Genomic DNA, 230686 nt, shown 5'->3' with positions numbered 1-230686 from the left:
CAATAGTTGACAGCCATTCTTCGTCCAATGCTGGTTGCCCATGACGTGAGACACTGATTACATGATAATCCTCACGAGCAGCTTTGATAATTTCACGACCTAAAAAACCACTACCTCCAAAAATAACTAATTTCTTCATTGTTTTCGCCCTCCTTTTATCTTTATACTAGCAAAATCAAAGGGAAAATGACACTTTTAGGAAAGATTGTATCAGTTGAAATGTGTTGTTACACGCTCATTTTGTCTTTATGTTTTTCCACATTATTACTCAGTAAAAAGCAAATGGTCCAATAATCAATTTTATGAGTTCCCTTATAACTACCTATAATAGTTGATTATCTCCCATCTAAATAACGACTCATCAATTCCAAATGATGCATAACAGCTGCTTTACGCATCACACCCATCCCAGGGAATTTTTCTTTCGCTGCATTTTCTAACAATAATTCCAGCCCCTTTGTTGGTTGATTGTCACATAACTGAGGCATCCATTGATCAACTTCCATCATGAGTGCTAAAAATTTTTCCTTTTGCGAAGGTAATTCTTCTGGTGATAAAAAATGATGGATGCGCAATTGATCCTTTGCAAAATAGACAAGGTGCAAACTCAAAATAGGTGTGGGATAGCCATGTTCATAATAGATGCGACTATCTATTGAAAAATCGCTAAAGCCCACAAAGCCTTTCTTCTGATAAGTTTGATGTGTCACTGAAAAAAGTTCATCCATTTGTTCTTGATAAAAATGCGTTCTTGGCAAACGGGTAAAGGCATCTTCTGATAAAATCCGTTGCCCTTTGACTCTCTGTAATAAACGAAATTCTTCTGGTACTAACACTTTTGCTTGGTAATTGTTCCATTCACTTGCTAGAGCAGGTGCTGCTTGATTAATAATTATCATTTCTGAAGGAGTCTCTACGGTTTCTAATGGTTGATCTAATAGATACGCTTTTTCATTAGGAAGTTGGCGCAATGTTTCTAAACCATTTTCAGTAGCAAAAGCCCCCACTTGTGGATTTTGAATAATATAAAAAGGGTGCGCCATTTGTTGACTTGTGTCTATTAATTTTGTAAAAGCAGTCGTTTTTTTTACTGGTTCGATAATTGGCTGAATTCGCTTTGACAAACGATTTTCTTCCAACAACGTGCGTAATGCAATCAAATCAAATTGTTTGCCACGAAAATAAGGATAATACATTACTTTTCCTCCAACCAGCGATTTTCAAGTTCAAAATAAGCAGCACGTGTCGCCTCTAGTTCCTCTTTTAAAGATTCTATTGCTTGCGATTGTGTCTCTTCAATAAAACGGTCGTAATAGTTCACTCCGCCCCCAAACAAATCGTATTCTGGCTGTCTACGTTTGAGCTCTTTAAATAATTGTTCAGTACCAAATACTCGCAAGCCACGAGCTGTTTTTTTTGCTTTGCCTACTTCTCGTGCTTGCGAGGCGATTAAGCGATAAAGCAACTCTTGTTCATTGACTTGTAATTCTTGACGTTGCGGTTTTTTAGCGGTCGTAAAGTACCCTGGTACCCCAATCTCTTCATTGATATACGAATGAAAAACTAATACACCAATCTGACTGGGGATTTCATCTTGGACTGCTAAATACAATTTTTCAGGTAACACAAAATAATTATAATGACCGACAAACGATAACTTTGCTTTTGAACGAAAATCTGCTTTACTAACTTTTAGCTCATAACAACGCCATTCAAACTGATTGGCGACATCTAAACGGCAACTTAGTGTATCGACAATCCCTTGATCATCAGGCATTGTGACCTCTTCAATAACAATATCACCATTTTCTCGACAGGAATAATACAAACTTTCTTCCATTTGAATGGTTAAGGGTGTCTTCATAATCGTTCTCCTTATTTTATGTTAATTACAGAATAGAACATACGTTCACTTTTTGCAAGTGGAACTTAAAGATATATCGGCTTTTATTACACTAGCTTTCCATTTTTGAGTTCCCACACTTCATCCGCTAATTCAATAAAATGTGGATCGTGCGATGTGAAGAGCACAGTCCCTGTGTATTCTTTTAGAAACATCTCTAGTGCTTGAATGGTTGTTAAGTCAATAAAATTTGTAGGTTCATCCAATATTAATAGATTGGATGGTCGTGTAAATAATTGAGCAATCGCAACACGTGTCGCTTCGCCGCCACTTAATACGGATAGTGGTTTGAATACTTCATCTTGTGAAAAACCTAAATGATGTAGCAATGAACGGACAGTACTTTCAGGCCAATCTGTTTCTGTCATTAATTCAAGTAATAACGACCGTTGACTAGACAATTGATAGTCCATTTGACGATACGTCTCTATTTTTACTTTTGGTGATAAAACAATACTTGAATGACCATCTAAAATTGCTTGTAATAAAGTGGACTTACCGGCACCATTTGACCCCACAACAGCTACTTTTTTCCCTAAAGGCAATTGAAAGTCCACTTCATCTAAAATACGTTTTTGATCATAAGTTACTGTTAGTTTCTCAATGCGTAGCGGATATGGATTATGAATTTCAGCTGTCTCGTGTTTCGGAAACTTAATGCTTGTCTCTCGCTCCAAGCCTTGAACTTCTTTTAATTGTTCCAAGCGAGATGTCATGGCTTTGGCTTGTTTATAAAGATTTTTTTGAACGGTATCTTTTTGTTTTGAAGAAGACAGTCGATCTGGTCGAACATTTTGTTTTTTCTTTTTATCTGAAATTTTTCCGGCTTGTTCTGCTTTTTGTTTTTTCTCTTGAATACCTTTTGTTAATCGTTACATTTCTTTTTGATACTCTTGGTGTGCACGCTCTTGACTGTTTTTTTCATGTTCTTTTTGTTGCAGATAGGCATCGTAGTTCCCTTTGTATTCTGTAATTTTGCCATCTTTTATTTCCCAAATTTTTTCAGCCAATTCATTTAAAAAGAAACGGTCATGACTAATAAACAACAACGTACCGTAATAATAACGCAATTCTTCAATTAATTGCTGTTTTCCACGCTGATCCAAATGAGTTGTTGGCTCATCCAATAACATCCCTGATTGATAAGTTGAAAGCAATTGCGTTAAACGATATTTCGTCATCTCACCCCCACTTAAATTTTGGACATCCGTCGTGGGCACTGTAAAGCGACTTAATAATGCACCGTCTAAATCAGTTATTGATTCTTCTACCACATCATCCATTTGAGCATAGTACTGAAAATCGATACTTGTCTGAATTGTTCCTTTGGTAGGAGTCAATTGATGCGCAATTAATTTCATTAAACTTGTTTTCCCAGAACCATTTTCTCCGATAATACCAATTTTTTCATTCATATAAACGTTTAATTCAGGAACGATTACAATCTCTTTTCCTGAATAAATTAACTCTAAGTCTTTGATTTGAATAGTTTGTTCTTCCATGGTTTGATCCTTCCTGTTGTAACGAACAGGGATTCCATGTAACTTTTCTATTTAATTAAAAAATGGACACAAAAAAGGGATAGTCTTATACTATCCCTACGTTCATTTTATCTATGTGTATCTACTTAAAAAGTGCACACTTCACCCATGAATTTCGTTACAAGACTTTTGAATTTGTATTAAATTAACGATTCAAAAGTAAAAAACGTAATCTCATAGATGCAGTCACCTTTCATTCCCCTTTACTTGGTTGATAAAAGTAGAATACCATGCTTTTTTATTCTTATCAATGCTTTTGTCTTTGTTCGGCTTGTCTGCGTAATTGTTTTTGTGCTTTTTTTGAGCCACGATCAATATCTCGATTAAATTTCCGCTCATGATACTCAACAAATAATTGTTCCAAATCATAACCTTGTGGGTATAATTCGCTTGCTGGGACAGCTAGTTTCAAGCGTTTAAGCGAAACAGAAATCAGCTGTTTTTCAATAAGTATTTTAGCAGAATATTCATCTTGGTACTCATAAAACAATCCGTACTGCTCATGCTCATTGCTCCAGACACGATCGCCTTTATGAAACTCTATTTGTGTACTACTTGTTTCGGTTGCTTTTCGTTGATACACGATTTTTTTTGTCGCATAATCCTTATTGTGCAGATATTTTTTTGCTTGTGTTAGCACTTTAGAATCAATCGCCATTTTTTGAGCAATCCAAAAGGCGTTACTCTCCCCGACTTGATTAAGTAATAAACGATATTGCGGAGTCAATGTTTCTGAATCGAATGCCATCGCTGCCGTTTGGAAATCTTCATGTTGTAACGCAAAATCTTTTATTTCACCATAATGCGTCGTTGCTACAATTGTTCCACCTTGCTGATACATGGACTCCATCGCTGCAATTGCTAAGGCCGCTCCTTCATTGGGTTCTGTGCCACTGCCAATTTCATCAAGTAAAATCAACGTTTGCCTAGACGTATGACGTAGAATTTCGCTAATATTTTTCATATGTCCTGAAAACGTACTTAACGAATTTTCGAGACTTTGTTGGTCGCCAATATCGATAAAAATCTTTTTAAACAGTCCAATTGATGAACTGCCATTATGATTGACACAAACACCAAAATAAGTCAGCAAACACACCAACGCAATGGTTTTTAAGACTACGGTTTTCCCACCAGCATTAGGACCAGTAATAATTAAACCGCGCATTGTTCCAATTTCTAAACTTAAAGGTACTGGATTTGTCAATAATGGATGTTTGACACCATCAAAATGCAGTGTCTCTTCTTCATTAATCGTTACTCGTTTTCCGCCAATACTTTGACTATATTTCGCTTTTGCAAAAATACTGTCCAATTCAACGATAATATCCATACAGTAGCTAATTACATCAGCTTCTTCAGCTAGCATCCCGGTTAAAGATGCGAGTACCTGATAGACAATTGCCGTTTCTTCACTTTTCGCGAAAATCAATTGGTCATTTAATTTTCGCAAACTTTCGGGTTCAATAAATACGGTTGTCCCACGATTGGACCGTTCAATAATCTCACCAGCAATTTTAGACTGAAAAGTTGTTTTAATTGGTAATGTATAACGGTCTTCTTTTTTTACAACTAAACGATCTTGCAACCAACCGTTAGTTAATGCGTGTTTTAAGATTTTGGCACATTTTTTCTCAAGTTCATTTTCTAGTTTCATGATTTTTCCACGAATCTTTTTTAACTCACGCGAGGCTTCGGATTTCACCCGATTACCGGCAATAGCTTCGTAAATAGCATCAATGATGTGATGAAAATCCGTTAAGTCTTTCGTATAGCTTCTTAATAATGGTGTTTGGTACTGATTTTTCTCAAAAAAGCGTGCAATCAGACGAAACGATCGTAAAAAATCCCCGTATTCTGTTAATTCACTGGCTTCTAAAATAGCACCTTTTTCAATTTTAGTCGTCAAATGTTTAATTTGACTCAATCCCATAAATGGTACATGTTGGCCGGATGCCAAAATTAACATCGCTTCATTCGTTTCTGTTAAACGTTTTTGAACGGTTTGATAATTGGTCGCCGGTTCTTTGCCAGCTAATAATTCTTTTGCATAGTCACTAATACAACGCTGAATAATCTGTTCTTTGATTAAATTAAATTCGGTTGCTTGAAATAAGGTTTTATTCATGTGAGTATTCCTTTCTACTATCAAAAGATACCTTGAAAAAAACAGAGTGATCTACTCGTTTTCAAATATTCGTTATACAAAAAGCATAAAAAAAGGCAATAGGAAGCCCTATTACCTTGTCGTATCATTCGTTGATTCAATAGGTATCTTTAGGCATGACAAATAAACCTAGCATATTTTTGGTTTATTTGTATTCAATTGCTTAATTAGATACCTTGCACACTCACAAAAAGTCCCTCTTTCAGAAAACGAGTTTTTACAAGTTGAATTATAACAAGTCCTTTAAACTCTGTAAAGTTTTTAAGGGTTTAATTCTTGAAATACCTGCCATAAATGATCGCAGTCTTCGCGGTGACCAATTTCTTCCATATCAAAAGCTGTTTTATCACTACCATCTAAATAATTTCGTAGATGCATATCAGAGAACCCGTATTTTGCAGCATCATCGCGCGTGTTACTGTAATATACTTTTTTGATATTGGCCCACATCATGACGCCTACACACATTGGACAAGGTTCACAGGTCGCATAAATTTCACAATCTGATAAATCCATCGTATTTAACTTTTTACATGCTTCTCGCACGGCGACCATTTCGGCATGCGCAGATGGATCGGTATCGCGCATCATCGTATTGCCAACCGCTGCTACAATTTCTCCATTGCGAACAATCGTTGCCCCAAACGGTCCTCCGTCACCACGCTTCATTCCTTCAAGTGTCGCTTTGGTTGCTAATTGAAAGTATTTATTCATTTTTCTCGCTCCTTAGATATTTTATTTATTTTTATCGATAAAAGTTAACAGTGTATATAAAACAAACGAACTAATTAATCCTGAAAAGAATGCAAAATCATTAATCATTTTTAATAAACTAACATTAGGGAAAAAGGCTCCTACCATCGAAAGAGTAAAACTAATTGCTAAGACAATTACGGCACGGCGATTGTATTTCATACTTAGCGTACTGTTTTCAGCTGCATAAATCTCTTGCAAATTCAACTGCCCTTTTTTATTGATAAAGAAATCTGACAACATAATACCTGCAATCGGTCCAAACATTGACCCAATGAAACTATAAAATAAGAATAAGTTATTAATAATTTTCCAAGGAAGGATTAAAACACCAATGATACCAGTTACAATCCCACCTGTTTTGACATTGAATAAGTTAGGTGCTAAAGAGGTTAATTGTAAACCTGCTGGGAACAAATTACCAAATACGACAAAAGCAGTCGCTCCTAAATTCAAAGCCATAATTAAAACAATTACCGCAAGTGAGCTGTCCATTTGATCAATAGCCATGACGATATCAAAATTTTGCATTTCCGGAAAAGCAATTGCTGTACCTGCAAATAAACTTACACAAGTGATGGCAAATAAAATGTAAGAAAAACTAAAACCTAATGGTAAACCAATAATCATTGACTTTAAATCTTTTGCTCGTTGTGTAAAGTCTCCAATATTAACAATCGGACCCGCCCAGTTAGAGACTAATGCGCTCACACAAGCGATAAATAAAGCAGTGTTGAATTGTGCATTTGCAGGTGCATAATTCATGACGTTCTCCATACCACCCGCAATATTAATCGCCCATACAGCAGCACCAATAATAAATAGATACACTATCGGAGACGCATATGTGCCTAATTTATCAATAACTTTTGTTCCACCCATAAATAAACCAACTGTTATCACCCATACAAGGACAAAACTAATCGCAGTATAAATGGGTAACCCTAGGAATGTAGCTTCTCCACCAATGGATGTATAACCTGGAAAAATCCGATTAAATATGACATCCATCGCCCGAGCAGTAACAAAGCTTTGCGTTCCAAAAAAGACAACACCAGCAATTAATCCTCTTGCTAAAGCTGGAATAATGAACCCCTTCACTCCAAAGACGGACCGTAAAACCATGGTAAACGGGATCCCATATTTCGCCGAAGCAATCCCGTTAATGACATAAAAGAACGAAACAATCACTGCTGAAGTCATCACCGCAGCAAGAACTTGTTTGGAGTTTAAACCAAGCATAAAAAATCCAGCAACAGTCATATAAGACAAAATGTTGTGAACAGAGCCCATCCATAATGTCGTGAACTGCATAATTCCCCAATCACGCTCTTCTTGATTTTTTGGGCGTAACTCTTCTGCTACAGTAGTAAAATCAACTGATTCTTCAATAAATGGATCTTGGTTGTTTATCGTAATATTTTCAGCCATTGTGGTTATCCTCCATTTTTTTCTATCAATTTTTGTGATTGTGCAGCATGTTCACTAAATAATGAATTCGCTGGTTGGAGCTTGTCTGCTTCAATCATTACCTCATACGCTGCATGATGTTTACCTAAACTACGAAGACTATTTGCTTTATGGAACAAATAATCTACTCGATTGGGTGCTTGTTTCAGCAATTCGTCCATAATTAGAATTGCCTCTTGATGGCGACCAATTTCTCTTAAGTAATTTGATTTATGATAGATAAAAAAGGATCGATTGCCTTTTTGTGCTCCTTTATCAAAGAAAGCGATTACTTGTTTTTGATCACCTATTTTTTTATAAAGATTTGCTAAATAATAAGCAAATTGGGCATCTTGTTGAAAACCTTTCGCATAATAATACCGAGCAGCATCCAATTGATTCAAACATTCATAGCTAAAACCTAAATAATACAATTGCTCTAAAGATTCATCCATCTTAAGCAATTTTTGGATACTTTGATAACAGTTATTTGCGCGAATGAGTGTTTTAATTTCAGTAAAGGGACTTGTGGGATACGCTGCATTTAATAAACACTCAATCGTTTCTTTTTTGAATTCTGTCGCATACTCACAAGCATCTTTTTGATCGAAATCTTTAATCGAGATATCCGCTTGAGAAGTAACTAATTCTTCGACGATATCTCGATAAAGAAAGCCATCATCGCCTAATACAACAGCTTCTAAAAGTGCAGTCCAACCAAGACGATTCACATGATTGACTGGCACTCCAGCATCTAGGGCTTGCTGAACGACACGAATAAACCCCTTCTCACTAGATGGTAGCAAAGCTGAACCTCCAAAACGATTTACTTGAGTTAAATCTGGTGAATAGCACAGAAGTAGCTGAAACATTTCAGAAAAACCATTAGCTGCTGCTGCAATAAAAGGTGACAGCATTGTATGATCTTTTGTATTAGGACTAAACCCCTTGTTTAATAAAACCGCAGCAATTGCTACTTGGTTAGTTGCTACTGCTAAATGAAGAGGAGTTTGTCCCTCTTCATTTACAGAGTGTACATCAATGGCGTGTGTTGATAATTCATCCAACACGGCATCTAGTTGCTTTTGTTTAATGCTATCAAAAATTGTTTTTGTCATCTGATTCCACCACACTTAAAATTTTTCGCTTAACTTAACAATGGCCTTTTGAAAGGCTTCTACCGGTGGATAGGTAATACCGGCACCAATCATCCCAATTCCCGCTTCCTTATGAGCAATCGCTGTATTAATTACGGGTAAAGTATTTGTTTGCATCACTTTTAGAATATCAATCCCTGTTGGAATCCCCATAAAGTTAAGTGCTGGAATGGTAACATTGGGATTTTCTCCTGTCGTAATAGCTTCCATCGACAAAGAATAATTTGTCGCATCTGCTACCGTACCGCCCACTAATGCCACAATTGCCGGTGCTGCCGCCATTGAAAAACCACCTAAACCAAATGTTTCAGTGATTGCACTATCGCCGATGTCTAAGCCTGAATCTTCTTCTGTATACCCAGCAAACATTGGCCCGATAACTTTTTGAGACGGACCGACAAACCATTCTTTAGGATCAGTACTTGCTAGGCGAATCCCAAACTCTGTTCCATTTCGCGCCATTGTTGTCACAACTGAGCTATACTCTTCAACACCCACAGCCGCATCTAAAGCTGCCTTACAAAATGCCATCCATGTTGGCCCAGAGAAATAATCACTGCTTGCGACAAAGTCAAACACATCTTTTTGATCCGCTACTGAAAAATCAGTCTGAATAATACCTGGAGTTAACGCTTGAATGAGTAGCGTTGTGCCTGCAACATTTCGATTGTGTAACTCATCGCCCATATGCAATGCTTGTGAAACCAGTAAGCGTAAATCAATCCCTCCTTCTAAATACGTCATAGCCTCTGCCAAGATAGGACCGAATACATCACGCATCCAAATCAAACGTTCAATCACCGAATCGTCATTGGCACCCATTCTTAAAATTTTAGATAATTGTTCACTCAAATTAGTATATGCAACGTTGCCATACGTTTTATTTTCAACTATATGCACATACATTGATGCAGAAGTAACACCTGCCATTGAACCTACAGTATTATGTTCGTGACACGGACTAAATTCAATTTGTCCTGATTGTGCCACTTTTTGGGCTTCTTCTAAATTTTCAGCAAAACCTTCAAATACAATCGCTCCTAAAACTGCTCCTTGCATAGGACCATTCATTTTCTCCCAAGTAATCGGGGGTCCCGCATGCAAAATCATATTTTTCTTCATCCCAGGAACAACATCAATTGCTTTGGCGTATCCAGTTAAATAAATACTTGATGAAGTAATGATTTCAAACACTCGTTGGTTAGCTTGCTGAATTTTTTCTAGATTTTCAGGCTTCTCAAGGATTGTCAACGCTTGTAAAACTGCTTCATTTCCTAATCCAGGTGGCGCCCAATCTAATTGAATACTTGTTCCTCCCTGAGTTTGAATATCTTCAGTAAATTTTTCTAAACCAACATTAACAACAGTTAATTCTTCGGTAAATAATGGATTCATTTTACTCGTCCTTTCCAACAAATTCGCGGGCTAAAAGAGCCGCATTCTGCATACTACTTGCATATGTTGCGCCTGTATGTTCCAGTTTAGCTAATTGTTCATCAAGATTTTGCGTATCACGATCCGTTCCTAATACATAGCCAATTACTTCTAAATATCGTCCTTCTTTCTCAGCTTGTTGTTTCGCTTGGCGAATTTCTTCTGCCATGATACCAACAGGATCTTGATGCGCGCCATATCCCAAGACAAAATCAAGCAAAATCACACCGACCTCTGGATTTCGAGCTTCTTTTCTAAACTGCTCCATACGATTACTTGGGTCAATCATTGGATGCGGTCGACCATCTGTATATTCATCAGCACCAAAATCAATATAAATATGGCCATCACTTGAGTTTTCATTTACTTGGTTTTCTGGATTTTTTGCAATGTTGCTATACACATTTGCATATTTTTGTTTCGTAATATAATAAGCTTCCGCTGCTAAAGTTCCACCTGTAAATAATCCACGAATATATTTTTGTTCAGGTGCTAATTTCTGTCTGACTTCTTCAATCAAAGGAATGTTTAAAGGATGTAAATCTAAATTAGATGTAGAAATACCCGCTAACTCAACTGCTTTCAAGGCAGTATTTTTGGACATCGATTCAAAATAAATGTTTCCATCTACTCGTTGTTCCATTTCACCCACAAACCAAACGACGACTGGTTTATTAATTGTTTTGACTTTAGCAACAATTTTTTCTTGTACCTTTTTTGCAGGTGGTTTGGAAATCAAAACAATCACTTCCGTATCCGGATCTTGTGCCAATAAATCGATACCTGCTAACATCATTTTCCCACCAATTTCAGCAGTTAAATCACGTCCACCTGTTCCCATCAATTGTGAGATACCGCCACCAAATTCATGAATACGTACAGAAATTTCTTGTGAACCTGTACCAGAAGCTCCAATAATTCCAATATTTCCTCTTCGTACATTATTTGCAAAACCTAAGCCAATATTATTAATAATTGCTGTTCCACAATCAGGACCCATCATTAAAAGTCCTTTTTCGTTCGCTAAGTCTTTTAACATTTTTTCGTCGGCAACTGACACATTATCGCTAAACATCATGACATTTAGGTTATTGTTTAAAGCTTGCAAGGCTTCTCTGGTCGCATAATGGCCGTTCACAGAAATTAAAGCTAGATTGGCTTTTTCATTTTGAACAGCTTCTTGAATCGTATGATATACACGTTTGACGTTGGTCGTTGTGACTTTTTCTTTTTTAGTTAACAGTTCTTCAACTTTAGCTAAAACAGCTTGTGCTTCCTCTTCATTGGTAATTTTCATCGTAATCACTAAATCACTCGCCTGTGCTTGTTCTACCACCTCATTGGATAAGTCTGCATTCCGCATTACTTCTTTGTTCATATCCGTCGCCATTGCAACGATTGCCTGTGAAACATGTTCGATTTGATTAGCTTTGGTAGACAATGCCATCAATGAAACAGAATCAATGTAGCGATTTTTTAATACTTTTACTACTAAGTTCTTCATTTAGGTTCTCCTCACTTTTATAGCTAACTGTTTATTTTATACAATTATCATAAAATAGGCCTTTTTAACTAAAAACACTTTATTTTATGAACTTATATCTATATAATAACGATAATGTAATCGCTTTAATATGTACTATTTGATTGAAAATACCTTCATTCATTTGTACACAATATACAACTAAATTTTTTGGAGGTATTATAAATTATGGATATCACTGCTTTTCTAAAACTACCTATGTTTGAAGATTTTAAACTTTTAGCTGGTGAATCAGGAATCACTAATAAAATTACTGGTGTAAATATTTTAGATAATCCTAAAGCGACAGATTGGTTGTCTCCAGGTGAATTAATTGTGACTTCTGGTTATTTTTTCAAAGAAAGTCCCGAAGCGCTCAGTCATTTTTTAAAAAGCTTTAGTCGTTTGAATATCGCAGCAGTCTGTATCAAACCAAAAATTTATTTAAATCCCCTTCCAAAAAAATTAATCGAATTATGCGATGAATTAGCCATTCCGTTAATTGAAATTCCTTATGGTGTTGCTTTTTCAAAAATCATGCACACAGTAATGAATTTACTTGCTGATTCAGCGAGTGAGACTGCCCAAATGGCATTGGATATTAATTCAAAATTTATGGAATACGGGTTGCAAGGTGAAGGTATTGATTATCTGAAACAGAAATTAGAAAGTTTTTTAGGGAACCCGCTTATTATCACCAATGCAGATTGGAGCCTTTTAGCAAATAAACCAGCCAGTGCCTTTTATCCCTATCTTAGACAGCAAAAATCGACGGCTTTTTTTAACCAAACTTTGCTTTCAAGTATTCCAACAAATGTATCTCAATTAAAACATCCAACACATTTTGTTTTTAAAGATGGTGTCAACGGCGTTTTATTACCGATATTTTTTAACGAAGTGACTTATGGCTATATTATTGTCTTACCTAACCAGCGCCCCCTTTCGCAAAAAGATTATATCGTTTTAGAAAATGCTTCGATTGCAATCGCATTAAAAATCGTTCATCAAGCTGAAAAAGAACGCATCAATAATAAAGTGCTACGTGATTTTTATCGAGAATTATTATTTGGTACGAAAACAATTGAAGAATTACGTTCGTTTGACATTGAATTCGACTATGATCTTGCATATGTTGTCTTCATCCTGTCCATTGAAACGCCAAGCAAAAGCAATGATTTGTTACAGCAAAAATACGACGAAGACTTGCTGATGCGAACCATTTTAAATGCTGTAAATCACTATCAAACAACCTCCCATTTTGATTTACATGTGTTTAAACAGGGACAACAAGTCATTGGTTTAGTAGGGCATCGCGATGAAGTAATGTCAAATGAAACTCAACAACATAAATTTTTCACTGAATTTCATCAGTATTTGCTCTCTTTTTTAGCCAACGATGCCCATGTAACTATCTTTATTGGCTCTGTGCAAAAACTTGCTGAATTAAATCAAAGTTATCAAGAAGCCAAACAAATGATTGCGTATCAAACACACACTCAGAATCGGTTATATTTTGCTAAAGAATTTTATTTAGAGAATTTTCTTTATCGACATATTAATCAGCCTGATGCTAACAATTTAATTGAACATTATTTATCTCCATTACTTACCTATGATTGTGAAACAGATAGTCATTTAATTGAGACATTGGATGTCTATTTGCAGCAACAGCAAAATTTAGCTGCAACGTCTCGTTTATTGTTCATTCATCGGAATACGCTGCTTTATCGTATCGAAAAAATCGAAAATTTATTGGGATGTTCACTGACTACACCAGCAACAGCGTTCAATCTAACATTTGCTTTAAAATTGTACAAACAGTATCCCAAAGCATAAAAAAACGAGGTGTAGTCACCTCGTTTTTCGTTTCAATAAATACCAACAAGTTACCACACTTGTAAAAGGTAATATTACTGCAACACCCACTCCCGACAATAAAATAATTGCGAGTTCATCAACAAATGCTTTTGAATGAATCATTTCTTGCCAAGGAATTTTTAAATCTTGATACCAAAAAATCAATGCTAAACTACTACTAATAAAAGCAAAAAGTAAGGTGTTAATTGTCGAATTCAAAATACTTTTCACGACAGCCATGCTTGATTGAAATAAACGGGAGAAATCGATGGTGCCTTCACGTCGATGATAAAGCTCTGTTGTCGCACTAGCAATTGCCATGCTTCCATCTATTAACGCACCAGAAACACCAATAAATAAAACGGAGACACTTAATTCAGAAAAACGAATTGGAATCTCCAAATTCATCACTGCTAATTCTTCCATTTCTTGTGCAGGAAAGCCATGAACAGCTAAGCTTTGGATCAACGGAATAAAAACAATGCCTAATACCACCAAAAATAGTAACATACTATAAAAAGCAGCTTTCGTTTTTTCATTCCAACCATTGACATACGCTAATGTAATCAAACTATTGCCTAAAATATATAATAAGCTTATAAGATAAACCGAAAATTCTTGATTTAAAAAGAAAATCAGCAATAAAAATAATAGTAAATTCATAAATAAGCCACTTAATACATAAAAAGAAGATTTCCCTATAATAACTCCCATACACAGGATAAATAAAATCAATAAAACACCTAAAACGCTCATTGAATTCTCCTCCTTCCAATTGCAAAGAAGAATAATGAAATCGGAATAGATAATAGAATACCAAAACCACCACATAATACGCGTACTGCTTCTAACGATAACAACATGTTGATTGTTTGGCCAAATGACCAGCCGTTAAATAAATACAATAAAATGACCGGAATCGCACTACTGAAATAAGAACAAATCAATACATTAATCATTGTGCCACTAATATCATTTCCAACGGTTTTTCCCGATTGTATTAATTGTTTGAGGGTCACTTTATTATTGCGTAATTCAATTTCCTCTAACGTTGAAATAACAGTGACTACCGTATCCAAGGATGCACCGATTGCGCCAATTAATAAACTTGCTAAGTAGATTGGACGATATGGTCTTGTCAATACACCCATATCTTCAAAACGTAGGCCTTTATCTTGTAATATCGCCATTGTAAAATAACAAATACCGAATGCCGTTAAAATAGTGACAATCGTCGCTACAAATTTTTGTAGACTATTTTTTTGAATCCCATCAATGAGAAATAAGGTAATCGCTACCGAAAAAAACATGTAAACCATTGTCATAGGAATCAACGAAAGCGATGCGTGCTCTCGATAGAACCAAATCGTGAAAAAAAGAGCACTACTATTTAACAATGCACTAATAAACGTTGTTAAACCAGTCTTACCTCCTACAAATAATAAAGTTAATAACAATAAACTAACCATAAAGAAAACAAAACCATCTCGCTTTTTTTCCACCACTTCATTACCTTGATAAAAAACTTGATTGCCTTTTTTTAAATGCACACTTTCAATTTCATTTTCTTGATAGGGAGAAACTAGTGCTATTTCCTTCCCCTTTGCTGCGCCATTCACGCCAATTGCTTGAATAAGTTGTTGATTATCTTTAATTTCTATTTTTTGTATTTTTGCTAAGGGTTGCTGATACCAATTTCCACTGTAGTTTTGAATGAATAAACTACCAAAAATGCAGATCAGCGTAGTTATTATTCCTAAAGTTATTTTTCGCTTCATGTCGACCTCCTTCTCCCCATTTTTAAGCATAAAACAAAATATGGATTTGAACAACCATTCAATTTTTTAAATTTTCATTATAATAGTCGTAGAATTTATCTAGAAAACACGTTGTCGATTCTTATTTCATTCGTTTCCAAAAAACTTTCATGCTATACTTACAAAAAAATAATTAGAAAGTTGAAGGTTTTCGTATGAAAAAAGTGATTCACACACATGGACTAGCTATTCTTGTTATTTTTCTAGTCTCCTTGATTCTTATTCTCCCACAATTGATTACAAAAGGTATGGTTTTAGGCTCAGATGCAGTGTTTCATTATAATCGTTTTTATGATGCCGCAATGCAAATGAAAGAAGGAAATTTTCAACATTTTATCTCAATGTATGGATTTCAACAATCCGGTCGTATCGTTAATGCGCTATACGGTCCCTTAATTGCTTACATCCAAGGGTTGTTAGTCTTAATTAGCCCTTCATGGTTTGGCTATCAAGTGGTCTCTCGATTCATGATTTTTGTACTTTCAGGCATTTCTATGTACACTTTTTTGAATAAAGCTCATATTCGCTCTTCACTGAGCTGCGCTGGGGCTATTTTTTATTTAACAACATTTTCAATTCAATATTGGACAATGCGTCAAGGATTTTCTAGTTGGGGCGCCGCCATTTTACCACTATGTTTAGTACCAATAGTCGATATGGCTGAAAAAAAAGAGTTTAATTGGTTAGAATTAGGCATTTTGACAGCTCTTATGTTTCAAACACATGTTTTTACAAGTCTAATTTTAATCTTAATTTATCTTCCATTTTTCTGCTATGCCTTTATTAAAAATCCGAAAAAAAGCCATCTACTAAAAAAATTGGCTTGTTCGATTGGTTTGTTCTTCTTGTTGACCTTAGCTATTTGGGTTAGCTTTTATATGATTTATAGTACGAATACTATTGCTGATCCATTTATTAATCAGCATATGAACCGTAGTGCGATTACTAGCAAGGGACGCTATTGGCTAACAACCCCCATCTTTTTAGTTGTATTACTATTTGGACAATTACTTACTAGTGTCTTATTATGGAAAAAATATCCACCATTCATTCGATTATGCAGTGGAACGATGTTATTTTTTCTCATCCTATCCACTAATATCGTTCCTTGGAATCAATTACAAGGAAAAGAGTTGCTGATAGTTGATTTAATTCAGTTTCCATTTCGTTTTTTCGTTCCAGTTACCATCTTTCTACTCTTATTAGCGTGCTACACTTTTCAATCTTACGGGAAGAAAAATTTATTTAGCATGGCTATTCTTACTACCATTTTAGCTTTCAGTCTTGGACAAGTGATGCTGAAAGCCCAAGAGCCAATGAATGAATGGAATACTGAAAAACGCATGGTGCAAACTGGAAGAAAGCATTTATTTATTCAAACAACGGACAAAAAAGAATTAAAAAAAGCTGTTCATTCTTCAGACTTTACAACGCTTTTGACATTGGTAGAAAAATCAACACCTGATTATTTACCAATTTATCAGCAAAATCATAAAAATAATTATCGCCAATATGAACAGCATATCCTAGCAATTAATCACCAGTTTAAAAAATATGTGAAGAATCATAAGCTTTATGTCGAGTGGAATGCCAATCAAGCTGCAAAAGTAAAAGTTCCTATTGTTAAATATGCACGAACGGAACTTACTTTAAATGGCAAAAAATTAACCGATAAAGATATCGTCTTAACTAAAATTGGGTCTATCACCGTCAAACAGCAAGTAGGGAAAAATAGGTTGTCCGTCACATTTAGAGGTAGTCAGCAAATTATCTTTCCAATTGTTTTTTCGATGTTTTCCTGGATTATTGCTTTGTATATTCTTTTTAAAACAAAAATAGGTGAGAAATCATTATGATTTCCCACCTATTTTTTATTATTGGCGAATCAAGTAATCAAACGCGCCTAAAGCTGCAGTTGCTCCAGCACCCATTGAAATAATAATTTGTTTATAGATACTATCTGTACAGTCTCCTGCAGCAAATACACCTTCTAAACTTGTCATTCCATGGTTGTCAACAATAATTTCGCCACGTTCATTTAAAGCTACCTCAGAATCACGTAACCAGGCAGTATTCGGAACTAATCCAATTTGGACAAAGACACCTTCTAAAGCTATATGGTGTTCTTCATTCGTATCACGATCAACATATGAAATACCATTGACTTGGTCGGTACCTGTAATTTCTTTCGTTGCTACGTTTTTAAGAACAGTCACGTTTGGTAAAGAATTTACACGATCTTGCAAGACTTGATCGGCTTTTAATTCTGGTAAAAATTCTAAAACATACACGTGTTTTGCTAAACCAGCTAAGTCAATTGCTGCTTCAATACCGGAATTCCCACCGCCAATTACAGCAACATCTTTTCCTGTAAATAAAGGACCATCACAGTGCGGGCAATTAGTTACACCTTTTGTACGGAATTCTTCTTCTCCTGGTACATTTACATTTCTCCAAGCAGCACCAACAGATAAGATGGCAGATTTTGCTTTAAGAACCGCCCCATTTTCTAGTTCAACTTCAATCAAATCGTTTTTACGGATTGATTTGGCACGTTGATTTTTCATGATGTCAACATTGTATTGATTCACATGTTCTTCAACTTGAGCCATTAAGCGAGGACCTTCTGTATAAGGTGTACCAATCATATTTTCAATCCCAACAGTATCCATGACTTGTCCACCATAAGTTTCAACAATCATTCCTGTATTAATACCTTTACGAGCAGCATAAATTGCTGAACTGTTTCCAGCAGGACCACCACCGACCACTAAAACATCAAATACGTCCTTATCTGCGAATTCATCCGCACTTGTTGGTCCAGCAGCTAATTCCACTAATTGTTCAATTGTCATACGACCACTAGCAAATTCCACATCATCTAAAAGAACAGTTGGAACTGCCATGATTTTTTTCGCTTCAACTTCCTCTTGGAACATGCCACCTTCAATCATCGTATGAGAAATGTTTGGATTCAATACAGACATGATATTCAATGCTTGAACCACATCCGGACAGTTATGACAAGTTAAGCTGACATATGTTTCAAAGTGTAATTTTTTATCAATTGCTTGAATACGTTTCGCAATCGTATCATCCACTTTTGGTGCACGGCCAGCTACTTGTAATAAAGCAAGGATAAACGAGGTAAATTCATGTCCTAGCGGCAAACCAGCAAACTCCACACGGCTTTCTTGTCCTGGTTGGGCTAAAGCAAAACTAGGCGTACGTGAAAGCGTCACTGCTTCAATGGATAATTTAGGAGACATATCAGCGATTTCTTCTAAAAATTCTTTAACTTTTGTTGAATTTTCATCGTCGCCTAGACTTGCTTTAAAAACAATATCTGATTCCAATAGTTCTAAATATTGCGCAAGTTGTCCTTTAATTTCGTTATCTAATGCCATAATACCCTCCTTAAATTTTACCTACTAAATCTAGGCTAGGTTTCAGCGTTTCTGCTCCTTCTTTCCATTTCGCAGGACAAACTTCGCCTGGATGTGTCCGAACATATTGCGCTGCACGAACTTTATCAATTAAGCTACTTGCGTCACGGCCAATGCCATCTGCGTTGATTTCTACGGCTTGAACAACACCATCTGGGTCAATCAAGAATGTACCACGTTGAGCTAAACCTTGCTCATCCAATACATCAAAACCTTTAGAAATAACATGTGATGGATCACCAATCATAATATATTCGATTTTACCAATCGCATCTGAATGATCATGCCAAGCTTTATGAGTAAAGTGTGTATCTGTTGAAACAGAATAAACTTCTACATCTAAGCTTTGTAAAGTTGCATATTGTTCTTGTAAATCTTCTAATTCAGTTGGGCATACAAACGTGAAGTCTGCTGGATAAAAACAGACAATATTCCATTTCCCTTTAAAATCTTCTGATGAAACTTCGATGAATTCACCTTTATGATAAGCATTTGCGTTAAATTCTACAATCTCTTTTCCGATTAATGACATGATACGTCCTCCAATTAGAATAATTATTTGAGAATACTCTCTATTAATAACTATATAGAAAGTCAGAAATAAGGTCAATGCTTTTGCTTAAATTATTTTGAATAATTCTAATCTAATAAAAAGTGTTTGATAATACTCATTTATCATCCTTATTATACTTAGTTTTCATGCTGTTTTTCATAAAATTTCTTATTGATAACAATTGTACAACTAAATACTAGCAGCATTTATTATTCTCAATTAACTTTATACATTCTCAATTAGCTAAGAATCAAATAAAAACTGGAAATCTTCATGATTTCCAGTTTTTTATTATTTATGTCTTTTAAATGTTTCGCTAACCAGGCTATAAAAAATCCCAGCAACTACAAAGATAATCCAACTACTCTCCCAGCCAGTAAGGTTAGACCAAAATAGATAGAACAAGAAGACCAGTGGCCAATAAAACTTTCTCATAGTAATCATCAACGGAGCAGCCGCACCATAAGAATGTTTTGTTGCACGAGGGCCAGGATGGTCTTCATCAGACACAAAATATTGTCCATTGGTCATTTTTTTAAAGCCGTTTCTGACAATACTAGTATAAATGATTAAGAAAGCTCCTACGCCTCCTGTAGCAAAGAAAGCACTAACCCCCAATTCTGCTGAGTAAACGATGCTTGCAAAAAAGAAAAGAGTTGGGATTGATAACACGCATAAACCAATTCCTAATGATAAGCCCATTCGAAAACTTTTATCATAATTCTCTAATTGGAAAAACGCTTCTTTATGCACATCTCTTGCTAAGGGTCGATCATCCAATTTTCGTTTTTCCCGAACGTATTTCATTGACCCCGAAATAATAAAACCAATCCCAACTGCTACCAAAATAGCAAAGCCGAAGAGACCTAGAAATGCAAAAATTTCTGAAAAACCTATAAACATAATTGACGCCATCGACAGCGCTAATAATAAAATACCTAATGATAATTCAAAAGCGAATCTTCTCGTAACCGCCCAAAAATCAAATGCTTCATCTAAAGTCACTGACTCCACATCATCATAGCTCTCATACTCTTCTTCTTGTTCCAATTCTAATTCTGCTAGAATTTCATCAATTGAGCCGAATTCACTAATGACTGCGCCAATTGCTTCATGTTCACTTTTTCCTTCTGCGATTAATTCATGATAGTGATCTTCCATAATTGCCAACAAATCTTCTTTGGCTTTTTTTGTTTCTGGTGTAATCGGTACTGTTAAGAATAAGCTATCTAAATATTCCTTAATAATTTTCATTTTCAGTTCCCCCTTCTAAAAACTCGTCTACTACGAATTTCGTTTGCTCCCACTCTTGCTGTTTCAAATCTAAAAAATTTTTTCCTTTTTCGGTAATACGATAATAGGTTCTTTTTTTTCCATGTGTTAATTCACCAGGATAAGCCTCAATAAATGCTTGTTTTCCCAAACGTGTGAACGCAGAATACAATGTCGTTTCTTTAATGACATATAAATCATTGCTTCTTGCACGAATCTGTTTAGAAATCGCATAACCGTAGGAATCTCCTTCTTTTAGAATGGATAAAATGATCACGTCATTGTATCCACGAATACCATCGCTTGTAATCATTTCATCCCTCCTTGCATTACTTCATCTGTCATAGTAATTATACCTCTAATTACTACGACAGGTAAAGTAAAATTAGCAAGTTGCAGAAATATCGGTCTAGAGTCGTAGATAGATTAGGCAGTCCTTGTTCGTTTTTACTAGTGGGGTGTTAGTTATTCCTTGTATGTGTTTATTGAGTTTTTTTATTATTTAAAATGCAATAATAGTTGTGCATAAATTTATTGCCGATATCCTTTTTAAATTTATTCAAGTTTACAAGTGACATAAAAAAAGAGTTGTGACTTTTTTATCACACTCTTCTTTTTCTAAAATTCGTTTATATATTAGCTATGCGTTTCTTTTATTGTATTGATGTGTAAGCTTATATTTAATGCTTTTTCAATTAAATTCGTTTCTTCCTCGCTTATTTTCCCAATTTTCCATTTCAATAAATCCTTATTCACTGTACGAATCTGCTCAAGCATAACATAACTCGTTTTTCTCAAACCTGAATTTACGGAATTAATTTTAACATGTGTTGGCAGTGGTTTATTTTTAGTCGTAAGAAAGGCTACAATAGTGGTCCCAGAGTGTATGTTTCCAATATCATTTTGCAATATGATTACTGGTCGAATACCATTTTGTTCTCCAGGTATCATTCTTTCTTTCAAATCAATATAGTAAATTTCTCCTCTTCTAATTGTTTTATTCATTTAATTTCTCCTTACATTTGATCGTTTATTAGCTAGTATTTCTAAATATAGCCTCGTGCCTGTATGATTTTATGGCCAATAACACGCCCTATGGCTTTTGCCGTAATATTAGATGATGGCAATAACATGAAATATAATGCATCTATAAAATTAATTTGATCTCCATCATACATTTTTGGTCCACTTCCGCCAACTAAGTCTGATGATTGAATGGTAAATGTTTCATATATATTTGATATATTTTTCAATATAATTAAACTAGTCATTAATTTAGTTAACGAGGCTTGTTGTAATAACTGACTTTCATTCAATCCGTAATAACCATATGTGGGCAGCTTATCAAGATTAGTCCAAAATAATGGATTATTAGGAAGTAACACACCTGCTAACGAAACTGCTGTGAATGTTTCTGTCGGGATATAATAATGAGGATTCTCCATTTTTTTAAGGATGACATCTAGCAATTTTTTTGTATCCTCATATCTCGAAGTCGTAGTACTAGATTTCATGACAATAGATACAAATGTAAAAGTACCGTCCTTAACTTGGGCTAAGATACTTGCATTGTTAACAGCAGCACCTAATGTACCTGACTTTCCTCCTAATAATAAATACGCGTTTTCTAATGCTGGGTTAGTTACAGTGGTCTTTACCTTAATAGTTCGAGGAGTTTCTCCTTTTATAGTAACGCTATATTTCTTAGCTCCCCAAATTTTCACTATTTGTTCTGATCCAACTGCTTGTAATGTCAAACGTAGCATATCTTGGGCATTAGATAATTGTCCTTTTCTAGATAAACCATTAGCATTTTGAAAAACTGTATCGTTCATCTTCCACAATTTGCATTTTTTATTCATTTCTTGAATAAACACTTGTTCAGCTTGAACGTCAGTAGCGGTAATTATCCGTTAATTAGTAATAGTATTTATTTTTTTATCGAACCTCTTTAATATCTCTGTATTGCTCATTGTAATTCCATTATTCATTAAGGGTAGTTTTAAATTATAAAAATCAGCTGCAGATGGTTCATTCCCTTCTCCGTAAATCTCCGTTAAATCAATTAGATATGCCTTTTTAGCGTAACCAGTTAAATTAGCCGCATTAATTGAGCCATAATACACACCTAAAGTATAGTTTTTTGTTGCTTTGAAACTGGTATATAAACACTCCCAACCAACTGTATTTCTATCTATGCTCAAGTTAATTGCATTGCTACTTACAAAGCGTCCATTTGCTTGTAATCCCATTCTTCCAGCAACATGATCAGTTACATGAACTTCAACTTGCATATAATAAACATGGTTCTGTTTCCACGAAGTCATTTGTACTAATTGATGGCTTCCCATACCTCGTGCCACTAAAATCGAATCATTTTCTTTTGTTTTGACAGTGGGTTTACCAGCATTTATAGTCCAACCAGTTAGCTCATTTTCTAATAATGGATTAATTAATACACTCTCAATTATTTTATTATAATTGTCTTTTTTTAAATTTAGGGTCATGATAGTTGCTCTCCTCTTGATTGAACTGTTTTAAAATTATTTAGATTATTATTTAATATGCAATAATAGTTGAAAATAATAAAAAATACCTAGGTTTTATATAATTTATAGCAAAAAAAATCCTATAAATAAAGTCTATAATAAATATATCAAATAATTTTAACAATTATAATGGAATAGCATTTAATTCGAATTCATATTTATTAATGACTTACTTTTTACAAAGCAAATTAAAACTGATTATCCGTGAAAAATAAATTTGCTTCCTTTTCTTCAAACCTCTATACTATTTTTAAAGAAATAAACAAGGAGGAAAACTATGAAATTAGAAGATGTATTAATTTTATTAGGGTTATTGGGTTGCATCTATGGAATTGTGTTGTTCATTCGATCGTTTTTCAAAAAAACACCGAAAAAACCGGGGATTCTTATTTTTATAGGTAGTTTTCTAATTATGTTGTCAGGTGGTGCCTTGATGAACACTTACGAGGAAAAAGAGAAAAATTCGAGGACAACATTTTCTCAAGAAAGTACGACTTTTTCTTTTTCTGAATCAACTTATAATGAACCAGTAAGTAGTGAACCAACATCTGATAATAATGTTTCTAGAGAATTTACAAATGCGTTAGAGAGTGCTAAAAATTATTTAAAATTTACTAATTTATCAAAAGAAGGATTATACAACCAATTAATTTTTGATAAATACCCAGAAGAAGCAGCAAAATATGCAACAGAAACCATTCAAGCTGATTGGAAAGAACATGCAATAGGCTCCGCTAATAACTACCTTACTTATTCTGCTTTTTCTCAAGAAAGTTTATCATCACAATTAACGTTTGATAAATATACCGAAGATGAAATACGTTATGCTTTAGAAAATATTGAAGTAAACTGGGAAGAACAAACCCTTCAATCTGCCAGACAATTACAATCCTTTACCCCACTTTCCAATCAAGCATTATACGATCAATTAATTTTTTCTGGTTTTACTGAAGAACAAGCTGATTATGCCTTAAAAAATTTATCTGAATAAAACGATACGCATGATCATAAAAAATATGGTCATGCGTATTTTATTTTTATATCTCGTATGCAATAATAGTTTTTAAAGATATTTACTTGCTTCTCGGATACTTAACGCAGATAATCCTTCACGATGCTCGTTGATAAATTTTTTCACCCATTCAGGATTTACTTTTGAATAATCTCGCAAACTCCAACCAATAGCTTTGTTGATAAAAAATTCAGATTGATTCAAGTTATTTTCCAAAATCAGTTGCAACAATTCTGTATCTGTTTCATGTTTTCGTAACAACTGATGATCAATGGCTATTCTTCTTAACCAAAAATCTTCAGATATACTCCATTGAATTAAAATTGCTTTGGTTTCTGGATAGTTGCTTGCTATTTCTCCCATTAATTTATCTAAGCCATCAATCGTATCCCACCAAGATTTAGTTTGAGCTAATTGTTGAATTGACGAAATATCTGCTGGAGTTAACTTTTTCTTGAGAACAGTCAAATAACCAATCGCAACATACTGCAATTCGCGATAAGGACAGGCCCAGCAGTCAAAAACAAACTTCCAGTCAATAGCTTGTCCTTTGGTTGCCTTATAAAAATCTTTGCAAATTAATTTGCGATCGGTTGCCGAAATACCTAAAAAAGTAAATTGATTGCGCATATATGCAGCCATTTTCTCAGCTTTTTTAGAATCAGCGACTTCTAATAATTGTTCTGCTATTTTTTCAAACATTACGCCACCATCTTTTCTTAGTAAAAATTTTCTTAGTAAAAATTTTCTTAGTAAAAAATTCTGCAACTATCCTAATTTTTATCGTAAATTCTTCATATTTTCTGGTTATATTTAATACATACCAAAACAACCCTAACACTTTTTCATTTTTCTCCTCCCGCTAATTCCCCATTAGCGGGTATTTTTTCGTTTATTTTTTAATCGTTCTTTTTGTTTCCGACGTCTTTCTTGAAATGCAAGTTCGCGTTGTAATTTTACATAATTCAACAACCGAGATTCTGCTAATTCCCCAGATTGAATCGCAGCTTTTACGGCACAGCCATTTTCTGATCCGTGACGACAATCATTAAACCGACAAGCAGCCGAAAGTTCAATAATATCTTGAAAGGTGCTATCTAATTCACTGTTTTCAAATAATTGGAATTCTCTCATTCCAGGAGTATCGATGATATAACCACCCGTTGGTAAAGAAATTAATTCTCGATGTGTGGTAGTATGTCGTCCTTTACTATCCTCTAATCGAATATCTGCAACAAGCATTTTTTCTGTCTGCAGTAGTCGATTCACTAAAGTTGATTTTCCAACACCAGATGAACCAACAAACGCTCCAGTTTTTCCAAACTTTAGGTAATCCGCAATCTTTTTAATCCCTTCATTCGTACCAAATCCCGTAACGATAATATTTGTTGTTAGTTCATACAGTGGAACTAAATAATAATCCAAAGTAGAACAACAATCGGCTTTCGTTAATATGACAACTATTTCGACATTCGTTTGTTTAGCTACGAAATAACGTTCTAATCGTCGTAAATTAAACTCATCATTCAAACTGGTCACAACAAATAAATAATCGATGTTGCTTGCGATTAGTTGCTCATCAGATTGACTCCCCGCAATCTTTCTAGAAAATTTTGATTTTCGTGGTTCTATTTGCTGAATCATTCCTTTTTGATAATCTAGCAATTGAAATTCAACCCAATCACCGACTGTTGGTAAACCTATTCCATCTTTTGTTTGTGCAAACAATTTCCCTGACAGTTGTGCCAACACTTCTTCTTTTTCTGTAAGTAATCGATAATAACTGCCATAGACAGCTATTACGCGACCACGTTGTATATTAGTTTCCATTCTTTTTCCACCTATTCTTTGTTTAATTGCAAATAAAAAACTCTATGACCCGCTAATTGCAAAATCATAGAGTACTTATTTTTAAACGTAGAATAATTGACAAATTATCGGTTTAAGAAAAAGTGTTTGCAATTTAGCTTCGGTTGATTATGTATATTTAACATTGCACGCACCTTCTCTCTAATTAATAGGATAAGAGTAACACAACTCTTACTTATTCTCAATTTTTTTTAGAGCGTTTTCAAAAAAAACAACTATAAAAAACTTCTAGTTCTTTTTAATCAAAGAATCTAGAAGTCTTTTTATTATTTTATTCTAAGGCTTTTTTCACGTCATCCAACATGATTTGTACAGACTCTAAACCAGAACCTGATAAATACCATACTTGTGGGTCCAACGCGATAACTTTGCCATTTTTACCAGCATTCGTTTCTTTAACCAAGTCATTATCGGCTACGTTATTTTGAGAAGTATCGCCACCGATTGCTTTTGTATGTTCAACAACAAAAATAACATCTGGATTTTTCTCTAATACATATTCCGTTGAGAACGATTCTCATTCTCCTGAATTAGTTTATTAAAAATTTAAAAATAAAAGAATTGCTGAAACAACAATTCTTTTATTTCTTTAACGTTTTATGACTCCTTCTAAAGCTAAATCATTTAGAAAATGTAATGGTGTCGATAGTTTGGGATTAAAATAAAAGTCCATCGTTACCAACTGATTCAATGTTGTTTCCATCGTAACTAAGGTTGACAAGGTATTAATAATTTCTAATGTTCGTTTAGAGTTTGTCATCAATTGTCCGCCCATTAATTGTTTTGTTTCCACGTCATAGACAAGTTTAATCGTTAATTCAAAACAGTCATCTAGTTGAAATAATGCTTCCTTAGTGAATGTTTTCGTAACTGATGCAACATCTAGTCCATAATAAGGTGCTTCTTCTTCATTAATGCCACAACTTGCCAAATACGTATCAAATAATTGACTGACAATCGTTCGTTGTACTTTTGGAAAAGGAATTTTTTCTTCTAATAAAATATTTGATGCTGCAATCATCCCTGTACGATAAGCATTCGTAACTAACGGGATATAAATAGGCATAGCTGAATGATTGAAGTAAACCGAAACTAAATCGCCGACTGCATAGATGAAAGGATCCGATGTTTCTAAAAATTCATTGGTGTCTATCGTACCATCCATATTAATATCTAAAATATCTGTTACTAATTCAACATTTGGACGAGGATTAATCGCATAAACTGCTGCTTCAACATCAACTGTTTGTCCATTTGCTAAGATGACTCCAGTGACCGCTTGATCTTCTGTCATTGTAATTTCCCGAACATCACTATTTAATAAAATATGAACATTTTCAGGAAGTTTCTGCAATAATTCATGCGTAATTTCTTCATCAAAATAGCGAAATAATACGCTATCCATCCGATCAATTAAATAAATTTCTTTATTGTATTTACTTAATGATTCAGCCAATTCAAACCCGATTAACCCTGCACCAATAATCGCAACTTTTTTAGCATCCATTAAGGTATCTAAGGCTGTTTTTGATTGCATTAATGTCTTAAAATTCGTCATTGTTGCTTCTGTTTCCGATGAAAAATCGGTATGATATTGACTAGAGCCCATCGCTAAAACCAAATAATCATAAGTTACTGTATCCGTTAAATGAATATTGCCATTATCTGTCGTAAAATCGACTGATTTGTTTTTTTCATCAATAGCAACCACGCGACTATTAATTAATACGTTAATTTGTTCTACCAATAATTGACTTGGCGTAACTGTCCGTGCATCTTCTAGCTTATCAATAAATCCTTCTAAATAAAGGTTTAGACTACTGCCAATGTACCCTAACACATTGGAACGCTCGATAATAACCACTTCAACCGTTTCATCAATTTTTTTCAAGTGTCTCGCTGCAGCAATTCCTGCATGCGAACCGCCAATAATTACCACTCGCAAAACTTCTCCACTCCTGTTCATAGCAATTCTTGAATCGCTTGTTTTAATCGATTAACTTCAAATAAAGAAACTCGTCCACTAAAAAGGTACAGTTCTTCATACGTATATTGTGAGACGTCCGTATACTCTGAAGCAATCAGTAACGAATATACGCGCTGTTTCGCTTTTTTCACTCTTACAGAGGGTACACTTGCTAAATGCTGTTGAATAAATTGATAGATTTCTTCTGATTGTAATGAATCATCCACAGCAATACCAACAAGTAATTCTTTTTGTTGTCTTCTCTGATAAATGTCTACTACCAATCCATATGCTTGATCTAACATGCGCCACTGCGAATTTGAAATATCTTTTGATAATTCGTCCTCAATAATCGACATACAGGCAGACATTTTGGTTGCATCATAATCAGATAATAATAATAAATCGTTTTCTTCAGTGTCGATCCATCCTTTTGAAAAAGCTATCTTAACATGCAGCTCAAGTAAAAAGACATCAAAGGAAGACACATCGCTATCTTCAACTATTTCTTGATAGATTTTTTTATTTAATGCTAAAAATTTAGCAATAAATGGTGATTGTGTTAACCATTTTTTATCTGAAGGCAGTAAATCTTCTGATAAAATGAAAAAATACAAATAGATTGATTCTTCATCTGATCCCTGGAAGGCAAAACGACTCAAATAACGAGCTAAGATATTTTTTAATTCTTGATAAAACACATCTTGTTCAATCGCATGAATAGTTTCCTTATCTAAGCGGTGCTTCTGTTCTCCACGATAATCAAAGCGACTATGCATAATTCCTAGCCATACCAACAATTTCCAATATTGCTCTTTTGTGAAAGCCAAATGGAAATGCTTTTCAATAACTTGTATCAAATTCTGGATGGTAGGATTACGAAACTTTTTTTGCAATTGCGTAAAAGGTATACTCGACCAAAAAAAGTAATAATAAAACACACGAATTTGAAGCTCATCGCCAACCATTTTCTTATTACGAAATTGAATCTCAAACTCCTCTAACTGCTGATTGATTGATTTCAACCTTCGAAATAAAGAAGCTTCACTTACTTGTAAATCAAGTGCCATTTTAGTGATAGACACTTTTTTATGTTGAAAAACAAATAATAGAATTTGATAATCTAAAGCTTGTTCTAAATAAGAATAAACGAATTTTTTTACAGAAAATTCATTGGCTAATTGCACACTTAAATATTCATTATCTAATCTCACGAGTTTCGATTCTTCATCGAATAATTCTAAGGCTGTTTCTAGTGATCGAATTTCTTTTTGTAATGTTGGCACAGAAACGTCTAATTCTTGTTCTAAATCCTTGATTCGTACTGCACCATCACTTTTTATTATCCGTTGAAAAATTGTCATTTGTACTTGTTGATGTTTATCCATCAACTCAGTTAATTTCATTGAATCACCTCAACTCTATTCAACTTCATTGTAACGATAGTAACCGTTTTTCATTTGCGCCACATAATTCTCTTTGCTCCAAACACCTCGTTTTTCTTCTTGTGCTTTTTGCTGAGCTGATAACAATTCATTTACGAAACTATCGCCACCTGCATTAACATAACGAACAATCCCTAGTCCATTTTCTAATAAAAGCTCTTGCAATGAATTTTCTCCGACATATACATAAGCTAAAAAGCGTCCATAATTATCCACGACTTCTCCCTTGTCAAAAACAAGAGAAATATTGTTATTTACTAATTGTTCTTTAGTAAACTCACTTGCTTCCTTGCCATAAGGTTGCACCGCTGTATCTTTTTTGACACTTTCAGGTGTATCAACCATTAATAAGCGTAATTTGTGTTCCACACCATCTTTTGTATAAAAAGCAAAAGTATCCCCATCCACACTACGTAAAGATGACACACTGATTTTTTCAAATCGTGGTGGGTTTTCTAAATCAATCTCGTCAATCGCCTGAACAGTTTCTTCAGCAATTGTAGTAGTTGTGGTTGTTTGTTCTTGTTTGGGCTCGTTTGTTTCCAAAAATTCACTTGGATTTAACCATTGCCATACTCCGACAATTACTACAATGAGTACGGTTAAAAAGCTGGTTATTTTTTTCTTCATTGTTGCAACTTCCTTTATATTTCGATTATCAACAACTCAAAAGTAATTGTTGTCTCATTGATTTTTTCTGTTGTTTCTTTAAATAAGTCATCGGCTAAGGTTTGAATTTTTGCAATTGGAAAATCAATAGAAAAGTAATCTACAAAAAATTCTTTCGAAATTTTTTCTTTCGACGTATAAGTGAACGTCTGGGTACAATGTGGTTTACTTAACCAAGTTTTGTACATTTCCATCCATTGCCATTCTTCATCAGGAGTTTCCAATAAAGAAAACATAGTATCCTTTTCTTCAATCACGCGTAGAAGACAAACATACTTATTTGCTATACGTATCATTTCTTTAAGTTCATTTGGCGTGGTAAGAGCCGGATTCATTGCAGAAAAGACAAGATCATAACTCTGTTTTGGGGTTTGCTTCAAAAATGATTCTTGATCATCATGAAGAAGACATAGATTAGGATAGTTGTATTTACTTTTTGTAATTTCTAGCATTTTTTCAGAAAAGTCTACTAGTGTATATTGCTCCACATGTTCAATTATTTCTGGAATATATTTGCCTACCCCACCCGCCAAATCCAAAAAAGTATGCGTAGGCAATATTTTTTTGGCTAATAAAAAACTAGACACATCTTTTTGAATGCTCACTTGCGATTCCTCTTGAATCTCAGCGTATTCTTCTGCAAAATCATCCCAAAATAGACGCGCCTCTTCTAAATTTCTCATCGTGACTCCTTTATAAAAATAAAAATATCCGAACTATATATGATTAGAATACTTGTTAAATCACAAGAACCGCCTCTCTATAGTACGGATATCTAGTTAACTACGGACAATTAAAGGCACTAAGAATGGATAATTGGTAAAGAAATCCAAAATTGAGCGTCGACGATTATTTGAATCAATAAATAATCGCGTTTTACCTTTCTCAGAAAAAATATCCACTGTTTGGCTTTGATTTAGTTTTACTTGGTAATGGTAATCATCGAATTTATCAAAATCATATTCAGTAGATTCCATGCTAATGATGAAAATATCATCTAAAACTTTAGTATCTACTACCAAATCACTGGTAAATTCTCGTTTTAATGCACGTGTGTTATCTAATAAGCTTGGCGCAACATCAAAACCAAGTTCTTTAAACCATGCTAACAGTTGATTTAAATCATAGTTAATTAATGATAATTGATTATGCGAGAAAATTTTGTCTTTATGCCACAAATGAATAAGCTTTAATACTTGTTTTTCATCCACTTCGACCGTCATATCTTTGGGATGAATCAGAATAAGTGGCATATAGGCAGCTTCAAAACGAGTATCTACTGTTTCCATCTTAAAGCTTAATTCTAAGTCATTATTTTTATCTAGTTCATATGCCACGTCAAAATGCTTGCTTTTCCAAACATTTTCTCGATCTGTTTGCGTTAAGCCAATAGTTTTTAACGGTTTTAGCAATTCATAAGAAAAATAAGCTAGTAAGTTTGTTTTTGCAGTTTTAGAAATCGGCACCTTTGGCATAATAAATTGGCAATAAGCATCCAATAATTCTACAAAGCTACTTTCCAGTAATGCCTTACGCATGTATAAATCGGCAAGCTCATCTTCTCGTTCTGAAATGAGTTGCATAATTGCTTGGTGATCTTTTTCCTTCAAGCTATAATAATTATCTTTTTTGGGTGATTTATCAGCAGTTGGAGAGTTTCGTGTAACTTTTTTCTTTGATTTACTCATTTATCTAGCTCTCCTTTCTTAGGTGATAAATAATCGGCAAGAAATTGCTGAATTTGCTCATTCATTTCTTTCATTGAACCAAAATACTGATTAATAAAACGATACTCTTTAGTCACAACTGCGCGTTTTAAGCGAGTTTCCTCGTAAGTACGCATTAGTTGTTCTTTTTGTTGATTGGATTTATTTTTATTTTGAATAAATGGTAGCCATTCCGTTTTTTTCTTATTAATTTCGGCAATTTGTTTGTTTAACTGTTCCACTTCTTCTTCGGTTTTTGCACGATTGAAAAAGCTTTTACTGTTAGAAAGTTCTTCTTTTTTAGCAGATAAATCTTGCGCTTCTTTTTCTAAATTTTTAAGCTCTTCTTCCGCTGCAATAATCTTAGCATCCAAGTTATCAATTTGTTTTTCAATCACTTCTAATAATTCTCGATTGTCGGGACGATAATGTTGCCACTCATCATCAATTTTTGGTAACACAAAAATTTCTGGAATACTCGCATCAAAACCAATTGTTGCTCGTTCACGGTAGTACGTCCCGATTTTATAATAATAAATAGTCGGCGAAATCTTTTCGACATATTCCATAAATGGAAAACGCTCAACAAACTTATCATGTAGCTTCGTAGATAAAAGTTCATCAATTTCGTGATTTTGATTTGAAGTTTCTTTTAATTCTTTATGCAATTTCCCTTTATAAATCCGATAAATCTCAGGAATATTTTCAGTCTCAATCGCTGCTTCAAAATCATGTAAATCTTTTAGCATAGAAACAATATTCTTCGAAGCAACTTTTTTAACTTTATTAAAGTCTTGGTACTTATTAGAAGTTTCTCGATGATCTGTTTCTTCTAGTACTTCCTCAGACATAACAATGCCCTCCTCTAAATTTTCTCTATTATAGTTTATCATTTTTACTAGAAAAATGGGGATGAAAACCTCTCTTTTTGTTTTTTATTTAAATTTTTTTCGTAAATTTCTCAGGATTAAAAACTCTTTTTGGCTCAGTATATAATTAATTTAACTTACTAAGCTTAACGCTCACTTAATACCTAATATTAAGTAAACAAAAAAGACATCGAGTAATTTCGATGTCTTTGATGGTAAACATTCATCGTTTATTTAGATAATATCATGGGTTTTAAAGCGAATTTGACGATTCTCGTCTCTTTTTAAAATCGTTTCTTCTTTTAAATAATTGAATTTTAATTCTTCTAACTCTGGATTTTCTAGCATTGATTCATAGCCTTCAAAAATATCTTTAATGTATTGTTTGTAAGCTTGCTTTTTTTTTAAACGTTTTTTCATAAACGACACCGTCCTTTTCGTACATATCTTATCAAGTCTTGTTTTACGTGACAAGCATTATCGCTAATTTTCATCTAAAAATAATGAACTATTTAGGCGTAATATAACTTACACCACTAGATAGTGCAATTTCATTTGGAATGATACGATAATTTAAGTACGAAATGTCTCCTTCAGAAATTAAAATACTATCTTCTCCAACCGCTTCTACGAAGGCAACATGTCCATATAATGGATGATACCCTGCCACTCCTTGTTTAAAGCTAATTACATCACCAGCTTTTGGTGTTGAAGAAACCTTGTATCCTGTTCTTTGTCCAGTAGTTCCCCAATCAGCACCATTTCCCATATAATCGCCGACAGTCCCACCTAATTGATGTACACGATTAAAGGCGTACCAAGTACATTGATCAGAGCCGTATGAACCCGATGTATTGTAATTGACTCCATTATACTTAGGATATTTTACTAAATGACGATAAGATTCTGGTATGCCAGAAAAATCTTGAATAGTCGCATTACTAAAGTTTAAATCCATCGATGTTTTTGCTTCATCGTATTGGGTTAAATTATACACAGCAATAATTGAATTTAATTTATTATTATAAAATGTATCTGTCGCATATTTTCCTGTTAATTCAGTTGTCGCTTGTAAATAATTTTTGGCTTCCGAACGCCAAACTTTTTTGTAGAAAGAAGTGTTCCCACTAATTCCACCTCGAAGCAACTGTACGTAATCTTCCAAGGATTCTTTATAGCTCGGATACACACGGAATGCCGAATTGATTTGATATAATTGACCACTACCGTTATCTTCATTTGTTGCAAGAGTAACTGATGAACCATTGTGGCTACCTTTGACTCCAAATAAATTATAATAAGGGCTCGTTGATAAACCACTTGTTCCTGAACCACTTTCTAAAATTGCTTGGGCAATCATAACTGAAGCAAACACATCGTATTTCAATCCTAATTCTCGAGCTGATTCACCAATTGATTCAATAAAACGTTGCGTTGCTGCATTTGCTCTAAAGTCAAAAGAAGCCGCGTAACCTTTAATCAACTCTTTTCCATGGTCAGTTAGCCGATTATTTTCAGAAAAATGAATTGCTGTTGTTGGTTGTTCTTTATAAATATTAGCAGATTGGCCAACGGTCGCTGATTCCTTTTCTTCCTCTGTTTGGAGTTTAAAGACTCCTACGCCTGGAATAATTTCTTTTTCAGCTTTTTTCTCTTCTTTTTTATCGTTGGCATCTTTTTCAGTTTTTTCCTCTTTTGCATCCTCATCAGAATGTAAGGCTATTTGTTTCTTACTGAACTCTTCATCAGCCATAATAAAACGGTCTTGACCAAGATAAATCGCTACTTGAGTGACTTTTTTATTTGTTTCCCACAAGAAAATATCACCTGGTACCGCGTCCTTAACAGCAATTTCGGTTCCTGAATGACGAATATCTTCGTAGCTATTTCCTAATTTTTGACCGAATACTTTATCATAAATATAAATTGGTAAATGAAGATTGTCAAAAGCATCTGGTCCTTTTGCATCCTGCTTATATTCTGCTTGTAATTGTGATAATGCTTCAACAACTAGAGCGGCAGAACGTTGATCTTTGAATGAATCTAATAACGGTAACTCATAACCATTTAAATCAGAAGACGAAATGTCTGTTGTTACTAATCGATTATCTAAAGAAGTTTCAGAACCAGAAGTACTTGGTCCAATAAATAATGGCGTATTAGGTGTAACTGGATTAGATTGGACAACATTATTTGTCACTTGATTTTTTTGTTCTTGCGTAGTTGGTGTTGATTCTTTTGGTTGTTGGTTATTTTGTTGTTGTGTTTTTTGTCTATTCGGTTGCTTCTTATCGCTTATTGGTACTTTAGGTTTTTTATTTCCGCTATTTTCTTTACTACTATTTCCGCTATTATTGCTGTTAGAACTTGATTCTGATGTACTTGACTCTGTTGTTTCTGAAGAAGTTGTTTGGCTACTTGAATCAGGTTCTTTTGATTCCTGAGTTGGTGTTGTTGTTTCTTCTGGAACTTCAGGTATAGATGATTCCGTAGTTTCAGGTTGTTCTATCTCATTTTCAGAACTTGTTTCAGTTGTGGATTCTTCTGTTGTTGTACTTTCCTCAGAGGTCGATCCTTCAAAAGAACTAGAACTAGTTGTCTCTTCAGATTCAACTATTGATTCTGAAGATTCTAATATATTAGTAGTTTCTTCTATACTTGTATCGTTTATTTCTTCCATTGAGCTTGTCTCAGTACTAGAAGGTTGCTCACTACTGCTGATTGTTGCTGTGACGTCAGACAAAACTGGCGCAGTGTTAGACATCAAAAGAAGCGCAATACTGAACGCAGCTAAAGCACGTTTTAATTTCAAATTATTTTTCATAAGCGTTCCTTTCGTAATGTTTATTTTTTTATTATATTAAATTTATTATAAAATAAATCCCCCGTTTTTTAAAGCGTTTCACTAATAAGTACGTAAAAAGAAAAGGAAATATCCCCAATCAGGGATTTTCCTATCTTTTTTATCCCAATTTTTGATATGCGTATCTTTTTCCATCTGGAATAGGGAAATAAACAATTCCTCGATAATGAAAACCAGTTGCTAAAATTGCTCTCTGCATGCCAATGTTTAACTCATGTGTGTCAATTCGCACATCACGAACTCCTTGCTTATGTCCCTCATTGACTAAGTGGATCAGCAATGACTTTGCTAAGCCTTTTCCGGATGACTGTTTAGCTACAGCGATACGATGGATGGAGAGGTAAGAAGCATGGCCTTCCCACTGACCATCTTGAATCGCAGTGTAAACTGGATCAACACCTGGAATTAAAGCTCCCATGGCTAAAATAGATACGTCTTCTAAAACAAACATTACCTTTGCTTCAATATCATTGCGCAATTTTTCTTCATTGGGTCCATAGCCATTTTGCCATTGAGGAGAGCCTTGCTGGCAAAGAATTTGGATGGCATCTTGAACAATTTCCATTAACGCAGGAAGATCTTCTAACGTTGCCTGTCTAAATTTCATTCATTTGCCTCTTAGTCAGTAATAGATTTTAACTTACCTCGAAATTCATCGATGGTTGTATATCCTTTTGCTTGCATAATTTCTTCTAGTTCTTTAGTAATTCGATCAAAAATTGCTGGTCCTTCTTTATGCAATTCAGTACCAATTTGTAACATTGTTGCACCACACAACAAATGTTCAAATGCATCTTGACCTGTACGAATCCCACCAGTACCAATAATTTTAATACTTGGATTTAAGCGTGTATAAAAAGCACGCACATTTGCTAAAGCAGTTGGTTTAACATACTCTCCACCAATTCCTCCAAAACCATCTTTAGGTTTAATCACTACTGATTCATTTTCTGTATCTATATATAAACCATTTCCAATAGAATTAATTGAATTAACATAAGTTAGAGGAAACTTATTTAAAATTGTCGCCATTTCATCAAAATGGGCCAAATCAAAATATGGCGGTAATTTTACCCCTAAAGGTTTTGTGAAGAAAGAAAAAACTTTTGTTAAAATTTCTTCTGTTAATGGGAAATCGTATGCTACTTGTGGTTTGCCTGGTACATTTGGACAAGAGAGGTTCAATTCTGTTATGCCATTAAAATCACTTGCTTGGATGATTTCTAACATCTCAATATTTTCAGTAACACTCATTCCAGCAATTGAAAAGAATATTGGTGTATCAAATCTATCTTGACGATCTATTGCGTAGTCTAAATAATATTGTAAGCCTAAATTAGGCAACCCCATAGAATTGATACTGCCTAATGGAACATCATAATAACGTGGAGAAGGATTTCCTTCGCGTAATTGTAGTGTTGAACTTTTAGTAATAAAAGCACCCGCAGTAGAATGAGCTAATTCATCCAATTCTTCAACTGTCATACAATGAATACCTGACGCATTCATCAACGGATTTTCAAAATTATAATCAACAAAGTTTGTTTGTAACATCGTATATTTATTCCCCTTTCTTTTTCTCTCATTAGTGTAGCTTTTTGTTGGTACAAAAGCAATAGCTAGTGAGTAATCCCATTTTATTTTTTCATAATAATATACGAAAAAAATTATAGATTTATTTTTAATTTATCCAAACAGTTTCACTTTTTATAAAATAGATTTTGTCATTATGATCTTCTTTTATTAGATACGCATTTTTTTTAATTTCATTGATTTCTTTTTGAGAATAACTATTTTCTTTCAAACAGTTCCTCAGCTCTTTTTCGGTAAAAGTAGATACCATAAAACCTTGTTTCCATTCAAATTCTTTACTCTTTTCAGTCTGTAACTTGAATGGTAGTTTTTCAATCTTGCTTAATCCTTCAAAAGAATTATCATAAGGATGGACAAATTGATCCACCGCAACAACAACTTGTGACTGCATAAATCCTTTTTCAAATACCCAAATTTTCAAGTAATAATGTTTATTTAATGAGTCTAGTTCTTTCTGCCAACAATCATATATCTGTATTAAACAATCGATGATTAATTTTTTATACCAACTTGGCAAAGAATACTGATTGACAGAATAAAAAGGATAAATCCAGACTTTAACATAATCTCTAGCATCAAGTTTCAGGTTTTCTTTATCTAAATGTAAATTTCTGTTTTTCCAATATACAACAGCTCGTTTCCTTCTTTTCCAACCTCTGATTTTCTTCTGCCTAGAACCCAACTAATATTTCCTTTCTCATATATCTGTTTTTAATGTGTATACAGTATATACTTTCCCATAAGTTAAGAAAATCTATTACATTTATAATTTAGACATATCTCATGTATTGTATAAAAATCTATATGTATTTTCTTAACCATCATATTTATGAGTATCATTCTATGGTTCCAATTTACATAAAAGTCTTTTAAGCATAGAAAAAGAACCTCCTCCTTTAGATTTTATGGCTTAATCCAAAGAAAACGGTTCTTTAATTGTGGTACACTTTTAATAACAACTTCATTGATATTCTAATTATAAAAAATCATTTATACCAACCCTAACGAATCCCCAACGCAATTCGTGCATAACGGCTCATCTTATCGGTTGTCCAGGCTGAAGGGAATTATTTTTTGTTATTTTACATTTTAGAAACTTCTATAAATCAACATTTTAATATCATAAGTATACTATTTGATCGTTTTTAAACCAACACATAATACTGATAATACGATTATTTTCTTTAATCTGAACCCAAAAAAATAACAAAGAAAAACTAGTATTTTTTATGGTTTATGCATATCATAGTTGTAATACTAAATAATTAGTTAGGAAGTGTCTTAATGCATTAAAGAAGATTTAATTATTTTAGGAAATGGTTTTGATTTATCATGTGATCTGAAATCTAGTTATGGAGATTTTTATTCAGATAGAATTGATTTTACCACTGAGCAATCACTTGATTCTATACGACGTACATTTGAACATTTATATAGCCATAATTTATTGTATATTAATAGCCCTTGTACTCTAGTAGAAAATTCCTTTGATCTAAATCCTATTTTTGAAGCTACCTCTATACTTGATAATAATATAAGTGACTTAACTTTTTGGGATATAGTATTTTTCTATTCTAAATTAACCAATGCAAGCGAATGGCATTTAATAGAACAGAGAATACATGATTTTCTGGTTCCTTTAGATAATGTAGATTCAATTATAACTATGATGAGTTCTGACCATACTAATTTTAGATTAACTAAACTATCACCGACCACTCACATGAACGAGATAACAGCTGCAGGAATGATAAAACTTGCTATGGCTATTGCAAAGAAATATTTTCCAAAAGAAAGATACGCTGATAAAACTAATGAAGAATTTCTTTTAAATGAATTAAAACAGCTTGAAAAAGATTTCAATGTATATTTAGATAACAATGTTATTAGTAACGGAACTTCATATATTGATAAACAAGTGAACTTATTACGCAATATCATTCATTTAATAATAAACAAGCAAGCATTCTCACTTTTAATTATACGTCTATTCCTGTAAATGACAAAAATCAAAGAATTGAAAATGTTCATGGTAGTTTAAAAAATCACGATATAATTTTTGGAATTGATCAAAAAAATATTGATTTTAATGATTATGCATATAAGTACACCAAAACTTTTAGGCAAATGATTTCTAATAATCATAAAAATAGGAAAGAGACGATATTGCCTAACAAAGATAAAATAGATTGTATTAAATTCTTTGGTCATTCCTTGAGTAGTTTGGATTATTCATATTTTCAATCTATTTTTGATTATTATGGTATATATTCTTCCTCTGTGACTTTAATTTTCTACTACAAGCCTTATGAAAGAATGACCCGTGAAAAATTATAATTGCAACAATCTGAACTTGTAACTAATATGTTAAAAGAATATGCTATAACATTAGATAATGATAATCATGGCGAAAACTTGATTCATAAACTTTTATTAGAACAACGTTTAATAATAACAGAACTTGCGGTTTAGTTTTTTTGTATTATTTTTGAACAAATATTAGTTTATGACTGCTTTATAGAATCAAATATAGAGATAGTTGGTGTCACAAAACTATTTATAATTTTGGAGGTACTCAAATGGAAATATTAATTACAGATGCAGCGAATTTGGATTTTATCAAACTAACTAAAGTGCTGGATGAAAATTTAAATGGGATTAGCGCTGATCGACCGGAAGAAGAAAGAAATAAGTATGCCTCATTTAATGAACTATCAAATATAACTAAAGCCTTTGTATTGTATGATAAAGAAATTGCCATTGGATGCGCTGCATTTAAAAAATATGCAGCGAATACAGTTGAAGTGAAGAGAGTTTTTGTTAGTGAAAAATATCGTGGGAAAGGCTTATCGAAAATTATGTTGTTCGAACTTGAGAAGCAAGTGAGAAAAGATGGATTTAACCGACTTATTTTAGAGACTGGTAAAAACAATCGAGCAGCAGTGAACATGTATAAATCAATGAACTATCGAGAGATTGATAACTTTCCTCCATATACTGACATGGCAGATTCAGTTTGTTTAAGTAAAGATTTGTCTTAAAGGTGTCATGAATTGGCACCTTTGAATGCTAGGCTATAGAAGAATAAAAAAAGAAAGGAAGTATTTATGAAAAATTTATTTTTAGTATCCTCATTTGAAGAAGTTTCTACCGAGTTACGTTCATTTAATAGAGATTTGGTAGAAAAGACAGTTACGTTTATTCCTACAGCTAGCAACGTAGAAAAGGTAACCTTTTATGTTGAATCTGGTCAAAAAGCTTTAGAAAAGATGGGATTAATAGTGGATCACCTAGACGTATCTACTGCCAAACTAGGAGAAATCAAGAAGAAGTTACAAGAAAACGATTGTATTTATGTCACAGGTGGGAATAGTTTCTTTCTACTACAGGAATTAAAGAAATCTGGTGCGGATCAAGTTATCATTGAAGAAATACAAAAAGGAAAGATTTATATTGGTGAATCTGCTGGAGCAATTGTTCTTTCTGAAACAATTGAATATGTAAGAACAATGGATGATCCTAAAAAGGCCTCAAGTCTAAATTCTTTTTCGGGGCTAAATGTAGTTGATTTTTATACACTACCACACTACAAAGATATTCCATTTAGTGAAGTGACTATAGACATAGAAAAACAATATAAAGAACAATTAAACTTCTGCTTTATTAAGAATAATGAAGGGATTATTGTTGAAGGCAATCATAAGCGAATTGTTAAAACAGTTTAATTAAAAAGGTAACTGAACAACTAAATGGTACTCATTCAATAAGGGTATCATTTAATTGTTCAGTTGGAACTACAATAGAATCAAAAATAGCCGTAGAAAAAAATTTTTTTCAGATTCAAGTTGTTTGATAGAACAACAGGACAACCGTATCGTATTCGGTTCATTGCTTGCGTAGTTTCCATAGTCGCCTTGTATCCCGTTGCACCACCATATCAGCGCTTAGTTTCTTGCCCCTTTGTCCAAGGAAAACAAAATTGCTTTGTTGATATTCATTCCATTCTTCAAAATAATTACTTTTTGCTCTGTCGTATTTTAATTTTTGTTTTAAAATAATAGGGGATACAAAAAACAACTCTGTCCTTTCCGCCCTTACCGTTTTTGATAAAATAGAGTTTTTGCTAAAATTATCATCTCGTAAATTCCGTAACTCCGCCAAGCGGATGCCCGTATCAGCTAAAAGCATAATCATCAAAAGAATACCTTCATCAACAAATAGTTTTCTTTTCCTCTCGTTTTGCTCATATTCCAGCGAGTTGCTTTGATTTTATTTTTTTGATATCGTCATCCGACCATGCAAAAACTAATACTTCTGGTTCTTTCATTTTGGGAACTCTTAACATAGGCTTTTTGTAATATTGGATGTATTCTTCTCCTTCAATATAGTTAAAATAGGCGCTGATTGCCTTTCTGTAAGTATTGACATATGCCGCTTTATTTCCTTGTTCAAAAACATAGACAAGGAAGCTTTTAACATGATTCGGCTGGATTTCATCTACATAATTAATGTTAAAGTTGCTATAAGTATGTTTTAAAAATCGCCCTACAAAACCTTGATTTCTTTTAATTGTCCCTTGTGTCAGTCCTCTTGATTTTTCAGATAGTTCTAGCTCCTTTAAAGCTGTAAAAATATCAATTTTGTACAAAAAAATAAGACCCCCTTATAAACCAATAAATTTAAAGTTGTGATTTATAAAAGAATCTTATTAAACAATGTTATTTTAATTCATTGGGATTACTGATAGAATGTGATATTTTCTTAAAAGTTTTCGGCTCCAAATCGTCCACAAACCTTATTATACCAACCCTAACGAATCCCCAAAGCAATCCGTGCATAACGACTCATTTTATCAGTCGTCCATGCTGAAGGGAATTTAACGCCGTGTATATTTCAATAAACTATAGCACTTTTTAGCTATTTACCAAGAATTATAACAGTAACCTCTTTTTAAAGCAATGGAGGAGTGCAGATAATTCCATACGTATCCTAAAAAATTTAGTAGGTATCCGTTACAACAGTAGCCCCACTATTATGCAAGCTGTGAAGCAACAATAAAATAACAGAACCCCCTTGCTTATTCACTCTGGAAAAAGTCAATGTTCCATAGTTTAACCATATATAAAGTTAACTAAAATTTCTGGTAAGCTTAAAACAAAGTAAATGATTGGCAACCAGATGGCACAGATTACACTATAGTAAACAATGTAAACAAGGGCTTTTCTTAGTTGGTACTCTGTCTTACTTATTCTGATAGTTTTCTTGCTCTCATTCATCATACTGCTTGACCTTCTACAAATTTGCGGAAATCTTCTTTTGCTCTCTTACACTTCAGTCTTAGGGCAGTGTCTGAAGCAGTTAAACCAGTGATGTTTCTTATGCTATTATATTTTTCTTTAGATGAAATAAAATGCAAGGTTTCATGTGCAATAAGCGTTGCGTTGAGTGCTTTCTTACTACTCTGCTTTCCATATTCCTGTAGTAAGAAAAGAATTTCACTGCCTTCAGCTTGAAGCATTTCTTCACTAGCTGATAAATCTTCTTTATTCCACAGGATGTCTTCTTGTGTTCCAAAGTCATTCATGATAGTAGTTACAAGTTGAATGTTACAGTCACGCTTTTTGCTCAGTGAAAACCTGATTGCAGAGAGTCTATTGTTCTCTAAAATTGCTCTATAGTATGTCCTGAACGATGCACTGCCTTCACAGTAATTCTCAACTGCCAATAAAAGAGAGTCATCCATCATTGCTATGATGTCACTCTGAGTAATTGCTGAAGGCAAACTTTTGCGTAAGTAAATTTCATTTATTCTTCTTTCTGCTGCAAAGTGTTTAAATATTTCTGTAAATATACTTGTATCGCCTGCTTGATATTTTGCCACCATTTCATTTAGTTTGATTTCCGTAATGCTGTTAGTCATGTTTTTCTCTCCTTCTGCTTGCTTTATACGTCATACATGTAAACATTTATACACAGTATATTGCATATATTTTTATGCGAAATATTGTACATTTTTACTTGCATATCTCTGCAGAAAAAGCTAAACTTGTTAACAGATTGAGTAAACAAAGATATAGTTTAACTTTTTCCACTTAGACAGAGTTGCCGCTCTGTCTATTTTATTTTACACAAAAATGGTTTTTAAGACCATATTTACACTTGAGTATAAATGGTCTTTAAGACCATGTCAATATAAAAATGAGGTGAGAGTTATGAATACCATTAATAAATTCAAACAAGCCAGAGTAAATGCTTCAATGACTCAAAAGAAAGCAGCTGAACAACTTCAAATAAATGTAAGAACCCTTGCAAGTTATGAGTCTGGAAGACTGCTCCCACCACTAGACAAAATAGAAGCATTGGCAAAGTTGTACAACGTACCTGTTACTTATCTTGTGGCTGATCCATCTTCAGAAATGGACTCCGTTAAACAGTGGCTTATCAGCTTATCTAAAAATGAACTAACAGAACTTCAGTCATTCATTAACAACTGTATTGAAAATGCTTCAGAATAGATAGCTGTAAATAAGGTTCAAAGTTGTTTCAACTTTAGAACAGAGTCACTACAGCCATTCTTCATAGGCAATTACCTTTTAAATACTCTGAAATGTGCTTAGAATGCGTCTATGGCACACTTACTGTCAGTTTAATTCCTATGTAACATCAGAAAGAGCAGTATTAACTGCTGATTCTGTAAGCAACAGTTAATACTCCTGAGTTATTTTTTACTATGTATTTTTTTCAACAGCTAAGGGCGCATCAAAATCAAGGGGTGTCCCCCTGTGGGTGGGGTGTCTTCTTTTTTGAGTTCAAATAACAGCTACTGCCCTAAGCTTCCACTACTTAGGATATAAGAATGACTGTTCTTCTCATTAATCATGTAAAATAATCTTATACATTTGACTGTCAATTATTCACTAAATTTTTGATATTAAATTCTAAAAACGTTATTTTATTAAATATACATTATCAAGTATCAGTATATAGTTTACATAAACTACATAAATACATTGAAACAACAGCAAAATGCTGATTTATAAACAACTAAGAATAATTAACTTGATATAATCATGATTATGTAAACTGAATATTCTTACTTAAAAAATGCATACTGAAGATAAAAAAGAATAGGTCTGTAATGCATTAATTCTGCATTACAGACCAAAGTTCTTCTAGTTAAATAACATGAAATAACCATGAAAAGTAACTGTATTAAATTATTTTTAGTGCCATACAAGGCAAGGCGTTCCTTGACTCTTGCAGAACTATCACTGTATTCTCTCTATAACAGAATACCTCTAAAAACCTTTATACAACAGTATTCACAGCGTATTTGACTTTCAAAATGACTTCAAAGAGTGCGTAAGAAAAATATAATCAGAGGATGACAGAGTGTCACATTTAACTGTCATAGATTAATCATCCCACCTTCTCTTCCCTTTTGACCCAGCTCTTCTGTCTGCTTCACGTACCAACTCTTGACCAATTTTTCTGATGTCACTTTCCTTGCGTACTACCATAGATTGAACAGTTATATTAATATCATTGCTGGCTGCTGAAGCACCAGCTTCTTCTTCTTTGTCTATCATAAGTGAACTGAAGTTTCCTAACGTAGGATGGATATTATTTGATGAAGGTAACGCTGTTGCTGTAGCAAAGTTAGCGCCTGCACTGAAGATACTTCCAGCCATTACTGCTTTCTTAATGTTATCAGCAACTTCAGTTGCCGCATCTAGTGGGCTGTCTCCCTCTTTGTCAATACCTATTTCCCAACCAAGCATCATATTTTTACCAATCATGTCACGCATCCATCTGGAAGGGCTGTGAATGCCTAGCGCACCTTTAATTTTACCTTTAATATTAGAAGCAACATCACTTATTGCACGCCCAACTGCCCCAACCATGTTGCGAATACCATTGACAAGACCTTGAATGATATTCTTGCCTATCCCAAACAGATTTATGCTTCTTAAACTAGTGAACACATTTCTCACAGTGTTGACTGTATTTCTAACGCTACTTGTTAACATATTCCAAGCATTTTTAGCACCATTCACCATGCTAGATACAATTGAAAGAGTTGTGGACTTCACACTATTCCAAGCATTTGAAGAAGCATTTTTAATACTAGAAAAAAGGTTTGATATGAAGGATTTAAAATTGTTCCAAGTATTTTTAATGGTATTTACAGTAGCAGAAACAATGGAACTTATAGATGACTTAATGCCATTCCATACTGATGAAGCTATCTGTTTAATTCCATTCCAAACATTGGATAACGCTGTTTTTAACATCCCAAACTGTGCAGATACAAAAGCTTTTATGACTGTTACGACACCTGTTATAACTGATTTAATTCCATTCCAAATAGAGCTAGCTGCTGATTTAATATTGTTCCATATTTGTGAAAGGTGAGTCTTCAATGACTTGAAATCACCTGTAATCAAGTCTATGAGTAACAATATAGGTGCTAGAATTACATTCTTAACTAGTTCCCATGTGGCTGAAGCTATCTGTTTAATACCATCCCAAATAGTAGATAGTCCATTTTTAGCGTTATCCCAGCTGTTCATTAAAACTGAAATGAAAGGCTGGACTATTCCCATTATGATGCTACTGAAACTTGTCCATGCAGTGGAAGCAACAGCTGTAATTAAATTCCAAGTAGTGGCAAGAAATGACTTGAAAGCTTCCCATGATTGCATTAAAGAGGTTAATGCAATGTTTACGCCACCTTTAATAGACTCCCACAGTCCATTAAAGAAAATAATTACATTATCCCAAGCAGATAGAACTGATTCTTTAGTTGAAACAAACGCTTGTTTTATACTTTCCCAGATACTGATGATTGCTGTTCTAAAACCTTCATTTGTTTTCCAAAGGTATACAATTCCAGCGATAAGACCAGCAACAACAGCAATTACTAAAGCAATTGGATTGGCTAACATGACAGCATTAAAAGCAGCCATAGCGCCTTTTACAGCAATTAATGCAGTCTTCAATGTATTGAATGCTGTTACAGCTGTTGTGATTATTTTAAATACTGCAAAACCAGTACCCAGTGCAATCACAACTGCGCCAAAAGCTTCTACAACAGATTTATTGTTATTAATCCATGAACTAAACTTCTCTAACGCTGGAACAACTACAGTCAGCATTTTATCTGCAATTCCTTTCAGTACCCCCTCAAAAATTGAACCAACTTTGCTAATGATAGTCCCTATAGAACCTAGGTTCAAACTTTTAAGAGCTTCATCTACTGCTGAAATAATTGAAGCCACACCACGCACAACAGCAGTTCTCATATTTGATAAACCTGTTCCAATTCCATCAGTGGAATCTCTGGCAATCTGCTGAAGGGATTTTAAGCCACCTCCACCGTTTACATTTAAGTCAATTAGGGCATCTTGAAACTTTTCTACGGAGATACTTCCAGAAGAAAGTCCGTCTTTTAGCTCACCCGTTGTTATTCCCATCTGCTTTCCTAAGGCATTCAACGCGGGACCCAGTCCACTATTTATCATGCTGTTCCACGTGGCGCCATCAATTTTTCCATTACTGAAAGCTTGGCTCAACTGAACAACAGCATTCTGGACTTGGGCAGTTGTGCCACCAAAGCCCAAGATGCCATTATTCAATGAACTGAAAATCTTCTCAGACTTTCCTAAATCACCTGTGCTACTGGCTATTAATTGCACTCCTTGCACTGCTTCATCTAAGGGCGTTGGTAATCCTGTGATGCTTTTATTCAGGTTATCCATTGCTGCTTTTGTTTCTTTTGCACTGAAACCCATATTACTGAATACCCTGTCACTGTTGTTCAGTGTATCCACTCTTTTAACAGCAGCACCAATAGAGCCAGTTACCATAGTAATGGCAGCATTAACTGCTTTGAAACCTCCCACAGTTCCCACAAACTTACCAATTTTACTAACAAGTCCTCCCGTTGACTTTGTAGACTTGTTCATTTCACCTGAAACACCTTTAATTGTTGCTTGCGTTTCAGCCATGCTGCTCTTGAATTCACTCAGGTCAGCACTTATTTTAAATTTTATTTCTGAAACTGCTATATTCTCACTTCCTATATATTTATATACAAAAAAAGAACAGCCCTACGGCTGCCCTAATTATCGTAATTCTGTTTTACGTGGTGGCTCTTTTAAAATGTCTAATGCTGCTTTAACAGCGCGTTGCATCTTCTTAATTGGCACATCCTCCAATAAATGTGAAACTTCATTCACTTTTAATTCAGAATCATAATGCCAAAGACCTGCCGTAATCAAGAAATACAATTCCAATCTGTTTAAACTGTAAGGGTCTATCTCATGAAAATGTGTTACAGAATCAATAAAACCAAGTTTAACCATTGAAAGCACGCTACCCACGCTGTAACCAATGGGAACATATTCTTCATTAATGTATACGCATTTATCTTTGTACCGCATTTAGTCCACCACCTTTCTTTTTTGCTCTCTCTCTCTCTTAGAGACTTATTGCAGCTGCTACTGATTCACTCAATAACAGCTGCAATACATGTCTAACATATAACTATGTGCTGGAATCAAGCAGTTTTATCTTTCTGTTTAATTCCATAACTTTCCATTAAGTCTTCAATAGAAGTCTCAGTTTCCTCTTTGAAGTAGTTCCTAGCATCATTACCAGTCATTTCTGCCTTTGTGACGCCTGTAGCTGTGAAGATCAATTGGATTAATTTAGTTTTAGCTGTCGCTGAAGTTGAATCATCTGTAAGCATTTTTTTCGCTTCAGCAACAGCTACAGGCATAAGTAAAAGAGCATTATCCTTGCTGTGCTTAACAATAGCTTTTTGAATTGCAGGCTCTCTTTTCTTCCTGTAGAAAGTTGACTGTGAAATGCCAAGCCCATCTGCAATTTCTTGATTGGTCTTGTTGGTGTACTCTTGCGCCAAAACTTCATCAATGATTTTCTGGTCTAACTCAGTAAGACTTCCTGAAGTCGAAAACTTTACAATTGGATTACTCATAATGCCACCTTATTTCTTTGTGGAAGTGTATTCCAAGATGTTCCCATGTAAGCAGAAGCACCACCAGCATAATAACAAAATTTTTCATCTTCTGTGGGAGTAGGGTAGCCAAAATATTTGCCTGCACAGTCTCTAAAGACTGGGTTATTTCTATCTGTCCTGATATAGCTATCAGTGGCTGTGACGTGGTTACCTAGCGCTTTTGTGCGTTGAATTAACTCACCCAGCTCACCATGAACAACAGGAACAAAACTGTCAATCTCATGAGTATTTGTTTTAGTCTCATAAGTAGTTTCAATATAAACAAGCTTCTTGCGTTGGTCTGTAATCAATGGTTCAATGTCTTCTGAAACAAGTGTTGTAATATCAGCGCCTAGCTTCCCTCTATACCATTTTTCTAGTAAGGAGAGTTCACTTTTAATAGTAGTCACTGCTCTCTTAGGTTTCGCGTCAAAGGCTTTACTGAGTTCCGCAACAATTCCATCAAAGCCAAATCCAAATACTTGAACTTCTACTGCAGCCAAGGCTTCATTCAGTTCTGCTTCTAGTTCATTTTTTCGTTGAATATACTTAGCTTCTGTCGCTTCCATACTTGCTAGTCGCTTTTTAGCACGCGTTACTGTGTCAACATCTGGCTTTAACTCATCAATATCAATAATTTCAGATAAGCTTGGATGCTGTTTTTTTCTTAATTTATCAAACATTAGTGTCCCCCTATGTCTAGTTGCTATGTTGAGAGCTTAAAGTTCTGTAAATTATCTTTGCAGAACTTGCTCAAGTGTGTAAATTCCTTAGAATATCAGCTAGTTAAGCGTTGCATTTACTTCATTTTCAATAAATTCTTGATAAAATCCAGCTAAAGAAGCTGGAAACTTCTCAGATTTATCTTCCAATAGTTCTAAAGCTTGTGAAGCTTCACTTAACTTTCTTCTCCGTTCAATGTCATCCTCAATTACAGATGCGCGAAGTTCTGCTTCTCCTATAGCTCTAGAAAACTCATAATGTGAAATAATAGGAGTGGATTCTTCATTCAAAACAGATAAGACCATATCCAATGGGGCTGAAACAATCTGGCTGTAGTAGTCTTTAATTCCTGTTTCTAGTGTTTTGGTGGCTTCTTCTCTGAGGGCAAAGCCTTCTGATAATTTTTGTTGTGCAGAAAAACTCAAGTTCTAATCACTCCATCTGTTTTTATAGTTTTTGAAATTGCTGTTTCAAGTCATCAGCAAAATAGGTAACATGTGTAGGTGCTTCAAATTCTTCAATGATTTTTTTCGCTTCCGCAACTTCTGCTAGTTTTCTTTGCGCAAGGCTATAATTAAGCTCTGCATGTGAGTTGATATATATTTCTGTTTGCGTGGCTTTTGCTATTTCTTCCCAGTGCTTCTCAGCTTCTTCTAAGAAAATTTTGAACTCTGGTGTGGACACAGTAGCATATAAAGAATTACTTGAACCTCCAGTAACTTGCCCTCTTTTTTCATCTGTAAACTGTCTTGCCGCTGCCATAGGATGTTCCGTTACTCCCTCTTTAAGTGACTGTCGTAAATTCTTCTCTGCTTCTTCTGAAGCAAGCTTATCTTCAAAAAAGCTCTTAATATTGTGAAAAGCGTTACTACCGTAGCCACGCTGTTTAGTGTTGTTTTCTGTGTTATTTGTGTTCATTTGTTTTCCCCTTGCTCTCTTTCTAGTTCCTTTAAGGCTTTCAATAATGCTGGCTGTGAAATGCCTTTAATTAGACAATACAATTGTCTGGTCATCATGTTTCCATAAGTCTCACGTAAATGCAAAAACTCTTTAGCACAATCCTTAGAAGTAGGTTTTCTTTGAATTATACTTCTAAAAAACTCTTCTCTAACATTCATTTTTGCTGTCTCCTTCCTAGACATCCTTTAGTTCCTGTGTGAATTTTGGTCTGGCGTTGCCGTGGATTCTGTCGTAAGATTTTATATCAAGAATAACTCCTCTTGAAGCAAATTCAACGCGACCCCTACTAACAAATTGACGTGGTGAAAGAAAGCTGTTTGTCTCTTTCTTCTTATTTGCTTTCATGCTTTTCATGTAGTGAATCATGCAAACATCTGCCATCATTTCCAGATTCCCAGGGCTTGGAAATCTGCCAAATTTTTTAAAGAAATCCTCTGTTACTTTTTCTGTGAACTTGATCATCGTAGATTGTCTTGGTAAATCCTCCAGCTTGGTTCGCCAAATTTCAGAATACAGATAATTATTTAATGCAGTATTTGCTTCTTGATAATTTTCATAATCAGTTAGACCAAAACTAAATTTCTTCAATGCAACTTCCCTCTCTGTCTTTACTTCTTTTTCTCTAGGTATTAGACAGGGTACATAAACAAAATATTAGCTTTTTTTAAACTTTTTTATCTTTTTTTCAACTTTTTTATCTTTTTATTTGAACTTTTTAATTTATTGCATTAAGAACAGCGTTAATATAGGCTGTCCTGCTCCAATAAATGCAGAGTTAAATGCTGAAGGTCATAGAGTAAAAATGTACTGTAACTGTAATTCTATATATTACTGTTATTACTGTATTACTGTTTATAAAGACTTCCTGCGCCACTCATCCCACTCAGCCACACTCAGAAATATTCCAGAATCAATTCTAAGCTCAGAATCACAGTAAGTGACTGTAGAAAAACAGACTCTACTGTTTGAATAAGGTAAATACATCCTAAACTGTTTGATGTCTGATTATTTACAGTAAGTGACTGTAGAAAAAGAGTAACAATGGAATTGAATAAATTTACAGGAAGATACTCAATAGAAAAGTGATAGCTGTTTAGACAGAGAGAAAGAGTTGCATTTGAGGGAGCTAAAGTAAAAATGTTTGACTCTAAGTATACTGTTATATAAATAAATAAAAGATATAAAGATATAAACAATATCTTAGAGTAAAAGAATTTAACAATAACTAAGTAAAAGTATTTAACATTAGAGACTGTTTATTGCTGTTAAAAGAACTAATAGTTGCTAAAGCAACTGTAGCATTGTCCTGCTACTTGTTTTTTTAACAGTAATAAATAATTCTAATTAAACAGTAACAGTAACAGGAGTAATAACAGCATATTCTGCAATGACAGTATTATTTATATACACTGTTGTTCATTAAAAAAAGTATATATAGTTTTTTAATATGACCAGTGGCTGTAAGCCACAGCTGCTTTAGCAGCTATATGCCCTTCAGTCTTTTGATAGAATAATAGATACTTTAACGCAATCAATTTTGCTATAATCCTTGTCATATCAAGCCTTACAGCAATTATTGCTTTTTCAAAAAGTTCTACCTGTTTTAAGGGTGGATATTGGTATATAAGCATTTTCAGTTTCAAAAAGTTCCACCTGTTTTGAACTGCCATTCTAATTCAAAGAAAAAAAGCAGCATTACGCTGCAAATTCTTCTTCTCTGTTCTCCTGTGAAATAAATTCAGCAAGAACAGCTTCTGATGTGATGCCAGCTACTTTAGTAGCAATTTCAGGGTTCAATCTAAACATCACATTATTCCCTGCCCTGATTCTGGAGAAGGCTGAAATATCCCCATATCTTAGTTCACGTAAATGCTTTGATGCTTGTTTTACTGATAGATTGGTTACCTCTGCTATATCTACGACTCTTAAATTTATTGGAGGTTCAATATTGGGATTTCTAAATGGATTTCGCACAATTAAATTAGAAATCTTGTCAATATAGGGCAATAATTTAGCAATGAAAGCCACTCCACTTGCTCCATGTTCAAAATAAAGCTCTTGAATGGTGTCATTAAATGTTTTGATAGTCTTTTCTTCACCATTTTCTGAGTGCTTCCCTCTATAAAAGAACTCTTCACTCATTTTCATTGCTGGATACTCTTTTCCCTTAACAGTAATAACCACTGATTCAAGTAAGCCATGCTGTTTCAAGTCCTTCAAGACTCTTCTAGCTGTCGAACTACTGATTTCTAAAAGTGAGTAAAGTTCTTCCTCACTAATTGGAACTTTTGAGTGTTTTCGTGGATAGATTACATTGTCATAGTGCATATATAAAGATAAAACTATAGCATATCCAAGGGTTCTATTTTGTATTCCTTTTAACTGAGTCCACGCTTCCAATTTCACATTGAAAAATGAACGCTTATCTGCTCTTACAGCATATTGAACTGCTTTGTTCTCATAAAACTCTAATTCTCTGCGCTTTATCCATGGAATAACCTCTAGTATTTCCCCCGTTTCTGGATTAGTATTGATACTGTGATAAATTTTACCTACTTCATACAATGTCATAACAGCCATCCTTTCTTTCTTGAATTAAATTATCTGTATATATATATGTAATTGCTGTTTAGGCAGTAATATGTTCATTTTCAGCAAAAGCAGAAAATAAAAAAAGACTCACAGGAAATTATGTGAAGTCTCCTTTGATAATCTGTTAATTTTCTTAGTTCTGTTGCGCCTATTCAACAGGATACGCATGATTTCTCTCAGTTAAGCTGTATTACGCTGTATTACAGCTTTAAAAGCCTTTCTAGTGTTAATGTATGCCAATGAACTTCAACTCTGTAAACACAGTGTATACAGCTTAAAACAGCCCTTAAAATTGATTGTAGAAATTGATGCCATTATTCTACATATCTGCCTTCCTGCTGAGTACACACTATAACAGACCATCTAAACTGTTATAACCAACAAACTATAACAGCCATGAACATCTGTACTAATCAGTGTTTCAAGTGTAAATGAAGAAGCTTTAACTGTGTGTCACTGTCTTAGGTAAGTCTTGTGGCACAGAATTAAATTTAAGCTCAGAAATCCCCTGTTGCTTAGTGGATAAATAGGAACAAAACTTGCTTTAAGGTAAATACATCTAAAACAGATATATCAACAAAAACACAGTAACTTTAGTGTAGAAAAAGAGTAATACTTAATGAATGTAATTCTCAGAAAATGGTTCACTAGATTCAAACTGAAATACAACTTCTTTACTTTCCTTTTCTTCTTTGACACATTAAGCACCTACCTCAAATAAACTCTTTAGTATTATGGTATCACTTTAGATTATTGTTGTATAGCGCTTACTTGAGTACAGTCTCCACCTTAAACCCAACTATCAGGAGTTGTTTAACCTTGTTTCACAAGGTTTTGGGCATTCTTCACCCTACAAAGACTGAAATTTTTACCAAACAACCTAAATAGGCTTTCTTATTTTGGTATAAACTTAAACATGACTTAGCTATCACTGTACCCTTTAGACCCTTGCTGTAAAGTTTGTTTTGTTGGTTATCATATAACCCAGTTTTTTCTGGTAGTTAAACTTAAAAAAATACTACAATTACACAGCAAGCAGTTCATGCCTCACACACAGATTCCTCCCTTGCCTTTTCTGCAGGTGGTAGCAATCACCACTCACTTCTACCTGTAATACTGCAATCCACAACAGGCATACTCTTTTTTTCTGTAGCGGTCAGAGTCAGACCTCTGTTTCTGTTGGTCAAAGCTGCGAAACTTCCTTGAAAGACAGCTTACTAACATAATCCTTGATTAACAGCACTTTAGATGCTATAATACTTGTGTTGAACAGGGTTTCTGCTAGTTTATTTAGTTAGATAACTCCTATGACTCCTTCACTGTTACCTCAGTGAAGGAGTTTTTTTTATTGCGATCAAACATCTTGAACCTTTTGAATAATTGACAGAATATTATTAATAACGGTTAAGCAAAAGTACATAACCTTAGTAAAGTGGCTTTTTCTTCTTCAGATAACTCCAAACCTTTCAAACTTGTTAAAAGATTGCTGTAGCGCTTTTGTTGCCATTTAGGTTCATTGGCATCCTTATCCTTGAATGATGTTTTCATTAGATTCACTTTCCTTTCTGTAAAATTAAAGGTTCATTAAAGGACTTCTGTTCAGTCCTTCTTCAATAATCTGCTCTGATAGCATACTTTTCAGATAATGTTCCGTTGTTTTGATTGATGAATGCCCTAGCAGGCGTTGCAACGTATACAAATCTGTACCATTGGCAAGCATTGACTGCGTGAAGTAGTGCCTGAATGTGTGGGGACTCATTCTAATAGTTGGATCACAGCCTGCTGCAATCCCTATAGCTCTAATTTGTCTTTCTGCCATATCATTAGAATATTGTCCCCCTAAACGCGTGAGAAACACATAATCAGACCGCTTAACAGTGTCCCTAATAGAGAAATACTTTTGTTTTACTCTGTCGTATCTTAATTTCTGTTTATAAACAATTGGTGACGTAAAAACTGCACGCTGCTTTTTTCCTTTGGCATCTAAAACAAGAATTACATCACGCCCAAAAGTTGCATCTGTTAATTTTCTTAGTTCAGAAATTCTCAAACCAGTATCAGCAAGCAACATTACCATCAGTTTGTTTCTCTCTGCCACAAACAGAGAAGCTACTCCCTGTGAATACTTAACTTTCTTTCTCCAATTTGTTGCATCCTGTGTGGTGTATTGAATCATCTTCTTCACATCCTCATTTGACCATGCGCGAATAAGTTTCTGCGGCTCTTTCATCCATTTCACGCGTAGACAAGGATTATTAACATGCTGAATGAACTCTTCACCTTCACAAAATACAAAGAAAGCTCTGATACTTCTTAGAAATACATTTACATAGGACTCTGCGCTACCTTGTTCATACTTAAAGACTAAAAACTTACGAATATGAATTGTTTTAACTTTAGCAAGTGTCTCTATACTGTAAGTTTCTTTCAGATACCTGAAAAACATTTTTAAATTCTTAGTATTCTTGTTAATTGTCTTAGAGGAAAGACCTCTTGCTTTATCTGTAAGTTCCATTTCCTCAAGTAATTCCGTTAATTCTGAGTACACAAAAAACCACCTTTCAGCAATTACTGCTAAAAAGTGGCTCTATAGTTTATTGAAATATACTGTTAAATACTTACGTACCCGTAAACTTTATAGTGGCTGATATAGGCTGAAGGATACCAGATAAAACAGCTATTTACTGCTAGAATTATCTGTCTAACCTCCTGTAAACACTGGAAAAAATCATTTATCTCAACCCTAACGAATCCCCAAAGCAATCCGTGCATACCGACTCATCTTATCCGTCGTCCATGCTGGATACCAAACCAATTTGACTTCGATTTTTTGCACTTCAGGTACATCTTCTAATGCGTCATGAATATTCTCAGTCAATACGTCTGCTAATGGGCAGCCCATGGTTGTTAAAGTCATTTTGATAATAGCTTCGCCAGTTTCACCATCAAATTCGATTTCATATATTAAGCCTAAATTGACAATATCGATTCCTAATTCTGGGTCAATAACTGTTTCTAAGGCAGTTAGAATGCGGTCTTTAATTTCTTCAATTTCTTGCTCTGTTCTTAGTTCGCTCATCTTACATCCCCCCTGTTGATTCTATAGAAATAATACCGTGTTTCTTGGTATTTGTAAATAAATGAACTTATCCTTGAGGGAATTCAATATTAAATGATGATATAATAAACATTGTAATACTAAAATATTATTTCAAGAATGGAGTCTAAAAATGAAAAAAGTAGTTAAAAGTAATTTGTTGGTAGCAATATTACTAATCTTTTTAGTAGGTTGTACTAAAAAAGTAACCACAGAAGATTTAAAAGCGAATGATTGGCTCATAGAATCAGCTAATCAAGAGGAACCCAATATGATTGCGTCTTTTTCTAATCATGTGATGACTATAAAAATAGACAGTGGTGGTCTAGCATCCAGTGCGGAAAATGAATGGGAAGCTTTGGGTGAGGAATTTGCAAAAAATTTAATAGATAATTTGGACTTCAAATTAGAATATACCTTAAAAAATAATGTCATGACTATACAAGATATTGAAGATGAGAGCAATAATACGGAATTTACAGTAACCAGAGAAGATAAGAATATTGTATTTACACCTAAAAAAGACGCTAGCTCTGAAACCTTACTACTCAAACCTTATGCAAAAACCGAAAAGGGTACCACAGAGACTAGCTCTATTTCGTCTGCTAGTCGCTCTACTTCTGTCTCAACTGAATCGGAACTCACAGAAGAAACTACTTCCAACAGTACGCTATTCACGTCAGAAGAAACACGTTCTGTTCAAGTCACATTAGCTGATTTCATTGGTGGTTGGGGACTGCCTTAATCAGACACTTTATTTTTTATTGCCGCTGACGGTTCCTTTACTACTGGCGGGATTGATGGGGGTACTCCTTCTTACCCAAGCTATTCTTTTAGTACTACACCAGATGGTAAATCCATGATGAGTCTCATCCATGAAAAGGAAAATACAACGGATCTAATTTTAGAAACCGATGGCACCCTAACGATTGAAGGAGCAACATATATCTACCTAGGCAATTACACTCTAGACGAATTCCGAGCTAAAAAAGCAGCTGAAGATCAAGCTCTTATAGAGGAACAAGAACACGTACATTCAGAAAATGTTACTTCCTCTGATGCACCCGCTAATTCTTTTGAAGCAATCGAAAGCGCCAAAAGTTTTATGGCTGATGGCGGTGATAGTTCACAATTTGATAATTACACATTTAGTGACGATGCAGGAGTAATGGCCGATGCTTCGGGCAGACCTTATTATTCAATTCGTGTCAGACAAAATGGTGGGAATGGAATGAATTCTATGGCAATTGGCGTGATTACAGTATATGCTGATACTGGCGAATGTAGTTGGCAATAAACAACTATAAAAATCTAAACATCTATTACAGAATTACCAAAAAATTGATATAATTATAGATAATAGTTATGAACTATTAATCCAGTTTATAAGGAGGAAAATAATGGCAAAAGATGCTAGTTTTGATGTAGTCTCAGAAATGAATATGGAAGAAGTTAAAAATGCGATTCAAATGACATTGAAAGAATTGAAAAATCGCTTTGATTTTAAAGGGGCAACTGTAGATATTACGTTTGATAATCAAAAATTGACTATCGTAGGCGACGATGATTTTAAGTTAGAACAAATTAAAGATGTTTTGTTAGGAAAGTTAGTCAAACGTGGCGTACCTATTAAAAATATCCACTTTTCAGAAACAGAACACGCACTAGGAGCAAAATCACGTCAACATGCTGAACTAATTAGTGGGATTGATAAAGAAAATGCCAAAAAAGTAACTACAGCAATTAAAAATGCGAAATTAAAAGTAAAAGCTCAAATTCAAGACGATCAAATTCGTGTTACCGGAAAAAGTCGTGACGATTTGCAAGAAGTTATTCAATTATTACGCAAATTAGATTTACCAATTGAGCTTCAATTTACCAATTACAGATAAACATTTAGACCACGATAGCAGTCAAAACAAAAATATCCGAACCATAGAAAGTGAGAAATGCTACTTCAGCAATCACCTTCTAGTTCGGATATTTTACTTGTATACTGCATTATGTCAAAGACCTGTGTTAGCTATTAGATTACTTTAAGTGTTTTTGATGAAAAGCAAAATGCTCACCAATAAATGTCGCAATCGTAAAGTAACTATGGTCGTATCCATCAACTTTTTGATAACGAACATTCACTTTTCTCTTTTCTGTTGCTTCTAAAAAAGCTTGCTCATTTAATTGTTCTTCGTAAAAATTATCTGCAGTTCCTTGAGTAATATAAATGGGTGGCACAACATCGCCGTTAGCGATTAATGCCGTTGCGTCCCAATTCTCCCATTCTTTTTTATCGGTACCTAAATACGCTGTAAAAGCTTTGTTACCCCATGGTGTATTTAGCGGATTGCTAATCGGTGCAAATGCTGAAATCGCAGCAAAGCGTTGGGGATTCTTCAATCCAAGGATTAAAGCTCCATGACCTCCCATTGAATGTCCCATAATACTTTCACGTCCAGAAAAATTCGGTACTAAGTCATAAACAATTGATGGTAATTCTTTGGTTAAATAGTCATACATTTGATAATGCGTCTGCCAAGGTTTTTGCGTAGCATTGAGATAGAAACTCGCTCCTTGTCCTAAATCCCAGTTATCATCGTCTGCAACAGCTTCCCCTCGAGGCGAAGTGTCTGGAATAGCAACTGCAACCTTGTATTGATCTGCATATTGTTGAAATTGTCCTTTTTGACTAAAATTATCGTCGGTACAGGTTAAACCAGATAACCACCAAACAATTGGAATTTGCTGATTATCAGCTACTTGAGGTAAAAATACACTAAAGACCATTTCGCAATTCAATCTATTTGAGAAGTGGCGGTATTTCGTTTGATCTCCATTAAAAATCTTATGTGTTTCCACTGTTTGAATCGTCATAGACTCACTCTCCATAAGTTAAAATTGTACGAATTGATTCTCCTTCATGTAATAAATCAAATGCTTTATTAATTTCAGTGAAATCTAAATGTCCAGAAATAAATGATTCCAAATCAATTTCGCCATTCATAAATTCTTTGACCATTGTTGGTAGTTCGCTACGACCTTTTACACCACCAAATGCAGAGCCACGCCAAACACGACCAGTTACTAATTGAAATGGACGTGTGCTAATTTCCTGTCCAGCACCAGCAACACCAATAATAATACTTTCGCCCCAGCCTTTGTGACATGCTTCCAATGCCGAACGCATCACATGAACATTGCCAATACATTCAAAACTATAATCGACTCCTCCATCAGTCATCTCAATCAATACATCTTGAATCGGACGGTCATAATCTTTGGGATTAACAAAATCTGTCGCGCCCATTTTTTTAGCTAGTTCCCATTTTTCGGGATTCAAGTCAATCGCAATGATTCGTTGAGCATTGGCTTTTTTCAATCCTTGAATAACAGCTAATCCAATTGCACCTAATCCAAATACTGCTGCAACAGCACCTTCTTCTACTTTTGCTGTATTTTTAACAGCGCCTAATCCAGTTGTGACACCACATCCAAATAAAGCCACTTTATCTAAAGGTGCTTCTTCATCAATTTTTACCACATTAATTTCATTTACAACAGTGTATTCACTGAATGTACTTGTTCCCATGTAATGATAAATGGGTTCGCCATTATATGAAAAACGTGTCGTCCCATCAGGCATCAGACCTTTTCCTTGAGTTTCACGTACAGCAGAGCACAGATTTGTTTTACCTGACTTACAGAATTTACATTCACCACATTCAGCTGTGTATAATGGAATAACATGATCGCCAGGTTTTACAGAAGTTACTTCATCACCTACAGCGACTACTACGCCTGCTCCTTCATGTCCTAAAACGGCTGGAAAAACGCCTTCTGGATCATCTCCAGATAAGGTAAAAGCATCCGTGTGGCAAACTGAAGTATATAAAATCTTCACCATCACTTCCTTAGCTTTTGGTTCTTCCACGTCAATTTCAACTATTTCTAAAGGTTTTCCTGGTGCAAACGCAACAGCTGCTTTACTTTTCATCTTCATTCCTTCTTTCAAGTTAATGTTTACAATTAATAGTATACATCATATAATACAAGACGTTAATACTGACAAATTTGTCACTTAAAAGGAGTACGTTGATGTTTCACTATAATGAAAAAGAATTTTATAATACGAAAGATTTAGCCATGTATGCTGTAGGAGGAAAATATAAAATAGCCATTGTCTGGGCTTTTTTAGAACACGGAACATTACGACTTAGTGAATTAACCAAAATCCTACCAGATATTAATCAACGAATGATTATTCGTCAACTACGAGAATTAGAAAGAGATCAAATTATTCACCGAACAATTTATCCAGTCGTCCCACCAAAAGTGGACTACGAATTAACAGAAATTGGGAACGAACTTTCAACAATTGTTCAGGAGATTTGTAAATGGGGAGATAAATATTGGTTAGCGCTCAATGAAAAAACCAGCAATCAAAATTAATTGCTGGTTTTTTGCCAAAATGTACGTAGTTCCTTTACTAAATCCTGTGGACGATAACACACAGTCGGTTGCCAATGTGGTGGAAATAATTGGCGATAACGCAGTGTATTGAAGCGTTGGTCAAGTAACAAAACTACACCTACATCTGTTAAATCACGGATAACACGTCCCGCTGCTTGTAAAACCTTATTCATTCCTGGTAATTGATACGCATATTCAAATCCTGAATCGGTGTGCTCATCAAAATATTCACGAATTAGTTCTTGCTCATGATTAATTTGTGGTAATCCAACCCCAACAATTGCACTACCTATTAGGCGCGTTCCTTTTAGATCGATACCTTCAGAGAAAATTCCTCCTAAAACACAAAAGCCAACCAATGTTTCTGCAGGATTAGCAACAAACTTTGCTAAAAATTGTTCTCTTTCTTCTTCATTCATCTCAGTATCTTGGACAATCGTTTGAACAGTTGGAAAAAGTTCTTTAAATAGTTGGTAAGTGTCATCAAGATATTTATATGACGGAAAAAAGACCAGATAATTTCCAGTTTTTTCTTGAACCATTGTAGCAATTGCTTCAACAATGTTTGGCAAACTATTTTGGCGTTGCTTATAGGTGGTTTGAATATAGTTTGTCAAACAAATTTTCTGATTTTCAATAGGAAAAGGACTCGTTAAGCGATATCGTAAAGCATCGCTTCCTCCTCCTAACATTTCTTGATAATAGTTTAGAGGACTAAAACTCGCTGAAAATAAAATACTCGCACTTCCCTTTTCTAACATTTTTTCCAAAAATGGAGCGGGTTCAATACAAAATTGACGAATACGCATGTCGTATGCATTTATTTCAACGGTTGTCTCATAATGATCATCATAAAATTCACTGATTTTTAGAAAATGCAAACAATCAAAATAAACTGTTAAAAGTTTTTCTTGTGCTGGATGTTCAGAATGTGCTGCTAACCACTCTTTGCTTAACTCACTAAACTTAAATAGTTGATTTAATAAGCTTTCAACTGGAGGTGCTTGATGATGAAATGTCCAATTGTCTTCTTTGGCAATTTGTTCCATAGCGGCAAATTCTTTGTCAATTTTATTTAACACTCGACGAATCTTTTTAAAGTCTTTTGGTAATTGCTCTTTTATTTGTTTAAACGCAGAACGAGTAATCGTTGCTGAATACATCTCACGTGAACGACTGACTAAATTATGTGCTTCATCTACTAAAAAATAATATTTTTCTTCTGGTTCCTCAAAAAAACGTCGCAAATAAACAGTTGGATCAAACAAATAATTATAGTCCCCTACAATCACATCACAAAACAAGCTAACATCTAAAGACAATTCAAAGGGACATAACCGGTGCTTTTTGGCATATTCTTCAATAACTGGACGGGTAAATTGATTTTCGTGATGTAATAAATCCCATAAGCCTTCATTAATACGATTGTAATACCCATCTGCATACGGACAATCATCTGGATTACATTTGCGCTCATCTAAAAAACAAATTTTATCTTTGGCTGTTAATGTGACACTTTTCGTTTCAGCACCAACATCAGCTAATGCTTTAAGTGCATCTTCAGCAACTTGACGAGTAATCGTTTTAGCAGTTAAATAAAAAATTCGGTCTGCCCGTTCTTCTCCTAAAGCTTTGAATGCTGGAAAAAGAGTGGAAATTGTCTTTCCTGTCCCAGTAGGTGCTTCTACAAACAGGCGTTGCTGATTACGTAAGGTTTTATATGCAGCAACGGCTAATTCTCGCTGTCCTTTTCGATACGAATCATACGGAAATGCTAACGCTTGAAGCGTAGAGGTTCTTAAGCGACGCCAATCTTCTTGGAAAAGTAACCATTTGTGGTATTCTATCAACAGCTCTTCAAAAAAACTTTTTAAAAACTCAAAAGTATACTCTCTTTTTTGACGGGTAATTAGTTCTTCTGTTGTTTGAAAATAAGTTAATTGTACTGAAATCTTATCAAGTTCTTCTTGCAAACTATAGAGATAGGCATACACCATTCCTTGATAAAAAAATAGTTCAATTTGGTCTTCACTTAAGTCTTCAAATTGAACTTCTGATGTTTTGATTTCATCTACAATCCAACGATTTTCTTGGAAAAAGATGCCATCAGCCCGACCTTCGACACTAATCTCATCCCCATTCACTAAAGCTTCAGTTTTTAAAAAGACTTCTTTTTGATATTCCTCTCCTGCTGCTTTTTGCAATTTACGATGGATTCGTGCGCCCTCTTGTGCTGTATGGTTACTGGTTTTACGATTATCAATGCTTCCTTTTCGTAAAATAAATTCAACCAATTTACGAACAGAAATCTTTCCTCGTTTCATCTTGTCACCTTCTTCAACCTACTATTATAGCGATTTCCTGGTAAATGTATAGCGAACAAAACGAACTTTAAAAAGACCTTTTATTTTTTGCTCATAAAATCTTTCAATAACTCTAAAAAATGTCGAAATGGCGTCGTATCAATTCCCATTTTTTTATAATTTTCTAAAATAGACTGTAATTCTAACCACAAATAGCCAACATACAGGACGTATAACATCACAATTCCTGTAAAACCGGGCAATAAAAATGCCACTGGTAAAAAGAAAACTAAAAGCATCATGCTAGCTATTTTTCGCAAGATACCGTTAATTCCTATTTTTGAAGTGATTTCTTGCTTAATTTTTGCTGCAATAATCCCACTAAAAAAATCCACAATCATAGCTCCTGCTAAAATCGATAACAAATACAAAATTTGTTGTTCTTTTAACTGATTTATCCATTCATCTATCATATTTTTCTCTCCTTTCAATCATACAAACGAAAAAAGAAGAAAAAATGTAAAAGAAATTTTGCGAAAAACAAAATTTCTTTTACATTTATTGCGTCATATCATATTGAACAGTATAAATTACATTATTTTCGTCACGAACACACGTTTTATCGTCTTGTTCAAAATAGAAATTTTTTTCAAAATCGCCATTGTGTAAACGAATTTGCTTTTTGTTTACAAATAATTCTACTTGTTTAAAAGTCTCCTCATAAACTTCATAAGGATCCTCTTCCCAATTAGTAAGTAAAAATGTTTTTTCAAAATCATGATGAACGGTTTCTGGTGTTCCCTCGTTCGTTGGTACATATTGCTTTACTACAGTCAACGTACCTTGACTAAAATCGTATACTCCTTGATTTTGTGGAAAACCATTGTTATCTACTTGCATCAATAAGACATTTTTTGGTGTCTCTTCATCTAAAGCAGGTAAACTTTCAACAACTAATGTATCTGCTGAATTGATGACTTCTGGAGATGATTGACAGGCAGCTCCTAATAAACAGAGCATCGCCATATATGTTAGTAAAAGAAGCTTCTTCAAACGTCATCCCCCTCACTTAATTAATATCTACATGTAGTATAACAAAGAGCCGTTTTAAAAAAATTCAAAACCAATCATTTTTCATTCAATTTTTAAATTACCGCCTTTCTTTTAATCAGATTCTAGAAGCTTTCTCAGATTTGAAGAAAATTCCCTTCTAAAAACAAGGATATTTTTTTGTTAGAAGTCATAATTTACGTTATACTTATACCTGATAACACTCAGATGAGGAGGTTTTTTATGAAAATTACACGTATTATAACAGGACGTATTGAAGAAAATTGTTACTTGGTTTGGCAAGCAGATACTCTTTTAATCATCGATCCAGGTGCTGATGCAGAGATTATTGCGGAGCAAATAAAAAAGACAGCTGCAACACCTGTAGCTATTTTATTGACCCACACCCATCACGATCATATCGGTGCGGTAGATCAATTACGTGATTTATATCAAATTCCTGTTTATGTACATCCTTTAGAAAAAGATTGGTTGCAAGACCCTGTTTTAAATTTATCGGGGGGGCAAAATATCACTGCACGTCCAGCAGAATATGAACTAGCATTAAAAGAGTATACAATTGGTGGAATCACCTTTAATGTTCGTGCAACTCCTGGGCATTCCATTGGTAGTGTTAGCTTTGTCTTTGATGACTTTGTCGTTTCTGGGGATGCGCTGTTTCGTGGAAGCATTGGACGAACAGATTTATACACTGGTAACCTAGAACAATTATTAACGAGTATTACTACGCAACTCTTTACTTTACCAGACGAATTACCTGTTTATCCTGGGCATGGCGATGCTACAACAATTGAACGTGAAAAACAAACAAATCCATTTTTTAAAAACAGATAGGAGCGAAAATTATGACAAAAACAGAGCTTTATATTGTTAGACATGGAAAAACAATGTTCAATACCCTCCAACGTGTACAAGGCTGGTGCGATACGCCGTTAACTAAAATAGGTGTTGAACGGATTCAGTACTTGGGACTGGGTTTACGCGACATCGATTTCTCAGAGGCCGTTTCAAGTGATAGTGGACGTGCAATTGAAACGATGCGTATTCTTTTGAGTGAACATCCTGATGGTCCCGTACTGCCCTATCGAGTAGATAAACGGATTCGTGAATGGTGTTTTGGCTCATTAGAAGGTGCGTATGATGCCGAAATGTGGGGCGTCATTCCACGTGTCTTAAATTTCAAAAATTATGATGAAATGATTGATCGTGATACTACCTTTAAAGAAATTTGCGAGGCAGTCTACAATGCCGACACCGCAAACTGGGCAGAAACTTATGACGAATTAAGTACACGTGTCTTAAATGGCTTTGAAGATATTGCGCATCGTGTTGAAAAAAATGGTGGTGGCAAAGCGTTAGTTGTTTCTCACGGCTTAACCATTGCTTTCTTATTAAATTTAGTCCGCGAAGAAAACAATGTTCGAATGGATTTAGACAACGGATCTGTTACACGCCTAGTATATGAGAATGGCGCGTTTAATTGCGAAGAGATAGGTTCCACAGAGTATATTGAAAAAGGCATCGAAATTTCTAAAAATTTATTAAGCTAAGAAATTTTCATTTTTTAAAATACTGATAAATCAACTTTAAAAACAGCAGACATTTTTTGTTTGCTGCTTTTTTTGAAAAAAAGTTGGTAATCTTTTTTAGAAACGGTATACTTATCAATGTCATTATGAAATGAAAGGAATGAAAAAATGTTTTTCGAAAATATTATTAAAGCAATTATTTTGGGTATTATCGAAGGAATTACCGAATGGTTGCCAATTAGTAGCACGGGGCATTTAATCTTAGCGGATGAGTTTATTAAGCTCAACGCTTCTGAAGCCTTTATGACAATGTTTAATGTGGTCATTCAATTAGGAGCAATTTTAGCGGTTGTCGTTCTTTATTTTAATAAACTCAATCCATTTTCTCCGTCTAAGACAACTGAACAGAATCGCGAGACTTGGTCTTTGTGGTTTAAAGTAATTGTAGCGATTATTCCATCGGTCATTATCGGATTGCCTTTAGATGATTGGTTAGAAGAAAACTTCCATAGCTTTTTACCAGTTGCAATTATGTTAATCGTTTATGGGATTGCCTTTATTGTGGTTGAAAAACGCAATAAATCAAAAACACCAAAGATTACTGATTTAACACAAATTACGTATCAATTTGCCTTACTTATTGGTATGTTCCAAGTTCTTGCATTAATTCCTGGAACTTCTCGTTCAGGGGCAACCATTTTAGGAGGTATCCTAATTGGCGCCTCTCGCTTCGTTTCAGCTGAGTTCTCCTTTTTCTTAGGTATTCCAACGATGTTTGGTGCAAGCTTGCTAAAAATCGTTAAATTCGTCGCTGGTGGTAATTCATTTGATATGAATGGTATTATCATCTTACTTGTTGGTACAGTCGTATCATTTATCGTCTCAATTATTGCCATTAAATTCTTAATGAACTACATCAAGAAAAATGATTTTACTGCATTTGGTTGGTATCGAATCATTCTTGGTATTATCTTAATTGGCTATTGGGCATTTGTGATGTAAAAAAAAGAGATGCTGCTTTTATGCAGACATCTCTTTTTTTTACGTATTTTTAATAATCAAACCATCGATGATATCAACAGCTTCTTCACTTGCATTTAAAATAGATTCAAAACGATCATAAATCTCTTTCCATTTTATGATTTCTAAAACATTTGTCTCTTCACTAAATAGTTGTTTTTTCAAATTACTAAACAACAAATCGCCTTCTGATTCAACATCATTTACTTCGACAATCATATTTTTTAGAGTTTTAGAATTTTTAAACTTCGGAAATTCTAACATCGCTGTATGAACGCCACGAGCTGCTTTATTCACTAAGCTAGCAAAATGCTCTGTCTCTGGGCGCATTTCTGTAATCACTAAATTTTCAAATAAATACGTCATACCATTGATACCATCGATAATGTCATCTAAACATTCAGAAATAATCAAAATATCTTCACGGTCAATCGGTGTAATAAACGCATCGTATAATTCGTTTGTTAATTCATCAATCATACGGTCGTTTTCTTTTTCCAAGTGATGAATTTCTTCAGCTTTTGTCTCAAATGTGCTAACAGAATAATTATTTATAATATCTTCTAAAATTTCTGCTGCTTTGTGTGAATTTTCTGCTAAAAGTTCCATTGTATTAAAATAGTTGTATTGTTTTTTTCTTGCCATGTTTTTCTCTCCTTAAAAAATTGCAACAAACAGTTTCGCCATCACATATGCAATAACTCCACATCCTGGGAAAGTCATTACCCACGCAAAAACCATTTCTTTGACGATCCGCCAATCGACACTTGATAAACGTCGAGATGCACCGACACCCATAATTGCAGTTGTTTTTGTATGTGTTGTTGAAACAGGGATTCCAAAAATAGAAGCTAAGAACAAGCAAATTGCTGCACTTAAGTCCGCAGAAAATCCTTGGTATGTTTCTAATTTAACCATGTCCATTCCGACTGATTTAATGATACGCATACCACCTACTGATGTTCCAATTCCCATTGTGATTGAACATAACGCCATCACCCAAATAGGGATAACAAATCCATTCCCTGTTTTTTCAGCTAAGTTATTATAAAATAATCCTAGCATAAATACACCCATAAATTTTTGTCCATCTTGTGCGCCATGCAAAAAAGCGTTTGCCGCTGCTGCACTTGCTTGGCCCCACGTGAAAAATTTATTCGCTTTTCTTCTTGGTACATCACGGAAAATCAACACAAGTAATTTTGTGATTAAATAACCGCCTCCAAATCCTAGGACAGTTGAAACAACCAAGCCAATAAGAACTTTTGTCCATTCTTGTCCATTGACAGCATTGAAACCGCCTAATGCCATAGCTGAACCAGTTAACCCAGCAATCAATGCATGTGATTCACTAGTTGGAATACCAAAATACCACGCAGCAACTGCCCAAACGACAATAGAAAATAGCGAAGCTGCGAGCGCTACTTGGGCTGCTTGAATTCCTTGAGAGTCAAATGAAACAATATTACTAATTGTTTCTGCTACTTGTGCATTAAAGAATGTCATTACTAACGCACCTAAAAAGTTCATTACTACCGCAATACCAATCGCCACATTCGGTCTTAAGACACGTGTCGAAACTGCAGTCGCAATTGCATTCGGGGCATCTGTCCATCCGTTTACAAAGATTACACCCATTACAAGTGTAATGGTAATAACTAATGCAATGCTCAAAATTTACACCACCATTTCGTTTTTCGTTGTCATCATAGCATAAAACTAACATTAGATGGAAGCAATTTTTTAAAGAAAGGTTTCTTTTGTATAAAAAAAGTAAATTTTGAAAACAAAAGCTATTTTTTTCGTAAATTCTTTGTAAAATTCACTATTTTTTGTGTTAAGTAAAATTTCTTTACAACTTGTTATTGCATTGCTCCCTTTGTTTATGTATAATGACTAGTGTTGATTTATACGTTTTTCGTATAATAACTTTTTATTCGGAGGTGAAACAAATGCCAAACATTGAATCTGCAATCAAACGTGTGCGTACAAGCGAAATTGCTAACGCTAAAAATTCATCTCAATTGAGCACAATGCGTACAGCAATCAAAAAATTTGATCAAGCTGTTGAAGCCGGTGCTGATAACGTAGATGCGTTATTTAAAGATGCTGTCAAAGCAATCGATATGGCTGAGTCAAAAGGATTAATCCATAAAAACAAAGCTGGCCGTGACAAATCTCGTCTAAGCAAAAAAATCGCTAAATAATTAAAAAAAAGAGGGTAAGCGTAAAGCTTCTCCTCTTTTTTTATTTTCCGTGTAATCGATGAGCTGTTTTCAAAACAAACAATTGGAATAAAAACTCTTTTTCCATGCGTCCACTTTTTATTAAGTAATCATTTTCAATTAGCTCATCATAAAGATGTGCTAAATCTTTTTGATTCAGTTTTTTTGCTTGTTGCATCGCAAGTTTTACCCGATATGGATGCACTTTTAAGGTCTCTGCAATATTTCCTTGTTGATAACCAATTTTCATTAAAATTGCCGTTTGCAGTAACAAACGAATCTGACTAATTAAAATTGCATTGATTTTAATCGTCTCTTCTCCTTGAATATATAAGTCATCATACAAACGTAAAGCCGCTTCGGTTTTTCCTTGTAATACATAATTTGTTAAGTCAAAAACATTATCTTCTAAGGATTTAGGGACAAGTTGTTCCACAGCTTGTTTTGAAATTCTTTTTTGTTCTCCTGCATATAAGCGAAGTTTCTCTAACTCTTGCATGGCTTTGGATAAACGCATATCTGTTAAACGGATAAACAATTCAAACGCATCTCGTGCCATCACTAACTCGTCATTATCCAACGTCTGTTGCAAATAACGACGAACCTCTGCTTCTTTCATTGGTTGAACATCGATGACTGTTGCTGCTTTTTTTAGCTGTTTGGTAATTTTTTTACGCTCATCTAATTTTTCATAGGCGGCAAAAAAGACAACAATCGATGTGTCGTTTGGGTCTTTAAGATATTCTAATAAACCTTCAATATTATGTTCAGGTGCATTGCTCTTTTTTTCTGCAGTTAGAAAAAAAGGATTGTCAACAAATATCAAACGGTAGTCTCCAAAAAAAGGCGTCGATTGTGCCTCATCCAATACCATGTCTAAGGAATCTTGTTCTAAGTCAAATTGTGCAAAGTTCAAGTCATCTTGGTCAACATTCAAACTCTCTAAAAAAACATCTCGAATTTGTTGTTGTAAAAAATCTTCCGTTCCTAGGACAACATAGAGTGATTGGAATTTTTGTGAGCGAATCTCTTGTAGGGCTTGTTGGGTATTCATCTATTTTCCTCTCCAATCTTTCATTGGTTATCCTACCATGAAGCAATCTTAAATGCTAGTATTCTTTCGCTAACCACACCGTTGGCTCTTGTTCTTTTATTCCCCATAAATAGCGAATCATTCCCGATTGATCCGTTCTAAAAACACGAACCTGATTTTCAGCCAACGTCTCCAGTACTTCTGGATGTGGATGATTAAACCGGTTATTTTTACCACTCGAAATAATCCCCTGTTTCAATTGGATTTTTTTAATAAATTGATTATCTGTTGATGTTTTGCTGCCGTGATGACCTAATTTCATAACATCGACAGTTAAATTTGGATAGTCTTTCAAGAGTTTTCGTTCCCCATCTTTGCCTAAATCTCCTGTCATTAAAAAACGCATACCTCGAATCGTAGTAGTTAATACGAGCGAATCTTCATTTTCACCTTTACCGTATTTAGGAGCTAATACTTGTAACGGCAGACGCTTTCCGATGACTTCATTCATCTCTACTTCTCGAATTTTGGTACTCTCGGGTAGTTGCTTAGCTAAGCGCTGAATACTGGGATGCTGGAGGCTTCCTTTACCAATATACACCCATTTTACTGGAATTTTCTCGATAACCTTTGCAGCGTCTCCAAGATGATCTGCATCGCCATGTGTAAGAAATAACCCATCTATTTGACGCACACCTTCTCCTTTTAAAAAAGGTAATAAGGTATACTCTGCTCCTGCACGATATGTTCGTTGTTGCCATTCTTCTTGTTCAAAGGATAGTCTGCCTCCTGTATCAATAACATATACTTCCTGATTGAATAGGCTTTGAATAACTGTACTATCCCCTTGCCCCACATCCACAAATGAAATAGACGTTTTAAATGAACCGAACTGAATGACTATCAAAACAAGCATAGGGATAAAAATTAACCACTTTTTGCGATGATAATAAAGGAATAAACTCCCGAATAAAGTGACAATTACACTTATTATCGCCGGCTGTCCAGTCACCCAAACCATAGATTTGGTTAAACTTAACAAACTTTCAAATGCCTGAATAACAATAAGCAAAAGATTCGTTAATCCCTCTACGGGTATTCCCACTAGTGCCAGTCCACAAATTAACAAACTAAACGGCAAAAATAAATTAAAAAACGGCCCACAAATTGTCGTTAATACGCCACCCAGTAAAGGTATCTCAAAGAAAAAATACATAAAAATCGGGGCTGCTAAAACAGAAATCACTTGAGATCGCCATAGTTGAGTAACGAAGCGATTATCTTTGGCATCTTGAATCAAAATAAACCATGACATCCCAAGCGATAAGATGCCTGAAAGTTGTAATAACGTTTTAGGATCCAATACCAATAATAAAAATAACACCATACTAAATCGATCCATACTAGACAAATAAAATTGTTTCTCTTTAAAAAATAAATTCAACAGATACAACAAAGAAGCTCGCAATACACTCACTTCTTGTCCAAATAAAAAAATACCAAAGAAAATACCCAAACAACTAATAAAACTAAATTCATTAAATGTCAATCGACTACGACGTAAGAGCCGTAAAAACCAACCATAAAATAAATACACATGCGTACCGGAAATAGTAAAAAAATGTAGAATTCCACTGCTACTATAAATATCCTGAATTTCATGGAAATCACGGCTTTTGTATCCCACTAGTAATGCTAAAAAATAAGTGGAAACTTTTTCAGGAAAATTTTCTTCTAACCAATCAATACAACTCGCTCGAATCTGACGCAAGACTGAAAAACCTGATGCTTCTTTTTCAGAAAGAATCTCTTCAATTTCGAAAACACCTAATTGATTAGTAGAGAAATAAAACCATTGTGCATCAAATCCATGTTGATTCCGTTGTCGTTCTATTTCTCGAAAAGACCCTCGAACGTTTATAATTTTTGACCAGTTTTTCCGAATTTGCCACTGTTCTTTTTCTTGTTTGCTAGAAACTTTATATTGGCCTTTAATTTCCCCTTGATCAGTCGTCGCTTCAAAGTTAACTAAATCGCCATTTAACTGAATCGTATCTGGAAAAATCTGAACGTCTGTCACTAGCTCTTTTTCAATAGGAACTGGAGGTAATTTTGTTTGTTGCCCTCTCAATAATACAAAAAAGCTGCAAAAAACAGCGAGTAACACTAATGTTACTTGTTTTTTACAGCAAATTATACCTAGAAAATAACACCCTATTATTAAAAAAAGAGGTTGATCTAATAACCACGCATGCAGAAAGCTAACCATACATATTAAAGGAAATATCAATTGGTTCTTCCAAACATACTTGTGACTATTGGTCATCCAATTCACCAAAAGAAAGTTTCTCAAAATATTTCGGTTCCAATTGCACCTGTTCGACTTCGACCCCAACGTGTTTAATTAATTCCATTGCATATTCGTTATTGCGATAATCATTTAAATAATAGATTTTTTTTACCCCAGCTTGCAAAATAGCTTTTGTACAAGGCAAACACGGAAAATGCGTCACGTAAATTTCAGCACCTTCTGTAGAAATACCTAATTTAGCACATTGTAACAACGCATTCATTTCTGCATGAATCGTCCGAATACAATGGCCATCTACTATATAACAACCATCATCAATACAATGATGATCGCCACTAACCGAACCATTATAGCCACCAGCAATAATCCGTCGATCTTTAACTAACGTAGCCCCCACCTCTAAACGCGTACAAGTACTGCGTAGCGATAACAGAACCGATTGTGCCATAAAATATTGGTTCCATGGGATACGTTCGTAAGATTTATTTAAATCATTATTTGTATTTCTATTTTTTTCTTTCATCTATAAACTCCTTTAAATAATGATTGATTGACTTAGTCACTTAATTGTATATTTCTAATTTAAATTAATTTTATCTTTAAATAGCTTTTTTGTTTACCTTTTAAGAGGTAGTTTCAAATTTTTTAAAGAAACAACCCCGCTTTTGAAATGTGTACGCTAACTATTATAAAAATAAAAGTGCGATTGCAATAATAGATACTATATACTTAAATGAATGTTACCACAATTGCATCGAGTTTTGTTGAAAATTTTGCATATAGAGCTATCTCAAATTATATTTTCTTTTGTTTTCTGATCAAAAAGTTCTAAAAAACTATAAATACAATTTTGGAATCAATTTCCTTTTCTCATTCCGATTAATCATTTAATGCTGTAAAAAACTATAGAATTTTCAAAGAACAACATAGTTCTACTTTATAAATACGTATTAATTTGAAATAAATTTTATGGAATTTAAGTTATAGATAAAATACAAAAAGAATCAATTACTTTAATTAGCAGTTAAGGTTATACCTTCTAATAAAAATTGTATTGGACCCGTTTAAAATATCGTATTCATAGCTGATTTTTGCAATGGCTTTAATTTGTTGATTGCTCAGTTGATTCAAGTAAATATCAGCATCTTTGTAGCGAACATTGCCAATAATTTGATTTGGTTTCTCGTTGCGTAATTTTTTCATGGATTTTTTGAAGGTTGCATATGCAAGATTTTCATCGATTGATCAAAGCTTGGAAAGACAAATTCAAGAATTTGAAAAACTAGGTGCAGAAAAAATATTTATATAGAAAAAATCTGGAGCAACTGTCGAACAGCATCCAATTTTTAAAGAAGCATTAGATTTGAGAGAGTCTGATATTTTTATGGCCGAAGCAATTGGCAACCCAGTACTCGATCACTTTATCAAAGATTTGATCATTCAGATTTTAGCTACGATTGCAGAGCAAGAACGAACGGAATCTAAAAGACGGCAAGCTCAAGGAATTAAGATTGCCAAGGAGAAAGGAATTTATAATGGGCGTCCCAAATTATATTAAGAAAGAATGAGAGATCCTCAAAAAAGGGCACTTTATCGTCAAATTGTAGAAAAACTAGTAATGGTGATTTCTATTTCAGAAATATCTAAAGAGTTGGGAATCACTAGACAAACCATTTATAGAATAAAAAAAGAACTGGAGAATTAAATATCTCTAGTTCTTATTTTCGTATGAATTTTTATGCCTAAACGTTTTTCTACATATTTTTTTCGGTTTTTTATTTGATTCATCATTATATTATTAGTGTTTGGAGATATACTGTCAAATTTTATTTGTGCCTGTTTAGCGTATGAAATAAAATTACTAAGTTTCCCTTTATTATCACCAATATCTGTGTAAAGCTTGTATATTTTTTTACGATAAGGAATCTTATCTAATCCTTTCTTTCTTTTTGTTTTATGAGCCCTATTAATAAGTTTTTTAGCATTGCGATAAAATTTGTAGGTACTTTTTCCGCGCATTTGTACAGTTTTTCCATCGAAAGTAAATCCTAAATAGTCTAAACTACTTTTTTTATTATTGTCTAGTAGTTTGATTTGTTTATCCTTATAGAAGTACATTTCGGTCTTATCCTTATGAAGATTGATTTTATTATCTTCAGCCAAGCTTCTAACTTGCTGTTCAATTGATTCAAATTCTTCCTTTTTAACATTCTTTTTTGGAATAATCAAAATAAAATCGTCAGAATATCTTCTGTAAATTCCTAAGTATTCGTTGGCCGTTTTTTGTAACGCCAAGTCAAAATCAATTGTATAAACATTTGCTAATACAGCACTAATTGCTGTTCCCTGGGGTATTCCTTTAATCGAATCAGGATTTGTTTTAGTCGTGTGTACTTTTTGAAATTTTCTAAAATCACTCAATTGATTAAAGTAGCTTTTTCTTCCTGATTTCTTTATTTGTTTATCGGTTCCGAACAAATCAATAAGTAATTGTTTTTCATAATAGCCATATTTAGTTACAGAATTAAAAACATTGAACCAATCTTTACTTAATATTGTTACACCCAATACTGTGGCCAATCTTTGTTTCAATAATGAATGTTGCAAGCTATCAAAAAAATGAGTGAAATCACCTACTAAAATATATGCTTCTTCAAATTCTACAATACTATTTATAACCTCTGCTGCAAAATCAATATTAGATTGCCCTTTTCTGTTATTTCTATACGCTGTTACACAATCATCAATATTCATATTAAAGCAATAGTTATTGTATTTTGGATTTAATAGTTCATCAGCATAGAACTTATAAATAAAATTATCCCAATGCCCAGCATACATTATTTTTCGTTTTTTTTCTTTGATGGGTCTGCTATTTTTTTCCAAGTTTCTTTCACCAATGTATTTCTCAAAAGAATCTACATAATGAATCAACGGCAAAAAACTATGTCTAGCAATCCTTTTAGGATTAGTAACATAGTTTTCTGCATTCTCAATCTTCACTCTATGATCAAAATGCAAATATGTTTTTGTTTTATATTTATTAGAGCCTAACATATTCGCACCTCTTTTTTGGAGCTGAAAGGAACAGCAGATCTGATTTCTGACATATGTCCCTTCCGGCAGCATGAGCCGTATGTACTGCTATATCGGCCATTTTTATTAGCAGCAAATCAGCAGATTCAACTAATCTGTTATAATGTTATTGACTGGTTCATGAAAGGAGAAATTCAAGTGAATATATCTTTATCACTAGTTCTTAACCTATCAATCATGTTAATTCAAGAAGTATTAATAATTCTTGATATTAACTCAAAGCTACACTTACCTGAAGATTTCAAGCAGTCTTTGCTTGCAAGTCTGAAACATTATATTCTGTCACCAATTACATAACAAGCACTTATAGTTTAACATAAATTATATTAAAAAGAGCAATCTTTTTACAAGGTTTCTCTTTTTTACTTTAATGTACCTTACATTTTTTACTATGTACTAATATAACTATTTTTGATGCTCCATAATTAGTTCTTTTCATTTACGAATTTGAGTTCTCAAATTTGTAAATAGTACAACTTTATTTATATGAATCCATTAAGCTCTTTGCAGATTTAAGAAGGTGTCCCATAAAAGGAATATCCTTAGATTTTGAACGAGGATTTGTATGATAATGCATATAGTATCCAGATTTACCTTTACCTCTTTCTGGTCCAGTAGGAGTTTTCCCCCTTTTTTTAATAAAGAAGCTGAACTAGCAACTGTTTTTGCTTTATATTTAGTAATTGACCACACATCTCCATTAGCTGCCATTCTAGAAATTGCTGCTTTCTAACTGCATTGTTGCGGGATTAATTTTACCTACCACTTGTTTAGATTCGAGAAGTAAATAAATTCAGTCATTTGTACAGGTGTATGATAGTGTGACGTTTGAGCGAAGTAGATATTTTGTGTATTGCGCTAAAGTAGTGCCTGTAATTAATATAGTTCGTAAAACTTTATTAGCATAAGATAAAGAAAAAAGAGGAAATATCCGACGTGATAAGCGTCGAATACTTCCTCTTTTCTAATCCTATCCGACTTTTTTGAGTAAACAATTAATTTTGATTACAAGAATTCTTTGAGGATATCAGTTACATTATCTCTTTGAGTCAGAGATAATTTTATTAATGAATCACAATCAATGCCTTCAATAGGTTCTTTATAGTATCCTTGAAAAAAATCTACTAAATCATCTGTTACGTCAGTTCTATTTGGTCTTTTTTTTGACATTTTTTTTGAATACTCTGCACTACAATCTAAAACTATAGCTACAACGTTGATATCTGTATCTATATCTTTCAAATATTCATAAGTATTTTTTCTATTAATAATATTTAAATTTGTAGAGTCATAAACTACATTTCTTGTTTTTAGTGCATGAAGACTTACTAAATTCATAACTGAAAATATAAATTCATGATTATCTTTAAATTCAGTAAAAATATTACGATATTCGTCTGATGAAACTAAAAAAGCACCTTCTTTTTCTAGTTTTTTTGAAATAGTGGTTTTACCAGAACCAGGTATACCGACTAACAAAAATAAATTATTAAGCATAATTATCCCCCTTCAATTTGTTATTTTTAATTTTTGATAAAGCCCATCAGAAGTTTCTTTTTTTCTTTAGATAGCTCTGGCCATGCAACGATATTATCATGAAAATTTCTCGGAATAAGATGGAAATGAACATGTCGAATTGACTGTCCCACACTTTCACCGCTAGCCATTAAAATATTTACTCCTGTATATCCACAGCTGTTTATTATATGGTTATTAATTTTTAGTAAAGTCTTTTGTAGTTCAATAAAATTTTCATCAGTAATATCATTTAAATCTGTGCAATGATCTTTTGGTATAATTAATATATGCCCATTTACATCTGCGAATTTTTATGTCATTTTAGAAAAGTGATCGTAATTTTATTAGAGCATAATAACCTTTAGGGAAAACCCAAAAGCACACAATATATCCATTTTTTTGTGCTTTTAACCTACTTGCTTCTCTTTCGGAAAAGGTCAATAGTTATAACGAAGTGACTCTCACTGCCTCTCAGAAGAAAGAAAATACTTACAAAGATTCATTGTGTAAAATAGTTTTCGTATTAAATTCCAGGTATTTTCTAAGTAAAAATTACACCTTTTCCCATTAAGGACATACTAATAGCGGCCGTGTTAGGAACAATTTAATTCAATCATTTTCTTTGATAAATCCCTTTGTTTAATCATTCCAATACGTTCATTGTACGTATTATGTTTATCAAAAAACTACGCTACACGATACTTCAAGCATAAAAGCTAGGTTATCATGTAGCGTAGGTTGCTATTTATGAAAATATTTGGAATTTGAATAATTCTTTCATAATCCTATTTCACACAACGGAATCCTAAATTATTCGCAGCAGACATACCTGAATTCCCATTACGAGCTGCAATCCGATACCTTTTACAGTATGAATAATGACAGAGGAAAGAACCTCCTCGTGTTGCGTAATAGGTATCATCCACTTGTTGGTATGTTTGCCAAATTTCTTCACTCGTTGTTGTTTGAAACTTCTCCAAATCAATTCGTGCTGGATTGCTACACCATTCCCAGACATTGCCAACCGCTTGATACATCCCTAGTCCATTCGGCTCGTACCATTTGGCTGGTGCTGTATTCATAAAACCATCGTCTTTTGTATTCGTTCGCGGAAAATCCCCTTGCCAAATATTCGCTCGATGTTTACCAGCTAAGATAAATTCTTCATCGCCCCATGGATACCGCTCATTATTTGTCCCACCTTTAGCTGCAATTTCCCATTCTACTTCACTTGGCAAACGTTTGCCCGCCCAGTTACAATAAACAATCGCATCGTTACGTGAGACTTGTACGACAGGATGATCCATCCGCATTTCAATCATTGAATCTGGACCTTCTGGATGACGCCAATCAGCACCTGCTACAGCGTACCACCATGCCATATTGGGAATTAATTGACTTTTCATTCGTGTTTCTTCACTCAAAAAATAGTGAAAGACAAAAGACCAACCAAAACGTTCAGCCTCAGTTACGTAACCCGTTGCCTCAATAAATTTAGCAAATTCAGCATTCGTTACGGTCGTTTCATCCATCCAAAAGGTTGGAACTGCAACCGTTAGACGAGGTCCTTCATTATCTGCTTCAAATCCGTCTGCGTGATCTGTTCCTATGATATAACTTCCACCAGGTATTTTAATCATGCTTGTCACTCCTTATAGTAGCTGAAAACTATTGTAACAATTAATCAACAAGACACAAATAATAACTAATTGGAACACCGTTGTTACTTTTTTTTCAGATAGCACGTTGCTTAACTTCGCTCCTAACAGCCCACCGATGATCGCAGCAGGTACAATATATATCAACATAGTTAAATCGAAATCACCAAAACCGGTAGACACTCCCATCGTCACTAATTTGGATAGTTGGGAGAAGAAAATTGTACAAATCGAGTACATCGTTGCTTCTTTTATAGGAATCGAGAACATTAACATTAGTAAAGAAACATTAATCGGTCCTCCACCAATACCAAGCAGACTAGCAAAAAAACCTAAAATCAGACCACAAACTAAATACCAAAAACTATGGCTTAATTGGAAATTTTTCCAATCGTATTTTGTATAGAAAAAAGCAAATAAGAGTGTAATTATCGTCAAAATAATTTGAATCATCTGAACGGCATCATCATTTGAAAAAATTCGTAAGAAATAATCAAACGCGCTATTACCAAGAATTCCGCCTAATACTGCACCTGCGGATACCCAGACAACAATCTTCCAATTAATTTTTCGCCCACTCGTTAGTTGGCGACTTGTCGAAACAATCGACATCGTAAAAACAGCAACCGACGAATAGAACGAAATCGCCACCACTGTGTGCGCTCCAATAAAATCAAAAATCGGCTTAATTAAGACACCACCACCCATGCCAGAAACAGCGCCAACTGTATTTGCTAGTATAATCACCAAAAAATAAATGATTCCAATAATCATGCATGAACCGCCTGTAATGTCTCTAAAATTCCATCTATTTTTGGAACAAATTCTTTTAACAGATGTGCATAACCACAAAAATCACGTTCATCTACATACATAGCATCTTTCATTCGCTTACAGCCACCGTGACACATTTTTAAAAATGGACAGGTTTGACATTTTTCAGGTAGGGGGGCTTTTTCACAACGAAATTTTTTAGAAACATCTTGCGAAAATAATTCTCGTAATGTTTGTTCTTGAATATAGCCCATGCGGTACTCGTCCAAGACATAAAAATCACAAGGATAGACACTCCCATCCGCTTCAATAACATACTGCACCTGACAATTTCCTAAAATACCACACGCTGTTACTTGTCGGCGAACCAATAAATTCACGATATCATCAAATAGCTTGATACTTATGTAATTCCCCTGCTGAAGTTCAGTGAACCACAATTGAAAGATTTGATGATAAAAACTTGCAAAACGCTTAGGTGTCAAAGCATAGCTATTTCGCTCCAATGCGTCTAAATCATCCAGACACGGAATAAATTGAACATAACCAATCTGTTGTTCTTTAAGAAATCGAAACACTTTCTTCGCTTCTTTCGCCAACGGATTTGTTAATACGCAAAGGACATTGTAATCAATTTCGTAACGATCAAACAGCGCCTTTGTTTGAAGAACACGCTGAAACGTTCCTCGACCTCTAGGATCCACTCGATTCAAGTCATGATAGAGGGGATGTCCATCAATTGACAACCCCACTAAAAAATTATGTTCTTTAAAAAATACACACCATTTCTCATTAATCACTATACCATTCGTCTGTATCGCATAATGGACATGCACACGTCTGACTTGTTTTTCAATCAACTCAGTTATGTTTTGGAAATAGGATAATCCTGCTAACGTTGGTTCTCCTCCTTGAAACGCCAACGTTAACTCATCGCCATCTTCTAAATCTTCGTAAATATTCGCGATCATTTGCTCGGCAATATCTGCTTTCATTTTCCCATAAGAACGTACTTCACGCAATGAACTAACATTAGCATAAAAACAATACTTGCATCGTAAATTACAAAGTGCTGAAGCTGGTTTGATTAACACGGAAATATGTTTCAAGATATATCCCTACTTTCTTCTATATTTTTTCACCGTTCATCACAATTACTTCTTTATACCAATCAAATGATTTTTTCTTCGAACGATTCAATGTCCCATTTTCTTGATTATCTAAATCGACATAAAAAAAACCATAACATTTGCTCATTTCCCTGTTGATGCGCTGACTAAATCGATACAGCCCTATGGTTACCCCATCAATTCAATACCATCTTCGATTACTTCAATGTGTCAACGCAAATAGTCAATTAGGTACATTCTTTGATTTCATCTAAACATGCATATTACCTACAATAATCGCAAGCGTCCTGTAATGAAATCAGATGCCATTTTTGATTCAACCGTTTACAAAGCTAACATTAAATATCGCAGTTAAAAATGCAATGTACGATTTTTCCAATGGCCATAAGTTTTCGCTAAATTTAAAGGTAATTCATAGTGAGAAATCGTAATCACTGATTCAATCTCATATTTCAAATACTCGTCAATCAAGGTATCATAAAACGTTAGTCATACTTCATTCGGTGTTAATTCATCACCATTTGGAAAACTACTTGACCAAGCGATTGAGAAACGATAGCACTTAAAGCCCATATCCGCAAATAACGCAATGTCTTCTTTAAAATGATGCTAATGATCAATTCCAGTTTGTCATAATCTAGTGACCAGTCAAATTCTTCACTACTTAAAATTGCTAGACGCTTACGCCCCCCGGCAGCACATCGTCTACAGACAAACCTTCGCTATCTACGTTATAGGCTCTTTCTAATTGATTGGAAGTTGTTGCACCATCCCATAAGAAATTCTTGAGAAATTTACCCATTGTTCTCCACATTTCAGTTGTTTATTTGAATTATTATTAACGTTTATCACGCTTCATAGGTACATAATCTGTTGTTTCCATATAAAACTGTGTCACTCGATTTTTCATTTTTTGAACTAAATCCTGGTACTCATCTAAAACAGCTAAATTATTAATTTCCATCGGATCTTCGATAGTATTATACAATTCATCTGTTTCATATAGACGCATCGTGTATTTAAAATCTCCCATTTTACACATGACTGCTTTTGTATGCTCCGGACCTTCACTATATTGTGTTGCTAGTCGTGGCCAGTAAGGAGATTCTGGTCCATGACCTAATTCCATCGCCTGTTTCTCACCATGAATACGTCCCCCTTCACAGAAGACCGCATCTTTATGCTCTTCGTCACCAGCTACCACATGCAATAGTGACTTTCCAAACTGTGTATACGATAAGTCTATTTCTGCCATTTCTGCAATCGTTGCCGGTAAATCCAGCAATTCAACTTGTGCTTTGGAAATACGTGGCTCTACTACTATTCCTTTTGCAGGCTTAATCAATAATGGTACATTCGAAATCGGATCTTCAAAACAGTTTTGAACTTTTTCCGTAATCGTATAATCTCCTGTATAATCACCATGATCACTATAAATAATCAAATTCGTATCGTCATATAAGCCAAACTCTTTCAATTTTTCTTTAATCAATCCTACTTGATGATCAAAACGAGAAACCATCGCTAAATAAGTTCCTCTCAATTCATCAAAACGCTCTTCTGACCAATCGTTTAACTCTTGTCGTTCATTAATACCATATAGCATCGAAGCCTTGTTTGGAACTTCTTGAATATTTGGACGACGAGGTGGTAGCTTACTTCGATCAATATTTGAATACCATGGGTCTTCACACGCATATGGTGGATGTGGAAATGAAATAGTACAATAAACGAAGAACGGTTTATCTGAAGATTCTTTACGACGACGTTCAATGTACTCCAATGCTTTTTCTACACAATTCCAATCTGTTTTTCCATATCCTTCTCCATCTGGTAATTTCCCCATATAAAAAGAGTAATAAGTATCTCCTGATAACATTTTATCGTATAACTTTTTACTATCTTCATTCATATCAACAGAGTGATCCATTTGACTATTTTCAGCATCGCGTGTGTTTTCATTTTTCACACCATCATAATACTCGTCACAGTATTCTGTTTTAGGCCGATCCGCGGGAACAACATCATTCCGACCAATCCAAATCACTTCATATCCATTATTTTTCATTTCCTTTAAAATGTTAGGTTCGTCTTCACGTTGTAAATAATGCATTGTTCGATGCCCACTCACATGTGGATACAACCCTGTTAAAAAACTATTTCTAGAAGGAACACATACTGGATTTTGACAGTATGCATTCTCAAAAGAGACACCCTCCGAAACTAAATCATCTAAATTAGGTGTGATAGATGCTGGATTTCCCATGTGTGCCAATGCGTCATTTCTCATTTGATCTGCTACAAATAGAAAAATATTCTTTTTACTCATCAATTGTCCCTCCTAAGCTATTACTGTTAATAAATTATCTTCATGACTGACAGATGAAACTTCAACATTCACAATTTCTAAATATTTTTTAGAATTCGTAATTATAATCGGTGTTTGCAATGAATACCCTGCAGCTGTAATCGCATCAATGTCAAATGTTACTAGTAATTGACCTTTTCTCACTGTATCACCTTGTTTCACAGCTGGATTAAAGTATTTTCCTTGTAGATTCACTGTATCCATACCAATATGAATCAATATTTCAATACCTTCATTTGTTGTTAAACCAAGAGCATGGTATGTCGGAAACAACGTTGTCACCTCGCCATCTGCTGGTGCGTAGACTTTCCCTTCAGTTGGCAAAATTGCTACTCCTTGACCAAGTAAACCTGTCGAAAAGGCAGCATCAGATACTTTACTTAACGGTATCACTTCACCTTTAATTGGTGTATCCAGTTCATATAAAACTGTTTGACCTAAGGTTTCATTAATAGAAACACTCTCTTTTTCAGTAACTTCGTCTGTTTCTTCATCCAATTTTGGATTATAAGAATAGAAATAAGTAATTAAGAATCCTACGACAAATGCAACTGCACAAGCAATAGTAAATCCAATAAAACTGTTGTCAAAACCAACTTCAGGGTTGATAAACCTTGGTAAGGCAAAGATCCCTGTTCCACCATTAATGTACACTCGTGTTTTGAAAATCCCCATAATTGCACCAGCAATGGCAACTGCTACTGAAGTAGTATAGAAAACTTTCTTTCTAGCCAATGTTACACCATATAATGCTGGTTCAGTAATCCCGAATACTGCTGACAAAGCTGCAGGAAAAGCGATTTCTTTTAGTTTTTTGTTCTTGGTTTTGAAGAAAACTGCAAACGTTACGCCAGCCATTGCCAAAGGTGTTGCAAGACCAGCCATCATAACTACGTCATATCCTAGAGTTGCATAGTTGTTCAATGCAATTGGAACAAATCCCCAATGCAGACCAAACATAATAAAGACTTGCCAAAAGCCACCAATCACAGTTCCTGCAATGATTGGACTGAAATCATTTGCTGCTGATAATATTTGTCCAATAAACAAACCCGCCCAAGTTGTAATAGGACCTACAATTAAAAATACTAAGGGTACTGTAATAATTAATGTTAGAAAAGAAACAAAGAAACTACGCACCATACGAGGAATAACTCTTGTAAAAAAAGCCTCAAATTTAGCAGCTAAATAAGTTCCTGCAATGATAGGAATAACACTTGAGGCATAGTTCATCAAAATAACTGGTAATCCCAAAAATTTGATATAGACTGGGGATTCAATGACTGTTCCTTGAAATAAAGTGAATAACGCTTCCCCTCCAGCACTACTTGCTGCAACAACTGATGGATACACTAATGCAGCACCAATAGCCATACCAATAAATGGCTTTCCTCCAAATTTATTCGATGCTGTATAACCTAAGAATAATGGAAAGAAATAAAAGAGACCGTCACCAGTAGCATTCAAAATTAGATATGTTCCTGATACTTTGTCAATTAATTCAAAAGCTGCTAGTAAAGCTAATAAGCCTTTGATCATACCGGCAGCCATCAAAACATTAATAACTGGGGTAAATACACCAGATACAATATCAATGAAATTATTTAAAATCCCTTTCGGCTTATCTACATCGTCTTGTGAAGTTGATGCATTTTGAATTCCAGCTAACTCTACAAATTCTTTATATACTTCTGCAACATGATTTCCAATGACTATTTGATACTGACCACCACTTTGTACAACCGTTACAACACCTGAAATCTTTTTAATAGTCTCTGTGTTTGCTTTCGATTCATCTTTTAATTTAAAACGCAAACGAGTCATACAATGTGCTAAACCATTAATATTTTCTTTTCCCCCAATATTTTCTAATATTTGTTCATTTAATTCTTTATAATCCATCACAATTATCCTCTCCAATAATTTCTATAAAATAAAAAACAAGACTAAACAAAGTTGTCTCACAACAACTTCGTCAAGTCTTGCCTGCATGACCAGTAACACCTTGAATTATTTCTCTATTAATTTTTGTACATGTAGCGTTAAATATAATTGTTCTTCATCGATTAATTCTTTTTCTAAATACCTGCCAATCAGCAAGGTTGTTTCATATGCTTCTGGATATTTCTCAATCACATGAACCAATAACGGATTACTAGAATTTTCAGTTATACGTGTTTCCAATCGTTTAAAGAAAAATCTTAAATGTGTCACAAACCGTTCGAATGATAAACTCTTTTCATCAACATCCACGTGGTTATGCATCCTAATAATAGCTAAAATATCTCGGATCTTTTGGGTCAATGATTGAATGTTTTCAACTTGCTCGTCACTATTTAATTGTGCATTAATAAAGTGCATAGCAATATTACTTGCTTCAGAATCATCTAGTGTTGTTTTAAATTTTTGATTAATCAATTGAACCGCATGTTCTCCCACCAAAAATTCATTTGGGTAAAACTTACGAATTTCCCAAAACAATTGATTATTCAAATGTAGCCCTTCTTTTTGCAGTCTCACAGTGTTAAAAAGGTGATCTGTTAATGAAATATAAATAGAATCGCTCAACTCATACGTGATTTTTTGTTTCCCATATTTGATAATATCATCTGCTAACGTCGCATATTCGACAGGCATATCCTGTAACAAATTCATCAAACGTTTTGTTGATTGCTTCTGCAACACAAAAACCCGCTCAATTTTCTTCTCATCTGCTTCTTGTCCAGGCTTTGTCTTAAAGCCAATGCCTGTCCCAATCCAGATATAATCTTTTGACCCTTCACCTACCAACACTGAATTATTGTTCAGTATCTTTTTAATTTTCAAACAAGATTTCACCTCCTAAAAAAAAGGCCATACCTTAACACACACGTAATTCTAATACGTGCATCCTAAGGTATAGCCTGCTTTACCAGTAACTACCCATTCAATTGACTATATGATATACTAATAAACAAAAAAAAGCAAGCGGTTTCTAAAATTTAATATAGAAAATTATCTACATGCGTCTTCTATATTCTTTGCTAGTTCCTCTTAGCAAAGAAATAATGTATAGATATAAAACTCGATTTCTTTATCGATTCAGCAATCCTCGGATACTCCACTACTATGATGAAATTGGACTGTTTCAACCGAACAGCAAAGACGAGAACGGGCACCGTTATTATTCCCTTGATCAACTTTTGGATCTCGGATTCATCCTGTCATTGAAAGAACTTTCGATGCCCTTAAAAGATATCCAAACAGTGCTTACCGGTGATGCAGAAATCATGAGAAAACTGTTGAAATCCAAGCGTCAAACCATCGATGAAAAAATCCAACAGATGACCAACATCAAAAAAATCATCGAACGAAAAGTAGCGGATTTACGGTTGGTTGCAGAAAAACTTCCCCTTTTTCCTTGATTGAACAGCAAAAAGAATATTTATCCATGCGGCAGCAGCTTACCGGAGATAATCAGCCAAGCTTACGATCTTTTGATGGCACAGCCTTACCTTTTTTCAAATAACGAATCAGGAAAATCCGCAACTAGCCTCGTTTGTTAAACCAGCAGGACACTATTTGATTGCGATTTATCAAGGTGATGATGAAAGATTGAAGCAGTTTTATCACAAAGTCAAACAGCTGATCGCCAATCATGAGTGAAAAATCGATAACTACTTTTATGAACGTTCGCTCCACGAAACGATCCTTAACAACAAGGTCGCCTATTTGACAGAGCTTCAAGTACGTATTTTACCAGAGGCGTAACTGTTCGCTTGGCAAATTCAATGAACGAAAAAAATACCTGTACGATAATTTGGAAATAGTCCAACAATTTGATTCCATTGTTCAACACTCAATTCATATCGCCGGGATTATGCCATTCTTTATCAGGCTCCATTCGTTTTTATTAGAGCATACCATATTTCTGTTAAGTTTTCAGACACATCCTAGTATCAGATATATTTGGTCCCCTTCTTGTAGAATGTTTGGTGTAATTCATTATTTTTATGTTTTAAGTGGATTTCGAATATTAGATTTGAACTACAATACTGACTACTATATATCAAACAAACTGACTTAAGCGTCTCTAGTTTAAACGATTTAAATAGCTTCGTAACTCAGATTTTACTGGTTCTCTAATGATACTGTATCCATGTCTCCAACATTTCCATTAGTAATCTCTTACATTTATTAACTGTCATAAATTCCTGATAACTCACTTCCCATTTCTTTTCTGACTGGAGATTCTTCATTATCTCATAAATGTCTTCTAAAATACTCACCGCATGACGATAGTTTGTTCTCTTTCCTTGCCTAGCATAGTAATCGGCTTTTTCCCAATAAAGAGCAAGTACTTCTTGAGGATATTACTTCACTACTTTGTATCATTTCGCGGATAAAAAAATCCCTTACACCAGCTTCCCAACGCCGTCAAAATTATATACTTCCTTTATAGTCCAAAAACAAACCACGCATCTTGAGACACCTGGCTTGTTTTTTATCCTAATGCATAATTTTTTCATAAATCCATATAGCGTAGTGTTTCTACTTAAAAGGTATAATCCTCTTCGTCCATCGCCTCCACACTACCCATTAAATAACCCGCACCAACTTGGGAAAAGAAATCATGATTGGCGGTTTCGGTTGAGATTCCATTCATGACAATTGGGTTAATGTCTTCGATTGTCGCTTGTTCAAATCTTGCTGGAAAGCCCATATTTTGTAAAGATTTATTAGCATTGTATCGAACAAACTGTTTGACTTCCTCTGCTAAACCGATTGGTGCATAGATTTCTTCTGTAAAAAGAAATTCATTTTCTAGTAAATCATCCAGTAATTCATCCATCCAGACTTTAAACGTAGTCTGCTCTTCTGTGGAAAGTTGCTTAAAACTTAGTTGGAACTTATACCCTAAATACGTTCCATGAACCGATTCATCTCGAATGACTAATTTAATGATTTCTGATAGATTAGCTAATTTATTTTGACCCCGATACCAAAGAGGTAGGAAGAAATTATTGTAGTATAGAATTCCTTCCAAATAGACACTTGCCACTTTCTTTTTCAAATGATCTTCCTTTTTATAGATCTCATTGATTCGTTTTACTTTATACTGCATTCGAGGATCATTATTCATCCATGCAAACGTTTCTTGCGTCACTGCTTTTTCATTCAAAGACGTTAAAATAGTGCCGTAGCTTTTGGCATGGATTGATTCCATTAGTAAAAAATTATTAATAACCGCCATTTCTTTATGGGTCAATGCATCTTCTCGCATCACATTGACCCCTTCTTCAGACTGAAGGGTGTCTAACAAGGCCAACCCACCTACCACTTTATTTAAGATGCTTTTCTCTATTGCGGACAAGGTATGCCAATCTTTCAGATCATTAGACACCGGTACTCGCGTATCTAGCCAAAATTGAGCTGTAGCTTTGTTCCATACATATTCATCAAATTCATCTTCAATGACATTCCAGTTGACTGTTTCTACCATTGCTCATCCTCCTATCCTTTTTTTAAAATTCGTAATCTTCATTATTCATCGCTTCTGTTTGATTACTTAATATTTGTCGCGCCTCTTTTCGTAAATCATCAATGTTTGTTAACCAGCTATCTAGTTTACTTCCTATCATTTGAGGTAATTCAAAGAAAACCGTTTCTGAAGATCCAACTAGTTGAAAGAAATAATTAGTTGCATAGTGAACCAATTCTTTAGCAATCTCGCTTTCCGTGCTGTATCGACAAATCAGTTTTTCTTCAAGAGGCAAGATTTTTTCTACCAATTCAACGACCCATTCCATTACGGCAACTTGTTCTACTACAGGCAATTCTTGATAAGCTAATTGAAATTTATACCCAATATAGGCGCAATAAATCCCGCCTCCTCGTAAGATGTTACCAATTAATTGATTGGTTTGAACAAGTTGAGTTTCTACTAAGATGGGGGATAATCTACCATAAGCTAGAACTGTCTCACCTAACAAGAAAGCCACTTTTTTTTGCAATTCACTGCCTGATTGATAGACTTCATCGATGATAGTCAATTCCAACGCTAATTCTACTTGGCGGTCAGCAAAGGCATAGTATTCAGCCGTTTGATCTTCTGTTAAAAAGGCTCGAAAGAAAGTGGTCATGGCCTTTGTATGAACAGATTCCATAAACGTCGTGATATTTAAGACAGCTTCTTCTTGTTGGGTTTGAATTCCTCTTCTCAGACTGGGGGCACCATATTCTGACTGCAAGGCATAATTTAACGACAAACTAGCCATCATCTTGTTCAAGTTTTCCTTTTTTCTTTTTGCTAGGTTTTCCCATACGAAAAGATCTTCTTTTAAAGGTAAACGTGTATCCAACCAGAAATTGTTGGTTAATTTTTCCCAGGTATATTGATCTAAGGTATCTTGAAGTTCGTCCCAATTGACGGCTTTGTAGTATAAAAAGTTCATTGTATTCTTTCCTTTGTTTCAGCTATCTATTATTGTTAAATCATACAAGCTGTACATTCATTGGCTGTATGAATCTCATCATCTTCGGTAAATGTACGAACGTAATACAACGACTTAATTCCTTTGGTCCAGGCATAATTACGTAAGCGATTTAAGTCCCTCGTGGTCATTAGGGATGTCCCTTGATTCTTCCACTCATAGAGCCCTTCTGGTAAAACCGACCGCATAAATAAGGTTAAACTCATCCCTTGATCAATATGTTTTTGTGCAACTGCGTAGGTATCAATGATTCTTCGTTGATCCAAATCATAAGCTGACGTATAAAATGGCAAGGTCTGATCACTTAAAAGCGGTGCTGGATAAAAGATAGAACCCACATTACTTTCTTGACGTTGCTCGACTAATTGTGTTATTGGATGAAGAGACGCACTGGTTTCGTTGATATATGAAATCGATCCATTTGGTGCAATTGCTAATCGATTGCGATGATATAAACCATCCTTAGCAACAGCTTCTTTTAATGCTTGCCAATCAGCTTTAGTTGGTAAATGAATTGCTGCAAATAATTCTTTATTTTTAGCCTCTTTCAATTCAAAATCCATGGCCAAATAGGTGTCAAAATAGTCTCCATTAGCATAAGTCGGTTGTTCAATGGGAAATCGAGTGTCTTATCTGATTCACATCAAAGAAATGGCTATACAGATGAAAAAAGAGAATATTCCTGTAAAAATGATTATGGAAGAATTAGGAATTAAGAACAAAACACAAATTGAAACGTGGTGGCGTTGGTATCGTAATGGTGATAATCACCGACTGGTTTAGCTGGTTGGAAAACAGTATTCTTATGGAAAAGGTCCAGAAGATCAATCAAATGAACAACAGCTCAAAAATGAAAATAAATTTTTAAAAATGCACATTGAGGTGCTAAAAAAGTACAAAGAATTGGAAAGAATGTGGAGCCAGAAATATTTGTAAAATTAGTCAAAAAAATGAAAGGAAAATTAACCATTACTGCATTGTGTCAGCTTTTCGAAGTTTCGCGAGCTACCTATTATCGTTGGACTCATCGGAAATACTTCGGGAAATTAACTGCCCTTGAAGAAGCTGTTCGTTGCCTCTATATAAAAAGCCGAGCAATGATACAATAAATGTACGAATCACTCAGCTTTTTTCATCTAAAATATTATTTTGAATTTTATCTATACATATGAGAGTACTTTACAAAAAGTAGTAACTATGGTTTCCTGTAATCACCTTATCTCCCATTATTGACATTCCGTTATCAAATTCTATATATAAATTTTTTTCTTGCAATATTAATCGACTATCTTTCACGTTGTCCTTTAAAAAATCTCTTATCTTCCTATTTGAAACCGGATAGCTAATTCTATCAATCTTCGTACTTCCATTAGGATGAGTATATTTAATGGGGCGTGGATTCGTAGAAAAGTGACTCATAAAAAATGGATACTCAAAATCGTCTGGAAAAAACACTTGATAGTTTAATTTTCTATTATTTGTATCAATTCTTCTAGTTCTCAATAATTGACCTTTGCCATCTAATTGTTTAATTACATATTTTAATTCTTTTTTCGATCCTTCTAAACAAATATCTTGTAATCCTTCAGGCCCATTTTCCCAGGTATTCACTCGTTGAATAAATTGTTTATTTATAAAAATTGAAAATATTTTTTTTGCATACGTAGGTAAACCAGTATTCTCCAATAACTCTAAGTATCCTCCTTGAGAAAAATAAATCAATGCATTGTACGGTTTGTTTTTTCTACCATATTCTACTTTAAAACCAAATCTTCTAAATTTTTTTACTGCTGCATCCAAATTATTTACTTTATAAATAATATGTCCTACAAACATTTTCACACCTCGATTCATTACATTATTTTTCCAATTGATAAATTGCTAAACGATTGTTCATTTGCTTAATTATCGGTAACACAGAAAACAGCCAGCCTAGCAATGAATATTTTCGCATGACAGCGTTGAAACTCTCTTCTTTTATTAACTTCAAATAGGGATACAAGTGAGTTAGTTCATGGCCATTTTTCGTTCCCCATTTGATTTGAGCCTGAGTATGCCTTAGAGCATCATGATACTTAGCATTTTCAATAAAAAAAGAGGACATTAACTCGGTTATTAAAATATAGTTTTCAAATCTACTGGAAAGAAGGTGAAATAAATGAATGATTTCTTCTGTATTAAAATACATTAATAACCCTTCAGCTATAATAATTATTTTGCCTCTTTTTATGATTCGTTTTAACCAATCAGAATCCAATACTGAAGAAGAAACTATAACTTCTCTTCTTCTAGGTTCAAAAAAATTTTTCCTTAATGCAATTGCATCTGGCAAATCGATGTTATACCACATAATTCTCCCGTTATCCACTCTAGAAAAACGATCATCTAAACCACACCCTAAGTTCAAGAAAGTCGCTGTCGGAAATTGCTTAACATAATATTCTACTTCTTGATCAAACATAATTGTTCTCGCGACAACACCTTCATGACTCATAAACTTATCATATTTATAAATATCAATGTCCATCGCTTTAGTAATACTTACAGCTTTAAAATCACTTAATCTAGCATTGTTTCGTCGTGTCTCATTTGCTCTAATACTAAGCGGTATCAACATCGTTTCTTGAACACTTCCTAAATCAATGGGCATCTTCTCTCCTCCTTTTTAAAATAAATTTTCTATCTTCATTTACAATTCCTCTTTCAAACGAAATAACCAAAGTTTACATAAACGATTTATTCTGCGTATAGTAAACAAAAATTTTCCTGTGTAGATAGGATCTTCAATATCTAACAGTATTTCCTTATCAGATATACTCGTAAACAAGTAAATTTTTTCTGTAACATCTGAGGCATACTGAACATTTAATTCATAAAAAATGTCTTGATCCATCGCTAGAATATAGTCATACTCATCCAATTTTTTTCTTCCTATAAAAGTAGCGTGATACTTACTGGCATCACAACCAAACCATTTCAAATATCTACTGATTTTAGGATGGATTTTTTTACCATGCGTGCGTTTCAATAAACCTGCAGACTCAACCTTAATTGTATGAATATTGGCTTCATTAAGCATTTTTTTCAATAAATATTGACCTGCTGGTGAACGGCAAATGTTTCCTTTACAAACAAAGAGTACTTTCATCTAATCACTCGTTTCAGCACTTAGTAAATTTAATTGTTCTTTATAATGCATTCCTTTTGTCGTTAAACAAAGAATATTCTCCGTCACTTCTATATACTCTTTTTGCACTAATTTTCTGATGAATTTTTCTACTTTTGTTTCACTCCAATTAAGCTTATCACTAAGTTCTTCTTTGTTCTGTTCCTTTTCTTCAGCTAAATAAACCAATAGTAAATTCATCTGATAGCGTTTTTTCAATTGAAGATGTTTCATTTGCTTTCCAATTAATCCATTTGGGTAAAAAATAAAAGTTAACAAAAAAGTGACGAACGCTAGAGTAGCGCTCATACCTGTCATTGAGACATCAAAGTGTATCGCAAGCCAATAACCCAGCAAGCTATTTCCAATACCATATATCATAGACAATAAAATCATAATATATAATCGTTTAGATAATAAATAGGCGCTTAAAACAGGTGCGACCATGAAAGAAATAACTAAGATTGATCCTACTGCATTAAAAGCGACTACCGTAGTAATTGAAACCAGTGTCATTAATACAAAATGAAGGAGCGATACAGCAATACCAATAGACGCAGCATATTGTCCATCAAATGTGGAAACTTTCAATTGATTGTAAAAAAGAATGATAAATAAAAAATTGATAAGAAAAACAACGGACATTTCAACAAAAGTTCGAGGGAACGTCATTCCGAAAACAGTGACTGTATTTAATGAAGCAAAAATCACTTCTCCACTAAGAACGACATCAATATCTAAATGGACATTACGCGCAAACTTCGAAATAATAATGATGGCAATCGCAAAGAGTAACGGAAAAACCAAACCTGTTGCAGCGTCATTTTTTAAATTAAATTTTTTTACCAATGCTTCAATTGCATACACTGTGAATACACCGAATAAGGCAGCTCCTAGAAATAGGAACGGAGAATCTAAATCATGCGCAACGAAATACCCAGCAACAATACCAAGTAATACAGTGTGGGAGATGGCATCTGAAACCATTGCTAAATTTCTTAAAACTAAAAATACACCTACCAAACTACAAGACATAGCTGTGATAATTAAAACTGACAATGCACCCATCATTTTACACCCTTTCTCTTACGTAAAGATCCTGCAATAAAACCTTTTGGTGAAAAAAGAATGGAAAAAATAGCAACTATGGACATCATAAGAATAATCATTGGCCCGGTCGGCATATTTTTTACGGTTGAACTAATATAAGTTCCAACAAATGCGGAACCTCCACCAACTATTCCTGCAATAAGTAAAACAATAGGGAATCGATTGCTCCACTGTAAACCAGTGATAGCTGGAGCAATAAGCATACTACTAATCAAAATCGCTCCTACTGCTTTTAGCCCAACCGAAATCAAGACCATCGACATAATTAAAATCAACCAATTTAAAAAGGAGGCTTTAATCCCCACTGACCGAGCAAATTGCTCATCAAAAACAAAAATTTTTATTTCTTTATAAAATAGTAATAACAACGAAATGGAAATAATCGCTGCCAAAATAATTAAATAAACATCATTTCTCATCAAGTAAGCAGCTTGTCCAAAAATATAATTCTGCAATCCAGCTTGAGAAGCATTGGAATACTGTGGATTTCCTTGAATATAGCTTTTTAATACCATTCCCAATCCAAAGAAAGAAGATAAAACTAAAGCGAGGATACTATCCATTTCTATTTTTGAATTCTTACCAATCAATTGAATGGAAAAAAAGGCAATAATACCTGAGAACAATGCACCTAATGCTAAAATAATTGGATTTCGTTGTTGAAACAACATAAAACTAATAACAATTCCAGCAAATGACGAATGTCCAATGGCATCACCAATTAAACTTTGACCTTTCAATACACTAATTGTCCCAACCATGCCTGAAGCGATGGCCAAAATTACGGTTCCTGCTGCAACTACTAAAAAAGAGTAGTTTGTTAAGATATTAATATCCATAAATCTCACCTATCTTACTACCATATGCCTGATTAATTTTTTCTTCTAAAAAAGCCTCTCTCAAAGAGCCAGTCGATACAAGCTCTTTATTTAAAATAATGACGTGATCAAAGTACTCTTTAACAGTTGATAAATCATGGTGTACGACAATAATCGTTTTCCCTTGCGCTTGAAAGTCATTCAGAATTTCAATAATCAATTTCTCGGTCTTAATATCTACCCCTTGCATCGGTTCATCCAAAAAATAGATTTCTGCATCTTGGCAAATAGCACGAGCTAAAAAGACGCGTTGCCGTTGCCCACCAGACAATTGCGAGATTTGACGATCTTTAAAGTCTTCCATCCCAACTTGTTTTAACGAAGCTAAAGCCTGTTCCTTGTCTTTTTTGTTAGCTCGTTTCAGCATGCCACTATACACATAGCGCCCCATCAATACTACATCAAAAACTGTTGTTGGAAAATCCCAATGAACGCTGCTTGATTGAGGCACATAGGCAATTTTTTTATAAATTTTTTGATAATCTTTTCCTAAAATCTTGGTTTCACCTGAAATTGGCTTAAGCAATCCTAAAATTCCTTTGATTAAGGTTGACTTTCCTGCTCCATTAGGACCAACAATAGCTGTTTTGCTATTGTTGGCAATGGATAAATTGATATTCCATAAGACAGGACTGTCATGATACGCCATATTCAGATTTTTGACTTCTACTACATTTGACATGACATCACCTTCTTTTATTTCAGATTTTCAACAATTAAATCAACATTATGTTTATACATATCAATATACGTGTCGCCAGCTTCGCCAATAGGTGCTAATGAATCAGAGAATAATTCTTGACCATGCCCACTAACAACTTTGACAGTACCACCTTTAGCCTCGACATCTTCTTTCAATCTTTCCATACGTGCTGGGTCTGTTGTCGATTCTGCAAACACTGCTTTTACTTTGTGTTCCACAATAAAGTCAACGGTTTCTGAAATATCCGCATTAGATGCTTCTGATTCAGTGCTGACACCTTGAGGAGCAATAACCTCTATACCATAGCTTCTTGCAAAATAGTTAAATGCATCATGTGGTGTAATTAAATAGCGTTCACTTTCAGGGATTTCTTGAATTTCATCTGCAATATATGTGTCCAATTCATTTAATTCTTTTTTGTAATCCGTAGCTTTATCTTTGACCGACTCGTCATTTAACAAAGTAGCTAATTCATCTGCTGCCACATCAACCGCTTTTTGATATAACTGAATATCAAACCAGAAATGAGGATCAACTACTTCTTCGCCATCTTCTTGCATCATATTGATATCTGAATCAGAAAAATCTTTTGCAATAGCTGTACCTGTATTTTCTAACGCATCCACCATTTGTCCTTCAAAATGTAATCCGTGGTAAAGAACTAAATCTGCAGAAGTTAATTTATCTAAATCACTTGGAGCAGCAACGTATAAATGTGGATCTTCCCCTGCCGGTATAATTTGTTGAATCTCAACTTTATCTCCTGCTAGTTGTGCAACCATATCCTGTAAAAAAGATGTTGTGACAGTTACCACTGGTTTTCCTGAATCATTATCACTATCACTTCCAATCGTTTCAGTACCTCCATTACTACAAGCTACTAAAAATCCCAACGACATTACCGTCACTAACAAACCAACAAATTTCTTCATAAAAATCTCTCCATTCTGTTACATATGAGAATAATTCTCATTTGTAATTTATAATTTATTACCTATTGGCTATAATTTACTATAAATTTTAGGTGTGTGTCAACATATTTTTAGGCAAGCCATAAAAATATGTTTTTAATTATAATCAAGTGAGATTCAAAAACAGTTCAAGCTTGTTAAAGAAAAGTTGATTATCAATATGTTCTAAATGATTAAGTAAATCCATTATTTCTTCTTCAGTACATTCCAAATGATGTTCGAAAAAAATACGTAATAATCTTTGTTTTCTTTGTAACTGTTCCACCTTTTTTAATCCATATTTAGTTAATTGAACACCTTTATATGGGAAATACTTTACTAATTTATCATTGGCTAACTTTTGAAACATTTCGGTGACTGAAGAATTGGATAGGCTTAAATGTTTGGCAATTTTGTTATTTCCGACTAACTCTATTTGACCATTGTAATAATAAATCAATTTTAAATACTCTTCTTTTTCTGCTGATAAAGAATTCATTCCAACTCACCTCTTTAATTTTTAAGGTTATCCTTAAAAATAGTTTAAAACAACCTACACATAATTGTAAACAGTTTCATAAAACGAAAATTTGAAGTACTATGTAAAAATTCTGATTTATTAGGTATTTTGATAAAAAAATTTTTTTGTATATATTTTAAATTGTAGTATGCAAGCTTTATGGAATAATACCTCTCTCCTGCTTGGTTTATTTTTTTCGATTGTCTGTATAATCCACCTTTAATCACTTTAAATTTTCTTGGTATAAAAGCTAATCAATAGACCTTTTGTATCATAATCTAGAAGTTTACTTTGATCGAATTCTCTGGGAGTCGATTAGAACTGTTTCGTTATAATTCAGTCGATGGGAATCCAGAGTTAAAAAAAGTATTAGAAGAAGATCAAATATATTTTAAATTAAATTCTTATTACTAATGGCGCACAACAAGTTCTACATCTTCTAGCCTTAACATTAAATGAGTCAGAATCATCAATTGGAACTTGATGAATTAGAAAAAGTATTAGATGAAATCAGCCTAAATATCTCTGTTTAATGACCAGACTCCATAATCCATTAAGTACCACAATGTCAAATTTTGAAAAACAAACTATTCTAGAGGGTAGAAGAATGTAATTTTTATATTATTGAGAAAAGTAAAGCTTTTTAAAAGCAATACTTAAATAACTCTATTACCTTCACCTCTCTTGCGTAGTATTCTTTCCATCATTGATTTATAATAGCTATTGAATGATTGACAGGAATACTTCCATTTTGTAAATATTATAATTCTGATAAAAAATCGTAACTAAAAGGAGCATACATATGAAAAGACATGTATTTGATTGTATGGAAGGCTGTCCAGTTGAAAGTACTCTACAAATCATTTCGGGAAAATGGAAAAGTGTAATTCTTTTTCATTTTCCCTAAATGATGTTTGTCGTTTTGGTGAATTACAAAAACTCATTCCTGATTGTTCAAAAAGAATGCTAGCATTACATCTAAATGAATTAGAACTCGATAAAATCATTGACAAAACAGTCTATCCAGTAATGCCTCCAAAAACAAAATATCGACTGTCAGAATTTAGAAAACACTTATTCCCTTAATCAATGAAATGGTTACATGGGGAGAAATGTATAATACATTACAAAAGCAAAAAAAGTTTTAGTAAGCATCTATGTATAAGTTAAGTAAATGAAAAAAGAAGACAGCAGCTTTATTTTGTCTACAATCTGAGAGTATGGACTTAAGTCATACTCTCAAATGAAAATAGTGATAATACCTTTACATCAAGCGACATGGTAACTCTTCTTTAGTAAGGTTATATGGATACAAGAATGGGGGTTACATATGTGGAGATTGCAGTGGTAGAAAATCTAAAAAAAGGATTAGAAGATTCAATTTTGTAGATTTAGATATAATGAAAATCATCAAAAAAACTTATTGAACCACCTTTAATTAAGGGCTCAATAAGCTACTTTCATTTTTAACTGTATTTTCTGAAAATATATTAGGTATCTTAAAAAAAGTTCACATAGCTTTAATTAACTGATAATTACCATCAATTTATTAATTAAACACTTTCTTATAAAATTAGTGACAAAATACCATCTGATAATAAAGCTCTCCTATTTTAATCAGTTCTGGCCATAGTAGGCATTTACACCATGTTTTCGATAATAATGTTTATCGAGTAGATAACTATCAATTGCTGTAATTGTTGGTTTTAATTGTTCAGTTCCCAAAGCCATTGAAGCTACTTCATCTAGAATTACACTATTTTGCACTGCTTTCTCTACCGTTTCTCCCCATGTAAATGGGCCATGTCCATAGACAATCACCGCTGGGCAAGCAAGTGGCTCTATATTTCTTTTTTTAAAAGTTTCGACAATTACTTTGCCTGTCTCTTTTTCGTATTCACTTTCAATTTCTTCGCGTGTGAGCTGACGTGTACAAGGAATTGATCCATAAAATGTATCGGCATGAGTTGTCCCATAGGCAGGAATGTCCCGGCGTGCTTGTGCCCATTTAACAGCATTGGTTGAATGTGTATGCACAATTGCCCCAATCTTTTCAAAACTTTTATAAAGAACTACATGTGTTGCCAAATCAGATGATGGATTGAGGCTCTCTTTCTCTAACAGATTTCCATTCAAGTCGGTAACAACCATTTCCTCTGCACACATTGTATCATATGATACGCCACTGGGTTTGATGACAATAACTCCCAATTTACGATTAATCTCACTAACATTTCCCCAAGTTAATTTTATAAGTCCTTCTTTTGGTAACGTTAAATTTGCCTCAAATACGCGTTGCTTCATTTCTAAAATGATTTGTTCTCTATTCAAAATATCCAACCTCCTTTAACTTAGGAATTAGAAAGGCTTTGGCTTTTTCAATTTCTTCCGCAGGCCGTTCACTACTTTCACTCCACATTTCAATCACAAATGAACCATTGTAATTTAATCGCTTTAAAGTTCGCAAACATCCATCAAAATCAACGCATCCTTCACCAAAAGGCACTTCTTTAAATTTTCCTGGGAAATCTTTTGTTACTGCTAACGTATCTTTCAAATGAATCTGTGTAATCTCAGCAATCCCTTTTTCCAATTCATGGGAAGGGTTATTTTCTGGCCATGCCGAAAGATTCCCCAGATCTGGATAAACTTGTAAATATGGAGAAGGAATTTGTTCTTTGATTTCTAAATATTTAGAAATTGAAGAAATAAAGGAATCATCCATGATTTCAATTGTCAATATAACACCTTTTTCAGAAGCTAGTGCAACAGCTTCTTGTAAGTTTTGGATAAAATATTCACGACTACTGACCGTTTTTTCTTCATAATATACATCGTAACCTGCTAATTGAATACTACGTACGCCTAAATCCGATGCTAAATCAATTGCTTTAATCATGATTTCTCTAGCTATTGCACGTATTTCTGGGTCTTTAGAACCAAAAGGAAAACGACGATGACCACTTAAACAAATCGATAATATTTTTACCTCTGTTTGATAGATGGCTGTGATGATTTCTTGACGCTCTGTTTTTGTCCAATCTAATCTAGCCAAACGTGTATCTGTTTCATCAATCGACATCTCAACAAAATCAAAACCTAATTTTTTTGCGAATTCCAATCGCTCCAACCAACCGATGTCTTTAGGGGTTGCTTTTTCATACAAACCAAGCAAACTCATACTGTCTTACCCCCAAATTCGTTTAATCTCTGCTTTGAAATCTAAAGCAGCTTTTTTTGGATCTGAAGCTGCAGTAATTCCACGTCCAGTAATAAACGTATGCACATCAATTCCTTCAAAGAGCTTCAGTGTTTCTACACTCAAACCACCTGTAACGGATACCTTCATCCCCATATCGATTAGTTTTTTTACACGTTTTAAATCTTTTTCTCCCCACGTTTCACCTGCAAATAATGCATCACGACTTTGATGATAAATGGCTTGTGTAATTCCCGCATCCAACCACTGTTGTGCATTTTCATAAGTCCAATCTCCGTATAATTCGACTTGAATTTCTTCGATTTCCTTAGCTGCTGCAATCATCGTAGGAATCGTTGCTGAACAGATACACGTCATCCAGTTAGCACCGGCTTCAGAACAATTTTTAGCAACTGTTCCACCCGCATCTGCACATTTTGTATCAGCAACAATTTTTTTATCTGGATATAATGCACGAAAACATTTAACTGCATCCTCTCCAACTTGAAGCATCAATATTGTTCCAGCTTCAATAATATCAACTACATCACCTACTTTTGTTATATCTGCTAGTGCAGTAGGTAAATCTGAATGATCGCAGGCAATTTGTAAATTAGGTAAACTCATTACTATTCTGCTCCTTTCTTAATAGTAACAACGGCGAAATTTTATTTTTCGCCGTTGTCTCAGCATTTTTATTTAAGAAATCTTTCTTTCAAGTCACTTTCATTCACACGTTCTGTAATCTCTTTTGGTGACATGACATTTTTAACACCAATAACAGTTACACCTTTTTCTTTAGCAGAATCAAACATACTCACAAAATTCATTGGTGTGAAAACAACATCATAACTTTTAGCAGTACTCTTACCTTCAGAAATAGCACAGTGATGGATATTCGTAATACGAAATCCCTCTGCTTTCAACGCTTTCTCCACACTTCTCATCATCATTAAACTTGTTCCTGAACCATTTGCACATGATACTAATACTCGCATTTTTTATTCCTCCATCTATTTTATTTTTTATGAATTTGCTTTTTCTTGTTCCAAATACGCATCGTAATCATCCACTTTTAAGAAATAACCTTTTGGATCGGCACGATATTGAATCTGTGGTATAGCTAGTAAAATAATTACTACTAATGCAACACCAATAAATCCTAAGAACTTCATTAATACTGTAAAGAATGGCCATACCGTTGCCCAATCAAGCATGCCGAGATAACCGCCATATGGTGCTAAACCTACCCAAGTTGCAATCAAAGCTGAACCAGCAATTTGAATGATTCCTGAAATGAACGGGAAGATAATAGCAGCTTTAATCCCTCCACGATTATTGGCAAACACTGCAATCGCTGCGTTATCAAAAAACAACGGAATAAATCCAGCAATAACGACTGTTGGTGATTTAATTAAAATCAAAAGTAAAATTGTGATAAATTGACCTAACGCACCAAATAAGAAACCAATTGTTACAGCATTAGGAGAGCCAAAACCGAACGTTGCGGCGATATCAATTCCTGGAACAGCACCTGGTAAAATTGTATTGGAAATTCCTTGGAATGACTCGGTCAGTTCCGATACAAAGTTTCGAACACCTAATTGCAAAATTGCTAAATACACTGCAAACATTAGCGATGTTTCTAATATATAAAATAAGAAACTTTGACCTTCAACCATAAAACCAGCATCAATTAAGTAATTTTGTCCCAATGTCAACAGGATAATACCAAAGAAGAAAATCATTAATACTGATGTAGCAACCATATTTTCATTGAATATCGATAAAAATCCTGGCAATTCAACATCTTCTAATTTACGATTACTTTTATTCTTCTTAAAGCGCTCTGATAAACGAGCAAAGAAATATAAGCCAAACATTTGTTGATGCGCAATTGCAAAGCCAGCCCCTTCTGTTAAATCTTGACAAATCCCTACTGTCAAATTCGAACCGACTGCCCAATAGCATCCTAAAATTAATCCCATCACTAGTAAAACTTCAATTCTACCTAATTCAGGAAAACAAAATAATAATAACCAAAATGCAGTTGCAGCTTGTTGTACTTGTACATTACCTGTTGTAAATACAGCACGTAATTTCGTATATTTTTTAAAACGAACCAATAAGATATTAAACACAAAAGCAATCAGCAATAGTAGCATCGTATCCCCGAAAGTACGTCCAAATGTTTCTTCAATTCCTGCAGTCACTGCGTTTTGCCCAAAATATGGATCAGTAACCATCGCATCTAAATTGAAGCGTTCTTTTAACCCAACTAAAATTGGTCGAAAATTATTTACCAGCCCACCAGAGCCAACTGATAAAATTAAATATCCGACAGTAGCCTTCAAGAAGCCCGCAACACTTTCATACAATGGCTTTTTCAAAAGAATATATCCAAGTAACACAATAAAACCAATTAGAAATGCTGGTTTTGTTAGAATATTTTGTGCAAAATAATCCCAAATACCTAACAAAAAATTCAGTAATGCATCCATTTATCTCCCTCTTTTCTAAAAAATTACATTCCGTGTTTTTCCATGATTCTTTCAAAATCTCTAAGTGTTTCAATTGTCAACAAATCTGGTACCATATCCTCCATCATTAAAAGTTCAGATAAATTCGCAATATTTTTCATATGTGAATCAGCATCTTTAGCAGCTAGTGTGAAAAATAATTTAGCATCTTTTTCGGGATTGCCTTCCTCAAAAGAAACTCGTTTTTGCATGATTGTAAAACCAATTCCTGTCCCAAGAACCCCTGCACTTTCAGCAGAAGAATGTGGCATTGCTACATCTGGAATAATGACAATGTACGGTCCATATTCATGACAATCTCGAATAATATCTTCAATATATTGATCAGTAATCAAATGATGTTCCTTTAAAATCTCACCACTAAATCGAATAGCTTCTTCCCAATTTTTGGGTTGCTTATCCATAATTTTGATTAATTGGTTGTCATAAAAGTAACGAAGCATAGAAATTCTCCTTTCTTCTTTTATTTCTATAAGAACGATGGAAATGGTGTATCATTTTCAATCGTAAAGACATCATCAAAACCACGATAGAAATTAAACTCCATATCATTTTTATTTGTTGGATAAATAAATTGACCACCGACTTGCCAAATGTACGGTTTAAATTGATATTTCAAACGATCTTTTTTTAACTTCCAAATTTCAGTTATTTCTTTAGGATCTGCCATAAAATTTGCCCAAATATCATAGTGTACGGGAATGACTACTTTAGCATTTAATGATTCAGCCATGCGTAACATATCTACTGAAGTTACTTTATCTGTAATTCCACGAGGATTTTCACCATATGCACCTAAACACACGTCAATAGTATGTTCGTTACCATGCTTTGCAAACATGTTGGAATAATGAGAATCCCCAGCATGGTAGATATTCCCACCTGATGTTTCAAATAAATAATTGACTGCAATCAAGTCCATATTTTTTGGCATTTTTCCACTTAACAATACATTAGGATCTGATTCAGTCACTAATGCAGTTCGGTCAAAAGCTTCTAATGCTACAATAGTAATATCTTGTATTTGTACTTTATCGTTTGGTTTTACGATAATCGTCTTTTCTTTGGGAATCCCCCATTTCAACCAAGTATTGACTACTTCTAGCGGACCAATAAATTTGGCTTTTGGACAATTCTGATGCACAGCTGCTGCAGTATTAATATCTAAATGATCAGAATGAATATGCGTGACTACTAATGCATCAACATCTTTCACTGCAAAAGGATCAATTACAAATGGTTGGGTACGTAAGTTGGGTTGCATATTTTGTACACCACTCATGCGCATCATTTGATGACCTTTTTTCATCATGCCATTCCCATGTGTTTGTTTCCCAGTTCCAGTCCAAAGGTCACATAAAATGTTGGTTGTACCCGCACTTTTTAACCAAATTCCCGTACACCCTAACCACCACATTGAAACAGTTCCTTCTTTAACTACCGTACGCTCAATCTCTTCATTTAGATACGTTCCCCATTCAGGAAACGTAGATAAAATCCAACTTTCTCTTGTTACATTATCAACATGTGCCATAAACTTACTTCCTCCACTTTGTTTTATTTTACAATTTGAGTTTAACATTTTATCAAACGCTTTCAACATATTTTTATGTTAATTAACAAAATTATATGTTTATTTACGTTTTTTTTTTAGAAAAACCACTTATTAATCTTTTTTTAACGTTAAATAAACATATAAAATGTTAACGGATGTTTTTTTATGTTATAATGCTTTCGAGGTGAGAAAAATGTTTAAAAAGAGCTATACATGGGGTATTTATTTAATTTTTATTGGTTATGTCATCTATTTAGGTATCACTACAGAGATGCTTATAGCTAAAATTACTTTTATCACAATTGGTAGTTTAGTAATAAGTATTTCTTGCTACTATGAGTATCTAAAAACTATTTATGAAAAAATGATTACTTCTTTAACTATGGAAACAGATATTTTATTAGCTAAAAAATATCGCCAACAATTGCTGGAAAAAGATAAATTTAAAGGTTTTAAAAATTCTGTAATTTTATTTGATTCCTTGCTTTTAATAGATGAAGGAAACTATCAAGAATGTCTAAACCATATGGAAAAACATCAACGATTTTTCCGTTCCACGATTGATTATCTTTTTATCTACTACCATCATTCATTAATATGCTATTATTTCCTAAGAGATAATAAACGCGCTACTAATCAACTAAAAAAATTAGCTGATTTCAAAAAAATGAAACAAAAAAGATACAGTCCCTTATTTTCATGGGAAGAAATTGACGGTATTCGTTATGCCTTAGCAGGACGAAATAAAAAAAGTATCACCCAGTTTAAGAAAGTCGCAGTCAAACAATTAAATTTACGTGAACAAGCTTATTTGTATTTTATGATTGCTGATTGTTATAAGGAATTAGCTGACTTGTCTCATTATGGGAAATATAGAAAAAAAGCAGAAGAAGTTGGGAATACCCTGTCTTTAGCAAGGAGTAGTGGAAATGAAGCGATCCAATGAAGAAGTTCAAGCACGAAGAAATCAACTATTAGAGCGAATTAAAGAATTGAAAATAACTGATGCCAAAACACTTAGTCAAGAATTTACAGTATCTGAGATGACTATTCGTAGAGACTGTACAGTTTTAAGTGAAATGAATCAAATCAAGATATCTTTTGGTAAGATTGAAATTCAAAATGCTGAAATGTATGACCAAGACAATGCAGATTCTATGGCACACATCAAAGCTCGTCTAGCAAAAGAAGCGGCTACATTTATTTCTGATCACGACACAGTTTTCATCAATACCAGTAGCACTGCCATTCAATCACTGTCATATACTACTGATAAAACAATCAATGTACTGACAAATAACACAAAAATTATCCATATGAACCATCATCCTCAATCAACGATTATTCTTAGCGGTGGCGAAATTCGCTACCCCAAAGAAGCTTTATTCGGTGATATTGCGATGGAATCTTTTAGCAATGCCCGATCAGACGTAACTATTATCGGATGTAGTGGTTTAGATTTAAAAACGGGTATTTCTACATCAGTCATTCATGAAGCACGAATTAATACTAAAATGATTGAAAATTCAGGTAAGTTAATTTTAGTTGCTGATTATCGTAAAATTGGCAAATCATCAAATTTTACAATTGGTAATATCACGGACATTGATGTATTGATTACTGATATTTATTCTGATAAAAAAGTGCTTGATGAGATAGAAAAACTTGGAGTCCAAATTATTCAATTGCCATTTTAACTATCTAAAAGCTTGAGACATATTAAATTAATAAATATGTCTCAAGCTTTCTATAGAATGAAATAGTATATTCAAATCATTTCTATTTGAATATTAATTTTTTTGTTGCTGTTATACCCTACCTTTGTATTCGTTTTCAATTATTATAAAAAAGACTGTATACAAAATATAGACTTTGTATACAGTCTAAAACTGCCTAACCATCTATTGGTCAGGCAGTTTCTATTTACTCTACTACTTGTATAATAAAGCTTTCATATGGACGTAAAGCATCTGTCACTGTTTCTCTTTCTTTATTTTGAATGACAAAGCGATAGACCTGCACATCATCAAAAAGCTCTGCCACATCATGTGTATATTCTGATAGGTTTGCAACCACTAACCATTTTTGTTCATCCAGCTGACGTTCATAAGCAAAAATTGCTGGATGTTCAGGGAGTAACAATCTATACGTTCCCTCTTTCAAGATTTCTTCTTGATGACGCAACGCAATCAATTTTTGATAGTAGCGGAAAATAGATTTCTCTGAGGTAAGATCTTTTTCTACATTTATTTCTGTATAATCTGGATTTACTTTAAACCACGGATCTGCTTCTGAGAACCCAGCATTTTTTTTATTATTCCATTGCATAGGTGTACGTGCATTGTCACGACTCACCTTGTGTACCGCATCCAAAAAATCCTTTTTTGAAATCGTCTGTTGATCTTCTACAAAATGTTCATAATTACCACGCAGCTCAATATCTACATACTCTTCCAATTCAAATTTCGGATTGGTCATCCCAATTTCTTCCCCTTGGTAAACATAAGGCGTGCCTTGTTGCCCGTGAAGAATTGTCGCATAAGCAGTCGCTGATTCATAATGATAGTCCCTATCATTCCCCCATCTAGAAACAATTCTTGCACGGTCATGGTTGGCAAAATACAAAGCGTTCCATCCACGATCACGTAAGTTCTCCTGCCATTCACTCATGATGTTCTTCAGTGCCACAATATCAGGGGCTTGCAGTGCCCACCGACCGTTCACGTCTCCTTTTTTACGATCAATATGCATATGTTCAAAGGTAAAGACCATATCCAACTCTTCTCGTTTTGGATCCACTAATAAATGGGCATTCGATGCTTTAGCAGCGGGTGCCTCCCCTACACTCATCATATCTAGGGGGGTCAGCACACGTTGGTTCATTTCATGAATAAATTCATGCATACGTGGCCCGTTATGTTGATTGTTCTTCGCAAACGGAATTTCATTATCTGGAAAATCCAAATCTTTTGAAATAGATGTAATCACGTCCATACGCCAACCATCAATTCCTTTTTTCTTCCAATAATGCATCATTTCATAAATTGTTTCACGAACTTTGGGATTTTCCCAATTCAAATCTGGTTGTTCTTTCGCATAATAGTGTAGATAGTATTGCTGACGAGACTCATCCCAAGTCCAAGCAGGTCCACCAAAACTAGAACCCCAGTTGTTGGGTACCTCACGGTTTGGTCCAGCATCTTTCCACATATAAAAATCACTATATGGATTGTCTTTTGACTTCCGGCTTTCTTGGAACCAAACACATTGATCCGATGTATGATTTGCCACAAAATCCATAATAATTTTAATCTCTTGTGCATGAGCCGCAGCAATCAAATCATCCATATCTTCATTTGATCCAAACATTGGATCAATTTGATAATAATCTGCAATATCATAGCCATTGTCAATTTGAGGAGACAGGTACACTGGACTAATCCAAATCGCATCAATCCCTAATTCTTTTAGATACGGTAACTTTTCTTGAATTCCTTTTAAATCTCCAATACCGTCATTGTTTGTGTCTTTAAAACTTTTCGGATACACTTGATAAATAACTGCATCTTTCCACCATGTACTTCGCATCATATTTCCTTTCCTGTTCTAGGCAATTCCTAAGAGTGCCAAAACAATTCCTAAAATAATCATTCCAAAAATCAATACGTTGATACTTACAATTTTCTTCTTCAATAGGTAAAAGCTAAATAAGGTAATCACCAACGGAATAAGACCTACAAAAATTTGATCAAGCATCTCTTGAATATTCATGACTACTTCGCCATCCATTGTCATATTCCAGACAATTTCAAGATTGACCATTTGACTCGTCATCGCACCAACCATCGCAAGACCGACAATACTTGCTGCTTTTGTTAAAATATTAATCAAGCCATTTTCATACAGGCTAGAAATATAAGAAGAACCTAGAGAATAGCCTAATTGTCCACCTTTAAAACGTAAAATTTGTACTGGTAAATTGAAAAGTAACAAAAACACAATCGGTGCAAAGACATTGCCTGCCTGTGCCAATCCTACAGCAATCCCGGCAGATAACGTGCGTAAGACACCCCAGAAAACAGAATCTCCGATACCTGCTAAAGGTCCCATCAAACTTGTTTTAATTGCATTGATAGATTCTTCATTAAAGTCTTCTTTTTCACTGTTTTCTTTCTCCATAGAAGCCACAATTCCCAAAATAAAAGGATACATCGCTACGTTGGTATTAAAGTAAGACATTTGACGCACCATCGCTTCTTTTCTTCCCTCTTCGTTCCCTTTATAGAAGGTATCCAAGAATGGTTGCACTGCATAAGAAAAACCTGAAGCCCCTTGTTTAGAAGGAGTAACTGCTGCATACAGTGTAAATGAACGCCAGTACAATTGTTTCAATAATTTCTTTTCATTGGTTGTTTGTGATGTTTGATTCGTCATTTTTCCCATCCTCCTGCTTATTTGAAAAATTCATCCACTTCAATATCCGCTTTATTTTTTGAAGTAGAAGGTCCTGTTGGCGCTGTGCTCAATTGCTTTTTGATTTCTTTCAAGTCTAAGTCACGACTTGCACTCACAATTGCAATAATTAAAGCAATTACAGCCACCGCAATCAGTGGTGTTTGGAAGTAAGCAATCAAAATAAAACCTAAGAAGTAATAAACCGCCACACCCTTGTCCCATAAAATATTCAAAAGCATAGCCATTCCCACAGCAGGCAATAGATTTCCAGCAATACTTAACCCATGAACAATCACTTCAGGTATTTGCTCTAGCACGCGTTGTGTAGCCGTTGAACCAAATAAAATAGCAAAAAATGGAATCAATGAATATATGAACCACTGCAATCCCCACAAACCAAAGTGCAAACGGGCAATTCCTTTACTGTTTCCTTCTTTTGCCATTGCATCGAATTTCGCTGCAAATGGTCCTACAACAGCAACGTACAATAAAGTTTTGACTTGTAAACCAATAATTCCTAGTGGGACAGCAATTGGAATAGCCACTTCAACACCAGCATTCATATTGATGGCAAAAGCTGTCGCAAGTGCTGCTGCTAATCCAGGTTCAGCGGAGCTTGCTCCACCAATATTAATCACACCCATAAAAATAGTTTCTAACGCTGCTCCAATTAATAATCCTGTTTCGATATCTCCAAGTAATAAACCTAATAATGGACCAATGACAATCGGACGCCCCAACATTGTAAATCCTAAAAGTTCTTGACCACCTACCGTCAGGAAAACGATAAGTGCCACAATAATAGCTTCTATTAACATATATTTTTCTCCTCTACTTAATAAATGATGTTGCTAATTCTTTTCTATCAGATGGTACATTTTGTAAAGCAGTCTCTGGATAAATTTTAACCAATTCAACAAGACTTTCCTTTTCTTTAGCAGTCAACATAACAAATTGTGTTAACGTTTCTTTTTTACCTTCTACTGATTTTCCAACATTTCCAATATTGATGTATTTCATATTTGGCACTTTCTCTGCAAGTCTTAGCGCATCTCCTACTGTACGAACTAAAACCAACAATCGTTTCGATTGTGCACGAGGATCTTTCAAAATAGTAGCTATATCATCAATCGAACGAATCAACACATTGATTCCTGCTGGTACAGCCATTTTTAATGCCATTTGTTGTGTTTCATTTTTTGCGACCTCATCATTAGCAACTAAAATCCCATGTAAATTTAACTCTCTTGACCAAACCATCGCAATTTGTCCATGAATCAATCGCTCATCCACGCGCAAGGTTGTTGGTAACGTTCCAGTAAATGCCACTACTTCTTCAACCGATTCATTTGCTGTTTCTTGTGTAGCAATCGGTGCTTCTTCTTTTATTTCTTCCGGTGCACCAACAAACGTCATCGCATTTTTTCCATTTTCAACCAACGCTTGAATAATTTCTTTTGTATAAACCTCTGCACCAAAAATCACTTCAATCACTACAGGTAGATTAAATCCTGCTACAATGAAGACATTTTCTTTTCCTTGTGCTGCCACTGTCATCTTCTGATTCACACTACCGCCAAACATATCCGTAAAAATCACCGCTTGATCGTCTTCTTTCAAATCAGCAAAAAATACTTCGATTTGCTTCTCAATCTCCAGCTCACCTTCTACGTATGCACACATATAAGTTACATCTAATTCTCTTCCTACAAATAATTCCAATGTGCTTTGAATCCCTTGTGCCATCTTTGTATGTGAAGCGATTACAAACTTTTTCATAAGCTCCTCCTTTTTTGGAACGTTCCAAAAAATATTTTTAAAAATACAAATATGGAACTCGCTATTTTTGGAACGTTCCAAATTTGTATCTTTACTATAAAATAAAATGTAACCCTTGTCAAAGGTTTTTTTATCAAAAAAACTCTGATACAGGCTACTTCATCTGTGTCAGAGTTTCCTTTATAATCTGCTACATTCTTCGGGTCGTGATACCTTCAAGGTAATCAACAGGTAAATATTGGGTCTGATAGACTTTCTTTTCCTTATTTTGTAAGATTAACTGTAAACTATGAACACTTTGTTGGACAATCTCTGAAATCGGTTGACGAATGGATGAAACAAAGCGTTGTTGTTCAGGATACATCCGTCCTCCATCAAAACCAATAATTTGTATGTCCTTTGGTATTTCATACTTCGCACTTTCTAAAATATTTAAGCAAAAATCTGCGTATTGATCGGCAACTGCAAAAATACCGTCATAAGGAAAACCTTTCCGTGCTAAACCTCCAATATAGTCCGCTAGCTCTGGATAAAATTCTTCTTCATGTGTTCTTGAATCAAAAAGTGTGTACGATACACCTTCTTGTTCACAATAATCAATAACCCCCGTTACTCGTTGCCCATAATTGACTTCTGTTTTATAAGTACTTCTCGTAATCACTAACAGATTTTTTGATCCCTTCTCCACTAACTTTTGTGCAGCTAATTTACCACCACTATAATTATCAGCTGAGATACAAGGAATTGTTTCTGACAACCTTTTTTCAATCGAGACAATCGGTAATTCAGTCATTATATACGGTGCCAAATCACTATAAGAAATGGTGATAATTCCTGCCACTTTCTGTTCCTTCGCCATTTGAATATACTCTAGTTCTTCTTTAATTTCATTGTTGGAATTGCACAGCAACATCTTGAAATTTTCTTCTCGTAACGCTTGCTGCATCTTATGTGTTAATTCCGCAAAGAAAGGGGTTCGTGTCGACGGAATAATAAAAACAACTAAATTCGAACGATTCATTTTCAATTCTCTTGCCATTATATTGGGGATATAATTCAATTGCTCAATAGCCGATTGAATTTTTTTTTGAGAGCTTTCTTTTACCTTCACTCCATTAACATAGTTCGAGACTGTTCCTCGTGAAACTCCTGCTAATTTCGCTACATCATTCATTGTCGGCATCACATTTCTCTCCTCTGCTCCATATTCTTCTTATTATCATACAACAAGCTATTCGTTCTTTCTAGAAAAAAGTCATTCTACTATTGTGCTCACTAACAGACGCATTTTTAGTAAAGTAAAAAAGACATAGTGTAACCTTTAATTAAAACATTTCAGTAATATCTTACTTTTAAATTTATTTGATCCATCTTTCGTGCAAATGGATATATATCAATATACTTATTCCCAGGACTATCGCTTGTAATAATGAGTCTTGCCCATTTAATAAAAATCCATAAATAATAAGTGATGTAGCTCATGGTACCTGAACTGCGGTATATAACGAAACAATTTCTGTATACAATGCAGAATAAGTCAATAAACTTGAAACAAAGGGGGGGAAAATAAACGAAATAGCCATAACAGGATTCCTTACAATTGGCGTTGCAAAAATAACTGGCTCATTGATACCAAAAATCGTAAGCACTAATGATAGTCTTCCTAACTGATAGAATCCATATCAATTGTTATCCATAGTAATTAAGTATTAATTTAAGTTATCAGATGAAGCATTCGTTTCTGTAATTTTTTTAGTTCTCAAATCTAAGACTTAGCTGATGAGGATGTAGACATCCATAAAATTATTTCTTATACTTTTTGATTGAAATTCAATTTTAAATATTTTAAGAAGGTACTCCAAAACCCATTAAAACAATCGTATAGTCAAACACATTATTTGAAATTCCAATGCTGTCTACACAATCTTTTTCAATTTAGTTAACGTGCTTTCATATCCCAAACTAATTACAATCAATAGTTGCCGAATATATTGATTACCAATAAATTACAATCATTTGATAAAACCAATCAAAAAAAACCAAAAAGTGGTTCCCTTAACAAGTGTTAAGAGAGCCACTTTTTGTCTAGTTTTAGTACACATCTATGGAATCTACTCAGATAAATAGTTGTTTAATCTACAGATTTTAAGGCTTCCAACATGTCTACTTTTTTCAACCGACTATTAATGACAAATGCCAATATGGTTGTGACCACTGCGATAATCAGCGCTGGAACAATAAAGCTGATTGCCGCTAATGAAGGGTTAAACATCACGTCATCTGGTGGAACGACCGTAATAATATACTGATGCAACAGTCTTCCGATTCCAAATCCTGTGATAATACCCAAGATTGTTAATAAGATCGTCTCACGATAAATATAAAGCGTGACTTCTTTTTCGTAAAATCCGAGTACTTTAATTGTTGAAAGTTCACGCATTCGTTCTGAAACATTGATATTCGTCAAATTGTACAAAATAACCACGCCTAACAATGCTGCAATAAGAATTAAGACAGTCATGATCTTATCTAGTGAGTGCACAATGGTTTCAATTTGGTTGGTCAGTGTTGTATTTTGAACAACACCGGTTACCCCATCTAAAGTAATAAACTTAGAAGATTGTTCTTTCGTATTTTCAGTGGAATTGTCTTTTAGGTTTACAAGATAGGCATTTGTTTCGAATGGTGTTCCAAAAATGGATTCGTAACTTTCTTTATTTGCAAAAGCAAAGTGTCCCATATAAATTTCCGCAATTCCAGTGACTTTCATTTCTCTTTCGGTGTTGGTGCTGTCTTCTAATGCTACAGTATCTCCAACTTTTAAATCTAGAAGTGTTGCTAAACGTTCAGAGATAATTACGCCATCGTCTGGCAATGACAAGGAATCCTTGCTTTTTCTATTTATTAGGTTGATATAATCTGAAAAATTTTCGTCTTCTTCTGGAACAATTAATTTTATCTCTTGTGTATCTTTATTTGCTCCTGCAACTTTTGTTAACTCTTCGTAGTGAATGGCTTCATTTTGAGCTACTTCATCAGAGTGCAGCATATCGTTGATTTTTTGTTCTTGCTCATCTGAAACATAATCATTTTGGGCAACAATCATATTATAGTGAATCAAGTCACCAAATTGTCGCTCGTTAATGCCACCAATAGAATGCTGTACGCTAAATCCAGCAAATAAGAGTGCCACTGCGCCAGCAACACCAAAAATGGTCATCATCATTCTTTGTTTATAACGGAAAATGTTTCTCGCCGTCACTTTATGAGTGAAACTCATTTGACTCCAAATAGGCTTGATTCGTTCTAATAGAATTCTTGAACCGGCTGTAGGTGGCTTCGGTAGCAAGAGTTGTGCAGGTTTTTCTTTTAACTCTTTGGAAGCCGCAATAAACGCAGGAAGAACGGAACTCAATAGAGCAAGTAGGATAGCGACTAATGAAATGCCCCAGTAGAAATGTAATTCTATGTTTGGAACGGTAAATCCTGCATGATAGGCATTATTTACAATTAGCGGCAAGAGTGTATGCCCTAAAATAATCCCTAAAATTGTTCCTGAAAGACTAGAAGTCATCCCATAAAACACAAATTTCTTTAGAACATCTTTATTTTCGTACCCCAATGCTTTTAATGTTCCTGATTTGATTCTCTCTTCATCTACAAATCGAGCCATAGTAGTCAACGTAACCAATGCCGCCACAAAATAAAGGAAAATAGGGAAAACATTGGCTAAGGAATCGACAATTTGAGAAACGCTACTATAAATTTTATAGCCTTCCCCACCTGGCATTTCTCGACGGCTATTCAATGAATAGGTTGGTACGGACAAGTGATCAATCATTTCTTGGGCTTTATCAAGTTCTTCTTGTTTGTCTGCAATTTCTTTTTCTGCTTCTTCTTTTTTCGATAGAAACTCTTTGTTCTTTTCCTCGTATTCGTTTTGGTTTTCAGCGAGTGTTTGTTTAGCCTCTTCTATCTGTTGTTCTCCCGCACTTTTTTCTTCAGCAAGCGTGTTTTTGGCTGTTTCTAGCTCGTCTACTTTATTGGCTAACTCATTTTGTGCTTGCGCTAATCTAGAAGCAGTAGCTTGGTATTCTTCAGACTTACTATCTAAGGTAGATGCGCCTTCATACCATTCATTTAAACCTACATAATAGGCATTTAAATTTTGATTGTACGTTGCTACACCAGAATTGTATTGATTTAATCCGTTTTGATATTCTGTTTCTTTTTGGTTCAAGAGTACTTCTTTTTGAGCTAGTTCATTTTGTGCTTGTTGCAATTGATTTTTTGAATTTGCAATCGTTTGTTTTTGTCTGTCTAGCTCTGCTTTTGCGTTTGAAAGCTCTGTAGAAGCGGCATTTAACTCATTTTGTGCACTGGCTAACTCTTGTTCAATCGGGTCTAGTTGGCTTTTTGCATTAGCTAATTCTGCTCTTTTACTCTCTACTTCATTTTGACCGGTTGCTATTTGGTCTAAACCTGGGTTGTATGTCGATTCGATAAATGTATTGTACTCATTTTGTAGCGTACTCAAGTCTTGATTGACACCTTCAAGTTTAGCCGATAGCTCAGCCGTTTCTTCTTCTGTTAGGTCAGGGTTTGTGAGTGCTTGTTCCACTTCACTTTTAGCAGCTGTTAAGCGTTGAATGTTTGCTTCATATTGCTGTTTTCCTGACTCTAATTCTTGGCGTTTTGCGTCTAAATTGGCTTGAGCTACTTCAACTTGCTCTACGCCTGCGTTGTATTCTTGTTGTTTTTGATTGAAACGATTACGTGCGGTTTCGTATTCATTGTTTTTTGCATTGTATTCTTGTTGTTTTTCTGAGAAAACTTGTTCTGCTGCTGCAATTTGACTTTCTGCTATTGCAATCTTTGCTTGATTTTCATTAGTTTTTCCGTAACCATTTGCAATTTGTTGGCGCCCAGTTGCTAATGAATTCGCTGCTGTCGTTAATTCCGCATCGGCATTATTCAATAATCCTCGTGCTTGCTCTAATTGGCTTTTGGCACTTTGTAGTTGATTCCATTTCTCATCTAATGTCGCTTGACCATTGTTTAATTGCTCTTTGGCTGCAGATAGTTGTTTTTCTCCGTCAGCAATAGTTGCTTGTGCATCTGCAATTTGGTTTTCACCGTCACTGATTTGTTGATTGGCATCCGCAACTTTAGAAGCTAATTCTTCTTGCGCTTCATCAATTTGTTCGCCACCAGAGGCTAATTTTTCTTTCGCAGCTTCTAACTGTTTTTCAGTATCTTCTAATTGTTTTTTCGCATCATCAATTTGTTTTTGACCGTCATCAATTTGTTTTTGATATTCTTCTTTAATCGTTGTTAAACGGATATCCGGTTGATCTTTTAGCAGTTCATCCAAATTATCTTTATGTGTTTGCAGTAAATCTGTATATTGATCAGAATAAGGATCTACATTGTTTAAGTCCTCAAATGTTACACGAGCTAACATATAGATTTCAGAGTCAAAAGCACTTTCAGGAACCACGGCGTAACCTTCTAATGATCCTGTTCCTGCTGTTGAGACCCCTTGGTTAATACTGGATAGAATTTCACCTGAGTAGACAAATCCAACGATTTCAAATTTATGTCTTTTTAAAATAGTTTCTCCTGAGATGTCTTCATCTTCTGTAAATTCAATGGTATCCCCAATTTTGTATTGATCTACATATTTGTTATCAAGAGCGATTTCCTCTGCCTTTTCAGGTAGTTTTCCTTCTATAATTTGATAATCAGAAATTTGTTCGCCTTTAGAAAACACTCTAATACTCAAATTGGTCTCTTTAATGACCATGTCTTTTAAATATCCATACTCTACAGAATCGATGCCGGTTGCCTGATTAATTACCTCAACGTCATTGTCATCAATTCCCAATGTTCCTATAATCGTTAAATCGGATACATTCAATTCATCAAAATAATTTTCCCCAGTAGCACGCATATTCGGTCCAGTCACTTTCAATCCGACAAGTGCAAAGGAACCAATCAGCATTAATCCCATAATAGAGAAGAAGCGTCCTTTTGATTTAGAAATTGATTTGAAAATATCTTTCCATAACATTTTTTTCACTTTACTCACCTACCATTCAAGATCTGAAATTTTACTTGGTGAAGGATTGATGTCCACACTTTGAACCGTTGCATCTCTCATTCGAACCACACGATCTGCAATAGGAGCAATGGCACCGTTATGTGTAACAATAATTACCGTTGCACCTTTGACTCTACTCATGTCTTGCAAAATTTGTAGTACTTGCTTCCCTGTTTGGTAATCAAGTGCGCCTGTAGGTTCGTCACAAAGTAAAATTTTTGGATTTTTTGCTACAGCTCTAGCAATCGCAACCCTTTGTTGTTCCCCGCCAGATAATTGAGCTGGGAAGTTATCTATTCGTTCGCCTAGTCCAACTTCCTTTAATACTTCTACTGGATCAGAAGCATCTTTCACAATCTCTGAGGCTAATTCAACATTTTCTTTGGATGTTAAATTGGGTACTAAATTATAGAATTGGAATACAAATCCGACGTCTTCACGACGATATTTTGTTAATTGTTTTGAATTGTAATCAGAAATATCATTTCCATCGATAATAATTTGTCCTTCATCATTTGTATCCATGCCACCTAATATATTTAACATGGTTGATTTACCAGCACCAGAAGCACCTAGAATGATGACTAACTCACCTTTTTCTACTTCAAATGACACATTATTGTTCGCTACAATTTCTGTATTTCCCATGTGATAACGTTTATAGCTGTTAATAACTTCGATATAACTCATAATCCTCTTCCTTCCTTTAAATGAACAACGTGTTGATTTAAACTCATGGCTAGTATATAATTAACCCCAAGCAATGGCAATAAACACTTTTTACAAATGTGTTTATTTTACAAGAAAGGTGAGAAAAAATGAGAAGAAATACACAAACAAAAGATAAAATAAAAGAAGCCTTTATCAACTTAATCAACGAAAAAGGATTAGAAGGGATGACCGTTAGTGATATTGCTCGACAGTGTAATATTAATCGAGGAACCTTTTATCTTCATTATGTAGACAAATATGATTTGATGGAAAAATTAGAAATGGAAGCAATTTATAATCTTAAACAAATTTTACTATTGGATAAAAATCCGAAAAATCTTGAAGATCCACTTCAACTCATTCCTTATGAATCCATCCTTCAAGCCTTGATTTATGTGAAAAATGATTTTAGCTTAATTCAAGCGTTAGCAAGTGAAGGAGGAGATCCTCATTTTATGCAAATGGTTAAAGATATACTTAATGAGTTGATTCATTCAAAATTAAATTTGTCAAAAAGTCTACAATTTTCAAAAAAAGAACTGCCTGATGATTATGCCAAAGAAATTTTATTATCTAGTATTGCTGGAATCATTCATTTATGGATAAAAAAAGGCGGGCTAGAAACGCCTGAAGAAATTGCAATGATGATTACAAAGGCAAAAAAAGTCTCTCCATATGAATTACTATTATAAAAGTTATACAGGAACTGAAACAGCAATCGCGGTAGACAAAGAAAGAACATTTACGAGAAATGACTCTTTTCATTAATAAAGCGCAAAAAAAGCACTTATAGTACAATCAATAAGAGCTTTTTTCGTTAGCATAACAACAATTAATATTTTAAGAATTATTTTCTTAAAATCCCAATGCACCTTAACAATCCCACGAAAAATATCAAAATCAATTTTAGTGGGAATACTCGGTGGAACCATCACCTGCTGTAAAAGAATCCTTTATCAAACAGGGTTTTCAATAAATCCATTTTTTCCATCAAAATCATTGGTAGACTTTTTTAATTGGGGATTCATTCCCAAAAGTTATAAATGAAGAAAAAATACCTGAACTTAAGTTGCCTGCGAACTTATTTTTAAATCAAGAAGTTCAACAAATAAAAAAACAAGCATCTGCCAAAGCAGTCTACTTGTCTATTTTATCTTTTATATTACAAATATCGTGAAAAAGATTGCTCTTATGCTATACTTTTTCCAGGTTTTCAGTTGGAAAGAACTTATTAATCAAATAAAAACATAAGGTGCCAACTAAAATAATACAGATAGCTAGGTAAAAACCATAGACTTTTGAACCTGTTTTATCTGAAATAAAGCCTGTGACTGTAGGAACGAGAACTGAAGCGGTCATTCCAAAGAAATTGAACACACCATAAGTTGTTGCGATATTTTTTCTTGGAGCAAATTGTCCTAACCAAGAAATAATAATTGGTTCGACTGCTAATTTTCCAAAAAAACCATACAAAATAAAACCTATGATTAGTAATGTTTGTCTGCCCTCAGTTATTGGTGACAACGTGAATAATAAAATAGTTGCCGCCAAAAGCTCTAAAATAATAATAAATCGTTCTTTGTATTGCGGCATTTCATCTGCTAAACGACTAAAAATTAATGCTCCCGGAATTGCCACAAAAAAGACCATTGCTGAAATAATTCCTACAAAATTGTTGGGAACTCCACGTTCGGTTTCTAAAAAATTGGGTAACCATGTATCAATTAAATAATATGTATATAATGTTGAAAAATACAAGATATACGCTGCAACCATTTGCGGCTTAAAAAATTCTTTAATGGATACTTTTTTTGACTGACCTTTTGAAATTGTTCTTTCTTTTATTTCTTCTGGTCGGATATATTTAGTAAAAATAACTAGCATCACAATAATCAAAAACATCGGAAGTAAAAAAATAGCTTGCCATGGAATAATACGTCCACCTACTAAAATATTAGATGAAATCAAGCCTATTCCACACCCCAATGCTGTGCCACTATTCACAATAGCTGTTGCGATACTGCGTTTTTTTGGAGGAACAAATTCATTTGTTAAGGAATATGCAACACCATAATAGGTTCCACATCCCAGTCCAGATAACACACTTCCTAAATATACCACGGGTAGTGTTGTTGCTGTCGTTACAAGCAATGTACCAAAACCGAAAATAATAAATCCTGGAATAAGAATCTTCTTTCGCCCTAATTTATCGACTAATATCCCTGATGGAATTTGCATACACGCATAACCTAAAAAATAATAACTAGAAATATAACCAATTTGTGCATCGCTTGCTCCACCAAAAAATTCTTTAATGATTGGATAAATCGGAGGATATGCGTCTCGATAAATCCAGATAACTACCCAGCCAGCAGTCAAAATGAATAAAATTTGTTTCCAATAAGGAACTGTTTTTTTTAGTGCTTCTTTTTCCAAATTACATCCCCCCATGAACATATTAGAAAATTTTTCTAAAAAACTCTCAGATTACCTAGAAACAATTGCCTATGAAAAATTGTTCGAATAATTTCATGGTTGTTCAAACAGTTTAAACTTGTCATTTGAAATTTGATAAGCTTCTAACAAATAATTCTTCCTCCTTTACATTCTTTTACTCTTCTTTCAAATTTCTATTTAATTGTAATCGCATCGGATATTTCAATCATTAATCAAATGAAACATATTTTATTTATTAATTTGTCCGTTTTGAACAAAGGTATTTTTTATAAATTTATGAAAAATCGTCCATCATCATCGAATATTTGCTTTTCTAATGAGAAAGTTTCCCTTATTTACAGATGTTTATCTTTATTGAATCATTATTTTAATTATGCTAAGATTTAAACAAAAAATATTTTGATATTAAGTCTTGTTGACTTTGTATAATGGAGGGTTTTCCTTGACTACTTTAAAAGAAATTCTAGCTATTCCAAGATTTAGCGAATTGAGTCTTCTTAATAATCACGCCAATTTGGACCGCCCGTTGGATACAGTGGAAGTCTTCGAAACACCCGATATGCATAGATTCATTCAAAAAAATACCCTATTGATTACAACAGGTATGGTTTATCAAAATCAACCTGAAAAATTATGCGAACTAATTAGTACATTATCGGAATTACCTGCAACTGGATTAGCAATTAAATTAGGTCGCTTTGTAGAAACACTTGATTCACAAGTCCTTGATTTAGCAGATCAATTAGAATTTCCTCTCATCCAAATCCCTATCCATATGACGCTTGGAGATATTTCTCAAAAATTATTGGGCTATATTTGGGATGAACAAACGGAGCAAATTTTTTATTCTTTAGAAATTCAACAACATTTTCTTCAATTACTCGTTCGAAATGTACCCCTAGAAAAACTTTTAGATGAATTGAGTGTTATGCTAAAACAGTCTATGCTACTTGTTGACCCATTAGGAGATATTCGGTATTCAAATCTTCAGTATTCTACTTTTGATTTATTTTCTGAAGATGGACAAAAATTTTTATCACTCTTAAAAAGATTGCAAAAGGAAAAACAGGAAAAACAATTTTTATTCACTTTCGAACAAGAAGAAAAATTGGTTAGTGTTTTGCCAATAGAAACAGAACGTTATTTTCCCTATGTATTGGTGCTTTTTGAAACAGATCCACTGCCGTATCCTTTTTCTAAATTTGCGATTAAGCAAGCACTCAATGTTTTATCACTAGCTGTTCACAAAGAATTGGCATTACAAACACAACAACAAACGGAAAGAAAAACAGTTCTTCAATATTTTTTAACACAATCAGATGCAAAAAATGATGACTGGGTAGAATACAAAAAACATTTTCCTAAATTAACCTCTGCTTATTATCGAATTGTGACAATGGAAGCGACTATCTCTTCAAAAAAGTATTTTCACAAACAAAGTATATTATTGTTAATTGAGGATTATTTGCTTAAAAAAATGAAAGACATGCACCAATCTATTTTATTATTTCCAACTAATGAACCTACACAATGGATTTTACTTTTACAAGAAAAAGTCGATTTTTTACCCCTCTTAGAAGAAATCCATCATTTTGTGGTTGATTATTTAAAAACAGATACTCACTTTGGGATTGGTGATCCGGTTAATGATATTGATCTTATTAGTTTTTCGCATAAAGAAAGTCTTTATGCTTTAAAAGAAAATAATGGTGATACTTATCTCTCATTTAATAAAATTAAAAGTATCAAATATATTGCTAAAAATACGCCAGAAGATGATATACAATATTTTTGCCTTTCTGTCTTGAAACATCTCGCGTATCCTAAGAATGAAAGTGACATAGACTTGCGTCAAACTTTAAAAACTTATCTGGACAATCAATGCGAAATCACAAAAACTGCCGAAAAATTATTTGTGCATCGGAATACAGTTAAATATCGCATAAAAAAATGTGAAGCGATTTTTCATGCACCTATCCATTCAGAAGAACTCTCGCTGCAATTGCGTGTGGCACTTTATCTGTCTGAAATGAAACAACATATTTAAGGATGATCTGGTTACCAACTAATGCTAATTACATTAAAAAAGTGCATTCTTTGTATGAGAACGCACTTTTTTCCAGTTATGATAATTTTCACTTTATGACTATTTTTTACATATGAATGGGTAAACCTAAGCCTATCTCGGACACATCCATAATTGTTTCTGAAAGAGTTGGATGTCCATGGATGGTTAATGCAATATCTTCCAAGGTCAAGCAAGATTCGATTGCCAAAGTGAGTTCTGCAATCAAATCGCTAGCACCTACACCAACTATTTGTCCGCCCATAACCAATCCTGTTTCTTTTTCAAAAATTAAGCGCACAAATCCTTCAGTTGCATTTAGTGACAAGGCTCGGCCATTCGCTTTCATAGGAAAGACAGCCCTACTAACTTGTTTGCCAGCCGCTTTAGCTTCTGCTAAAGTCCAACCTACGCTTGCAACTTCTGGGTCGGTAAAACAAATTGCTGGAATGACTCGATAATCTTTAGCGACATTTTTACCACAGATCACTTCAGCAGCAACTTTCGCCTCGTAACTAGCTTTGTGTGCTAGCGCTGGTCCTTCAATAACATCTCCTATAGCATAAATATGCGATTGTTTAGTCTGATACTGATTATTGACTGGAATTAGACCTATATCATTTACTGCAAGACCAGCTTTATCTAATCCAAGATTGGCTGTATTGGCACGACGACCAACTGTGACCATCACATAATCTGCAGACACATGATTTTTTTGATTATTGACTGTATAATGTACGTTTACTTGTGAACCATCGTCAATCGCTGATTGAGCGATCGCATTAGTCACCACTTTAATTCCTTTTTTCTTGAAGGATGTTTCGACAACTTGAATCAAATCCTTTTCATAAGTTGGTAATAGCTGTGATGAACCTTCTAGAATTGTTACATCTGCACCTAAATTGGCATATGCGCCTCCTAGCTCTGAACCAATAACTCCACCACCGATAATCACCAATTTTTTTGGTACTTCTTTTAAAGAAAGACCTCCTGTTGAATCAATTATTCGTCCACCAAAGGAAAAACCAGGTATCTCAATTGGTTGACTACCAGTAGCAATAATCGCTTGTTGAAAATCGATGACTTCTTCTTGTTCATTCGTGCTTACAGACACTTGTTTTGGTGAAATAAATTTTGCCATCCCTTCAATAATTTTCACATTATTTTTTTGCAACAACATTCGGATTCCTGAAGTCAACACACGTACAACTTTTTCATCTTTCCATTTTTGTGTTGTTGCAAAATCCAATTCAGTCTGACTATTTTTAATGCCCAAATAAGTAGCGTGTAAGGACTCTTGGTAAATATGTCCAGCATGAATCAAAGCTTTAGATGGGATACAACCAACATTTAAGCAAACGCCACCAATGTGTTTTCCTTCCACGATTGTAACTTGTTGCCCCAGTTGCGCTGCCCGAATTGCGGCTACATATCCACCAGGTCCAGAACCAATGACCAATGTTTCTGTTTTCTTTCCCATTTTTTGACCTCACTTTTCTATAACAATAAGCCTAGTGGATTTTCAAGAAGTGTAACAATCTGACTTAGGAAAGCCGCAGCAGGAGCTCCGTCGATGACTCGATGATCGAACGACAAATTCAGGTTGATCTTGGATTGATTGCTTATTTCTCCACTAGTTGCATCTTGAACTAACTGTTCATACATACCGCCTATTCCTAAAATTGCCACTTCTGGTGCATTGATGATAGGATTGAAGGTTTTAACTTTGCTTCGTCCCAATGAACTAATTGTGAAAGTTCCACCTCTCATCTCTGATGGAGATAGTTGGTTGTTACGAGCTTTTGTTGTCTTTTCTTTAACTGCTTTTGTTAATTCACTTAACCCCATTTGATCCGCCTGCTTGATGACAGGAACAACGAGCCCCTCTTCAATTGCCACTGCGATCCCTAAATTCACATGTTTATGGAATTGGATACCTTCTTCTAAACCATGAGCATTGAAGATTGGATAAGTTTTTAAAGCAATCATTGCTGCTCTAGCAATGATTTCTAAATACGACAGACGTTCATTCACTTGTTCTTCAATCATTGGCAACAGCTGTCTGCGTATTTCAATGGATTGTGTCATGTCTACTTCCGCTGTCATCGTTACATGTGGAATTGTTGATTTGCTAGCCACCATCCGATTAGCAATTATTTGACGCATACTACTCCAAGGAACTAATTCCCCTTCGACAACTGTAACTTCCGCAGCGGATGTCATGGTCGTTCTATCTGGTATCTGATATTTTTTAACATCTAGCGCTTGAATCCGCCCGTTCGGACCAGTTCCATGAATTACTGCTAAGTCCAATTTTTTTTCACGAGCCATTCGTCTAGCGGCTGGAGTCGCTCTTACATTTTTATGGTGATCTGAGTCTACAGTTGATTCTGAAGTTAATTCTTCTGATTGTTCTTTTATCTCTTCAGTTAATGTCACTTGTGATGGCGCTATTTGTTGTCCTGGCATATCTTCAGGAACTTCTTCACCAGCTTCTCCAATATAAGCAATAACTGCATTGACAGATGCACTCTCTCCATCTTCTATATAACGTTTTAACAAAATACCTTCTTCGTAAGCTTCGACTTCGATAGCAATTTTATCAGTCATCACTTCAAAAATTGCTTCACCAATCTCAACAGGTTCTCCCACATTTTTCAACCAGACAGTGATTGTTCCTTCAGACATAGTTGAACTTAATTTCGGCATTAAGACTTCGTGTGCCATTCTTTCTCCTCCTAATTATGCGACATTAAGTTACGGCAAGCCTCTACAATGTTTTCAACTTGTGGTACTGCTTTTTTCTCTAACTCAGGATGATAAGGCATTGGGATTTCTGCACCAGCCAACCGTACAAGTGGGGCGTCTAGGAAATCAAATGATTCATTTTCGACAATTACACTAGCTAGTTCAGCACTAAAACCACTACGTTTAACTGCTTCAGTTACAATGACTGCCTTACCGGTTTTAATTACCGATTGAATAATTGTCTCTTTATCCAATGGTACCAATGTTCGTGGATCCACAACCTCAATATTAATGTCCTCTTTAGATAAAACTTCGGCTGCCTCCAAAGCTTTATGTACCATAATTCCAGTTGCAATTACTGTAATGTCGGTACCAACTTTTTTGATATCAGCAACTCCGATTGGAATCACGTATTTACCTTCTGGAACATCACTCATTGTTCGGTAACACAATTTGTGTTCATAAAACATCACAGGATTGTCATCTATAATTGCAGCATGTAAGAGACCTTTAGCATCATAAGCTGTTGCTGGTTGAATGACTTTCAATCCAGGAATGTGAGCTGTCCAGTTTTCTAAACTTTGAGAATGTTGAGCGGCAGCTCCAGTACCTGAACCACCTGGAGTCCGCATTACTAAAGGAATTTTTGCTTTTCCTCCATACATATAACGGATTTTAGCTGCTTGATTAACAATTTGATCTAGAGCAATTGTAATAAAATCTGAAAATTGAAGTTCAAAAATTGGACGCATGCCCGTCATAGCAGCTCCCACAGCTGTGCCAGCGATGGCTGATTCAGAGATTGGTGTTGAACGTATGCGTTCTTCTCCAAATTCTTCAACCATACCACGACTAACACCAAATGCTCCCCCATAAACTCCGATATCTTCGCCTAACATAAATACTTCTTCATTTTCACGCATTGCTTCAGAAAGAGCTTCTCTTACTGCATCTGCATACGTAATTTCTCTCATATCGTTGTTCCTCCTACTCTGCGTATACGTCTTCGTACATGGTTTCAACAGCTACTACTGGACTTTTTTCACCAAATTTCACTGCATCCTCAATTGCTTGTTTCGCTTTTTTTCGAATTTCGTCTGCTTCTTCTTCGGTAAATACACCGGCTGCAATAAACCTATCTTTCGCTCGACGAATTGGGTCCTTTTCTTTGCGCCAATTCTCTTCTTCTTCTTTTGTACGATATTTCTTCGCATCTGATTTCGAATGCCCTTTCCAACGATAGGTCAAAGCTTCAATTAAAGTTGGGCCTTCTCCTCGACGGGCTTTTTCAACTGCTTGATGGGTCGTCTCTATAACGCTCATCAAATCATTACCGTCAATGGTCACTCCTTCGATTCCGTAGGCTTGCGCACGATCTGACAACTGCTTGACACGAGTCATCTTTTTCACAGAACCACTCATGCCATATTGATTATTTTCAATAAAGAAAATCACTGGTAGATCCCAGATAGCTGCCAAATTAACAGCCTCATGGAAACTCCCTTCGTTCGTTGAACCATCACCAGCATAAGCCAAAGCAACTCGATTCCAGCCTTTCATTTTAGCAGTTAATCCAGCTCCAACAGCAATTGGAAATCCACCACCCACAATCCCATTGGCACCTAAATTACCAGTATCAAGATCAGCAATATGCATCGAACCACCTTTTCCTTTATTGGTGCCTGTAGTTCGTCCAAATAATTCAGCCATCATTGCATTGACATCTGTTCCTTTGGCTATCGTCTGTCCGTGACCGCGATGTGTGGCAGTAATCCAATCAGTTTTTCGAAGAACTGCGCCACTACCAGCAGCGGTAGCTTCTTGACCAACTGCTAAATGAGTTGTTCCATGAATTAGCCCTTGTGCAAACAATTGATCTACTTTTTCATCAAAAAAACGGATTTCCCACATCACCCTATAAATGTTCTTCAAATCTTCATCTGTTAAGCCAGCACTATTTGGTATTGAAATTGTCATTTGTTCTCCTTCTCTCTTTTATAAATCAGTAAATTTTAAAGAGCTTCAATCAAACTGTCACAACAGTTTTCTCTGCCGAAACTTGTAATAAATGGTGTACCGTCAATCACAGGAACATTCGGTTGAATGCTTAACTGTCCAATTGATACCACAGCATCTATTTCTGGTTCAATAGTCGTAACCTCATAAATACTTTTCCCAATCACAGCCACTTCCAAGCCTTTTTCTGTTAAGTAATGTTGAATGAACTCAACAGCAGCTTTTCTTTTATTGTCTGAAGTGCCTGATGCTACTAAAATCGTTTTCATTATATCTCTCCTTTTAATACGTTCTTCCACCGTCAGCTAAGATAATCTGCCCATGAATATAACTGCTTTCTGGGCTTGCTAAAAAGACCGCAAGATTAGCAATATCTTCTGGTTGACCGATACGATTGATGGGAATCTTCTTAAGTAATTCTTTTCTACTTTCTTCATTAGGATATAAATGATCCAATATTTCTGTTTGAATCACACGAGGAGCAATTGCATTGACATTAACCCCTTTTGGTCCCAATTCTTTAGATACAGTTCGCATTAATCCATGTTGACCAGCTTTGGAAGAAGCGTAATGAGCGCCTCCTCCAGTTCCCGTAATTGCTGATCCAGATGTGATAAAGATAATTTTCCCCTTATTTGTTAAAAAATCTTCGTAAAATGCTTTCAATGTATAAAAAGAGCCATGAAGATTGATTTTGATTACACGCTCCCACTCATCTATACTAATTTCATCAATCGTACGAAGATAACTAATTCCAGCATTAATGATTAGCACATCAATTCGTGAGAAGCGCTCAATCACTTGATTTCTAACATTTATCAAATCTTCTGCGTTCGAGACATCTGCTTTGACAAAAAATGAGGAAACGTGATATTTCCGACTAATTTCCTCAGCAGTTTCTTCACCTGCTTGTTCATTAAAATCCACAATTACTGGATTATATCCCTGTTTTGCAAAAGTAACAGCAATTGATTTCCCTATACCCTTAGCCGAACCAGTGATAACGACCACTTGATTTTTATCGTCTTGCACACCTGTCACATCCTTATTTTAGAATTTCAACAATTTTTTGAACATCCTCTTCAATCCCAATACCTGTTAGGAAAGACAATGCACGAATAACAGGAATGCTGTCACTTTCATAAGAAGTTGTTGTTACCACTAGATCAGCATTTCCAACTTTTGAAGGTAATTCTGAAACTTTGCATTGTTCTACTGTTGCTGGAATATTATTTTTCGCTAATTCTTCTTGAACTCTCATGCTAACCACTGTTGATGTAGCTACTCCTGTACCGCATGCAATTAAAATGTGTTTTTTATTCATATAAACCGTCTCCTGTCATCTAATGTTTTTATTCTTTGGTTTCAAATTGTTTTTTGATATCATTACGTGTCCAGAACCATAGACCTCCATAAAGTAGCAACGCAATTACACCTGCTGCAAAGGCAGGAACATTACTTGGATCAATCAATTTCAGCATAATCCATAATGTAATATGTGAACTCATATCAATACCTGAAATCATTGTTGCACCTTCTGGAAAAGCAAAACCAACAGCATGTGCCAATGTGGTTGTTAAGGCGCCTAAGTTTGTTGCAATAAAGAACACAATACAAAGAGAAACAATCGCATTAAGTAGTCCACGGAAAATATTCCCTTTTGAAGCTGCGACTGACCAAATAACGGTAAATGGTAAAACAGCTAAATCAGCAAATGGCAACAAACGATTAAACGGTAAGATAGCTGCTAATAAAATAGTAATCGGTACCATAAGTAGTGCTACTGTAATGATTGCCGGATGAGCAGTTACTACAGCTGCATCTAAACCGATATAAACTTTTTTTCCTGGGAATCGTTTTTGAATGAACGATTTCGCTGCATCTGCAATTGGAGATAACCCTTCCATTAACAGAGCTACCATTCTTGGCATCAAAATCATAACTGCTGACATTTGAATACCTAACTGAATAATTTCTTTTGAATCATAGCCCGCAAGAAAACCCATTCCTAAACCTAAAACTAAACCAATCATCATAGGTTCCCCAAAAAGTCCTAATTTATCTTTCAATGTTCCAGCATTGATATTAATTTTATTGATACCTGGAATTTTATCCCAAATTTTATTTAACGCATAAGTAATTGGTGCAAAGTTAACCGTCTCACCATGTGGTAGTGAAATTCCTGGTAAGCCGAAAAACTTTTCAACTGCTGGGGCAGTCCAGTCAGCAAGTTTGAAAACAACATATGCATTTACTAATGTTGCAACAATGGCAATCACGATAGAATCTGTCGCATAGTAGACCATCGCACCTGGAAAAATTAAATGCCAGTAATTCCATAAATCAACATCCATTGTTTTGGTTTGATTCAAGCTCAATAAGATAATATTGAAAATAAAGATAATTGGAATTAAAATTACAGCAATTGGTGTCGCAAATGTGATTGCCGCTGCAATTGGCCAACCAACATCTAAAATATCTAAAGACAAACCTAGACGTTCAATCATTGCTTGTGATGCAGTACCTATAGAATCGGAAAGTAATCCAATAACCAAATTTAACCCAGTAAATCCAATCCCTACTGTCAAACCTGCGCGAAATGACTTACTAATCGATTGACCTAAAATCAATCCAAAAATTGTAAGAATCAATGGCAACATTGCTGCTGCTCCTAAGTCCAACACATAGTTGACAGCACCTTTAATTATTTCTAACATACGTTTTTCCTCCTTTTAAATGATTGTGCCTAATAATTTTTCTATTTCTTCTATTTTTTCTCCTTTTTTTAATAACATTAATTTTTCTGAGTCTTGGCAAAGAGCAATGAGTTTTTGTAACATAAACACTTGATTTTCAGGTTTTTTAATTGCAAGCATAAAAACAATCTCAACATTCACATATTCGTTATTAGTAGCCATAATTTCAAACTCTACTGGAGTTTCTAGCACCCCTACCAAAAACCCCTCTGTTTCTACATGAACACAATCCGTATGCGGAATTGCAATATGAATTCCTCCTGTGGGTAAGCCTGTGGGAAATTCTCTTTCACGTTCGATTACTGCATCTTGATAACTTTCTTTGACAAATTTCTTTTGAATCAACACTGTACTCATCTGTTTCAGTAATTGTTCTTGATTGGTTTCATCAAAAACGTAATATAGATATTTTTTTGTTTCATCGTTTAATATTTTTTTCATAAGTCAACCCCATCACTTTATTTTCCATTTTTCTCATTTCTAATAGCATGCCACTTTCTGTCTTTTGCTGATCCATCCTAAAAAGAAAATCTTCATTCGCTAGGATTTCAGTAAAGTAATATAAACACTTACCTATTGATGTTTCTTCTGGAATACTAAAAGCAATGATATATTGCACTGGATCATTTTCCGGATGTCCAAAATGAACAGCTTCTTTTAACTTTATAAAACTTGCGCCAATTTTAATTGCACCATCAGAAGCATCTGCATGTGGAATTGCTACTCCAGGTGAAATCACAATGTAGGAACCGTTCTCTTCAATGACTTTTATCATACCTTCAATATATCGTTCTTCAATCAATTCACTTTTTAGTAATAGTTTACCTGCTTCGCTAATTGCTTCTCGCCAGTCATTCACTTCTACTTTAAATGCAATACGTTCCATCGAAAGCAAATCAGATAAACGTTTCACTTCAGTTTCCTCCAGCTCTAATTGAGTAATTGATGGAGAATACAATGCTTCAATATCTTTCAAAAATTCGTCCTGTTCTTCTTTTTCTACGTACTTATCCATAAGAGAAAGTAACGTTTGAAACATATCTCGGCTTTGATGACTGATTTCTTGGTCAATAATTTCTCTTGGTTTGATTTGATAAATCGCTTTTTGAATTTTAATAATGTCTTTTTCCATTAAAATTGGATTAATTAAAACAACTGGTGAATAAGAAAATTGGAGAGGTACTGTCGTAATAATTAAATCTTGATTTGTGGGATTATTTTTTCTTAACATATGCGTTGAATCAATTGAAATGATGTCAATATTTGGAAAAGTTGCTGTCAACTTAGCTTTAATCAATTGTGCCGTCCCACGTCCTGAGTTACAGACAACTCTGACTTTCAACGATTTATTCTTTGTGGCAACATCATTTGTTTCAAATATTGCCATTATATACATGACAACAAAAGAGATTTCATCAAGGGTTAATGATGCCTGCAAATAGTCTTCAATTTTCTGTAAATACTTTTTCACTAATGGAAAAATCGCAGAATATGATTGATAAATTTCATCGAATAAGACATTTCGAACATTGATATTTGCTTTAACGCGATAAATCAATAATTTTAGATGATTTTCAAGTAAATCAAATAGTTCACTGTTCAAGTAATACTTGATATTCAATTCTTTCGAAATATTGAAAATAAATTCAGTGATCATAATTTGCATTTCAATCGAATCAATTTTTCGACCATTATTTTTGATATAGCTTTTACTGCGCAAAATAGAAACAAGTGATGCAATTTCTTTATCTGAAATTTTCTGATTATATTTAAGTTCTAATTCTTTTGCTAAACTCAAAGCAAAATTGTATTTAGAACTTGACTTCACATCAACACCATCTTCTAGCGTTTGGATGGAAAAGCCTAGTTGTAGTCTTTCAATCATAATCAGCAAATAACAAACAACTTCTTGATAGGCAAAGTCAGAAAGTTGCACTTGATGTTGTTTTTCAACCTCCAATAATAGCTTACCAATTTCTTGATAACGCGCTTTTTTATCAATAATGTCTAATAATAAGTTCTGAAAAATATTATCTTCAAATCCCATTGCATAATCATATTCTTGGTCAAACAAACCATTTGATATAATCAGTTTCATCATTGCTGCTCTAATGCCTTTCTCGTCGCCAATCACTTTGTACCCTTTTCCAGTGAATGAACTTAAAGATAATTGATTTTGTTCAAACCATTTTTTTAACTCTTCAATATCACTAACTAAGGTGTTACGACTAACTAAAACATATTCCGATAGATAATACGTGGTGATATAATCGCTACTTGTCACTAAAATTAAAGCTAAAATCGTCCGTCGTTCATTTTGACATAAACGATAGTTCTGAAAATTAGAATACGCTTTCAAAACTGATTTCAAATCAATTTCTTCCGCCATTCTTAGGAATCCTGTTTCATCAATAATTAATTTAGTTGCATGCTTTTTCTCTAAATAAAAATTGATTTCTTTGATATCATTTCGAATTGTTTGTTCTGAAACGTTAAATAGTTCTGCATATCTTTGTAAGGTTTCACTTTTTGCTCTAAGTATATCTAATAAAATTTTATTGATTCTTCTATTCAATGCAACCACCTCTACATTTCTAATTATCGCTATATTCATATTTTTCACAAGACCAATCATTTTGATATCGCTTTCAAAAGAATTGTGATAGTGAAAAGATACCTGTCATGCTAAACTAACTACTATAATTCAATACAACCTCTAATACAAGAAAAAATAACAATAAGAACTTATGAAATAGAAAGGAACTTAATTATGAAAGCTTTACGTAAATTAGCGGAAGGCTACAACCAAATGGCTTTAGTTGAGGTAAATGAAGTCTTTCCATCGGATGGTGAGCTGAAGCTTCGAGTTATCTATACAGGGATTTGCGGTTCTGACATCCATGGTTTTAAAGGAGAGTATAACAAAAAAATCCCTTTAACATTAGGTCATGAATTTGTTGGGGAAGTAGTTGATATAGGACATTCTTCTTCATTATATAAAGTAGGAGATATTGTCGTTAGCGAAACAACTTTTGAAACTTGTGAAAAATGCAGCTATTGCAATGAACAGGAATATAATCTTTGTTCTGATCGAAAGGGTCTTGGCACACAGGTAGACGGTAGCTTTGCCGATTTTGTTCTTGTAAAAGAAAAACGATGCCATCTTATTCCTAAAGAGATTGACAACAAGATAGCTGCAATGTTGGAGCCACTTGCATGTTGTATTCATGCCGTCAAAGAAAAGACAATAATCTCTCCTAACGAAAAAATTGTTGTATTTGGACCTGGTCCAATAGGTATTCTTCTTGCCACAGTGTTAGTTTCACTAAATATTGAGGTTTTATTAGTAGGAACAGCGAGAGATGAAAAACGATTAGCTTTGGCTAAAGAATTAGGTATTGCTCACACGCTGATTGTGCAAAAGGATGATGTTGAAGCGTTCGTTCAGACTTGGACGAACGGAATCGGTGCAGATCAAATTTTTGAATGTTCAGGGAGTATTCATGCTGTTCATCAAGCGATGCAAATTATTAAAAAGAAAGGAACGATTATTCAAGAAGGACTTTTCGCTACCACAATGAATGAGATTAATATGGATGATTTAATTCATAAAGAAATCTGCTATGTTGGTTCACGCACGCAAAAACCCAGCTCTTGGAAATCAGCAATCCAATGGCTAGTAGATACAAATATGGATTTGTCTCCTATTGTAACTGCCATCCTTCCACTTGATGAATGGGAAGCTGCGTTTCGTTTAGCTATGAATGGCGAAGAATTAAAAATACTGATGAAACCTTAATCGATACATCCTGTCAGCGATTATGCTGATGTTCATCAATTGATACACATCAATATAAAATAAGTTCAATCTTCTTTCATTACAAAGATTGAGCTTATTTTGTCTTCTTCCCAGCAATCGTATCCCACAAACAAGCTTTACCTTGATAAAGTATCCAATAACTTATGGAATGCAGCAATCCCTTTAAATTGATTCAAAAGAACACGGTTGACTTCTTCTAAAGCTTTGTTTGCTATTTCTCTTGTTTGCGTGATATTATTTTTTTCTACCTCTTCCAGTACTGCTCGTACAGTATTTAAAGAAAAGACTGTACGTTGAACGGTTCGGATGATGTAAATTTTTCTAATATCGTTAATAGTGAATTGGCGAAAATTACTATCAGAGTTTCTCTTAGCGTTGATCAGTCCTTCTTTTTCCCAGTGACGGATAGCCGATGTTGAAACTCCTGCTTCTTTAGCCACTTCACCAATTGAAAAGACTGTTTTATTTTTATATTTTGGAATAGAAGCTAATACGTCAGGTTCGAGAATTTCAATCGTATATTCGATTCTCTCTTTTTCAGAATACAATGTGACTTGTTTTTTATTAATTTCCCAGATAGCCGAAATAATATCGCCAGAAATCACCATCGGAAAAATAGTTTTTATGAAATCTGTGCCAAAACCAGGCATCATTTCTCTAATACACGTGAAGTATGATTGATGAATCGTGGTATAAATACGATAGCCATTATTTTGACGCTCTACTTTCGGAATAATTCCCCATGATTCATAGTGTCTCAAAGCACTCGTACTAATATTTAATTGTTTTGCAATGTCAGTTCCTCTCAAAGTGATTCCTCCTTTGCTAAATTATAAATAAACTTTAAAGTACATGACAGCTTTATGTTTACTAAATGCTTATTATAATGGATTCCTTATTAAAAACCTTAGCATTTGCATGAATTTGCTAAACTATATTTAGAATGGAGGAATTTATTATGAGTCAAATTAAAATTCAAAAAGTTGTCCCAGCATTACCCGCTGTAAATCTCAAAGAAACAATCGCATTCTACAAGAATTTAGGCTTTACCAATATCTATGAGAACAATATACGTTCAAACGGATATGCAGTGATGGTAAATGATTATTTGGAATTTCATATCTATACGTATAAGAAATTAGAAATTCCTACTCCGACAAATACGTATCTTTATCAAGTAAACAATGTCGATGCGTTGCACACAATGTTAGCGACACAATATAAGGAAGCAGTAGGAAAAAAACTTCCACGAACAGGACTACCTAGAATGGGCGTACCAAAAAGTCTAAATTTTGATAGAAGATTTAGTTTAACGGATATGAATGGCAATAATTTCATTTTTTTGGAGGTATTTGAACAAAAGAATGAGCATCATATAAAAACACGATTTGAAAAATTATATTGGGAAAGCAATACGCTCGCCTATTCTCACGAGAGTCCTATTGAAGCGAAAAAAATGTTAGAAACTGCAATAAAAAGACATAATTTGCAAAACGAACAACCTTCCATCATATTTCAAGCTTATGTACTTCTTGTCGACTGTTCCTTTCTTTTAGGAAACATTGAGAAAGCTAAGATTTATTACCAAGAAGCAACTAATTGGTTAGAAAAAGTCACAGCTCCTACAGATGAATATTTTGCAGACGCCATAATTCAATATGAAAAATATTCAAGTTTGCAAGAAATAAACGAAGTTAGTTAAAGAAATGATTGATGGTATTAAATAAAGAACTTCCGGTTAGCTGTTTTAAACACAGTTAATCGGAAGTTCTTTAGTCATCGATCATAGATGCTTAACTCACAAAATTTCTTTCAACAAATCTAGCAACGATTCTTTTTCTGTTACAATATAATCTGGAATAATTGTTCCAACAGGTTGTGGATGTTGTCGTCGATTACTCCAAATTGTTTTCCAGCCTACCGCTTTTGCCCCTACCATATCATTTTGAAAAGAATCTCCAACATAATACGTTTTTTCTTTATTTAAGTTCAGCTTTTCTTCCACCAAGTGAAAAATTTTCGGATCAGGTTTAGCTAATTCAACAATGGAAGAAATAAATATCTGTTCTTTTGGAATCCATTTTTCCAAATTTAACTGTTGGATTTTTCTTTTTTGATGTTCTTTTGGCCCATTAGTAATGATTCCTAAGGTTATTCCTTTTTCTAAACAAAAATCCAAGGCATTTTTCATATCTGGCGTAAGTTCAATTTTCTGTTGATATTCTTGATATGTTTTTTGAAAACTATCTGCTTGGCTATCAGTAATTTCATGACTGTAATAAGCTAACGCCTTACCGATGCGATATCTATGCATTTTGGTCATACTCATTTCGCCATTTTCCGTTAAATGAAAAACTTCATCGCTGTATTTCCGGCTTAAAACATATAACTTTTCAACTGACACATTGGGAAAATTAAAATGTTCTTGATACGCTTGCTTGAATGGTTCTAACTGATCATACAATGTATCGTCTACATCAAATAAGATTGCTGTCATAACGAACTCCTTTATAATTAAGTCTGAAGAAGAGAAGATTTCTTATTATTCATAATAAATCAGTTTTCTCTTCTTGAAAAGAATAATTTGTTGCAACAAATGATTGAGATAACTCAGAAATCTTTTGTTTGCATTCAAAAAATTTTAAGACATTCCTCTAATTATCGCTACTAATTATAGTTTATTCTACGCTTTTGACCTGTTCTTCTTGTTCTAATTGTTCTTTATTGTATACTCGTAATCTATAGAAGAACATTAATGTACAAACAATTAATACACCAACCGCTAAAGCAATTAGAAATCCCCAAACATTTTCGATTAACGGCCACATATAAAAGCCATAAATCCCTCCTGGAAATACTGAAGCACCTAGTGAAAAGCCAATTGCTCCTGCTACAGCCGTACCAATCATGCTTATTGGAATAATTACTGGATATAAGATGATGAACGGTAATACTGCTTCTGAAATTCCTAAAAATCCTAATATTAAACAAGAAAGAGCACCTTGCTTTAATTGGGGATCGAAAATTTCTTTTTTCGTAAAAATTCTTGCAAAATAAGGAGACAATCCTAAACCTATCGGAGCGACAAGAGCACCCAGAACCAATGCTATATACGAATATCCTGTATCAAAATATAATTGTTTTCCTATAGTACCAGCCATTTTATTTACTGGACCACCAAAATCAAAGGCACGAGCTGCACCCAATCCGGCAGAAAGTAATGCGCCACCTTCTGTACCAATCGAAGTGATTAACCATTGACTGAGACTGGAAAACCCAATACCGATATAGGCAATAACAAATTTACTTGCCAATAAAACGATAATTGAGCCTAAAAGCGGAAGTAAAAATAACGTTTTTACACCAATATATTTTCGATTAATTTTAATGGATTTATTAAGCCATAAAATACTATAACCTGCCACATATCCTGCTAAAATCGCGCCAAGAAAACCTGTTACCATTTGAACAACTAACAATCCACCTAAGAATCCCGGAGCTAATCCTGGTCTATCAGCAATACCGAAAGAAATATATCCAGCGAATACAGGATACATAATAGTAAACATTAATGAGCCTGCATTATAACACCACGTAATAAAATCTAATATAGGACTTCCTTGTGCAGCCAAAACTTCTTCTGTAAAAACACTAACATCAAAAAAACTGAGCCTAATAAAGATGTGACTCCCATAGTTACACCAGCAATAATAATTAAAGGCATCATATAAGAAATACCTGTCATTAAATTCTTTTGCAACTCTTTAAGAATAGGTTTTAATTTGGCCCCCATATCAATTTCTTCCTTCAAAATATTCATCTAAAATACGATCAATTTTTCCAATCGCATCTTGTAAAGATACTTCAATGATTTTATCTTCAAAACCTTCAAACCGCTCTTCTTCACGAATGGTGACAGCGGCAGTAAAAATAATTAAATCTGCACTTTCAATATCTGCTTTAGTAAGTTTATTTTCTATCCCAATAGATCCTTGCGTTTCCATTTTAACGATACCATTACGCTTTTTTACAGCGTTCTCAACTGAATCTGCTGCCATATAGGTATGTGCAATCCCAGTTGGACATGCAGAAATTCCGATAACCTTCATTTTAACTCCTCCTATTTTGAAAAAAATTAACAATTGAGTCTAATTCCATGAACTGACTCAATTTTTGTTTCGAATTAGCAATTTCAATAATTATGGTTAATATATTTTTAGCTTGGTGTAAGTCTTTTTCATTCATACAAAGCAAAAAAATTAATTTTGCTTTGCCATTCCCCCATTCTATAGGGGTTGTATTACGAATAATTAATATTTGTGTTTTTTTCACTAATTTTGGTGATGGATGGGGAACTGCTATGCCATTAACAAACGCTGTCGAACTAATCTGTTCACGTTTCATTAAGTTTTCATACGTATTCCCTATTGTCAACTCATGTTTTTCGGTTTCTGTTGCTAGAAAGAGTAATACTTCTTCTTTAGTTAAGAAATTACTTGTTTCATATAACAATGCTCCCTCTAAAAAATGCCTTCCAATAGACTTAGAAGAATTTCCTGACAATAATTTTTGTTCAGATTGTAATAAAGATTTGGAATAATAGTTTTTTATTTGAGATAAATCTTCATCAGAAATAAATGGCGATACGTAGAAAACAGGGACAGTGTCAATTTTGACTTTAACTGTTGAAACAATAAAATCAATCCTTGATAAATCAATATCTTTAGCCTCTTCCAATGAACTAACTTCCATAATGTCTAGCGGAGGTAAGTAACGCCGAATTTTTAAAGCTAACAATTGAGAGGATGCTACGCCATTTAAACAAATAATTAGCACACGTTTTATCCGATGATTTTTTTCAATTGAAACTTGAAAATGAATCGTTAAAAATGCAATTTCATCGTCAGGTATCACTAATCCCATAGATGTTTGAAGGTCACTTACAACCAATGCAACAAGATGAAAAATAATGGGATAATCTTTTTTGATTGTCTCCAACATCGGATTTTTAAAATGAATTTTCCGTTTGACTCTATATAGCATTGGCTCAACATGAGCAAGTAATTGTTTATTTAAAACGTCATCTTGGCTAAAATCAATAGAGCTAACATCACTCATTCTAACAATAAGTTGTTGAACGATTTCTTTCACTTGTTTCTGATATACCTGCTTATTATCAGAAACATTTATTCCATAACCAATGAACAGATGATTCATATAAAATATATCTGCTTCAGTAAATATGATAGATAATTTTTCTCCTACCAAGTTCAAATATTCTTTCATTGCAGCGTAAGATTCCAACTGTAAAACTAATGTTGAATTCATAAAAGTATCTTCAACATGATGCTCTTGTTGGATTCTATGAATCATCACGACCAATTTAGTGAGCAATTCTCGGTAATAGATAACATTAAATTGTGATATATTCAGCTCTAGTACGTCATTTAACATGTCCATACAACTATTGACTGCTCTCTCACCAAATGATTGCTTTAAAAATTGGATATGATTATCCGATGAAACATAAGATTCACTTGTATTTTTAGATCTTTCAAAGATTAGCTTTGTATAACTAAATTGAAGTTGAGATTCTGAACCAGTAACATAACTACCTTGTGAACCAGAGTAAAAGGTACATCCTGCTTTATCTGAGAAGAATAATTTTATTTTTTCAAACAATTGGGCAACAGAGGAATTACTGATATAATACGTTGCAGCCAATGATTCATACGTGACTTTTTTCCCTTTTAACAGCGTTTCAATATTTTCCAAAAATCGGCTTTCAACTTCAGTAATTTCAAAACTAGTCGCTTCATAATCAATAAGTTCTTGAATTCTACATGTATCTTTATAATTGATAGTCACTTTGATCCCTTTCCCCTGTTTTTTAAGTAGTGGAATTTGATTCGTGATTAAAAACTGCTCAACTATTTTTAAATCATTGAATACCGTTCTTCTTGAAATGTTGAGTCTTTCAGCAATTTGATTTACTGCTTCATAATCTTTATTAGCACACAATATTTTGAGTAATTTTATTTGTCTAGAATTCATATTTTTACTCCTTAAAAAGAAAACGTTTCCTATTACTAATATAACTACTAGCTATATAAATAAACACCACATTTGATTGCATCAACATAGTGCAAACAATTTGCATAGATCGAATCAAATGAAGTGTTTTTTACTTATATACAAGTCTTTGAACAACAGATAATAATTCATCGGGCGAATGTACAATATAATCGGATAAAGATTCTTTTTCTTCTCTATACCCTCGATAGTTCACCCAAATCGTATGCCATCCTACTGATTTTGGTCCTACAATATCATTTTGATAATTATCACCTATATAATAAAAATGTTGCTTATTTATTGGAAAATCTAATTTTTTCTCAAATTGTTCAAAAATAAATTTTTCCGGCTTAGAAATCCCTACCTTTTCAGAAATAAACATGCGATTTTGTGGGAACCATTTATCCAAATTCAACATAGTGATTTTTTTAGATTGCTTTTTTATCGTACCGTTAGTAATAATTCCGATAATTTGCTGTTCATTCACCAATAAATCTAAAAGTTCTTCCATTTTTGGAAATAATTGAATCTCATTTTGATAATCTTCAAAGTCCAATTGAAATTGAATGGCTTGTTCTTCTGTAATTTGAATATTGTAATCTTGTAGTGCACGCTGAATGCGAAATATTTGCATCGCTTTCAATTTCTTCTTATCAAAGCCTTCTGAAAAAGCTTCATCTCCGTATTCTTTCATTAATTGATAAAGAGCAGGAATATTCAATTGTTTTTCATTAATAACTAAATTATTCAATGCTCTTCCAAATGCGTGTTGTTGATCGTACATTGTATCATCAATATCAAAAACGAATATTTTTTTCATTGCTTCTTCTCCTTGTCATTTTTAATAAATTTACCTGGAGGAAGCTCAAGATAATACTGAACTTTCTCCAGGTAATCAAACAAACTATTTACTTTATTAATTTTCAATCATGTCAATTCGATTTTGATGACGTTTCCCTTGAAACGTTGCATCCAACCATGCATCCACAATCATTTGAGCTAGACCGTCGCCTGTTACACGTTGGCCTAAGCAAATAATGTTGGCATTGTTGTGTTCTTTTGTTGCCTTCGCTGAAAATACATCGCCAACAACTGCAGCTCGAATACCTTTGTTTCGGTTAGCAGCAATGCTCATGCCAATTCCTGTTCCACAAATCAAAATACCGCAATCGACTGCTTCTGTTAAAATAGCATTTGCAACTTTTTGTGCATAATTTGGATAGTCTACACTAACCATAGCGGCAGTCGTACCAAAGTCTTCATAATCTATATCCCTTTCAGATAAATGTGCTTTGAGAAGCTCTTTTAATTCAAATCCTCCATGATCCGAAGCAATTGCAATTTTCATTATCTGTCTCCTTAATTAATAGTAGCGAAGGCATCTATTATAGTGAATTGTAGGTGTCTACTACGTGTTCAACCGTAAATCCGTATTTTTCAATAACGGTATCTCCAGGTGCACTAGCTCCAAAACGATCAATGCCAATAATTTTCCCTGTAAAACCTACATATCTTTCCCATCCAAAACTTGCGCCCATTTCAATTGATACTCGTTTCAATACATCAGAGGGCAATACTGTTTCTTTATAAGCTTTATCTTGTTGTTCAAATAAATCAAAGCTTGGTAGAGACACTACCGAAACATCTTTTCCCTCTGCTAAAAGTTTACGTTGTGCTTCAATAGCTAAATTTACTTCTGAACCAGTCGCAATTAAAATGCCTTCAGGTTTTTCTCCTTGTGATGGAGAAATGACATACCCACCTTTAGGAACACCTTCTGTCGCCAGTTCGATGGTACCTGGAATAACAGGTAAATTTTGACGGCTTAAGACTAAAACAGTGGGTGTATCTTTGGAAGAAATAGCTACTTTCCAAGCTGCGACAGTTTCATTTCCATCAGCTGGACGAATGACATGGATATCGGGCATGCAACGTAAACTTGCTAATTGTTCAACAGGTTCATGTGTAGGTCCATCTTCGCCAACAGCCACAGAATCATGCGTCAGAACATAGGTTACAGGTAATTTTTGTAGAGCACTTAGGCGAACTGCTGCACGTAAGTAATCAACAAAAACAAAGAACGTTCCACCATATATTTTACTTCCGCCATGAAGTTGAATACCATTCATCGCAGCGGCCATCGCAAACTCACGGACACCAAACCAAATGTTTCTTCCTGCATAATTTTCTGGAGAAAAATCAGTTTCAGCTGATACCATTGTATTATTAGAAGCTGATAAATCTGCTGATCCACCCCATAGTGTAGGAATATTTTGTGACAATACTTGAATAATCTCTTTACTTGTCACACGACTCGCCGCACTTGTACCAACTTCATAAGCGGGTAGATTTTCTGTCCAATCTTTAGGTAATTCATTATTAAAGGCTTCCAAATATTGTCTAGCTAATTTAGGATATTCTTTCTCATAGTTTGCAAAAAGAGCTTGCCATTCGCGTTCTTCTTTTTCACCTCGGCAAACAATTTGCTCAATAAAATGACTACGAACTTCCTTAGAGACAGTGAAGGCTTCCTCTGAATTAACACCATAAAAAGATTTGACTTTCTTTGTATCTTCTTGCCCTAGAGGTGAACCATGAACTTTCGATGTGCCTTGATTAACTGACCCGTAACCAATGACTGTTTTTACTTCAATTAATGTTGGTTTATCTGATTTTCGTGCTGTTTCAATGGCTGTATAAATTTCATCTAAGTCATTTCCATCTTTAACAAAAAGATGCTCCCAACCATAGGCTTCAAACCTTTGTCCTACATTTTCAGTAAAGGCTTTTGACGTTGGTCCGTCTAAAGAAATATCATTTGAATCATATAAAACAATTAATTTATTCAACTTCATATGACCGGCCATTGATGCTGCTTCTTGAGAAACACCTTCCATCAAATCACCGTCTCCACACAATGCATAGGTATAATGATCCATAATCGGATAATTTTCCTGATTGTAAGTCGCAGAAAGATGGGCTTCCGCAATTGCCATTCCAACAGCCATTGCGATTCCTTGCCCAAGTGGTCCAGTCGTTGCTTCCACACCATCTGTATGTGTGACTTCTGGATGACCAGGTGTTAAGGAATCCCATTGACGAAACTGCTTTAAGTCATCAATGGATACGTTATAACCAGATAAGTGTAATAAACTATATAATAGAGCCGATCCATGACCTGCTGATAAAACAAAGCGATCACGATTCGTCCATTTTTTAGAAGTTGTCGGATTAATTTTTAAGAATTTAATCCACAAAACATAAGCCATTGGAGCAGCACCCATTGGTAAACCCGGATGTCCCGAATTTGCTTTTTCAACGGCATCAATACTTAATGTTCGAATGGCATTGATAGATTTTTGATCTATTGCTGTAAACATATTTATCCTCTTTTCTTAAAAAGGATAGCTAACCTTGCGATTAGCTATCCTTCTCACTCTATTTATTAAATGCTTCCCAGTCTTTTAAAAATGTTTCAATTCCCTGATCAGTTAAAGGGTGTCCCCATAACTTAGGAAATAAATTGCCTGGGATTGTTGCAATATGAGCGCCTAGTTTAGCTACTGTTTCAACATGTGGTAAGTTACGAATACTTGCTGCGATAATCTCTGTATCAAAGCCATAAAAATCAATGATATTTCGTAAATTAGCAATCAACTCATACGCATCTGTCCCTATATCTTCCAATCGACCAACAAATGGACTAATGTAAGTTGCACCTGCCTTCATCGCCATCAAACCTTGAGCAACAGTAAAAATCAATGTCACATTCGTTTTGATTCCTTCATGAGAAAGAACATGAACTGCTCGCAAACCTTCTTCTGTCATTGGGATTTTCACTACAACATTGTCTGCCCATTTTGCAATGACTCTTGCTTCTTTAATCATTTCATCAGCAGTCAAACCAGTTACTTCTGCACTGACGGGACCATCGATAGTTGAACAAATTTCTTTAATAACTTCTTCAAAATCACGGCCTTCTTTTGAAATAATAGTAGGATTTGTTGTAACACCGTCTACTAAGCCCAAGGTATTAATTTTTTTAATTTCAGCAACATTTGCAGTGTCTAAGAAAAATTTCATTCTTCTTCCTATCCCTTCTTATTTAGAAACATTTTTAATTCGAGTAGTAACACCTTTTAAATTGTAGCATTCTGCATAGTCACGAATTGGACGTTTGATATGGTCTACTACGTAACGTTGACCATCAATATTGTATTCTTTCAAGTTAGCATACAATTTTTCAATTTCAGCTTTTACTTCATCATCATTAAACGTATAATGACCAGCAATATCTAAAATTTCTGCTTGTAATTGATCATCACCAGAATCTAAGATTTGCTCAACCGTCAATTCTTTTTGTTCGCCAACCATCCATTTTCTCCAACGTTCACTCTTAATCGCATGAATTAATAATGTTTCACGGGTATTAGAAGCTTCTTTCACTAGTCCATTTTCTACTAAACGTGCTTCTACAGCTGCAAGGTTTAAATAAGCACGTGTTTCTTCTGTACCGTATTGAGGTGCGACATTTGTTGCTGTAATTTCAGAAGGAATATGTTCTAATAATGTTATATCATCTAAATAGTCCCCGTTGTGTTCTTTCAAACCAACACCATATTGTTTCGCCATTTGTGCTAAATCATAAGCATTCTTGAAGTTGAATGTTCCAACTTGTTCTGTTTTACGTGTTAACGTTCCTGTTTGTCCAACAATAAATGTTGGCATTGGTAAACCACGTTTTTCTAATTCATCTTTTAATCGTAAAATAAATGTTTCATAAGTTTCTGTTGAAGTTAAACCACCATTTGTTTCTTCTGTTCCTACTTCATAACCAATTTCAGGCAAGTTACGTGCTTTACGTTCTTTTTCACAGAATTCAATCAAATCAACAGTTCTTTCTAAAACAGTATCTAATGGAATGACTTTTCCAACTTCAAATGGATCTTTAGTAGGATCAATCATTAATAAATCAAAACCTGCTTCAATATCTGCTGTATATGATTTTTGTCCTAGTTCCATTGCCAATTCTGTTGGTAGATGGTCATTACGTTCTTGATCACGTTGCCAAGGACCTCCATGATCACGGCATAAATAGTACAAATTGTCATAACCGATTTCTTCTGCAACTTCTTCAACTGCTTTTGCAAATGTGAATTGATTCCATCCGTTTACATAACCGCCGCCTAATTCGTCTGCATCTACTTGATTTCGGCTAGCAATAAACATTACAGGATAGTCATCTTCGTGTGATAATTCCAATGTTGCTTGAACACAGTTTTTAGACATTGGACCAATGCCAAGTAACGTTGCACTTTCACCCGTTTTTTGTAATTCTAATAAACCTTCGACGACTGTTTTGATTGGTAATTTTTCCATTCTCTACCATCTCCAATTTCTATTTTTTTATGACTTTTCATACATCAGCTATTACTTTTTTAGTATAAAATTGTTTTTGAATACTGAATATTACAAATTCCTTCAACAAGTTTCACAGGTGTTTTGTATAGTTGTTGCAATTGAATAAGTTAATAAAACAATCTTCAACAAAATCACGCTCATTATCTCCAAAAACAACAATCGTTTCTTTGTGAAATTAAATAACATTTGTAATAATAAATCAGCACTTAACTACGAAACATCTTTTGTTCTGATGTCAATAAAGCTATGCTCGCTACTTGGTACCTTTCAATTTGAGTGTCACGATATGCTTGTCCTATCTTAATGTTAATTTATTTACTGGAAAGGAACTTCTGCCTATCGGTCAACAAGTTGTCACATGGAATAATGTATTCTCTTTTTGATATATTTGGGAGTCAATGTAAATTTGACTCCCCTTATCAGTGACATACCTAGTTGTAATAAAATGCTCTTTCGTTCGAACTGTTTTTTCAATCAGATGTGTAACAACATTACTTTACACATGGTTAGTTAGACTAACTTTTTAAATACGAATTAGTTTTCTTCAACAGTATCAATATTTGGTTTTGTAAAATGCAGAATGGCCACTGAAACAAAGACACCGATAAACATTGAGAGCGTATACCATAATTTACCGTTAACTACAGGTAAGATAATTAAGCCACCATGTGGAACTAAGGCTTCAACTCCATTGGCCATCCCTAAACCACCTGCGATTGCACTACCAATTACAATTGCTGGAAGTACGCGCTTAATATCTTTAACGGCAAATGGAATTGCACCTTCTGTAATTCCAATTAAGCCCATAAAGAAAGCCGAAATCCCTAAATCTTTATCTGCAGTTGTATATTTTTTACGATCAATGAAAGTAGAGATAGCCATCGCTAATGGTGGAACTGCACAAGCGATTCGATGCGCACCATTTGGTTCATAAACGCCTTCTGCCATCAGAGCAATTGTGAATGCTGTCGCTGTTTTATTAATCGGTCCACCCATGTCAAAAGCCGTCATTGCGCCAAGAATCATTCCTAAAATAATGGCACTACTTCCTTGCATTTTACCTAAAACATCAACTAACCAGTCCATGCCGGCTCCAATCGGCACAGCGATAACATAAATATAAAGTAGCCCTAAGACAAAAGTTGTAATAACCGGTACAATTAATATTGGCATAATTGTACGAATCGTAGCCGGCACTTTCCATGTTTTAATCCAACGAACAAAATAACCAGTTGCTACACCTAGTATCATTGCGCCTAAAAATCCTGTTTTTACTTGACTTTCACCAATTGGATTATTGGCGATGTATCCCAAAATCATGCCGGGTACTAAAGCTGGTTTGCCAGCTAATGAATTAGCAATGTATCCAGATAATAGTGGAATCATCATCGCAAAGCCTGCAGACCCCATGTCCAAAATATTTTTCATGAATGGATTAGTAACTTCCATCCCTGCATCCGTTGCTTCACCAGTCGCTAAAGAGATTGCTAAAAAGATACCTCCGACGACAACTGCCGGCAACATGAAGGACACACCTGTGTTAAATGCTTTTTGTACATCTTTAAAGAAATTATTTTGTTTCTTATTCATCTATTATCGACTCCTTAATTTAGTGAAGAACTATAGTTTTTCAGCGCGATCAATTACTTCTGTAATCTTTTTAATTGCTTCACCAGGATCAACGGTAAGTACTTTGCCTTCACTCTCTTTTTCTTCAAAACGATCCTCACCTTCAATACCGATTGCTACTGCTAAGATAACTACATCAGCTGCATCAATTTCGTCTTGCTCTAATTCATTTTCAATTCCCATACTTCCTTGTGTTTCAACTTTTACCTCGTATCCACGTTTTTTACATTCTTTCTCAATTGCTTCTTGCGCCATATACGTATGGGCGATTCCTGTTGGACATGCTGTGATTGCTACTACTTTCATTTATAATTCCTCCTTAAATTTCAATTGAACTTAATTGTTCAAAGACACCCGTTTTATTTTTTTGGTTCAATAATTTATCTCTGAATTCCTCATCTAAAAGTCGTTTACTTAATTGAGAGATAAATTTTAAATGTAAGTTATTTTCACTATTTTCTGGAACACCAATTAGAAAAATCAAGCGAACCATTTCTTCACTTTTTTCTGTCCAGCGAACTTCTTGTTCTGCTCTAACAAAAGCAATAAAGGGATGGCTTACTGCGTCCGTTTTTCCATGTGGAATGGCAATGGAATAACCTATGGCAGTAGGAACTTCTTGTTCTCTTTTTTTGACTGCGTTATAAAGATTTTCTTTATCACTGACATATCCTTTTTCCTGTGCATTATCGACAATAAGTTGAATGATTTCATCTTGACTACTAACTTCTTTATCTAAAAAAATTAAGTCTTCGGAAATTACATTCTTGTTACTTTCTGGTTTTTCCACATTTACTCACTCCCTAAGTTTTTCAATATATCCTTTTTAGAAAAATTCCCTCTCATTTCTTTAAGCATGTTCGAATCATCAACTATGTTGTAAATGTCAGCTAAAATTCGCCTTGTTTGCGAGGTATCTTTTTTCGCAATACAAATTAAGAAAATAATATCAACATAGTACTTTTCCCATTTGAATTTCTTCTTGTTTTTTACAATCACAATCACAGTTTGATGAACATGTATCGGATTTCCATGAGGAACTGCTGTACCAGAAGGAAGATCGGTTCCGCCTAATTTTTCTCGTTGAAAAAGATTTTCTACAAACTCTGATGTTACAAATTGTTTGTTTACCAATTCTGATCCAATCGTATTGAATACTTCTTCTTTAGACGAGAAATCTGTATCCATATAAATAAAATCTGGTTGAATAAATTTTTTTAAATGATGCGACGCTAATAAAGGATTTATTTTATTGATGTTACTTGGCTGATAGCCAGACTTTTTAATTTTTTCGATATCATTATCTGTTAAAAATGGTGAAACAAATAATATGTTTTTCTCGGGAATTTCTATTTTGATTGTTGAAATAACTAAATCAAATTGATGAACATCAATATGTTCTAATTCTGCGACTGATGCAACTTCAATTGTATCCAGAGACGGTAAAATATTTTTAATTCGATTCATTAACAATTCCGACGTGGCGATACCCATCTGACAAATCACCAAAATTTTACGATTAATTTTTGCTCGTTCAATGGCTGATTGAAAATATATTGTTAAAAATGCAATTTCGTCTTCATTAAATGAAATACCTAAAATTTTCTCGTATTCACTTAAAACTACCCAAATAACATTAAAGGTTAAAGAAAATTCTGTCTTTATTTGTTCTGTAAAAGGGTTATCGGTTTTATTGTTTGAACGCAAGCGATAAATCATCGGTGGAATATGATTAATTAATTGTTCTTCTAATTTCTTATCATTTGAAAAATCAATGGATAATGCTTCCGACACTTGCGTCAACAACTCACGAACAACAACGCTATCAATGCTCTCTTCTGGTAAAGATTCAAAACGATTCGATATAAGATGTTGAGAGAAAAATTTTACATCTTCATTTGTATATGAAAAATTTAAACGTAATGCAGCTTTGTGCAATAGACGAACAGCACTTTCTTCAAAAAATAATGTATATTCAGCATTTTCAGTTTCTTCATTTTCTTGAATGTGATGTCCATTTAAACTGCGATAAACTAAAATAATAAAAATGTTCAATACGTTTTGTACGTAATAATCAGAAATTGCATTGCTATTATCTCGTACATAGTTATATAAAATATTGGTACATACTGAGATAATTTTGTCCCCATAATACGGAGCAAGAACATTCATTTTCATTGGAATCGTATCTTCATAATAAAAATCTGAATTGCTAATAATATAACGATTAAATTGTAGACAAGCTTTTTGAATATCTAATTCACTTCCTGAAATTCTGGTACCATGCACATCACTAGCTAATTCAATGTTAGAACCAGCCCGAAGAATTCGCATAATATATTCAAAGTCTTTGCTAATGGATGTTTTACTTACCATATACATCTCAGATAAATGATTAAAACTGACATCTCGTTCTTCAAAAAGCAGTATTTTCATAATATCTATCCGTCTTGTAACCGTGTCGTACAAATCAGTCACTTCATCAGTCTCTTTTTGATACTCCTGTTCCTTTAATTCCCTTAATACAACTCCAACCCCTCTCTTTTTTTCAAAGTACTTACCTAAACTTTGAATATAATCTTCTAACTGGTTCAACTCGGAATGAATGGTTCGTTTTGAGACGCCTAATTTATTTGCAATAAATTGAACCGTTAAAAAATCATCTCTTGATTCTAGTAGTTCAAGTAATTCCTTTTGTCGTTTTGTTAACATATGATACGCACATCCTAACTTAAAAAAACTTCATTTTTGTTAGCGTTATCATGAATACATTTTTATTATAGGCTGATAACTGAATACTGAATATTACATTTCATTGCAACAAGTTTTGAGTAGAATTGTTCACTTGTTGCAACTCATAAAATTATAGAATAAGTGCCAGTACCTTCGTCAGATACTGGCAATTGATTAATTTAGATATTTTTCTTTGACTATTTTGATACCTTAATCCTCTTATTTTTGTCATTTAATATACGGTTTGATTATAGTAAACATATACATAGTTTTAAAGTCTCACTTTTAGTTTCTAAATCAAATAGATAAAAAATTCATTATTTTTAATAGTATTAAACACCTTAAAAATACATTATAATTAAATTATGAAGCATTAATTAATTGGAGGAGGAAGTGTCATGACAAAGAAATGGGGAATTTTTTATTTATATTTATTGCTGTTTTTCTTATTCTTTACTTTTGGTCAATTTATGCAAGTTTTCTTCACATATTTTATTAATGAGATGCAGAGCAATGCTGGTGCTTCATTTACTGGATGGACTTTAATTTATGGGCGAGCCATGCTTTATCTAGCAGCTACTCAGTTGATTATGCTTCCATTAAGTGGTTTTCTGACGGATTGGTTGGGAAATATTCGTATAATAAAATGGGGAGCTCTCCTTACTTTCATTTTTGGTGTTCTTAATTTGGGCCTTTTTATTCGTGAAATGAATAGCCCAGTAATTATTTATTTAGTTAGTATTGGTTTCGCAATCGTTTGGTCTCTAATCGTTCCAGGATTATATTCTGTCATTCCTAAATTGGTAGCACAAGAAAATTTAATTCGAGCAAACAGTCTGGTTCAATTAATCAATCAACTGGTTTTACTGAGTATTCCCAGTTTAGCGCTGTCACTATTTTTTTATCAACCACTGTTCATTTACCTAAGTATTGTATTAATAATTGTGACCTTATTGGGCGTTGTTAATTTTATTATCGAACGGAAGACTAACCAAGATGATTTGCTTTCCAATAAGGTATCTTCAAGTCCTGGCGAACAGACCAGTAACGCTATTCAAGTGATTTTATTATTGCTAGTAAGCGCAGTCGTCAACCTACCTATTTCTGGATTACAGCAATTTGTTTTACCAATTGTGTCACAGCTAAATGCAGGAAATGTTTCGACGGAAATGCTTAATTTATTATTATCTTTATTGGGAATTGGGGTAGTAATCGGAGTAATTATAGCCTTTTTCGTTAAATTTAAAGCAAGTAAAAAAGAGTTGTTAACGATCATGCTATGCTTAGGACTTGCCTTTGCTCTAGTTGGATTAATCAATAATATATGGCTACTTGGAATGATTTTATTGATAGTTGGCCTGTTGTGGGGAATTTTGAATATTCTACTCCTTACAAAATTACACCGCGTTGCTTTACTTGAAAATATGGGAATCATCATGAGTTTGTTTCTTCTACCATCTGTCTTACAACCTTTTGTGTTAATGTTAGCAGGGGGCATCCTAGAAAAATCAGGGACTTCTCTTCTATTTATCATTTGTGGTGTGCTTATTGCCGTGATAGCTGGGATTGTATCGTTCTTTTTAAAAGATGTATCTAAAATTACTCCTTCTTAAATTCAGATAATAGATGGAATAAACATTTAAAGTTTTTTTGAAACTCATACTAAAAAATAAGTAGGTGATAAGTTTTCCTTATTCCCTACTTATTTTTCTCTTACTACAGCTTTATATCAACCACTTATTCATTTTCACCATGGATAATAAAAAATGATTCCTGCAAAACCGCTTAAAATCAATAACATAATCGGATTTATTCGGTATTTTCTCAATAAAAATAAGGAAATAATGGTAATGCACAATGCCGTCAAACTAAACGCAGAATTTTGATCTTTCAAAGACATGGTTCCAAATAATGCAAGTAAAATCATCAATACTGCTGCAGAAATAATCAGTCCCAAAGAGGCTGATTTTAATGCTGTGATGACATAATGGAAAAATTTATTTTCTTTATTTTTAAGATACCATTGATAAAAAATCATTGAGATAAGACAGCCACTAATGACACAACTTACAGTTGCTACGATTGCACCTGGTATCCCCAATACGCGTAAGCCAACAAATGTAGCAGTGTTTACTGCTAATGGTCCTGGTGTCATTTGCGAAATGGTAATAATATCGCTATATTCTTGTATTGTTAACCACTCCATTTTTTCTACTACTTCCATTTGAATTAATGGAATAATAGCGTATCCACCACCAATGCTTAAAAGACCAATCTTAAGAAATGTATAAAACAATGCAAACATATCTGCTCTCCTTTACTTTTTATATAGGGCATAGCCAATTGAGGTTGCAATGCAAATAAGCAGTATCCAAATAACCGAGACATGAAAGAAATAATTCGCAACAAAAGACAACGGAATCCATAACATGAAAAACCAGTTTTTTTCTTGCGTAATTGTTTGTGTCATATTAATAATAAAATCAATAATCATCGCAACTACTGCGGCCTCCATCCCTTTTAGAACAGCCGCAATTAACATATTTTGACGAAAACTCACATAAAACATTGAGATAACTGATAATAAAAGTAAGGGGGGCAATAATGTTGCTACCGCTGCTACAAAAGCCCCTTTCAATCCTTTTAAATGATAACCTGTCAATACTGATAAATTCACTGCGATAGCTCCAGGAGAGGATTGAGCAATTGCTGCCATATCAAGCACTTCTTGATTTTTAAGCAGTTTATTTTCTTTCACAAAATATTGCTGAATCATTGGAACAACTACATAACCTCCTCCAAAAGTAAACGCACTAATAAAAAACATTCTAGTAAATATAAGACGAAAAATTTTACTTGATTTCATTTACTCCTCCTCTAGTTTGAAATTTTTTAAATTAACCTACATTATAACATTTAATTCGGTCCTTTTGGTAGACTAGAAACATTTTCAAGGATAATCAAAACCAAGGCGTACGAACCATTTACTTGTAACTAAACGGTTCGTACGCCTTGGTTGATGTAGTGAATTTTTTGACAGCAATTTTTTCTAAGACAACAAGAAAGAAAAAAAATTTACTCTTGCCATCCTTTAGGTGACCATAATTCACCATCTAATCTGCTTTGTAATTGCTCTTTTCTTTTCTGCTGTTCTATAATCAATTCTTTTAATCCTAACAGAAAAGCTTTTTGTTTGTAATCACGACTCTCTGAAAATAACTGATCTAATTGTTCGTTAATCCACTGTAATTCCATAGCTACTCCTTTCTAACTTGTGCCATCAAGATACATTTGGATTTCATCAAGTTCCATCCGTGTATCTATGATAAATTCTTCTATTTGTTCAAGAATAAATCCGCTATTTTCGGGTAAATATGTCTCATTTAATTGAGATAATTGCTCTAAATACCACCGCTCTTTGGCACGTAAGGAATCAAAATCATGTATGGCCAAATATTGTTGATAGCCGATAAGTAAGCGCATCTTCTCCTGTTCGTTCATATATTGAAATTGATAAATCAAAAATGGTTTTAAAAAAGTCATTTGTAGCTTTTTCGCCATTGCTTGATAAGGGGTTGTTAAGGCACTGATAGTAAACCCTTCTCTTCCACCTACTTGATATTCTTTTTCGGCAGCACCAATAATTAAAACCAAACCCAATTCCTTCCCTTTGAGTGCAGTGCCTCGAGGTCCATAAGCAAAGCCTTCTGCCAACACATCATCTAACCATTGTTTTAACATAGCTGGAGATGAATACCAGTAGAAAGGAAATTGGAGAATAATACGATCGTGTTCCTTTAGTAAACGTTGCTCTTGTTTTGTATCAATTTTCCCATCTGGATAAATTGTTTCTAAGTGATGATACGTCAGTGCTTCAGATTGAGGAAAAGAGTCTTTCAAATATTTTTGACTGCTAGAACCTGAGATGTCTGGATGCGAAACGATAACGAGTGTCTTCATTCTTTTCCCTCCTTATACCCACTATTAAAATATAGATTAGTTAATTTGAAAAGTAAATTGTTCCAGAAATTCTTCACGTTACGTACAAAAAAACCTATCTTTGAATAAAAAATCAAAGATAGGTTTAAGTTAATTTATTGAACTTCTGAAGTCGTTTCTTGTGTTTCTGTTGTAGTTTCACTTAAAGTATTCGTTAAGTACTCAGAAATAGTGCTTACTTCTGAATTTAATGTTTCAGAATCAATGAAATCAGATGCTTGTTCAGCTAATAACGTTTGATATTGTTCTAAAACATCACTCGCAAAATGACTGTCGATAATGGAAGCTGTATATTCAGATTTCTTTTCTTCAATTAATTCGCTAAATGAACTATTCTCTCTAAAACGAGTAGCTAAGGTATTTTCTCCTATGCCTTTCATCCCTTCGCCATTCGGTCGTCCACCTTCCAATGGTTCAGTGGGCATTTCGCCATTTTCAAAGTCTGCGGGTGGTTCAAACCCTTCACCATCTTCAAAATTTCCATTTTCTGGAAGTTCAAGTCGTTCTGTTCCAGAGAAATCTTCCGGATTAAACTCCCCTTCCGGACGATTCCCCATCATGCCACTGACTAAAGATAAATTTTGATCCCAAGCAACAACCGTCATTTTCGAGGTTTCATAATCGTAATAAAGATACGAATTATTTCCTGGTCCATCAATATCATCTTCATTACCGACTAAATCTTGCATAGCCAAATAAGTTGCAAATGCATCGACATCTAGATAGTCTTCCAACTGTTCAGCAAACTCTTCATCCGTTGCATTGTTAATAAATTCAAGGAAGGTAGTTAATGGTGTAAAGTCATCTTGTCCATATTTTTGTTCAAAAACACCGTCATAATCACTAACTTCAGTTCCTCGATAAGAATAATCGCCACCAGACTCCGCTTTATATAATACACCTTCTGTTCCAAAGTGTTCTTCTGTCCATAAATCATCATCCGGTACATCAATCACTAAACGTAATTTTGCCTCAGAACCATTGATAGAAAAACTTGAAAAGGTACTTTCTTCTGTTTGAACACCCGCTTCATTTAACATCGCTAAAGCTACAGCTTCATTTAACGATGATTCTGTATTATTCCCTCGAATGACAAAGCGTGAACGTCCCATATATTCTTGGTCGTCCACATATTTGTCTAAACGAATAACCCAGGGTAATTCTTCAACCTTAATTTCTTCTGAAGATTGATTAGAAATTGTTCGTAAAGTTGAATTTCCCTTTAATTTTAAACCGACACTTTCAAAAGTGGTTCCATCAATTGTAACTGATGCTTCAATCCATTCTTTCGTTCCATCAGTTTGATAGGATTCAATTAAGCTTGCTAATTCATTTTCATCCACATCAATGCTGATTGAATGAACTATTTCATTAGTAAAAAAGCTAGCATCCGTTCCTTCTTCGGTTGAACTATCTTCGACTACACTACTTGTCGTGGTTGTGAGTGTATCTGTTGTACTCGTTGCACTTGTATCTGTGCATGCTGTGAGCGTAGCTAAAAGAAACATAGAGCTAATTATCGCATAGCGAGTTTTTTTTCTTTGCATGATTAAAACTCCTTTTTTAATAAGTTGATAATAAAAGAATACCTTCGCTAGCTTAAATGAACCTTAAACTACAAATTCAGCTTTAATTTAGAAATGATTAACATAGGAATTAGCTGTCGTTATCTGACAAATAAGAAGAGAAGCAGTTGATTAAACCTAAATCAACTGCTTCTCTTCTTTCTGAATACGTTTGCATTTCCATTTATTTCTTGATCCATCTGACATTAATCATTTTATTTAATGATTGTTTGTTAAGACTTCTTGTGATTGTTCTAAATCTTTTTTTCGAACGAGAAATCGATTGAATTCTTTGTCTACAATAATAACAGTATTTTGTAAAATTTTTTCTATTTTTCCATTCACGTACTCTTCATTTGGATCTTTTGCTTCGATGAATTTTCCAATTTTAATTTCTGCCATTTATATTCACTTCTTTCTTTTCTATTGCGATAATTAGTTATTGGCAGTTTATCATATTAATCGGTCGTTAAACTATTTATAGCTCAAACGTTGCTTTTTTTGCCCTGAACGTCGTAAAACGATTAAATAAATCATCTATTTATGTCATAAAACACAAAAATCAACGTTTCATTGTCTAATTATCCCAAGTTAAAATGTTCAAAATTTAAGTATTTATTATTAAAAAATAGACTTCAAAGATTAACACGTCTTTGAAGTCTATTTGATTTAATTTTCTAAAAGATATATCCTGGTTTGTAAATCTAAGAGCCTTTAGCATCGCAATTTCTGCTCAATCTTTCGCAACAACTAAGCTCATAAACAAGCGACTAATTAAACCAGTAATAAATAAGGCTACTAAAAAATCTTAACTGTATTTCTTGTTAAGATTGTGATGCAAAACCTTTTCAAAAGCAAACAAATAACGCCGACTCATCAATCATTAGAGACGAGTCGGCGTATATCTATTTTGTTAAACATATATTTTAGCGATTAACTGTTACTGTTTTAGTTGTTTCAACTGTCACGCGACCATTTTTGATAACGAAAAGACGAGTTGGTAAATCAATAATCGCATCATTGACAACTTTCGTATCTAATAAAACCATGTCTGCTTGATTACCGACTTCAATCCCATAATCTTTCAACCCAATTGCTCGTGCTGGATTCGTTGTAATCATTGGCAAGACAGTTGGTAAATCATCTGCCCCACCTAAATGAGCAACTGGAATAGCTAACATTGCTGTTTGCATTACATCACCTGTACCATAAGGGGTGAAGGCATTACGAATATTATTCGTCGCAATACACATATTTACACCACCATCACGTAATTTACGAATTGGTGTAACAGCTCTGCGGACATTGTATTCATCCGAGCGTGCGCCTAAGTGTAAGTCAGTTGCTGGTAAAGCCATCACACTAATATCAGCTTCTGCCATTAATTCGATAATTGGTCGCAATTCAACCTCTGGCAAAGCATGTAGAGCAGTTAGATGTCCCACTGATACACGTCCTTGATATCCTTCTGCAATGGTTTTCTTACACAAATATTCAATAGATAAATTGTCTGCTTCATCCGCAAAATCTTGGTGTAAATCAATGTCTTTTCCATACTTTTTAGCAATTTCAAAGACTAAATCAATATGGTCATTAGCTGGAGCATCGTTATAAGGAATTCCTCCAACTACATCCGCACCCATTTCCATGGCTTGATACATCATTTCTTCTGTACCAGGTGCTTTAAAAATCCCTTCTTGAGGAAATGCGACAACTTGAATGTCTACTAAATCTTTATATTCTTCTTTTAATTGCAAAATAGTTTCAAAACCAGTAAATCCTTGAGCCGGATCAAATTCTGAATGTGTACGAATAGTCGTTACGCCACTAGTGATAATCATTTCTAAGGCTTGTTTTGCACGACTGTACACATCTTCTTTAGTAAAGGTTGGTTTCAATTCTGCTGTGACTTTGATAGCTTCTTGTAACGTACCTGATTTATTAGGTTTGCGGCTGGCAATTAAAGCTTTATCCAAATGAATGTGACTTTCAATTAGACCTGGAATCAATACGCGTCCTTCTGCTTGAATTTCTTTAGCAGCACTGCCTTCGATAGCGTCGGCAATTTCAATGATTTTCCCATCTTGAACGGCAATATCCTTTAACTCCTCATTATCTTGTAGACGAGCTTGTCTAATAATTAAATCCATAATACGTCCCTACTTTCTTTTATTTGATACCTTATTTAACTAAAACAATTTGAATTAAAACAACTTACAAAATGAATCGTTATCTTTATGCAAAGATAAATGAGATGATTAATAAAATCACTGATGCAAGACTAATCCATTTCACATTTCCTTTAACGATATCCAAAATTGGTGTTTGGAATCCTGAAGATAATGCTTGCATTGTAATATTTACAAAACTCATTTGACTACCTAAACCGACACCCATAGTTACAAAACCTAGAGCAACAACTGGGAAACCTAATGAAACGGCAACTGGTAATACTAACGTCAATACTGATCCAACGTAAGCACCTGCTGGAATTCCAATTAAAATACCTGTCAATACTGCAACTGGGATAACAATTGCTGTCGGTGCATTATTGGCAACGCCTGCAATAACTGAGAATGTTCCAGTTGCTGCAATAACGTTGATGAATCCTAAGAAAATACCTACTTGGAATAAACGAGTTAAGATATAAGATGAACCATCAACCATCGCTGTTACTGATTCATTCATGTCAAACTTAGTACATAGATAGATCAACGCAAGAGTCACTACCATATAAGTTAATGGCGTGAAGATTGCTATACCTACTAAATTATTCACTACTGGACCAAAGATTACGGCAAATAATAAGAAAATTGCTGGAATGGTTATTTTAAATAGTTGACCATTCGACATATTGCTATACTCATCATCAGCTGCTTCTTTAAAACCAATTCCACGACGTTTTGTTCCCCAATAAGCTAAGACTAATGCTAAAATTACAAAGAATAACCAGTATGGACGCATTGTTGTCACATATTCTGCTGCATCAATGCCAGCCAATTGTGAAGTGATACTTGTTTCTAAGGATGCTGGTGACGTAGTAAATGATACGGCAGCTGCTAAAGACATTGCAGCAATTAATTCAGGTACTACACCTACTGCCGCAAAAGCTAGTGGTGCAATGACCATCGCACTACCACCACCGATACCTGACATATAGGTTGCAGCCGCTAATAAAATAACGATAAATACTGAGACAAATTCAACTTTGCCTTTCGTTCCTCGTTTAGCTAAAGCTAAGGCAGCTGAGTAACCACCAGATTTAAACACGGCCATTGCTATTGCTGAGTTAATAATTGGAACAGTGATTCCTAACATTGTTGGAATCGCATCAAGTATCTGCTGGTTTACATCCGCTAAACTAATACCTCCAATGATAACTGCTAAGATTCCCCCAACTAAGCCTGCAATAATCATATCTACCTTTAAAAACAATAAGACTAATACCACAATCAGTGGAATCAATGTAAGAATTGCAGCAAAACCTGTTGGCGCTTGGACTTCTAACTCTTGTGCAAACACTGCTGTTGGTAATAATAAGTTTAATACTACTGCCAACAAACCTGCTTTGAATACTTTTGTGAAATTCATTTGTTGTCCTCCTTGACTTCCTATTTGATAGGTTGATACTTGTGAGAGTTACTTTTCCTTGTACTCTCCGTTAACACTACGTTTTTACCTTAATTTTATCCCTCCCAATTTATGTGTCCTCTTCTTTTAGTGATAGACACATACTAAAATTAGTAAAAATAATTCTCGCTTTCTTTTCAACTAATGGATAATTTCTCTTTTATAGATTATGATAGAAATAGAGAATTATTTCTGAGTTTCGTTTAGTTATTAACTAAACATGCTTATACTAATATTTTAAATCATTTGAAGGCGGATTCAATTAGGAATATTTCCAATGAATGTTGCGTTTGATTGGATAAAATAGATAGTCGGAGGATTTTAACGATGTTAACAGTAGAAGATTTACTACATTTAGATGAATTAAAAGGAGTCACCCTCTTAGCTGGTGAAAAAAATATCAAAAATCAAATTTTACAAGTGAATATTATGGAAAATCCGGATGCCTTTGATTGGCTGACACCTGGAGAAATGTTATTGACAACAGGATTTATTTTTAAAGATGATGAAGCAATGCAAAAGCGACTAATTCGCGACCTAGCTAAAATGAATTGTTCCGCTCTTGGTTTTAAATTACAACGTTATTTCGATGAAATTCCTGAATCAATGGTTAAATTGGCGAATAAAGTCAATCTTCCTATTTTATCTATTCCTTATGATTACAATTTCACAGAGATTATCTCAATTATTAACCAAAATCATAAATTTAATCAAGGAATGGTCAGCTCATTAGAAGTTTCGATGCACAATAAAATGTATCGAATTTTAGAAGCAGGAAATGGGAGTAAACATGTGATTCAAAAACTATCTGAATCCATCCAAAATCCCGTTGCATTGTTGGATCAGAATTTTAATCCTACCTTTTATTCTGACCTTCCCAATAATCCAATCCGAATTTCCAATATCTTAAAAAAACCGCAAAATGTTCAATATATCCAGCAATTTTTAAGTGAGCGAATCAATTCATCCTTGCGCTTTTATCAAGACCCTATAAATTTAGACTTTAACTTCGGTCAAGAAACAGTGCCTATTCGAATTTTCCCAATTAAAAAGAACACCATCATTATTTCTTATTTAATTATTTGGAATACCATGCATGAATTAGGACCGTTGGATATTATTGAACTAAAAGTTGCTGCACAATATTTATTATTACAACTACAATTGGAAGATTCGTTAAATATTGAAAGCTATCAAAAGCGGAATGAAATGTTTTTTGAAATCATCCGTAACAAATATCAGAATGAAGATGATTTAATGCAATTTATTAAATACTATCAGCTAAAAACTGATGCTATTTATTCTATCGCTATTCTTTCAACTAATACTGTCGCTCATTCTAATCGTCAAATGATGAATTTAAGTACACGACTGAATCAAATGTTGATTGGCTATCGTCAGAAAATGATTTGTATTGAATACAGTAATTCATTTATTTTATTAATACAAGACCCACCTGCCGATGAAAAAGAATATTTAAAAACGATGAATACCATTGGAAAATCCTTATTAAATCAATTAGCAAAAGAATCTAATGTACCCGATATTACCATGGTAATTGGACCTACTGTACCCAATATCAAGCAGATATATGTCTCTTTCCAACAAGCGTTACAGACATTAGATATTTATAATAGCGATGCTTCTTTGGATTCTTCTAATCGGATTATTTCTTATGATGATGTTTTTTTAAAACATATCATCCGAGATCATTTGTCAGTTGATGGCTTGCATAAAATTACCGAACGTTTTATTACGCCATTAAGACAATTTGATAGTTTAAATAAAAGTGAATATTTAAAAACCCTTCAAGCTTATTATCAAGCAAACCGAAATATTACCAAAGCTGCTGAAAATTTATTTATTCATCGGAATACCTTGCTACATCGTCTAAGTAAGATTGAAGAAATCTTAAATATTAGTTTCGATACTCCTGGTGATAATCTACAACTAGAGTTTGTCATCTATATTTTTCCGCTTTTATAAAAAACAGCAGTTGAAATCTGGTAAGCCAAATTTCAACTGCTGTTTAGTTTTTATGTGAGTTCAACTCTTTGATTGTGTGAATGGTTTACATGGATATTTTCATTGTAAAATTGTGCCTATATATTATAAAGTTTGGCCTATTCTCCAGATTTTTCTATTTAAAATGTTAAATCATTTGTAAAATTCATATTCAGACTTAGGATCCATTGCTGTTGGTTCATCTAAAATAATAATTGGACTTCCTTTAAAATCAGCTCATGCTAAAGCAATTTTTTGTACTTCTCCCCCAGAAGGTTCAAAACCATTTTGCTCCAAAAGAGGAATAATTTCAGAATCTAGTAAAACCTTACTTTGTTCAAATGCAATATTTTCTTTTAACTCAAAATTATTCAATCAGCCTTCTACTTTCACTTATACTAAATTTTTAATTTGTTCAATTTTATCAATTTGTTCCCATGGCAAAAAAATATCCTTCCTTCCAAAATGTCCATAACTCGAAGTTTTTTTGTAAATAGGTCTTCTCAAATCCAACATTTTTATGATTCCTGATGGAGTTAAATCAAAGAGTTGTCTAATAATCTGAACTAATTTACTTTCTGAAACATTCGAAGTCCCGAAACTATCTACACTTATAGAGACTGGCTCTGCCCTACCAATAGCATAAGATAATTGAATTTCCATTTTATCTGCAAGACCTGCTGCTACCATATTTTTAGCGATATATCTTGCTGCATAACTGGCTGACCGATCTACTTTGGAAGGATCTTTACCAGAAAATGCACCGCCTCCATGTCGGGCATAACCACCGTATGTATCTACAATGATTTTTCTTCCAGTTAATCCTGCGTCCGCCTGTGGTCCTCCAATAACAAATTTACCTGTAGGATTAATGAAATAGTTTGTTCGTTCATCTAACAGATCAGATGGTAAAACAGGCTTAATAACCAAATTAATGATGTCAGATTTTAATAGTTTATAGTCAACTTCTTCATCATGTTGCGTACTAATAACCACAGTATCAATTCGATGAACGGTGCCATCTGAATTGTATTCAATCGTTACTTGGCTTTTTCCGTCTGGCCCCAAGTAATTCAACTCATTTGTTTTTCTAACTTCGGATAAACGTAATGTAAGTTGATGGCTCAATGCAATAGATAAAGGCATATATTCTGGCGTTTCATTTGTGGCAAACCCAAATACCAATCCTTGATCTCCTGCGCCCAATTCATTCTCTTCTTCATTTGTGCGACTTATCTTCCCTACTCCTTGAGCAATATCTGGAGATTGTTCATCAAGTGCGACCAAAACGGAGACAGTATCAGCAGTAAATCCGTATTTCATCTTGCAATAACCCACATCACGGATAGTTTGTCGAACAATTTTTTGTATATCTACATAAGCATTGGTTGTAATTTCACCAAACACAAGAACGAGTCCAGTTGTTACTGCTACTTCACAAGCGACTCTTGCTAAAGGGTCTTGTTCTAGAATGGCATCTAAAATAGCATCACTGATTTGGTCTGCTAACTTATCTGGATGACCTTCTGTTACAGATTCTGATGTAAATAAATAACTACTCAATCCATTCACTTTCTTTCTCAAACGATTAAAAGTTTTTTTGGTAAAGTAAATTCTTTTTATAAGAAGAATTTACTCTCTCTATTTCTAAAATATTTCCCTAATAACATGGAAAATAAATTTACACAAAAGCTTAAAGTAGTCAGTGTGACAAACTCATTTTGATCTAATAAAATCATCGTAAAAAAAACAATCAATTGAATGAATAAAACTTTTTGTAACCTATTTTTAAATATTTCTTTTTCAATGTTGTCTAAAGGTTTGTTTTTATTGTCAACTGGACCAATTAAATCAATTAATAGACAAGATACTAGTAATAGAAAGATATTGACAACTAAATTAAAAGGATAAAGCTCATTTATCCAGACTATCAGCTGAATAATCATTACTGAAAAAAACAGACAGAAATTATCTTTTTTTAGATGTACACCTCCTGCGTAACTTCTTACAGGAACGCAAAATAGTACAATAACCAGAACTTCTTTTAAAGACTGGCTCATAATTCCTAATAAAATAATTGATACTATACTAACAAAATATTTAAAAAGAAGAGTGAATCCAAACAGATAAATGCTTTTTTCTTCTTCGCCAATGATTTTTTCTTGTATCAAATAATTCGTAATGCTACTTATTGCTTTTCTCATATCTTAAAACCGTCTCAATTTTTTCATTTCATTCGGTAATTTCTCTTGCCCTAAGATAATTACGCAAGAAAAATTTACAGTTGATGAAGCAGTAATCAATCCTAAACTTTTAACAAGATCCAACAAACTTCTTTTATTCATTTTCATTCTCTCCTTTATAATCCCATAATATTATTTGTACACAGTACTTATCCTCCTCAAGAATTTGTCTGTAAATACCACTATTTTTCTCAACACTTTGTTTAATATTTTTAATTCCGATTCCTTCTTTTATTTTAGCTAAATCAAAATTTATCTGGACAGAGTTTTTGATGTCAATAAATAAGCTTTCATCATAATATTTTAACTTTAAAAAGATTTGTGGAAACGTTTCTTCGCTAAGTTCCCTACAAGCATGAATCGCATTATCAAGTAAATTGCCAATAATGGCTATAAGTATTTCGTTATCTATAACTAAATCTTCAGGTACTAAACATTCTACATGGGTAGAAATCCCTTGAGACTTTGCATAACCAATTTTATGCAAAAGTAAATAATTTAATTCCTGATTCGGTGTATAGCTCTCTAACATTTTTCTTTCTACGTCAGAGACTTCTTCTTGAATAGTTGTAATAAAATTTAATGCTTTTGAGTATTTCTTTTCTTCGATATAGCTCGCGAGTACTAAAACGCTATTTTTCAGATCATGCCGCATTGATTGAAGCTGATTTTGAGAGATGATAGCGTTGTTTAACTGTTCTTTTTGTCTTTCCAAATTCTGTTGTAGTTTTTGATATTCCACTTCTTTTTCTTTTTCTACATTCATCCTGTTGTATAGAATGAATATGGAAAAATTCAAAAATAAAATTTGAAAAATAAATATTATTGAAAAAAAGAATAAACTATTTTTATAATTGATAACATAAGAAAACAACATATAACAAACTAGTAAAATTACTGATAAAAGCGGGGAAATAATAGTAATGGTTTTAGTCAATTGAATTTTCTGAAAGATTTTTTTGTTAGAAAGTATAATTATAATGAATACAATAGCTATTTCTATCGCCAATTTAAGAACATTTCCAAATTCCAAAAATAATCTATCTGATGTACTTAATATAAAAGTAAGAATAAAAGCGGAGATACTCTCACTTAAAAGGGCAATTAGAGCATATATTCCTATAGAAGCAACTCGATAAGCAAAACGCATATAAAAGCTGTAACTAATAAATAATAAAAAAAGAATATAGGAACTTAGATTTAATAATGCCGTTATTAAATCTGAAAAGTGAAATAGATAAGTTAAATAGATTCCAAGATTAGGAAAAATGATGCCCAAATATGGTAAATACTTCTTTTCTTTTTCTTTGGCCATTATTGAAAAAAATTTAGTTATTATCCAAACATCAAGAATCGAGGTAATAAGCAATAAAAAAATTGTCATACGCCTAGTTTCCCTCCCATAAATCGCATAATTTCTTCTCGAACTTGAGTTCTGAATTTTCTGCTAATTTGAAGAGTAACAGTCTCGTCTTTATCCATATGTGAAATAGATAAAATAACTTTGTCACTTGAAGTTCGTTTCAAATAATTCAAATTAATAACAAAAGAAGTATGAATTTGAATGAAATTTTTATTCAATTTTTCTAATAATTCCTGGGTCGATAGGATAAATCTATCTGTATTTTCTTTTGTTCGAATCATTACATATCTTCCTTGTTTTTCAAAATAGATAATATTTTTTAAAGAAACAATAATTTGGCTATTTCTTTTGACATAACAGAATTTATCAATTCTGTTCTCAATAAAATTAAGAATTCGATCCATTACTTGATATAAGACTTCCCGATTTATTGGTTTTAACAAGTAATCAAAGGTATTGACTTGAAAGACTTCTTTCATATAATTCACATGAGAAGTAATAAAAATGATATACGCATCGAAATCTCTTTTTCTAATTTCATGAGCAACTTCTAACCCATCGTTTTCGGGCATTTCAACATCTAATAAATAGATATCGTATTTTGTTGTTTTAACTGATTCAATTAATTTATTACTTTTGTTAAAACAATCACATTCAAAGTTACAATCCGGATAGTCTCTTAAATAGTTTTCAAGTGCACTAGTTACCATAGGCACATCATCACAGATAGCAATTTTCAATTTCTCCATAGAATCTCCTACTTTCACGATTGGGATATTTTTATAAAGAAATCATTGCTCATATATTCTTACTATAATATAAATTAGTTCAGAAGTTTTCATTATGTAACATTCTACCAACTAACTGTCATAATCAACAATATCATTCTTTATAGTACTATTTTATCATGCGGAGATTGAAGTAACTAGTTGGTTAACAAATTGTTTTAAAACCTCCTCATCCTCTTCCTCCATATCTAAATCTACTTTGACACTTTCAGCACCTTTTATTGCTCCGGATTGTTCAAATGCTTTTTCAAAATCATCAATAGATTGACAATAATACTCTTCATAAAGAGTATCCCCCGAACCACACACACCAAAAATTTTGTCAGAAAAACCTAATCCAAGTATAGAATCATATACAGGAACAATTTCTTCTGGTAATTCTCCTTCTCCATAAGTATAAGTGCCTATAATACAAATATCAGAATCTATAAATTCAGTTTCATCATAATCGTCACAATGTACAAGAGAAACAGTTATTTCTTTTTTTTCTAATAATTCAGTGACATATTCAACAATTTCTTCCGTATTTCCTGTCAAACTTGCATATACTATTGTAGCTTGAACCATTTTTTCGCTCCTTACTTTTTATTTATTAGATGGTTAACAAATCAAGAGAGGTATCACGCTACACTCTCTTGAAGTTCTTGTTATTCAGTTTTGAGTAAGTTTTGCTCGTAATTTTTCTTCTATTCCTGCTAACTTTGCATAAGTAAAAAATCGTCTTTTTGCATCATTTACAGTTTTTTGAAAAAGTATTTCTGCTTTTGTGGGATCTACTTTAATAAGGGAGGAGAATCGATCTTGTTTTTTCATAAAGTGAATCATACGATGAAAATCTGGTTTTTTATAATCCAATATCATCGGTATCTTGTTTTGCGATATTAACAAAGGATTGTAGCGATACAACGACCAATACCCTGTTGCAACAGCTTCTTCCGCTGAATTTAAAGCTTGTGACATTCCACCGTGAATTCCTTGTGTAATACAAGGAGTATACGCAATAATAAGTGAAGGACCTTTGAATTTTTCAGCTTCTTCAAAAGCTTTCAACGTTTGCATCATATTGGCACCTGCTGAAATTTGAGCGACATAAACATCCCCATAACTCATTGCCATCAAGCCGAGGTCTTTTTTTCCAATTGATTTTCCGCTAGAAGAGAACTTGGCTATTGCAGCAGTCGGTGTTGCTTTTGATGTTTGTCCACCTGTATTCGCATAAACTTCATTATCCATAACCAGTATGTTTACATCTTCCCCGCTAGCAATTACGTGGTCAATTCCTCCATATCCAATGTCATAGGCCCAGCCATCGCCACCAATAATCCATTGACTAGGTTTAACAAATAAATCACTTTTACTGATTAATAAGTCAATCTTAGAATCATTGGTTCTTTCCATTTCAAGTCTATGCAACAAGTCATGTGCTCGCTGTTTGGTTCCTTCTGTGTCATTCCTTTTTACCAACCATTCTTGAATCACTTGTTTTAAGTCATCAGAAATAGTGCTTTGCTTACTTAACATTTGCAGTTCGCCGGCTAAGTCGTCTCTTCTTTTCTTCATTGCTAAATGCATTCCATAGCCAAATTCTGCATTATCTTCGAATAATGAATTTGACCAAGCTGGACCGGTGCCATCTGAATTGGTTGTATACGGACTGATTGGTGATGCTGCTCCCCAAATAGAAGAGCATCCTGTTGCATTCGCAATCATCATTCGACTCCCAAATAGTTGTGTCAACAATTTAACATAGGGCGTTTCTCCACACCCCGCACAAGCACCAGAGAACTCTAGCAAAGGCTTTTTAAATTGTGTACTCTTTACACTTGTCCGCTTGGAACTAACTTCTTTTTCCTTAAGTGTCATTGCAAAAGCCCAATTCATTGCTTCTTTCTTCATTTCCTCATAAGGTTTCATTACTAAAGCTTTTTTTCTAGCAGGACAACCCGCCACACATAGCCCACATCCTGTACAATCTTCTACTGACACTTGAATACGATAATTTAATCCATCCTGTCCTTTCATTTTACGCGTAATGAATCCTTCCGGTGCTCCATCAGCTTCTTCATCATCAGCAAGAAATGGACGAATGGCTGCATGTGGACAGACAAAGGCGCATTCATTACACATCGTGCAATGTTCAGCTATCCATTCTGGTACTTCTAATCCTATGCCTCTTTTTTCATACGCTGCTGTACCTAGAGGAATGTTTCCTTCTGTCATCTTGTTCGCTATTAAATCTTTTACAGTTAACGAATCTCCTTGTTGTTTCGCTATTGGTTGTGCAATTTTATAAATAAATTTAGGTAAGTGTTTATCTTCTACGTTCTGCTCTTCTTTTTGTTCTTTTTCTATCCAATCGCTAGAAAGAGTAATTTTATTAATATTAGCGATTGTTTGATCTACAGCAGCTATATTTCTTTCAAGAATTTCCTGGGTGGCTTTTTGATAATTCATCTCAATCGATTGTTTTATATAGTTGCTCGCCTTTTCAAAGGGTATGATTTTTGACAAATAAAAAAAGGCTGTTTGCATGATAATATTAATCTTATTCCCAAGTCCTAAACGATTGGCTAATCCTGTCGCATCAATGGTGTAAAATTCTGCTTCTTTTTGAATAAGCTCTGTTTTTAGTTTCCGAGGTAACTTTCTTTGTAACTCTTCGGTACTCCATCTTGTATTTAAAAGAAAAATTCCTTTTGGTTTTAACTCTTTTAATAACTCGTATTTATTTACATAAGCTGTCGTATTGCATGAAACGAAATCTGCATGTTCAATTAAGTAGGTTGATCGTATAGGCTCATCGTCAAACCTTAGATGACTTGTCGTTAGCCCACCAGATTTTTTCGAGTCATAAACAAAATAGCCTTGTACATACTTGTCTGTGTGATTTCCGATAATTTTAACTGTAGACTTGCTCGCACTTACGGTACCATCTGATCCAAATCCCCAAAACTTTGCTTGATAGGTACTGGTAGGCGTTAAGTCTCTCACTTCCTGGGTAGGAAGCGAGAGATAGGTCATATCATCGGTAATACCTATCGTAAAGTTATCTTTTACTTTTTCTTTGGGTAATCGCAATTGGTTGTATACCGCTACTATTTGACTAGGAGTGACATCTTTTGATCCTAGTCCGTATCGGCCACCAATAATAACAGGCCTTTGTTCACTATCATAAAAGGTATTTTTAATATCCAATAGTAAAGATTCCCCACCTGCTCCAGGTTCTTTACTTCGATCTAATACAGCTATTTTCTTTACAGTTTTTGGTAAGACTTCTTTTATTTTTTTATAGGAAATGGCCGATAAAGATGAATATTCAAGTGTCCGATTTTTCTACCTGAGTTGTTTAACTCTTCGACTACTTGTTGAATAGTATTTGAAACAGAACCCATAGAGATAATAAGTTCTTTAGCATCTGGTACACCATAATAATCAATAAGATTATATTGAGTTCCTTGAATAGAATTAATCTGTTGCATATAGTATTCAATAGTCTCAGGAATTTCCATATATTTTTTATTAATTGTTTCTCTTTGTTGAAAATGAATATCCGGGTTTTGATTAGTCCCACTGACTGTTGGATGGTTAGGATTCATACTTTTTTTTCGGAATTGCTCCAATTCATGTTTTGGTAAAAGAGCTGCCAATGATTCATAAGAAATCGGCTCAATTTTTTGCAATTCGTGACTTGTTCGAAAGCCATCAAAAAAATTTAATACTGGCATACTTAATTTAATTGCTGCTAAGTGTGCCACTGCTGAGAGATTCATAACTTCTTGAACACTACTCTCGGCTAGAAGAATAAAACCGGTTTGTCTGACAGCCATAATATCACTATGATCTCCAAAAATGCTGAGGGCATTTGTGGTTAGTGCTCGACTGGATACATGAAACACAGCTGGTAAAAATTCTCCAGCTAGTTTATACATTACAGGAACCATGAGCAATAATCCTTGAGATGCAGTATAAGTCGTTGCTAAAGCACCCGTTTTTAGTGCACCATGCAAAGTCCCTGCTGCACCTGCTTCTGATTGCATTTCAGTAACCTGAACTGTATTCCCTAAAATATTTAGTTTGCCTTCTGTGGACCATTTATCAATTAATTCAGCCATTGTAGAACTAGGAGTTATTGGATAAATGGAAGCTACTTCAGTAAAGGCATAAGAAATATAAGCAGCAGCTTCATTCCCATCCATTATTTTTTTCACAATAGGTCATCCCTTCTATTTTTCTATTATTTATCAATAAATTAAAATAAGCTTATATTTTAATTTATTATATAGCTTTTTATCTATTAGATTTTCAAATGTAATAAAAAGCACTATTTATGTCACAAACAACTATTTAATATTTCCCAAAAATTCTGTACTATTGTAGTATAACGAGAAATTAGATAAAATAGCTTTCGAAATTGTGATTAGATGATTATAAATAAAATTATAGAGGTGAGAAAATGGCAGATTTCAAAAAAAAAAATGGTAAGTCGAACATATTTATAATTACTATATTTAGCGGTTTAAAAATATATTATATTCCAAAACCTGAATATAAAAAAACGATTGCAATGCTCACTGTAAATTTTGGTTCTACTGATACTGAATGTATAACTACAGAAGGAATAAAAATAAATTTCCCTTATGGTACTGCACATTTTTTAGAACATAAATTATTTGAAAAAGAGGATGCAGACTTATTTTCAACATTTTATTCAAATAACGCAATTCCTAGTGCTTTTACTTCATACACAAAAACTTCTTACTTATTTTCAACTCAAAGTAATATTTTTGATAATCTACATAGCTTATTGGAGCTAATTCAAACTCCGTATTTTTCCGATCAAAGCTTGAAAAAAGAAAGAAAAATTATTAAACAAGAAATTAGAATGTACAATGATCAGGTTGAGAATAACTTATTATTAGAAATACTATACAATATGTATGGTATTCACCCTATAAGTAGCCAAATATGTGGGACTGAAAAAAGTATAGAAAACATAACAGCCGAAACTTTATACAGAGCCTTTGATAATTTTTATCATCCAAAAAATATGTATTTATTAGTTACAGGGAGGATAGATATTCATAAACTTATAGAGCTTGTTGAAATAAAACAAAAAAATTCTCAAAAGCATACTAAAACCTATAGTAAAAAACTACTAGTGAATTCTCCCAAGATGAAACATTTAGATTCAATTAAAATGGATATAACTCAAGAATATTTTATAATTGGGTTTAAAGGAAATAAAAGTCTTCCAGAAGACTATCTTCAAATCTATAAATACAAGGTTTCAATACAACTTTTATTGGAAATTCTTTTGGGGCAGTTTTCAACATCTGTTGAAATCTTAAATCATTCTAGAATGATTACCAAGAATTTAGTTTTTGATTTTTGTTTAGACGAACCATTCCATTTTGCAACAATTTTAAGCAGTAGCAAAGATGCAAATAAAGTGGTAGATTATCTATACAACATCTTTATTACTTTTGATAAAAATTCAGATCTAAATGAGATATCATTGAATTTAGCCAAAAAAAAATTATTAGGTAACTTTTTGAGTGTTCAAAACTCTCTTGATGAATTATGTATTAAATTTCAGGACAATCTTTATGGAGAGTATACTTATTTAGACATGGACTCTATTATAGAACTTATTAATTTGCAAGATTTAATATCTTGGGGAAAAACTTTATTCACACCAGATAATTTTAATACCTTCTATATATATCCACTGCATTAGTTTCTTGAAAATTCATTGTAGATTAATTAAATTTATAAAGTTATAAAATATTACTATACTACTATGGCTAAAATCGGAGTCATAAATTACCGTTTACTTATCTTCTGACAAAAAATATTAAAAATAAGTGTACTAGAAAAATTATAAGTAATTTTCTAGTGCGCTTATTTTTAATGTAGTTTATTAATTCTTGATAAGATAAGAGTTTCTTGATTTTAATACTCCACTAAGCATGAATATGTGAATGTAAATTTTAGACTCATTGTTTCGTTCCATTATTTTATTAAAAACAAATTTCGAAATCACAAAAATATTCTTTAAAAAAATTATTAAAAATATGAACACTCAAAGCAAAATTCACTGACCTTCTAGAAAAAGACTTGTGTGTAATTCTATTTTATTAGCTATTTCGGCTATTGAAGAAGAATTAATTGAATCTATTTCACTATTGAATTCATCTATGTTCCAATCCGTATTTCTATACTTTTTAAAAAGATATGAATTTTCTAAATTTGAAGCTATATCATCATCTAATAAAGCATGTTGAAATTTAACAATTTCTTTTGCTTTTTTGAGATCTCCTATTGAAAATTTTTCAGATTGTATTAATTTTAACTCCTCAAGAATTATTTTCTCAAGTTTAGCTTTAATATTTTTAGAAATCCCTGTTTGTAAGACTATCAATCCTTTAAAAGGATCGATATTAGTAAAAATATAATATGCCCAGCTTTCACGTGTTCTAATTCTATAAGATAATCTTGAATTAGGAGTCGATCCAAATAAAGCATTAAATACTAAAAGTTCAAAATAATCTGAATCTATAAAGTAGGTATAAGTATTAAAAATCATAATCAGCTTTGATTGAATATTTTTTTGTATTTCCTTTTTATTAAGAACTAAACTACAATTGTTATTAGGAACTATAACGTTTTTTATACCATCATCTTTAATTCTAGGTTTAAAAGGAAATAACTTACATAATTCAAATATTTTTTGTGAATTTATATTACCTGTTACTAAAAAATCTATTTGATTTTCATTTAAAATTTGATAGTAATACTCAGATAAAATATTTTGATTAACGTCCTTCAAAGCATTCAAATCTCCATAACTAGTTAAAGAATTATATTCTGAATTTTCATAATATAATTCTTGAGCTCGAAATAAAGGATATATTTCCTTGTTATCATATACTCCTCTCAATTCGTTATTAAGTCTGTGAAACTCTGATAGTATATATTCTTTTTTTAACTCATTATTTAATAATTTATTATCAAAAATTATATCTATCAGCATTTTTACTGCTTTTGCTATAATCTCTTCATTTTCGATACAATCAATAACTACATTTATCCAGTGCTTTTTACCATGTATGCCAGTATAAATAGATAGTTGTGTATTATCTAATTCAGTAAATTTTCTCAAGATATCTTTCTTTGTAGAATATTTATTATTAGTTTGTTCAAGCAAGTTTCCAATTATTGTTCTATATGCAGCAGTAGTTGTATCTAAATCTGACGAAAAACGTAAAATAAACAGTACTTTATTAAATTTTTTAGTTGGTAGATAGTATAATTTTACTCCTTTATTAATTTCTAACATTTATACCTAGTCTCCTTTCAAAATAGCTTTATTTAGATACTACTATTTTTTATTTTTCAATATTCTGATTGAGACTGCTACTGAACAAAATAATATTATAATGCTTCCGAAAAAAACCAATAATAAATTTAAATGTAAAAATTTAGAATTAGTAATCCTACTTACAAAAAAATTAATTATTGGAATACTTCCCATTGAGAATACAAGCAATATGACAGAGAGTAAATATTTATTAATATCGATATCCCATTTATAAGTCGCTGGCATGTAAATACCCAATATTATAATACTAAAAGAGAGTCCAAAAAAAATTATCAATAATAAATTCCCTGGAAACCAATTATTAAAAATTAAGCTTATAGGAATAAAAAAAACTGTGCATGCTAAAAATATTAATAGGCAAAATAGGTACCTAGAAATGACTAACTCTTTTTTTGTATAGATTGATACTAAAAGAAAATACGCTTTAGGAGCTTTTGCTTCTTCCAATGCCAAATAGAAATATGATATTAACCACGTATACAAAGAACCGGACATAAAAGCTGTTATAGTTGCAGAGGATCCAAATGTTGTATTTGAAAATCCAAACGCTATAAATACTGGTATTAGTATTGCTAGACCAATACATGTGTATAAATTCCTACCTAAAAGTAAACAATCTTTCTTTATCAAAACTGTAGTTCTTTTCAGCATACTTATTCACCTCCTTTTCGAAGTAAATCTAATAGCTTTCCTTTAAATGTAGTTTCGTTTTTTAATCTTGGAAGATTCAAAAATGCAGATTTTGTATTCTCGAATATAACTTTTCCGTTATTTAATATCAACAAATAATCTGCAATATTTTCTACATCACTTGATAAATGTGTTGAAAATATCACAGTTTTATTACTGTTTAATACTTCTGTTTTAATAAACTCAAGTATCTCTTCTCTAAATATCATGTCCAATCCATTTGTTGGTTCATCCATAATATATAATTCTGCTTCATGAGAAAAAGCTAAAGCCAAGGCAAATTTCATTTTCATTCCCTTTGATAACTTATCAATATTTTGATCTAAATCCAACCCAAATTTATTAATATAGTTTTTGAACAATTCCGGATCCCATTTTGAATATCCGATAGAAATTATTTCAGTCATTTGTTTTAAAGACAATTGTTCAAAAAAGAATCCGTCATCAAAAACGCATGCTATTCTATCTTTTATATTAATTTCTGATTTATGAATATCTTGTCCAAAAATATGAATACTTCCATTATCTGGATAATAAACATTTAATAAGCACTTAATTAATAAGGTTTTACCAGAACCATTACTTCCAATTAAAGCCACCACTGATCCTCTCGGAATATCAAATGAAATATTATCTAATTTAAATTCTCCAATTTTCAACTCTAGATTAGCTACATTAATTATATTAGAATTCATTGAGGTACCTCCATATTAATTGTGTAAGAACAAATAAAATTTTCAAAATGTTGTATCTATAAATTTCTCACTTTCTTCAATTATGATACTTTCTAAGTTATTATTTTTTGCCCAATTGCAAATTTTTTGACCTGTGTTGAATAATTCAATATTTTTTTTGATAGCTCTAATTTGACAACGACTGCAAAACCCTAAAAATTCACAATCTTTGCAAGATTCTAAATCTTCACTAGGCCATATTACATCCTGCATTTTTTTAAAGTTTGTTCCATTACATATACTTTCCCATGTGTTTTCCAAAACATTTCCAAAAGGCATTAGTTCACTATTACAAGAAACACAGGTTCGAACTTCTCCCGTAGGATCTATACATATAGAGTCTTTACATGCCCCGCAATTATCTTTTTTCCTAACTTCTTCTATATTAATTTTACTGGTATGATTTGGAAATTTACTTTGGATTTTTCGAGACATATTTGATGAATCTAAAACAAATTTACTAAGTTCTTCGTCAGTATATTTCCATGAATTAATGTAATCCTTGCCTCTTCCTAAGGGAAGAATGCTACTTAATCCAAAATTTTGTACATTAAGTTCTTCTATTGCAAATCTAGCAGTTTCTTCCAGAGTAGATAAATTATATGGTGTCATCATTGTACTAGTTCGAACCTTAAATCCTCTTTCTGAGCACATTTTTATGTTTCGTTTCGTTCTTTTGGCTGATCCTTTTAGACCCCTGAATGTATCATGTATATCTTCATCATATGACTCTAAGGGAATTTGAATGCTAATTCGTTCTTTATAAGGTTCAAGAATATTAAGAAATTTTTTTGTTATCATAGTACCATTTGTTAAGAAAGAAACTGAACCAAAATATTCACATGATAATTTGACTATTTCAGAAATGTTATTATTCATTAATAACTCTCCACCAGTTAATTCGATATTGTAAATCCCATTATTATATAATGTTTTCAATAATTTTTTTGTATTCTCTAAGTCTAGTTCTTGTTCTTGCGGATTAAGAGTACAACTCCTATAACAGTGCAAACATTTCTCGTTACATTTTGTAGTAGTCTCAAATGAAGCATTTATTGGGGAAAAATAGTTTTCATTTCCAGAAGTAATTATTTTTCGATTATAGCTTTCATTCGAGAGAAATATATCTCCGTGCGAATAAGCATGAACTATAAATTCAACTACTCCTTCTTGAATATTTTTAACTGCAGAAGAAAATCTTTTTGACAATATTTCAACTATATCAACTATTGTATTTTGTCCGTTACATAGCAATAATAAATTACGTGCATCTAAATTGATTTCTCTTAATTCCTTTACTTTAATTCCTTGCAAATACCCTCCGGATGGAATTATGTGAAGTTTATAATTCTCAGATAAGATTGGATATAGCTTTTGATTAACCATAAATTTTCACCTCTTAATTTAAATTAGAAATATATATGTGATGAGCAACAGTAAAAAGTATACCCGAGTAATAAAGAATCTGTAGTGAAAATTATAATAGACTTTCAATAAAGATTTGCTAAATCTAGAAACATTCTCGTTATTCCTCGGGTATGCCAGGGTAAAAAACTTACGTCAATATACTTCTAACCTGCTTGTAAGAAAGTGGCTGTTAATAATGCAGCAAGACCTGTAGGATTAACTAATGCAATACAACCGCCTACACAAGTTGTACATACAGAACAGGTTTGCACGCTGCGCTTCTGCATGTAGCTTGGATTAAATGTTCTTGTTTCCATTGTCCATGCTCCTTTCTAAATTTTTTAAATATCAATTTCTTCTTCACAAATAAAATACATACCAATCTATATTTAGTAGATAAAATATTTAGAGTGAAGCGTTAGAAATTAAAATTTCTTAAATAATTTAAATTCATCATTAAGATATCACACCATATATTTTTAAAATTACTTATTATTTTGTTGTATTTTTAATCATAGAATAATATGTATTTGATCAATTAGTCTTATTGTGTAATAGTCTCCAGTATAGTTGTAACAAAGAACGCTCTACTCCTTATGTTTTTGACCATAATAAAATGATTCTAAGCTTCTTTTATTAAATAACAATGACATCTTAATTATGGTTTCACTTTTTCACCGTAAAATATCAATCAAATCTTTTTTCGCAGCCTCAGATGCCGGCATCACAGAAAATAGAATTCCGATACCACTGGAAACACCTACTGCTAATAAAATCGTAAACAAATCAATAGAAACAGTGACGTTAATGAATGATCCAATTAAATAAGCGCAGCCAATACCAATAAGATATCCAATTAAGCCGCCAACTAAAGTTAAAGTAACCCCCTCTAATAAAAATTGTAAACGAATGGACTGCTGTGTTGCGCCTAGCGCTCGTCGAATACCAATCTCTTTTGTTCGTTCTGAAACAGAAATATACATCATATTCATGACCCCCACTCCAGCAATAATCAATGAAATCCCGGCAACGCATGAAATAAACAAAGTAATTGTGCTTAAAATTTGACTAATACCATCACTTAATAACGCGGTATCAAATACAACATACTCACCAAATTCCTTCATCGACCCTTTTTCTTCTAAACGATTGATGACTTCTGTCGTTACAGTGGCAGGTATCGTATTTTCTTCTAAGGTAACCATCAAAGCCATACTCGATTCTTGTGTTGTAAAGTATCTAGTATATACATTTGGAGGCAATTCAATATTGGTTTCAGGTAGTGAAAATATATTCTCTATTTCACTTCCTTGATAAATACCAATAATCTTAAAAATATATCCTTCGATTTCGATGCCTTTATCTAATGCTTTTTCTTCTGTTTCATATAATTGTGTAGCTGTGACAGAATCAATTACCGCTACATTATTTTTAATCTCATTATCAAATTTAGTCAGACCCCTTCCTAAGATTAAAGTTTTTGTTGTTTTCTCTATCAAAGAAAGCTGTTTCGTCTCTTTTTTTCCTCCAATAAAAATATCTTTGTAAATAAGATTTTCATTCTGCTTTGGATATTCAGCAGATTGTACACCTTGTATTTGTTCAATTTGCATACGATCCATGTCATTGAAAAAATTAAGATTATTTCCATCAATTGAACCATTATTAGGCGTAAAACTTACTTGTATTTCAACTAAATCCTCATCAGTATTACTTAAATTTTTAAGTGTATCTTTTTCAAACCCACGTCCGATTGCCAGAATTGCGATAACAGCAGCGATTCCAATAATAATTCCAAACATCGTCAATAAGCTTCGTTTACGGTTTTTAAATACGGAACGAATAGAAGTACGCCAATTTACATAAATTCTCATTGATTCAACTCCCTATCTTCCATAATTTTTCCATCACGAATCTGAATTAAACGCGTACAATATGATATATTTTCAGGATCATGAGTAACAAGAATAATGGTAGCATGATTTTTTTGATTTAATTCAGCAAATAATTGCATAATTTCCTGAGATGTATGAGTATCTAGCGCTCCTGTCGGTTCATCTGCAATAATAAATTTAGGATTATTAATAATCGCTCGTGCAATTGCAACACGTTGCTGCTGCCCACCAGATAGCTGTTTGGGATATTTTTCAGCTTTATCTTTTAATCCTACCATTGCCAATACTTCGATCACTTTTTTCTTTGTTTGACGAAAATGATAGCCATTATATAACAACGGCAATTCGACATTTTCAAAGACTGTATAGTTTTCAATTAAACTAAAGTTCTGAAAAACAAATCCTACCATTTGATTCCTTATTTTTGATATGGCATCATCTGACCACTGAGTAAAAGATTCACCTTCAAACAAATATTTTCCTTCAAACGACGTATCAATAAACCCTAACAAATTAATCAAGGTAGATTTTCCTGAACCTGATGGCCCCATAATAGCAACCATCTCTCCTTCATTGATTTGCAAATCAATACTTTGCAAAACGTGAATGGTATCCTCTTCATTTTGGTAATATTTATTAACTCCTTTTAAATCAATCATCTAGTTCACCATCACTTCTTGACCATCTTTTAATGAATCATCAGGATTTTCAATAATCTGATCTTTTTCTTTTAATCCTTCTAGAACAATAAACAAATCATCTTTTCTTTCAAAGGTTACACGTGTTTTTTTTGTTTTTCCATTTTCAACTATATAAACAATCTCTTGACCATTTTTTGAAATAATGGAGCTTTTAGGAATGCGCAACTCATCTAATTCCACGCTAATTTGACAATTATAGCCATAATGAGACGTTTCTTCCGGTTTTACCTTAAATGAGTACGTAGCAATACTCGCTTGTGTTACGTCAGCATTTATTTCTGCAGTGTCTGGCAAGGGATTAATTTCTGAAATTGTTCCTGCTATTTTTGAATTATCATGTAGAAAATTAATGCTTACCGTCATATCTTTATTTAATCGTTCATAATCATATTCGGTTACTTTCCCTACAATGACCATTTCTTTACTGACAACTTGAATCAATGGGATGGAAGGATTTGTTTTTCCTTCTTCATTGATACTTACTATACCTGCATTTTGACTAAAAATATTAGTTATTTCCTTATTCTGAGTATTTTCAATGATTGAATTTGCGCCATTTAAATCTATATAAGCAGTATCCAATACTTGTTGCGCTTGAATAATGACCTCTTCCTGTGCAGAGATAGCCTCCTGATACTGCTCTTTTTTAGCCTGTTCTTCTAATTTAACTTGCTGACCTTCAGCTGTCTCACTATTAGCATTATCGTAACTAGCCGTTGCTTCATCTAATCGATTTTGTAGTTCTTGTTTTTTTATATAAGCATTATCTAAGTTTTGCTGCGCATTATGAACAGCTAGATTCAATTTTTCTAACGTTTGCTCCTGTTCAACCAATTGGTCCTGTATAGTGGGATTCTCGTAAGAAAAAAGTAAGGTATTCTCTTTAATTTCTTGGTCATTATTTACAAAAAGCTCGGCTATTTCACCTTTTGATTGATCATAATAAAATGACTGTATTTTTTCTGCAACCACAGTCCCCTTCAATATCAATGGACTTGTTTGTTCTATTGTAATTATTTGGTACTTATTTTCTTGTTGCTTAGGAGTTTTATTATAACTATAAAAAAAAGCACCCATAATCCCTACTACTCCAACTATTCCCGCAATAATACTAAAAATAATTTGTTGTCTTTTCGTTACTTTTTTTCGTTTCCTCATATTGAATCCTCAGAATCTGCTTTAAATAAATGAATCAGTACCATTATTGCTGGTATCGCTAATAATAATTGAAAAACTATCCCAATGCCGCTCATTAATTTTGTCATACTTTCAAACCCGCTAATCTCAATAGTTGGTAAAAATAAGAACGAATAAATCATCCCAAATACCATCCATGTCAAATACATATAGTATGGTGCTTTACCGGCTAATTTTCCTTCTTTTAACTTCCGATGTGCTAAAAATAATAAAACTACAATAATCAGAGAAATACCAAAATCAAGTAATGCATAAACTTTCGATTGTAAACTATTTACTTGGCCGTATAGCTGCGTAGCCTGACTTCCTAGGAGCTCTTCTGTGTAAATTGCTGGATCTGGATTTAAAGCTGTAGGTAAATTCACAAGAGAGAATATTATCCCGATTGTGCATATCACTAACAGAACGATATTCCATGTCTTAGCTTTCTTTAACTGAGTTTGATTGTTTTTCATTGTCTTTCCCTCCGCTTACATAAAATTTAATACTTATTAATAAATCACTCTACTTTTTTCTAATCAGAAAATATGCAACAAGAAAACCTAAAACAAGCGTGATTAAGTATATAATAACCGCGCTTGGTATAGTCAAACGGTTCCTAAAAATAATGATTAATACCTCAGTTACAATGCCACCAATTATCCATAATTTTCCTGTTACGTCATTTACTAGTGTTCTCTGATTTTTGAAAACAATATATAATGAATTATTCCATAGTCTATATTTGTGTAAAATAAATAACCAGCCACCAAAAATTAATAGACAACTAGGAATACTTAAGAAAAGTATATGCAACATAGTTTCTGACATGAAATTCTCCCTCCCTCTTTACTATTAATAAAGTAGTATTAAGTAATTATTTCTCAGTTATAAAGTATGCCATCTAACTAACTTATTCAAAACGAATTTTATCACAATCTCCTATAGTTAAAACTTCGATGTCATAATATGCAGTTTAAATGTAACAAATAACCCTCTGAAAATATTGACAAAAAAACATTGTGTACTTATTCACTTTATCCCTTGACATAACCTATAACTAGGTCGTAATCTTATGATAATGATTCTCATTTATACAATGTATACCTTTTATTAGAAGGAGGAAGTATCCATGAATCAATTAGTAAGTCAACCATTAAATATAGTTTATCAAGTTCAAAAAATCACAGGCGATTCAAAAACAAGAAATTATTTACAACAATTAGGTGTGCGTACTTCAAACAAAGTTGCACTAATCAAATTGGACAAACAAGCTGGAATTCTTTCGTTAAGAAATAGTCGCTTAGCTGTTTCTAGAGAACTTTTAGAAAACATTTGGGTAGATACGATTCGTTTGAATCAAAATTGGGTATCTTTAGATCAATTAGAGGTTGGAGAATCTGGTGCAGTCGTAAGTATATATGGTAAAGATGCTATTCGACGTCGCTTAATGGATATGGGAGTCACAAAGAATATCCCCATTGTCATAAAAAAAGTCGCCCCTCTTGGCGATCCGATAGAAGTGACTATTCGAAATTATGAACTAACATTAAGAAAAGAGGAAGCTACATTAATTCTAGTATCAAAGGAGGAGAATTTATGAATCCCTATCATTTTGCTCTTGCTGGCAATCCCAATAGTGGAAAAACAACCGTCTTCAACTATTTAACTGGTTCCTCACAACGAGTGGGCAATTGGCCGGGCGTGACTATTGAACGTAAATCTGGACACTTCCGTAAAAATAAACAAATCGTTTTACAAGATTTACCTGGTACCTACTCTCTTTCCCCTTATACACCTGAAGAAATTATTACTAGAGACTATTTATCTGAACAAAGACCAAATGTAATTCTAAATATTGTAGATGGTAGTAATTTAGAACGTAATTTATATTTGACTACACAGCTTTTAGAAATAGGCCTACCCGTTGTAGTTGGAATAAACATGATGGATATCGTCAAAAAAAGTGGCCGAAAATTGAACTTAGACAAATTGTCCTATAGTCTAGGTGTTTCAGTTGTAGGTATGAGTGCTTTGAAGAAAAATGGAATAGAAATTTTAATTGAAAAAGGAATATCAGTTGCCAATGAACAAGCACCTGTAGCCCCTATTTATGATGATCGCGTTGAAAGTGCTATACATGAAATTATGGATGTTTTAGGGTCAAACGTTTCAAAAGAACAAGCACGATGGTACGCGATTAAACTTTTTGAAAAAGATCCTATTATTCAAGAAAAACTATCATTAAATGAAGCTCAGGAAAAAGAAATCGCTGAGATTATTCACATTATTGAAATGCTTTTTGATGATACAAGTGATGCGATTTTGATTAATGAGCGTTACGAATTTATTTCTCGTTTGATTTCTTTATGTCTGCTTCAAGAACAAGAATTTCAAGAGAACATTAGTGACAAAATTGATCGAGTTGTGACGAATCGCTTTTTAGCTTTACCTATTTTTGCACTTGTTTTATGGAGTATTTATTATCTTTCCATTCAAACAATCGGAACTTTAGGGACTGATTGGATAAACGAAGAATTATTTGGGACTTTAATACCTGATTTTACCCAAAAATTGTTGACTTCTTGGGCTATTGCGCCATGGCTTCAAGCGTTAATATTAGATGGAATTATAGCTGGTATTGGGGCTGTATTAGGTTTTCTTCCACAAATTTTAGTTTTATTTTTCTGCTTATCTATCCTAGAAGATTGTGGGTATATGGCACGTATTGCTTTTGTTATGGATCGAATTTTTCGAAAGTTTGGTCTATCAGGAAAATCGTTTATTCCAATGTTAATTGCAACAGGGTGTGGAGTGCCTGGTGTCATGGCAAGTCGAACAATTGAAAATGAAAAAGATCGTCGATTAACTGTTATGATTACAACATTTATGCCTTGTTCGGCTAAATTGCCAATTATTGCTTTGATTGCAGGTGCTTTTTTCCCACATAGTAGTTGGATTGCACCGTCTGCTTACTTCATTGGTGTTGCTGCTATTGTTTTGTCAGGAATTGCTTTAAAGAAAACTTTTTTATTTGCTGGTGATCCTGCTCCATTTATTATGGAATTACCCACTTACCATTTTCCACAATTCAAAAATGTTTTCCATCAAACTTTTGCTCGAGGTAGCTCTTTTGTAAAAAAAGCTGGAACAATCATTTTCGTTTCTTGTATCTTTATTTGGTTTACTTCGCATTACAGTTTCTCTTTACAGCCTGTTCAAGAAAGTCAGAGTATGTTAGTCGCATTTGGACAGCTTATTGCCCCACTTTTTGCACCATTGGGATGGGGAAACTGGCAAGGAACAGTCGCAACAATCGCTGGTTTAGTTGCAAAAGAAAATGTTATTGGTACGTTTGGTATTCTGTATGGTAATCTCAATTCTATTTTTGAAAATGGAAATGAAATCTGGCCTCTATTACACAACGACTTTACTGCACTTTCTGCTTATTCTTTTTTACTGTTCAATCTTTTGTGTGCACCTTGTTTTGCGGCAATAGGTGCCATCCATCGCGAAATGGCGAATAGCAAATGGACATGGATTGCTATTGGTTACCAATGTGGATTAGCTTATCTTGTCAGCTTTGTCCTCTATCAATTTGGTCATATCTTTGTAGAGCATGCACCTATTGCATTTAGTACTTTTATCGCCGGTTTTGTTTTAGTTGGAATGGTTTATAGTTTGATACGAAATCCTAAAGAACATACTCAACTACTCCCAACACCTATTTTGAAAGAAGGGAAATAATGACTACTATACTTTTATCTATATTCATTTTTGGACTTGCAGGTTGGATTATTTATAAACAGGTTAAAGGGCACGGACATTGCGAAGATTGCTCTACGAATTGTTCGATAAAAAAAACTCGTATTTTTTAAATATGCTAGTAAAGCAAGTATTTCTTGATAAACTACTCAAGTTATACTTGCTTTACTAATCTTTCTTCAAACAGTTATTATCAATACAAGGAGGCGAATTATATGACAAATCAACCCTTTAGCACTAAAGAACTAGGCAAAACTATTGGGACTTACAGAAAAGAAAAAAATTTAACTCAAAGTGAATTAGCTGAAGCACTATATGTCAGTCATCAGGCGGTTTCCTCTTGGGAAAATGGATTGACTTCTCCAGATATTGCAAAATTATCGGAGCTAGCCAAAATTTTTCAGCTAACTATTGATGAATTATTGAATAATGAGCAGTTAGTAGCAACAGTTACTAAAGTTGCAAACCATGATTCACTGCGAGAAGAAGAATTAATGCGTATTACGGCAATTGTTAAACCTGATGAATTGAATAAGATTATTGAAGAAATAGAAGAGCCTCACTTCGATATCGAAATTTTACTAGCCTTAGCACCTTTTATTGACAAAAATAACTTATTTAGCTATATCAAAGCACCATTTACCAACATATCATTAGCTGATCTCGTTGAACTTGCGCCATTCTTAGATACACGACAACTTTCGCAAATTATCGATTATGAATTATTCAAAGAAGGTTATTCTATGAAAGCAGTAGCGGAGCTTGCTCCTTTTTTAAATGAAGCAACTCTCATTCAATTAATACAAAAATGTTCCTACCACTACTCAACCAAGGATATTTTAGATATAGCGCCTTTCCTAAGCCCAGAAGCTTTATCCCAACTTATGTAAGATAAAGAGTTCACTTCTTAACGCTCTTTCTCCTTATGGTTTGAAAGTAATTTTAAAGAAATGTAAACGAACCTCCAACACCTAAATGTCGGAGGTTCGAATTATCTACATATAATAAAATTCACTGCTTATCATGCATTATGACCAAAACAATTTTTTCTGTACTATATTTCTCTTTAATCGTTTTGAAAATGTATTTTGCATTTTCATAGTCAAGACTCTAAATATATGGTTTCACTGAAAATTTCTTACTTTAGTTATAGTTAATTTTTTCAATTAAATAATTAAACTAAAATCATGATTAATAATCTCGATTAAACGAAATTCATTTTCATCAAATTCAAACTTTAATACACAGCAATTTCCGAGCGGTTTTTTTTGGTCAACTTCACTTGTATGTGCCCAATAACGCATAAACTGACGACAAGCCGCACCATGTGAAACTGCTAAAATAGTTTCATGAGTTTCGTTTGACATAAATTCAAAAATCGATTGTGCAACACGTTCTCGAAAGGCCATTTCAGCCTCTCCACCAAAAGGAACAAAGAAGTCACCATAAGGTAATGCCGGATTTAAAAATTCTGGCTCGCCTTCGAAACGACCAAAGTTCCATTCTTTTAAGCCTTTTAATCGAGTATAGGGTAAATCAGTAATTTGTTCTAACGTATCTGATGCACGCTCGGATGTTGAACAATACGCACTTTGGATCTCAATTTGATTTTCTTTAAAATAATGTCCAGCAATTTGAGCTTGTTTGATTCCCAACTCAGTTAATGGTGCATCACACCAGCCTTGGATTTTGTGTAATTGATTAAACAGCGTTTGACCATGTCGCATTAGATAAAGTATTTTCACATTCATTCTCCTTCTAACTATTTAATTTACGTCCTGCCATCCAACGAATCATTGCTGGATCAGCATGCGAAAAGAATTGACTTTCTCCTTGCTCTAAAGTAGCAATTTGTTTCTTTTCTTCATCTGATAAGTTGAAGTCAAATACATTAAAGTTTTCACGCATTCTTTCTGGTTTAACTGACTTAGCTAAAACCACAACTTCTTGTTCCACTAACCAGCGAATAATCACTTGGGCGACAGATTTATTGTGTTTTTTAGCAATTGTTTTTAAAATTTCATTATTAAAAATATCATGTTTTCCTTCTGCAAAAGGTGCCCATGCTTCTGGAAGGATATTCGCTTGTTTTAACAATTTAATTGTTTCTGTTTGTTGATGAAATGGATTAATTTCAATTTGATTGATTTGTGGTACTACTTTGTTGAATAAAGACAAATCTACTGCCCGATCGACAGAAAAATTAGAAATGCCAATCGCTCGAACTCTTCCTTCTTGCTGTAATTCTTGCATCGCTCGCCAAGCGCCATACACATCATTAAATGGTTGATGAATTAACAACAAGTCTACGTAATCCAATTGCAAACGTTCTAGTGACTGTTGAAAGGAAGCATACACACCTTCATAAGAAACATTTTCGACCCATATTTTAGTTGTAATAAATAATTCCGCCCTAGCAATATCAGCTTTTTTGATTCCTCTACCGACTGCTTCTTCATTCAAATACGATTGGGCAGTGTCAATATGACGATAACCTGTTTGAATAGCTTGAAAAACAGCTTCCTCTGCTTCTTGCGGATCGGTAATTTGATACGTTCCAAAACCTAAAATAGGAATTTCAATTCCATTATTCATCGTTAATACGTGTTCCATACTTCTTCCTCCTTCAAAATAACATTACATTTATTTTAAAGTATGAAGTGGACTTTATAGCAAGCGTTTTTATAATTTTACTTTCCAAAGTTCTTCTGTAGTTACAGCGGTTAACTCTCCTGTTTGAAATTTAGCCAAATGTTCATCATACGTTTCAATTTTGTAATTAAGTAACTTACGTACACGTTGTAGCTCTGCTATTTTTTCATCAATTTCTTGCAATTGATCTCTTAATACTTGTTTTTGTTGTTTGCGCTCTTCGCCTTGCTTTTGTGACAATCGAGAAAACTCTTGTAAAGATTCAATTGATAACCCTGCGTTACGTAAACTTTTCATTAAATAAATCCAATTTAAGGTAGACTTTGTATAAATTCGATAGCCGTTCTCATCCCTTTCAATCGGGGGAATAATCCCAATTTTTTCATAATAACGGATAGTCGATATTGAGATATCAAATAATTCTGCTACATCTTTACTACTTAGCACGTAATCCTCTCCTTTTTATATACTTCCTTATATTTTAGCATTTAATAAATTAAAAACTAGTTTGGAAATCCAAACTAGTTTTATTGCTAATAAACACGTGCAATATGCAGAGTTAGATACAACAATTCATCACTATTCACTGACACATTAAGTTCATTTTCTACGTATTCTTTTACTTTTTGTGCGGCCTGGAATTCTCGATTTAAACGAACTTTTACTGAATTTAATAAAAAATCATCTTTAGCAGGCAATTCTTCTCTCTTTAACATACGTCCAATAAAAAATTGTAAATGTGTCACAAAACGCAGATACAAGAATGACTCTTTGTCGACTTCTTTTTCTGGAAAAAGATATCCTAATAACATTAGAATATCTTTTAACATACGAATAGATAAAATAGTTTCTTCCATATTTGCAAGACTATCTTGCGCATTGACGATATGAAACGCAATGTTTCCAGCTTCTTCTTCAGGTAAGGTTATCTTTAATTCTAAATTCAAGCGTTCGACAGCATAACGACCAATCGTAAATTCTTTAGGATAGTATCTTTGAATTTCTACAAGTAATTTATTTTGAAATACAATTCCCTTGACACTACGTTCAATCGCGTAATTGATATGATCTAACAATGTAAAAAACAAATTTTTATTTAGCTTATTTTCATATTGTTTATTAGTATAATCAACAATTTCTTTCACTACTAGTAGCAAATTTTCAGGAATATCCTCAAACAATTGAATGTAATCTGATTTTAATGTTTGAGAAATTGAATCCAATTTAAATACTTTTTCTATTTTTTCTTCAGGAACACAGTCACCTTTTTTTAATGAAAAACCTAACCCTTTTCCCATTAGAATAACCTCAACTCCCTCATCATTCCGACTAAGAATCAGGCTATTATTCAATGCTTTAATGACTTCCATCTCATTCGCCTTCCTATCTACTACAAGCCATTACGAGCAATCACTTGTTGATACCAATAAAAACTATCTTTTTTTATCCGTTGTAATTCTTTTAATTCTTGATCTGTGCGATCGATATAAATAAAACCGTAACGCTTGTTAAATCCTTGATGTGTGCTTACAACGTCAATAGCCGACCATGGTAAATATCCTAAAACATCCACACCATCTGTAATTGCTTCTTGAATTGCATAGATATGTTGGCTTAAATAGTTGATACGCTCTTGATCACGAACAGAACCGTCGTCTTCAAGTCTATCAGGAGCACCATAACCATTTTCAGTTATTAAAATAGGCAAATTATACCGATCATATAATTTACGTAAAGTTAATCGTAAGCCAGTGGGGTCAACTACCCAACCGTAGGGCGTTTTCCCGACATAAGGATTTTCTGCTGCTCGATAAACCCCTTCTTCACCTAACATAATCTGTTGATCACCAGCGCGCGCAGAAACGTCTGACCCATCATTTTTGCTTGCAGCAATAGTTGCTGTAGAATAATAATTAACTGCAATAAAATCGGGTTCTCCTGCTTGTAAAGAGGTAAAGTCATCTGGTGTAACCTGTGGATACCATTGTCGATCATATAAATACTTTTCAAATAAATAATTATATCTTCCTCTGACAGCCGCATCCAGAAATGACCAGCCACGTAAAGTTTCCCAATTATGAGCCGCAATTGCATCATCAGGTGCAGCGGTTGCTTGATACATCGCAGTTAAATTAATCGCAGGGCCGATTTTTCCTGGTAAGTTTAAATCATGATACAATTTAAAAGTTTTTGCTTGTGCTACCAATACATGATGATTCATCTGAAATAATTCTTTCTTACTAGGTAATTCACCGTTTTCGGGAATCCCGATTGCACCTGGATGTAAAATCATGGTATTTTGCTCATTAATCGTTAACTAATAATTGACTTTATCGCCATAGGCTTCAAATAAGATTTTAGCATAAATTAAGAAGGCATCACATGTTTTCGGATTTTTCCAACCGCCTTTTTCTTCTAAAAAATATGGTAAATCAAAATGATACATTGTAACAACTGGTTCAATTCCTTGCTTTAAACATTCATTAATCACATTTTGATAAAAAGCAATACCTTCTTCGTTTAACTCTTGGGTCTCCACATTTATAATGCGAGTCCAAGCAATTGAAAAACGAAAAGCTTTCAATCTTAATTCTGCAAATAATTGAATATCTTCTTTATAATGATGATAGAAATCTGATGCTACTTCAAAATTAGCAACATCTTCTGGATGAAGATATTTATCAATAATCGATAATATTTTTCCATCTATATTGTAAGCACCCTCGGCTTGATAAGCACTAATTGAAGCTCCCCATAAAAAATTATCGGGGAATTTTTCTAAAGTTTTATATTGCATAAACGTTTCCTCCTAATTAATTGTCATGAGTTCTTCTGCTGATAAAGCAGGACCTACCTTTTCTTGAATAGTAAACTTATCACTGTTCGTAACAATTAAAATAACCGTGTCATCGTATCCTTTTTCTTTGATTTTTTTGAAATCAATTGCCATTAATTCCTGACCAACAGATACATAGTCCCCTTCTTTAACAAATAGCTCAAAAGGTGCTCCTTTTAAATTCACGGTATCAATTCCTACATGAATTAATATTTCTACACCTTCTGAAGAAATCAATCCAATCGCATGTTTTGATTCTAAAATTGTTAAAACTGTTCCTTCAATGGGTGATACAATGATATTCTCTTCTGGTTGAATCCCTACACCTTTTCCTAACAATCCTTTTGAAAATACATTATCATTGATTTCTGATAAAGGGATGACGTTCCCCTTGATGGGATTTTTTATCGTCATGTTCACATTTTCTAGTAATTGTTCATTGCTTTCTGCTTCAGTTATTGGGTCTTCAAATCCCATTAAATAAGCAATAATGAATGTTGCACTGAATGAAATAAGACAAGTGATAATAGCATGAACGATATTCATTGGATTTTCTCCAATAAAAGCTGGCAAAGCAGCCAGACCTGGTGAAACAAAGGCATAACGGACTAATCCTGATAAACCTGCATATAGTCCCCCTATTGCTCCACCAATCATAGAAGCAATCAGTGGTTTTTTTAGTTTCAAAGTTACACCATATAAAGAAGGCTCTGTAATCCCCATTAAAGCGGTAATCCCTGCTGAAGTAGCTAATTGTTTTAATTCTTTGTTTTTTGTTTTAAAAGCTACAGCAAAAGTGGCACCAGATTGCGCAATATTAGATGCTAGCATTCCTGGTCCATTGACCATTTCTGAGCCATTTTTACTTAATTGCATTGTTGCAATTGGGGTCATTGCCCAAGCTGTTCCAGTTACTACTAAGAAGGGCTGAAGTCCGCCCATTAAAAATGGAATTAACCAAGCTGCCTTATCATTAATCCAAGAAGCACCGGTAGCGACTAAATCATTTAGTAAGGTTCCAAAAGGCCCAATAACTACTAAAGCTAATGGTCCCATAATCAAAAACACTAACATTGGTTTAGTAAAAAACTTAATAAACGATGGCGAAATCCACTCTGCAAAGCGTTCTACATACGACATAATCCATACTGTAAAAATAATCGGTAATACTGAACCAGCGTAGTCTGCTGCTAATACGGGAATTCCTAAGAAATGTACAGGATCTCCTGTTGAAAAAAGCTGTGAAATATTTGGATGTAGCAAAATTCCTGCAACAGTCACTGCTAAAATTGGACTCACTTCAAACTTAATCGATGCTCCATAAGCCAAAAGTACAGGCATAAAATAAAAAGCAGCATCTGCAACTGTATTTAAAATAATATATGTTTGACTTGTATCAGATAACACACCTGTTAACGTCAGTACAGCTAAAATCGCTTTTACCATCCCAGCACCAGTAATTGCTGGAATCATGGGTGTAAAAGTCGTCGAAATAACGCTAATAATTCTTGAAATCAGGCCTTCTTTCTCCCTCGTAGTATCCTTCTGCACTTTGGTTGTTCCTACTATTTTTTGAATTTCTTTAAAAGCAGTTTGTACTTCATTGCCAATAATAACTTGGTATTGACCACCACTATCAACAACACTTATCACGCCTGATGTCTTTTCTAATTGTTGGGTTTTTGCTTTATTTTTATCTTTTAATTCAAAACGCAAGCGAGTCGCGCAATGCGTCAAACTAACTACATTTTCTTTCCCACCTACTAATTCTAAAACTTTTCTACCTACTTCTTTGTAATCCATCTTCTTTACTCCTTTCAAATAAAAAAGACCAAAACAAACGAGCCCCATCGAAATGAAGTTTACGTTTGTCTTGGTCTTGCCTGCATAATCAGTAACACGCCAATAACATTATTTGCCAATTCATACTACCACACAATGAAAAGGATTTCAAATATAATTTTTAATTTATTACTTATAAGCTTTCAATGTTGAACACTAGCAATTCTTTCGTTTGATTAAACGTAATAAGAATGATCTGTTTCATTTCTTTCTAATACCATAATAATTATTCTTTTCACCAATATGAAGGTCAAATAAATCAGTAACCGTTGTTACACCGCCACATACACCAATATTTAAAATTAGCTTTGCATAAAATACTGAAATTGGTTTTTCCTTAACCAAAACAAGCTTCAAATTATTTTATTGTGCTTTGTAAAATGTTTTTCAATTTAATTTAGAATCTTTAATTCCATATGAAAATGAGTTTTCAATTAATTCATTTCTAATTCCCTTGTAGCAATAGTTCTTATTTTCATGAATACTCTTCCTAGAAAAACTAGAGGATTACCCAAAAGTAATTCTCTAGCATAAATAACTATGACAATTTATACAAACGTGCTTCAAAAGGACGCAATTTTGAAAAATCATAATCCAAATAATTGGATAGCACGAGTTTATTGTCCGTCAATTCATCTAATGAAACAAAATCTTGTTCTTCTTTACTTAAATTCACTACAATTGCATAATGCTCTTGTTCATTTTTACGTTCATAGTGAAAAACGGGTGCTGCTTCGGTTTCAATATAGTGGAAGGCACCACTAACAAACACAGGATATTTTTTTCTCAATTGAATTAACTCTTTGTAAAAATTAAACACAGAATTCGCGTCTTCTTGTTCTAATTTTACATTAACAGAACCTTTGTTTTGATTCATTTTTAACCAAGGTTTCGTTTCAGAAAAACCTGCAAACTCAGAGCCATCCCATTGCATAGGGGTCCGAGCGTTATCGCGAGTCACCGCTGATATTTGTTCCAACGCTTGTGTTTCTGAATAACCATGGGTGATTAATTGATGATACATATAGATAGTATCTGTTGCATTGACTTCATCAATTGAATCAAAAGTGGTATTTGTCATACCAATTTCTTGTCCTTGATAGATAAAGGGAGTTCCTTGTAACAGCATAAAGGCCATCGCTAAAGCTTTTCCAGAAATCGTTCGATACATTGGGCTATCGTCGCCATACACAGATATACTTCTTGGTAAATCGTGATTTTCCATATATAACGCATTCCAGCCTTTATCTTTGGCACAGGCTTCTTGCCATCGAACTAAAGCTTCTTTAAATTGTTTAAACGGTTGTTCAACATTTGCTGTTCGCCATAATCCAGTATGTTCAAACTCAAAAATCATATTAAAGTAACCATCTCTGCCTACCCAAACTTCGGCTTCATCTGCAGTAACTCCAGATGCTTCACCGACTGTCATTAAGTTATGTTTTTTAAAGATTGTATTTAATTCACTCAAATATTCTCCAATGCCTTCTACATTTTGAAATGCTTTGAATGGACGTTTCGAATCGTTGTTTGGTTGGTCCCATTTTTCTTTTTTTATATGTGAAATGGCATCAATGCGGAAACCATCAATTCCTTGATTTGCCCACCATTCAATCATTTCAACTATTTTTTTCTTCATTGCTGGTGAATCCCAATTCAAATCGGGTTGTTCTTTTGCAAAAGTATGGAAATAATATTCTTCTCTTACTTCATCGTATGTCCATACAGAGCCACCGAAAATAGACTGCCAATCATTCGGCTCCTTGCCATTAACGGGTTCGTGCCAAATATAGAAATCACGGTAATCTGGATCGTTTTGTCGAGATTTCTCAAACCAACTATGTTGATTCGATGTGTGATTAATCACTAAATCCATAATAATTTTTATCTCTAATTGTTTTGCTTCGTTTACAAGTTCTTTAAACTCTTCCATCGTACCAAAATCACTAGAAATTGCGCAATAATCTGAAATATCATACCCATTGTCAAAATTAGGTGAAGCGTAAATAGGCGTAATCCAAATAAAATCGATCCCTAACTCTTTCAAATAACCTAATTTTTCCCGAATACCATTGATATCACCAATTCCATCATTATTCGAATCTTTAAAACTTCTTGGATAAATTTGATAGCCAACTGCTTCTTTCCACCATGTACTCATTGTGTCCCTCCGATATAATCTATTACGTGTCTATTATAACTTTTTCTCTTTCTTTAAGATACCTATGAATGATATATGTTATCCTTATTATATGACAACTATTAGAAAAGGTGAAAAAAATGAACGAACGTCTTTTTATTTTAATCGTGATTGTAGGAATTTTTCTGCTCATTATTGGCATGGAATATTATCAACGTGTGAAACTAAAACAGCGCGTCAAAAATCAATGGGGGAAAATTCCTCTTCAGCCAAGATTTGATAAAGAAGAAAGTTTAAAAAGCGCCTGGCAACAAGAACGTTCTTTTAAAAAATGGGACAGTGAAATTGATGATATCACTTGGTATGATTTAGATATGTTTCAAGTATTTGAATTGATTAATGCTACTTATTCTAGTGTTGGTTCAGAAGCTCTGTATCAACAATTGCGGAATTATCATTGGCAACAAGATACTGAAATTGAGAAACTCATCGCATATTATCAAGAGTTTCCTCACGAGCGTGAAAAAATCCAATACGCTTTTGCGCAATTAGGAAAACAAGATCATAATTTTTCCAAACATTATCTTTCTAACCAAGAAAAAAAAGCATTAGGATCTCTGCCTGTATTTATTTTATTAGGTATCTTACCTTTTATTGGGTTATTCTTTTTTTTCATTGGACAATCTACTGGTCTTGTTTTAACTATTGGTAGCTTGGTCTTTAACACCATTTTTTATCAGATTAAAAAAGCCCAATTAGATATTGAGCTCAATAGTATGCGCTATTTAATCCAAACCATCGCTACTGGTAAGAAAATTGCGAAAATCAGCCAGCCTTTACAAGGTGACTTACATGCGACTTTAAAAAATCTAAAGAGCATCCTCTATTTTGGCGTTTCTTTTCGTTCAAAAGGTAATTCAGAAACAGAAGTGCTTTTCGATTATTTAAATACAATGTTTATGCTACCTTTTATCTCCTATTCATTTGTTATTCGCCGAATTCGTCATTATCAAAAAGATGCGATTCGTCTTTGGGAAATCTTAGGAAAATTAGAAGTGGCAGCAGCGGTTTTAAATTTCCGCTCATTTATGCCAGTCACTTGTCAGCCAACATTTAAAAATGGACAGGTTACTGCGGAAAATATCTATCATCCATTATTAGAGAAGGCTGTAATGAATCCCGTTGATTGGCAACAAACAACCTTAGTGACTGGCTCAAATGCTTCGGGTAAATCGACTTATGTGAAAAGTATTGCGATTAGTTGTATTTTGGCACAAACTATTCAAACAGCCATTGCGGAAAAATTTGTTATGCAACCTGGACATGTGCTAACTTCAATGGCTGTCGAAGATAATATTTCTGAAGGTGACAGCTATTTTGTTGCTGAAATAAAATCTGTAAAACGCTTATTAGATAAAGTTGCCACAAAGGAACATTGCTACTGTTTTATTGATGAAATTTTAAAAGGAACGAATACCGTGGAACGAATTGCTGCATCCTCAAGTATTGTCGCTTGGTTAAGTCAGACGAACAGTCTTTCAATGGTTGCTACACATGACATCGAATTGACTGAAATGCTAAAGACAACTTGCGAAAATAGCCATTTTTCAGAACAAATTGACGAAGATGAAGGTATTTCTTTTGATTATCGTGTAAAAAAAGGGGCTGCTAAAACTCGAAATGCTATTGCTTTATTAAGTGTGTTGGGGTATCCAGATATTATTGTTACCAACGCAAAACATGCTGCTCAACATTTTGATGAACAGCGAACGTGGTTAGACCTCAACTAAAGAATGGACACTCAAGTAAAACGACTTAGCTTGAGTGTCCGTTTTTCTTATTTCCATAAAACATCCATAAATAATTGATCTTGCTGTCTCCAAGTCATTTCATTATGTCCGCCATTTTTTTGGATGTGAATATAACTTGTTCCTCCAATAGCCACCAGACAATCATTAAAATACCCCACATCGTCTAATGCACTTTCGTGGCCGGCAATTTCACGCTCACCAAAACTAAAATAAACACGTGTATCTGGAGAAATTGTATGACGAGTCCATTCTTCTTTTAATTGATTCATACATAAAGAAATGGATGGTGACAAACAAGCAGCCTTAGAAAAATAATGATTATAGGCTACTACACTATAAAAAGCCATTAACCCTCCCATTGAACTGCCACCAATTGCGGTCGCCTCTCGAAAAGGATACGTACGATAGTTTTCATCAATAAATGGTTTCAACTCATGAACAACCCAATCCATTAACTCATCACCGTAGCCATTCATTGCTCCAAAAAAGCTAGTTTCAATAGAATATGGACAATATTCATCTAAACGTTCATTACCATTATGACTACATTCAATTCCCACTATCATCATCGGTTTATCATATTGGTCTAGAAAGTCTTCTAAGCCCCAAGAAGTTCCATACGTTGCATCTTGATCATTAAATAAATTATGACCATCATACATATACATGACCGGATAGCGCTCTTCACTGTCCAGATAATCATTTGGTAAATAAACATGGATTTTTTTCGTTGTCTTTTTTAATGGAAAATAGTATTCAAATTTTTCTATCATCTTATTTCCCCCTTTTTCAAATTTTAACATGCTTTTATTTAGCTGTCTTTGGAAATGTCCGGTAATAGCGTTCTTTCTAAGAAAAACGCGTTTGCGATAATAGTTTTTGAATTAGCAAAAAAACTAACGCTAGAAACAATTATTCTAGCGTTAGTTGATACAACTTATCATCATCTTCTTCACCATTTCCACGACCATCTAAGTTATTTGTCACAAAATAAAGCGTATCTTCTTCCACTAAGACATCACGAATTCTTCCATACCCTTCAAGGAAAGAACGCATTTCTTTCGTCTCTAGATTCACTTCAAAGATAGCACTTCCTCGTAATCCGGCAACATATAATTTATCTTGCCATACAGACATTCCTGAGGGTGCCCAGGTTGTATTTGCTCCTGAGGTAAATAGAGGAACTTCCATCCCAGCTTGTTCATCTTGGCCTTCAATAATTGGCCAACCATAATTCTTACCAGCTTCAATGTGGTTAATTTCATCATTGGCACTATTTCCATGTTCACTCGCATACATTGTATCATCTGATGTCCAAGCAAGACCTTGAGGATTACGGTGGCCGTAACTATAAATATAACTTTCTGTATAAGGATTATCTGCAGGAATCGTTCCATCAAGATTTACTCGTAAAATGGTACCTGCTAACGAATCTAAAGATTGAACATTTTCTAGTTGATGCGCATCACCTACAGTCACATATAATTTCCCATCTGGTCCAATTGCTAATCGTCCACCGTCATGATAATTGCCACCTGGAAGTCCATCCAGCAATACCCTACTCTCTTCCCATTGACTGTCGTTTAAACGTAATTTTACCAGTTTATTGAATGTACCTGCTTGAGTTACATACGTATAATATGCAAAGGCTTCTTGTGACTCTTCAAAATCAGTCGCTAATAAAAATCCCAGTAAACCCGCTTCGGAAACATCAGATAACTCGTCCCTTAAATGAACTGTTTGTCGTTGTACTTTTCCATCCGTAATTTTGGCAATCGTTCCTGAACGTTCACTGATATAAAAGCTATTGTCATATTTTTGAATGGACCATGGTACCTCTAACTCCGTTGCTAAGATAACGACTTCTGCTTGTTCCACTTGTACAGTCGCTGAATCTTCCACGATCGGTTGCTCAGTTGAAGAACAAGCTGTTAACAAAACTAACCAAACACTACTTAAAATTATTAGCCGCTTCATTGTTTGACCCCCTTCTTGATAAATTTCAAAAAAGTAGTTAGAAATCGTTTTTCTACCTACTTTGTCCAACATTTGTCTATTCACGAATGACCAAAACAAAAAATTTTGCTTGCTTTTCTTTATCATACCAATAGTATCGTATGATTGCACGATTTACCTTGTGTATGCTTGTTTTTTATAACGTAACCAAACACCATTTTCTCCGACTTTTTCTATTTTGCTAAGCTCATAGTTTTGTTTGAAAATCTCATTAGTCATTGGTGTTTCCACTAAAGATGTCGCTGCAAACGTTCCTTCAATAGTTGGAATAATTAGTAAACTCCATTCATCAATCAATTCTTCTTGTGCAAAAAAACCATTAATAATCCCGCCACCAGCTATTAAGAAAGTGTCAATCTTAAAATAATCTGATAACTTATCTAAAGCTACTTTTAAAGATAATGGTTTATCTTTTCCTGCAAAAATATAAGAAATCTGTTTTTCTTGCAAATAACCTAAATATTCATCAGAAACAGCTTCGCTCAAAATAGCGACAATATGATCGCCTTTTCTTTCAGGATATTCTTCACCAATTTGATTGCTCGGCCAACCGATTTTCCCATCAGGATCAATAGCAATTGCATAACTTTTTGCTGATGGATCGGCCAAATAATCTTCACGTGATGAAATCATTGGTCGCTGGCTGGAATATTCAATCGGTTGGTCATTAGTGATATCTTGTTGAAAGGTAACTCGTCCGCATATCCAATTATTTAGATTAAAACGCATGAGTAATTCATCATATATTTTTCCATAAGGTGAAAAATTTTCAGTTCCTAAATACGCTCCTGCTATTTTCCCATCCATAGACATCGCCATATGGCAAATAACTTTATAGGACATTAAACAACGCCTCCTTAACGATTATTATTTATGATACCGTTTAACCTTGTGTTTAAGTCAAGTAACAAAGCAAACGATTCTAAAAAAATCGTTTGCTTTGTTTTTTTCTAATTCTTCACTATTTGTTTCGATAATTTTTTGATACGAATAGAAAGAATCTTTCTCACTACGATTTAACGTTCACAACACCTTCATTAACTTTATCTAAGCGTTTTTCCATTTCTCCAGTACCGAAGCTCACAATGTCAATAATTCCCCAAGTAGTGTCACTCATTAAATCTACCCCATCAATGGTAATAGCTTTGAGCATCGATTGACTATTCCCAATCACTCGCTTCGATATAAGGATTTTGCGATATTTTCGCATTCGGAGTTTCTGGTACATTATAGGAAACAAAGAAATCAATGATCTTTTTGCTTTTGGTACTATAGTAAGTCAAGAGATTATTCTTATCTTTTTGCAAAAAAGCGGACACAACCAGCATCATAGCGATTTTTTCACAAAAAAATTGACTTAACCTTTAGTTTAAGCAGTACACTGATTTTAGGAGGCGATTTATTATGAAAAAACATACACTACTACATCTCTTACTCTTAGGATTTTTAACAAGTTGTGCTTCACATGAAAAAACCACCCGTCACACTAATACTAATATAAGTCCAGCTTCTTCAGATAATACTTCTGTAGAAATGACTGAAACGAATACGGCTATTTCAATTACTATTAATGAGCAAACGTTTGCAGGCACGTTAATAAGTAGTCCAACTACGACTGCTTTCAAAAAATTATTGCCGTTAGATATGACTATGACTGAATTAAATGGCAATGAAAAATATTATCATCTCCCGCAAAAGCTTCCTACCAATCCAGAATCAATTCAGACCATCCAGGCGGGTGATTTAATGTTGTTTGGGTCAGATACGTTGGTACTTTTTTATGAAGACTTTTCAACATCTTATTCGTATACACCTCTAGGAAACATCGCTAACCCGAGTGATTTAAAAGAAGCCTTAGGAAGAGGAGATAGCCCAATAACAATCACACTTACTAAATAGAACAATCGCTTTGTGAAGGAACAAAACGATTGTATTTGATGCTATTCATTTTTAGGAATCAAACGCACGGTTGCTTCTCTAGCAGTTCCAATCATCGGTGCTAGATACGGACTTTCGGCGTATTTTTGGCGATATCCTTCATCGACATGGTTATTGGTTATTTCATCTGTAGGAAATTCAAAACGAACTTCTTTTTCAACGCCACCGACTGAAAGATGACCATGACCTTCTCGTTTAGCTGATTGATACCAACGAGCATTTCTGCCAAAATAGCCTCGACAATATAGCTCATTCCCTGCTTGTACCACCCAAATCCAGGCTGGTTTATGCATCGTTCCATCTGAATTAGGAATTGATAGATATAAATTTTCATCTTTGGCAATTGCTGCTAGTTCTTCTTTGGTCCATTGTGACATATTTTTCACTCCTTTTATTCTGTTGTTTGTTCTGGCGTTACAAACTTTCCGTCTTCATAGTCTTGAATTTTTTGATTTAGACGATTTAGCGTAGTTCCCATTTCATTATATTTTTTTAAGAGAATATTACGTTCTTCTATTAATAATTGTTTTCTTTCAGAAATCGTATCATTGCCGAGTTGATATAATTCTGTATATCTCATTAATGAATCCACAGATAATCCCGAATCACGCATACACTTGATAAATTCAATCCAATCAAGATCGGTTTGTTGATAGTTTCTAATGCCTCCTTTAGTTCGTTTGACAGGAGGAATAATTCCTACGCGTTCATAATACCTTAAGGTGACTGCAGTTAAGCCAAAATATTTGGCTGCTTCTGAAATATTCAATCAACTTGCTCCTTTCTTAAATAGAATGAATTGCCTCTGAAATCAGTTGTTCTCCGTTTATTACATCAAAGGCTTTTCCGAATGTATTTTTTTTATCTAAAATTGAAACAATTACTTCTGCTACATCTTCACGAGCAATTGATTCAAACGGTACGTCTCTGCCAACTTGGATTTTTCCAGTGCCTGTATGATTGGTTAATCGTCCTGGTCGCAAAATTGTATAATCTAGTTTACTGAGTTCTAACCAGCAATCGGCATAATATTTCGCCGCACTATAATATGAACCTTTTTTGACTTCCTGTGGGACCTCATCGTCATGCCATTTGTGAACGCCAATGGCACTAACCATTACAAATCGTTTCACGCCCGAACGTTCTGTTGCTTCAATCATCTTAATTGCCCCATCTAAATCAATCAGAAGAGTTTTATCTGCACCAGTATGTCCCCCAGAGCCCGCTGAAAATACAATGGCTTCTGCTTGCACTTCTACAATCTGTGCAGCCAATTGGGTAATCGACTGTTCTAAATCCCCCAACACTGTTTGAATTTTTTGTGTTGAAAATTGTTCGATTTGTTCACTACTTCTAATCATTGCAATCGGCGTATGTCCAGATTGTTGTAATCTATCCACTAATAATTTCCCGATTTGTCCATTGGCACCAATAACTAATACTCTCATATTAAACATCCTTTCTCACTGTTTGTTCCATGATTACCATAAAGCTAAACTTTGTTTGCTAGTTGGTTTACAAAATACTTGATCGATTTGAGCGTATTCCTGTTGCGTCAATGAAATGTCTCCTGCTTGAAGGTTCTCTAACATGTGCTCCACCTTACTGGCTTTAGGAATAGCAATTGTATGATTATCTCGGATACTCCAAGCTAAAAATAATTGGGGGATACTTATCTGGTGACGTTCAACAATTTCTTGTAAGACCATTTTTTGTTGGCGATTGATGCCAGAAAAATCACCCTTAACAATCGGAGAGTAGGCAATCATCGTCATTTGCTGTTTTTGCATATAGGGAAGTAAATCATATTCAATGCCACGGTCAAACAAATTATATTTGACTTGATTGGCGATACATTCTTGTCCGTGTGGTAACTGGGTCATTTTTTGCAAATCCCTCGTATCAAAATTAGAGACACCCCACGCTCGAATTTTGCCCGCTTTCTTAGCTTTTTCCATTGCTTCCATCGTATCTTCTATAGGAACGGCACCTTGCCAATGCAATAAATACAAATCTAAGTAATCAACTGCTAATCGCTGCAAAGATTTTTCTAAACTTTGTGGGAGCTGTTTTTTTGAAGCATTTTCAGGCAAAATTTTTGAAATTAAATAAAGTGACTCGCGTGAAAAATGATGAATAGCTTCGCCAACTAACTGCTCAGACAAACCCTTCCCATACATTTCAGCTGTATCAATGACTTGCGCGCCAGCCTCAATTCCCCTTTGAATTGCTGTAATTTCTTTGTCTCTATCAATTGTGTGATTGCCAATGTTCCAAGTACCTATTCCGATAGGATGGACTTTTTTCCCCGCAAGCGTTACTTTTTGTGTCATTGATGTTCCTCCTATTTTCAAAACGAATATGCCTTTTTTATATGTTAAACCTTAACCTTTAGTTTAAGTCAAGTCTTTTAAATCAAAACAGAGAGACAAACGATGCTGTCTCTCTGTTTTAACTAATTATTTTCTAAATCTTCACCATTTGATGCAATAACTTTTTTATACCAATTAAATGATTTTTTCTTTTGACGATTGAAACTTCCATTCCCTTCATCATCCAAATCGACGTAAATGAAACCATAACGTTTACTCATCTCACCGGTGGAAGCTGCAACTAAATCAATGCAACCCCATGGTGTGTAGCCCATCAAATCGACACCATCTTCTACAGCCTCTTTCATTGTTTGAATATGCTTAGCTAAATACTCAATTCGATAGTCATCATTGATTGCTCCCTTTTCGTCGATTGTGTCTTTGGCACCTAACCCGTTTTCTACAATAAATAAAGGTACTTGATAACGGTCCCAAAGATCATTTAATGAAATACGTAAACCTAAAGGATCAATCTGCCAGCCCCATTCACTCGCTTCTAGAAATGGATTACGCACTCCCTCCATTAAGTTACCTGCTGCCGGATCTGTTTCTTCAGCACTTGTTTCGTTAATTGCCATACTCATATAATAGCTAAAGCCGATGTAGTCTACAGTATTGTCACGTAGTAGCTCTTCATCCCCTTCTTCCATGACAGGCATAGTCGCATTGTAGGTTTTTAACAATTGCTTGATATACGTAGGGTAATAACCACGAACTTGGACATCACTGGTAAAATAATCAAACGCACGTTGTTTCAATTGAGAAGCAAATTGATTCTCTGGATTACTATCGAATGCATATAAAGGCGCATAAATTTGCATACAACCGATTTGAATATCTTCCCTTACGCTTTTTCCAATTTTTACAGCTAAGGCACTTGCAACAAATTGATGATGCCACGCTTGAAAACGATTCGTATAATCATCTGAACCTGTTGAAGGGATTAACCCTTGAGATAATGCGGGAAACTCTATCGCAGAATTAATTTCATTAAAAGTCATCCAATATTTTACTTTGTGTGCATAACGCTCAAGAATCACTTTGGCATAGCGTTCAAAAAAAGCAACTAACTGTCGATTTTTCCAGCCACCATATTCTTTGGCTAGATGTAGTGGCATTTCATAGTGAGAAATAGTAATCACCGGCTCAATACCATAGCTTAAACATTCATCAATCAGCGCATCATAAAACGCTAAGCCTTTTTCGTTTGGTTCCAACTCATCTCCTTTAGGAAAAATACGACTCCAAGCAATTGAAAAGCGATATGCTTTGAAACCCATCTCAGCAAATAATGTAATATCTTCTTTAAAACGATGGTAATGATCAATCCCAACATGATTCGGATAACGATAGTTCGTTAGTTCAACATCCCAATTGAAATTTGGTGATGAAATAATCGACATTCGTTCACGTCCACCTGGCATTGCATCTGCAACCGACAAACCTTTACCATCAACATCATAAGCTCCTTCACATTGATTGGCAGCTGTCGCACCGCCCCATAAAAAGTCTTTTTTAAAAACCATTTTTCTAACCTCCCAAATAATCATTTCATCCTTATCGTATCACTTGACCTACAGATTAAGTCAATCTCTATTTGCTAAAATAAATCATCTTGACTTCACCTGTAGATTAACCTGTAAGATAAAACTACAGATGAAAGGAGCGAAATAATTTGAAAGACAATAAAAATCTACTCATTCTCATTTTGACGATTGGTGTATTTGGTATCATGAATACAGAAATGGGAATTATCGGGATTCTCCCGCTAATTGCTCAAGAATTCCATGTAAGCGTACCTACGGCTGGTTTATTAGTCAGTGGTTTTGCCTTGGTTGTTGCAATTGCCGGACCCACAATGCCGTTATTATTTTCCAAAGTAAATAGGAAAACTGTGATGGTACTTGCTTTAACAATTTTTACAGCAAGCAATATTTTCTCCATGTTTGCACCGAATTTTACATTGTTGCTTCTAGCAAGAATTATTCCTGCAGCATTTCACCCAATTTATGTTTCAATGGCCCTAACTGTCGCTGGAACCTCTGTTGAACGAAGCGAGTCAGCAAGAGCCGTTGCGAAAGTTTTTATTGGTGTTTCTGCTGGCATGGTTCTTGGTGTCCCCGTCACAAGTTTTATCGCAACTGAATTTTCTTTTGCAATGTCGATGTTGTTTTTTGCCGTTGTAAATGGCATTATGTTACTTGCTACTTTGCTATTTGTACCCTCAATGCCCGTTACAGAAGTATTGTCTTATGGAAAACAAGTGAGTGTTTTGAAAAAGCCGTTAATGTTAGTTGCAATTATTTTAGTCATTCTTTTGAATGGTGCATTATTTGGCTTCTACAGTTATCTTTCTGACTTCTTAGAAAATGTCACGTATTTATCTACACGGATGATTAGTTTTGTCCTCTTAATTTATGGGTTAACTAATATTTTAGGAAATATCATCGCAGGTCGTGTGCTTACTACCAACGCTAACAAAACCATTTTCATTATTCCCTTTGCTTTAATAACGACTTATGTCTTACTTTTTTTAACTGGTACCCTTTCTGGCATAACTGTTTTATTAATAACAATTCTTGGCATTATCGCTGGAATTATCGCTAATATTAATCAATATGTTATTGCTGAGGCTGGACCAGAAGCGCCAGATTTTTCAAACGGACTATTTCTAACCGCTGCTAATCTTGGAACAACATTTGGACCAATTATCTGTGGAATCTTCATCAGTCAATTTGGAACTATCTATTCTTTGTTTGGCGCCATTATTTTCGCCATTTTAAGTATTTTTGTTATTATCCTTAGAAATAAAATAGCGACTACTGCTTAAAAAACATCACAAAAACACGAATGAGTTGGTTGGATAACACCGTCCACTCATTCGTGTTTTTAATTATGCGTGTTGTGTGGTTAGTACTTTTTCATCTACTGAATTAGCCACTGGTGCAGGTGGAGTTATTTCTTCTGTATAAACAAATAGATTAATGACAAAAGTTACTACCATTCCGACACTACACCCTGCAACCATCCAAAGTAAATTTTGAATATTATCTGTAATATAAATAGGAAAAGCAAAAATCCCAGCACTTGCTGCAAAGGAATAGGCATAAGCACCCCCAAGTCCTGCAATTGCTGCACCAATAAAACTACCTATAGTTGCACCAATCATTGGTTTTTTAAATCTTAAATTTATCCCAAACATTGCTGGTTCAGTTACACCTGCCGTAATCGCTGTAATTGCACAAGTAGCTGCTGAAGATTTAATTGCTGCTGACTTTGATTTCACTGCTACAGCTGCTGCAGCTGCCCCTTGATTTAAATTAGCAATAATAATTGCTGTTAAAGCAATTGGTTCATACCCTAATGTCGCAAAAGATTGAACTAAATAAGGTGTGATTGCTGAATGCATCCCCGTTAATACCATGAATGGCCATGCAGCTGCTAAAATTGCTACTCCTAAAAATCCAACTGTATCATATAACCACATTACTGCTGCAGAGAAATAAACTCCTAAAATCGCTCCTACTGGTGCAATCAAGCATAACGTCAATGGAATCATAATTAGTAATGTTACTAGTGGTTCTAGAACTGCTCGAATTGCTACAGGAGAGTATTTGACAACTTGTTTTTCAACCTGACTCATTACAAAGACAGCAATAATTGTAGGGAAAATTGTACTTGTATATGAAGCATTATAAACTGGGATACTTAAAAAATTTAACTCTCCTTCAACTAAAGCATTAATAAAATTAGGATGGATTAACATTGCACCTAGCATCATACCTAATCCCATATTCCCACCAAATTTTCTAGCTGCAGTTGCTCCTACAAAAACGGGTAAGAAATAAAAACCAGCATCTCCTGCAAAATCTAAAATAATATACGTACCGCTTTCAGTACTAATAGCATTGGTTAAACTTAAAACTAATGTGACAATTTTTAACATACCTGAACCAATTAACACTGGTAAAAGTGGCGAAATACAATCTGCAAAGGCATCAAATATCATACCGATTCCAAATTTTTTCTTAACTGGAGTTACCTCATTTTGTTCTGTTTCTTGTAATTGCTTTTTATCTCCTGAAAGACCTGTCTTATTAATAATTGCTTGGTAGGCATCTCCAACATTTTGTCCAATAATAACTTGATATTGTTCACCCGACCACTGAGCACCAATCACTCCTGCTAATTGACCAATTTCATCTTCTTTAACAGCTGCTCGATCTTTTACATTGAATCTCAAACGAGTCATACAATGTGTAAAAAAAGCAATATTCTCTTTTCCACCTAAATCATCTATTATTTTTTCAGCTAAATCATTAAATTCATTTTTTTTATTCATAATTATCCTCCATAAAATTTATTTAGAATCTTCACGTGCACATAAACGATTAATATGCAATATTAGATACAGTAATTCTTCATCCGAAACACGCCAATGAATGGTGCTTTCAAGAAAGTATTTCATTTTAATGGCACATTGATGGGCTTTAGGATATTCTATTTTAATGCTTGTAAAAACCCTGTTATTATCACTTTGAATGAGCGCATTTCCTTCTCTACGTTTAAGCAAATATTGAATATGAGAAACAAATCTTGCATAGTTCATTCCATCATGGTTTATTGACAAATTAAAATTTTGTTCAATAATTTCTGTTAATTTTTTTATAATAAACCGCTCATCAAAGACATATGCCTTATCAGCATCGGTATTATTTATACTGTTAATAAAATGCATTGCAATGCCAATTGCTTCTTCTTTAGGTAAAAAGACATTTAGTTGAGCATTAATCAAAGCTATAGCTTTTGTACTTACTTCCAATTCTTTTTTATAAAATTGCTTAAAATCATAGTAGACTGGCATCTTTATTTGAATCTTCTTTTTATATCTCTCGACAGCAAAACTAATATGATCTGCCAAAGCAAAAATACTTACTGAGGGAATTTCACTAGATATTTCTATTTGTGCCATTTCAACAATTTTTTCTGTTAAAACAAATATTTCTTCAGATAGTTCATTTAACAAATGTATATATTGATTATTTACACCGTAATATGTCCGCTTAACATTGCTTAAATCATTTAAAATATACGGTGTTTTAGGAAAACCAATTCCGGTGCCAAAAGCAATTAATTCGGTGCCATTACTATCTAAACAAATTGCAAAATTATTATTTATTTTTTTAATAACTTCTAGCACATTTCCACTCCTTCTTAGAGTAACCTCAAGTTTCTTTTATAGATGAGAGTTTTTTGCTATTAGTTACTAATAGTCCAACATTTACATCAAATGACAAAAATAAAACGCTATCATTTAAGAAGCTAAAAGCTATCCTTTCTCTTATTAATTTGGAAAATATTTTAATCACCTTTCTCTCAAAAAAAAGTCTCCTATAAGTACATACCAAAAAAAGCTGTTATCGCTTTTTCGGGTAATGCCTCATAAGAGTAACAATCCCTATTTTATTTCTAAATAACTAGTCTGATTTCACTTTAACATTCAAGTTATTTTTCGGACCTCCTTTCTTTCAGACTATTCTTCTAGATAATACTCCTTAATCTACAGGTTAAGTCAACGTAAAATTCACTCTTTTTATCATGTATAAAATAAAAGAACTATAGTTTATAATCTACAGTTCTTAATTTCTTCTATCTCACATAGCTTGATTGTGAAATTGGCTTGAATCTTTGTTAAGTTCAGAGATTTTATGATTTAAACGTTCAATTGTTTGACCTAATTCATAATATTGCTCAATTAATTTGGAACGCTCATTGACTAATAACTTTTTCTTAGATTCTTGATTGTTTTGTGACAGATTATCAATTTCTGTATATCTAAGAAGCGCCTCAATCGATAATCCTGCACTTCTTAAACAAGTAATCATTTTTAATTTTTTGATATCTTCATAAGAGTAGCTTCGAACACCACCATTTTTTCGTTTTACAGGTGGTATTAACCCCATACGCTCATAGTATCGTAAGGTAACTGGTGTAACGCCTATAATTTTTGCTACTTCGGAAATTCCCATGATTAATGTCCTCCTATTAAACTAGTCCTTTATCAGCTTAAAAATATTTTGCTCAGCTGTTCAAGATAATCATAAGATGTTAGAATAGAAATATCAAATACCTATATTGAATACATATATATAACTAAAAAGCATAGGAGATATACATGGAATTTAGATTGTTAAGATATTTTATTGCCGTAGCCGATCAACAAACAATTTCAGGCGCTGCCAGACAGCTCCATCTTTCACAGCCCACGCTTTCAAGGCAATTAAGTGAGTTGGAAGAAGAATTAGGCGTAAAATTATTTATTCGAGGAAACAGAAGAATTTCCCTCACCAATGAAGGCATGTATTTGTTATCGAAAGCTCGAGAAATTGTTAGCTTAGCCGAAAAAACCGAAGCAAACTTCAAAAATTCAACAAAAACAATTAGTGGTGAAATTCATCTAGGTAGTGGCGAATCTGATGCTATCAGAATTATTGCACAATCGGTTAAAAATGTGACCGATCAACATCAAGATGTGCAATTTCATTTATATAGTGGAAATGCCGAAGCAATTTTTGAAAAATTAGAAAATGGTTTACTAGATTTTGGAATTATTGTTGATCCCCCCGTTGATAAAAATGCTTATGATTATTTGCAACTTCCTATTAAAGACACTTGGGGCGTTTTAATGCACAGAGACAGTGACTTGTCCTTAAAAAAAGTAATCTCACCTGAAGATTTGACCAATCAACCATTAATTTTATCCCAGCAATCGATTATCTACAATGAATTATCGGGATGGTTTGGAAAGAATATCAAAAACCTAGATATTCGCTGCACCTATAATTTAATTTATAATGCAGCAAAAATGGTGGAAGCAAACGTAGGATACGCTATTTGCTTAGATAAACTGATTGATACCTACAGTAATCCTACTGTTTGTTTTAGACCGTTATATCCCAATTTGACTGCTAATTTGTATTTAATATGGAAAAAGCATCAGGTATTTTCTAAAGCTTCTTCCACTTTTTTAAAACAGCTTCGAAGTGATATTGAAAAATATACGATTATTGAAAAATAAAATTCACCGAGTAAATTGATAATTTCAAATTTACTCGGTGAATATGTTATGCTATTGAGCCTCTTTTTGATTATATGTCAGAAGCAATTTCAATGGTTTTTATTACTTTAGCTGGAACACCACCAACAATTGTATTAGGAGAAACATTTTTTGAAACCACGGCTCCTGCAGCAATAATTGAATGATCTCCAATAGTCACTCCGGGAAGAATGGTCGCATTTGAACCAATCCAAACGTTCTTGCCGATAATAATAGGTGCCGGGTACAACGTTGTCCTGTCTTCCGGTTGAATCCCATGATTTAAAGTGGCAAGCACAACGTTATGACCAATCAGGGTATGATCTCCTATAAAAATTCCGCCTTGATCTTGAAAATTACAGCCCGCATTTATAAACACATTTTTCCCCAATGTGATATTTTTGCCTGAATCAGTGTAAAAAGGTGGGAAAATACTCAATGTTTCATCCACTACTTTGCCAGTTAATTCGGAAATAAATTGACGTATTTCTTGACTAGAATAATAATCTCTATTCATTTTTGTTGTAATTTTTCTCGCTTCATTGCTAAGATATGATAGCATTTTTTGTTGCTCAGTTCCTGGTCGAATAAGCTTCCCATCAGCTACATAGTCGTTAAATTCTTGAATCTTCATATTTACCTCCGTTGGTTTAGACACTTTGAGAAGTTGGGCGAATAATCATATTGCTTACAGACATTCTATCAGGCGTATCAATTGCAAATAAAACAGCTTGGGCAATATCTTCAGATGTTAAACCATTTTCTTTTTGGTCTTCGTGTAAAGCTAATGCAACTTTTTTGTCACTAATTGTATGATATAATTCTGTTGCTACAGCTCCGGGTGAAATGATGGTTGATTTAATATTGTTTAATCGTTGTTCTTGACGTAGTCCCTCCATGATGGCACGTACAGCAAATTTAGTTCCACAATAAACAGCTGAGTCTGGATAGACAACATGTCCAGCAACTGAATCAGTTGAAATAATGTGTCCACTTTTCTGCTTAATCATAGTAGGCAAAACAGCTGAAATACCATTCAATACACCCATAATATTAATATCTAACATTTGTTGCCATTCCTCACGGCGATTTTCACTTAGCGCGCCAGTCGGCATAACTCCTGCGTTATTATATAAGACATCAATTCGCCCGTATTTTTCTAACGCAAAATCTGCTACTTTTTGAACATCCTCTATCTTTCTTACATCTGCTTTTAAATAATCAATTGCCGCTTCAGGTATACTTTCTTTCAATGCTTTCAAACGTTCTTCTCTTCTCGCAGCAATAATTAATTTTGCACCATGTTCTGCAAGTAAAGTCGTAGTGGCTTCACCGATTCCACTAGATGCGCCCATAATAATAATTACTTTTTCCGCTATTTTTTTCATCTTATCTTGTCCTCTCTTATTAGGTTTAAAATTAGTGTAGCACTTAAACTTAAGGTTAAGTCAACACGTATGATTCATTATAAAAAGAGCAATTGTTTAATAAACAAAAAAAGCTAGAGTCTACTCTAACTTTTTAAAGGAATCTTAGATTAAATTGTTTTGGTATCAATGACAAAACGATACCTAACATCCGAACGAAGCACCCGTTCGTAGGCTTCATCAATCTTGTCTGCAGAAATCAACTCAATTTCTGGCATGATCTGATGTTCTCCACAAAAATCAAGCATTTCTTGCGTTTCTTTAATACTGCCAATTGCCGAACCTGCAAATGAACGACGTGCAGAAATTAAACGACTGATGTGTAACGAAGCTGCATCTGCTGGTGCGCCAACATTGACCAGCGTGCCATCTAACTTCAGAAGATTTAAGTAACTATCATAATCCAAAACTGCACTCACAGTGTTAATAATTAAGTCGAACGAATTTTTTAATTGACTAAACGTTTCTGAATCAGAGGTTGCATAATAAGCGTGCGCACCAAAGTTTAAACCGTCTTCTTTTTTACTTAACGTTTGTGATAAAACAGTGACATTCGCCTCCATCGCACTCGCAATCTTTACTGCCATATGTCCCAAACCACCTAATCCAACTACTGCCACATTTTTTCCTGCTGCGTGCCAATGATTTAATGGCGAATAGGTCGTAATCCCTGCACATAATAAGGGAGCTGCTTTTTCTAAAGGGATTGATTCTGGAATGCGTACAACAAATGCTTCTGTTACCACAATATGAGAAGCATAACCACCTTGCGTATAGTGACCATATTTATCAATAGCTGCATACGTACCTGTGTGACCATGGGTACTGCTCTTCGCCTTCTTTGCATTGTTGACATTCTCCACAAGAATCAACCATACAGCCCACTCCTACGCGATCACCTACTTGATATTTCTTGACACTAGAACCGACCGCAGATACAATCCCTGCAATTTCATGTCCCGGGACCAGTGGATACGCCACTTCGCCCCATTCTCCTCTTACAGTATGAATATCGGAATGACAAATTCCAGCATATTTAATTTCAATTAATACGTCATCATTTTGTAATTCTCGCCGTTCAATTCGTGTCGTTTGAAAATTATCTTCGGGTCCAAATACGGCTTTTGCATTTACCTGATACATTCAAAATACCTCCTTAGTAACGAATCAATGACGATTTTATAGTTTTCCACTAAATACTGGAAAATCACTGTATTCGCCATAATTCTCTAAACCAATCTTTTTCAAAGCTTCTAAATCTTCTGCGGTAATTTCAAAATCGACCGAAGCATTGCTACGAATGTGCTCGATATTTTCTGATTTAGGTAATGGCAGAAGTCCTAATTGTAAACAATAACGAATACATAATTGTGGTACAGAAACCTCATATTTTTTCGCCATTTCCATTACTTCTTGATGTTTTAAAATTTCACCATGTGCAACTGGTGAATAAGCTTCTACTAAAATATTATTTTCTTGGCAATAGTTAATCAACGGTAGTGGCGTCTTGCCGACATGCGTTAAGATTTGATTCACCATTGGCTTGATTGTCCCATTTTCAATCAGATTCTCAATATCCACTTGATCAAAATTAGACACACCAATCGCGCGTAATTTTCCTGACTGATAAGCCTCTTCTAGAGCTTTCCACGCCTGCAAGTTCCCTTCAAAAAAGTGTTTGCCATTACGAAATTCGCTCCAAGGTTGTGGACTATGAATAATCATTAAATCAATATAATCAAGTGCCATTTTTTCTAATGATTCATCAATTGCCTTGACTGCTTCATCATAATCTTTAATTTCTGCGGCTAATTTTGTAGTAACAAAAATTTCTTCTCGTGCAACAGTTGACTGACGAACACCTTCTCCAACACCACGCTCATTCCCATAAGCCTGAGCAGTATCGATATGACGATAGCCAATAGCCAACGCTTCTTTAACAATCGTCGCAACGTTTGTATCGTCAATCATCCATGTTCCTAGACCTAATTTAGGAATTGTTACCTCATTTGATAGTGTATAACTTTCATTTAATACCATGATTCATTCCTCCAATATTTGTTAGGATAATTCTACTATACAACTTCACCTTGACTTTAAGTCAACAAAAAAATAAACCCATCATACTGATAGGCTTATCTCTGATTTTTTCAACTTTTATAACAATGTACAGCTAAACGAACGAAAATAGTTTATTCAACTTCCAGATTTAAACTGGTACTATGCGCAGGCTGTGTGCGATTTTTTGGATTAATGTAATGTAAGGCATTATTTACGGCAGTGGGTGCTTCCCCAAATCCTGTCGCAATTAAATTGACTTTGCCGTCATACAACGTGATATCCCCGCAACAATAAACACCTTCCATCGAGCTACGCATATCCGAACGAACCGGAATCCCTTGACGAGAACTCGTAATGCCCCAGTCTTTTAAATTTAACGAAGAGGAGAAACCGTAATTCACGATTAAATAATCCACAGATAAACGAACGGTCTCGTCACTTTTCGGTTCTTGAAGGTAAATCTCTTCTAACATTCGTTCTCCCACGACATCTTTAATGATATAAGGGGTCATAATGTTAACGGAGGATTGTTTTAATTGATTGACGCTATGTTCATGCGCGCGAAACTCTGAGCGACGATGAATCAAAGAGACTTCGGCAGCAATTGGGGCTAACATCAACGCCCAATCAATCGCAGAATCACCGCCACCAGCAATGGCGACTTTTTTCCCAGCGTATTTCATCAAATCCGGAACATAATAATCAATGCCGTAGTTTTCAAAATTTTCAGCATTCGGTACGGTTAATTTTCGTGGTTGGAACGAGCCGTTGCCTAAGGCTAAAATAACCGCACGTGAATAATGCGTTCGTTTATTCGTCGTTACTTCAATGATGCCGTCTTCTTGGCGCTCAATTTTTAAGACTTGTTCTTCTAAGCAATAGCGTTGATTAAACGTAATAATTTGTTTTTCCAATTTTTGTACCAAATCACCCGCTTTAATTTTAGGGTATCCCGGAATATCATAAATGTATTTTTCAGGATACAAGGTGGACAGTTGACCACCGAGTTGCGGTAAGGTGTCAATAATTTTCGTTTTGGCATTGCGCATTCCAGCATAAAAGGCAGCGAACATCCCCGCCGGACCTGCGCCAACAATTGTAATATCGTAAATAGTCAATGTTCGTTTCCTCTCATAATTTTTTATTTAAAAACTTGTGGGAAATTCTCCCATTTTTCGTTGATGATACAATAATGGCAAGACGTCTTCATGAGTAATATCTATAACTTCACCAATCAAAACTAGATGATCACCAGCATCGATACGTTTATATAATTTGCATTGTAACGCTGCTGCCACATTTTCCAAAACAGGTACCTGATGCTCTGATTGATACCAATCACATTTTTGAAAACGGACCTCTGTTTGCTCACGATTTGCAAATAACAAAGCGATTTCTTTTTGATGATGCGCTAAGATATTAATAGTAAAGCGGTCGACTTCTTGAAATGTTTTATAATTGGAAGACTCTTTCCCAATAGACCATAAAACTAATAATGGATCAACGGATACTGAGGCAAATGAATTAACTGTTAAACCAATCGGCTCATTCTTTCCATCAAAAGTCGTTACCACTGTGACTCCTGTAGGATAATTTGCCATCACTTCCTTAAACGAATGAACTGTCATTTATCTATAACCTACTTCCCTAGCTATTTTACGAATCCTTTTTATTAATAAACAAGATAAGAGGCGCTTGGCATCTTATCTTGTTTAAAAGTTTAATTTAATGCTGCTTCGTATTTTTCAGAAACTGTATCCCAGTCAATAATTTTAAAGAAATTTGTTACATATTCAGGTCGTCTGTTTTGATAATTCAAATAATACGCATGTTCCCAAACATCCAAGCCTATAAGGGACGTTTTGCCTTCTGAAATTGGATTGTCTTGATTTGGTGTACTTGTAATAGCCAATTTATCTTCATTTAAAACTAACCAAGCCCAACCAGAACCAAATCTACCAGTCGCAGCTTTAGCAAATTCTTCTTGGAATTTATCAAAGTCGCCGAAAGTTTGATCAATTGCTTCTGCTAATTTTCCAGTTGGCAGATTGTTTTCTTTTGGTGCTGTTAATGTTTCCCAAAAGAAGGAATGATTAAAATGACCTCCGCCATTGTTACGAACTGCCGTTTGAATAGCTTCAGGTAGTTCATCTAAATGAGTTAATAAGTCCTCTAAAGATTTATCAGCTAATTCCGCATGACCTCCAAGAGCCGCATTTAGATTATTTACATACGTTTGATGGTGTTTCCCATAATGAATTTCCATCGTTGTTTGATCAATTACTGGTTCTAAAGCATCAAAAGCGTATTTTAATTCTGGTAATGAAAATGTAGTCATTTAAATTCCTCCAAACAATTTATACTTTATAAACCTTTTAGTTTAGAAAGTATATTAAGTTTAAAGCAAGTAAGTAGTAAAAGTCAATCACTTTATTCACAAATTCTTACTTGCTTTTTATCTTTTCTTCTTCAAATACAATCATGAAATGACAATGGTTTTCACCATCTGCTTTACATTGCGTTCGCTCAACTCTTGATGTACCTAAGACATCTTTGAACATGGCTGTCTCACAATGACAGGCTTGTTTAAAATTTTTAGCAACTTCAAAAATTGGACAATGATGTTCAATTAGTTCAAATTTATTTTGTGTGACTTGAATAACATCTGCCATATAACCTTTTTCTGCTTGAATATCTCGTAATATTTGAACTTTTTCAGTATTGGTTTGCGCTTGTTCCATATAGGGAATGTATTTATTTGCTAAACGTTTCCCACGATTTTCAAATAATTGATTAATCAGTTGATCGCCTTGCATATCATGTAAATCATTTAAAAAATCGACTGTTAAATTATCGTAATTTTTCGGGAATAGGCTATCCGCTTTACTAGATAATGAGAAAAATTGAACAGGACGCCCCATAGGTTGCTTCTCTTCTGAAATTTTGAGAAAAGCATCTCGATCCAAAGCATTTAAATGTTTACGAACAGCCATTTCGGTAATTTCCAGTTCTTGTGCTAACTGATTAACGGTCATGCTAGTTCGTTTTTTTAATAAATCTAGGATTTTCTCTTTTGTTGTTAGACGAGAATTGTTCATTTCTTCACCTCCATACCATTTCATCATAACACAAGAATATGGATTAAAAAAATGAGAAGTAATGCTTGTTAGTTATAAAAAAATACTGACTTCTTGACAGTTACTTTGCCTTATCTAGCACTTATGTTCTTCCAGTTTTGTGTAATATTCTTTCATTTCTGTTTCCCACTTCTGTTTGTCCTTTTCAGTAATATTACGAATAACCTTAGCAGGATTCCCTCCAACAATTGTATTTTCTGGCACATCTTTAGTCACTACCGCGCCTGCACCTACAATTGAATTTTTACCAATGGTTACACCGGGTAGTATCGTTGCGTTTGCTCCAATCCATACATTATCTTCCACTTTGATGGGTAAGCCAAATTCCAAATCTTTTATCCGTACAGTTGGATCAGTCGGATGCCCCGCAGTGTAAAAACCTGCACGCGGTCCAACCATAACATTGTCTCCAAAAATAATTTTATTGACATCCAAGAAGACACAATCCATATTGGCATAAAAATTTTCACCAATTTCCACGTGGCGACCGTAATCTACATATAAAGGTGGATTCACATAGAAAAATCCCCCTGTTTTACCAAATAATTTTCTTTCAAGTGCCACGATTGCTTCTTTATTTTCAATTGGTTCCTGATTAATTTGTTGTGCTAGTTTTTTCCCTGCTAACGAGCCATTTTCAGGGAAAATATTTGGTGCAAAATACAATTTTCCTGCTAACATTTGTTCATAATCAAAATCTTTTTCCATTATCTTTTCTCCTTGCTTATTAAATAATTTAAGCCTAAGTGTACAAGACCATTTAAATAATCTTCTTGAAAGGTCTTTGCTAAACGAATTTCTGGTAGTTCAAAATAAGGAAAAATCGTTTTTAAACGCGTTCTAATTTCCTGAAGAACGATTTCAGAAAATTGTGTAACATTCGTATAAACTACAATTTGTGTCGGATCGTACATACTGATAATTGTTTGTAAGACTTCTTCGATTTGTTTCTCTAAACTCACAAAGTCTTTAGGGAAAACGCCTTGATGCTCTAATGGCAAATGCTTTATTTCACCACTTAGTCCATGTTTGCCATGGAAAATTTTACCATTGATGACAATTCCTGCACCCGGTGGATAATTTTCTGGATAATACAATGATACAAAAATATCTTGTGTTGCTTGATTCAAAGAATGGCTCAATGTTGCTGCATTAATATCATTTTCAATTAAGACTGCCAAAGAAAATTCATCTTCCATTAATTGTCGGAAGTTCAAATTATATAATGGTTCAAAATCCATAATTTGTAACTTACCTTCTAATTCTGCACCTGGAATACCAAATACTAGGAGTTCAATTGCCGGATATTCGTTTAAGATTTGGTGGATTTTTTGTTTTAGTGGTTCTAAGGCTAATTCGTCAGCAGTTAATAACCACTGATTAATGATCTCCCCAAACAAATTATGCACAAAAAGATGTCCTGCCATGTCGGTTCCTGCTTCTGCAAACTGCAAAATTAATAGTTGTTTAACATTAGGATTATAACGATAGACTGTTGCACGTCGCCCTCCTGTTACTACTGCTTCTTCTTGAGTAAGCACTTCGCCAGATTCTTTTAAATCTATTAATAATTTATTAATACTGACCACACTTAAACCCGTTCGTTCAGAAAGTTCTTTTGAAGAAAAACTAGCCCCGCTACGAAAAATTTGTCGAAGTATTTCCAAATTATGATATTTTACATTTGTCGGTTTATGTGCTTTCAATGCCTTTCCTCCTTATAAAAAATCATAAAATATTTAACTGTTTTAAAGCAAATTCAATACCATCTGATTCGTGATCATAGGTAATAAAGGTAGCTGCTTCTTTCACTTGTTCGTTGGCATTTCCCATCGCAATTGCATGTGTAACTACTTCAAACATACTAATATCGTTATTACCATCACCAAAAGCATACGTATTTGTTTCATCCAACAATTCTAAACGCTGCAATAGTTCTTCAATTCCAGCTTTCTTCGAACGATTTTTATTTACAATTGCCATTGAAAATGGACTATCTCGGTAAAAAGTTAACGTCTCATCAAAACGTTCTTGTAATAAGCGATCATTTTTCACTTTTTCACTAAATAAATACAACATGTTAATATCTGCATTTTGATGGAAATTTGGATCAATTTCTGGTAACGGAGCGTTATCTAATTCGTATAACTTTTCAGTCGCCTCATCAATAAAATTAATACGATAGTCAAAAGGTGTATAACAAGCCACAGGATGCCCTAAATTTCCTGCGAAAGCTAATACATCAGCCATCAATTGTTTTTCAATTTGATGATTTGCAAAAACTTCGCCTTCAATGACCACATATTGTCCATTCAAGCTGACATAAGAATGAATCGCTGTTCCTTTGGTAATCTCTTCAATTTCGATAGGCGACCGTCCACTAGCAATCACCGTTAGATAATTTTTTTCTTCTAGCTGTGTTAATAATTTTAAATTATTTTCGCTTATTTTTGATTGTTTATTTAATAGTGTCCCATCTAAATCAAAAAAAATAACGCCTTGATATTTTTTCATCTTATCACTCCTATCAACTTAAGTTTATAAATATTGTTTATAAACTTAGTAAAATTTTTATCCCTAATTAATACGGGTATCTAGTTGCATTTTAAAATAAAACCCAAAAGAAAGCAATAAGAAAAACGAATGTCTCTTTTTTTGAGACATTCGTTTGATTACGAGCGCTGTAAGAAATTTAACAATATGCTCTTCATATTTTTACCAAATACAATTCCAAGAAATACTAAGGCACCCGCTAAGGAAATACAACTCACTAAAATAACTGAATGCATTTTGCTATTGATTGTCAGCACCTGAGATAAACCAAGGAATAACATGATACAGCTAATCTCCATTGCGAAGGTTGCTTGTAAAACTTTTAAGTAGTATGTACGAGCATATTTTAATGGATGAATCGCAAAAGTCCGCGTAATGAAGCGATATGCTCCCACAACCGAAAACATTAAACTTAAAATTGAGGCTAATGACATTCCAGTTCCTTCAAAAAAATAGATGCAAGGAACTTGTAAAATCAATTTGAAGACAAGCACTTGTGTCGTAAAATAAATAGCTTTGCGGTGGGCATTTAGTGCTTGTAAAATCGACAATAATACCGTAAAAAGACCAGTTAAAAAGGTTGCTGCTATAGCTAATGCCAAATACATACTACCCGCTAAATTATAACCAAAAAAGATTGTATTTAATGGAATCGATAATAAAATCATGCCGACTGATGAAGGTAATAATACAGTTAGTGATAAACGTAATGTATCTGAAACTCCTGTCAGTAAATCTTCTTTGTTCCTTAACGTACTTAATAATGGCAATGAGGTCACAGTAATTGAACCAATAATCGAAAGTAACAAAGGAGTCAGTTTATTGGGATTCGCTGATGCAAAAGTATACAATGTCTCTAATTGTGTTTGATTGAAAATCGGTTTCAGAAACTGAATAATAGGTTTTAGTGACACTTGATCAATTAATTGCATTAACGAAACAACCGATCCCACATATACAAACGGTAGTGACTCTTTGATAATATCGATGGTCACTTCTTTTGACTTTCGTAAATAATGCAATGGTAAAATAAAGAAATCTCGCAAACGAAATAACCCTTCTTTTTTACCTAAAGCGACTAAATACAAAATAGCGACAATCCCACCAACGCAAGAAGCAAAGGTACTAATCACAACCGCTGATAAAATATCACCACCTGCAATAACGCGAATATAATAGGTTCCACCAACGATAACTACTACTCGAACGAACTGCTCAACTACTTGAGAAATTCCAAAAGGCATGATTAAGTTTGACCCTTGAAAATATCCTCGAATAGCACTTAATATTGGAATGATTAGCAAGGACGGACACAAACTACGAATCGCATAAATTGCTGCTTCTTGATTAGCAACTGGACTAATCTTGCTTAAAACAGGTGCAAACAAAAACATTAAAATCGCTGATACGATACCAATAACTTCCATAACTGCTAAGGCACTTCGAAAGAGTTCTCTTGGCTTTTCTTGATTTTTTTGATGACTTAGTTCTGCTATTTTTTTGGCAATCCCACTGGGAAATCCTGCAGTACCCAAAGATAAAAATAACGCATAAGGTAAGTATGCTACATTGTATAGCGCTTGCGCTTGGTGCTGTTCCTGATAATTCCCCATGAACATTAACCACGGAATCAAGTAAACAATTCCTAATATTTTACAAATCATATTAGCGGCAGATAGCCAAAACGTTCCCGATAATAATTTATTTTTCAAAGTTATTCTCTTCTTTCTCTCAACTGAATTAACTTTATCCAACTTTGAGTTATCGTGCAAATTTATTTGTAAAATAACTATGAAAATTTAACATTTTCTTATATTGTGATTGATTCTTTTAATTTTTCAACTGTCTTTTCACCAAAGCCGTTCACTTCTTTTAATTCTTCGATTGTTTTAAACTGCCCATTTTCATCTCGATAGTCGATAATCGCTTGCGCTTTTGCAGGACCGATGCCTGTAAGTGTTTGTAATTCTGTGAGGTCTGCTGTATTAATATTAACTAAGGATGATTCTTTACTCGTATTGCCTTCATTGGTTACGGATGGTATAGATAATTCCTTGGCCTCTTCTTTATTAGGAACATAAATCATTTGCTGATCCGTTAATTTTTCTGCTAAATTCAATTGACGTTCTTCTGCTTTATCCGTAAATCCACCAGCTAACAGTACAATTTCTTCTACCCGAGCGCCCGGTTCTAGTTCATAAACGCCCGGCTTTTTTACTTCACCTTTAATATCGATGACCATTTTCGCTGAACTCGAACTAGATGTTATTTCTACGGGAGGAGTTTCTGACTGTTCCATTGGTAATTCCTCCCAATCAGAAACGGTGGCTTTTTTGGGAACAAAGATATAAATAACACTGATTGCAACAATAATAACTACAAAAACTGGAAGATATTTTTTATATTTTTCTACTCTACTCATCCAATCACACCTTTCATTATCTAGATACGAAAAAAGCGCTACTTTCTTTTTTGAAAGTAGCACTTTTTTAAATAAATTGATTCATTTCTTTTACTGAATGAACGGTGTAATTGGCATCAATATCTTCTAATAGGTTTTCTAAATCATAAAAAATAGACTGAATACCGGCATTTCTGCCTGCGTCAACATCCATTGTGCGGTCACCAATCATTACGGTCTTATCTGGTATCATCTGATATTTATCAACTAGATAATTTAAAGAAGCCGGATTTGGTTTTCTCGGAAAATTATTTTCAGGTCCGACAATTTCTTCAACTAAATGAAGCATTCCTTCTCGTTCTAATAATTCTTGCGTGGATGCTACTAAGCGATGGGTTAAAATATAATTTTTCTTCCCTTTTGCGACGATTGCTTCTAAGACTTCTTTCGTGCCTGGATAAGAGACTGGAATCCGTGGATCTTTTGCCTCGTAGCCTTTATAAATCTTCGTAAATTCATCAAAATCTAAATGGTATTTTTCAGCAATAGCCGCTGATGATTTCTCTTTCAAAATTTGATAGATTTCTCGACGATTTGCTTGGATACCATAATCGTTTAATGTTGACATAAACCCTTCTAATATCACTGGATACGAATCATACAAAGTGCCGTCAAAATCCCAAATATACTCTTCAAACATAAACTACAAAACTCCTCTAATTCTTAAATGAATGGATTGGTGCTGGAATACGTCCCCCACGTTGAATAAAATCAGTTGATTTCGCTGGATTTGTCTTCATTACCGGAGCTGTTCCTAACAATCCGCCAAATTCGATCATATCTCCTACTTTTGCACCACTCGCAGGAATAATACGAACTGCAGTTGTTTTGTGATTAATGACACCAATCGCAGCTTCATCAGCAATCATTGCAGCAATTGTTTCTGCAGGTGTATCACCAGGAATAGCAATCATATCTAACCCAACGGAACAAATAGCTGTCATTGCTTCTAATTTTTCAAGATTTAATAAACCATTTTCAACCGCTTTAATCATACCGGCATCTTCAGAAACTGGAATGAATGCGCCTGATAAACCACCTACATGATTACATGCCATCACGCCACCTTTTTTCACTGCATCATTTAACAGTGCCAAAGCGGCGGTTGTGCCATGTGTTCCGACTGATTCCAAACCCATTTCTTCTAAAATCAATGCCACACTATCGCCAACAGCTGGTGTAGGTGCCAGAGAAAGATCGACAATTCCAAAAGGTACATTTAATCGTTCAGACGCTACACGTCCAACCAATTGACCCATGCGTGTAATCTTGAAGGCTGTTTTCTTCACTGTTTCAGCAACAATATCAAAAGATTCGCCCTTAACTTTTTCTAAAGCACGTTTCACTACACCAGGTCCACTAACGCCGACATTAATGACACAATCGGCTTCACCAACACCATGAAAAGCCCCGGCCATAAACGGATTATCTTCTACCGCATTTGCAAAAACAACTAATTTCGCACAACCCATATCAGACGCTTCCGCAGTGTTTTTAATTGTTTCTCCCATTAACTTAACCGCATCCATATTAATTCCAGTTTTCGTTGAACCAATATTGACAGATGAACAAACAAAAGAAGTTTCAGCTAAAGCTTGAGGAATCGATTCAATTAAGGCACGGTCTGCACCTTGATAACCTTTTTCAACTAAGGCACTATATCCACCAATAAAGTTTACTCCTACCGTTTGTGCAGCACGATCCAATGTTTTAGCAAATTTCACACATTCTTCTGCTGTTGCACGTGAAGCAGAAGCCACAATCGCAATTGGTGTGACTGAGATACGTTTGTTAATGATCGGAATACCATATTCCATTTCAATCGCTTCGCCAACTTTTACTAAATCTTTGGCGCGTGTGGTAATTTTTTGATAAATTTTTTCGCAGGCTGCATCTACATCAGCATCCATACAATCTAATAAAGAGATCCCCATTGTAATTGTACGAATATCTAAATTTTCTTCTTCGACCATGCGAATCGTTTCTAGTATTTGATTTGTTTCCATGATTTGCCTCCTGATTATAATTTGTGCATCGCTTCAAAAATTTCTTCATTTTGAATACTAATTTTAACACCTAAAGCTTCGCCAATCTTTGATAATTCTTGACGTGTATGCTCAAAATCAGTTTGCTTATCCATTTCTAACATCATCATCATTGTAAAATATTCTTGCATAATTGTTTGTGTTACATCAACAATATTTATTTCTAATTCAGATAGTTTTTGACTAACTCCTGCAATAATTCCTACTTTATCTTTACCAATAACCGTTAAAATAGCTCTCATCAACGATTCCTCCTTGAATTTTTTTCTATTATAGCATACCTTTCGTTTCCTCACGATAGCTACTATCAAAATAAATGTAAATATTTTCAGAATATTTACAAAAAAAAGCAAGAAATCCCTCAAGAATTTCTTGCTTTTTATTTAATGACTTGATGATTAATCTAAAATTGTTACTTGAACTGTACGACGACCCCAAGCAATACATTCTGCGTAAGTTGAGAAATGTACATCAACGATATTTCCTTGGATTGCGCCACCTGTATCACTAGCAATTGCTTCTCCGTAACCTTCAACATACAATCTTGTACCTAATGGAATAACATTTGGGTCAACCGCAACAGCCATTGGGTTTGATAATAAGTTTTGACCAGTTGCAGTAACAGTTCCACCACCTAAAGTGTCAGCTGGATCTGAACTATATGCAGTAGATTCCATTGTTAATGTACGACCAGAAGGACTTTGTGTTGTTTGTTCAGGTTGTGCTTCTGTTTGAGTATCTGCTTGCACTTCTGCAACTGCAGGTTCAGTAGCTTCAGTAGTTGTAGCAGGCGCTGATACTTCAGCAGAACCATCTGTGTTAATTTTTAATTGTTGACCATCAAAAATAATATCTGGATTTGAAATATTATTGTCTTGAGCAATTTTATTTACATAGCTTGTATCTCCAAAGTATTGGATAGAAATGTTCGACAATGTATCGTGTGAACGTACTGTATGTTCTACTTGATCAGCGTTTACTGTTAAAGAAAAACCTGCGATACTTAAAAATGAGGCACTACCTAGTAAAATTTGTTTGAATTGTTTCATTATATATAGACTCCCTTAAATCAAAATTTTGTATTGCCGAAGCAACTGGATAAATCTTACCAAGAGTTGCGACTCTTTAGGTAACAAAAAAGTGACGAAATGTTTCAATTTGATGTATCTTCACTTTTTTTGTCATTTAATTTAATTTTTTCCACAATAAATGTTGATTTAATAAGGAATCATTTTTAGAAATTAGTTACTTTTTGTAATAAAAAAAAATTAAAAAAACTAAAAAATTGGTATGCTCCAAAAAATAAAACGCTTTTTTAATTGGATTGTTACAAAATATCATCTTTTATGACAATTTAACAGTGGGAAATCTTTTCTAAAATCACTTCATTTCTTTATATTTAATCGATAAAAAAACTTTTTCTTCTATTAATAAAGAAAAAAAATGCGTCTTCCGGGTGGAAAACGCATTTTTTTAGAAAATTAACTTTTCAATTCGATCAAAAGCTTCTTTTAATTGTTCTAAATCTTGAGTCACGGCCAAACGTACATGAGTGTCACCAGTTTTATGTCCAAAAGCTTTTCCTGGAATCATTAAGACGTTGGTTTCTTTTAAGACTTTCTCAACAAATGCCACTGAGGTTAGTTGAGTTTTTTCAATATTAATGAAAGCATACATCGTTCCTTTAATTTCCCCTAATGAAAGAAATGGTAACGCATCCACACGCTTTTTGACGTATTCTAAACGCTCTTGAAAGACGTTAACTACTTTAGGAACTAACTCCTCTGAATGCTTGAGTGCATAAATTCCTGCTTGTTGCGAAATTGCAGGAGCAGAAAAAGTAACATTTTCATTAATTTGACGGACAACATCATTCACATAGGCTGGTGCAATCATATACCCAATTCGCCAACCAGTCATCGCAAATGCTTTAGAAAAACCACTAAACGTAATGGTGTGCTCTGGAGCAAAAGTTGCCATCGGAGTAAAGTCTTCATAAAAACTCAATTCTTCATAAATTTCATCCGAAAGAATAAACAAGTCCTTAGCAATTGCCAACTCAGCAATCCCTTTAAATGTTTCTTTCGAAAATACTGCCCCTGTTGGATTGTTAGGTGAATTAATTAAAATCGCTTTTGTTTTATCCGTAATGGCTTGTTCTAAAATAGTTAAATCAATTTGAAACCCATCTTTTTCATACGTAGGAATAAAAACAGGAATTCCTCCAGCTGCTTCAACTTGTTCTTTATAGGGAGAAAAATACGGTTCATGAATAATTACTTCATCGCCTGGATCTATAATTGCTAACAAAGCTAAATACGTTCCGTGCATCGCACCAACTGTTGCGCGCACTTGATTCAGTTCAAAGGTCAGTCCATATCGGTTTTGATAGTGATCAACCACTGCTTGTAAAAACTCGCGACTCCCATCAGAAGCCGTATATTTTGTATGCCCTAATTTCGCATCGCTAAAAGCCGCTTCAATAATCGTTTGATCTGTAATTAAGTCTGGATCACCAATTGATAAATCGATTAAATCGGTTTTACTTTTGGCCAACATTGCAATATCCATTAGGAGGTTTTCTGTTGGTTGTTGATATTTTTTTGCAATTTTTGATGCATTCATTTTTTGCATCTCCTTTGGTTATAACACTTTATTTAAGAAACTTTGCGTCCGTGGATTCTGCGGATTGCCAAAAATTTCTTCAGGTGTTCCTTGTTCTTGAATAATGCCTTCATCCATAAAAATGACACGATCAGCTACTTCTCTTGCAAAACCCATTTCATGAGTTACAACAACCATGGTCATTCCGTTTTCGGCTAGATTTTTCATAACTGATAATACCTCGCCCACCATTTCTGGATCAAGTGCTGAGGTTGGTTCATCAAAAAGCATAACATCAGGGTCCATCGCTAATGCACGGGCAATCGCTACTCGTTGTTGTTGCCCACCTGAAAGATTTGCTGGATAGCTACTGTTTTTTTCTTTTAAACCAACTTGTTCTAATAATCTCAAAGCATTTTCTTTTGCTTTTTGTGGATTTTCTTTTTTTACTTTAATTGGGCTAATCGTTAAGTTTTCGACTACCGTTTTATGAGGAAATAGATTAAAACTTTGAAAAACCATCCCCATTTTTTGACGTAATTGATCAATATTAGTGCCTTTATCCAGAATATTAATCCCTTCAAATTCAATACGCCCATCAGTAGGTTGCTCTAATAAATTTAAACAACGTAAAAATGTACTTTTTCCGCTTCCTGAAGGACCAATAATCACCACAACTTCGCCGGCGTTAACGGTCAAATCGATGCCTTTTAATACCTCATTTTCACCATATGTCTTGTGTAAGTTTTCAATGTTAATCACTTGTGTTCATTCTCCTTTCAGCAACACCTAATAAACGAGAAAGTGTAAAGGTTAAAACAAAATAAATTAAGGAAACAATCACGTAAGGTAAGAATGGTTTGAAACTTGCACCTTGTACATTTCCCGCTTGGAAAATTAGTTCCGAAACACCAATAACCGAAACAACAGAAGATTCTTTAATAACTGTCACAAACTCATTTCCAAGTGCCGGTAAAATGTTTTTAATTGCTTGTGGGAAAATAATAAATCGCATCGCTTGCGTTTGATTCATTCCTAAAGAACGTGCTGCTTCTAATTGTCCTTTATTCACGGCTGTAATTCCCGCACGAATGATTTCAGCTACATATGCCCCACTATTTAAAGCTAAAGCAATACAACCAGCTGCCAAACGAGACATATCAACGCCCAGAATTCCGGTACCAAAATAAACGATAAAAATTTGAACCAATAACGGTGTGCCTCTTACATATTCAATGTAAATCGTTGCTAAAATGCGAACGAATTTCGACTTAGCTAATTTCATTAAAGCTAGAAATGCGCCTAAAATTGTTCCGAACAACACGCCAATTAAGGCTAAGAAAATTGTATACCCAGCACCATTCACATAAAATTTATAATATTTGGCAAAAAAACCTTGCTCATCATGAAACATTAGTTCATTGGCTTCTTTTTTATATTCTTCTAACAAGCCTTCATCTTTAATTTCTTTAATAGAAGTATTGATACTTTCTAGTAACACAGGTGCATTTTTAGGAACTGCTACTGCGGTATCCTTGTCACCATCTTTAAACTCAACATCAGCAAATACCAAATCAGGATTACGATCGACATAAGCTTCTGCTACCGGACCTTCTAAAATTGCGGCATCTACTTTCTCATTTTTCAAATTCATAATAACATCTGGAATTTTTTGTAGAGAAGTTGGGACTGAGCCAACTAATTCATTTTGTGCTAAAGCTTCTTGTGTCGTTTGCTTTTGCACTCCTACAGGAACACCTTCAAAATCGAGTGTATTCTTATACTTATCAGCATCGTCTTTACGGACAATCACTCGTTGCTTCATTGTCATATACGTATCAGAAAAATCCACTTCTTTTAAGCGCTCTTCGGTAACGGCCATTCCAGAAATAATCAAATCGATTTTCCCTGTTTTTAACGCACCTAATAGCGCATCAAAACCGAGTTCTTCAATATGAAGTTTAACCCCCATATCATCAGCTATTTTTTGTGCAATTGAAATATCAAAGCCAACAATCGTATCTTTTCCATCAATCTCTGCATGGAATTCATACGGAGCATAATCTGCGGATAATCCGACAATTAATTCTCCTTTTTGCTGAATCTTTTCATAATATGGATCGGTTGTCTCTGCTAATACGGTTTTAAATGGAATAAATTGAATAAATAGCATCAAAACTGGCAACAAAAACAACCCAATTTTTTTTATCTTGCTCACAATTAGTTCTCTCCTTTTTCTAGTTTGAAAGATGTATTTTTATACATCTTTGCAACTTTTTTATGATAACATAGAACCTAATAAAGGAAAAGTCCTTTATAAGACCTTCTCTTCATTTTCTAACCTTCAAATAAAGAACACAAATTAATGAGTTTTTACCTTTAATATCATTAGAAAAGGATGTAAAATAGTGGATGGTATAACAAATAATATTGATAGGAGGATATTACCATTGACGGATGACAAGAGACCGCTCTTAGAACCGATTCCTTTTAATTTTTTTGAAGAACAATTCCATTCTTACAAGCAATTATCAGGGATACTCGCGCAGCAACCTTATGTATCAGATTATGCAGCATTTATCTCAATGAATCATCTTTCTCCTATCTCCACTCTCTTTATTGATGCGAATCAGCGTATTCTGTATATCAATGACGCAGGTTTGCATCAAGCAAATGTGAGTAGAGAAGAAGTCCTTGGTCAAAAATTGGAAAAAGTTTTGCCAGTACATCTCAATGAAACTGATTTCCAACAAATTTGGAATGATGGAACCGCTACAAACGGTTGGAATGGAACAATTGATTACCAGCACACTTCCGGTGAAAGCCGAACACAATGGCTAAAATTTGTCCATTTTACGGCACCCAACGGAAAATTAGCGTATTATGGAATTTACTTTATAGATAACGTTTCTATCAGAAATACGGATGAAGTGACGAATCACTTACCATACCTTGATTCGGTCACTCATTTACCAAATTTTAATCAATTTTCCTATGATATCCATCAAATTGAGCAAACCGCCCTTCCTCCAGAGTGTGCGGTAGCCTTATTCCGTTGTAGCAATCTTGCTGAAATTGCAGTTCTTTATTCGAAAGAAGTTCGGAAAGTGGTTGTTTTTGAAATGGTCAACAGAATTCAAGCAATGTTGCCAGAAAATTATAAACTTTATCGTTTGTCTCGTGAAATTTTCGGTGTTTTTACCAATCCTTTGGCTGACATGAACTCATTCCAACAATTATTAGAAACAATTCGCAACAAGCTTTTGGAACCAGTGATTACTACCGAACAAACTGTTTTTATGAATATCGAGATTGGTGTCAGTTCCTTTCCTGAAGAAACCACGAGTCTTTGTACACTTCTTGAAGATGCTGAAATTGGTTTAAGTCAGCATGAGAACAGTAAAATTGTCTATTATTCTAAAAAAATGACACAAGATTTCGTAATGAGTTTAAAAACAGTGGCTCGACTCACACCAGCAATTGCCAAGGATGAATTAGAAATGTATTATCAACCCCTGTTCAATCATGACAATGAAATTACTGGAGCAGAAGCTCTTCTTCGTTGGCATGATAGTGAGTTAGGCTATATACCACCAAACACACTGATTAAACACGCCGAAAAACATGGTCATATATCTGAATTAACCTATTGGATTTTCGAACGAGTATTCAAAGATAAATTATATGAAACACTTCCGAATATTTCTATCAATATTGATGTAACACAGATTGAACAGCCGAACTTTTTCCAAATGATTCAAACGTTAGTAAACAAACACAACGTTGATGCGCAGTCCATCATATTTGAAATAACTGAACATCAAGCAGTAGAAAATTCAGAAATTGGGTTAAAAGTGATGAATCAATTAAAAGCGTTGGGTTTTAGAATTGCATTAGACGATTTTGGTGTCGGTCACTCTGCCCTAGCATTACTTGGAACGCTTCCTGTAGACATTGTGAAAGTAGATGCCTCATTCATTACAAACCAAACGATTGAAACTACTAAAGGCATTATCGCCAAACATATTGTGGCTTTATCTAAAAACCTACAATTAAAAACGTGTTGTGAAGGCATTGAAACCGAAAATGAAGCAAAACTAGCTAAAACAATTAACTCTGATTACATGCAAGGATATTTATTTAGTTACCCTCTAACCGTCACTAAGTTTAAGCAATTTATCAAAGACTACATTATTAGTGATGAATAAAAATACAATAGTATAATGGAAAGAAGTGAATCAAAACGATGCAACAATTAATTGTTCGTGGAGCACCCCAAGAATATGAATGTCGGGTCGGTGCATGGCAAAATTTAGAAGATCATTTATTAAAACGAAACATAAATAGCGTGTTAATTCTTCATGGAAAAGACTCTTGGGAAGCAGCTAAAACTTATTTCCCTCAACTAACAGCAGTTACTGCTCATTTTGAATATTATGGTGGCGATTGCACTGATGAAAAAACAACTTTTTTCAGTCAACTGATTCATCAAAAAAACATTGAAGGAATTGTTGCAGTAGGTGGTGGTAAAGTAGCCGATTTAGGAAAAGCAATTGCCAACAAAACGCAAGTCCCTATCTGCATTTTACCAACTTTGGCAGCGACATGTGCTGCTTATACCCCCTTAAGTGTCGTTTATTTTGAAGATGGCGCGATGGATCGATATGACGTATTCAACCGTGCCAATGCATTAGTTTTAGTTGAGCCGGAAGTAATTTTACATTCCCCAATTGAATTAATGGTCGCAGGAATTGGCGATACACTAGCAAAATGGTACGAAGCTGAACCAATTATTGCACAACTTGCTGTTAAACCAATCGAAATTCAAGTAGCTGAATTTGCTGCTAAAAAATGTCGCGATGTTTTATTAACAGACAGTGCCGATGCGTTACTAGCGATGAAAAATCAAACTTTGACACCAGCATTTTTAAATGTTTTAGAAACAAATATTTTGCTTGCTGGGATGGTTGGCGGTTATGGTGATGATTTTGGTAGAACTTCTGGTGCGCATTCGCTTCATGATGCGTTAACTATTTTACCGGATAGTCATAAGCACCTACATGGCAATAAAGTTGCATATTGCATTTTAGTGCAACTGGTTATTGAGAATAAATTCGCTGAAATTGAGCAATTATTACCTTTTTATCAACAACTAAATTTACCAATTTCATTAAAAGCGATGAATCTTCACTTAACAGATGAAGATTATCAACGTATTGCTGAACGTGCATCCTTACCAGGAGAAACGATTCACTTACTAAAAGAGACGATTACACCTGAAGTAATTGTTTCAGCAATGAAAAAACTAGAAGCCATCACAAATTAAAATTTTAAAAAACATCAGAACGATATTGAGCACTCTCATTTCTATCGTTCCGATGTTTTTTATTTAAAGGAGCAAGAAATCAAATGGTCATTGACCATCCCAACTGATTGCATAAAAGCATACACACTTGTTGGTCCTAAAAATTTAAATCCTGCTTGTTTTAATTCCTTACTTATTGTCTTAGCTAACTCTGTAGATGCTGGAACTTCGTGAGTATTTTGCCATTGATTAATGATAGGTTCTTCGACAAATTGCCATATAAAAATATCAAAGCTTCCATATTTTTCTTGAATTTTTAAATAAGCTTGTGCGTTATTGATGAGTGCTTCAATCTTTTTTCGGTGACGAATCACGCCTGGATTAGCCAATAATGCTAAAATTTTATCTTCTTGATAATCGGCAATTTTATGATAGTCAAAAGAATCAAACGCCTCTCGCATGCTTTCCCTTTTTTTCAAAATAGTGGACCAGCTCAAGCCTGCTTGCATGCTCTCTAATACTAACATTTCAAATAATTTTGCTTCATCGTGTAATGGTTTCCCCCATTCATAATCATGATAAAGCTGTTCTAATTCATTCGTTGCCCAATCGCATCGCTTCATTAATTTTTACCTTCTTTTCATTTTTCAATTTCCTGAATAGCTGGTACAACTGTTCGCAAAAAGTTGTCTTCACTAATTGTGTTAAATTTGAAAATCATGCCTTGACTACCACCCGTAGAGATAACTGTTACATGAGTTGCATCCATATCAGAGACAACAGTTAAATGCAAACTTACTCGATTATCACCTAACCATCCATAACGTTCATACGCATGAATTGCCACCTTAGTATCTCCAACTTGAAATTCAGTGCTTTCTTCTAAGGAACAAGTACTACTGCCGTTCACAATTGTCGTACTAAGGAACGTCAACACTTCTTCAAATGTGCCATTTACATCTGCTTCATAGATTGCCATGTTCATCCACCTCATGTTCTTAATTTATGCACTAGCTAAAGCTTTCTAATCATTTTATTTATAGTTAATCGATTCCTACTTTTTGGCTTCGACGCTCCATTAATACGGTATCTCGCCAAACACCAAAACGATCTTTACCGATTTTTTCACGATAACCTACTTGACGAAAACCACACTTTTCATGTAGTAGAATACTTCCGCTATTATTCGCAAAAATATCAGCTTCCAACATCCAAAAACCTTTTTCTTCAGATAAAATTATCAAGTTTTCCAATAAACGTGTTGCTACCCCTTTTCCTTGATAGTCTTGATCGATATAGATACTAACTTCTGCTACACCATAATATTCTGGAATTTTTTCATACGCTTGTTTTAAAGAAGTCCATCCAATCACTCGTTCACCATCTAATGCCACTAATCGGCCAATTGGCAGACGTTCGTCATCAAATTCTTCATAACTCAACGTTTCAATATCAAAAGTAGCTAAATTCGTTTCCATTCCTTGTCGATAAATAGCATAGACTTGAGACCAATCCGTCGCGGTCATTTCTCTTAATTCAATCTTCATCAAAAAACTCCTTTCATTTCTATTTTCTTATAGATAGTAAACGATTGCAACTATTCTATGAGGCATTCCGACATTTTAGAACGTACGTTTGCTTACGTAAGAAAATATGCTATAATTTAACTAAAAGAAAATAGGTGATGATGATGATGAAAACAAATCTAGAACGAGTCTATAAAATGACTTTTGCCAGTGTGTATCCAATGTATATTACAAAAGTTGAAAAAAAAGGCCGTTCAAAAGCTGAACTAGATACCATAATTGAATGGCTCACAGGATTTGATTCAACTACTTTACAACAACTGATTGACGAGCAAGTCACTTTTGAAGAGTTTTTTAAACGTGCGACATTAAATGAAAATGTTTCTTTAATTACTGGAGTGATTTGTGGCGTACGAATTGAAGAGATTGAAGACCCGTTAATGAAACAAATTCGTTATTTAGATAAAGTTGTAGATGAATTAGCAAAAGGTAAAAAAATGGAAAAAATTATGCGCTAGAGGTGAGACCATCACCTCTTTTTATTTTTCCATTCCTTGGCCAAAAGACCATAGATTAACGTATCTGTCCATTCACCTTTGTTCCAAAAGTCTTCTTTAAAGTCGCCTTCTTTTCGCATACCCAAACGTAAGCAAACATTTTCTGATGCTTGATTACGTTTATCTAATATTGCTTGAATGCGATGAATGTTGTGTTGTTGGAATAACTGAGTAATTACAGTTTGCAGTGCTTCAGTTGCGAAGCCTTGTCCACCATATTCAGGGTGAAACGTATAGCCAATTTCAACCGTTTCTCGCATTTCTGTGTAAAATACTGTAAGATCACCAATAATCGTTCCTTGATAGTTAACGGCCAAATGCAAACTATTTTCTGTAGACAATGTCTGGTCCTTTATTTTTTTCATGAAGGATGCTTTGGCATTTTCTTTCGTCCATGGTTCATGCAACAAATAACGACATACATCAATCCGTTGATAAATCTCAAAGGTTTCATCAAAATCCTCCATAATAAATGGTCGGATTGTTAAACGTTCTGTTTGTAAGTTCATTTTTTCCCTCCTTTTTATTAGTATAACAAAGAACTATCCTTTCTACTCAGCTCAATGGTATAATAAACAAAAAAGAGGTGATGAATATGAATTTCGCACAAAAAAGTCGTGCACGATTAAGAAATATGTCGTTAGCAATCACTCGTTTTTGGTTTTCAATCATTGTTTTTATTTTAACTACGGGAACTGTGATGTTTGCTATTGAGACAGAAACTGATTTGAGCAAAGAAATTTTAACCTTAGTTATGGCTGGGTTATTAGGCATTGCGGTTCGCTTAATTTGCGAAC

The 230686-nt window shown here is 34.1% G+C and carries 221 protein-coding genes and 11 pseudogenes (2 of these 232 only partly in view); 40 read left to right on the top strand and 192 right to left on the bottom strand.

Annotated elements, in window-relative coordinates; genetic code table 11:
- The 10 genes and pseudogenes from AC4BC7_RS03535 to fdrA all read right to left on the bottom strand — a co-directional run.
- A protein-coding gene (locus AC4BC7_RS03535; protein ID WP_490503868.1) for an NAD(P)H-binding protein crosses the window boundary here: on the bottom strand, nt 1–139 show its start. It extends 479 nt beyond the left edge of the window; the window shows 139 of its 618 coding nt (coding positions 1–139); the start codon lies at nt 137–139; the stop codon falls past the left edge of the window.
- A 196-nt stretch (nt 140–335) separates the two neighbouring features.
- Nucleotides 336–1196, bottom strand: a complete 861-nt coding sequence (locus tag AC4BC7_RS03530) for a sce7725 family protein (RefSeq protein ID WP_490503867.1) — start codon at nt 1194–1196, stop codon at nt 336–338.
- Nucleotides 1196–1864: a hypothetical protein gene (locus AC4BC7_RS03525; protein ID WP_490503866.1), complete on the bottom strand. Its 669-nt coding sequence runs from the start codon at nt 1862–1864 to the stop codon at nt 1196–1198. Before AC4BC7_RS03525 ends, AC4BC7_RS03530 begins: the two co-directional genes overlap by 1 nt.
- An 86-nt stretch (nt 1865–1950) precedes the next feature.
- Nucleotides 1951–3405: pseudogene (gene abc-f / locus AC4BC7_RS03520) on the bottom strand (ribosomal protection-like ABC-F family protein).
- A gap of 286 nt (nt 3406–3691) precedes the next feature.
- A complete protein-coding gene (locus AC4BC7_RS03515) occupies nt 3692–5572 on the bottom strand; it encodes an endonuclease MutS2 (RefSeq protein ID WP_490503864.1) in 1881 nt (626 codons plus the stop codon).
- A 300-nt stretch (nt 5573–5872) separates the two neighbouring features.
- Nucleotides 5873–6325: a nucleoside deaminase gene (locus AC4BC7_RS03510; RefSeq protein ID WP_490503863.1), complete on the bottom strand. Its 453-nt coding sequence runs from the start codon at nt 6323–6325 to the stop codon at nt 5873–5875.
- Nucleotides 6326–6346: 21 nt separating this feature from the next.
- Nucleotides 6347–7795, bottom strand: a complete 1449-nt coding sequence (locus tag AC4BC7_RS03505; protein ID WP_490503861.1) for a cytosine permease — start codon at nt 7793–7795, stop codon at nt 6347–6349.
- Between the two features lie 5 nt (nt 7796–7800).
- On the bottom strand, nt 7801–8931 hold the full coding sequence (locus tag AC4BC7_RS03500) for an ankyrin repeat domain-containing protein (RefSeq protein ID WP_490503859.1): 1131 nt from the start codon (nt 8929–8931) through the stop codon (nt 7801–7803).
- Nucleotides 8932–8946: 15 nt separating this feature from the next.
- Nucleotides 8947–10365, bottom strand: coding sequence for a YlbE family protein (locus tag AC4BC7_RS03495; protein ID WP_490503858.1), 1419 nt, complete (start codon nt 10363–10365; stop codon nt 8947–8949).
- Between the two features lies 1 nt (nt 10366).
- On the bottom strand, nt 10367–11908 hold the full coding sequence (gene fdrA, locus AC4BC7_RS03490; protein ID WP_490503857.1) for an acyl-CoA synthetase FdrA: 1542 nt from the start codon (nt 11906–11908) through the stop codon (nt 10367–10369).
- 207 nt (nt 11909–12115) lie between these two features.
- Here fdrA and AC4BC7_RS03485 point away from each other — a divergent pair, with 207 nt between their 5' ends.
- Nucleotides 12116–13762, top strand: coding sequence for a PucR family transcriptional regulator (locus AC4BC7_RS03485; RefSeq protein ID WP_490503855.1), 1647 nt, complete (start codon nt 12116–12118; stop codon nt 13760–13762).
- 15 nt (nt 13763–13777) lie between these two features.
- Here the strand turns inward: AC4BC7_RS03485 and AC4BC7_RS03480 are convergent, their stop codons facing one another.
- Nucleotides 13778–14539 carry a YibE/F family protein gene (locus AC4BC7_RS03480; protein WP_490503854.1) on the bottom strand — a complete coding sequence of 254 codons (762 nt, stop codon included), beginning with the start codon at nt 14537–14539 and terminating at the stop codon, nt 13778–13780.
- Nucleotides 14536–15561, bottom strand: a complete 1026-nt coding sequence (locus AC4BC7_RS03475) for a YibE/F family protein (RefSeq protein WP_490503853.1) — start codon at nt 15559–15561, stop codon at nt 14536–14538. Before AC4BC7_RS03475 ends, AC4BC7_RS03480 begins: the two co-directional genes overlap by 4 nt.
- Before the next feature lie 194 nt (nt 15562–15755).
- Here AC4BC7_RS03475 and AC4BC7_RS03470 point away from each other — a divergent pair, with 194 nt between their 5' ends.
- Nucleotides 15756–17456: a hypothetical protein gene (locus tag AC4BC7_RS03470; protein WP_490503852.1), complete on the top strand. Its 1701-nt coding sequence runs from the start codon at nt 15756–15758 to the stop codon at nt 17454–17456.
- Nucleotides 17457–17474: 18 nt separating this feature from the next.
- On the opposite strand, the gene ahpF is transcribed toward AC4BC7_RS03470, so the two are convergent.
- The 7 genes from ahpF to AC4BC7_RS03435 form a co-directional block, all read right to left on the bottom strand.
- Nucleotides 17475–19007, bottom strand: a complete 1533-nt coding sequence (ahpF, locus tag AC4BC7_RS03465) for an alkyl hydroperoxide reductase subunit F (protein WP_490503851.1) — start codon at nt 19005–19007, stop codon at nt 17475–17477.
- A 10-nt stretch (nt 19008–19017) separates the two neighbouring features.
- Complete coding sequence (ahpC, locus tag AC4BC7_RS03460) at nt 19018–19578, bottom strand: alkyl hydroperoxide reductase subunit C (protein ID WP_207940518.1); 561 nt, start codon at nt 19576–19578, stop codon at nt 19018–19020.
- Between the two features lie 312 nt (nt 19579–19890).
- Nucleotides 19891–20853: a permease prefix domain 1-containing protein gene (locus AC4BC7_RS03455; RefSeq protein WP_490503850.1), complete on the bottom strand. Its 963-nt coding sequence runs from the start codon at nt 20851–20853 to the stop codon at nt 19891–19893.
- Nucleotides 20840–21184, bottom strand: coding sequence for a PadR family transcriptional regulator (locus AC4BC7_RS03450; RefSeq protein ID WP_207940516.1), 345 nt, complete (start codon nt 21182–21184; stop codon nt 20840–20842). Before AC4BC7_RS03450 ends, AC4BC7_RS03455 begins: the two co-directional genes overlap by 14 nt.
- A gap of 323 nt (nt 21185–21507) precedes the next feature.
- On the bottom strand, nt 21508–21876 hold the full coding sequence (locus AC4BC7_RS03445; protein ID WP_207940515.1) for a type II toxin-antitoxin system PemK/MazF family toxin: 369 nt from the start codon (nt 21874–21876) through the stop codon (nt 21508–21510).
- Nucleotides 21877–21917: 41 nt separating this feature from the next.
- On the bottom strand, nt 21918–22748 hold the full coding sequence (locus tag AC4BC7_RS03440; protein ID WP_490503849.1) for a serine hydrolase: 831 nt from the start codon (nt 22746–22748) through the stop codon (nt 21918–21920).
- A gap of 36 nt (nt 22749–22784) precedes the next feature.
- Nucleotides 22785–23378: a hypothetical protein gene (locus AC4BC7_RS03435; RefSeq protein WP_490503848.1), complete on the bottom strand. Its 594-nt coding sequence runs from the start codon at nt 23376–23378 to the stop codon at nt 22785–22787.
- A gap of 319 nt (nt 23379–23697) precedes the next feature.
- Here AC4BC7_RS03435 and AC4BC7_RS03430 point away from each other — a divergent pair, with 319 nt between their 5' ends.
- Complete coding sequence (locus AC4BC7_RS03430; protein ID WP_490503847.1) at nt 23698–24411, top strand: Ltp family lipoprotein; 714 nt, start codon at nt 23698–23700, stop codon at nt 24409–24411.
- 72 nt (nt 24412–24483) lie between these two features.
- Here AC4BC7_RS03430 and AC4BC7_RS03425 read toward each other — a convergent pair whose 3' ends face one another.
- The 14 genes and pseudogenes from AC4BC7_RS03425 to AC4BC7_RS03360 form a co-directional block, all read right to left on the bottom strand.
- Nucleotides 24484–25134 (bottom strand): DNA alkylation repair protein, encoded by a 651-nt coding sequence (locus AC4BC7_RS03425; RefSeq protein WP_490503846.1) that lies wholly within the window; start codon nt 25132–25134, stop codon nt 24484–24486.
- 171 nt (nt 25135–25305) lie between these two features.
- Nucleotides 25306–26262, bottom strand: a complete 957-nt coding sequence (gene rsgA / locus AC4BC7_RS03420; RefSeq protein ID WP_490503845.1) for a ribosome small subunit-dependent GTPase A — start codon at nt 26260–26262, stop codon at nt 25306–25308.
- A 310-nt stretch (nt 26263–26572) separates the two neighbouring features.
- A pseudogene (locus tag AC4BC7_RS03415) lies at nt 26573–26818 on the bottom strand (ABC transporter substrate-binding protein); the annotation flags it as partial.
- Nucleotides 26819–26890: 72 nt separating this feature from the next.
- The gene (locus AC4BC7_RS03410; RefSeq protein WP_339076399.1) at nt 26891–28240 is read right to left on the bottom strand and encodes an FAD-dependent oxidoreductase; all 1350 of its coding nucleotides are present in this window, start codon (nt 28238–28240) and stop codon (nt 26891–26893) included.
- Between the two features lie 23 nt (nt 28241–28263).
- Nucleotides 28264–29673 (bottom strand): AcpB/EbpR/MafR family transcriptional regulator, encoded by a 1410-nt coding sequence (locus AC4BC7_RS03405; protein ID WP_243430435.1) that lies wholly within the window; start codon nt 29671–29673, stop codon nt 28264–28266.
- A gap of 15 nt (nt 29674–29688) precedes the next feature.
- Nucleotides 29689–30342, bottom strand: a complete 654-nt coding sequence (locus tag AC4BC7_RS03400) for a thermonuclease family protein (RefSeq protein WP_490503844.1) — start codon at nt 30340–30342, stop codon at nt 29689–29691.
- Between the two features lie 14 nt (nt 30343–30356).
- A complete protein-coding gene (locus tag AC4BC7_RS03395) occupies nt 30357–31064 on the bottom strand; it encodes a methyltransferase domain-containing protein (protein WP_490503843.1) in 708 nt (235 codons plus the stop codon).
- Between the two features lie 96 nt (nt 31065–31160).
- The gene (locus tag AC4BC7_RS03390; RefSeq protein ID WP_207940506.1) at nt 31161–32069 is read right to left on the bottom strand and encodes a hypothetical protein; all 909 of its coding nucleotides are present in this window, start codon (nt 32067–32069) and stop codon (nt 31161–31163) included.
- Nucleotides 32066–32938 (bottom strand): viral A-type inclusion protein, encoded by an 873-nt coding sequence (locus AC4BC7_RS03385; protein WP_207940505.1) that lies wholly within the window; start codon nt 32936–32938, stop codon nt 32066–32068. Before AC4BC7_RS03385 ends, AC4BC7_RS03390 begins: the two co-directional genes overlap by 4 nt.
- A gap of 252 nt (nt 32939–33190) precedes the next feature.
- Nucleotides 33191–33376 (bottom strand): hypothetical protein, encoded by a 186-nt coding sequence (locus AC4BC7_RS03380; protein ID WP_207940504.1) that lies wholly within the window; start codon nt 33374–33376, stop codon nt 33191–33193.
- 88 nt (nt 33377–33464) lie between these two features.
- Entirely contained in the window at nt 33465–35780 is a 2316-nt protein-coding gene (locus tag AC4BC7_RS03375) for a glucosaminidase domain-containing protein (protein ID WP_490503842.1), read from the bottom strand.
- A gap of 139 nt (nt 35781–35919) precedes the next feature.
- Nucleotides 35920–36426, bottom strand: a complete 507-nt coding sequence (locus AC4BC7_RS03370; protein ID WP_207940502.1) for a GNAT family N-acetyltransferase — start codon at nt 36424–36426, stop codon at nt 35920–35922.
- Between the two features lie 11 nt (nt 36427–36437).
- Entirely contained in the window at nt 36438–37373 is a 936-nt protein-coding gene (locus AC4BC7_RS03365) for a dihydroorotate oxidase (protein WP_490503841.1), read from the bottom strand.
- 127 nt (nt 37374–37500) lie between these two features.
- Nucleotides 37501–38094: a hypothetical protein gene (locus AC4BC7_RS03360; protein ID WP_490503840.1), complete on the bottom strand. Its 594-nt coding sequence runs from the start codon at nt 38092–38094 to the stop codon at nt 37501–37503.
- 765 nt (nt 38095–38859) lie between these two features.
- On the opposite strand from AC4BC7_RS03360, the gene AC4BC7_RS03355 reads away from it, so the two are divergent.
- From AC4BC7_RS03355 to AC4BC7_RS03340, 4 genes are all read left to right on the top strand, one after another.
- A complete protein-coding gene (locus AC4BC7_RS03355) occupies nt 38860–39411 on the top strand; it encodes a hypothetical protein (RefSeq protein ID WP_490503839.1) in 552 nt (183 codons plus the stop codon).
- The gene (locus AC4BC7_RS03350; protein WP_490504407.1) at nt 39339–39749 is read left to right on the top strand and encodes an AbiH family protein; all 411 of its coding nucleotides are present in this window, start codon (nt 39339–39341) and stop codon (nt 39747–39749) included. The genes AC4BC7_RS03355 and AC4BC7_RS03350 overlap by 73 nt, the downstream gene beginning before the upstream one ends.
- A 242-nt stretch (nt 39750–39991) precedes the next feature.
- Nucleotides 39992–40453, top strand: coding sequence for a GNAT family N-acetyltransferase (locus AC4BC7_RS03345; RefSeq protein ID WP_490503838.1), 462 nt, complete (start codon nt 39992–39994; stop codon nt 40451–40453).
- 66 nt (nt 40454–40519) lie between these two features.
- Nucleotides 40520–41137, top strand: a complete 618-nt coding sequence (locus AC4BC7_RS03340; protein WP_207940498.1) for a Type 1 glutamine amidotransferase-like domain-containing protein — start codon at nt 40520–40522, stop codon at nt 41135–41137.
- Nucleotides 41138–41297: 160 nt separating this feature from the next.
- Here AC4BC7_RS03340 and AC4BC7_RS03335 read toward each other — a convergent pair whose 3' ends face one another.
- The 3 genes from AC4BC7_RS03335 to AC4BC7_RS03325 form a co-directional block, all read right to left on the bottom strand.
- Complete coding sequence (locus AC4BC7_RS03335; RefSeq protein ID WP_207940497.1) at nt 41298–41606, bottom strand: hypothetical protein; 309 nt, start codon at nt 41604–41606, stop codon at nt 41298–41300.
- Between the two features lie 49 nt (nt 41607–41655).
- On the bottom strand, nt 41656–42060 hold the full coding sequence (locus tag AC4BC7_RS03330; protein ID WP_490503837.1) for a hypothetical protein: 405 nt from the start codon (nt 42058–42060) through the stop codon (nt 41656–41658).
- A gap of 627 nt (nt 42061–42687) precedes the next feature.
- Nucleotides 42688–43332 carry a hypothetical protein gene (locus AC4BC7_RS03325; RefSeq protein ID WP_490503836.1) on the bottom strand — a complete coding sequence of 215 codons (645 nt, stop codon included), beginning with the start codon at nt 43330–43332 and terminating at the stop codon, nt 42688–42690.
- 292 nt (nt 43333–43624) lie between these two features.
- Between AC4BC7_RS03325 and AC4BC7_RS03320 the strand changes: the two genes are divergently transcribed.
- Entirely contained in the window at nt 43625–43927 is a 303-nt protein-coding gene (locus AC4BC7_RS03320) for a helix-turn-helix domain-containing protein (RefSeq protein WP_490503835.1), read from the top strand.
- 900 nt (nt 43928–44827) lie between these two features.
- Here the strand turns inward: AC4BC7_RS03320 and AC4BC7_RS03315 are convergent.
- The 13 genes from AC4BC7_RS03315 to AC4BC7_RS03255 all read right to left on the bottom strand — a co-directional run bounded on the left by AC4BC7_RS03315 (nt 44828) and on the right by AC4BC7_RS03255 (nt 55789).
- Nucleotides 44828–47422 carry a phage tail protein gene (locus tag AC4BC7_RS03315; protein WP_490503834.1) on the bottom strand — a complete coding sequence of 865 codons (2595 nt, stop codon included), beginning with the start codon at nt 47420–47422 and terminating at the stop codon, nt 44828–44830.
- 117 nt (nt 47423–47539) lie between these two features.
- Nucleotides 47540–47857 carry a hypothetical protein gene (locus AC4BC7_RS03310; RefSeq protein WP_490503832.1) on the bottom strand — a complete coding sequence of 106 codons (318 nt, stop codon included), beginning with the start codon at nt 47855–47857 and terminating at the stop codon, nt 47540–47542.
- Nucleotides 47858–47973: 116 nt separating this feature from the next.
- Complete coding sequence (locus AC4BC7_RS03305; RefSeq protein WP_490503831.1) at nt 47974–48414, bottom strand: hypothetical protein; 441 nt, start codon at nt 48412–48414, stop codon at nt 47974–47976.
- Nucleotides 48411–49118 (bottom strand): hypothetical protein, encoded by a 708-nt coding sequence (locus tag AC4BC7_RS03300; protein ID WP_490503830.1) that lies wholly within the window; start codon nt 49116–49118, stop codon nt 48411–48413. Before AC4BC7_RS03300 ends, AC4BC7_RS03305 begins: the two co-directional genes overlap by 4 nt.
- A gap of 99 nt (nt 49119–49217) precedes the next feature.
- A complete protein-coding gene (locus tag AC4BC7_RS03295; protein ID WP_490503829.1) occupies nt 49218–49583 on the bottom strand; it encodes a hypothetical protein in 366 nt (121 codons plus the stop codon).
- A gap of 22 nt (nt 49584–49605) precedes the next feature.
- Nucleotides 49606–50076 (bottom strand): hypothetical protein, encoded by a 471-nt coding sequence (locus AC4BC7_RS03290; RefSeq protein ID WP_490503828.1) that lies wholly within the window; start codon nt 50074–50076, stop codon nt 49606–49608.
- On the bottom strand, nt 50073–50276 hold the full coding sequence (locus tag AC4BC7_RS03285; protein ID WP_490503827.1) for a hypothetical protein: 204 nt from the start codon (nt 50274–50276) through the stop codon (nt 50073–50075). Before AC4BC7_RS03285 ends, AC4BC7_RS03290 begins: the two co-directional genes overlap by 4 nt.
- 16 nt (nt 50277–50292) lie before the next feature.
- On the bottom strand, nt 50293–50706 hold the full coding sequence (locus AC4BC7_RS03280) for a hypothetical protein (RefSeq protein WP_490503825.1): 414 nt from the start codon (nt 50704–50706) through the stop codon (nt 50293–50295).
- An 854-nt stretch (nt 50707–51560) separates the two neighbouring features.
- Nucleotides 51561–51761, bottom strand: a complete 201-nt coding sequence (locus AC4BC7_RS03275; protein WP_490503824.1) for a hypothetical protein — start codon at nt 51759–51761, stop codon at nt 51561–51563.
- A 52-nt stretch (nt 51762–51813) separates the two neighbouring features.
- Nucleotides 51814–52689 carry a hypothetical protein gene (locus AC4BC7_RS03270; protein WP_490503823.1) on the bottom strand — a complete coding sequence of 292 codons (876 nt, stop codon included), beginning with the start codon at nt 52687–52689 and terminating at the stop codon, nt 51814–51816.
- 1425 nt (nt 52690–54114) lie between these two features.
- Nucleotides 54115–54258, bottom strand: coding sequence for a hypothetical protein (locus AC4BC7_RS03265; protein WP_490503822.1), 144 nt, complete (start codon nt 54256–54258; stop codon nt 54115–54117).
- Between the two features lie 25 nt (nt 54259–54283).
- Nucleotides 54284–55258 carry a tyrosine-type recombinase/integrase gene (locus AC4BC7_RS03260; protein ID WP_490503821.1) on the bottom strand — a complete coding sequence of 325 codons (975 nt, stop codon included), beginning with the start codon at nt 55256–55258 and terminating at the stop codon, nt 54284–54286.
- Between the two features lie 195 nt (nt 55259–55453).
- Nucleotides 55454–55789 (bottom strand): metal-sulfur cluster assembly factor, encoded by a 336-nt coding sequence (locus AC4BC7_RS03255; RefSeq protein WP_207940495.1) that lies wholly within the window; start codon nt 55787–55789, stop codon nt 55454–55456.
- A gap of 151 nt (nt 55790–55940) precedes the next feature.
- On the opposite strand from AC4BC7_RS03255, the pseudogene AC4BC7_RS03250 reads away from it, so the two are divergent.
- A pseudogene (locus AC4BC7_RS03250) lies at nt 55941–57104 on the top strand (DUF4950 domain-containing protein).
- 103 nt (nt 57105–57207) lie between these two features.
- Entirely contained in the window at nt 57208–57699 is a 492-nt protein-coding gene (locus AC4BC7_RS03245) for a YajQ family cyclic di-GMP-binding protein (RefSeq protein WP_207940494.1), read from the top strand.
- A 139-nt stretch (nt 57700–57838) separates the two neighbouring features.
- Here the strand turns inward: AC4BC7_RS03245 and fghA are convergent, their stop codons facing one another.
- Nucleotides 57839–58675, bottom strand: coding sequence for an S-formylglutathione hydrolase (gene fghA, locus AC4BC7_RS03240; RefSeq protein WP_490503820.1), 837 nt, complete (start codon nt 58673–58675; stop codon nt 57839–57841).
- A 4-nt stretch (nt 58676–58679) separates the two neighbouring features.
- Nucleotides 58680–59795: an S-(hydroxymethyl)glutathione dehydrogenase/class III alcohol dehydrogenase gene (locus AC4BC7_RS03235; protein ID WP_207940493.1), complete on the bottom strand. Its 1116-nt coding sequence runs from the start codon at nt 59793–59795 to the stop codon at nt 58680–58682.
- Between the two features lie 101 nt (nt 59796–59896).
- Between AC4BC7_RS03235 and AC4BC7_RS03230 the strand changes: the two genes are divergently transcribed.
- Entirely contained in the window at nt 59897–60250 is a 354-nt protein-coding gene (locus AC4BC7_RS03230; protein ID WP_207940492.1) for a winged helix-turn-helix transcriptional regulator, read from the top strand.
- Here the strand turns inward: AC4BC7_RS03230 and AC4BC7_RS03225 are convergent.
- The 3 genes from AC4BC7_RS03225 to AC4BC7_RS03215 form a co-directional block, all read right to left on the bottom strand.
- Nucleotides 60247–62595 (bottom strand): ATP-dependent DNA helicase, encoded by a 2349-nt coding sequence (locus tag AC4BC7_RS03225; RefSeq protein ID WP_490503819.1) that lies wholly within the window; start codon nt 62593–62595, stop codon nt 60247–60249. The genes AC4BC7_RS03230 and AC4BC7_RS03225 overlap by 4 nt on opposite strands.
- A gap of 80 nt (nt 62596–62675) precedes the next feature.
- Nucleotides 62676–63047, bottom strand: coding sequence for a phage holin family protein (locus AC4BC7_RS03220; RefSeq protein WP_207940490.1), 372 nt, complete (start codon nt 63045–63047; stop codon nt 62676–62678).
- Nucleotides 63048–63132: 85 nt separating this feature from the next.
- Nucleotides 63133–63627, bottom strand: a complete 495-nt coding sequence (locus AC4BC7_RS03215) for a hypothetical protein (protein ID WP_490503818.1) — start codon at nt 63625–63627, stop codon at nt 63133–63135.
- Between the two features lie 240 nt (nt 63628–63867).
- Between AC4BC7_RS03215 and AC4BC7_RS03210 the strand changes: the two genes are divergently transcribed.
- From AC4BC7_RS03210 to AC4BC7_RS03200, 3 genes are all read left to right on the top strand, one after another.
- A complete protein-coding gene (locus AC4BC7_RS03210; RefSeq protein WP_490503817.1) occupies nt 63868–64479 on the top strand; it encodes an MBL fold metallo-hydrolase in 612 nt (203 codons plus the stop codon).
- A gap of 11 nt (nt 64480–64490) precedes the next feature.
- The gene (locus tag AC4BC7_RS03205) at nt 64491–65195 is read left to right on the top strand and encodes a histidine phosphatase family protein (protein ID WP_207940487.1); all 705 of its coding nucleotides are present in this window, start codon (nt 64491–64493) and stop codon (nt 65193–65195) included.
- 147 nt (nt 65196–65342) lie between these two features.
- Nucleotides 65343–66176 (top strand): undecaprenyl-diphosphate phosphatase, encoded by an 834-nt coding sequence (locus AC4BC7_RS03200; RefSeq protein ID WP_207940486.1) that lies wholly within the window; start codon nt 65343–65345, stop codon nt 66174–66176.
- Nucleotides 66177–66215: 39 nt separating this feature from the next.
- On the opposite strand, the gene AC4BC7_RS03195 is transcribed toward AC4BC7_RS03200, so the two are convergent.
- Complete coding sequence (locus AC4BC7_RS03195) at nt 66216–66839, bottom strand: DUF47 domain-containing protein (RefSeq protein WP_490503816.1); 624 nt, start codon at nt 66837–66839, stop codon at nt 66216–66218.
- A 12-nt stretch (nt 66840–66851) separates the two neighbouring features.
- Nucleotides 66852–67868 (bottom strand): inorganic phosphate transporter, encoded by a 1017-nt coding sequence (locus tag AC4BC7_RS03190; RefSeq protein ID WP_422389679.1) that lies wholly within the window; start codon nt 67866–67868, stop codon nt 66852–66854.
- Between the two features lie 278 nt (nt 67869–68146).
- Between AC4BC7_RS03190 and rpsT the strand changes: the two genes are divergently transcribed.
- A complete protein-coding gene (rpsT, locus tag AC4BC7_RS03185; protein ID WP_207940484.1) occupies nt 68147–68401 on the top strand; it encodes a 30S ribosomal protein S20 in 255 nt (84 codons plus the stop codon).
- 40 nt (nt 68402–68441) lie between these two features.
- Here the strand turns inward: rpsT and holA are convergent, their stop codons facing one another.
- The 3 genes from holA to AC4BC7_RS03170 all read right to left on the bottom strand — a co-directional run bounded on the left by holA (nt 68442) and on the right by AC4BC7_RS03170 (nt 72286).
- Complete coding sequence (gene holA, locus AC4BC7_RS03180; protein WP_207940483.1) at nt 68442–69473, bottom strand: DNA polymerase III subunit delta; 1032 nt, start codon at nt 69471–69473, stop codon at nt 68442–68444.
- Between the two features lie 55 nt (nt 69474–69528).
- Entirely contained in the window at nt 69529–71532 is a 2004-nt protein-coding gene (locus AC4BC7_RS03175) for a DNA internalization-related competence protein ComEC/Rec2 (RefSeq protein WP_490503815.1), read from the bottom strand.
- A 235-nt stretch (nt 71533–71767) separates the two neighbouring features.
- Nucleotides 71768–72286, bottom strand: coding sequence for a ComE operon protein 2 (locus AC4BC7_RS03170; protein WP_490503814.1), 519 nt, complete (start codon nt 72284–72286; stop codon nt 71768–71770).
- A gap of 687 nt (nt 72287–72973) precedes the next feature.
- Between AC4BC7_RS03170 and AC4BC7_RS03165 the strand changes: the two are divergent.
- A pseudogene (locus AC4BC7_RS03165) lies at nt 72974–73468 on the top strand (recombinase family protein).
- Here AC4BC7_RS03165 and AC4BC7_RS03160 read toward each other — a convergent pair.
- From AC4BC7_RS03160 to AC4BC7_RS03110, 11 genes and pseudogenes are all read right to left on the bottom strand, one after another.
- A complete protein-coding gene (locus tag AC4BC7_RS03160) occupies nt 73465–74820 on the bottom strand; it encodes a reverse transcriptase domain-containing protein (protein WP_490503813.1) in 1356 nt (451 codons plus the stop codon). The pseudogene AC4BC7_RS03165 and the gene AC4BC7_RS03160 overlap by 4 nt on opposite strands.
- Nucleotides 74821–75864: 1044 nt before the next feature.
- A complete protein-coding gene (locus AC4BC7_RS03155; RefSeq protein WP_490503812.1) occupies nt 75865–76356 on the bottom strand; it encodes an AAA family ATPase in 492 nt (163 codons plus the stop codon).
- 26 nt (nt 76357–76382) lie between these two features.
- On the bottom strand, nt 76383–76655 hold the full coding sequence (locus AC4BC7_RS03150; protein WP_490504406.1) for an HIT family protein: 273 nt from the start codon (nt 76653–76655) through the stop codon (nt 76383–76385).
- Nucleotides 76656–77162: 507 nt separating this feature from the next.
- Complete coding sequence (locus AC4BC7_RS03145) at nt 77163–78017, bottom strand: formylglycine-generating enzyme family protein (protein ID WP_490503811.1); 855 nt, start codon at nt 78015–78017, stop codon at nt 77163–77165.
- A gap of 12 nt (nt 78018–78029) precedes the next feature.
- Nucleotides 78030–78806 (bottom strand): sulfite exporter TauE/SafE family protein, encoded by a 777-nt coding sequence (locus AC4BC7_RS03140; protein ID WP_490504405.1) that lies wholly within the window; start codon nt 78804–78806, stop codon nt 78030–78032.
- A complete protein-coding gene (locus tag AC4BC7_RS03135) occupies nt 78806–79918 on the bottom strand; it encodes an anaerobic sulfatase maturase (protein ID WP_490503810.1) in 1113 nt (370 codons plus the stop codon). Before AC4BC7_RS03135 ends, AC4BC7_RS03140 begins: the two co-directional genes overlap by 1 nt.
- 19 nt (nt 79919–79937) lie before the next feature.
- On the bottom strand, nt 79938–80066 hold the full coding sequence (locus tag AC4BC7_RS03130; RefSeq protein ID WP_422389680.1) for a family 1 glycosylhydrolase: 129 nt from the start codon (nt 80064–80066) through the stop codon (nt 79938–79940).
- 233 nt (nt 80067–80299) lie between these two features.
- Nucleotides 80300–80741, bottom strand: a pseudogene (locus tag AC4BC7_RS03125) (family 1 glycosylhydrolase); the annotation flags it as partial.
- A 36-nt stretch (nt 80742–80777) separates the two neighbouring features.
- Complete coding sequence (locus AC4BC7_RS03120) at nt 80778–82268, bottom strand: sulfatase family protein (protein ID WP_207940438.1); 1491 nt, start codon at nt 82266–82268, stop codon at nt 80778–80780.
- Between the two features lie 12 nt (nt 82269–82280).
- The gene (locus AC4BC7_RS03115; protein WP_490504404.1) at nt 82281–84209 is read right to left on the bottom strand and encodes a beta-glucoside-specific PTS transporter subunit IIABC; all 1929 of its coding nucleotides are present in this window, start codon (nt 84207–84209) and stop codon (nt 82281–82283) included.
- 108 nt (nt 84210–84317) lie between these two features.
- A complete protein-coding gene (locus AC4BC7_RS03110) occupies nt 84318–85133 on the bottom strand; it encodes a PRD domain-containing protein (protein WP_490503809.1) in 816 nt (271 codons plus the stop codon).
- A 176-nt stretch (nt 85134–85309) separates the two neighbouring features.
- Here AC4BC7_RS03110 and AC4BC7_RS03105 point away from each other — a divergent pair.
- Both AC4BC7_RS03105 and AC4BC7_RS03100 read left to right on the top strand, forming a co-directional pair.
- Nucleotides 85310–85501: pseudogene (locus tag AC4BC7_RS03105) on the top strand (MerR family DNA-binding transcriptional regulator); the annotation flags it as partial.
- A gap of 27 nt (nt 85502–85528) precedes the next feature.
- Entirely contained in the window at nt 85529–85711 is a 183-nt protein-coding gene (locus tag AC4BC7_RS03100; protein ID WP_243430485.1) for a MerR family transcriptional regulator, read from the top strand.
- 1130 nt (nt 85712–86841) lie between these two features.
- On the opposite strand, the gene nrdF is transcribed toward AC4BC7_RS03100, so the two are convergent.
- The 3 genes and pseudogenes from nrdF to AC4BC7_RS03085 form a co-directional block, all read right to left on the bottom strand.
- On the bottom strand, nt 86842–87789 hold the full coding sequence (nrdF, locus tag AC4BC7_RS03095; protein ID WP_490503808.1) for a class 1b ribonucleoside-diphosphate reductase subunit beta: 948 nt from the start codon (nt 87787–87789) through the stop codon (nt 86842–86844).
- Between the two features lie 22 nt (nt 87790–87811).
- The gene (locus AC4BC7_RS03090; protein ID WP_207940434.1) at nt 87812–88741 is read right to left on the bottom strand and encodes a ribonucleotide-diphosphate reductase subunit beta; all 930 of its coding nucleotides are present in this window, start codon (nt 88739–88741) and stop codon (nt 87812–87814) included.
- A gap of 35 nt (nt 88742–88776) precedes the next feature.
- A pseudogene (locus tag AC4BC7_RS03085) lies at nt 88777–89409 on the bottom strand (ribonucleotide reductase barrel domain-containing protein); the annotation flags it as partial.
- Here AC4BC7_RS03085 and AC4BC7_RS03080 point away from each other — a divergent pair.
- Entirely contained in the window at nt 89393–89563 is a 171-nt protein-coding gene (locus AC4BC7_RS03080; RefSeq protein WP_207940432.1) for a helix-turn-helix domain-containing protein, read from the top strand. The pseudogene AC4BC7_RS03085 and the gene AC4BC7_RS03080 overlap by 17 nt on opposite strands.
- 396 nt (nt 89564–89959) lie before the next feature.
- Here AC4BC7_RS03080 and AC4BC7_RS03075 read toward each other — a convergent pair whose 3' ends face one another.
- The 8 genes from AC4BC7_RS03075 to AC4BC7_RS03040 form a co-directional block, all read right to left on the bottom strand.
- Complete coding sequence (locus AC4BC7_RS03075; protein WP_490503807.1) at nt 89960–90616, bottom strand: VOC family protein; 657 nt, start codon at nt 90614–90616, stop codon at nt 89960–89962.
- 22 nt (nt 90617–90638) lie between these two features.
- Complete coding sequence (locus AC4BC7_RS03070; protein ID WP_490503806.1) at nt 90639–91430, bottom strand: class I SAM-dependent methyltransferase; 792 nt, start codon at nt 91428–91430, stop codon at nt 90639–90641.
- 39 nt (nt 91431–91469) lie between these two features.
- Nucleotides 91470–91928: an arsenate reductase/protein-tyrosine-phosphatase family protein gene (locus AC4BC7_RS03065; RefSeq protein ID WP_207940429.1), complete on the bottom strand. Its 459-nt coding sequence runs from the start codon at nt 91926–91928 to the stop codon at nt 91470–91472.
- Nucleotides 91929–93014, bottom strand: coding sequence for a metal ABC transporter permease (locus tag AC4BC7_RS03060; protein WP_207940428.1), 1086 nt, complete (start codon nt 93012–93014; stop codon nt 91929–91931).
- Complete coding sequence (locus AC4BC7_RS03055; protein WP_207940427.1) at nt 93014–93895, bottom strand: metal ABC transporter permease; 882 nt, start codon at nt 93893–93895, stop codon at nt 93014–93016. Before AC4BC7_RS03055 ends, AC4BC7_RS03060 begins: the two co-directional genes overlap by 1 nt.
- Nucleotides 93885–94616 (bottom strand): metal ABC transporter ATP-binding protein, encoded by a 732-nt coding sequence (locus AC4BC7_RS03050; RefSeq protein WP_207940426.1) that lies wholly within the window; start codon nt 94614–94616, stop codon nt 93885–93887. The genes AC4BC7_RS03055 and AC4BC7_RS03050 overlap by 11 nt, the downstream gene beginning before the upstream one ends.
- Nucleotides 94617–94630: 14 nt before the next feature.
- Complete coding sequence (locus AC4BC7_RS03045) at nt 94631–95569, bottom strand: metal ABC transporter solute-binding protein, Zn/Mn family (protein WP_490503805.1); 939 nt, start codon at nt 95567–95569, stop codon at nt 94631–94633.
- Between the two features lie 145 nt (nt 95570–95714).
- Nucleotides 95715–96086: a metal-dependent transcriptional regulator gene (locus AC4BC7_RS03040; RefSeq protein ID WP_207940424.1), complete on the bottom strand. Its 372-nt coding sequence runs from the start codon at nt 96084–96086 to the stop codon at nt 95715–95717.
- A gap of 823 nt (nt 96087–96909) precedes the next feature.
- Here AC4BC7_RS03040 and AC4BC7_RS03035 point away from each other — a divergent pair.
- Nucleotides 96910–97255, top strand: a pseudogene (locus tag AC4BC7_RS03035) (winged helix-turn-helix transcriptional regulator).
- 469 nt (nt 97256–97724) lie between these two features.
- Here AC4BC7_RS03035 and araD read toward each other — a convergent pair.
- The 7 genes from araD to ulaG form a co-directional block, all read right to left on the bottom strand.
- A complete protein-coding gene (gene araD / locus AC4BC7_RS03030) occupies nt 97725–98411 on the bottom strand; it encodes an L-ribulose-5-phosphate 4-epimerase AraD (protein ID WP_243430484.1) in 687 nt (228 codons plus the stop codon).
- 19 nt (nt 98412–98430) lie between these two features.
- Entirely contained in the window at nt 98431–99288 is an 858-nt protein-coding gene (locus AC4BC7_RS03025) for an L-ribulose-5-phosphate 3-epimerase (protein ID WP_207940423.1), read from the bottom strand.
- Between the two features lie 6 nt (nt 99289–99294).
- A complete protein-coding gene (locus AC4BC7_RS03020; protein WP_490503804.1) occupies nt 99295–99933 on the bottom strand; it encodes a 3-keto-L-gulonate-6-phosphate decarboxylase UlaD in 639 nt (212 codons plus the stop codon).
- 68 nt (nt 99934–100001) lie between these two features.
- A complete protein-coding gene (locus AC4BC7_RS03015; protein WP_207940421.1) occupies nt 100002–100304 on the bottom strand; it encodes a PTS sugar transporter subunit IIB in 303 nt (100 codons plus the stop codon).
- Nucleotides 100305–100331: 27 nt separating this feature from the next.
- Nucleotides 100332–101807, bottom strand: coding sequence for a PTS ascorbate transporter subunit IIC (ulaA, locus tag AC4BC7_RS03010; protein ID WP_490503803.1), 1476 nt, complete (start codon nt 101805–101807; stop codon nt 100332–100334).
- Nucleotides 101808–101830: 23 nt separating this feature from the next.
- Nucleotides 101831–102289, bottom strand: a complete 459-nt coding sequence (locus AC4BC7_RS03005; RefSeq protein ID WP_490503802.1) for a PTS sugar transporter subunit IIA — start codon at nt 102287–102289, stop codon at nt 101831–101833.
- Between the two features lie 26 nt (nt 102290–102315).
- Nucleotides 102316–103380, bottom strand: a complete 1065-nt coding sequence (gene ulaG / locus AC4BC7_RS03000; RefSeq protein ID WP_490503801.1) for an L-ascorbate 6-phosphate lactonase — start codon at nt 103378–103380, stop codon at nt 102316–102318.
- Between the two features lie 214 nt (nt 103381–103594).
- Between ulaG and AC4BC7_RS02995 the strand changes: the two genes are divergently transcribed.
- Both AC4BC7_RS02995 and AC4BC7_RS02990 read left to right on the top strand, forming a co-directional pair.
- The gene (locus AC4BC7_RS02995; protein ID WP_207940417.1) at nt 103595–104347 is read left to right on the top strand and encodes a hypothetical protein; all 753 of its coding nucleotides are present in this window, start codon (nt 103595–103597) and stop codon (nt 104345–104347) included.
- On the top strand, nt 104331–105098 hold the full coding sequence (locus AC4BC7_RS02990; RefSeq protein ID WP_490503800.1) for a DeoR/GlpR family DNA-binding transcription regulator: 768 nt from the start codon (nt 104331–104333) through the stop codon (nt 105096–105098). Before AC4BC7_RS02995 ends, AC4BC7_RS02990 begins: the two co-directional genes overlap by 17 nt.
- A gap of 226 nt (nt 105099–105324) precedes the next feature.
- On the opposite strand, the gene AC4BC7_RS02985 is transcribed toward AC4BC7_RS02990, so the two are convergent.
- The 8 genes from AC4BC7_RS02985 to AC4BC7_RS02950 all read right to left on the bottom strand — a co-directional run bounded on the left by AC4BC7_RS02985 (nt 105325) and on the right by AC4BC7_RS02950 (nt 116428).
- Complete coding sequence (locus AC4BC7_RS02985; RefSeq protein ID WP_490504403.1) at nt 105325–106989, bottom strand: glycoside hydrolase family 13 protein; 1665 nt, start codon at nt 106987–106989, stop codon at nt 105325–105327.
- 18 nt (nt 106990–107007) lie between these two features.
- Nucleotides 107008–107844, bottom strand: a complete 837-nt coding sequence (locus AC4BC7_RS02980; protein ID WP_422389681.1) for a PTS system mannose/fructose/sorbose family transporter subunit IID — start codon at nt 107842–107844, stop codon at nt 107008–107010.
- Between the two features lie 8 nt (nt 107845–107852).
- Complete coding sequence (locus AC4BC7_RS02975) at nt 107853–108674, bottom strand: PTS mannose/fructose/sorbose/N-acetylgalactosamine transporter subunit IIC (RefSeq protein WP_207940414.1); 822 nt, start codon at nt 108672–108674, stop codon at nt 107853–107855.
- A 13-nt stretch (nt 108675–108687) separates the two neighbouring features.
- On the bottom strand, nt 108688–109635 hold the full coding sequence (locus AC4BC7_RS02970; RefSeq protein ID WP_490503799.1) for a PTS sugar transporter subunit IIAB: 948 nt from the start codon (nt 109633–109635) through the stop codon (nt 108688–108690).
- 190 nt (nt 109636–109825) lie between these two features.
- Nucleotides 109826–110818: a LacI family DNA-binding transcriptional regulator gene (locus AC4BC7_RS02965; RefSeq protein ID WP_207940412.1), complete on the bottom strand. Its 993-nt coding sequence runs from the start codon at nt 110816–110818 to the stop codon at nt 109826–109828.
- A gap of 295 nt (nt 110819–111113) precedes the next feature.
- A complete protein-coding gene (locus AC4BC7_RS02960) occupies nt 111114–111284 on the bottom strand; it encodes a hypothetical protein (RefSeq protein WP_207940411.1) in 171 nt (56 codons plus the stop codon).
- Between the two features lie 482 nt (nt 111285–111766).
- Nucleotides 111767–115708, bottom strand: a complete 3942-nt coding sequence (locus AC4BC7_RS02955; protein WP_490504402.1) for an FtsX-like permease family protein — start codon at nt 115706–115708, stop codon at nt 111767–111769.
- An 18-nt stretch (nt 115709–115726) separates the two neighbouring features.
- Nucleotides 115727–116428, bottom strand: a complete 702-nt coding sequence (locus tag AC4BC7_RS02950) for an ABC transporter ATP-binding protein (RefSeq protein WP_490503798.1) — start codon at nt 116426–116428, stop codon at nt 115727–115729.
- Nucleotides 116429–116556: 128 nt separating this feature from the next.
- Between AC4BC7_RS02950 and AC4BC7_RS02945 the strand changes: the two genes are divergently transcribed.
- Entirely contained in the window at nt 116557–117141 is a 585-nt protein-coding gene (locus AC4BC7_RS02945) for a TetR/AcrR family transcriptional regulator (protein WP_207940409.1), read from the top strand.
- A gap of 502 nt (nt 117142–117643) precedes the next feature.
- On the opposite strand, the gene AC4BC7_RS02940 is transcribed toward AC4BC7_RS02945, so the two are convergent.
- On the bottom strand, nt 117644–118885 hold the full coding sequence (locus AC4BC7_RS02940; protein WP_243430418.1) for an MFS transporter: 1242 nt from the start codon (nt 118883–118885) through the stop codon (nt 117644–117646).
- A 463-nt stretch (nt 118886–119348) separates the two neighbouring features.
- Between AC4BC7_RS02940 and AC4BC7_RS02935 the strand changes: the two genes are divergently transcribed.
- Nucleotides 119349–120953: a PucR family transcriptional regulator gene (locus tag AC4BC7_RS02935; protein ID WP_207940408.1), complete on the top strand. Its 1605-nt coding sequence runs from the start codon at nt 119349–119351 to the stop codon at nt 120951–120953.
- Between the two features lie 106 nt (nt 120954–121059).
- Here AC4BC7_RS02935 and lpdA read toward each other — a convergent pair whose 3' ends face one another.
- From lpdA to AC4BC7_RS02885, 10 genes are read right to left on the bottom strand one after another with little or no spacing between them, the layout of a single operon-like run.
- A complete protein-coding gene (gene lpdA, locus AC4BC7_RS02930) occupies nt 121060–122451 on the bottom strand; it encodes a dihydrolipoyl dehydrogenase (protein WP_490503797.1) in 1392 nt (463 codons plus the stop codon).
- A 17-nt stretch (nt 122452–122468) separates the two neighbouring features.
- Nucleotides 122469–123698, bottom strand: coding sequence for a dihydrolipoamide acetyltransferase family protein (locus AC4BC7_RS02925; RefSeq protein ID WP_490503796.1), 1230 nt, complete (start codon nt 123696–123698; stop codon nt 122469–122471).
- A gap of 11 nt (nt 123699–123709) precedes the next feature.
- On the bottom strand, nt 123710–124693 hold the full coding sequence (locus AC4BC7_RS02920; protein WP_490503795.1) for an alpha-ketoacid dehydrogenase subunit beta: 984 nt from the start codon (nt 124691–124693) through the stop codon (nt 123710–123712).
- Nucleotides 124694–124706: 13 nt separating this feature from the next.
- Nucleotides 124707–125696 carry a thiamine pyrophosphate-dependent dehydrogenase E1 component subunit alpha gene (locus AC4BC7_RS02915; RefSeq protein WP_207940404.1) on the bottom strand — a complete coding sequence of 330 codons (990 nt, stop codon included), beginning with the start codon at nt 125694–125696 and terminating at the stop codon, nt 124707–124709.
- 35 nt (nt 125697–125731) lie between these two features.
- Nucleotides 125732–126004 carry a PTS sugar transporter subunit IIB gene (locus AC4BC7_RS02910; protein WP_207940403.1) on the bottom strand — a complete coding sequence of 91 codons (273 nt, stop codon included), beginning with the start codon at nt 126002–126004 and terminating at the stop codon, nt 125732–125734.
- Between the two features lie 13 nt (nt 126005–126017).
- Nucleotides 126018–126767, bottom strand: coding sequence for an SDR family oxidoreductase (locus AC4BC7_RS02905; RefSeq protein WP_207940402.1), 750 nt, complete (start codon nt 126765–126767; stop codon nt 126018–126020).
- Between the two features lie 13 nt (nt 126768–126780).
- Nucleotides 126781–127059 (bottom strand): PTS sugar transporter subunit IIB, encoded by a 279-nt coding sequence (locus AC4BC7_RS02900; protein ID WP_207940401.1) that lies wholly within the window; start codon nt 127057–127059, stop codon nt 126781–126783.
- A 28-nt stretch (nt 127060–127087) separates the two neighbouring features.
- Entirely contained in the window at nt 127088–128452 is a 1365-nt protein-coding gene (locus tag AC4BC7_RS02895; protein WP_207940400.1) for a PTS galactitol transporter subunit IIC, read from the bottom strand.
- 15 nt (nt 128453–128467) lie between these two features.
- A complete protein-coding gene (locus AC4BC7_RS02890; protein ID WP_207940399.1) occupies nt 128468–128932 on the bottom strand; it encodes a PTS sugar transporter subunit IIA in 465 nt (154 codons plus the stop codon).
- Nucleotides 128910–131075: a BglG family transcription antiterminator gene (locus AC4BC7_RS02885; protein WP_339076144.1), complete on the bottom strand. Its 2166-nt coding sequence runs from the start codon at nt 131073–131075 to the stop codon at nt 128910–128912. Before AC4BC7_RS02885 ends, AC4BC7_RS02890 begins: the two co-directional genes overlap by 23 nt.
- A 186-nt stretch (nt 131076–131261) precedes the next feature.
- Between AC4BC7_RS02885 and AC4BC7_RS02880 the strand changes: the two genes are divergently transcribed.
- Nucleotides 131262–132290 (top strand): zinc-binding dehydrogenase, encoded by a 1029-nt coding sequence (locus tag AC4BC7_RS02880; protein ID WP_490503794.1) that lies wholly within the window; start codon nt 131262–131264, stop codon nt 132288–132290.
- Between the two features lie 137 nt (nt 132291–132427).
- On the opposite strand, the gene AC4BC7_RS02875 is transcribed toward AC4BC7_RS02880, so the two are convergent.
- Nucleotides 132428–133120: a MerR family DNA-binding transcriptional regulator gene (locus AC4BC7_RS02875; RefSeq protein ID WP_490503793.1), complete on the bottom strand. Its 693-nt coding sequence runs from the start codon at nt 133118–133120 to the stop codon at nt 132428–132430.
- Nucleotides 133121–133269: 149 nt separating this feature from the next.
- Between AC4BC7_RS02875 and AC4BC7_RS02870 the strand changes: the two genes are divergently transcribed.
- Nucleotides 133270–134013, top strand: a complete 744-nt coding sequence (locus tag AC4BC7_RS02870) for a DUF8817 family protein (RefSeq protein ID WP_490503791.1) — start codon at nt 133270–133272, stop codon at nt 134011–134013.
- A 96-nt stretch (nt 134014–134109) separates the two neighbouring features.
- Here AC4BC7_RS02870 and AC4BC7_RS02865 read toward each other — a convergent pair whose 3' ends face one another.
- From AC4BC7_RS02865 to AC4BC7_RS02800, 14 genes are all read right to left on the bottom strand, one after another.
- Nucleotides 134110–134808, bottom strand: a complete 699-nt coding sequence (locus AC4BC7_RS02865) for an HAD family hydrolase (RefSeq protein ID WP_207940394.1) — start codon at nt 134806–134808, stop codon at nt 134110–134112.
- Between the two features lie 181 nt (nt 134809–134989).
- Nucleotides 134990–135880, bottom strand: coding sequence for a PTS fructose transporter subunit IIC (locus AC4BC7_RS02860; protein WP_490503790.1), 891 nt, complete (start codon nt 135878–135880; stop codon nt 134990–134992).
- A 35-nt stretch (nt 135881–135915) separates the two neighbouring features.
- A complete protein-coding gene (locus AC4BC7_RS02855) occupies nt 135916–136104 on the bottom strand; it encodes a hypothetical protein (protein WP_490503789.1) in 189 nt (62 codons plus the stop codon).
- A 1-nt stretch (nt 136105) separates the two neighbouring features.
- Nucleotides 136106–136420 (bottom strand): PTS fructose transporter subunit IIB, encoded by a 315-nt coding sequence (locus AC4BC7_RS02850; RefSeq protein ID WP_207940392.1) that lies wholly within the window; start codon nt 136418–136420, stop codon nt 136106–136108.
- 1 nt (nt 136421) lies between these two features.
- Entirely contained in the window at nt 136422–138365 is a 1944-nt protein-coding gene (locus AC4BC7_RS02845) for a BglG family transcription antiterminator (RefSeq protein ID WP_490503788.1), read from the bottom strand.
- A gap of 130 nt (nt 138366–138495) precedes the next feature.
- Nucleotides 138496–139206: an HAD family hydrolase gene (locus AC4BC7_RS02840; RefSeq protein ID WP_207940390.1), complete on the bottom strand. Its 711-nt coding sequence runs from the start codon at nt 139204–139206 to the stop codon at nt 138496–138498.
- 96 nt (nt 139207–139302) lie between these two features.
- Complete coding sequence (gene rpiB, locus AC4BC7_RS02835; protein ID WP_490503787.1) at nt 139303–139734, bottom strand: ribose 5-phosphate isomerase B; 432 nt, start codon at nt 139732–139734, stop codon at nt 139303–139305.
- 37 nt (nt 139735–139771) lie between these two features.
- Nucleotides 139772–141766 (bottom strand): transketolase, encoded by a 1995-nt coding sequence (gene tkt / locus AC4BC7_RS02830; protein ID WP_490503786.1) that lies wholly within the window; start codon nt 141764–141766, stop codon nt 139772–139774.
- A gap of 58 nt (nt 141767–141824) precedes the next feature.
- Entirely contained in the window at nt 141825–142469 is a 645-nt protein-coding gene (fsa, locus tag AC4BC7_RS02825) for a fructose-6-phosphate aldolase (RefSeq protein ID WP_207940387.1), read from the bottom strand.
- A gap of 18 nt (nt 142470–142487) precedes the next feature.
- Nucleotides 142488–143765 (bottom strand): class II D-tagatose-bisphosphate aldolase non-catalytic subunit, encoded by a 1278-nt coding sequence (locus tag AC4BC7_RS02820; RefSeq protein ID WP_490503785.1) that lies wholly within the window; start codon nt 143763–143765, stop codon nt 142488–142490.
- 576 nt (nt 143766–144341) lie between these two features.
- Nucleotides 144342–145397 (bottom strand): PTS fructose transporter subunit IIC, encoded by a 1056-nt coding sequence (locus AC4BC7_RS02815; protein WP_207940385.1) that lies wholly within the window; start codon nt 145395–145397, stop codon nt 144342–144344.
- 30 nt (nt 145398–145427) lie between these two features.
- Nucleotides 145428–145742 (bottom strand): PTS fructose transporter subunit IIB, encoded by a 315-nt coding sequence (locus AC4BC7_RS02810; RefSeq protein WP_207940384.1) that lies wholly within the window; start codon nt 145740–145742, stop codon nt 145428–145430.
- 13 nt (nt 145743–145755) lie between these two features.
- The gene (locus tag AC4BC7_RS02805; protein WP_207940383.1) at nt 145756–146226 is read right to left on the bottom strand and encodes a fructose PTS transporter subunit IIA; all 471 of its coding nucleotides are present in this window, start codon (nt 146224–146226) and stop codon (nt 145756–145758) included.
- Nucleotides 146227–146228: 2 nt separating this feature from the next.
- Entirely contained in the window at nt 146229–148148 is a 1920-nt protein-coding gene (locus AC4BC7_RS02800; RefSeq protein WP_490503784.1) for a BglG family transcription antiterminator, read from the bottom strand.
- A gap of 419 nt (nt 148149–148567) precedes the next feature.
- Here AC4BC7_RS02800 and AC4BC7_RS02795 point away from each other — a divergent pair, with 419 nt between their 5' ends.
- Nucleotides 148568–149782, top strand: coding sequence for an MFS transporter (locus AC4BC7_RS02795; RefSeq protein ID WP_490503783.1), 1215 nt, complete (start codon nt 148568–148570; stop codon nt 149780–149782).
- Nucleotides 149783–149916: 134 nt separating this feature from the next.
- Here the strand turns inward: AC4BC7_RS02795 and AC4BC7_RS02790 are convergent, their stop codons facing one another.
- The 8 genes from AC4BC7_RS02790 to AC4BC7_RS02755 form a co-directional block, all read right to left on the bottom strand.
- The gene (locus AC4BC7_RS02790) at nt 149917–150474 is read right to left on the bottom strand and encodes a chromate transporter (protein ID WP_490503782.1); all 558 of its coding nucleotides are present in this window, start codon (nt 150472–150474) and stop codon (nt 149917–149919) included.
- A 12-nt stretch (nt 150475–150486) separates the two neighbouring features.
- Complete coding sequence (locus AC4BC7_RS02785) at nt 150487–151035, bottom strand: chromate transporter (RefSeq protein ID WP_490503781.1); 549 nt, start codon at nt 151033–151035, stop codon at nt 150487–150489.
- A gap of 209 nt (nt 151036–151244) precedes the next feature.
- The gene (locus tag AC4BC7_RS02780) at nt 151245–151424 is read right to left on the bottom strand and encodes a hypothetical protein (protein ID WP_207940378.1); all 180 of its coding nucleotides are present in this window, start codon (nt 151422–151424) and stop codon (nt 151245–151247) included.
- 12 nt (nt 151425–151436) lie between these two features.
- Nucleotides 151437–152129 (bottom strand): NAD(P)H-dependent oxidoreductase, encoded by a 693-nt coding sequence (locus tag AC4BC7_RS02775; protein ID WP_207940377.1) that lies wholly within the window; start codon nt 152127–152129, stop codon nt 151437–151439.
- Nucleotides 152130–152263: 134 nt separating this feature from the next.
- Nucleotides 152264–153715, bottom strand: a complete 1452-nt coding sequence (locus AC4BC7_RS02770; RefSeq protein ID WP_490503780.1) for a CotH kinase family protein — start codon at nt 153713–153715, stop codon at nt 152264–152266.
- Between the two features lie 237 nt (nt 153716–153952).
- The gene (locus tag AC4BC7_RS02765; protein ID WP_207940375.1) at nt 153953–154135 is read right to left on the bottom strand and encodes a hypothetical protein; all 183 of its coding nucleotides are present in this window, start codon (nt 154133–154135) and stop codon (nt 153953–153955) included.
- A 524-nt stretch (nt 154136–154659) separates the two neighbouring features.
- The gene (locus AC4BC7_RS02760) at nt 154660–155883 is read right to left on the bottom strand and encodes an amidohydrolase family protein (RefSeq protein ID WP_207940374.1); all 1224 of its coding nucleotides are present in this window, start codon (nt 155881–155883) and stop codon (nt 154660–154662) included.
- 85 nt (nt 155884–155968) lie between these two features.
- Entirely contained in the window at nt 155969–157324 is a 1356-nt protein-coding gene (locus AC4BC7_RS02755; RefSeq protein ID WP_207940373.1) for a citrate transporter, read from the bottom strand.
- Between the two features lie 366 nt (nt 157325–157690).
- Here AC4BC7_RS02755 and AC4BC7_RS02750 point away from each other — a divergent pair, with 366 nt between their 5' ends.
- A complete protein-coding gene (locus AC4BC7_RS02750) occupies nt 157691–159349 on the top strand; it encodes a PucR family transcriptional regulator (RefSeq protein ID WP_490503779.1) in 1659 nt (552 codons plus the stop codon).
- A gap of 174 nt (nt 159350–159523) precedes the next feature.
- Here AC4BC7_RS02750 and AC4BC7_RS02745 read toward each other — a convergent pair.
- The 8 genes and pseudogenes from AC4BC7_RS02745 to nifJ form a co-directional block, all read right to left on the bottom strand.
- Nucleotides 159524–159646 (bottom strand): annotated as a pseudogene (locus AC4BC7_RS02745) (ATP-binding cassette domain-containing protein); the annotation flags it as partial.
- 114 nt (nt 159647–159760) lie between these two features.
- Complete coding sequence (gene metK / locus AC4BC7_RS02740) at nt 159761–160939, bottom strand: methionine adenosyltransferase (protein ID WP_490503778.1); 1179 nt, start codon at nt 160937–160939, stop codon at nt 159761–159763.
- A gap of 47 nt (nt 160940–160986) precedes the next feature.
- Entirely contained in the window at nt 160987–161571 is a 585-nt protein-coding gene (locus AC4BC7_RS02735; protein WP_490503777.1) for an accessory gene regulator ArgB-like protein, read from the bottom strand.
- Between the two features lie 3 nt (nt 161572–161574).
- Complete coding sequence (locus AC4BC7_RS02730; protein ID WP_490503776.1) at nt 161575–161712, bottom strand: AgrD family cyclic lactone autoinducer peptide; 138 nt, start codon at nt 161710–161712, stop codon at nt 161575–161577.
- Entirely contained in the window at nt 161705–162994 is a 1290-nt protein-coding gene (locus AC4BC7_RS02725) for a sensor histidine kinase (RefSeq protein ID WP_490503775.1), read from the bottom strand. Before AC4BC7_RS02725 ends, AC4BC7_RS02730 begins: the two co-directional genes overlap by 8 nt.
- The gene (locus tag AC4BC7_RS02720) at nt 162991–163722 is read right to left on the bottom strand and encodes a LytR/AlgR family response regulator transcription factor (protein WP_490503774.1); all 732 of its coding nucleotides are present in this window, start codon (nt 163720–163722) and stop codon (nt 162991–162993) included. The genes AC4BC7_RS02725 and AC4BC7_RS02720 overlap by 4 nt, the downstream gene beginning before the upstream one ends.
- Before the next feature lie 156 nt (nt 163723–163878).
- Nucleotides 163879–164328 (bottom strand): flavodoxin, encoded by a 450-nt coding sequence (locus tag AC4BC7_RS02715; protein ID WP_490503773.1) that lies wholly within the window; start codon nt 164326–164328, stop codon nt 163879–163881.
- 84 nt (nt 164329–164412) lie between these two features.
- Nucleotides 164413–167957 (bottom strand): annotated as a pseudogene (nifJ, locus tag AC4BC7_RS02710) (pyruvate:ferredoxin (flavodoxin) oxidoreductase).
- A 257-nt stretch (nt 167958–168214) separates the two neighbouring features.
- Between nifJ and yfmH the strand changes: the two are divergent.
- Nucleotides 168215–169498 (top strand): EF-P 5-aminopentanol modification-associated protein YfmH, encoded by a 1284-nt coding sequence (gene yfmH / locus AC4BC7_RS02705; protein WP_490503772.1) that lies wholly within the window; start codon nt 168215–168217, stop codon nt 169496–169498.
- A 357-nt stretch (nt 169499–169855) separates the two neighbouring features.
- Here the strand turns inward: yfmH and AC4BC7_RS02700 are convergent, their stop codons facing one another.
- From AC4BC7_RS02700 to AC4BC7_RS02655, 10 genes are all read right to left on the bottom strand, one after another.
- Entirely contained in the window at nt 169856–171100 is a 1245-nt protein-coding gene (locus AC4BC7_RS02700; protein WP_490503771.1) for a M16 family metallopeptidase, read from the bottom strand.
- A 42-nt stretch (nt 171101–171142) separates the two neighbouring features.
- The gene (locus AC4BC7_RS02695) at nt 171143–171793 is read right to left on the bottom strand and encodes an ABC-2 transporter permease (protein ID WP_490503770.1); all 651 of its coding nucleotides are present in this window, start codon (nt 171791–171793) and stop codon (nt 171143–171145) included.
- Between the two features lie 2 nt (nt 171794–171795).
- The gene (locus AC4BC7_RS02690) at nt 171796–172527 is read right to left on the bottom strand and encodes an ABC transporter ATP-binding protein (RefSeq protein WP_490503769.1); all 732 of its coding nucleotides are present in this window, start codon (nt 172525–172527) and stop codon (nt 171796–171798) included.
- Nucleotides 172528–172569: 42 nt separating this feature from the next.
- Complete coding sequence (locus AC4BC7_RS02685) at nt 172570–173952, bottom strand: radical SAM protein (RefSeq protein ID WP_490503768.1); 1383 nt, start codon at nt 173950–173952, stop codon at nt 172570–172572.
- Between the two features lie 185 nt (nt 173953–174137).
- Complete coding sequence (locus tag AC4BC7_RS02680; protein WP_490503767.1) at nt 174138–174290, bottom strand: hypothetical protein; 153 nt, start codon at nt 174288–174290, stop codon at nt 174138–174140.
- A 357-nt stretch (nt 174291–174647) separates the two neighbouring features.
- The gene (locus AC4BC7_RS02675) at nt 174648–175847 is read right to left on the bottom strand and encodes an ABC transporter permease (RefSeq protein WP_490503766.1); all 1200 of its coding nucleotides are present in this window, start codon (nt 175845–175847) and stop codon (nt 174648–174650) included.
- A complete protein-coding gene (locus AC4BC7_RS02670; protein ID WP_490503765.1) occupies nt 175844–176527 on the bottom strand; it encodes an ABC transporter ATP-binding protein in 684 nt (227 codons plus the stop codon). The genes AC4BC7_RS02675 and AC4BC7_RS02670 overlap by 4 nt, the downstream gene beginning before the upstream one ends.
- The gene (locus AC4BC7_RS02665; protein ID WP_490503764.1) at nt 176528–177727 is read right to left on the bottom strand and encodes an efflux RND transporter periplasmic adaptor subunit; all 1200 of its coding nucleotides are present in this window, start codon (nt 177725–177727) and stop codon (nt 176528–176530) included.
- On the bottom strand, nt 177724–178221 hold the full coding sequence (locus AC4BC7_RS02660; RefSeq protein ID WP_490503763.1) for a hypothetical protein: 498 nt from the start codon (nt 178219–178221) through the stop codon (nt 177724–177726). Before AC4BC7_RS02660 ends, AC4BC7_RS02665 begins: the two co-directional genes overlap by 4 nt.
- 49 nt (nt 178222–178270) lie before the next feature.
- The gene (locus AC4BC7_RS02655; protein WP_490503762.1) at nt 178271–178576 is read right to left on the bottom strand and encodes a hypothetical protein; all 306 of its coding nucleotides are present in this window, start codon (nt 178574–178576) and stop codon (nt 178271–178273) included.
- 301 nt (nt 178577–178877) lie between these two features.
- Between AC4BC7_RS02655 and AC4BC7_RS02650 the strand changes: the two genes are divergently transcribed.
- The 3 genes from AC4BC7_RS02650 to AC4BC7_RS02640 all read left to right on the top strand — a co-directional run bounded on the left by AC4BC7_RS02650 (nt 178878) and on the right by AC4BC7_RS02640 (nt 182400).
- Complete coding sequence (locus AC4BC7_RS02650; RefSeq protein ID WP_490503761.1) at nt 178878–179348, top strand: FeoA domain-containing protein; 471 nt, start codon at nt 178878–178880, stop codon at nt 179346–179348.
- Nucleotides 179345–181492 carry a ferrous iron transport protein B gene (feoB, locus tag AC4BC7_RS02645; RefSeq protein WP_490503760.1) on the top strand — a complete coding sequence of 716 codons (2148 nt, stop codon included), beginning with the start codon at nt 179345–179347 and terminating at the stop codon, nt 181490–181492. Before AC4BC7_RS02650 ends, feoB begins: the two co-directional genes overlap by 4 nt.
- Nucleotides 181493–181725: 233 nt before the next feature.
- Nucleotides 181726–182400 carry a helix-turn-helix domain-containing protein gene (locus AC4BC7_RS02640; protein ID WP_490503758.1) on the top strand — a complete coding sequence of 225 codons (675 nt, stop codon included), beginning with the start codon at nt 181726–181728 and terminating at the stop codon, nt 182398–182400.
- Nucleotides 182401–182676: 276 nt separating this feature from the next.
- Here the strand turns inward: AC4BC7_RS02640 and AC4BC7_RS02635 are convergent, their stop codons facing one another.
- The 7 genes and pseudogenes from AC4BC7_RS02635 to AC4BC7_RS02605 all read right to left on the bottom strand — a co-directional run bounded on the left by AC4BC7_RS02635 (nt 182677) and on the right by AC4BC7_RS02605 (nt 191001).
- Nucleotides 182677–183261, bottom strand: coding sequence for a histidine phosphatase family protein (locus tag AC4BC7_RS02635; RefSeq protein ID WP_490503757.1), 585 nt, complete (start codon nt 183259–183261; stop codon nt 182677–182679).
- A 7-nt stretch (nt 183262–183268) separates the two neighbouring features.
- Nucleotides 183269–184123 (bottom strand): aldo/keto reductase, encoded by an 855-nt coding sequence (locus AC4BC7_RS02630; RefSeq protein ID WP_490503754.1) that lies wholly within the window; start codon nt 184121–184123, stop codon nt 183269–183271.
- A 69-nt stretch (nt 184124–184192) separates the two neighbouring features.
- Nucleotides 184193–184609 carry a MerR family transcriptional regulator gene (locus AC4BC7_RS02625; RefSeq protein WP_207940368.1) on the bottom strand — a complete coding sequence of 139 codons (417 nt, stop codon included), beginning with the start codon at nt 184607–184609 and terminating at the stop codon, nt 184193–184195.
- An 86-nt stretch (nt 184610–184695) separates the two neighbouring features.
- Nucleotides 184696–185532, bottom strand: a complete 837-nt coding sequence (locus tag AC4BC7_RS02620) for a PRD domain-containing protein (RefSeq protein ID WP_490503753.1) — start codon at nt 185530–185532, stop codon at nt 184696–184698.
- Nucleotides 185533–185552: 20 nt separating this feature from the next.
- A pseudogene (locus AC4BC7_RS02615) lies at nt 185553–186959 on the bottom strand (glycoside hydrolase family 1 protein).
- Between the two features lie 12 nt (nt 186960–186971).
- On the bottom strand, nt 186972–188801 hold the full coding sequence (locus AC4BC7_RS02610) for a beta-glucoside-specific PTS transporter subunit IIABC (protein ID WP_490503752.1): 1830 nt from the start codon (nt 188799–188801) through the stop codon (nt 186972–186974).
- A gap of 577 nt (nt 188802–189378) precedes the next feature.
- Complete coding sequence (locus AC4BC7_RS02605; protein WP_490503751.1) at nt 189379–191001, bottom strand: alpha-glucosidase; 1623 nt, start codon at nt 190999–191001, stop codon at nt 189379–189381.
- Between the two features lie 119 nt (nt 191002–191120).
- Here AC4BC7_RS02605 and AC4BC7_RS02600 point away from each other — a divergent pair, with 119 nt between their 5' ends.
- The gene (locus tag AC4BC7_RS02600; RefSeq protein ID WP_490503750.1) at nt 191121–192770 is read left to right on the top strand and encodes a MutS-related protein; all 1650 of its coding nucleotides are present in this window, start codon (nt 191121–191123) and stop codon (nt 192768–192770) included.
- Between the two features lie 47 nt (nt 192771–192817).
- Here AC4BC7_RS02600 and AC4BC7_RS02595 read toward each other — a convergent pair whose 3' ends face one another.
- The 4 genes from AC4BC7_RS02595 to AC4BC7_RS02580 all read right to left on the bottom strand — a co-directional run bounded on the left by AC4BC7_RS02595 (nt 192818) and on the right by AC4BC7_RS02580 (nt 195960).
- Complete coding sequence (locus AC4BC7_RS02595; RefSeq protein ID WP_490503749.1) at nt 192818–193564, bottom strand: alpha/beta hydrolase; 747 nt, start codon at nt 193562–193564, stop codon at nt 192818–192820.
- Nucleotides 193565–193703: 139 nt separating this feature from the next.
- Complete coding sequence (locus AC4BC7_RS02590; protein ID WP_490503748.1) at nt 193704–194768, bottom strand: PQQ-dependent sugar dehydrogenase; 1065 nt, start codon at nt 194766–194768, stop codon at nt 193704–193706.
- A gap of 153 nt (nt 194769–194921) precedes the next feature.
- On the bottom strand, nt 194922–195650 hold the full coding sequence (locus AC4BC7_RS02585) for a dihydrofolate reductase family protein (protein WP_490503747.1): 729 nt from the start codon (nt 195648–195650) through the stop codon (nt 194922–194924).
- A gap of 166 nt (nt 195651–195816) precedes the next feature.
- Entirely contained in the window at nt 195817–195960 is a 144-nt protein-coding gene (locus AC4BC7_RS02580) for a hypothetical protein (protein ID WP_490503746.1), read from the bottom strand.
- Between the two features lie 251 nt (nt 195961–196211).
- On the opposite strand from AC4BC7_RS02580, the gene AC4BC7_RS02575 reads away from it, so the two are divergent.
- On the top strand, nt 196212–196706 hold the full coding sequence (locus AC4BC7_RS02575) for a cyclophilin-like fold protein (RefSeq protein WP_490503745.1): 495 nt from the start codon (nt 196212–196214) through the stop codon (nt 196704–196706).
- 41 nt (nt 196707–196747) lie between these two features.
- On the opposite strand, the gene AC4BC7_RS02570 is transcribed toward AC4BC7_RS02575, so the two are convergent.
- The 5 genes from AC4BC7_RS02570 to AC4BC7_RS02550 form a co-directional block, all read right to left on the bottom strand.
- Entirely contained in the window at nt 196748–197122 is a 375-nt protein-coding gene (locus tag AC4BC7_RS02570) for a DUF2255 family protein (protein ID WP_207940360.1), read from the bottom strand.
- 14 nt (nt 197123–197136) lie between these two features.
- Nucleotides 197137–197514, bottom strand: coding sequence for a MerR family transcriptional regulator (locus AC4BC7_RS02565; protein WP_490503744.1), 378 nt, complete (start codon nt 197512–197514; stop codon nt 197137–197139).
- A 16-nt stretch (nt 197515–197530) separates the two neighbouring features.
- The gene (locus AC4BC7_RS02560; protein WP_490503743.1) at nt 197531–198193 is read right to left on the bottom strand and encodes an SDR family oxidoreductase; all 663 of its coding nucleotides are present in this window, start codon (nt 198191–198193) and stop codon (nt 197531–197533) included.
- A gap of 33 nt (nt 198194–198226) precedes the next feature.
- A complete protein-coding gene (locus tag AC4BC7_RS02555) occupies nt 198227–199078 on the bottom strand; it encodes an aldo/keto reductase (protein WP_490503742.1) in 852 nt (283 codons plus the stop codon).
- Nucleotides 199079–199200: 122 nt separating this feature from the next.
- Nucleotides 199201–200643 carry a glycoside hydrolase family 1 protein gene (locus AC4BC7_RS02550; protein WP_490503741.1) on the bottom strand — a complete coding sequence of 481 codons (1443 nt, stop codon included), beginning with the start codon at nt 200641–200643 and terminating at the stop codon, nt 199201–199203.
- 149 nt (nt 200644–200792) lie between these two features.
- On the opposite strand from AC4BC7_RS02550, the gene AC4BC7_RS02545 reads away from it, so the two are divergent.
- On the top strand, nt 200793–201947 hold the full coding sequence (locus tag AC4BC7_RS02545; protein WP_490503740.1) for an MFS transporter: 1155 nt from the start codon (nt 200793–200795) through the stop codon (nt 201945–201947).
- 63 nt (nt 201948–202010) lie between these two features.
- On the opposite strand, the gene AC4BC7_RS02540 is transcribed toward AC4BC7_RS02545, so the two are convergent.
- The 3 genes from AC4BC7_RS02540 to AC4BC7_RS02530 form a co-directional block, all read right to left on the bottom strand.
- A complete protein-coding gene (locus AC4BC7_RS02540) occupies nt 202011–203459 on the bottom strand; it encodes a PTS transporter subunit EIIC (RefSeq protein WP_490503739.1) in 1449 nt (482 codons plus the stop codon).
- 18 nt (nt 203460–203477) lie between these two features.
- A complete protein-coding gene (locus AC4BC7_RS02535; protein ID WP_490503738.1) occupies nt 203478–204317 on the bottom strand; it encodes a PRD domain-containing protein in 840 nt (279 codons plus the stop codon).
- A gap of 454 nt (nt 204318–204771) precedes the next feature.
- Nucleotides 204772–205146 (bottom strand): MerR family transcriptional regulator, encoded by a 375-nt coding sequence (locus tag AC4BC7_RS02530; RefSeq protein ID WP_207940352.1) that lies wholly within the window; start codon nt 205144–205146, stop codon nt 204772–204774.
- A gap of 146 nt (nt 205147–205292) precedes the next feature.
- Between AC4BC7_RS02530 and AC4BC7_RS02525 the strand changes: the two genes are divergently transcribed.
- A complete protein-coding gene (locus AC4BC7_RS02525; protein ID WP_490503737.1) occupies nt 205293–206195 on the top strand; it encodes a LysR family transcriptional regulator in 903 nt (300 codons plus the stop codon).
- Nucleotides 206196–206265: 70 nt separating this feature from the next.
- Here the strand turns inward: AC4BC7_RS02525 and AC4BC7_RS02520 are convergent, their stop codons facing one another.
- The 21 genes from AC4BC7_RS02520 to AC4BC7_RS02420 form a co-directional block, all read right to left on the bottom strand.
- Nucleotides 206266–206847 (bottom strand): sugar O-acetyltransferase, encoded by a 582-nt coding sequence (locus AC4BC7_RS02520; RefSeq protein ID WP_490503736.1) that lies wholly within the window; start codon nt 206845–206847, stop codon nt 206266–206268.
- Nucleotides 206848–206863: 16 nt separating this feature from the next.
- A complete protein-coding gene (locus AC4BC7_RS02515) occupies nt 206864–207601 on the bottom strand; it encodes an SDR family oxidoreductase (protein ID WP_490503735.1) in 738 nt (245 codons plus the stop codon).
- 149 nt (nt 207602–207750) lie between these two features.
- On the bottom strand, nt 207751–208503 hold the full coding sequence (locus tag AC4BC7_RS02510) for an NAD(P)-dependent alcohol dehydrogenase (RefSeq protein WP_490504401.1): 753 nt from the start codon (nt 208501–208503) through the stop codon (nt 207751–207753).
- Nucleotides 208430–208783, bottom strand: coding sequence for an alcohol dehydrogenase catalytic domain-containing protein (locus AC4BC7_RS02505; RefSeq protein ID WP_490503734.1), 354 nt, complete (start codon nt 208781–208783; stop codon nt 208430–208432). The genes AC4BC7_RS02510 and AC4BC7_RS02505 overlap by 74 nt, the downstream gene beginning before the upstream one ends.
- A gap of 36 nt (nt 208784–208819) precedes the next feature.
- A complete protein-coding gene (locus AC4BC7_RS02500) occupies nt 208820–209680 on the bottom strand; it encodes an aldo/keto reductase (protein ID WP_490503733.1) in 861 nt (286 codons plus the stop codon).
- A 152-nt stretch (nt 209681–209832) separates the two neighbouring features.
- Nucleotides 209833–210819: an NAD(P)/FAD-dependent oxidoreductase gene (locus AC4BC7_RS02495; RefSeq protein ID WP_490503732.1), complete on the bottom strand. Its 987-nt coding sequence runs from the start codon at nt 210817–210819 to the stop codon at nt 209833–209835.
- Between the two features lie 27 nt (nt 210820–210846).
- A complete protein-coding gene (locus AC4BC7_RS02490) occupies nt 210847–211329 on the bottom strand; it encodes a flavin reductase family protein (RefSeq protein ID WP_207940345.1) in 483 nt (160 codons plus the stop codon).
- Nucleotides 211330–211421: 92 nt separating this feature from the next.
- Nucleotides 211422–212039 (bottom strand): superoxide dismutase, encoded by a 618-nt coding sequence (locus AC4BC7_RS02485; protein ID WP_490503731.1) that lies wholly within the window; start codon nt 212037–212039, stop codon nt 211422–211424.
- Nucleotides 212040–212145: 106 nt separating this feature from the next.
- Nucleotides 212146–212799 (bottom strand): helix-turn-helix transcriptional regulator, encoded by a 654-nt coding sequence (locus AC4BC7_RS02480; RefSeq protein WP_207940343.1) that lies wholly within the window; start codon nt 212797–212799, stop codon nt 212146–212148.
- A 114-nt stretch (nt 212800–212913) separates the two neighbouring features.
- On the bottom strand, nt 212914–213546 hold the full coding sequence (locus tag AC4BC7_RS02475) for a sugar O-acetyltransferase (RefSeq protein ID WP_207940342.1): 633 nt from the start codon (nt 213544–213546) through the stop codon (nt 212914–212916).
- Nucleotides 213546–214544, bottom strand: coding sequence for an ROK family protein (locus AC4BC7_RS02470; protein ID WP_490503730.1), 999 nt, complete (start codon nt 214542–214544; stop codon nt 213546–213548). The genes AC4BC7_RS02475 and AC4BC7_RS02470 overlap by 1 nt, the downstream gene beginning before the upstream one ends.
- Nucleotides 214545–214566: 22 nt before the next feature.
- The gene (locus AC4BC7_RS02465) at nt 214567–215352 is read right to left on the bottom strand and encodes a Cof-type HAD-IIB family hydrolase (protein WP_490503729.1); all 786 of its coding nucleotides are present in this window, start codon (nt 215350–215352) and stop codon (nt 214567–214569) included.
- A gap of 158 nt (nt 215353–215510) precedes the next feature.
- On the bottom strand, nt 215511–217103 hold the full coding sequence (locus AC4BC7_RS02460) for an oligosaccharide flippase family protein (protein ID WP_490503727.1): 1593 nt from the start codon (nt 217101–217103) through the stop codon (nt 215511–215513).
- 98 nt (nt 217104–217201) lie between these two features.
- Nucleotides 217202–217813 carry a helix-hairpin-helix domain-containing protein gene (locus AC4BC7_RS02455; RefSeq protein WP_207940338.1) on the bottom strand — a complete coding sequence of 204 codons (612 nt, stop codon included), beginning with the start codon at nt 217811–217813 and terminating at the stop codon, nt 217202–217204.
- A 67-nt stretch (nt 217814–217880) separates the two neighbouring features.
- Nucleotides 217881–218492, bottom strand: coding sequence for an HAD-IA family hydrolase (locus AC4BC7_RS02450; RefSeq protein ID WP_207940337.1), 612 nt, complete (start codon nt 218490–218492; stop codon nt 217881–217883).
- A gap of 16 nt (nt 218493–218508) precedes the next feature.
- Nucleotides 218509–219858, bottom strand: a complete 1350-nt coding sequence (locus AC4BC7_RS02445; protein ID WP_207940336.1) for a PFL family protein — start codon at nt 219856–219858, stop codon at nt 218509–218511.
- Nucleotides 219859–219872: 14 nt separating this feature from the next.
- On the bottom strand, nt 219873–220139 hold the full coding sequence (locus AC4BC7_RS02440; protein WP_207940335.1) for an ACT domain-containing protein: 267 nt from the start codon (nt 220137–220139) through the stop codon (nt 219873–219875).
- 156 nt (nt 220140–220295) lie between these two features.
- Nucleotides 220296–220946: a 3D domain-containing protein gene (locus tag AC4BC7_RS02435; protein ID WP_490503726.1), complete on the bottom strand. Its 651-nt coding sequence runs from the start codon at nt 220944–220946 to the stop codon at nt 220296–220298.
- A 424-nt stretch (nt 220947–221370) separates the two neighbouring features.
- A complete protein-coding gene (locus AC4BC7_RS02430; RefSeq protein ID WP_490503725.1) occupies nt 221371–222522 on the bottom strand; it encodes a pyridoxal phosphate-dependent aminotransferase in 1152 nt (383 codons plus the stop codon).
- Nucleotides 222523–222540: 18 nt separating this feature from the next.
- A complete protein-coding gene (locus AC4BC7_RS02425) occupies nt 222541–223263 on the bottom strand; it encodes an amino acid ABC transporter ATP-binding protein (RefSeq protein WP_490503724.1) in 723 nt (240 codons plus the stop codon).
- Complete coding sequence (locus AC4BC7_RS02420) at nt 223256–224719, bottom strand: ABC transporter permease subunit (protein WP_207940331.1); 1464 nt, start codon at nt 224717–224719, stop codon at nt 223256–223258. The genes AC4BC7_RS02425 and AC4BC7_RS02420 overlap by 8 nt, the downstream gene beginning before the upstream one ends.
- Before the next feature lie 232 nt (nt 224720–224951).
- Between AC4BC7_RS02420 and AC4BC7_RS02415 the strand changes: the two genes are divergently transcribed.
- Nucleotides 224952–226709, top strand: coding sequence for an EAL domain-containing protein (locus tag AC4BC7_RS02415; protein ID WP_490503722.1), 1758 nt, complete (start codon nt 224952–224954; stop codon nt 226707–226709).
- A gap of 38 nt (nt 226710–226747) precedes the next feature.
- On the top strand, nt 226748–227827 hold the full coding sequence (locus tag AC4BC7_RS02410; RefSeq protein WP_490503721.1) for an iron-containing alcohol dehydrogenase family protein: 1080 nt from the start codon (nt 226748–226750) through the stop codon (nt 227825–227827).
- Nucleotides 227828–227886: 59 nt separating this feature from the next.
- On the opposite strand, the gene AC4BC7_RS02405 is transcribed toward AC4BC7_RS02410, so the two are convergent.
- The 3 genes from AC4BC7_RS02405 to AC4BC7_RS02395 form a co-directional block, all read right to left on the bottom strand.
- Nucleotides 227887–228429 carry a DNA-3-methyladenine glycosylase I gene (locus AC4BC7_RS02405; protein ID WP_207940328.1) on the bottom strand — a complete coding sequence of 181 codons (543 nt, stop codon included), beginning with the start codon at nt 228427–228429 and terminating at the stop codon, nt 227887–227889.
- Nucleotides 228430–228446: 17 nt separating this feature from the next.
- On the bottom strand, nt 228447–228785 hold the full coding sequence (locus AC4BC7_RS02400; protein WP_207940327.1) for a DUF6054 family protein: 339 nt from the start codon (nt 228783–228785) through the stop codon (nt 228447–228449).
- A gap of 64 nt (nt 228786–228849) precedes the next feature.
- Nucleotides 228850–229353 (bottom strand): GNAT family N-acetyltransferase, encoded by a 504-nt coding sequence (locus tag AC4BC7_RS02395; RefSeq protein WP_207940326.1) that lies wholly within the window; start codon nt 229351–229353, stop codon nt 228850–228852.
- A 146-nt stretch (nt 229354–229499) separates the two neighbouring features.
- Between AC4BC7_RS02395 and AC4BC7_RS02390 the strand changes: the two genes are divergently transcribed.
- Nucleotides 229500–229850 (top strand): DUF2200 domain-containing protein, encoded by a 351-nt coding sequence (locus AC4BC7_RS02390; RefSeq protein ID WP_207940325.1) that lies wholly within the window; start codon nt 229500–229502, stop codon nt 229848–229850.
- Nucleotides 229851–229861: 11 nt separating this feature from the next.
- Here AC4BC7_RS02390 and AC4BC7_RS02385 read toward each other — a convergent pair whose 3' ends face one another.
- Complete coding sequence (locus AC4BC7_RS02385) at nt 229862–230398, bottom strand: GNAT family N-acetyltransferase (protein ID WP_207940324.1); 537 nt, start codon at nt 230396–230398, stop codon at nt 229862–229864.
- A gap of 86 nt (nt 230399–230484) precedes the next feature.
- Between AC4BC7_RS02385 and AC4BC7_RS02380 the strand changes: the two genes are divergently transcribed.
- Nucleotides 230485–230686, top strand: the 5' end (the start) of a protein-coding gene (locus AC4BC7_RS02380) for a DUF4153 domain-containing protein (RefSeq protein WP_490503720.1). It continues 1592 nt past the right edge of the window; 202 of the gene's 1794 nt are visible here — the first part of the coding sequence; its start codon is at nt 230485–230487; the stop codon falls past the right edge of the window.

The organism is Enterococcus sp. AMC1623 (assembly GCF_058216495.1).
The sequence above is the reverse complement of the archived record's forward strand: the minus strand, read 5'-3'. Positions and strand labels throughout refer to the sequence as shown.

Excerpts from the sequence above, each read along its gene's own strand:
- AC4BC7_RS03530 (WP_490503867.1), bottom strand. The coding sequence starts at position 1,196 with ATGTATTATCCTTATTTTCGTGGCAAACAATTTGATTTGATTGCATTA.
- AC4BC7_RS03525 (WP_490503866.1), bottom strand. The coding sequence starts at position 1,864 with ATGAAGACACCCTTAACCATTCAAATGGAAGAAAGTTTGTATTATTCC.
- AC4BC7_RS03515 (WP_490503864.1), bottom strand. The coding sequence starts at position 5,572 with ATGAATAAAACCTTATTTCAAGCAACCGAATTTAATTTAATCAAAGAA.
- AC4BC7_RS03510 (WP_490503863.1), bottom strand. The coding sequence starts at position 6,325 with ATGAATAAATACTTTCAATTAGCAACCAAAGCGACACTTGAAGGAATG.
- AC4BC7_RS03505 (WP_490503861.1), bottom strand. The coding sequence starts at position 7,795 with ATGGCTGAAAATATTACGATAAACAACCAAGATCCATTTATTGAAGAA.
- AC4BC7_RS03500 (WP_490503859.1), bottom strand. The coding sequence starts at position 8,931 with ATGACAAAAACAATTTTTGATAGCATTAAACAAAAGCAACTAGATGCC.
- AC4BC7_RS03495 (WP_490503858.1), bottom strand. The coding sequence starts at position 10,365 with ATGAATCCATTATTTACCGAAGAATTAACTGTTGTTAATGTTGGTTTA.
- fdrA (WP_490503857.1), bottom strand. The coding sequence starts at position 11,908 with ATGAAGAACTTAGTAGTAAAAGTATTAAAAAATCGCTACATTGATTCT.
- AC4BC7_RS03485 (WP_490503855.1), top strand. The coding sequence starts at position 12,116 with ATGGATATCACTGCTTTTCTAAAACTACCTATGTTTGAAGATTTTAAA.
- AC4BC7_RS03480 (WP_490503854.1), bottom strand. The coding sequence starts at position 14,539 with ATGAGCGTTTTAGGTGTTTTATTGATTTTATTTATCCTGTGTATGGGA.
- AC4BC7_RS03475 (WP_490503853.1), bottom strand. The coding sequence starts at position 15,561 with ATGAAGCGAAAAATAACTTTAGGAATAATAACTACGCTGATCTGCATT.
- AC4BC7_RS03470 (WP_490503852.1), top strand. The coding sequence starts at position 15,756 with ATGAAAAAAGTGATTCACACACATGGACTAGCTATTCTTGTTATTTTT.
- ahpF (WP_490503851.1), bottom strand. The coding sequence starts at position 19,007 with ATGGCATTAGATAACGAAATTAAAGGACAACTTGCGCAATATTTAGAA.
- ahpC (WP_207940518.1), bottom strand. The coding sequence starts at position 19,578 with ATGTCATTAATCGGAAAAGAGATTGTAGAATTTAACGCAAATGCTTAT.
- AC4BC7_RS03455 (WP_490503850.1), bottom strand. The coding sequence starts at position 20,853 with ATGAAAATTATTAAGGAATATTTAGATAGCTTATTCTTAACAGTACCG.
- AC4BC7_RS03450 (WP_207940516.1), bottom strand. The coding sequence starts at position 21,184 with ATGATTACAAGCGATGGTATTCGTGGATACAATGACGTGATCATTTTA.
- AC4BC7_RS03445 (WP_207940515.1), bottom strand. The coding sequence starts at position 21,876 with ATGAATAAAACAATTAGAAGAGGAGAAATTTACTATATTGATTTGAAA.
- AC4BC7_RS03435 (WP_490503848.1), bottom strand. The coding sequence starts at position 23,378 with ATGACCCTAAATTTAAAAAAAGACAATTATAATAAAATAATTGAGAGT.
- AC4BC7_RS03430 (WP_490503847.1), top strand. The coding sequence starts at position 23,698 with ATGAAATTAGAAGATGTATTAATTTTATTAGGGTTATTGGGTTGCATC.
- AC4BC7_RS03425 (WP_490503846.1), bottom strand. The coding sequence starts at position 25,134 with ATGTTTGAAAAAATAGCAGAACAATTATTAGAAGTCGCTGATTCTAAA.
- rsgA (WP_490503845.1), bottom strand. The coding sequence starts at position 26,262 with ATGGAAACTAATATACAACGTGGTCGCGTAATAGCTGTCTATGGCAGT.
- AC4BC7_RS03405 (WP_243430435.1), bottom strand. The coding sequence starts at position 29,673 with ATGAAATTAACTGAGTTGATGGATAAACATCAACAAGTACAAATGACA.
- AC4BC7_RS03400 (WP_490503844.1), bottom strand. The coding sequence starts at position 30,342 with ATGAAGAAAAAAATAACCAGCTTTTTAACCGTACTCATTGTAGTAATT.
- AC4BC7_RS03395 (WP_490503843.1), bottom strand. The coding sequence starts at position 31,064 with ATGAGAAATTTAGAAGAGGCGCGTCTATTTTGGGATGATTTTGCAGAA.
- AC4BC7_RS03390 (WP_207940506.1), bottom strand. The coding sequence starts at position 32,069 with ATGAGTAAATCAAAGAAAAAAGTTACACGAAACTCTCCAACTGCTGAT.
- AC4BC7_RS03385 (WP_207940505.1), bottom strand. The coding sequence starts at position 32,938 with ATGTCTGAGGAAGTACTAGAAGAAACAGATCATCGAGAAACTTCTAAT.
- AC4BC7_RS03380 (WP_207940504.1), bottom strand. The coding sequence starts at position 33,376 with ATGAAAAAACGTTTAAAAAAAAAGCAAGCTTACAAACAATACATTAAA.
- AC4BC7_RS03375 (WP_490503842.1), bottom strand. The coding sequence starts at position 35,780 with ATGAAAAATAATTTGAAATTAAAACGTGCTTTAGCTGCGTTCAGTATT.
- AC4BC7_RS03370 (WP_207940502.1), bottom strand. The coding sequence starts at position 36,426 with ATGAAATTTAGACAGGCAACGTTAGAAGATCTTCCTGCGTTAATGGAA.
- AC4BC7_RS03365 (WP_490503841.1), bottom strand. The coding sequence starts at position 37,373 with ATGTTACAAACAAACTTTGTTGATTATAATTTTGAAAATCCGTTGATG.
- AC4BC7_RS03345 (WP_490503838.1), top strand. The coding sequence starts at position 39,992 with ATGGAAATATTAATTACAGATGCAGCGAATTTGGATTTTATCAAACTA.
- AC4BC7_RS03340 (WP_207940498.1), top strand. The coding sequence starts at position 40,520 with ATGAAAAATTTATTTTTAGTATCCTCATTTGAAGAAGTTTCTACCGAG.
- AC4BC7_RS03335 (WP_207940497.1), bottom strand. The coding sequence starts at position 41,606 with ATGATTATGCTTTTAGCTGATACGGGCATCCGCTTGGCGGAGTTACGG.
- AC4BC7_RS03325 (WP_490503836.1), bottom strand. The coding sequence starts at position 43,332 with ATGACTAACAGCATTACGGAAATCAAACTAAATGAAATGGTGGCAAAA.
- AC4BC7_RS03320 (WP_490503835.1), top strand. The coding sequence starts at position 43,625 with ATGAATACCATTAATAAATTCAAACAAGCCAGAGTAAATGCTTCAATG.
- AC4BC7_RS03315 (WP_490503834.1), bottom strand. The coding sequence starts at position 47,422 with ATGGCTGAAACGCAAGCAACAATTAAAGGTGTTTCAGGTGAAATGAAC.
- AC4BC7_RS03310 (WP_490503832.1), bottom strand. The coding sequence starts at position 47,857 with ATGCGGTACAAAGATAAATGCGTATACATTAATGAAGAATATGTTCCC.
- AC4BC7_RS03305 (WP_490503831.1), bottom strand. The coding sequence starts at position 48,414 with ATGAGTAATCCAATTGTAAAGTTTTCGACTTCAGGAAGTCTTACTGAG.
- AC4BC7_RS03300 (WP_490503830.1), bottom strand. The coding sequence starts at position 49,118 with ATGTTTGATAAATTAAGAAAAAAACAGCATCCAAGCTTATCTGAAATT.
- AC4BC7_RS03290 (WP_490503828.1), bottom strand. The coding sequence starts at position 50,076 with ATGAACACAAATAACACAGAAAACAACACTAAACAGCGTGGCTACGGT.
- AC4BC7_RS03285 (WP_490503827.1), bottom strand. The coding sequence starts at position 50,276 with ATGAATGTTAGAGAAGAGTTTTTTAGAAGTATAATTCAAAGAAAACCT.
- AC4BC7_RS03270 (WP_490503823.1), bottom strand. The coding sequence starts at position 52,689 with ATGACATTGTATGAAGTAGGTAAAATTTATCACAGTATCAATACTAAT.
- AC4BC7_RS03265 (WP_490503822.1), bottom strand. The coding sequence starts at position 54,258 with ATGAAAACATCATTCAAGGATAAGGATGCCAATGAACCTAAATGGCAA.
- AC4BC7_RS03255 (WP_207940495.1), bottom strand. The coding sequence starts at position 55,789 with ATGAGCGAACTAAGAACAGAGCAAGAAATTGAAGAAATTAAAGACCGC.
- AC4BC7_RS03245 (WP_207940494.1), top strand. The coding sequence starts at position 57,208 with ATGGCAAAAGATGCTAGTTTTGATGTAGTCTCAGAAATGAATATGGAA.
- fghA (WP_490503820.1), bottom strand. The coding sequence starts at position 58,675 with ATGACGATTCAAACAGTGGAAACACATAAGATTTTTAATGGAGATCAA.
- AC4BC7_RS03235 (WP_207940493.1), bottom strand. The coding sequence starts at position 59,795 with ATGAAAAGTAAAGCAGCTGTTGCGTTTGCACCAGGAAAACCTTTAGAA.
- AC4BC7_RS03230 (WP_207940492.1), top strand. The coding sequence starts at position 59,897 with ATGTTTCACTATAATGAAAAAGAATTTTATAATACGAAAGATTTAGCC.
- AC4BC7_RS03225 (WP_490503819.1), bottom strand. The coding sequence starts at position 62,595 with ATGAAACGAGGAAAGATTTCTGTTCGTAAATTGGTTGAATTTATTTTA.
- AC4BC7_RS03220 (WP_207940490.1), bottom strand. The coding sequence starts at position 63,047 with ATGATAGATGAATGGATAAATCAGTTAAAAGAACAACAAATTTTGTAT.
- AC4BC7_RS03210 (WP_490503817.1), top strand. The coding sequence starts at position 63,868 with ATGAAAATTACACGTATTATAACAGGACGTATTGAAGAAAATTGTTAC.
- AC4BC7_RS03205 (WP_207940487.1), top strand. The coding sequence starts at position 64,491 with ATGACAAAAACAGAGCTTTATATTGTTAGACATGGAAAAACAATGTTC.
- AC4BC7_RS03200 (WP_207940486.1), top strand. The coding sequence starts at position 65,343 with ATGTTTTTCGAAAATATTATTAAAGCAATTATTTTGGGTATTATCGAA.
- AC4BC7_RS03195 (WP_490503816.1), bottom strand. The coding sequence starts at position 66,839 with ATGGCAAGAAAAAAACAATACAACTATTTTAATACAATGGAACTTTTA.
- rpsT (WP_207940484.1), top strand. The coding sequence starts at position 68,147 with ATGCCAAACATTGAATCTGCAATCAAACGTGTGCGTACAAGCGAAATT.
- holA (WP_207940483.1), bottom strand. The coding sequence starts at position 69,473 with ATGAATACCCAACAAGCCCTACAAGAGATTCGCTCACAAAAATTCCAA.
- AC4BC7_RS03170 (WP_490503814.1), bottom strand. The coding sequence starts at position 72,286 with ATGAAAGAAAAAAATAGAAATACAAATAATGATTTAAATAAATCTTAC.
- AC4BC7_RS03160 (WP_490503813.1), bottom strand. The coding sequence starts at position 74,820 with ATGTTAGGCTCTAATAAATATAAAACAAAAACATATTTGCATTTTGAT.
- AC4BC7_RS03155 (WP_490503812.1), bottom strand. The coding sequence starts at position 76,356 with ATGCTTAATAATTTATTTTTGTTAGTCGGTATACCTGGTTCTGGTAAA.
- AC4BC7_RS03145 (WP_490503811.1), bottom strand. The coding sequence starts at position 78,017 with ATGATTAAAATACCTGGTGGAAGTTATATCATAGGAACAGATCACGCA.
- AC4BC7_RS03130 (WP_422389680.1), bottom strand. The coding sequence starts at position 80,066 with ATGAGCAAATGTTATGGTTTTTTTTATGTCGATTTAGATAATCAAGAA.
- AC4BC7_RS03120 (WP_207940438.1), bottom strand. The coding sequence starts at position 82,268 with ATGAGTAAAAAGAATATTTTTCTATTTGTAGCAGATCAAATGAGAAAT.
- AC4BC7_RS03115 (WP_490504404.1), bottom strand. The coding sequence starts at position 84,209 with ATGGATTATAAAGAATTAAATGAACAAATATTAGAAAATATTGGGGGA.
- AC4BC7_RS03100 (WP_243430485.1), top strand. The coding sequence starts at position 85,529 with ATGCCCTTAAAAGATATCCAAACAGTGCTTACCGGTGATGCAGAAATC.
- nrdF (WP_490503808.1), bottom strand. The coding sequence starts at position 87,789 with ATGGTAGAAACAGTCAACTGGAATGTCATTGAAGATGAATTTGATGAA.
- AC4BC7_RS03090 (WP_207940434.1), bottom strand. The coding sequence starts at position 88,741 with ATGAACTTTTTATACTACAAAGCCGTCAATTGGGACGAACTTCAAGAT.
- AC4BC7_RS03080 (WP_207940432.1), top strand. The coding sequence starts at position 89,393 with ATGGGAAATCGAGTGTCTTATCTGATTCACATCAAAGAAATGGCTATA.
- AC4BC7_RS03075 (WP_490503807.1), bottom strand. The coding sequence starts at position 90,616 with ATGTTTGTAGGACATATTATTTATAAAGTAAATAATTTGGATGCAGCA.
- AC4BC7_RS03070 (WP_490503806.1), bottom strand. The coding sequence starts at position 91,430 with ATGCCCATTGATTTAGGAAGTGTTCAAGAAACGATGTTGATACCGCTT.
- AC4BC7_RS03065 (WP_207940429.1), bottom strand. The coding sequence starts at position 91,928 with ATGAAAGTACTCTTTGTTTGTAAAGGAAACATTTGCCGTTCACCAGCA.
- AC4BC7_RS03060 (WP_207940428.1), bottom strand. The coding sequence starts at position 93,014 with ATGGGTGCATTGTCAGTTTTAATTATCACAGCTATGTCTTGTAGTTTG.
- AC4BC7_RS03055 (WP_207940427.1), bottom strand. The coding sequence starts at position 93,895 with ATGGATATTAATATCTTAACAAACTACTCTTTTTTAGTAGTTGCAGCA.
- AC4BC7_RS03050 (WP_207940426.1), bottom strand. The coding sequence starts at position 94,616 with ATGTCAAATGTAGTAGAAGTCAAAAATCTGAATATGGCGTATCATGAC.
- AC4BC7_RS03045 (WP_490503805.1), bottom strand. The coding sequence starts at position 95,569 with ATGAAGAAATTTGTTGGTTTGTTAGTGACGGTAATGTCGTTGGGATTT.
- AC4BC7_RS03040 (WP_207940424.1), bottom strand. The coding sequence starts at position 96,086 with ATGAATTCTTTATCAGCAGAAAAAGAAGAGTATTTAAAATTGATTTAT.
- araD (WP_243430484.1), bottom strand. The coding sequence starts at position 98,411 with ATGAAGCAACGCGTATTTGAGGCAAATTTAACGTTACCAAAAGAAGGA.
- AC4BC7_RS03025 (WP_207940423.1), bottom strand. The coding sequence starts at position 99,288 with ATGAGTTTGCTTGGTTTGTATGAAAAAGCAACCCCTAAAGACATCGGT.
- AC4BC7_RS03020 (WP_490503804.1), bottom strand. The coding sequence starts at position 99,933 with ATGAGTTTACCTAATTTACAAATTGCCTGCGATCATTCAGATTTACCT.
- AC4BC7_RS03015 (WP_207940421.1), bottom strand. The coding sequence starts at position 100,304 with ATGCGAGTATTAGTATCATGTGCAAATGGTTCAGGAACAAGTTTAATG.
- ulaA (WP_490503803.1), bottom strand. The coding sequence starts at position 101,807 with ATGGATGCATTACTGAATTTTTTGTTAGGTATTTGGGATTATTTTGCA.
- AC4BC7_RS03005 (WP_490503802.1), bottom strand. The coding sequence starts at position 102,289 with ATGCTTCGTTACTTTTATGACAACCAATTAATCAAAATTATGGATAAG.
- ulaG (WP_490503801.1), bottom strand. The coding sequence starts at position 103,380 with ATGGCACATGTTGATAATGTAACAAGAGAAAGTTGGATTTTATCTACG.
- AC4BC7_RS02995 (WP_207940417.1), top strand. The coding sequence starts at position 103,595 with ATGTTTAAAAAGAGCTATACATGGGGTATTTATTTAATTTTTATTGGT.
- AC4BC7_RS02990 (WP_490503800.1), top strand. The coding sequence starts at position 104,331 with ATGAAGCGATCCAATGAAGAAGTTCAAGCACGAAGAAATCAACTATTA.
- AC4BC7_RS02985 (WP_490504403.1), bottom strand. The coding sequence starts at position 106,989 with ATGCGAAGTACATGGTGGAAAGATGCAGTTATTTATCAAGTGTATCCG.
- AC4BC7_RS02980 (WP_422389681.1), bottom strand. The coding sequence starts at position 107,844 with ATGGGAAAAATGACGAATCAAACATCACAAACAACCAATGAAAAGAAA.
- AC4BC7_RS02975 (WP_207940414.1), bottom strand. The coding sequence starts at position 108,674 with ATGTTAATAGAAGCTATTATTGTGGCACTTATCGTTTTCCTGACGGTA.
- AC4BC7_RS02970 (WP_490503799.1), bottom strand. The coding sequence starts at position 109,635 with ATGAAAAAGTTTGTAATCGCTTCACATACAAAGATGGCACAAGGGATT.
- AC4BC7_RS02965 (WP_207940412.1), bottom strand. The coding sequence starts at position 110,818 with ATGCCGACAATGAATGATGTAGCGAAATTAGCAGGAGTTTCACGAGGA.
- AC4BC7_RS02955 (WP_490504402.1), bottom strand. The coding sequence starts at position 115,708 with ATGTTATGGAAAGATATTTTCAAATCAATTTCTAAATCAAAAGGACGC.
- AC4BC7_RS02950 (WP_490503798.1), bottom strand. The coding sequence starts at position 116,428 with ATGAGTTATATCGAAGTTATTAACAGCTATAAACGTTATCACATGGGA.
- AC4BC7_RS02945 (WP_207940409.1), top strand. The coding sequence starts at position 116,557 with ATGAGAAGAAATACACAAACAAAAGATAAAATAAAAGAAGCCTTTATC.
- lpdA (WP_490503797.1), bottom strand. The coding sequence starts at position 122,451 with ATGGGAAAGAAAACAGAAACATTGGTCATTGGTTCTGGACCTGGTGGA.
- AC4BC7_RS02925 (WP_490503796.1), bottom strand. The coding sequence starts at position 123,698 with ATGGCACACGAAGTCTTAATGCCGAAATTAAGTTCAACTATGTCTGAA.
- AC4BC7_RS02920 (WP_490503795.1), bottom strand. The coding sequence starts at position 124,693 with ATGAGAGAAATTACGTATGCAGATGCAGTAAGAGAAGCTCTTTCTGAA.
- AC4BC7_RS02915 (WP_207940404.1), bottom strand. The coding sequence starts at position 125,696 with ATGACAATTTCAATACCAAATAGTGCTGGCTTAACAGATGAAGATTTG.
- AC4BC7_RS02910 (WP_207940403.1), bottom strand. The coding sequence starts at position 126,004 with ATGAAAACGATTTTAGTAGCATCAGGCACTTCAGACAATAAAAGAAAA.
- AC4BC7_RS02900 (WP_207940401.1), bottom strand. The coding sequence starts at position 127,059 with ATGAATAAAAAACACATTTTAATTGCATGCGGTACAGGAGTAGCTACA.
- AC4BC7_RS02895 (WP_207940400.1), bottom strand. The coding sequence starts at position 128,452 with ATGTTAGAAATAATTAAAGGTGCTGTCAACTATGTGTTGGACTTAGGA.
- AC4BC7_RS02890 (WP_207940399.1), bottom strand. The coding sequence starts at position 128,932 with ATGAAAAAAATATTAAACGATGAAACAAAAAAATATCTATATTACGTT.
- AC4BC7_RS02880 (WP_490503794.1), top strand. The coding sequence starts at position 131,262 with ATGAAAGCTTTACGTAAATTAGCGGAAGGCTACAACCAAATGGCTTTA.
- AC4BC7_RS02870 (WP_490503791.1), top strand. The coding sequence starts at position 133,270 with ATGAGTCAAATTAAAATTCAAAAAGTTGTCCCAGCATTACCCGCTGTA.
- AC4BC7_RS02865 (WP_207940394.1), bottom strand. The coding sequence starts at position 134,808 with ATGACAGCAATCTTATTTGATGTAGACGATACATTGTATGATCAGTTA.
- AC4BC7_RS02860 (WP_490503790.1), bottom strand. The coding sequence starts at position 135,880 with ATGTTTACTATTATGTATCCTGTATTCGCTGGATATATTTCTTTCGGT.
- AC4BC7_RS02855 (WP_490503789.1), bottom strand. The coding sequence starts at position 136,104 with ATGGGGGCCAAATTAAAACCTATTCTTAAAGAGTTGCAAAAGAATTTA.
- AC4BC7_RS02850 (WP_207940392.1), bottom strand. The coding sequence starts at position 136,420 with ATGAAGGTTATCGGAATTTCTGCATGTCCAACTGGGATTGCACATACC.
- AC4BC7_RS02845 (WP_490503788.1), bottom strand. The coding sequence starts at position 138,365 with ATGAATTCTAGACAAATAAAATTACTCAAAATATTGTGTGCTAATAAA.
- AC4BC7_RS02840 (WP_207940390.1), bottom strand. The coding sequence starts at position 139,206 with ATGAAAAAAATATTCGTTTTTGATATTGATGATACAATGTACGATCAA.
- rpiB (WP_490503787.1), bottom strand. The coding sequence starts at position 139,734 with ATGAAAATTGCAATTGCTTCGGATCATGGAGGATTTGAATTAAAAGAG.
- tkt (WP_490503786.1), bottom strand. The coding sequence starts at position 141,766 with ATGTTTACAGCAATAGATCAAAAATCTATCAATGCCATTCGAACATTA.
- fsa (WP_207940387.1), bottom strand. The coding sequence starts at position 142,469 with ATGAAATTTTTCTTAGACACTGCAAATGTTGCTGAAATTAAAAAAATT.
- AC4BC7_RS02820 (WP_490503785.1), bottom strand. The coding sequence starts at position 143,765 with ATGGAAAAATTACCAATCAAAACAGTCGTCGAAGGTTTATTAGAATTA.
- AC4BC7_RS02815 (WP_207940385.1), bottom strand. The coding sequence starts at position 145,397 with ATGAATAAGAAACAAAATAATTTCTTTAAAGATGTACAAAAAGCATTT.
- AC4BC7_RS02810 (WP_207940384.1), bottom strand. The coding sequence starts at position 145,742 with ATGAAAGTAGTAGCAATCACAGCATGTCCAACAGGAATCGCCCATACG.
- AC4BC7_RS02800 (WP_490503784.1), bottom strand. The coding sequence starts at position 148,148 with ATGTTAACAAAACGACAAAAGGAATTACTTGAACTACTAGAATCAAGA.
- AC4BC7_RS02795 (WP_490503783.1), top strand. The coding sequence starts at position 148,568 with ATGACAAAGAAATGGGGAATTTTTTATTTATATTTATTGCTGTTTTTC.
- AC4BC7_RS02790 (WP_490503782.1), bottom strand. The coding sequence starts at position 150,474 with ATGTTTGCATTGTTTTATACATTTCTTAAGATTGGTCTTTTAAGCATT.
- AC4BC7_RS02785 (WP_490503781.1), bottom strand. The coding sequence starts at position 151,035 with ATGAAATCAAGTAAAATTTTTCGTCTTATATTTACTAGAATGTTTTTT.
- AC4BC7_RS02780 (WP_207940378.1), bottom strand. The coding sequence starts at position 151,424 with ATGGAATTACAGTGGATTAACGAACAATTAGATCAGTTATTTTCAGAG.
- AC4BC7_RS02775 (WP_207940377.1), bottom strand. The coding sequence starts at position 152,129 with ATGAAGACACTCGTTATCGTTTCGCATCCAGACATCTCAGGTTCTAGC.
- AC4BC7_RS02770 (WP_490503780.1), bottom strand. The coding sequence starts at position 153,715 with ATGCAAAGAAAAAAAACTCGCTATGCGATAATTAGCTCTATGTTTCTT.
- AC4BC7_RS02765 (WP_207940375.1), bottom strand. The coding sequence starts at position 154,135 with ATGGCAGAAATTAAAATTGGAAAATTCATCGAAGCAAAAGATCCAAAT.
- AC4BC7_RS02760 (WP_207940374.1), bottom strand. The coding sequence starts at position 155,883 with ATGGATTTAATTATTAGACAAGCTCGTCTACAAGATAATGAGGAGTTA.
- AC4BC7_RS02755 (WP_207940373.1), bottom strand. The coding sequence starts at position 157,324 with ATGAATTTCACAAAAGTATTCAAAGCAGGTTTGTTGGCAGTAGTATTA.
- AC4BC7_RS02750 (WP_490503779.1), top strand. The coding sequence starts at position 157,691 with ATGTTAACAGTAGAAGATTTACTACATTTAGATGAATTAAAAGGAGTC.
- AC4BC7_RS02735 (WP_490503777.1), bottom strand. The coding sequence starts at position 161,571 with ATGAGAAAAGCAATAAGTAGCATTACGAATTATTTGATACAAGAAAAA.
- AC4BC7_RS02730 (WP_490503776.1), bottom strand. The coding sequence starts at position 161,712 with ATGAATAAAAGAAGTTTGTTGGATCTTGTTAAAAGTTTAGGATTGATT.
- AC4BC7_RS02725 (WP_490503775.1), bottom strand. The coding sequence starts at position 162,994 with ATGACAATTTTTTTATTGCTTATTACCTCGATTCTTGATGTTTGGATA.
- AC4BC7_RS02720 (WP_490503774.1), bottom strand. The coding sequence starts at position 163,722 with ATGGAGAAATTGAAAATTGCTATCTGTGATGATGTGCCTATGGTAACT.
- AC4BC7_RS02715 (WP_490503773.1), bottom strand. The coding sequence starts at position 164,328 with ATGGTTCAAGCTACAATAGTATATGCAAGTTTGACAGGAAATACGGAA.
- yfmH (WP_490503772.1), top strand. The coding sequence starts at position 168,215 with ATGGCAGATTTCAAAAAAAAAAATGGTAAGTCGAACATATTTATAATT.
- AC4BC7_RS02700 (WP_490503771.1), bottom strand. The coding sequence starts at position 171,100 with ATGTTAGAAATTAATAAAGGAGTAAAATTATACTATCTACCAACTAAA.
- AC4BC7_RS02695 (WP_490503770.1), bottom strand. The coding sequence starts at position 171,793 with ATGCTGAAAAGAACTACAGTTTTGATAAAGAAAGATTGTTTACTTTTA.
- AC4BC7_RS02690 (WP_490503769.1), bottom strand. The coding sequence starts at position 172,527 with ATGAATTCTAATATAATTAATGTAGCTAATCTAGAGTTGAAAATTGGA.
- AC4BC7_RS02685 (WP_490503768.1), bottom strand. The coding sequence starts at position 173,952 with ATGGTTAATCAAAAGCTATATCCAATCTTATCTGAGAATTATAAACTT.
- AC4BC7_RS02680 (WP_490503767.1), bottom strand. The coding sequence starts at position 174,290 with ATGGAAACAAGAACATTTAATCCAAGCTACATGCAGAAGCGCAGCGTG.
- AC4BC7_RS02675 (WP_490503766.1), bottom strand. The coding sequence starts at position 175,847 with ATGAGAATTTATGTAAATTGGCGTACTTCTATTCGTTCCGTATTTAAA.
- AC4BC7_RS02670 (WP_490503765.1), bottom strand. The coding sequence starts at position 176,527 with ATGATTGATTTAAAAGGAGTTAATAAATATTACCAAAATGAAGAGGAT.
- AC4BC7_RS02665 (WP_490503764.1), bottom strand. The coding sequence starts at position 177,727 with ATGAGGAAACGAAAAAAAGTAACGAAAAGACAACAAATTATTTTTAGT.
- AC4BC7_RS02660 (WP_490503763.1), bottom strand. The coding sequence starts at position 178,221 with ATGAAAAACAATCAAACTCAGTTAAAGAAAGCTAAGACATGGAATATC.
- AC4BC7_RS02655 (WP_490503762.1), bottom strand. The coding sequence starts at position 178,576 with ATGTCAGAAACTATGTTGCATATACTTTTCTTAAGTATTCCTAGTTGT.
- AC4BC7_RS02650 (WP_490503761.1), top strand. The coding sequence starts at position 178,878 with ATGAATCAATTAGTAAGTCAACCATTAAATATAGTTTATCAAGTTCAA.
- feoB (WP_490503760.1), top strand. The coding sequence starts at position 179,345 with ATGAATCCCTATCATTTTGCTCTTGCTGGCAATCCCAATAGTGGAAAA.
- AC4BC7_RS02640 (WP_490503758.1), top strand. The coding sequence starts at position 181,726 with ATGACAAATCAACCCTTTAGCACTAAAGAACTAGGCAAAACTATTGGG.
- AC4BC7_RS02635 (WP_490503757.1), bottom strand. The coding sequence starts at position 183,261 with ATGAATGTGAAAATACTTTATCTAATGCGACATGGTCAAACGCTGTTT.
- AC4BC7_RS02630 (WP_490503754.1), bottom strand. The coding sequence starts at position 184,123 with ATGGAACACGTATTAACGATGAATAATGGAATTGAAATTCCTATTTTA.
- AC4BC7_RS02620 (WP_490503753.1), bottom strand. The coding sequence starts at position 185,532 with ATGGAAGTCATTAAAGCATTGAATAATAGCCTGATTCTTAGTCGGAAT.
- AC4BC7_RS02610 (WP_490503752.1), bottom strand. The coding sequence starts at position 188,801 with ATGGATTACAAAGAAGTAGGTAGAAAAGTTTTAGAATTAGTAGGTGGG.
- AC4BC7_RS02605 (WP_490503751.1), bottom strand. The coding sequence starts at position 191,001 with ATGAGTACATGGTGGAAAGAAGCAGTTGGCTATCAAATTTATCCAAGA.
- AC4BC7_RS02600 (WP_490503750.1), top strand. The coding sequence starts at position 191,121 with ATGAACGAACGTCTTTTTATTTTAATCGTGATTGTAGGAATTTTTCTG.
- AC4BC7_RS02595 (WP_490503749.1), bottom strand. The coding sequence starts at position 193,564 with ATGATAGAAAAATTTGAATACTATTTTCCATTAAAAAAGACAACGAAA.
- AC4BC7_RS02590 (WP_490503748.1), bottom strand. The coding sequence starts at position 194,768 with ATGAAGCGGCTAATAATTTTAAGTAGTGTTTGGTTAGTTTTGTTAACA.
- AC4BC7_RS02585 (WP_490503747.1), bottom strand. The coding sequence starts at position 195,650 with ATGTCCTATAAAGTTATTTGCCATATGGCGATGTCTATGGATGGGAAA.
- AC4BC7_RS02580 (WP_490503746.1), bottom strand. The coding sequence starts at position 195,960 with ATGCTCAAAGCTATTACCATTGATGGGGTAGATTTAATGAGTGACACT.
- AC4BC7_RS02575 (WP_490503745.1), top strand. The coding sequence starts at position 196,212 with ATGAAAAAACATACACTACTACATCTCTTACTCTTAGGATTTTTAACA.
- AC4BC7_RS02570 (WP_207940360.1), bottom strand. The coding sequence starts at position 197,122 with ATGTCACAATGGACCAAAGAAGAACTAGCAGCAATTGCCAAAGATGAA.
- AC4BC7_RS02560 (WP_490503743.1), bottom strand. The coding sequence starts at position 198,193 with ATGAGAGTATTAGTTATTGGTGCCAATGGACAAATCGGGAAATTATTA.
- AC4BC7_RS02555 (WP_490503742.1), bottom strand. The coding sequence starts at position 199,078 with ATGACACAAAAAGTAACGCTTGCGGGGAAAAAAGTCCATCCTATCGGA.
- AC4BC7_RS02550 (WP_490503741.1), bottom strand. The coding sequence starts at position 200,643 with ATGGTTTTTAAAAAAGACTTTTTATGGGGCGGTGCGACAGCTGCCAAT.
- AC4BC7_RS02540 (WP_490503739.1), bottom strand. The coding sequence starts at position 203,459 with ATGAATAAAAAAAATGAATTTAATGATTTAGCTGAAAAAATAATAGAT.
- AC4BC7_RS02530 (WP_207940352.1), bottom strand. The coding sequence starts at position 205,146 with ATGGGAATTTCCGAAGTAGCAAAAATTATAGGCGTTACACCAGTTACC.
- AC4BC7_RS02525 (WP_490503737.1), top strand. The coding sequence starts at position 205,293 with ATGGAATTTAGATTGTTAAGATATTTTATTGCCGTAGCCGATCAACAA.
- AC4BC7_RS02520 (WP_490503736.1), bottom strand. The coding sequence starts at position 206,847 with ATGAAGATTCAAGAATTTAACGACTATGTAGCTGATGGGAAGCTTATT.
- AC4BC7_RS02515 (WP_490503735.1), bottom strand. The coding sequence starts at position 207,601 with ATGAAAAAAATAGCGGAAAAAGTAATTATTATTATGGGCGCATCTAGT.
- AC4BC7_RS02505 (WP_490503734.1), bottom strand. The coding sequence starts at position 208,783 with ATGTATCAGGTAAATGCAAAAGCCGTATTTGGACCCGAAGATAATTTT.
- AC4BC7_RS02500 (WP_490503733.1), bottom strand. The coding sequence starts at position 209,680 with ATGGTATTAAATGAAAGTTATACACTATCAAATGAGGTAACAATTCCT.
- AC4BC7_RS02490 (WP_207940345.1), bottom strand. The coding sequence starts at position 211,329 with ATGACAGTTCATTCGTTTAAGGAAGTGATGGCAAATTATCCTACAGGA.
- AC4BC7_RS02485 (WP_490503731.1), bottom strand. The coding sequence starts at position 212,039 with ATGACTACATTTTCATTACCAGAATTAAAATACGCTTTTGATGCTTTA.
- AC4BC7_RS02480 (WP_207940343.1), bottom strand. The coding sequence starts at position 212,799 with ATGAACAATTCTCGTCTAACAACAAAAGAGAAAATCCTAGATTTATTA.
- AC4BC7_RS02475 (WP_207940342.1), bottom strand. The coding sequence starts at position 213,546 with ATGGAAAAAGATTTTGATTATGAACAAATGTTAGCAGGAAAATTGTAT.
- AC4BC7_RS02465 (WP_490503729.1), bottom strand. The coding sequence starts at position 215,352 with ATGAAAAAATATCAAGGCGTTATTTTTTTTGATTTAGATGGGACACTA.
- AC4BC7_RS02455 (WP_207940338.1), bottom strand. The coding sequence starts at position 217,813 with ATGAGTAGAGTAGAAAAATATAAAAAATATCTTCCAGTTTTTGTAGTT.
- AC4BC7_RS02450 (WP_207940337.1), bottom strand. The coding sequence starts at position 218,492 with ATGTTTGAAGAGTATATTTGGGATTTTGACGGCACTTTGTATGATTCG.
- AC4BC7_RS02445 (WP_207940336.1), bottom strand. The coding sequence starts at position 219,858 with ATGGAAACAAATCAAATACTAGAAACGATTCGCATGGTCGAAGAAGAA.
- AC4BC7_RS02440 (WP_207940335.1), bottom strand. The coding sequence starts at position 220,139 with ATGAGAGCTATTTTAACGGTTATTGGTAAAGATAAAGTAGGAATTATT.
- AC4BC7_RS02435 (WP_490503726.1), bottom strand. The coding sequence starts at position 220,946 with ATGAAACAATTCAAACAAATTTTACTAGGTAGTGCCTCATTTTTAAGT.
- AC4BC7_RS02430 (WP_490503725.1), bottom strand. The coding sequence starts at position 222,522 with ATGAATGCATCAAAAATTGCAAAAAAATATCAACAACCAACAGAAAAC.
- AC4BC7_RS02410 (WP_490503721.1), top strand. The coding sequence starts at position 226,748 with ATGCAACAATTAATTGTTCGTGGAGCACCCCAAGAATATGAATGTCGG.
- AC4BC7_RS02405 (WP_207940328.1), bottom strand. The coding sequence starts at position 228,429 with ATGAAGCGATGCGATTGGGCAACGAATGAATTAGAACAGCTTTATCAT.
- AC4BC7_RS02400 (WP_207940327.1), bottom strand. The coding sequence starts at position 228,785 with ATGGCAATCTATGAAGCAGATGTAAATGGCACATTTGAAGAAGTGTTG.
- AC4BC7_RS02395 (WP_207940326.1), bottom strand. The coding sequence starts at position 229,353 with ATGAAGATTGAATTAAGAGAAATGACCGCGACGGATTGGTCTCAAGTC.
- AC4BC7_RS02390 (WP_207940325.1), top strand. The coding sequence starts at position 229,500 with ATGAAAACAAATCTAGAACGAGTCTATAAAATGACTTTTGCCAGTGTG.
- AC4BC7_RS02385 (WP_207940324.1), bottom strand. The coding sequence starts at position 230,398 with ATGAACTTACAAACAGAACGTTTAACAATCCGACCATTTATTATGGAG.